This window comes from Trichococcus sp. K1Tr, assembly GCF_028309625.1.
GTDB lineage: Bacteria > Bacillota > Bacilli > Lactobacillales > Aerococcaceae > Trichococcus.
Genome location: NZ_JAQMHR010000003.1, coordinates 1 through 230,686, shown reverse-complemented (window position 1 = coordinate 230,686; position 230,686 = coordinate 1). Strand labels below are relative to the sequence as shown.

General features: G+C 48.2%; 217 protein-coding genes, 1 rRNA gene, 1 riboswitch and 1 other annotated feature. Of the genes, 27 read left to right on the top strand and 191 right to left on the bottom strand.

The genetic code is table 11. The annotated features are described in order from the left end of the window. Window positions 1-119: 119 nt before the first annotated feature. The 9 genes from PH235_RS07495 to PH235_RS07455 all read right to left on the bottom strand — a co-directional run bounded on the left by PH235_RS07495 (window position 120) and on the right by PH235_RS07455 (window position 9,307). Complete coding sequence (locus tag PH235_RS07495; RefSeq protein ID WP_108032156.1) at window positions 120-329, bottom strand: YdbC family protein; 210 nt, start codon at window positions 327-329, stop codon at window positions 120-122. 197 nt (window positions 330-526) lie between these two features. Further along, window positions 527-1,978, bottom strand: coding sequence for an MmgE/PrpD family protein (locus PH235_RS07490; RefSeq protein WP_272161742.1), 1,452 nt, complete (start codon window positions 1,976-1,978; stop codon window positions 527-529). After that, window positions 1,876-3,042 carry an amidohydrolase gene (locus tag PH235_RS07485; RefSeq protein ID WP_272161741.1) on the bottom strand — a complete coding sequence of 389 codons (1,167 nt, stop codon included), beginning with the start codon at window positions 3,040-3,042 and terminating at the stop codon, window positions 1,876-1,878. The genes PH235_RS07490 and PH235_RS07485 overlap by 103 nt, the downstream gene beginning before the upstream one ends. A 163-nt stretch (window positions 3,043-3,205) precedes the next feature. Continuing rightward, complete coding sequence (locus PH235_RS07480) at window positions 3,206-3,706, bottom strand: GNAT family N-acetyltransferase (protein WP_272161740.1); 501 nt, start codon at window positions 3,704-3,706, stop codon at window positions 3,206-3,208. After that, on the bottom strand, window positions 3,703-5,088 hold the full coding sequence (purB, locus tag PH235_RS07475; RefSeq protein WP_272161739.1) for an adenylosuccinate lyase: 1,386 nt from the start codon (window positions 5,086-5,088) through the stop codon (window positions 3,703-3,705). The genes PH235_RS07480 and purB overlap by 4 nt, the downstream gene beginning before the upstream one ends. A 244-nt stretch (window positions 5,089-5,332) precedes the next feature. Next, window positions 5,333-6,784 (bottom strand): UDP-N-acetylmuramoyl-L-alanyl-D-glutamate--2,6-diaminopimelate ligase, encoded by a 1,452-nt coding sequence (locus PH235_RS07470; protein ID WP_272161738.1) that lies wholly within the window; start codon window positions 6,782-6,784, stop codon window positions 5,333-5,335. A gap of 221 nt (window positions 6,785-7,005) precedes the next feature. Continuing rightward, entirely contained in the window at window positions 7,006-7,671 is a 666-nt protein-coding gene (locus PH235_RS07465; protein WP_272161737.1) for an SIMPL domain-containing protein, read from the bottom strand. Between the two features lie 401 nt (window positions 7,672-8,072). Further along, window positions 8,073-8,537, bottom strand: a complete 465-nt coding sequence (locus tag PH235_RS07460; protein ID WP_272161736.1) for a hypothetical protein — start codon at window positions 8,535-8,537, stop codon at window positions 8,073-8,075. Window positions 8,538-8,539: 2 nt separating this feature from the next. Continuing rightward, entirely contained in the window at window positions 8,540-9,307 is a 768-nt protein-coding gene (locus PH235_RS07455) for a hypothetical protein (RefSeq protein ID WP_272161735.1), read from the bottom strand. 255 nt (window positions 9,308-9,562) lie between these two features. Next, window positions 9,563-9,638: riboswitch (Fluoride riboswitch) on the top strand. A gap of 43 nt (window positions 9,639-9,681) precedes the next feature. Between PH235_RS07455 and PH235_RS07450 the strand changes: the two genes are divergently transcribed. After that, on the top strand, window positions 9,682-10,872 hold the full coding sequence (locus tag PH235_RS07450) for a cation:proton antiporter domain-containing protein (protein WP_272161734.1): 1,191 nt from the start codon (window positions 9,682-9,684) through the stop codon (window positions 10,870-10,872). Window positions 10,873-10,953: 81 nt separating this feature from the next. On the opposite strand, the gene PH235_RS07445 is transcribed toward PH235_RS07450, so the two are convergent. From PH235_RS07445 to PH235_RS07410, 8 genes are all read right to left on the bottom strand, one after another. Beyond that, window positions 10,954-11,700: a class I SAM-dependent methyltransferase gene (locus PH235_RS07445; RefSeq protein WP_272161733.1), complete on the bottom strand. Its 747-nt coding sequence runs from the start codon at window positions 11,698-11,700 to the stop codon at window positions 10,954-10,956. A 46-nt stretch (window positions 11,701-11,746) separates the two neighbouring features. After that, window positions 11,747-12,385, bottom strand: coding sequence for an NAD(P)-dependent oxidoreductase (locus PH235_RS07440; RefSeq protein ID WP_272161732.1), 639 nt, complete (start codon window positions 12,383-12,385; stop codon window positions 11,747-11,749). 166 nt (window positions 12,386-12,551) lie between these two features. Then, on the bottom strand, window positions 12,552-13,955 hold the full coding sequence (locus PH235_RS07435; RefSeq protein ID WP_272161731.1) for an MATE family efflux transporter: 1,404 nt from the start codon (window positions 13,953-13,955) through the stop codon (window positions 12,552-12,554). Window positions 13,956-14,026: 71 nt separating this feature from the next. After that, window positions 14,027-14,497: a GyrI-like domain-containing protein gene (locus PH235_RS07430; protein WP_272161730.1), complete on the bottom strand. Its 471-nt coding sequence runs from the start codon at window positions 14,495-14,497 to the stop codon at window positions 14,027-14,029. Window positions 14,498-14,594: 97 nt separating this feature from the next. After that, complete coding sequence (locus tag PH235_RS07425; RefSeq protein WP_272161914.1) at window positions 14,595-16,124, bottom strand: ClC family H(+)/Cl(-) exchange transporter; 1,530 nt, start codon at window positions 16,122-16,124, stop codon at window positions 14,595-14,597. 243 nt (window positions 16,125-16,367) lie between these two features. After that, on the bottom strand, window positions 16,368-18,065 hold the full coding sequence (gene argS / locus PH235_RS07420; RefSeq protein ID WP_272161729.1) for an arginine--tRNA ligase: 1,698 nt from the start codon (window positions 18,063-18,065) through the stop codon (window positions 16,368-16,370). Between the two features lie 122 nt (window positions 18,066-18,187). Further along, window positions 18,188-18,459: a binding site (T-box leader), on the bottom strand. Window positions 18,460-18,522: 63 nt separating this feature from the next. Continuing rightward, a complete protein-coding gene (locus PH235_RS07415) occupies window positions 18,523-19,134 on the bottom strand; it encodes a GNAT family N-acetyltransferase (protein WP_272161728.1) in 612 nt (203 codons plus the stop codon). A gap of 48 nt (window positions 19,135-19,182) precedes the next feature. Beyond that, a complete protein-coding gene (locus PH235_RS07410) occupies window positions 19,183-19,941 on the bottom strand; it encodes an alpha/beta hydrolase (RefSeq protein WP_272161727.1) in 759 nt (252 codons plus the stop codon). 106 nt (window positions 19,942-20,047) lie between these two features. Here PH235_RS07410 and PH235_RS07405 point away from each other — a divergent pair, with 106 nt between their 5' ends. After that, window positions 20,048-20,704 (top strand): DNA alkylation repair protein, encoded by a 657-nt coding sequence (locus tag PH235_RS07405; protein WP_272161726.1) that lies wholly within the window; start codon window positions 20,048-20,050, stop codon window positions 20,702-20,704. Window positions 20,705-20,716: 12 nt separating this feature from the next. Here the strand turns inward: PH235_RS07405 and PH235_RS07400 are convergent, their stop codons facing one another. The 4 genes from PH235_RS07400 to PH235_RS07385 all read right to left on the bottom strand — a co-directional run bounded on the left by PH235_RS07400 (window position 20,717) and on the right by PH235_RS07385 (window position 22,899). Then, on the bottom strand, window positions 20,717-21,253 hold the full coding sequence (locus PH235_RS07400; RefSeq protein WP_272161725.1) for a dihydrofolate reductase family protein: 537 nt from the start codon (window positions 21,251-21,253) through the stop codon (window positions 20,717-20,719). A 194-nt stretch (window positions 21,254-21,447) separates the two neighbouring features. Then, window positions 21,448-21,726 carry a barstar family protein gene (locus PH235_RS07395; RefSeq protein WP_272161913.1) on the bottom strand — a complete coding sequence of 93 codons (279 nt, stop codon included), beginning with the start codon at window positions 21,724-21,726 and terminating at the stop codon, window positions 21,448-21,450. Window positions 21,727-21,732: 6 nt separating this feature from the next. Then, entirely contained in the window at window positions 21,733-22,305 is a 573-nt protein-coding gene (locus tag PH235_RS07390) for a ribonuclease domain-containing protein (RefSeq protein ID WP_272161724.1), read from the bottom strand. 69 nt (window positions 22,306-22,374) lie between these two features. Next, window positions 22,375-22,899 (bottom strand): SOUL family heme-binding protein, encoded by a 525-nt coding sequence (locus PH235_RS07385; protein WP_272161723.1) that lies wholly within the window; start codon window positions 22,897-22,899, stop codon window positions 22,375-22,377. Between the two features lie 175 nt (window positions 22,900-23,074). Between PH235_RS07385 and PH235_RS07380 the strand changes: the two genes are divergently transcribed. Then, window positions 23,075-24,310, top strand: coding sequence for an MFS transporter (locus PH235_RS07380; protein WP_272161722.1), 1,236 nt, complete (start codon window positions 23,075-23,077; stop codon window positions 24,308-24,310). A 66-nt stretch (window positions 24,311-24,376) separates the two neighbouring features. Here PH235_RS07380 and PH235_RS07375 read toward each other — a convergent pair whose 3' ends face one another. Further along, window positions 24,377-26,809, bottom strand: a complete 2,433-nt coding sequence (locus PH235_RS07375; RefSeq protein WP_272161721.1) for a cation-translocating P-type ATPase — start codon at window positions 26,807-26,809, stop codon at window positions 24,377-24,379. After that, window positions 26,793-27,653 (bottom strand): DUF6544 family protein, encoded by an 861-nt coding sequence (locus PH235_RS07370; protein ID WP_272161720.1) that lies wholly within the window; start codon window positions 27,651-27,653, stop codon window positions 26,793-26,795. The genes PH235_RS07375 and PH235_RS07370 overlap by 17 nt, the downstream gene beginning before the upstream one ends. Before the next feature lie 231 nt (window positions 27,654-27,884). On the opposite strand from PH235_RS07370, the gene PH235_RS07365 reads away from it, so the two are divergent. Continuing rightward, entirely contained in the window at window positions 27,885-28,532 is a 648-nt protein-coding gene (locus PH235_RS07365) for an acetate uptake transporter (RefSeq protein ID WP_272161719.1), read from the top strand. Between the two features lie 230 nt (window positions 28,533-28,762). Here the strand turns inward: PH235_RS07365 and PH235_RS07360 are convergent, their stop codons facing one another. Genes PH235_RS07360 through PH235_RS07340 form a run of 5 tightly spaced genes read right to left on the bottom strand, consistent with a single transcriptional unit; the run spans window position 28,763 to window position 32,490 of the window. After that, entirely contained in the window at window positions 28,763-29,203 is a 441-nt protein-coding gene (locus PH235_RS07360) for a hypothetical protein (RefSeq protein WP_272161718.1), read from the bottom strand. Between the two features lie 51 nt (window positions 29,204-29,254). Then, complete coding sequence (locus PH235_RS07355; RefSeq protein WP_272161717.1) at window positions 29,255-30,229, bottom strand: hypothetical protein; 975 nt, start codon at window positions 30,227-30,229, stop codon at window positions 29,255-29,257. Window positions 30,230-30,248: 19 nt separating this feature from the next. Next, a complete protein-coding gene (locus PH235_RS07350; RefSeq protein WP_272161716.1) occupies window positions 30,249-31,496 on the bottom strand; it encodes an RtcB family protein in 1,248 nt (415 codons plus the stop codon). A 39-nt stretch (window positions 31,497-31,535) separates the two neighbouring features. After that, a complete protein-coding gene (locus PH235_RS07345) occupies window positions 31,536-32,036 on the bottom strand; it encodes a flavodoxin family protein (protein WP_272161715.1) in 501 nt (166 codons plus the stop codon). Between the two features lie 34 nt (window positions 32,037-32,070). Next, window positions 32,071-32,490 (bottom strand): VOC family protein, encoded by a 420-nt coding sequence (locus PH235_RS07340; protein ID WP_272161714.1) that lies wholly within the window; start codon window positions 32,488-32,490, stop codon window positions 32,071-32,073. Between the two features lie 154 nt (window positions 32,491-32,644). Between PH235_RS07340 and PH235_RS07335 the strand changes: the two genes are divergently transcribed. After that, complete coding sequence (locus PH235_RS07335; RefSeq protein WP_272161713.1) at window positions 32,645-33,640, top strand: MsnO8 family LLM class oxidoreductase; 996 nt, start codon at window positions 32,645-32,647, stop codon at window positions 33,638-33,640. Between the two features lie 31 nt (window positions 33,641-33,671). On the opposite strand, the gene PH235_RS07330 is transcribed toward PH235_RS07335, so the two are convergent. From PH235_RS07330 to PH235_RS07230, 21 genes are all read right to left on the bottom strand, one after another. Beyond that, window positions 33,672-34,256 (bottom strand): YdeI/OmpD-associated family protein, encoded by a 585-nt coding sequence (locus PH235_RS07330; protein ID WP_272161712.1) that lies wholly within the window; start codon window positions 34,254-34,256, stop codon window positions 33,672-33,674. Between the two features lie 49 nt (window positions 34,257-34,305). Next, window positions 34,306-35,247, bottom strand: coding sequence for a prenyltransferase/squalene oxidase repeat-containing protein (locus PH235_RS07325; RefSeq protein WP_272161711.1), 942 nt, complete (start codon window positions 35,245-35,247; stop codon window positions 34,306-34,308). Window positions 35,248-35,266: 19 nt separating this feature from the next. Beyond that, on the bottom strand, window positions 35,267-36,652 hold the full coding sequence (locus tag PH235_RS07320) for a uridine kinase family protein (protein WP_272161710.1): 1,386 nt from the start codon (window positions 36,650-36,652) through the stop codon (window positions 35,267-35,269). 34 nt (window positions 36,653-36,686) lie between these two features. Then, the gene (locus PH235_RS07315; RefSeq protein WP_272161709.1) at window positions 36,687-37,097 is read right to left on the bottom strand and encodes a DUF5655 domain-containing protein; all 411 of its coding nucleotides are present in this window, start codon (window positions 37,095-37,097) and stop codon (window positions 36,687-36,689) included. Window positions 37,098-37,137: 40 nt separating this feature from the next. After that, complete coding sequence (locus PH235_RS07310; RefSeq protein WP_272161708.1) at window positions 37,138-37,596, bottom strand: GyrI-like domain-containing protein; 459 nt, start codon at window positions 37,594-37,596, stop codon at window positions 37,138-37,140. A gap of 231 nt (window positions 37,597-37,827) precedes the next feature. After that, a complete protein-coding gene (locus tag PH235_RS07305) occupies window positions 37,828-38,232 on the bottom strand; it encodes a thioredoxin family protein (protein WP_272161707.1) in 405 nt (134 codons plus the stop codon). Window positions 38,233-38,254: 22 nt separating this feature from the next. Continuing rightward, the gene (locus PH235_RS07300) at window positions 38,255-39,127 is read right to left on the bottom strand and encodes a PhnE/PtxC family ABC transporter permease (RefSeq protein WP_272161706.1); all 873 of its coding nucleotides are present in this window, start codon (window positions 39,125-39,127) and stop codon (window positions 38,255-38,257) included. Beyond that, a complete protein-coding gene (locus PH235_RS07295) occupies window positions 39,124-39,915 on the bottom strand; it encodes a PhnE/PtxC family ABC transporter permease (protein WP_272161705.1) in 792 nt (263 codons plus the stop codon). Before PH235_RS07295 ends, PH235_RS07300 begins: the two co-directional genes overlap by 4 nt. A gap of 11 nt (window positions 39,916-39,926) precedes the next feature. After that, window positions 39,927-40,700 (bottom strand): phosphonate ABC transporter ATP-binding protein, encoded by a 774-nt coding sequence (gene phnC, locus PH235_RS07290; RefSeq protein ID WP_272161704.1) that lies wholly within the window; start codon window positions 40,698-40,700, stop codon window positions 39,927-39,929. 36 nt (window positions 40,701-40,736) lie between these two features. Beyond that, window positions 40,737-41,801 (bottom strand): PhnD/SsuA/transferrin family substrate-binding protein, encoded by a 1,065-nt coding sequence (locus PH235_RS07285; protein ID WP_272161703.1) that lies wholly within the window; start codon window positions 41,799-41,801, stop codon window positions 40,737-40,739. A 111-nt stretch (window positions 41,802-41,912) separates the two neighbouring features. Next, window positions 41,913-42,725: a PHP domain-containing protein gene (locus tag PH235_RS07280; RefSeq protein ID WP_272161702.1), complete on the bottom strand. Its 813-nt coding sequence runs from the start codon at window positions 42,723-42,725 to the stop codon at window positions 41,913-41,915. Further along, window positions 42,726-43,427, bottom strand: coding sequence for a phosphonate C-P lyase system protein PhnL (phnL, locus tag PH235_RS07275; RefSeq protein WP_272161701.1), 702 nt, complete (start codon window positions 43,425-43,427; stop codon window positions 42,726-42,728). Further along, window positions 43,411-44,079, bottom strand: a complete 669-nt coding sequence (locus tag PH235_RS07270) for a chloramphenicol acetyltransferase (protein ID WP_272161700.1) — start codon at window positions 44,077-44,079, stop codon at window positions 43,411-43,413. The genes phnL and PH235_RS07270 overlap by 17 nt, the downstream gene beginning before the upstream one ends. Continuing rightward, window positions 44,076-45,254: a phosphonate metabolism protein PhnM gene (gene phnM / locus PH235_RS07265; RefSeq protein ID WP_272161699.1), complete on the bottom strand. Its 1,179-nt coding sequence runs from the start codon at window positions 45,252-45,254 to the stop codon at window positions 44,076-44,078. Before phnM ends, PH235_RS07270 begins: the two co-directional genes overlap by 4 nt. 10 nt (window positions 45,255-45,264) lie before the next feature. Further along, on the bottom strand, window positions 45,265-46,104 hold the full coding sequence (locus tag PH235_RS07260; protein ID WP_272161698.1) for an ATP-binding cassette domain-containing protein: 840 nt from the start codon (window positions 46,102-46,104) through the stop codon (window positions 45,265-45,267). Further along, complete coding sequence (locus tag PH235_RS07255) at window positions 46,097-46,966, bottom strand: alpha-D-ribose 1-methylphosphonate 5-phosphate C-P-lyase PhnJ (protein ID WP_272161697.1); 870 nt, start codon at window positions 46,964-46,966, stop codon at window positions 46,097-46,099. Before PH235_RS07255 ends, PH235_RS07260 begins: the two co-directional genes overlap by 8 nt. After that, window positions 46,963-48,069, bottom strand: a complete 1,107-nt coding sequence (locus tag PH235_RS07250) for a carbon-phosphorus lyase complex subunit PhnI (protein WP_272161696.1) — start codon at window positions 48,067-48,069, stop codon at window positions 46,963-46,965. Before PH235_RS07250 ends, PH235_RS07255 begins: the two co-directional genes overlap by 4 nt. Continuing rightward, the gene (gene phnH, locus PH235_RS07245; RefSeq protein ID WP_272161695.1) at window positions 48,070-48,645 is read right to left on the bottom strand and encodes a phosphonate C-P lyase system protein PhnH; all 576 of its coding nucleotides are present in this window, start codon (window positions 48,643-48,645) and stop codon (window positions 48,070-48,072) included. Window positions 48,646-48,654: 9 nt separating this feature from the next. After that, the gene (gene phnG, locus PH235_RS07240; protein WP_272161694.1) at window positions 48,655-49,077 is read right to left on the bottom strand and encodes a phosphonate C-P lyase system protein PhnG; all 423 of its coding nucleotides are present in this window, start codon (window positions 49,075-49,077) and stop codon (window positions 48,655-48,657) included. Between the two features lie 192 nt (window positions 49,078-49,269). Next, window positions 49,270-49,959, bottom strand: a complete 690-nt coding sequence (locus tag PH235_RS07235; RefSeq protein WP_272161912.1) for a GntR family transcriptional regulator — start codon at window positions 49,957-49,959, stop codon at window positions 49,270-49,272. Window positions 49,960-50,004: 45 nt separating this feature from the next. Further along, window positions 50,005-50,826: a tryptophan-rich sensory protein gene (locus tag PH235_RS07230; RefSeq protein ID WP_272161693.1), complete on the bottom strand. Its 822-nt coding sequence runs from the start codon at window positions 50,824-50,826 to the stop codon at window positions 50,005-50,007. 320 nt (window positions 50,827-51,146) lie between these two features. Between PH235_RS07230 and PH235_RS07225 the strand changes: the two genes are divergently transcribed. From PH235_RS07225 to nadC, 4 genes are all read left to right on the top strand, one after another. Beyond that, entirely contained in the window at window positions 51,147-51,776 is a 630-nt protein-coding gene (locus tag PH235_RS07225; RefSeq protein WP_272161692.1) for a ferritin-like domain-containing protein, read from the top strand. A gap of 227 nt (window positions 51,777-52,003) precedes the next feature. After that, window positions 52,004-52,933 carry a quinolinate synthase NadA gene (gene nadA, locus PH235_RS07220; RefSeq protein WP_272161691.1) on the top strand — a complete coding sequence of 310 codons (930 nt, stop codon included), beginning with the start codon at window positions 52,004-52,006 and terminating at the stop codon, window positions 52,931-52,933. Beyond that, entirely contained in the window at window positions 52,920-54,200 is a 1,281-nt protein-coding gene (locus PH235_RS07215; RefSeq protein ID WP_272161690.1) for an L-aspartate oxidase, read from the top strand. The genes nadA and PH235_RS07215 overlap by 14 nt, the downstream gene beginning before the upstream one ends. After that, window positions 54,190-55,026 (top strand): carboxylating nicotinate-nucleotide diphosphorylase, encoded by an 837-nt coding sequence (gene nadC, locus PH235_RS07210; RefSeq protein WP_272161689.1) that lies wholly within the window; start codon window positions 54,190-54,192, stop codon window positions 55,024-55,026. The genes PH235_RS07215 and nadC overlap by 11 nt, the downstream gene beginning before the upstream one ends. 117 nt (window positions 55,027-55,143) lie before the next feature. Here nadC and PH235_RS07205 read toward each other — a convergent pair whose 3' ends face one another. From PH235_RS07205 to PH235_RS07090, 24 genes are all read right to left on the bottom strand, one after another. Further along, window positions 55,144-55,662, bottom strand: coding sequence for a carboxymuconolactone decarboxylase family protein (locus PH235_RS07205; protein ID WP_272161688.1), 519 nt, complete (start codon window positions 55,660-55,662; stop codon window positions 55,144-55,146). 169 nt (window positions 55,663-55,831) lie between these two features. Further along, window positions 55,832-56,080 carry a helix-hairpin-helix domain-containing protein gene (locus PH235_RS07200; RefSeq protein WP_272161687.1) on the bottom strand — a complete coding sequence of 83 codons (249 nt, stop codon included), beginning with the start codon at window positions 56,078-56,080 and terminating at the stop codon, window positions 55,832-55,834. A gap of 294 nt (window positions 56,081-56,374) precedes the next feature. After that, window positions 56,375-57,166, bottom strand: coding sequence for a heliorhodopsin HeR (heR, locus tag PH235_RS07195; protein ID WP_272161686.1), 792 nt, complete (start codon window positions 57,164-57,166; stop codon window positions 56,375-56,377). Window positions 57,167-57,278: 112 nt separating this feature from the next. After that, window positions 57,279-57,908, bottom strand: coding sequence for a DUF2238 domain-containing protein (locus tag PH235_RS07190; protein WP_272161685.1), 630 nt, complete (start codon window positions 57,906-57,908; stop codon window positions 57,279-57,281). A gap of 15 nt (window positions 57,909-57,923) precedes the next feature. Then, on the bottom strand, window positions 57,924-59,288 hold the full coding sequence (locus PH235_RS07185; RefSeq protein WP_272161684.1) for a deoxyribodipyrimidine photo-lyase: 1,365 nt from the start codon (window positions 59,286-59,288) through the stop codon (window positions 57,924-57,926). A gap of 356 nt (window positions 59,289-59,644) precedes the next feature. Continuing rightward, on the bottom strand, window positions 59,645-60,067 hold the full coding sequence (locus tag PH235_RS07180) for an HIT family protein (RefSeq protein ID WP_272161683.1): 423 nt from the start codon (window positions 60,065-60,067) through the stop codon (window positions 59,645-59,647). Window positions 60,068-60,203: 136 nt separating this feature from the next. Next, window positions 60,204-60,875, bottom strand: a complete 672-nt coding sequence (locus tag PH235_RS07175) for a class I SAM-dependent methyltransferase (RefSeq protein WP_272161682.1) — start codon at window positions 60,873-60,875, stop codon at window positions 60,204-60,206. Window positions 60,876-60,899: 24 nt separating this feature from the next. Continuing rightward, window positions 60,900-61,625 (bottom strand): ZIP family metal transporter, encoded by a 726-nt coding sequence (locus PH235_RS07170; RefSeq protein ID WP_272161681.1) that lies wholly within the window; start codon window positions 61,623-61,625, stop codon window positions 60,900-60,902. A gap of 45 nt (window positions 61,626-61,670) precedes the next feature. Then, entirely contained in the window at window positions 61,671-62,261 is a 591-nt protein-coding gene (locus PH235_RS07165; RefSeq protein ID WP_272161680.1) for a hypothetical protein, read from the bottom strand. A gap of 218 nt (window positions 62,262-62,479) precedes the next feature. Continuing rightward, on the bottom strand, window positions 62,480-63,727 hold the full coding sequence (locus PH235_RS07160) for a hemolysin family protein (RefSeq protein ID WP_272161679.1): 1,248 nt from the start codon (window positions 63,725-63,727) through the stop codon (window positions 62,480-62,482). A gap of 89 nt (window positions 63,728-63,816) precedes the next feature. Then, a complete protein-coding gene (locus PH235_RS07155) occupies window positions 63,817-64,599 on the bottom strand; it encodes an undecaprenyl-diphosphate phosphatase (protein WP_272161678.1) in 783 nt (260 codons plus the stop codon). 38 nt (window positions 64,600-64,637) lie between these two features. Beyond that, window positions 64,638-65,717 carry a sporulation integral membrane protein YtvI gene (ytvI, locus tag PH235_RS07150; protein WP_272161677.1) on the bottom strand — a complete coding sequence of 360 codons (1,080 nt, stop codon included), beginning with the start codon at window positions 65,715-65,717 and terminating at the stop codon, window positions 64,638-64,640. 650 nt (window positions 65,718-66,367) lie between these two features. Then, window positions 66,368-67,474 (bottom strand): NADH-dependent flavin oxidoreductase, encoded by a 1,107-nt coding sequence (locus PH235_RS07145; protein WP_272161671.1) that lies wholly within the window; start codon window positions 67,472-67,474, stop codon window positions 66,368-66,370. A gap of 286 nt (window positions 67,475-67,760) precedes the next feature. Beyond that, a complete protein-coding gene (locus PH235_RS07140; protein ID WP_272161670.1) occupies window positions 67,761-68,585 on the bottom strand; it encodes an oxidoreductase in 825 nt (274 codons plus the stop codon). Between the two features lie 153 nt (window positions 68,586-68,738). Next, window positions 68,739-69,812 (bottom strand): alpha/beta hydrolase, encoded by a 1,074-nt coding sequence (locus PH235_RS07135; RefSeq protein ID WP_272161669.1) that lies wholly within the window; start codon window positions 69,810-69,812, stop codon window positions 68,739-68,741. Then, window positions 69,809-70,573, bottom strand: coding sequence for a CPBP family intramembrane glutamic endopeptidase (locus tag PH235_RS07130; RefSeq protein ID WP_272161911.1), 765 nt, complete (start codon window positions 70,571-70,573; stop codon window positions 69,809-69,811). The genes PH235_RS07135 and PH235_RS07130 overlap by 4 nt, the downstream gene beginning before the upstream one ends. 164 nt (window positions 70,574-70,737) lie before the next feature. Beyond that, window positions 70,738-71,400: a GyrI-like domain-containing protein gene (locus tag PH235_RS07125; protein WP_272161668.1), complete on the bottom strand. Its 663-nt coding sequence runs from the start codon at window positions 71,398-71,400 to the stop codon at window positions 70,738-70,740. A 270-nt stretch (window positions 71,401-71,670) separates the two neighbouring features. Then, window positions 71,671-71,952: a hypothetical protein gene (locus PH235_RS07120; protein ID WP_272161667.1), complete on the bottom strand. Its 282-nt coding sequence runs from the start codon at window positions 71,950-71,952 to the stop codon at window positions 71,671-71,673. A 13-nt stretch (window positions 71,953-71,965) separates the two neighbouring features. Further along, window positions 71,966-72,952 (bottom strand): ABC transporter substrate-binding protein, encoded by a 987-nt coding sequence (locus tag PH235_RS07115; RefSeq protein WP_272161666.1) that lies wholly within the window; start codon window positions 72,950-72,952, stop codon window positions 71,966-71,968. A gap of 606 nt (window positions 72,953-73,558) precedes the next feature. After that, window positions 73,559-74,878, bottom strand: a complete 1,320-nt coding sequence (locus tag PH235_RS07110) for a PTS sugar transporter subunit IIC (RefSeq protein WP_272161665.1) — start codon at window positions 74,876-74,878, stop codon at window positions 73,559-73,561. Window positions 74,879-74,962: 84 nt separating this feature from the next. Further along, complete coding sequence (locus PH235_RS07105; protein ID WP_272161664.1) at window positions 74,963-75,712, bottom strand: MurR/RpiR family transcriptional regulator; 750 nt, start codon at window positions 75,710-75,712, stop codon at window positions 74,963-74,965. Window positions 75,713-75,766: 54 nt separating this feature from the next. Then, window positions 75,767-77,155 (bottom strand): glycoside hydrolase family 1 protein, encoded by a 1,389-nt coding sequence (locus PH235_RS07100; protein ID WP_272161663.1) that lies wholly within the window; start codon window positions 77,153-77,155, stop codon window positions 75,767-75,769. A gap of 360 nt (window positions 77,156-77,515) precedes the next feature. Then, entirely contained in the window at window positions 77,516-78,910 is a 1,395-nt protein-coding gene (locus tag PH235_RS07095; RefSeq protein ID WP_272161662.1) for an alkaline phosphatase, read from the bottom strand. Between the two features lie 213 nt (window positions 78,911-79,123). Next, on the bottom strand, window positions 79,124-79,963 hold the full coding sequence (locus tag PH235_RS07090; RefSeq protein WP_272161661.1) for an ADP-ribosylglycohydrolase family protein: 840 nt from the start codon (window positions 79,961-79,963) through the stop codon (window positions 79,124-79,126). A 121-nt stretch (window positions 79,964-80,084) separates the two neighbouring features. Here PH235_RS07090 and PH235_RS07085 point away from each other — a divergent pair, with 121 nt between their 5' ends. Then, window positions 80,085-80,372, top strand: coding sequence for a hypothetical protein (locus PH235_RS07085; protein ID WP_272161660.1), 288 nt, complete (start codon window positions 80,085-80,087; stop codon window positions 80,370-80,372). Here PH235_RS07085 and PH235_RS07080 read toward each other — a convergent pair whose 3' ends face one another. From PH235_RS07080 to rlmD, 25 genes are all read right to left on the bottom strand, one after another. Beyond that, complete coding sequence (locus tag PH235_RS07080) at window positions 80,373-80,978, bottom strand: hypothetical protein (RefSeq protein ID WP_272161659.1); 606 nt, start codon at window positions 80,976-80,978, stop codon at window positions 80,373-80,375. It lies immediately after the preceding gene. A gap of 115 nt (window positions 80,979-81,093) precedes the next feature. Next, the gene (locus PH235_RS07075) at window positions 81,094-82,770 is read right to left on the bottom strand and encodes an SWIM zinc finger family protein (RefSeq protein WP_272161658.1); all 1,677 of its coding nucleotides are present in this window, start codon (window positions 82,768-82,770) and stop codon (window positions 81,094-81,096) included. Window positions 82,771-82,861: 91 nt separating this feature from the next. After that, complete coding sequence (locus PH235_RS07070) at window positions 82,862-83,182, bottom strand: DsrE/DsrF/TusD sulfur relay family protein (RefSeq protein ID WP_272161657.1); 321 nt, start codon at window positions 83,180-83,182, stop codon at window positions 82,862-82,864. 18 nt (window positions 83,183-83,200) lie between these two features. After that, a complete protein-coding gene (rsgA, locus tag PH235_RS07065) occupies window positions 83,201-84,277 on the bottom strand; it encodes a ribosome small subunit-dependent GTPase A (protein WP_272161656.1) in 1,077 nt (358 codons plus the stop codon). A gap of 33 nt (window positions 84,278-84,310) precedes the next feature. After that, window positions 84,311-85,231: a Fic family protein gene (locus PH235_RS07060; protein ID WP_272161655.1), complete on the bottom strand. Its 921-nt coding sequence runs from the start codon at window positions 85,229-85,231 to the stop codon at window positions 84,311-84,313. 154 nt (window positions 85,232-85,385) lie between these two features. Next, window positions 85,386-85,952: a cyclophilin-like fold protein gene (locus tag PH235_RS07055; protein ID WP_272161654.1), complete on the bottom strand. Its 567-nt coding sequence runs from the start codon at window positions 85,950-85,952 to the stop codon at window positions 85,386-85,388. A 15-nt stretch (window positions 85,953-85,967) separates the two neighbouring features. Then, on the bottom strand, window positions 85,968-86,471 hold the full coding sequence (locus PH235_RS14550; protein ID WP_334223634.1) for an alpha/beta hydrolase: 504 nt from the start codon (window positions 86,469-86,471) through the stop codon (window positions 85,968-85,970). Further along, on the bottom strand, window positions 86,416-86,907 hold the full coding sequence (locus PH235_RS14545) for an alpha/beta hydrolase (RefSeq protein ID WP_334223633.1): 492 nt from the start codon (window positions 86,905-86,907) through the stop codon (window positions 86,416-86,418). The genes PH235_RS14550 and PH235_RS14545 overlap by 56 nt, the downstream gene beginning before the upstream one ends. A gap of 161 nt (window positions 86,908-87,068) precedes the next feature. Then, window positions 87,069-88,673, bottom strand: coding sequence for a phytoene desaturase family protein (locus PH235_RS07045; protein WP_272161653.1), 1,605 nt, complete (start codon window positions 88,671-88,673; stop codon window positions 87,069-87,071). After that, window positions 88,666-89,628, bottom strand: a complete 963-nt coding sequence (locus PH235_RS07040) for an SDR family NAD(P)-dependent oxidoreductase (protein WP_272161652.1) — start codon at window positions 89,626-89,628, stop codon at window positions 88,666-88,668. Before PH235_RS07040 ends, PH235_RS07045 begins: the two co-directional genes overlap by 8 nt. 4 nt (window positions 89,629-89,632) lie before the next feature. Continuing rightward, on the bottom strand, window positions 89,633-90,091 hold the full coding sequence (locus PH235_RS07035; protein WP_272161651.1) for a nuclear transport factor 2 family protein: 459 nt from the start codon (window positions 90,089-90,091) through the stop codon (window positions 89,633-89,635). 215 nt (window positions 90,092-90,306) lie between these two features. Then, complete coding sequence (locus PH235_RS07030) at window positions 90,307-91,122, bottom strand: ABC transporter ATP-binding protein (RefSeq protein WP_272161650.1); 816 nt, start codon at window positions 91,120-91,122, stop codon at window positions 90,307-90,309. A 12-nt stretch (window positions 91,123-91,134) separates the two neighbouring features. Then, window positions 91,135-92,166, bottom strand: coding sequence for a taurine ABC transporter substrate-binding protein (locus PH235_RS07025; RefSeq protein WP_272161649.1), 1,032 nt, complete (start codon window positions 92,164-92,166; stop codon window positions 91,135-91,137). A gap of 1 nt (window position 92,167) precedes the next feature. Then, a complete protein-coding gene (locus PH235_RS07020; protein WP_272161648.1) occupies window positions 92,168-92,953 on the bottom strand; it encodes an ABC transporter permease in 786 nt (261 codons plus the stop codon). Window positions 92,954-93,089: 136 nt separating this feature from the next. Next, window positions 93,090-94,787: an FAD-dependent oxidoreductase gene (locus PH235_RS07015; RefSeq protein ID WP_272161647.1), complete on the bottom strand. Its 1,698-nt coding sequence runs from the start codon at window positions 94,785-94,787 to the stop codon at window positions 93,090-93,092. A gap of 71 nt (window positions 94,788-94,858) precedes the next feature. Further along, window positions 94,859-96,166 (bottom strand): YeeE/YedE family protein, encoded by a 1,308-nt coding sequence (locus tag PH235_RS07010; RefSeq protein WP_272161646.1) that lies wholly within the window; start codon window positions 96,164-96,166, stop codon window positions 94,859-94,861. Between the two features lie 306 nt (window positions 96,167-96,472). Then, a complete protein-coding gene (locus PH235_RS07005; RefSeq protein ID WP_272161645.1) occupies window positions 96,473-97,462 on the bottom strand; it encodes a LysR family transcriptional regulator in 990 nt (329 codons plus the stop codon). A gap of 202 nt (window positions 97,463-97,664) precedes the next feature. Next, on the bottom strand, window positions 97,665-98,846 hold the full coding sequence (locus tag PH235_RS07000; protein WP_272161644.1) for a YeeE/YedE family protein: 1,182 nt from the start codon (window positions 98,844-98,846) through the stop codon (window positions 97,665-97,667). 554 nt (window positions 98,847-99,400) lie between these two features. Next, window positions 99,401-101,671, bottom strand: coding sequence for a formate C-acetyltransferase (gene pflB, locus PH235_RS06995; protein ID WP_272161643.1), 2,271 nt, complete (start codon window positions 101,669-101,671; stop codon window positions 99,401-99,403). 415 nt (window positions 101,672-102,086) lie between these two features. Further along, complete coding sequence (locus PH235_RS06990) at window positions 102,087-102,416, bottom strand: hypothetical protein (RefSeq protein ID WP_272161642.1); 330 nt, start codon at window positions 102,414-102,416, stop codon at window positions 102,087-102,089. A gap of 357 nt (window positions 102,417-102,773) precedes the next feature. Further along, window positions 102,774-103,148, bottom strand: a complete 375-nt coding sequence (locus tag PH235_RS06985; protein WP_086628657.1) for a hypothetical protein — start codon at window positions 103,146-103,148, stop codon at window positions 102,774-102,776. Continuing rightward, the gene (locus PH235_RS06980; RefSeq protein WP_140186821.1) at window positions 103,132-104,460 is read right to left on the bottom strand and encodes an MATE family efflux transporter; all 1,329 of its coding nucleotides are present in this window, start codon (window positions 104,458-104,460) and stop codon (window positions 103,132-103,134) included. Before PH235_RS06980 ends, PH235_RS06985 begins: the two co-directional genes overlap by 17 nt. 180 nt (window positions 104,461-104,640) lie before the next feature. Continuing rightward, on the bottom strand, window positions 104,641-105,429 hold the full coding sequence (gene yghU / locus PH235_RS06975; RefSeq protein ID WP_272161641.1) for a glutathione-dependent disulfide-bond oxidoreductase: 789 nt from the start codon (window positions 105,427-105,429) through the stop codon (window positions 104,641-104,643). Between the two features lie 143 nt (window positions 105,430-105,572). Next, window positions 105,573-106,361 (bottom strand): SDR family NAD(P)-dependent oxidoreductase, encoded by a 789-nt coding sequence (locus tag PH235_RS06970; protein ID WP_272161640.1) that lies wholly within the window; start codon window positions 106,359-106,361, stop codon window positions 105,573-105,575. A gap of 210 nt (window positions 106,362-106,571) precedes the next feature. Beyond that, on the bottom strand, window positions 106,572-107,954 hold the full coding sequence (gene rlmD, locus PH235_RS06965; RefSeq protein ID WP_272161639.1) for a 23S rRNA (uracil(1939)-C(5))-methyltransferase RlmD: 1,383 nt from the start codon (window positions 107,952-107,954) through the stop codon (window positions 106,572-106,574). Between the two features lie 219 nt (window positions 107,955-108,173). Between rlmD and PH235_RS06960 the strand changes: the two genes are divergently transcribed. Next, complete coding sequence (locus tag PH235_RS06960) at window positions 108,174-108,572, top strand: VOC family protein (protein WP_068560863.1); 399 nt, start codon at window positions 108,174-108,176, stop codon at window positions 108,570-108,572. A gap of 223 nt (window positions 108,573-108,795) precedes the next feature. Here the strand turns inward: PH235_RS06960 and PH235_RS06955 are convergent, their stop codons facing one another. From PH235_RS06955 to PH235_RS06865, 19 genes are all read right to left on the bottom strand, one after another. Beyond that, the gene (locus tag PH235_RS06955; RefSeq protein WP_272161638.1) at window positions 108,796-109,206 is read right to left on the bottom strand and encodes a thioredoxin domain-containing protein; all 411 of its coding nucleotides are present in this window, start codon (window positions 109,204-109,206) and stop codon (window positions 108,796-108,798) included. Between the two features lie 109 nt (window positions 109,207-109,315). After that, window positions 109,316-110,347: a diacylglycerol kinase gene (locus PH235_RS06950; RefSeq protein WP_272161637.1), complete on the bottom strand. Its 1,032-nt coding sequence runs from the start codon at window positions 110,345-110,347 to the stop codon at window positions 109,316-109,318. 737 nt (window positions 110,348-111,084) lie between these two features. Further along, window positions 111,085-112,515 (bottom strand): Asp-tRNA(Asn)/Glu-tRNA(Gln) amidotransferase subunit GatB, encoded by a 1,431-nt coding sequence (gatB, locus tag PH235_RS06945; RefSeq protein WP_068560868.1) that lies wholly within the window; start codon window positions 112,513-112,515, stop codon window positions 111,085-111,087. A gap of 12 nt (window positions 112,516-112,527) precedes the next feature. Further along, the gene (gene gatA, locus PH235_RS06940) at window positions 112,528-113,982 is read right to left on the bottom strand and encodes an Asp-tRNA(Asn)/Glu-tRNA(Gln) amidotransferase subunit GatA (protein WP_272161636.1); all 1,455 of its coding nucleotides are present in this window, start codon (window positions 113,980-113,982) and stop codon (window positions 112,528-112,530) included. Beyond that, window positions 113,979-114,284: an Asp-tRNA(Asn)/Glu-tRNA(Gln) amidotransferase subunit GatC gene (gene gatC, locus PH235_RS06935; protein WP_068620989.1), complete on the bottom strand. Its 306-nt coding sequence runs from the start codon at window positions 114,282-114,284 to the stop codon at window positions 113,979-113,981. Before gatC ends, gatA begins: the two co-directional genes overlap by 4 nt. Window positions 114,285-114,452: 168 nt before the next feature. After that, the gene (locus PH235_RS06930; RefSeq protein ID WP_272161635.1) at window positions 114,453-115,586 is read right to left on the bottom strand and encodes a CamS family sex pheromone protein; all 1,134 of its coding nucleotides are present in this window, start codon (window positions 115,584-115,586) and stop codon (window positions 114,453-114,455) included. Continuing rightward, a complete protein-coding gene (gene ligA, locus PH235_RS06925) occupies window positions 115,579-117,609 on the bottom strand; it encodes an NAD-dependent DNA ligase LigA (RefSeq protein ID WP_272161634.1) in 2,031 nt (676 codons plus the stop codon). The genes PH235_RS06930 and ligA overlap by 8 nt, the downstream gene beginning before the upstream one ends. Window positions 117,610-117,628: 19 nt before the next feature. Next, the gene (pcrA, locus tag PH235_RS06920) at window positions 117,629-119,911 is read right to left on the bottom strand and encodes a DNA helicase PcrA (protein ID WP_272161633.1); all 2,283 of its coding nucleotides are present in this window, start codon (window positions 119,909-119,911) and stop codon (window positions 117,629-117,631) included. Between the two features lie 279 nt (window positions 119,912-120,190). Beyond that, window positions 120,191-120,847 (bottom strand): GntR family transcriptional regulator, encoded by a 657-nt coding sequence (locus tag PH235_RS06915; RefSeq protein WP_272161631.1) that lies wholly within the window; start codon window positions 120,845-120,847, stop codon window positions 120,191-120,193. A gap of 45 nt (window positions 120,848-120,892) precedes the next feature. Beyond that, on the bottom strand, window positions 120,893-122,023 hold the full coding sequence (purK, locus tag PH235_RS06910) for a 5-(carboxyamino)imidazole ribonucleotide synthase (RefSeq protein ID WP_272161630.1): 1,131 nt from the start codon (window positions 122,021-122,023) through the stop codon (window positions 120,893-120,895). A gap of 214 nt (window positions 122,024-122,237) precedes the next feature. Continuing rightward, entirely contained in the window at window positions 122,238-122,858 is a 621-nt protein-coding gene (locus tag PH235_RS06905) for a glycoside hydrolase family 73 protein (RefSeq protein WP_272161629.1), read from the bottom strand. Window positions 122,859-122,895: 37 nt separating this feature from the next. Then, the gene (locus tag PH235_RS06900) at window positions 122,896-123,747 is read right to left on the bottom strand and encodes a M15 family metallopeptidase (RefSeq protein ID WP_272161628.1); all 852 of its coding nucleotides are present in this window, start codon (window positions 123,745-123,747) and stop codon (window positions 122,896-122,898) included. A gap of 145 nt (window positions 123,748-123,892) precedes the next feature. Beyond that, window positions 123,893-124,429: a hypothetical protein gene (locus tag PH235_RS06895; protein WP_272161627.1), complete on the bottom strand. Its 537-nt coding sequence runs from the start codon at window positions 124,427-124,429 to the stop codon at window positions 123,893-123,895. A 149-nt stretch (window positions 124,430-124,578) separates the two neighbouring features. After that, window positions 124,579-125,232 (bottom strand): CBS domain-containing protein, encoded by a 654-nt coding sequence (locus PH235_RS06890; RefSeq protein ID WP_106449281.1) that lies wholly within the window; start codon window positions 125,230-125,232, stop codon window positions 124,579-124,581. 3 nt (window positions 125,233-125,235) lie between these two features. Further along, window positions 125,236-125,904, bottom strand: coding sequence for an ABC transporter ATP-binding protein (locus PH235_RS06885; RefSeq protein ID WP_106449384.1), 669 nt, complete (start codon window positions 125,902-125,904; stop codon window positions 125,236-125,238). A 37-nt stretch (window positions 125,905-125,941) separates the two neighbouring features. After that, a complete protein-coding gene (locus PH235_RS06880) occupies window positions 125,942-126,715 on the bottom strand; it encodes an ABC transporter ATP-binding protein (protein ID WP_106449282.1) in 774 nt (257 codons plus the stop codon). Beyond that, on the bottom strand, window positions 126,715-127,701 hold the full coding sequence (locus PH235_RS06875; protein ID WP_272161910.1) for a branched-chain amino acid ABC transporter permease: 987 nt from the start codon (window positions 127,699-127,701) through the stop codon (window positions 126,715-126,717). Before PH235_RS06875 ends, PH235_RS06880 begins: the two co-directional genes overlap by 1 nt. 9 nt (window positions 127,702-127,710) lie before the next feature. After that, window positions 127,711-128,589, bottom strand: coding sequence for a branched-chain amino acid ABC transporter permease (locus tag PH235_RS06870; protein ID WP_272161626.1), 879 nt, complete (start codon window positions 128,587-128,589; stop codon window positions 127,711-127,713). A gap of 224 nt (window positions 128,590-128,813) precedes the next feature. Beyond that, window positions 128,814-129,962 carry an ABC transporter substrate-binding protein gene (locus PH235_RS06865; protein WP_272161625.1) on the bottom strand — a complete coding sequence of 383 codons (1,149 nt, stop codon included), beginning with the start codon at window positions 129,960-129,962 and terminating at the stop codon, window positions 128,814-128,816. Between the two features lie 403 nt (window positions 129,963-130,365). On the opposite strand from PH235_RS06865, the gene PH235_RS06860 reads away from it, so the two are divergent. Then, entirely contained in the window at window positions 130,366-130,872 is a 507-nt protein-coding gene (locus tag PH235_RS06860) for an FUSC family protein (RefSeq protein WP_272161624.1), read from the top strand. Window positions 130,873-130,935: 63 nt separating this feature from the next. Here PH235_RS06860 and PH235_RS06855 read toward each other — a convergent pair whose 3' ends face one another. The 3 genes from PH235_RS06855 to PH235_RS06845 form a co-directional block, all read right to left on the bottom strand. Then, window positions 130,936-134,751 (bottom strand): FtsX-like permease family protein, encoded by a 3,816-nt coding sequence (locus tag PH235_RS06855; RefSeq protein WP_272161623.1) that lies wholly within the window; start codon window positions 134,749-134,751, stop codon window positions 130,936-130,938. A 15-nt stretch (window positions 134,752-134,766) separates the two neighbouring features. Beyond that, window positions 134,767-135,468 (bottom strand): ABC transporter ATP-binding protein, encoded by a 702-nt coding sequence (locus tag PH235_RS06850; protein WP_086629329.1) that lies wholly within the window; start codon window positions 135,466-135,468, stop codon window positions 134,767-134,769. A 230-nt stretch (window positions 135,469-135,698) separates the two neighbouring features. Then, on the bottom strand, window positions 135,699-136,226 hold the full coding sequence (locus PH235_RS06845) for a nitroreductase family protein (RefSeq protein WP_272161622.1): 528 nt from the start codon (window positions 136,224-136,226) through the stop codon (window positions 135,699-135,701). A gap of 355 nt (window positions 136,227-136,581) precedes the next feature. Here PH235_RS06845 and PH235_RS06840 point away from each other — a divergent pair, with 355 nt between their 5' ends. Next, on the top strand, window positions 136,582-137,847 hold the full coding sequence (locus PH235_RS06840) for an NAD(P)/FAD-dependent oxidoreductase (protein WP_272161621.1): 1,266 nt from the start codon (window positions 136,582-136,584) through the stop codon (window positions 137,845-137,847). 61 nt (window positions 137,848-137,908) lie between these two features. Here PH235_RS06840 and PH235_RS06835 read toward each other — a convergent pair whose 3' ends face one another. Then, window positions 137,909-139,093, bottom strand: coding sequence for a class I SAM-dependent rRNA methyltransferase (locus PH235_RS06835; RefSeq protein ID WP_272161620.1), 1,185 nt, complete (start codon window positions 139,091-139,093; stop codon window positions 137,909-137,911). Next, window positions 139,090-139,743: a VanZ family protein gene (locus PH235_RS06830; RefSeq protein ID WP_272161619.1), complete on the bottom strand. Its 654-nt coding sequence runs from the start codon at window positions 139,741-139,743 to the stop codon at window positions 139,090-139,092. The genes PH235_RS06835 and PH235_RS06830 overlap by 4 nt, the downstream gene beginning before the upstream one ends. A gap of 262 nt (window positions 139,744-140,005) precedes the next feature. Between PH235_RS06830 and PH235_RS06825 the strand changes: the two genes are divergently transcribed. Beyond that, complete coding sequence (locus PH235_RS06825) at window positions 140,006-142,183, top strand: LTA synthase family protein (protein WP_272161618.1); 2,178 nt, start codon at window positions 140,006-140,008, stop codon at window positions 142,181-142,183. 42 nt (window positions 142,184-142,225) lie between these two features. Here the strand turns inward: PH235_RS06825 and PH235_RS06820 are convergent, their stop codons facing one another. The 7 genes from PH235_RS06820 to glpK all read right to left on the bottom strand — a co-directional run bounded on the left by PH235_RS06820 (window position 142,226) and on the right by glpK (window position 149,424). After that, window positions 142,226-143,647, bottom strand: a complete 1,422-nt coding sequence (locus PH235_RS06820) for a sensor histidine kinase (protein ID WP_272161617.1) — start codon at window positions 143,645-143,647, stop codon at window positions 142,226-142,228. Next, window positions 143,644-144,357 (bottom strand): response regulator transcription factor, encoded by a 714-nt coding sequence (locus tag PH235_RS06815; RefSeq protein ID WP_272161616.1) that lies wholly within the window; start codon window positions 144,355-144,357, stop codon window positions 143,644-143,646. Before PH235_RS06815 ends, PH235_RS06820 begins: the two co-directional genes overlap by 4 nt. A 163-nt stretch (window positions 144,358-144,520) precedes the next feature. Beyond that, entirely contained in the window at window positions 144,521-144,856 is a 336-nt protein-coding gene (locus PH235_RS06810) for a single-stranded DNA-binding protein (RefSeq protein ID WP_068560913.1), read from the bottom strand. A gap of 121 nt (window positions 144,857-144,977) precedes the next feature. Continuing rightward, window positions 144,978-145,919, bottom strand: a complete 942-nt coding sequence (gene whiA / locus PH235_RS06805) for a DNA-binding protein WhiA (protein ID WP_106449294.1) — start codon at window positions 145,917-145,919, stop codon at window positions 144,978-144,980. Window positions 145,920-145,961: 42 nt separating this feature from the next. Further along, complete coding sequence (locus tag PH235_RS06800; protein WP_272161615.1) at window positions 145,962-146,960, bottom strand: gluconeogenesis factor YvcK family protein; 999 nt, start codon at window positions 146,958-146,960, stop codon at window positions 145,962-145,964. Beyond that, window positions 146,957-147,847, bottom strand: a complete 891-nt coding sequence (rapZ, locus tag PH235_RS06795) for an RNase adapter RapZ (RefSeq protein ID WP_106449296.1) — start codon at window positions 147,845-147,847, stop codon at window positions 146,957-146,959. Before rapZ ends, PH235_RS06800 begins: the two co-directional genes overlap by 4 nt. A 77-nt stretch (window positions 147,848-147,924) precedes the next feature. Beyond that, window positions 147,925-149,424, bottom strand: coding sequence for a glycerol kinase GlpK (gene glpK, locus PH235_RS06790; protein ID WP_272161909.1), 1,500 nt, complete (start codon window positions 149,422-149,424; stop codon window positions 147,925-147,927). Window positions 149,425-149,730: 306 nt separating this feature from the next. Here glpK and asnB point away from each other — a divergent pair, with 306 nt between their 5' ends. Continuing rightward, complete coding sequence (gene asnB, locus PH235_RS06785) at window positions 149,731-151,608, top strand: asparagine synthase (glutamine-hydrolyzing) (protein ID WP_272161614.1); 1,878 nt, start codon at window positions 149,731-149,733, stop codon at window positions 151,606-151,608. Between the two features lie 153 nt (window positions 151,609-151,761). After that, window positions 151,762-152,382: an NAD(P)H-dependent oxidoreductase gene (locus PH235_RS06780; protein ID WP_106449302.1), complete on the top strand. Its 621-nt coding sequence runs from the start codon at window positions 151,762-151,764 to the stop codon at window positions 152,380-152,382. A 51-nt stretch (window positions 152,383-152,433) separates the two neighbouring features. Here the strand turns inward: PH235_RS06780 and PH235_RS06775 are convergent, their stop codons facing one another. From PH235_RS06775 to PH235_RS06605, 35 genes are all read right to left on the bottom strand, one after another. Beyond that, the gene (locus PH235_RS06775) at window positions 152,434-154,161 is read right to left on the bottom strand and encodes a phospho-sugar mutase (protein WP_272161613.1); all 1,728 of its coding nucleotides are present in this window, start codon (window positions 154,159-154,161) and stop codon (window positions 152,434-152,436) included. Between the two features lie 167 nt (window positions 154,162-154,328). Next, window positions 154,329-155,303, bottom strand: a complete 975-nt coding sequence (trxB, locus tag PH235_RS06770) for a thioredoxin-disulfide reductase (RefSeq protein WP_272161612.1) — start codon at window positions 155,301-155,303, stop codon at window positions 154,329-154,331. A 215-nt stretch (window positions 155,304-155,518) separates the two neighbouring features. Continuing rightward, entirely contained in the window at window positions 155,519-156,412 is an 894-nt protein-coding gene (gene galU, locus PH235_RS06765; RefSeq protein WP_086629367.1) for a UTP--glucose-1-phosphate uridylyltransferase GalU, read from the bottom strand. Beyond that, window positions 156,409-157,455 carry an NAD(P)H-dependent glycerol-3-phosphate dehydrogenase gene (locus PH235_RS06760; protein WP_272161611.1) on the bottom strand — a complete coding sequence of 349 codons (1,047 nt, stop codon included), beginning with the start codon at window positions 157,453-157,455 and terminating at the stop codon, window positions 156,409-156,411. Before PH235_RS06760 ends, galU begins: the two co-directional genes overlap by 4 nt. Before the next feature lie 19 nt (window positions 157,456-157,474). After that, entirely contained in the window at window positions 157,475-158,125 is a 651-nt protein-coding gene (locus PH235_RS06755) for an HAD-IA family hydrolase (protein WP_272161610.1), read from the bottom strand. Between the two features lie 7 nt (window positions 158,126-158,132). Further along, window positions 158,133-158,969, bottom strand: a complete 837-nt coding sequence (lgt, locus tag PH235_RS06750) for a prolipoprotein diacylglyceryl transferase (protein ID WP_272161609.1) — start codon at window positions 158,967-158,969, stop codon at window positions 158,133-158,135. A gap of 21 nt (window positions 158,970-158,990) precedes the next feature. Further along, window positions 158,991-159,929, bottom strand: coding sequence for an HPr(Ser) kinase/phosphatase (gene hprK / locus PH235_RS06745; protein WP_272161608.1), 939 nt, complete (start codon window positions 159,927-159,929; stop codon window positions 158,991-158,993). 229 nt (window positions 159,930-160,158) lie between these two features. Continuing rightward, the gene (locus tag PH235_RS06740; RefSeq protein WP_272161607.1) at window positions 160,159-160,503 is read right to left on the bottom strand and encodes a phage holin family protein; all 345 of its coding nucleotides are present in this window, start codon (window positions 160,501-160,503) and stop codon (window positions 160,159-160,161) included. Beyond that, window positions 160,503-160,820, bottom strand: a complete 318-nt coding sequence (locus PH235_RS06735; protein WP_272161606.1) for a PspC domain-containing protein — start codon at window positions 160,818-160,820, stop codon at window positions 160,503-160,505. Before PH235_RS06735 ends, PH235_RS06740 begins: the two co-directional genes overlap by 1 nt. Window positions 160,821-160,861: 41 nt before the next feature. After that, complete coding sequence (gene liaX / locus PH235_RS06730; RefSeq protein WP_272161605.1) at window positions 160,862-162,373, bottom strand: daptomycin-sensing surface protein LiaX; 1,512 nt, start codon at window positions 162,371-162,373, stop codon at window positions 160,862-160,864. Between the two features lie 516 nt (window positions 162,374-162,889). Further along, window positions 162,890-165,739, bottom strand: coding sequence for an excinuclease ABC subunit UvrA (gene uvrA, locus PH235_RS06725; RefSeq protein WP_272161604.1), 2,850 nt, complete (start codon window positions 165,737-165,739; stop codon window positions 162,890-162,892). 105 nt (window positions 165,740-165,844) lie between these two features. Next, complete coding sequence (locus PH235_RS06720) at window positions 165,845-166,162, bottom strand: ArsR/SmtB family transcription factor (RefSeq protein ID WP_272161908.1); 318 nt, start codon at window positions 166,160-166,162, stop codon at window positions 165,845-165,847. Between the two features lie 189 nt (window positions 166,163-166,351). Further along, complete coding sequence (gene phoU / locus PH235_RS06715) at window positions 166,352-167,020, bottom strand: phosphate signaling complex protein PhoU (protein ID WP_272161603.1); 669 nt, start codon at window positions 167,018-167,020, stop codon at window positions 166,352-166,354. A 43-nt stretch (window positions 167,021-167,063) separates the two neighbouring features. Next, window positions 167,064-167,828: a phosphate ABC transporter ATP-binding protein PstB gene (pstB, locus tag PH235_RS06710; RefSeq protein ID WP_086943713.1), complete on the bottom strand. Its 765-nt coding sequence runs from the start codon at window positions 167,826-167,828 to the stop codon at window positions 167,064-167,066. A 12-nt stretch (window positions 167,829-167,840) separates the two neighbouring features. Continuing rightward, entirely contained in the window at window positions 167,841-168,647 is an 807-nt protein-coding gene (pstB, locus tag PH235_RS06705) for a phosphate ABC transporter ATP-binding protein PstB (protein ID WP_272161602.1), read from the bottom strand. A gap of 33 nt (window positions 168,648-168,680) precedes the next feature. Continuing rightward, window positions 168,681-169,565, bottom strand: coding sequence for a phosphate ABC transporter permease PstA (pstA, locus tag PH235_RS06700; RefSeq protein WP_086629494.1), 885 nt, complete (start codon window positions 169,563-169,565; stop codon window positions 168,681-168,683). Between the two features lie 2 nt (window positions 169,566-169,567). Further along, window positions 169,568-170,485, bottom strand: coding sequence for a phosphate ABC transporter permease subunit PstC (gene pstC / locus PH235_RS06695; protein ID WP_106449386.1), 918 nt, complete (start codon window positions 170,483-170,485; stop codon window positions 169,568-169,570). A 99-nt stretch (window positions 170,486-170,584) separates the two neighbouring features. Next, a complete protein-coding gene (locus PH235_RS06690; RefSeq protein ID WP_272161601.1) occupies window positions 170,585-171,445 on the bottom strand; it encodes a phosphate ABC transporter substrate-binding protein PstS family protein in 861 nt (286 codons plus the stop codon). A 375-nt stretch (window positions 171,446-171,820) separates the two neighbouring features. Beyond that, window positions 171,821-172,495, bottom strand: coding sequence for a phosphate signaling complex protein PhoU (phoU, locus tag PH235_RS06685; RefSeq protein WP_272161600.1), 675 nt, complete (start codon window positions 172,493-172,495; stop codon window positions 171,821-171,823). Window positions 172,496-172,561: 66 nt separating this feature from the next. After that, window positions 172,562-173,311, bottom strand: a complete 750-nt coding sequence (gene pstB, locus PH235_RS06680; protein WP_272161907.1) for a phosphate ABC transporter ATP-binding protein PstB — start codon at window positions 173,309-173,311, stop codon at window positions 172,562-172,564. 50 nt (window positions 173,312-173,361) lie between these two features. Continuing rightward, on the bottom strand, window positions 173,362-174,234 hold the full coding sequence (gene pstA / locus PH235_RS06675) for a phosphate ABC transporter permease PstA (RefSeq protein WP_272161599.1): 873 nt from the start codon (window positions 174,232-174,234) through the stop codon (window positions 173,362-173,364). Further along, window positions 174,234-175,163, bottom strand: coding sequence for a phosphate ABC transporter permease subunit PstC (pstC, locus tag PH235_RS06670; RefSeq protein ID WP_272161598.1), 930 nt, complete (start codon window positions 175,161-175,163; stop codon window positions 174,234-174,236). The genes pstA (PH235_RS06675) and pstC (PH235_RS06670) overlap by 1 nt, the downstream gene beginning before the upstream one ends. An 86-nt stretch (window positions 175,164-175,249) precedes the next feature. Then, a complete protein-coding gene (locus tag PH235_RS06665) occupies window positions 175,250-176,215 on the bottom strand; it encodes a PstS family phosphate ABC transporter substrate-binding protein (protein WP_272161597.1) in 966 nt (321 codons plus the stop codon). 219 nt (window positions 176,216-176,434) lie between these two features. Next, a complete protein-coding gene (gene pnpS / locus PH235_RS06660) occupies window positions 176,435-178,195 on the bottom strand; it encodes a two-component system histidine kinase PnpS (protein WP_272161596.1) in 1,761 nt (586 codons plus the stop codon). Next, window positions 178,192-178,923 (bottom strand): response regulator transcription factor, encoded by a 732-nt coding sequence (locus PH235_RS06655; RefSeq protein ID WP_272161595.1) that lies wholly within the window; start codon window positions 178,921-178,923, stop codon window positions 178,192-178,194. The genes pnpS and PH235_RS06655 overlap by 4 nt, the downstream gene beginning before the upstream one ends. 361 nt (window positions 178,924-179,284) lie before the next feature. Further along, window positions 179,285-180,172 (bottom strand): permease-like cell division protein FtsX, encoded by an 888-nt coding sequence (gene ftsX / locus PH235_RS06650; RefSeq protein ID WP_272161594.1) that lies wholly within the window; start codon window positions 180,170-180,172, stop codon window positions 179,285-179,287. Further along, window positions 180,162-180,848, bottom strand: a complete 687-nt coding sequence (gene ftsE / locus PH235_RS06645) for a cell division ATP-binding protein FtsE (protein WP_086629500.1) — start codon at window positions 180,846-180,848, stop codon at window positions 180,162-180,164. The genes ftsX and ftsE overlap by 11 nt, the downstream gene beginning before the upstream one ends. Before the next feature lie 202 nt (window positions 180,849-181,050). Beyond that, window positions 181,051-182,167, bottom strand: a protein-coding gene (gene prfB, locus PH235_RS06640; RefSeq protein WP_272161593.1) for a peptide chain release factor 2 whose coding sequence is annotated in 2 segments (ribosomal slippage) — window positions 181,051-182,094 and window positions 182,096-182,167 — 1,116 coding nt in all. Because the reading frame shifts where the segments join, the coding sequence is not laid out codon by codon here. Window positions 182,168-182,324: 157 nt separating this feature from the next. Further along, a complete protein-coding gene (gene secA, locus PH235_RS06635) occupies window positions 182,325-184,874 on the bottom strand; it encodes a preprotein translocase subunit SecA (RefSeq protein WP_272161592.1) in 2,550 nt (849 codons plus the stop codon). Window positions 184,875-185,100: 226 nt separating this feature from the next. Further along, on the bottom strand, window positions 185,101-185,658 hold the full coding sequence (hpf, locus tag PH235_RS06630; RefSeq protein ID WP_106449327.1) for a ribosome hibernation-promoting factor, HPF/YfiA family: 558 nt from the start codon (window positions 185,656-185,658) through the stop codon (window positions 185,101-185,103). 126 nt (window positions 185,659-185,784) lie between these two features. Continuing rightward, window positions 185,785-186,474, bottom strand: a complete 690-nt coding sequence (locus PH235_RS06625) for a ComF family protein (RefSeq protein WP_272161591.1) — start codon at window positions 186,472-186,474, stop codon at window positions 185,785-185,787. Continuing rightward, window positions 186,446-187,816: a DEAD/DEAH box helicase gene (locus PH235_RS06620; RefSeq protein ID WP_272161590.1), complete on the bottom strand. Its 1,371-nt coding sequence runs from the start codon at window positions 187,814-187,816 to the stop codon at window positions 186,446-186,448. The genes PH235_RS06625 and PH235_RS06620 overlap by 29 nt, the downstream gene beginning before the upstream one ends. Window positions 187,817-187,909: 93 nt before the next feature. Beyond that, on the bottom strand, window positions 187,910-188,497 hold the full coding sequence (gene thpR, locus PH235_RS06615; RefSeq protein ID WP_272161589.1) for an RNA 2',3'-cyclic phosphodiesterase: 588 nt from the start codon (window positions 188,495-188,497) through the stop codon (window positions 187,910-187,912). Between the two features lie 124 nt (window positions 188,498-188,621). After that, window positions 188,622-189,488 (bottom strand): DegV family protein, encoded by an 867-nt coding sequence (locus PH235_RS06610; protein WP_272161588.1) that lies wholly within the window; start codon window positions 189,486-189,488, stop codon window positions 188,622-188,624. An 8-nt stretch (window positions 189,489-189,496) separates the two neighbouring features. Further along, a complete protein-coding gene (locus PH235_RS06605; protein ID WP_272161587.1) occupies window positions 189,497-190,990 on the bottom strand; it encodes a UDP-N-acetylmuramoyl-L-alanyl-D-glutamate--2,6-diaminopimelate ligase in 1,494 nt (497 codons plus the stop codon). A gap of 159 nt (window positions 190,991-191,149) precedes the next feature. On the opposite strand from PH235_RS06605, the gene PH235_RS06600 reads away from it, so the two are divergent. Further along, window positions 191,150-191,821, top strand: coding sequence for a YigZ family protein (locus tag PH235_RS06600; RefSeq protein ID WP_272161586.1), 672 nt, complete (start codon window positions 191,150-191,152; stop codon window positions 191,819-191,821). A gap of 57 nt (window positions 191,822-191,878) precedes the next feature. Here the strand turns inward: PH235_RS06600 and PH235_RS06595 are convergent, their stop codons facing one another. The 13 genes from PH235_RS06595 to groES all read right to left on the bottom strand — a co-directional run bounded on the left by PH235_RS06595 (window position 191,879) and on the right by groES (window position 208,651). Continuing rightward, window positions 191,879-192,976, bottom strand: coding sequence for a glycosyltransferase family 4 protein (locus PH235_RS06595; protein ID WP_272161585.1), 1,098 nt, complete (start codon window positions 192,974-192,976; stop codon window positions 191,879-191,881). Between the two features lie 100 nt (window positions 192,977-193,076). Next, window positions 193,077-194,966: an LTA synthase family protein gene (locus PH235_RS06590; RefSeq protein WP_272161584.1), complete on the bottom strand. Its 1,890-nt coding sequence runs from the start codon at window positions 194,964-194,966 to the stop codon at window positions 193,077-193,079. 25 nt (window positions 194,967-194,991) lie between these two features. After that, window positions 194,992-195,825 carry an ammonia-dependent NAD(+) synthetase gene (gene nadE / locus PH235_RS06585; protein ID WP_272161583.1) on the bottom strand — a complete coding sequence of 278 codons (834 nt, stop codon included), beginning with the start codon at window positions 195,823-195,825 and terminating at the stop codon, window positions 194,992-194,994. Between the two features lie 29 nt (window positions 195,826-195,854). Beyond that, window positions 195,855-197,339 (bottom strand): nicotinate phosphoribosyltransferase, encoded by a 1,485-nt coding sequence (locus tag PH235_RS06580; RefSeq protein ID WP_272161582.1) that lies wholly within the window; start codon window positions 197,337-197,339, stop codon window positions 195,855-195,857. A gap of 275 nt (window positions 197,340-197,614) precedes the next feature. Further along, a complete protein-coding gene (locus PH235_RS06575; protein WP_272161581.1) occupies window positions 197,615-199,009 on the bottom strand; it encodes a sugar transferase in 1,395 nt (464 codons plus the stop codon). A 243-nt stretch (window positions 199,010-199,252) separates the two neighbouring features. Beyond that, complete coding sequence (locus PH235_RS06570) at window positions 199,253-200,512, bottom strand: argininosuccinate synthase (protein WP_086629429.1); 1,260 nt, start codon at window positions 200,510-200,512, stop codon at window positions 199,253-199,255. Window positions 200,513-200,753: 241 nt separating this feature from the next. Beyond that, complete coding sequence (locus PH235_RS06565; RefSeq protein ID WP_272161580.1) at window positions 200,754-202,655, bottom strand: PTS fructose transporter subunit IIABC; 1,902 nt, start codon at window positions 202,653-202,655, stop codon at window positions 200,754-200,756. An 18-nt stretch (window positions 202,656-202,673) separates the two neighbouring features. Next, entirely contained in the window at window positions 202,674-203,588 is a 915-nt protein-coding gene (pfkB, locus tag PH235_RS06560; protein ID WP_272161579.1) for a 1-phosphofructokinase, read from the bottom strand. Beyond that, on the bottom strand, window positions 203,588-204,337 hold the full coding sequence (locus PH235_RS06555) for a DeoR/GlpR family DNA-binding transcription regulator (protein ID WP_272161578.1): 750 nt from the start codon (window positions 204,335-204,337) through the stop codon (window positions 203,588-203,590). The genes pfkB and PH235_RS06555 overlap by 1 nt, the downstream gene beginning before the upstream one ends. 258 nt (window positions 204,338-204,595) lie before the next feature. Then, a complete protein-coding gene (locus PH235_RS06550) occupies window positions 204,596-205,924 on the bottom strand; it encodes an MATE family efflux transporter (protein WP_272161577.1) in 1,329 nt (442 codons plus the stop codon). An 8-nt stretch (window positions 205,925-205,932) separates the two neighbouring features. Then, the gene (locus tag PH235_RS06545; RefSeq protein WP_086629439.1) at window positions 205,933-206,214 is read right to left on the bottom strand and encodes a metal-sensitive transcriptional regulator; all 282 of its coding nucleotides are present in this window, start codon (window positions 206,212-206,214) and stop codon (window positions 205,933-205,935) included. Window positions 206,215-206,724: 510 nt separating this feature from the next. Next, window positions 206,725-208,338, bottom strand: coding sequence for a chaperonin GroEL (groL, locus tag PH235_RS06540; protein ID WP_119093844.1), 1,614 nt, complete (start codon window positions 208,336-208,338; stop codon window positions 206,725-206,727). Window positions 208,339-208,366: 28 nt separating this feature from the next. Then, on the bottom strand, window positions 208,367-208,651 hold the full coding sequence (gene groES, locus PH235_RS06535; RefSeq protein WP_086629443.1) for a co-chaperone GroES: 285 nt from the start codon (window positions 208,649-208,651) through the stop codon (window positions 208,367-208,369). 194 nt (window positions 208,652-208,845) lie between these two features. Here groES and PH235_RS06530 point away from each other — a divergent pair, with 194 nt between their 5' ends. Both PH235_RS06530 and PH235_RS06525 read left to right on the top strand, forming a co-directional pair. Then, a complete protein-coding gene (locus PH235_RS06530; protein WP_272161576.1) occupies window positions 208,846-209,523 on the top strand; it encodes a CPBP family intramembrane glutamic endopeptidase in 678 nt (225 codons plus the stop codon). A gap of 41 nt (window positions 209,524-209,564) precedes the next feature. Continuing rightward, window positions 209,565-209,771 (top strand): DUF4305 domain-containing protein, encoded by a 207-nt coding sequence (locus PH235_RS06525; RefSeq protein ID WP_272161575.1) that lies wholly within the window; start codon window positions 209,565-209,567, stop codon window positions 209,769-209,771. 96 nt (window positions 209,772-209,867) lie between these two features. Here PH235_RS06525 and PH235_RS06520 read toward each other — a convergent pair whose 3' ends face one another. Next, the gene (locus PH235_RS06520) at window positions 209,868-210,500 is read right to left on the bottom strand and encodes a redox-sensing transcriptional repressor Rex (RefSeq protein WP_086629504.1); all 633 of its coding nucleotides are present in this window, start codon (window positions 210,498-210,500) and stop codon (window positions 209,868-209,870) included. A 348-nt stretch (window positions 210,501-210,848) separates the two neighbouring features. On the opposite strand from PH235_RS06520, the gene PH235_RS06515 reads away from it, so the two are divergent. Together PH235_RS06515 and PH235_RS06510 are read left to right on the top strand one after the other, a co-directional pair. Continuing rightward, entirely contained in the window at window positions 210,849-212,804 is a 1,956-nt protein-coding gene (locus PH235_RS06515) for an ABC-F family ATP-binding cassette domain-containing protein (protein WP_272161574.1), read from the top strand. A gap of 108 nt (window positions 212,805-212,912) precedes the next feature. Then, window positions 212,913-213,569, top strand: a complete 657-nt coding sequence (locus tag PH235_RS06510) for an HAD family hydrolase (RefSeq protein ID WP_272161573.1) — start codon at window positions 212,913-212,915, stop codon at window positions 213,567-213,569. Window positions 213,570-213,624: 55 nt separating this feature from the next. Here PH235_RS06510 and tsaD read toward each other — a convergent pair whose 3' ends face one another. The 4 genes from tsaD to tsaB are packed head-to-tail and all read right to left on the bottom strand — an operon-like array spanning window position 213,625 to window position 216,457. Then, window positions 213,625-214,650, bottom strand: coding sequence for a tRNA (adenosine(37)-N6)-threonylcarbamoyltransferase complex transferase subunit TsaD (tsaD, locus tag PH235_RS06505; protein ID WP_443080855.1), 1,026 nt, complete (start codon window positions 214,648-214,650; stop codon window positions 213,625-213,627). Next, window positions 214,644-215,147, bottom strand: coding sequence for a ribosomal protein S18-alanine N-acetyltransferase (rimI, locus tag PH235_RS06500; protein WP_272161572.1), 504 nt, complete (start codon window positions 215,145-215,147; stop codon window positions 214,644-214,646). Before rimI (PH235_RS06500) ends, tsaD begins: the two co-directional genes overlap by 7 nt. Further along, window positions 215,131-215,748, bottom strand: coding sequence for a ribosomal protein S18-alanine N-acetyltransferase (rimI, locus tag PH235_RS06495; protein ID WP_272161571.1), 618 nt, complete (start codon window positions 215,746-215,748; stop codon window positions 215,131-215,133). Before rimI (PH235_RS06495) ends, rimI (PH235_RS06500) begins: the two co-directional genes overlap by 17 nt. Further along, window positions 215,723-216,457, bottom strand: coding sequence for a tRNA (adenosine(37)-N6)-threonylcarbamoyltransferase complex dimerization subunit type 1 TsaB (gene tsaB, locus PH235_RS06490; protein WP_272161570.1), 735 nt, complete (start codon window positions 216,455-216,457; stop codon window positions 215,723-215,725). Before tsaB ends, rimI (PH235_RS06495) begins: the two co-directional genes overlap by 26 nt. 212 nt (window positions 216,458-216,669) lie before the next feature. Here tsaB and PH235_RS06485 point away from each other — a divergent pair, with 212 nt between their 5' ends. Further along, on the top strand, window positions 216,670-216,903 hold the full coding sequence (locus tag PH235_RS06485; protein WP_108033796.1) for a CsbD family protein: 234 nt from the start codon (window positions 216,670-216,672) through the stop codon (window positions 216,901-216,903). A gap of 108 nt (window positions 216,904-217,011) precedes the next feature. On the opposite strand, the gene PH235_RS06480 is transcribed toward PH235_RS06485, so the two are convergent. Then, window positions 217,012-217,998 carry a LacI family DNA-binding transcriptional regulator gene (locus PH235_RS06480; RefSeq protein WP_272161569.1) on the bottom strand — a complete coding sequence of 329 codons (987 nt, stop codon included), beginning with the start codon at window positions 217,996-217,998 and terminating at the stop codon, window positions 217,012-217,014. 34 nt (window positions 217,999-218,032) lie between these two features. After that, the gene (gene galT, locus PH235_RS06475) at window positions 218,033-219,535 is read right to left on the bottom strand and encodes a UDP-glucose--hexose-1-phosphate uridylyltransferase (RefSeq protein WP_272161568.1); all 1,503 of its coding nucleotides are present in this window, start codon (window positions 219,533-219,535) and stop codon (window positions 218,033-218,035) included. A 202-nt stretch (window positions 219,536-219,737) separates the two neighbouring features. On the opposite strand from galT, the gene PH235_RS06470 reads away from it, so the two are divergent. The 3 genes from PH235_RS06470 to PH235_RS06460 are packed head-to-tail and all read left to right on the top strand — an operon-like array spanning window position 219,738 to window position 221,626. Further along, window positions 219,738-220,670 carry a ring-cleaving dioxygenase gene (locus PH235_RS06470; RefSeq protein WP_272161567.1) on the top strand — a complete coding sequence of 311 codons (933 nt, stop codon included), beginning with the start codon at window positions 219,738-219,740 and terminating at the stop codon, window positions 220,668-220,670. A gap of 19 nt (window positions 220,671-220,689) precedes the next feature. Further along, window positions 220,690-221,298 carry an alpha/beta hydrolase gene (locus PH235_RS06465; protein WP_272161566.1) on the top strand — a complete coding sequence of 203 codons (609 nt, stop codon included), beginning with the start codon at window positions 220,690-220,692 and terminating at the stop codon, window positions 221,296-221,298. Window positions 221,299-221,329: 31 nt separating this feature from the next. After that, complete coding sequence (locus tag PH235_RS06460) at window positions 221,330-221,626, top strand: DUF896 domain-containing protein (protein WP_272161565.1); 297 nt, start codon at window positions 221,330-221,332, stop codon at window positions 221,624-221,626. A 310-nt stretch (window positions 221,627-221,936) separates the two neighbouring features. On the opposite strand, the gene proS is transcribed toward PH235_RS06460, so the two are convergent. From proS to PH235_RS06435, 5 genes are all read right to left on the bottom strand, one after another. Beyond that, entirely contained in the window at window positions 221,937-223,376 is a 1,440-nt protein-coding gene (gene proS, locus PH235_RS06455) for a proline--tRNA ligase (protein ID WP_272161564.1), read from the bottom strand. 339 nt (window positions 223,377-223,715) lie between these two features. Then, window positions 223,716-224,279, bottom strand: a complete 564-nt coding sequence (locus PH235_RS06450; protein WP_272161563.1) for a GNAT family N-acetyltransferase — start codon at window positions 224,277-224,279, stop codon at window positions 223,716-223,718. A 96-nt stretch (window positions 224,280-224,375) separates the two neighbouring features. Further along, window positions 224,376-225,737, bottom strand: coding sequence for a class II fumarate hydratase (gene fumC, locus PH235_RS06445; protein ID WP_272161562.1), 1,362 nt, complete (start codon window positions 225,735-225,737; stop codon window positions 224,376-224,378). Between the two features lie 50 nt (window positions 225,738-225,787). Next, window positions 225,788-227,419 (bottom strand): NAD-dependent malic enzyme, encoded by a 1,632-nt coding sequence (locus PH235_RS06440; RefSeq protein ID WP_272161561.1) that lies wholly within the window; start codon window positions 227,417-227,419, stop codon window positions 225,788-225,790. Between the two features lie 88 nt (window positions 227,420-227,507). Next, a complete protein-coding gene (locus PH235_RS06435) occupies window positions 227,508-228,047 on the bottom strand; it encodes an acyl-CoA thioesterase (RefSeq protein WP_443080847.1) in 540 nt (179 codons plus the stop codon). A 181-nt stretch (window positions 228,048-228,228) separates the two neighbouring features. Between PH235_RS06435 and PH235_RS06430 the strand changes: the two genes are divergently transcribed. Next, window positions 228,229-228,663, top strand: a complete 435-nt coding sequence (locus PH235_RS06430; RefSeq protein ID WP_068620806.1) for a universal stress protein — start codon at window positions 228,229-228,231, stop codon at window positions 228,661-228,663. Window positions 228,664-228,816: 153 nt separating this feature from the next. On the opposite strand, the gene PH235_RS06425 is transcribed toward PH235_RS06430, so the two are convergent. Further along, window positions 228,817-229,674, bottom strand: a complete 858-nt coding sequence (locus PH235_RS06425) for a hypothetical protein (RefSeq protein WP_272161559.1) — start codon at window positions 229,672-229,674, stop codon at window positions 228,817-228,819. A 203-nt stretch (window positions 229,675-229,877) separates the two neighbouring features. Here PH235_RS06425 and PH235_RS06420 point away from each other — a divergent pair, with 203 nt between their 5' ends. Then, the gene (locus PH235_RS06420; RefSeq protein ID WP_272161558.1) at window positions 229,878-230,489 is read left to right on the top strand and encodes a CAP domain-containing protein; all 612 of its coding nucleotides are present in this window, start codon (window positions 229,878-229,880) and stop codon (window positions 230,487-230,489) included. Window positions 230,490-230,559: 70 nt separating this feature from the next. Here the strand turns inward: PH235_RS06420 and rrf are convergent. Next, window positions 230,560-230,675 (bottom strand): 5S ribosomal RNA (gene rrf / locus PH235_RS06415). Window positions 230,676-230,686 lie beyond the last annotated feature (11 nt).

The window sequence follows — 230,686 nt, the reverse complement described above, 5'->3', positions numbered from 1 at the left end:
CCCCGCCAAAAGGGTCTTGGCGGGGATTTTTTGATGGTATTAAACATCCTTTCAATTCCCAAAGAGAAAGGATGCATCAATTCAGAAACGTACTTTCTGATTTGATGCAGCCTTTCTGCTTATTTCAGGAGTTTGGCGAGGGCGGCCATCTCTTCTTCGCTGAATGTCAGTCCTTTGCCCATCTTTTCGTGTTCCGGACTCCATTCGCGGATGTCGTATTTTGGCGGTCTGCCGTTCCAGCTGACCAGGTTCAATTCTTTCGTCCAACCTTTTGCGGATGTGGACAGGACGCCGAGTTCTTCGACGATTTCAAATGTGATGTCTGCCATAGGGAGGATCCTTTCTTTTTTGGAGTGTGAGATTCGCTGCCTGGTTGCCTTTCGGATCGGCAGCTTGCCTCTCTATTATACCGCAAACGACGGTTCATTTAAAATATCCGCGAAGTTTTGAAAGATGCGTTGTCAGGACCAAAAAGCAAAAGAGGAGCCGGAACATTTTTATGTCCCAGACTCCTCTTTTGCTTATATCATAAAAATCCTTCCAATTCGCTCATGTTGCCATTTTCCAGACCCCGGATTGCCTGGATGATCCGATCGGCTTTATGCTGAACCGGTGCCGACTCGCACCATTTGCTTTCGAGTTCCGCATCCGTCAACGGCGCTTGCGGCGAACCTTTCGGAACGCACACTTCGCGGCTATGGACCGAGCCATCCGCCAGCGTGAGCCGGACGATTGTGAAACGGCCTTTCGGGATGGCTTGCGCGTCCGGCTTGTGCTCTGCGTCATAGCTTCTGGACATTTTTTCCATCAGCTTTTCGGCCTCAAGCGAAACAGCTGCGGTCCCGAAATTTCCGAGCGTAAACGGCTGCCCCAGCAGTGCCAAAGCGACGACATATTCGATGCTGAAGCGGCCTTGTTCGCCGGTCTTCGGGCGTGTATGGATCAAAGCCGCATCACCGTTGGGAGGGAAAACGATGTCTATCTTTTCTATCTCACTAACAGTCAAACGCAACCCTGCCAACTCCAGCGCAGCGTCCGCGCCATGGGAGGCGGCTGAGCAGAACGGATTGCGTTTGAACCAGAGTCCGGGTTCGGCTATCCGCCACGTTTTTCCCCAGTTTTCGGTCAGTGCCGTCTGGACGGCTTCATCGGTTGCTTTTCCGCCGTACACATGCAGAAAACCTATTCCTGAATCAAGCGCTGCATCGATCCCGTGGAAATCCTGCTGGGTCCATTCAATCGACTGGACAGCTTGCTGCGCAGCCAGTCCGGCATGCAACGGCTTCATTTGCGTACCGAACTGCACCCGCAGTCCGCCAGCCTGACTGACGGCGATTCCGACGGCATTTTGCGTTTCTCTAGCAGTAAACCCGAGCAGCCGCGCTCCCGCGAAGGTGGCGGCGACACCACCTAATAAAGATGTGTTGTGCCAGCCCTTCAGATAGCTGGCAGTCCCGACCTCTTGGCCAAGCCGGGCCATGACTTCAACACCGATGATGTAGGCGTCCAAAAAACATTTGCCGGAAATTTCCCGACCCGAAGATAAAGCAAATAGCGCGGGCAAAATGACCGAGCTGGGATGGCCGCGGACGTCGGAATGGACATCGTCATAATCCAGCGCATGGCCCATAAAGCCATTCAGGAGTGCCGCTTGACGCCGGTTCGCCCGTTTATTTTGACCAATCAGTGGCGCGACAGGATGCCCACCTTCCGCTTCAATCGCCTGCAGCAGTTTGATTGTGCCGGCATCCTCACGTCCCGCCAAAGCACTGGCCAGATAATCCAATATCCCGCGTTTGGCTTCGCGCAAGGCGGCTTCGTTGTTTGTCGGGGTCGCCTTCAAAACTTCAGCCGCCATCATTTCAGTGAATGCGGTCAATCTTCCCATCGATCCAGCACCTTGATCGCCAAAGCCGAGAAGTAATCCGCTGCGATCGCCAAGGCTTCCTCTTTGAGGTTGAATTCTGGATGGTGCCATTCGCGGGTGCCTCCGACGCCCATGAACACGAAGAAGCCGGGGATCAGCGTCTGGTAATGCGCGAAATCCTCCCCGCCAGCGACCGGTTTCGGCTCCACGAAACGATAGCCCTGTTCGGCAGCCGTTTCCTCCATGATTTCTTTGAAGCGGACATCATTGTCCACGATGGAAACGTAAGGGTGCCAACGGAAATCGGCTATTGCGCCGAAACCGGCTGCGATCCCTTCAGCTGTCCGGCGCATCAAGGCCGGGATCTTCTCACGGTCTTCCTTTTGGAATGCGCGGACGGTCCCTTCCATGTAGACTTTCTCGGGGATGACGTTCCAGGAGTTGCCGCCGTGGATCTGTGTGATGCTGATGACGGCATTATGGAATGGACTCGTATTCCGGCTGATGATCGTCTGCAACCCGCTGATGATCTGGCTTGCGATGACGATCGGATCGATGGTCGAATCCGGAATGCCGGCATGTCCGCCGACTCCGTGGATTTCCAATTCAAAACGATCCGCGCTGGCCATCAGTCCACCTTCACGGATACCGATCGTGCCGACCGGAAGATCTGGCTTGTTGTGCATCCCGAAGATGGCGGAAACCCCCTCCAGAGCCCCGGCTGCTTCGACCCACTTCGCGCCTTGCGCAATCTCTTCGGCGGGTTGAAAAATGAATCGGACTGTGCCTTTCAGTGACGCTTTTTTAGCCTGAAGCAGGATTGCCGCCCCAATCATGGAAGCCGTGTGATAATCATGACCACAGGCATGCATAAGCCCTTCCGTTTCGGAAACGAACGGCAAATTGGTCGCTTCCTTGACCGGCAAAGCGTCGATATCCGCACGCAGCGCGATGGTCGGGCCAGGCAGTGCGCCCACGACCTCCGCAATCAGACCCGTCTCCAGCGGGTAATCAAGAATCGTGATCCCTTCCTCCGACAACCAACGACGGATGCGTTCGGTCGTCGCAAATTCCTTTGCGGATAATTCCGGATGCGCATGCAGTTCGCGCCGGTAAGCGACCAACTTTTCGTAGAGCCCCGTTTGGGTTTGTGTTTCCGTTTGCGTTGCAGTCATGGTATCATTCTCCCTTTTTTCAGTGCTGACCTTTTGTAGCTGCTCGCCGGAAAATATCTCCGGAGACTTGCTCTAGTTCCACTACTATATCGATTCCGTTCAAAACGGTCAACACATTAAACTTTATCTTCAATCCTGCGCTGCATACATCTTTATGTCGCTTTTATTGGAATGATTTTATTAATGTTTTTTTGAAATAAGCGGTGATATGCCCCAAACCGAGGTCAGTCTCCGCGATTTTTTCGTAGCCTCTTTTTTCATACAACTGCGGCAGCCACGGATGCTCGACTGCCGTTCCCAAAGTGACTGCGGGACATTTCAACTGGTCGCGGGCGATGTCCTGTTCGATGAAATCCAACAAACGGCGGCCGACCCCTTGTTTTCCAGCGGTCGGCGAAACAGCCAGCCAACCGATGTGCGGCACCCCTGCCGGACCCGGATTCGGTCCCCAAGGCATCCGCAAAGAGATTGTCCCCAACAGTTGTCCATCCTCTTCTAAAAGGTAGCAGACATTGTTGGAAATGTGTTGATTCGCGGCTTCCTTGTCCGCATGTGCCGCGGCAAAGTGGATGCCCAGCTCGGTATTCGAAACATAGGCCTGCCGCAACAGTTCCGCCAGTGCGGGTGCATCCGCTTCCTGAGCCAAACGGAAAATCTGCGTCATTGTGCATCCGCTCCTTCTGCGCTGTTGTCCAGGCCGGTTGCTGCGAATCGCTGCAGCACCTCATCGACTTTTTGCGGAGCCGAACCGAGATACGATTCCGGATCAAGCAAGTCATCGATGTCAGATTCAGTCAGATGCTGGCGCACCGTTTCGTTTTCCACGAGCACATCCCGGAAGGAACGTTCCTCCTCGACCGCCGCCATCGACAACTCATAGACAAGATGATGCGCCGTCTGTTTGCCCAATTGCTCGGAAAGGACGAACATCACCCGTTCCGACAGCAGCAAGCCGCCCTGCAAATTCAGATTGCGCAGCATATGCTTCGGTTTCACGACCAAACCTTTCAGGACGGCCTTCGTCGTGGCCAGTTGCGAAGATAGGTAAATGCAGATTTCCGGCAGAGCGATCCATTCGCCCCTCCAGCTCATCGCGTCGCGTTCATGTTCGACCATCGTCGATTGTTGGATCAACGAGACGTTCGCCAAAATCGGACGCGTCAGGCTGGCGATGCCTTCGAATGCCGCCGGATTGCGTTTATGCGGCATCGTTGAGGAGCCGATTTTGCCTGCCGAAAACGGCTCTTCGACTTCATCGATTTCGGTCCTCATCAGGTTGTAGAATTCATTCCCGACCTTTCCGAGCGTGCCACTGATGAGGCCGATGATACTGGCGTACTCGGCAATCCGATCACGCGAGGACTGCCAGCAGATGTCCGGCGTGTTCAGACCCAATCGCGTCAACGCGGCGGCTTCGATAGCCGGGCCTTTCTCCCCGAAAGAAGCATAGGTCCCGACCGCACCGGCGATGCCGCCCACGAAAACCCGCTCTTCGGATTCCTTCAAGCGATCCAGATGACGCAATGTTTCGCTGAGCACGACTGCCATCTTGAAGCCGAATGTCGTCGGCAAGCCTTGCATCCCGTGCGATCTTCCGGCCATCGGTGTCGTGCGGTATTCAGCCGCAAGCCGGGCCAATTCACGCGCGATTCCCTCCAGTTCGCTGATGAAGATCTGGTGCGCTTCCTTCAATTGCAGCATCGTCCCTGTGTCCACGATGTCCTGCGTCGTTGCACCGTAATGCACATATTCGCCGTCTGCCCCGCTCAACTCCTGTAAGGCATTGATCGTCGGCATCAACGAATGCTTCAGCTTCGCCCCGCTGGCCGCCAACGCCTCCAGGTTGATGTATGCGCTCTTCGCTTTCGAGGCGATCGTCTCGGCCGCAGCTTGGGGAATCAATCCCAACTCTCCTTCCGCGAGTGCCAACGCTGCTTCTACATCCAGATGCCTCTGCAGCCGATTGTCCTCGGACCAGACCTTGCGCATCGCTTCCGTTCCGAAATTGTTCCTCATCATGATCATGTCTATCACGTGTGATGCCATTTATCTGATTCCTCCCCAAATTTATATCCGAAATTCTGCTGCTGTTCGTGCCTTATCAAGGCCACATATCCATTATTTTTCTGTTCAAAATGCACAAAAGATAGCTTAGGCTAGCTTATCATTTCATAGTGAGTTGGCATATCCCGCATTTCCGAACACGTTTGATAGGAAAAACCGAACACCAAGACACAACAAAAAAGCCGCAAAACACTCATTCTCAGTGTCTTACAGCTTTGTGATCCTTCTATTTTTCTGAATTTTTCAAGTACAGCACCGTTTCCTTGTCGGAGGCAGTCGGTAAGGCATAGGCGGTCTTGTATTTCTCATGGCCTTTGCCGGTCACCAGAATCCAATCGCCTTCCCGAGCCTTATTTACTGCTGCTTGGATGGCCAATGTCCGGTCCATCATTACGTCGATTTTATGCATCCCGGCAAATTTTCGCTGATACTCGGCATATTCCTGCCTCATTGTTTCTTCCGGAATGCTGTTCAGATCGTCGGTCGTCAAGATCACACGCGCACTCTGAGCAGTCGAAGCCGCAATCATTTCATCCCGCTTCGTCGCATCCCGGTTGCCGCGGAAACCGAAGATATGCGTGATCCGCTCGGCGCCGTCCTTATGCATCGAAGTCAAAATGGAACTGACCGCTTCCGGCGTATGCGCGTAATCGACGATACAGTGTACCCCATTCTTCAGATGGACGATTTCGTACCTGCCCGGCACGCCCGCAAAAGAACGCATCTGTTCCGTAACATCCACCAATGGATAGCCGAGATCCTGAATAACAGCACCTGCCATCGCAATATCGTAAAGATTGTGTTCACCGGGCATATGCGGATCCAGCGCCACCACCTTACCCGAAATGTCCAATGTGACCTCTTGGTTCGTCATCTTTTTGATGGACATGACGGCATCCTCTTGATGGCCCACGGTGATGACAGCTATCCCCTTGGCGACCAGACGCTGCGCCAATTTCAACCCCCAGGCGACATCGGTATTGACGACCGCTTTCCCAGCCGGCTTCAGCTTGTCGAACAGCGTTGCTTTGGCTTCGAAATAAGCCTCCATTGTTTTGTGGTAATCCAAATGGTCGTGCTGCAGGTTCATGAACAGGGCGTAGTCGAAAGCGACGCCCTCCAGACGGTATTGCGTCAGGCCATGCGAAGAGACTTCGATGACGATGAAGTCATCCTCTGATGCCGCAATCAACTCATGCACTTTTTCGGCATTCGGTGTCGTGTTGGGCGTCGGATATTGAATCCCGTTGATTTCATTGTAGATGGTACCGATCATGGAAACGGTAAAGCCCTGTTGCTCCAGCAAATGCTTGAGGAAAAAAGCGGTCGTCGTCTTTCCGTTCGTACCGGTTATGCCGATGACGCGTTTCCTGCCGGAAGGATGATCATAAAATTTATCCGCCAGCTGTCCCAACGCTTGGCGACTGTTGGCGACTTTTAGGTAAGGAATCGGTAATGCCACTGGGCAATCGTGTTCACCGACTATCAAAGCGGCACCTTGTGCGATTGCATGCGGGATATAATCATGGCCATCCTGCTCGAAGCCCGCGATGGCGACAAATACCATTCCGTCCGTGGTGTCCCTGGAACTATCGGTAATGCCGGTGATTATTTGTTCTCCATCCCACTTCGGCTGCTCTCCCAGCTGATAATCAGATAGCATTTCTTTCAGTTTCATGGAATTGCTCCTTTAGTGATGTTCTAGCGGGTTTCAGTATACTTTTGAAATGCGAAGTTTTTATGAATTTTTGTAAGAAACACGCTTTTCCTTGTATAGGATATACCATCACGATGATTTCCGGTACTGCTATGTTGCAGAATTCATTGGTGTTGAGCGAAAATATTATGATAATCTTCGGTTTTCCAAGTATACCTACTCGATTTCGAAACACATGCCCTCTATGCCTTTTGCGGATTCAGGATTTCCCACACGACCGTCACGGTATCACTGTTGCTGATGTCTTCGGGCTCGAGATCGATCATCGGAGCGCTGTCGTAGGCCATCTTCGATGAGGCTGCGTAGACGCGGGAGCGCACTTCGATTTCGCCCCAATCGTAATCGATCGACACTATTTTCCCAAGCATGACACCGCCCGCCGCAGCCAGTATCTGCGCCTTCTCCTTGGCGTCACGCACAGCATCCTCCAGCAAGGCTTGCTCGACTGCATGCCGATCCTTCAGGAAAAAGTAGACCGAAAATTCAGGATTCGCTTCGCAGACCGACAGAGCCAGAAGGATTTCGCCAAGGCGCTTGCTGTCGTTTCCGAAGGTGATCTTCAGGTCATTACTGTAGCGGTAACCGAGGAAGTAGCGCTTGTTTTCACCGCGGAAGTCATTCCGGTGCTCATACGCGCTGTCGATCGAAAAATGAGTGGAGCGAATCTCTTTTTTCGGGAATCCGAGCGGCAACAACGTTTCCCGGACTTGCTCAAGCTCCAAAGCGGCATGCTGCATTGCCAATTCATAGGTGTCCTTGATGTCCTCCAATTGCAGCGAAATGGCGATCGCATCAGGTGGCGCGCTGGCGAAACCTTTGCCTTTGACAGTCATTCTTGAAATTTCCATATTGGTTATCCCCTTTTTGAATGGATCTGGTTCTTTTCCTTAAGCCTATCACGCAGAAAGCGGTTACGCAAAAATCAAGGACTTATTACCGGAAAAAAACTAAGGCAAGCTGCGGCTGACTTAGTTTTATGGTGGAATCGTGGGCTGCTGTCGACTGTTGTGCATTCGGATTTTTTCTAACAGCCGACATCGATGGCTCGTCTCGACTGTTCCGTCCTCGGGCGTTCTCTAACAGCCGACGCCTGCGACTTATCTCGACTGTTCCGCATTCCATTTGCCTCTATCAGTCAACACATAAGGCTTATCTCGGCTGTTCCGGTATCGTTTCCTCGGAATTTACCGGATGAGCACCTGTTATCCGCTGATCCATCATCTGTCACTCCAAAAGAAAAAACAGTCGTTCATGACGACTGTCCGGTTTCTTCAGTATTCTGTTCCTTTGCCGAGAGCCAATCGACAAATGTACGCACACCATACGTTAAAGGGATCGAAAGGTGCAAGGCTACCTGCAGACCGTGCAGCATCACAAATTCCACCGTATTGATCGGTTCTGGGAGATCCATGCCCAGCTGATACAGCTGATACGCCTGCTGCGCCTGTAGCCCAGCCATCGCCAAAAAGAAAACGTTGCTCCAAAAAGGTCGGCGCGTATATTGGTCAAAAAAAGCATGCCGATAGACAACGTTCACCAAAAAGAATAAGGACGTGGTCATGATGATGATCATAATTGCATTTTGGTAAGAAATCCCGCCAACTCTATCATCTGGCATAGCGATGTACACAAGAAGCAATGCTGTCATGATCAACAAACTGTAAAAGCCGAATTTGTATCGAACCTTCTTCTGACATTCGTCGTAATATTTCAAAATTATCCCTCCACATCTTCCGCAAAAGATCCGACCAATTCGTTCATTTCACTTTCCAACATATCGATTTCGCAATAAGCAAGCGTCGGATTGTTCGCGGCGAAATAGCGGTAAACTTGGTTCACGCGCACGCGGAATTGTTTCGGGCTGATCGGCAACTGGTTCGCGCGCTTCAGGCCACCCTTCTCGCTCAAGAGGAACTGCCGGTTCAATGCATGGATGACTTGAACCCAGGAACAAGCCGCTTGGAAGAAGCTGCCGCTGGCGTAATGGATGCCTCCCTGCATAGCTGCACTATGGCCATTTTCGAGCGCCAGTGTCGCCTCCTTCATGAAATAAGCAATCGTCGCTTGGCGCAGCTTTTCCGGATACGGTCCCTGCATTGCAAGTTTTCCCTTCAGCGCCTTAATCGGCTGGTCCGGTCCTTCCCAGAGAATCCGGCCATAATGGATTTCAGCCGCGTAGCTGCTGTTCACGACGCCGAAAGGATGGCCGCTCTCGTGCGTGATCGTAATCTTCCCGTCGAGGCAATCAGAGATGGCGTCCACAACAGGATCGATTTCCCTTAGTCTGTAATGTATGGGCACCTCGATATCACCCACCCGGCGGACCACATGTTCCAGCTCCTGATTGGACAGTTCTCCGGCGACATAGTACAGCAAGATGGCTGATTCCGTGATATTGTCTCCACCACCGTACCCCACGATGCCTTTCAATCCAGGAATGCTTTTCAGTTCGCTCACAATCTTCTCTCTGTTCATTTCGTCCACACACGTCACCTCGTATTTTTCTGATGGAAAAACTTATCGGAGCGGCCGGTTTGGAAATTTCATACGCCCATACTAACTTGTTTCCGGCCTTGGATCGTGCAATCTATTTGCTTTTATCCTATCATTTTTAGAGAATTATCGCAATTTTGACAAGGTCCACTTTTTCAGAGTAATTCGCTGTAGTAATAGAGCCAAAACAAGGATGCGATTTCTGATTCCCCTTGTCTGCCTTCAGAAAACATGCTATCATTCTATCTATAACAGGGGAATGAATGTCTCCCTAAGCAAAATGCTTAAACCGCTTATACAAGCTGATGACTTCTGCGCAATAGGCGCAGTCCGTCTTCGGCTTTTTTAGTGGAAAAAATTTGGAGGTGCAGCTTTTGATATACAGTATCGCGCTTATTCTTATTCTTGGATTTCTTCTCAGTTCGCTCTTTACCCGGTTCCAATTGCCCGGCTTGTTGGGCTTGATTTTGACCGGTATCCTGTTGGGGCCCTACGGAATGGACCTCATGGCACCGGAATTGCTGGCAATTTCCGCAGATATCCGAAAAATCGCCCTGATCGTCATTTTGGTGCGCGCCGGGTTGACGATGGACTTGGGCTATCTCAAGAAGATCGGCCGTCCCGCAGTACTGATGACCTTTTTGCCGGCGACCTTCGAGATTGTGGCGGTCATCCTGTTGGCGCCGAAATTGTTGGGCATCACTTTACTGGAGGCTGCCATCCTTGGTGCTGTTCTGGGCGCCGTTTCGCCTGCGGTCGTCGTCCCGCGCATGATCATGCTGATCGAGAGCGGCTACGGCAAAGCCAAAGGGATCCCTCAGATGATTTTGGCTGGCGCATCCGTCGATGACGTCTATGTCATCGTCCTTTTCACCTCGTTCATGGGCATGTACACAGGCAGCGGGTTCCAGGCAATCACCCTTCTTTCCGTTCCGGTTTCGATCGCCTTGGGTCTACTTGGCGGTCTGCTGATCGGCTTGGGCCTGGTTTTTCTCTTCAGAACATTCCACATCCGCGACACGATGAAAGTCATGCTCGTGCTGAGCGCAGGTTTCCTGTTGGTGACGGCGGAAGATTCCTTGGCAAAATTCATTCCGTTCTCCGGTCTGTTGGGCGTCATGGCTGTCGGAGCCACCTTATTGAAAAGACGCCCGGAATTGGCCAAACGTCTGAATGATAAATTGTCAAAAATCTGGTCCGCAGCCGAAATCTTCCTGTTCGTGTTGGTCGGGTCGGCCGTCGACATTTCGGCCTTGGGAGGCGTCGGTTTCGCGGCTGTTGCCTTGATCTTCGGGGCATTAATTTTCAGGATGTTGGCGGTCTTCTTGGCGGTTTCAGGCACAAACCTGAATGCGAAGGAACGCATTTTCTCGGCGATGGCGTACACGCCGAAAGCCACTGTCCAAGCGGCCATCGGTTCGATCCCTTTGGCTGCCGGAGTCGAAGCCGGCAGCGTCATTTTGAGTGTCGCCGTTTTGGCGATCATTCTGACTGCGCCGATTGGAGCCACCTTCATCGACCGCACCTACAAGACCTTCCTGACCAAGGAGAATTGATTGTAAAATAGAATGTATCCTATTAAAAATAGAGGCGCCCTGTCCATTCAACGGACAGGGCGCCTCTATTTTCCAGTTTTTTCAACGTTTCTGCATGATGTAGAAAACATAATTGTAGTACGCACTGTATTTTTCGAAATTCTTCATTTCCTGATGGTTTTCCTCCACCAAAGCTTTTGCGTCCTCGCTATGGCCGTGCCTTTCCAGGAATGCCGCTTCATTGGTTTCATAGTAATGATAGTAATGACTCGTCCAGTCCGATTCGGGCAAGACAAAATGCGCCACCGGGATGTAGCCGGCCTCCTCGATCTGGGCGGTCTTTTCAGCAATCGTCCCCATTTCCGGGTAAACTTCGGTCCAATATTTGTCCACAATCTGCGGACGTTGCGGAGTCAACCAGGAAATTTCGGAAACAACCAAGTAACCGTCCTTTTTCAACAATGGTCTCCACTCACGGATGCCTCTGGAAAAGCCGATGTTGTAAATGGCGCCTTCCGCCCAGATGACGTCCAACGATTCCGGAGCAAAGGCAAGCTGCTCCATATCCATTTCCTTGACCGTCAAGCGGTTCGTGATGCCTTGCTGCAGGGCTTTGTGCTTCAGTATGCTCAAAAATTCTTTGCTGCTATCGACCGCTGTGATGTGGGCCGGCGTTTGTTCGCTCAGCACCATCGTCTGCGCGCCGGTTCCGCAGCCTACATCCAGCAGTTGCGCTTGCGGGGTCAATTGCGGCAGAAACTGCAGCGCTTTGATGGTGCTCTGTTGGCTGCCGGGACCTTGGCGCGGGTTGCTTTTATGAAAATCGATGATCAAATCCAATGTTTCCATGAATTCTCCTCCTGATCTGCGTTGTCGTGCCTGTCAGCGCAAGAACTTACTGCCGTTCACCGACGACTGTGTAGCGTTGTCTCAGATGTCTTTGCCTTTCAATCTCGTCCACCAGTGCAATCGCGTAATCCGCGTAACTGATGTAACTTTCACCCTCGCTGTTCAGCAACAGCGTTTCTGCCCCTTCGGCGTATTTTCCGGTCCGATTGCCGTTCGGGTCAAAATAAGCGGATGGCGAAAGATAAGTCCAATTGGCTTTGCTTTCCTTCAGTATGCTGAGGGCCTTGGCCATGTTCGTGGCAGTCGGTTTGAAAGCTTCGGGAAAATTGGCCGTTTCCATAACCCGGATTGTTTTTCCGGGATCCGCATAAAGGCTGCCGGCTCCGCCTACAACGATCAAGCGCGTTTGCGGAAGATGCTCCAGTTCATCGATCAAGGACTGCAGCGAGGTCACATGCTCCTCCTCCATTCCTGCAGGTGCATTGAACGCATCCACAATCACATCGAACCCTTTCAGATCCTCCAACTGCACGTCGAAAATGTCCCGCTCGATGATGGCTACTTCTTTGTCTGCGAGCTTGGCGGGATTCCGGATGATGGCCGTCACCTCGTGTCCCCGAGCATGCGCTTCTTCCAAAATCAACCTGCCCTGTCTGCCTGTCGCTCCGATGATTCCGATCTTCACTGAAACCCCTCCGTCCTGGTGTCAAACATCCTTCTGTCTCTTCCATTTTAGGATTCTCAAGAATAAAAGTAAAGCCGGACACTTATCCGAAAATTATACGCTACCCTGATAACCCATTAAAAAAAGCCCGGCAGAAACCTTTCGGCTCTGCAAGACTTCATTTTTCTTACTTTTCTGGGATAGCATCCCCAATTGTATGCGGATAGATGTTCGCGATGACTTCTCTGTCGATTTTTTTGTTGAAATAGATGCTCATGACCAGCGCAAAGACTTCCGCAATCGGAAACGCCCACCAGACAAACGAAACATCCCCAAACAAAGAAAGCAGGTAGGCTGCCGGCAGCAGCACCACGACTTGGCGGATCATGGAGACCCATAGACTCAGGCCGCCTTTTCCGAAGGCTTGGAATACGGAACCGGAAACGATGTTGTAGCCTGCAGAAACATAGCAGAGACTGATGATCCGTAAAGCCGGTATCCCGATTTCCAGCATTTCATCGGATGCATTGAACAATTGCAGAAGCGTGCCGGGAATCAGCAAGAAAATGGCGGCGCCGATGAACATGATCGCCATCGCATATCTTTTCGACAAGCTGATGGTCTCCTTGATTCGTTCTTTTTGGTCGGCACCGTAGTTATAGGCGATGATCGGAACCATTCCGTTGTTCAGGCCGAAAACCGGCATGAATATGAAGCTCTGAAGCTTGAAGTAGACACCGAAAACAGCGGTCGCAGTCGGTGTGAAACGGATCAGAATGTTGTTCAGGCTCAAGTTCAGGAAGGAACCGACAGCTTGCATCAGAATCGAAGGGCCGCCGATCGAATAAATTTTTTTGATCGTTTGCATATCCGGGCGGAACCCTTTAAACGATAAAGTGATTTCCTTATTGAAACGGACGTTGAAAAAGAACGCCAAGGAAGCCGCGGCTATCTGTCCGATCACGGTTGCAATCGCAGCGCCCTTTGTCCCCATTGCCGGAACGCCGAACCAGCCGAAGATGAAGATTGGATCTAATATGATGTTCAGGATGGCACCTGTCGCTTGGGTCGTCATCGTGAACAAAGTTCTGCCTGTGGACTGCAGCAAGCGTTCCATGCTGACCTGCATAAATATTCCGATCGAGAAGACACAGATGACTTGCAGATAATCGATCCCGTAGGCGATGATTTCTGCATCCTTCGTCTGGAAGGAGAAATAAAGCGGGATGAAGAACAGGCCCAACGCCAAAAACAGCAGGAAATGCATGGCATTCAGAAAGATGCCGTTATCGGCAGTGCTGTTTGCGGCCTCATAATTTTTTTCGCCTAGACGTCTGGAAACCAAGGCATTGATCCCGACCCCGGTCCCGACCGCCAAAGCGATCATCAAGTTCTGCACCGGGAAGGCTAAGGATACGGCCGTAAGGGCTTTTTCACTGATTTGGGCCACAAAGATGCTGTCCACGACATTATATAAAGCCTGCACCACCATGGAGATCATCATTGGTACGGACATGGAGATCAGTAATTTGTTGACGGGCATGACACCCATCTTGTTTTCCGCCATCGCTGGCTGTTTGTTTTGTTGCATATTTTTTCCTTCCCAAAAAAGTGGAGCCGTCTATTCGACGGCTCGCTTTTTTGTAACTATAATTTTTATTTTTAATCTGCCTCTTGGATGGGCAATTCGATTTTGGTCAAGTATTCCTGCGGCGCGAAGCCTTCGCCGTTGTAGTAGGTTTCATAGGAGATGCCGTTCGTTTCGAAATCATGGACGGCTAACCACTGGTCCATTTCCTGGTAAATCTTGGGAATTTCATTATAAGGGCCGATGTTCAGACAGGATACCCGTTTCCCTGCCGGAATGATGGACATGCGGATATCATCCTGCGGAGGCAACATTTTTGCGATCGGATAGCCGACTTCGATTTCGACGTTTTGCTTCGTGAATGAGTAATAGATCGTGAAACAGGGCCCAGCTGGCAGTTCTTCCAACAAATTCAGATAGGTCAGGATTTTTTCGCGGCAGTCCTCTATCTTCGTCTGCATATTTTTCAGCGTCGTTTCCGTTTTGATGGAAATGATGCGCTGCTCCGGTTGATTGGTCAATGTGATGGCTGAAATTCTTCCCATTTTACAAAACCCCCTTTAACAAGGCTTGCGATGCACCGACTTTGAAAACTTCAATATAAGGATAGCATATTTTTCAGAAAAAAACCCACTTGATGCCTCAAGTGTCGAAAAGTCGCCTCTTTTCCAATTGCTTCAGTTCTTCCTGAACGGTTTTCGCCAAACCCAGATCCGTCAAGACATGCAACACATCGCCCGTCTGCATAATTGTTTTCCCTGTTGCCACAACATTCTGTTGGCCTCTTCTGATCGATGTCACCAACACGTCCTCAGGCCATCGGACATCACGGATCTCTTGGCCGGAAAAATGACTTTCGGCTCTGACCGGTAGATCAAACAGATATTTTTTCCCGTTGCGCTTGCTGTCATGCGAAGCAATGAGCCTTTCCAATAGGCTTTCATAGATGGGATCCACGCCCAACAGATCGGCCGTGACAAAGGCACTGAATGAACAAATGGCAAGCGGCATCAACTGATTCATCCCGCCGACCATCTCCGTCACCAAAATGATGGCGGTCAAAGGTGCTTTTCCGATGGCAGTGAAATAACCCGCCATCGCAAAAATGATGAAATGCGGCAAATATTGCGGATCGAACGAAAGCAGAGCCAAAGCCGCTTTTCCGTAAATGGCTCCCAAGATTGCCCCCAATGATAAGATCGGCAGAAAAATGCCGCCGGGAACATTCGCGCCGTAAGAGATCATCGAAAATACAAAGCGCAAAACCCACAAACCAATCAACATCCCCAAGGAGAGCTGCCAATTGCTCAAATGCAGGATCAGCTCGCTGCCTCCCCCGATGACCTGGGGAAGAAAATAGCCGATCGGGATGACCAGAATGAATGGCAAGATTGCGTTATACCGAGCCGGGATGAAAGTCAGCCTGCCATACAGTTTAGGCAATGACAAGACTACTTTGGTGTAGAGCCAGCCATTCAATCCCAGAAAGACGCCCAGGCCAATAACCAAACCGTAGTAGGCGATTGGAATCGTGTTCATCATGCCGATGTCCAACGCCGGAGTCAAACCGAAGATGTTCAAGGACACGAAATTTGCCACAAGCGCGGAGGAGAAGGTCGTGATGGCAAGCAAAGGGGAAAAATTATGATGGACTTCCTCGAGGACAAACATCAAGCCTGCCAAAGGAGCATTGAAAGCTGCCGCCAAACCGGCGCCGGCGCCGCTCGAAAGCAAAATCTTCTCTTCGACGTCATCCCCTTTTGTGAGACTGCTGATGCCTTGTCCCACGGCGGATCCCAATTGGATGGAAGGACCCTCTCTTCCTAAGAAGAGGCCCGATCCGATCGCCAGCAGACCTCCGATGAATTTTTTCCACAGCACGGGCCACCAGTTAAGGCTGATGATTCCTTGGACTTGCCCTTCCACTTGCGGAATGCCGCTGCCCTTGATGTTGGGTTCGCTTTTGACAAGTTTTCCGACGACGAGCGCGGCTGCAACTGAAAAAATCACCCAAGGGATGAGCCAGATTGGCTGTTCTTGCATGTAATGATAGCTTTCGATCACTGTCTCCAATATGAATTCAATGCCTAATCTGAAAAGGCTGACAATGAAGCCGGCTGATAAACCCACAAGTGTTCCTTTCGCAAGGTAAACGATGCGCTCATCAGCCATGAGCTTCCTGTAAATATCCAAAGATTATCCCTTCTTTCTGTTGTTTTTGTTCCATGAAAATCAAAAAACCTAAAACTATATACATAATTTTAGGCGGTTTTGGTTTTTATCGTATCCTACGCAAACGCGTTCTGAATCCCAGTAATCTCCGCCTAACGCTATTTAGGCCCATCCAGCCAAAACCGGGCTGGCTGTTCCTAAATTTCGTTAGTGCTCGATTCCTAGAGCGGGATTCATCTCGCTCTACATTTTTTCTGGGGATTGGACTCCTAGGAGTCTTAGGCCTTCTTGCAGGACTGTGGCTACGGATTGGACAAGCGCCAGACGGGCGTTGCGTTTGTCGTCTTCTACCAGTACTTTTGTGTTGCCGTAGTATTTATTGAATGCCTGGGACAAGTGGATCGTGTATTTTGCAATCACGGATGGCTCGAATTTTTCGTAAGCTTGTTGGATGATTTCAGGGAAACTGTTCAACAGTTTTACGACTTCCCATGCGTAAGCGTCATCCAAGCCCAGATCAGCCGCTTCAGTCGTGTCCAATTCGACTGCTGCTTTGCGCAGGATGCTCAAGCCGCGTGCATTTGTATATTGGACATAAGGGCCTGTTTCGCCTTCGAATTGCACGACTTCCTCCAAATCGAAGTCGAAATTGTTCAGACGGTCATTTTTCAGGTCATGGAAAACGACGGCGCCGACGCCGACTGCTTTGGCGACTGCTTCTTTGTCTTCCAATGTTGGATTCTTCTCGTTGATCTGTTTCAAAGAAAGCTCAGTCGCTTCGTTCAGGACTTCCTCCAGCAGAATGACTTTCCCTTGACGCGTCGACAGTTTCTTGCCGCCTTGTGTGATCAGGCCGAACGGGATATGGTGCATGTTTTCTGCCCAATCGTAGCCGAGCTCTTTCAGAACAGCTTTCAGTTGTTTGAAGTGGTTGCTTTGTTCATTGCCGACTGCATACAGAGACATCGCAAAATCATAGTTGCGTTTGCGGTAGATCGCCGCAGCCAAGTCGCGGGTGATGTACAGTGTTGCGCCATCCGATTTTTTGATCAAGGCCGGATTCAGATTGTATTTTTCCAAATCGACGATGGTTGCGCCGCGGTCCTGTGTCAGGATGCCGGCTTTGTCCAACAGTTCAACGACTTCATCCATCTTATCATTGTAGAAAGCTTCGCCGTTGAAGGAATCGAAAGTGATCCCCAACATATCGTAGATTTTCATGAATTCCTGCAGCGATTCGGAACGGAACCACTCCCAAAGATGCAAAGCTTCTGCATCGCCATCTTCCAATTTCTTGAACCAAGCGCGGGCTTCGTCGTTCATGGTATCGTCTGATTCTGCTTCCGTGTGGAAACGGACATACAGAGTCAACAATTCATTGATCGGTTCAGCTTTGACTTTTTCTTCGTTGCCCCACAATTTGTAGGCCACGATCAGCTTGCCGAATTGGGTTCCCCAGTCACCCAAGTGGTTTATTTTGATCGGGTTGAAGCCGACTTTCTTCATGATATTGGCTAAAGAATTTCCGATTACCGTGGAGCGCAAATGACCCATCGAAATCGGTTTCGCGATATTCGGCGAGGACATATCGATCGGCACGTTGCCGCCTTTTCCGATATCGGCTGTTCCGAATGCTTGCTTCTCGGCAGCAATTTCATGCAGGACCGCATTCGTTACCGCTGCTTTTTCAAGGAACAGATTGACGTACGGGCCCACCGCTTCCACCTTTTCAATGTAAGGATGGTTCAGTTGTGCCGCCAAATCTCCGGCGATGGCTTGCGGCGCTTTGCGCAATGCTTTCGCCAGTGCGAATGCCGGAAACGCTACGTCCCCGTGCTCTGTATATTTAGGTACTTCCAGCAATTGGTACACTTGGTCGTAGGTTAAATGCTCCGGTACCAGCTTTTGAATCTCTTCAGCAACAATCTTTTTATAATCCATATTTTTTCTGCTCCTTTATTATATGCCTCTGCCGATCCTCATGATGAATGGATCACTTGTCTTTTCGTAGGTACCGCAAATGCGCGATAACGATAAAAAAAGCCCCTATTCTGCCCTGGCAAAATAGAGACGAACATCCGTGGTACCACTCTAATTCGATAAAGCAACACAGATGGGCTCTGATTAGTTTATCCTTTTGAACCGCTAACGGGGCTAAACCGAATGACGCTACTCACAAACGTTCTTTCCGAGCTGTCCGATGAACAGCGGGATTACGCTTGTTTTCAAGTCATTTTCTCTGAAGTGCGTTTCCTTCTTCACTCCGTTGCGGGCTTCCACCTACCCCGCTCGCTGTGAACATTGTTCGAAGTACTTTCTTCATCAATGAATGTGATTACTATCTGTAATACTATATCAAAGCCGGCCCTGTTTGTCTAATTGATTTTTGACTTCCCCATCATTCCGATGGATTCGGCAAATGCTTCGGGCGGCTCATCCAAATGCTTTCCGAATAGTCCATGAATATTTTTCCGATCAAGGATTTTTTCCGATGCATTTCGCGGAAACCGATCCGTTCATAAACGCTCTGGGCCCGTCCGTTGCTGTCGACGACATCCAAGGCGAAAGTTTGGTAAGGTTCCGTTTCGATCAGTTTGAGCAGCATCTGGCCGGCAACCCCCTGGCGACGATCGGCTTCATTGGTCGCCACGCACTCAAAATAGAGCGTCTCATCATCGATTGGTAAGGGATTTCCGTATTCTTTATGGAAGCTGAAATACCCGATATTTCCCCAGATAAATCCGAAATTGGCTAGGAAATCCTCTTTGTTCACTTCCATGGCACGGCGCTGGTTGGTCGAACAGCCCACCATCGCGACCGGGCGATCGCCGTCCATTGCAACACGGATCAGGTCCTCCTGCAGCAGTCTGCGGAATCCTCCCAATAGGCGCTCGGTATCGCGATGCAGCGTCTTCATGTCCTTGTAGTAGCTGGTGACGAAAATTTTTCTGACTTCCTCTTTTTGTGTTTCCGATAATTGGCTCATTTTCGCCATCGTTATTTCTGTCATGTTTTTCTTCCCTTCATGCAAATATTAATTATTATTTGATTCGCTGCATTATTGCTGGCGGTTTTTTTCGATGAATGATGTGATTGCTTCAACAGTCAGCTGTTGCTGTTGAGCGGTGGAAATAGTTGCTGTTCCGTCGCCTGATTGCGTTCCGTAATCACCGAACTGGCCATGATTGCCGCCATCCAGCACGATTTCCGTGTAAGCTTCCGGAAGTTTTCCTTGCGCTTCATCGTAGCTTTCGCGGTTCAGGACTTCATCTTCCGAACCGTAGATGGAAAGGACCGGAAACGGTGCTTCGGTCAAATCACTGGACGGATAGGATGCTAGGAAAATTAGGCCAGCGACTTCATCAGATTGGTCAGCCGCAAAACTGGAAGCCATGACGCCACCCAAGGAATGCCCGGCGAGATACCAATCCTGCACACTATCTTCCTGTTCCATGATCGTTTCTGCCGCATTGGCATCAAAGACCGCCAAATGGAAAGGCATCTTGGCGACGACCACCAACAAATCCGCTTCGGCCAAGCTGCGCAGCAAAGGCGCATAGGCTTCCGCTTCAACCTTTCCGCCCGGATAAAAGATGATGCCTTCTTCCGGATTTTCCCCGTTCAGCGCAAACGTGATCGCGTCATCCGTCTCGGTGATGGTGACCGATCCACCCGACTGCAGCGCCTCGACGGCACTTGTTGCCGCTTGGTAGTAGTCATTGACGTACCAAAAGAACGCACCAGCAGCAATCACTGTCAGCACAGCCAAGCCGATCAGCACTTTACGGATCCAGCTGGATTTCTTGTTTTTTTCCATAGTATCCTCCCTTGGATCATGATTGCACTTTTCCAAAAACTGTTCTAAAGTGATCATGATGAGTGACTCATGAGTCGCATCCACCTATGAAAGGCAGGTTAACACCATGTGGTATGATGGAATTTTTGAATCTTTGCTGGCTTTGCGCGATGAAGAACGCGCTCCCCAGATGTCGGCCTATATGCGGAATCAATTCCCGTTCCTGGGAATCACAACCGGTCCGCGGAAAGCGGCCTATAAAAAATTTCTTGCAGCTGCAAAAAAAGAAAAAATCGTCGACTTCGATTTCGTCGACCAGTGCTTCAAGCGTGAAGAACGTGAATTTCAGTATGCCGGCGTCGATTATCTTCTGGCGATCCAGAATTGCCTCGGTCCGGAAGACTTGGCGAAGCTGAAGCATTACATCCAGACAAAATCATGGTGGGATACCGTTGATGGCCTGGATGGGGTTGTCGGATCGATTGTCCAACGCTATCCGGAATGCAAGCCGATCCTGTTGGAATGGAGCGTTGCGGATGACATCTGGTTGCGGCGTGTCGCCATCGATCATCAACTCGGCTTCAAAGACAAGACGGACACCGCTTTACTGGAGGAAATCATCCAGAACAATCTTAACCAAAAGGAATTCTTCATCAACAAAGCCATCGGTTGGAGTCTGCGCGATTTCAGCAAAACAAATCCCGATTGGGTACGTACGTTCATTTTCGCGCACAAGGATGACCTGTCCAACCTGAGCATCCGTGAAGGCAGCAAGTATGTCTGAACAAGGAATCTTTTATTCGTCGATCGGCTCGTAGCTGAGCTGCACCAGACCAGAATCAAAAGTTGTTGCTTCAACCAATTTCAAAGGCAGCTCCTTCTCGCTCTCTTTGAACAACCGGATGCCTTCACCCAGCAGCATCGGGATGATGGATACGGTATAGCTGTCGACCAGCCCCTTTTTACGGAACAGGTCGATCGCTTCGGACCCGCCATCGATAAAGATGTCCTTGCCGGGTTTGCTCCGAATCTGATCCAATAGCTCGTCTGCCGGTCCGCTGTAAAAACGGACCTGCCCATCAGGACGGCGCTCCGTCCTGGTCAGAACGTAACAATCCCGGCCTGCATGCGGGAAATCCCCGCCGAAAGACAGCACTTTTTCGTAAGTCTTACGCCCCATGATGACCGTATCAATCGTTTCGATAAAAGTAGCATAGCCATAATCTTCATCAGGTCTGGCGACACTATCAAGCCAATCGATATTTCCGTCCGAATGCGCGATGTAGCCATCCAGGCTTACTGCGATATACACTTTGACCTTTCTTTTTCCCATCTGATCACCTCATTGACTTGTCTACCCCATACAGTCAACTATACGCTTGGTTGACAATCAAAGAAAGAATTTTCCGTTGGGATTTTGACAAAACCGCAAAAAAAGACGATTCTGAGCGAATCGTCTTTTTTGCTTACAGTTTAATTTTTTGGTTGACAATCAGACATTGCCCACTTCGTTTACTTGCATAAACTTCACAGCGGATAGGCCAGGATCAAACGGATGGCGGAATTGGCTGCAGCAACTTCCTTGAACAAGCGGACCAAGGAGTCCCCATAATCGCCGAGTTGATTTTGCACGGTTTGCGGATCCCGCAGGATGATCATTTTGCCGGAATAATCGGTCGTCAGACAATCCCACAAGGCATCCAGGTTATTGCCGTAATATTCGGGGAGATGCAATTTCTTTTTCAGATAGGCATGCGTTGCTTTCCGGTCGGTCATCTTGCTGCCGTCCAAACGGATGATTTCCATCTTCAATCACTCCCCCTCCCAGTACAGCTGTTCGAATGATTCATAATGATCATCCGTGTAAAAGATCAGTCCGTCATTCGAGTACACGATGCGCTCCGCCCCGCGGTAGCCGCCGTCATAATCGATGTCGGCCTCGTAATAGGTCCTGCCTGATTTATTCGGAAGCAAGCCTTCGCGATTGCCGAAGAAATCACCGCCGATGGACATCCCATCCGTCACTTCCCACAGGTTGCCTTCAGCATTATCCCAGCCAAGTTCCTCGGCTTCGTCCTTCGTCAGATAGTTGGGCGGCAGTGCGTTGAACTGGTGAATGTAGGCCGCCACTTCGTCTTTCGTTGAATAGGCTTGCCCTTCCGTGACGCCGCTGCTGGTTGCCGTTTCGGTCGACTCCTGCGTCTCATTTTGTGAGATAGCTTCTTGGGTACCTTCTTCAATTGCTTGCGAGCTGCTGGCGGCGATGCTGATCGAAGAATCAGGCGCCTGTTCCTCGAAAAGTGAGTCGACGCCATTGACCCATACGGCCAAAATGATCGCCAATAAAGCGAACAAGCCTTTCAAGCCGCTTTTTAAGTTTTTCATGCACTAGTCCCCTTTTTGTTGAGTGTGTTCCCCGATACGATACAAAAGGAACGCCGAATTGTCCAGTATTTAATCGGAATCCTGTTGATCCGTTCCGACCCGCACCATGATTTCGTTATGCCGGAACATAGGCGGCACGAACGGTGCATTGAAGGATGCCAGCATATAATTCGAAGTAGGCTGGTACTTTTTCTCCTGCACCCACTGCGCCAGCTTCTCCAGCATGTCACGCTCTTTCCGATCATTCGAATAACCGCCGTACTGGATGACCGCAAAAAGGCCGCTGTCGAATTTTTTGACGGTCAGCGAAGGGCTGTTGGGCTGTGGAATATCCTCCCATTCCGCCTTCGGGACAACAAATGCCATCTTCGTGCGGTCTTCAGACAGTTCCTGGATCACCGGAACTGTCATGCTGATTTTTCGGTCCGCTTGATTATCTTTTGAAATATAACGGAACAAGGTGCCGAACCCGCTGTCCACATCCGGATCAGCGGCATTTTCGTATTCCACGATGTAGAAATCCCGGTATTCCCTCAATTCGAACGGATCCTCCGACAGCAGGACCGTGTATTCCGGGCGTTCATATTTGGCCATGACTTCCCTTCCCCCATTCTGTTCTCTATAGCTGAATTTTACCATGATTTTCTTTTTTTCCGAAAAGATAGGATGCTTGACTGGCTTGGGGCTTGTGCTATCAGCCAACAACTGATATAAATAAATTATAAACAAATGAGAGCGTTATCACCTTTTATGATCGGAGGCGGAAGCCATGCTGAAAAGTTTTTCGTTGCAGGAAAAAAGTTGGATCATGTACGATTGGGCGAATTCCGCCTATTCCATCATCATCTCCTCGGTCATTCTGCCGCTTTTTTATAAATCGATCACGACCGGCGAAGGCATCGCCCCGAACTTGGCGGATTCCTATTGGGGCTATGCGACCTCTGCCGCGACTTTGGCTATAGCAGTATTCGCCCCGATCCTCGGTACGATAGGTGATTATCCGAAATGGAAAATGCGGCTGTTCAAAAGTTTCTTCCTGATCGGTGTTGTCGCAACCGCCGCGCTGAGCTTCACGGACGATTGGCGCCTGCTGCTTGCCTTCTATATGCTCACAACAATCGGCTTTTCAGGCGCGAACATCTTCTATGACGCCTTTTTGGTGGATGTCGCGGCAGAGGATCGGATGGATCGGGTCTCCACCTACGGATTTGCGATGGGTTACATCGGTGGCAGTACCATCCCATTCGTACTTTCGATCCTGCTGATCATGTTCGGCGAGAAAATCGGCATTCCCAGGACGACCGCCATCAAAGCCTCCTTCCTGTTCACAGCATTTTGGTGGATCGTCTTCACGATTCCGATGCTGCGCAATGTGAAACAGCGCTATTTTGTCCCGGCCAGCGAACACATCATCCATGACAGTTTCGCCCGCCTTAACAAAACGCTGCACCAGATCCGCAGCCACAAGAAAATGTTCCTGTTCCTGATCGCCTACTTCTTTTACATCGATGGGCTGAACACGATCATCCACATGGCAGCTGTCTTCGGCGACAGTATCGGGGTCGTGTCTGATGTGCTGATGATCGCCGTGCTGGTTATTCCGATCCTGTCTTTTCCTTTCACGATCCTCTACGGCGTACTGGCCAAGCGCTTCGGCAGCAAAAAAATGATTTTGGTGGGCATCGTCATTTATCTGTTTGCCTGCCTGCTGGCTTTCCGGATGACCACTGCTGTCGAATTCTGGATCCTCGCTGCGCTGGTCGCAACTTCGCAAGGCGGTATCCAGGCACTGTCGCGTTCCTATTTCGCCAAGCTTGTGCCGAAGGAGAACGCCAATGAATATTTCGGTTTCTACAATATCCTCGGCAAATTTGCCGCCATCATGGGTCCGGCGCTTTATGCGCTCACGAGCCAATTGACCGGCGACTCGCGCAACGGGCTCGCCAGCATTTCCCTCCTTTTCATCATCGGAGGTGTGCTGATGTTGCGGACAGAGGACAATTGAAACAATGTTGCTTCTGATCCATACCCAAAAGGCTGACTCCCATGCGGAATCAGCCTTTTTCTGGTTTTATTTCTTCTTTACAAAAACTGACAACGGGCGTTTGACGAGTTCCGTGACGACAAGATAAGCGAAGGCGATCCCCAAAATGATCCCCAAATGCGCCATTGTAGGTGTTTGGAATTCAAAGAAGGCGGCAGTAGCGGGGATCATCGGCAATCCGACGGCAAGTGCCATCGCGATCACCGAAAGGATCACGATCGACGGTGCCGGCCAGCCGGCCTTGGTGATCGGCGCCAAGGAGCGGATCGACAGCATCAACAATATCTCAGTCAGAACGCTGGCTATGAACCAGTTGGTCTGCAGCACCGCCGGGGAAATCCGATAGAATAGCCCGAAGCAAATGAAATCGAAGACGGTGCTGACGAGCCCCATCGTGACGAAAATGATGTAGAGGGAATGCAGATCATACCGCTGCGGCTGTTCCACTTCTTGAGCCGATACCCGGTCAAAGGCGATGGCCATCATCGGAAAATCGGAAAGCAGATTCAGGAGCAGCAGCTGTTTCGGCAGCATCGGCAAAAAGCTGATGAAGAGCGAGCCGATGGCGACCGCATAGAAATTGCCGAAGTTCGAGATCAAAGTGGCGCGGATGTATTTCATCGTATTGGCGTGCGTTTCCCGCCCGAAGCGGATGCCGTCGACGATCACCCGCAGATCGTTCTGCAGCAATACGATATCGGCGGTCTCGCGGGCGACATCGGCCGCGGACTGTACAACCATCGACACATGCGCCGCCTTCAAAGCCGGCGCGTCATTGATTCCTTCACCCAAATAGCCGACTGTAAACTGTTCCTTCAGCAATTGGATCAGTTCCAGTTTTTGCTCGGGCGTAGTCCGGGCAAAGACGCGGATTGAAGACAGGCGTTTCTTCCTTTCGGCCAGAGACAGTGCCAAAAAGGCGGCAGCCTCAGTGACTTCAGCGCTCTCCGTCACCAAACCGGCTTCCCTTCCGACTGCCTCGGCCACTTTCAGAGCATCTCCGGTGATGACCGTAATGGCGACATTCATCTGTTTTGCGGCCGCTACGGTCGCAATTGTGGAATCCTTGATGCGGTCCACAAAAGAGACGAATCCACCGAAACGCGCACCGGTGCCATCATCATAGCTCACGCCCAGTACCCGGTGCCCTTTCTCCTCCTCCGCCTGCAGCCAATCCGCAACCGCAGCACGGGAAATCAGTCCTTCCCCGAAGAAGTATTCCGGGCTCCCGCGGCGAATATGCAGCGTCGAACCGTCCGCCTGTTTCACGATCGCACCATTGCTGCGCAGCGCCGGGTCGAAGGCCTCCTCCTGCGCGAGACTGTAGCGCTCCACAATCTGCCGTTGCGCTTGCGTGAGGGCCTCATCGCTTGCCCGGTCGAAAGGTTCCGGTATCCGCTCATGCAGATTGATGGCGGCCAACCGCGCCAAGACCAGTGGATCGTAAGGCGATTCCGCCATCGGATAAACATTGCTGAATACAAGATGATTTTCCGTGATTGTGCCGGTTTTGTCGGTGCACAACAGATTGACTGATCCCAAATCCTGGACCGCGGAAAGCCGCTTGACGATGACATCGCGCTTAGCGAATTCCAAGGCTCCCCGTGAAAGGGAAAAAGTCAGCACCAACGGCAAAGCTTCAGGGATGGCCGATACGGCCAGGGCGATTGCGAAAATCAGCAGGCCCGTGACATCCGCCTCCCGGCCTTCGATCAGGATATTGGCCAACACGACGAATCCCAGCGTCAGCAGTGTAACCTTCATGATGAAATTGCTGATTTTGTCCACGCTCTTGACCAGCTCACTCTCCGCCTGGACGGTGGAAGCTGTCGAAGCGATATGGGCCAACTGCGTTTCCTGTCCGATCGCTGTGACCTCTGCCAAGGCATTCCCCCGCACAATCACAATCCCTTGCAGCAGGCGCTCTTCATCAGCGGCAGTTGCGCTTGACGCGGACACCCGTTTCGTAACCGGAATGGACTCACCCGTAAAGGTCGTTTCATCGACCAGAAGATCACGGGCAACGCGGACAATGGCATCAGCCGGCACAATATCGCCCGACTCAAGCTTCAGGATGTCCCCGGGCACCAACGTCTCGGTCGGCACTTCCTTTTCAATCCCTTCTCTGACAACCGTGATTGTGTTCAGCAGATAGGCTTTCAATTTATCGGCTGCTTGATTCGATTTGTGCTCCTGATAGACGTTCAGTGCTGTCCCAAGGAACACAAACGACAGAATAAAGGCACCGTCGATCGGCTCTCCCAAAAAAAAGGTCACTCCCGCTGCAATCAGCAGCATCAGATTGAAGATGCCCCGGAATTGCCTCAGAATCAGGCCAAGCAGTCGATGACGCGGTACCGGCAATGCGTTCGCTCCGTATCGGACTCTCCGTTCAGCCGCTTCCGTTTCCGTCAATCCTTTCCATTCATTCCATTCATTCCATTCATTCTTGTTTGTCATAACTCATCATCGCAGCTTTCGCATCAAAGTAAGTGAAATCCCCTTCGTCATAGTGCCAGACCGCCTTCAGCTCAGTCGGCTGGCGGATGCCGTTGATTTCCTTGTATCCGCCGCAGAGGGCTGACCATCTGACTTTTTCGCTTTTCCCATCCATCGTCGTGGCTTCCCTGTCATCGGTCGTGAAGGCTGTCATCTCATCGTCTTCATTGAACGTGAAGACCCCTTCCGCAGTGGTGCCGTACGCTGTAATCACGGCTTTGGCGTGGTGCGCATCGATTGCCTCCCAGCGGATGTAGTCCTGAAGAGCCGCATTCGGAACGAAGAGGCACTCGGACAGGAACGTCACCAAACTGGCCTTGTCCATCGCTTCTCCGTCAATATCGAACAGTGTGATATTTTTTGCCACGATCCCTTTCATCGAGCCTTTGCCGTCGACATAGGCATCCACCCCTTCGAAAGGTACGCCATAGAGTGAACTGTCGATGTAGGCGATCCGGTCGGGACCGGCCACAAAATTATATTGCGTATACGCAATCTTGATGGTTTTTTTTCCCTTTCCGAGCGAAAAGGCGACATCCGGAAAAATTACCTTCATGTAGGCCATTTTCGGTTTCCCGAGATGACCGCAACGGCGCAGATGACGTCGGACAGGGCCCGGCAGCGTCGCAATATCCGCTTCCGTGAAGCGACCCTTTGCCGGCTCCGTTTCCTTCAATAAATCTTCCGACAAATCGATAAATTCCCTGGCGGCCTTCGAAGGTGCCGTGCGCAGATAGGCATGCACAACGCCGGCAGTCCCGAGCAGGACCCCACCGACCGCAATGATTTTCTTTATTGCTATCATTTTCTCTTCCATCCTTTCGAATCCTCAAAATCGTTTTATTATTTTCTCTGCAGAATCACTTCATAACAACACTCACACGTGAATAACGCTTACATAAAAGCGACTTGCCGTCGCATCAAAAATGAACTTTTGGTGTACTTTCAACGAAACAGATTGACGACAGCAAGCAATATGGATATAATCACCCTGACATTATTTTCAGATTTGAAATCAAAGGAGAACGGACTACTAATGAAAAACGCATCAAATACACAGAACAACACGATCGTCAGCTTGAAAGAATTCACTGCTAATCCAGCGCCACTTGGCTTATTGGGATTTGGAATGACAACAGTCCTGTTGAACATCCACAATGCAGGTTACTTCCCGATGAACACGATGATTTTGGCTATGGGCATTTTCTTCGGCGGCATGGCGCAAGTCATTGCCGGAATCATGGAATTCAAGAAAAACAACACTTTCGGCGCAACTGCCTTCACTTCTTACGGCTTCTTCTGGCTTTCCCTTGTCGGAACGATCGTTATGCCAGGTCTTGGCATGGGTGAAGCGGCATCTGCTCAAGCGATGGCTGCTTACCTGTTCATGTGGGGACTGTTCACTTTAGGCATGTTCGTCGGAACATTGCGCATCAGCAAAAACCTGCAGATCGTCTTCGGTTCTTTGACATTGCTTTTCTTCCTTCTTGCTTTGGGAGACTTCACGGGCAATGAAATGATTTCAAGAATCGCTGGTTACGAAGGTATCTTCTGCGGATTATCAGCAATCTACGGCGCTTTGGCACAAGTTCTGAACGAAGTCTACGGCGAAGAAGTCCTGCCGTTGGGCAACGTGACGACTGTAAAAAAAGCAGCAAAAATCGAAGTAGCAACAAGCAACTAAACGCTGAATCAAATAAAAAAAAAACGGGCGCTATGCAACATGATTGCATAGCGCCCGTTTTTTGCCTTTTCGGTGGCGTTCCTCGATTATCCTTCGAGGAGTGTCATTCGAAGTCAGCAGCAATCTGTTTTACGGGGCTGGCTTGTGCAACCTGACCTGAAAATTTGCCTACTGCTCTGTCCTGAATAATGACTGATTTGATTGACTGCCGTTTGTTCCGACTTGGCGGTTTATCTGTTGACGATCCGGCAGCAATGGATTCTGGCGGCTTTCTTTTTGCCTTCTTCGATTTCCTGATCGAAGGCTGCCCTTTCCTCCGGCGTCAAGTCGTTGATCGACAGGAAGCTCAAGTTGGACAGTCTGTATATTTCCTTCACATCGCTGTCGTTTCCGAAGGCGGTCGCTTCGATGTTATTCAGCACCTTTTCCGGATTGCCGGCTCCCATCGCTTCCAGGCTCTCCTTATCCTGCTCGGAGAAACGCATCGCCAAATCGAGGGTCGTCGTCTTGTAGACGGCGCTGCCCATGAAGGTGACGCGCGTCAGATATTCGTTCGTGACTTCGTTGTAAAGGATGTATTCTTTTGCTGTTGTCTGTTCCATGATTAAGTTGTTCCCTCCAAAAATACCGGTCTGCCGCTCAGCGAAATTCCATTTTGTTTGCATTCCCATTATAGACCATCCGCCCCGCTTTTCACATACCGGCAGCAATTGTTTTCCCGTTCAGACCGACTTTTTGCTGTTTTTGTAAGCATCATGGAACCCTTCGAACGAGTCCAGCAGGAAGATGAACAGGAAGACGGCCTTTATAGAGTTGAATGCCGTATTAAGCACCCGCTGTCCATCCGTGGCTTCAGCGATTTTTGCGACAAGCTCCGGATTCAGGATGGCCGCATCTTGAAGGATGAACCACAACAGCACAAACGAAAGCACATTCAAAATCAGATTGGCGGTCGCGACCGGATAGGTCCACTTCCTGAAAACGAGCTTGCTGGCGGAGAAAAGCAATTGCAGCACCAGCATGCCGTTTATGTAAGGCAGGTAACTGCGGAACACTTCCTGATTCAACATCTGAATCATTTCCCTACTGCCGTCCATCGTATAGTAGAATCCCACTAGATGAGTGTATTGGTTGACGAGGATGATGAATAGCACTGTAAAGATGATGCCGATGATGACCCCGACTCTGCTGAACGGTTTCTGCGGCGCTTCTTTCTCTGGAAGATCAGCCAGGCTCCAGTCTTCCTGGATTTCCGTCAGTATCTTCTGTTTTGCGGTCTTTTCCATGATGGCGAATACGAGCGTCACCCACCCGAAAGCCCCGATTGCCACACCGATTGCGGCTGCAAAACTTTGGGCGATATAACGCAATATGGTTTCGCCGTTGACGATGAAATCGATGGTATTCCCGATCAGCGTCCCGGTGACCGCCACAATCATGACAATCTTTACAATCAAAAAGTAGGTGCCGTACAGCTCCGGACCGATCAGGTGAGGCGGTTCCTTCAGTTGCTTTTCAGCCAGAATCCTTGGACTCCCCAATCCTCTCAACACTTCGCGTTCCGTCTCTTCAGAAGCATCGCCTCGTTCCTGCAGCCGCTCCGCAATGATGCGGCGCATGGCCTTTTCCACTCCATCTTTTTCGGCCGGCGGGATATGTTTCAGGCCGGCCGCAATGTACCTTTCCTGCAGTTCCATCTTTGTCCCTCTTTTCTTTTCAGCCTTTGACTACTGCGACGGTCTTTAGACGGCGGACCGGTTCAACGAGATCCAGCTCTTGAGAGAGCACAAAATCGATGGCCTTGTAGGCAAAGCGCGATTCCGTGCCGACGTCGGTCCGTTTGGCTTTCGCGAGAAAGACGCCCAATTCCCTCAGATCCAGAATGGTGTCCTGGACACTGAACTGTTCCCTGGCATCCAAACGGCTCATGCGCCTGCCCGCCCCATGCGAACAGGAAAGGAAGCTTTCCGGGTTGCCTTTGCCTTTGACCAGATAGGAATAGGTCCCCATCGCGCCCGGGATGATGCCCATTTCGCCTGCATCGGCGCGGATGGCGCCTTTGCGGTGGACCCAGACTTGTTTGCCATAGTGTTCTTCCAACGATGCGTAATTGTGGTGGCAATGGACGGCATCCGACAAGTTGACGTGGTTGATGCCGGCATATTTTTTCACCCAGAGTCGGACGATTTCGAGCACCTTCTCCATCATCTGGTTGCGGTTTTCCTCGGCGAAATCCATCGCCAATTTCATCCAACGCAGATACAGTTTCCCGAGTTCACTTTCCGTTGAAAAATAGGCCAAATCCCACTCGGGAGGGACCGGAGACTGGTCCTGTTTGTTCACTTCCTTGGCCAGATCGTTGAAATAATGGCAAATCTTGAAGCCCAGATTTCGCGACCCGGAATGCAGCATGATGCCAAGCTTTCCCTGATCGTCCGTCTGCAGTTCGATGAAATGGTTGCCGCTGCCGAGCGTGCCGACTTGATAGGCGGCATCGTCCAGTTCCTTCATCAATTCCTGCGGCATCGTTTCCTTTTCCTCGGGAGTCATACCCTCAAGGAAGCGGGCGACCGATTTGCATTGCTGTTTTTTCTTATGGTGCTCGAAGCCGGTTGGGATATTCCGCAGGATGTCGCCCGCGATCGCTTGGGCCAGTTTCCCGTTCGGCGTTTCGATTTCGATCAGCCGTTCTACCGGGATGTTCGTCTGGACAAAGCTCATCCCGCAGCCGATATCCACCCCGACCGCATTCGGAATGATGACCTTTTCGGCAGCGATGACGCCACCGATCGGCATGCCGTAGCCGGAATGCGTATCCGGCATCAATACAACCCATTGATACAGAAACGGCAAATTCGCCAAATTCTTCGCTTGCTGCAGACAATCCTCACCGATCTGTTCCTCATTCTCCAACCACACCTTGATTGGCCACTTCTGTTCCTCGGGATTGAAGATGGTAATCATCTCATGATGCCCCTTTCCGGATAACTTGCGCAGCGCATGCTACTTTACTTTTTGGTCCATCCGCATTGCCAAATCGCTGAACTGCTGCAGCAAATCCGTGATCTGCCTTTCGCGGTGCGGATTTTTCCAATTGATGACGCCGCTGCCGATGACGTCAGCGCCGTGTTCATCGCAAAGTGCCGTCATCTGCTTCAAGGCATTTTTGCCGCCCATCCAAGGGAATGGGAAAAATTCGGTCACGAACAGGAGCGTCGGCTTGCTCTCAAATTGGCCGACCCGCGAAAAATAATGCTTCAGGACTGGAGAAGCCGAAGCGCCTCTCACCGGTCCGGCGATAATCAGGAGATCATGCGCCTGCGGATCTGGATAGGACCTCAGTGTGATGTTCGCGCTGTTGTTTTCGTTTGTATTTTCCTCTCCGATGGTCTTGAGCTGTTCGATTTCCACGTCGTGCCCGTCAGCCACCAGTCTTTCCTGCAGCCGCTCCGCAACCGACAAAGTATTTCCCGTCAAGGAGTGGACGATGATCCCGATTTCCATAGCCTTTCCCACTTTCTGTTTTTAAATTTTTTTATTAATGGATGTGTTTCGTTTGTCCGAATGGGGATCTTGCCGCAACCTCGACTTTGATCCGATCGGGGTCTTCGAAAAAGACGGCGTAGTGTTCCTTTCCACCTGCGAAAGGATGCCTTTCGGGATACAGCAACGGGATGCCGCGGCGTTGCAGTTCCGCATACAGTTCGTCCACCTGATGCTTTGTGTCGACCGCGAAGGCCAAATGGTTCAATCCGGTCTGGCCGCGGTGATAGGATCCATCCAGGAAGCGTTCGGCTGTCTGGACGAAGACGATGTAAGTATCATCTTCCTTGTAGCTGAAGCCTTGCTCCCATTCCTGGTATTTGCTGAAGCCCAGCTTTTCCAACAGCCACGACCAAAATTGCTTGCTGGCTTCTAGATCGCTGACATTGATTTCGATGTGATGAATGAGACTCATTTAACCACTTCCTTTTCTTTTGTGACCACCCTATCCCGCTTATAATTCGAAAGCCGATTCTTTGTCCCAAGCGGCTGGGTTTGTTATAGTCAATCTATCAGTAATTTGAAAATCATTTGCACAAATTATTCAGAATGAAAAATCGGAGGAAATTATGAAACTCAGCATCTTGGACCAAGTCCACATCACAGCGGGCGGCACCGCCGAGCAGTCCCTACAGAACGCCAAAGAACTCGCCCGTTTAGGCGACACTCTTGGGTACGAGCGCATTTGGTTCGCCGAGCATCACGGCAGCCAACTGATGGCAAGCGCGGCACCTGAAATCATCGCTGCCTTCATCGCGGCCGCGACGGATCGGATCCGTGTCGGTACCGGTGGCGTCATGATGATGCATTACTCCCCTTTGAAAATCGCGGAAGTATTCAAAACTTTGTCCGGCTTTGCGCCCGGCCGAATCGATTTGGGCGTGGGCCGTGCCCCCGGAGGCGATCGTCAGTCCATGTACGCATTGGCGCAAGGAAACCCGCCCCAATTGGACAATCATTACGAAAAACTGCGGACGATATTGGATCTTTTGGAAGACCGGAAACCCCAGGATTCACTTTACCGGGACACTCCCGCGGCGCCTGTAGATGTGACCGTTCCGCAGACCTGGTTATTGGGTTCGAGCGGAAACAGTGCTGTGCAGGCCGGTAGAATGGGCGTCGGCTATTCGTTCGCGCAGTTCTTCACCGGAACGCTCGACAAGAGCATTTTCGATCTCTACAAGCAGCATTTTGTTCCGTCCGCAGCCATGCCCGAAAAACAGATCAGCGTCGCTTTCCATGCCATCGTCGCGGATACGCGCGAAGAAGCGCTCTACGAAGAGTTGCCGTATGCGATCTTCAAGATGCAGCTCTTCCGCGGAATGATGCGCAACCATCTGATGACCCCGGAACAAGCCGCAGCTTATCCTTTGACGGAAATCGAGAAGCAACTCATTAACGACATCCGCAAAACGCACATTCTCGGGACCGCAACAGAGGCAGCCGAAATATTGCTGAATCTGCAGGACCAGTACGGGTTCGACGAAGCGATGATCATCAGCATGCCGCATTCCCAACAGGCACGGCTCAAAACCTATTCCCTATTGGCGCAGGAATTGCTTTAGGCAGCCTTACGAATCCAGCTTAGTCATCCTCTTAACGGGGATGGCTTTTTTTGTCTTTTGCCCGTTCCAATGTTTCGTTAATCCTTTTTTGCCGGGTATCGGGACGTTTTGCGTGTGCAATCCAGAAAAGATAGTGGGCCTTTTCGCCGGTCGGCCAGCCTTCGAAATATGCGCGGGCAGCTGGGTCATCCTTGAATGCCTGCTCCAATTCATCGGGCAGCTCTGGGACTTCCTTCGAGGAATAAGCCGCTTGCCATTTCCCGCTGGCTTTCGCATCCAGGATTACCGCCAAACCAGCTTCAGTCATCCTTCCTGCCTCAACCAAAGCTTCGGCACGCCGCCGGTTGACCAGCGACCACACGCTCCCTGGCCTGCGAGGGGTCATGCGGATGATGAAACTTTCCTTATCCAGACTGTACATCTTGCCGTCGATCCAGCCGAAACAGAGCGCCTCTTCGACCGCTTCCGCAAGCAGGATACCCTCGCCTTTAGCATGGATTTTTTTTATTTTCAGCCAGATTTGATCCTTTTGATCATGGTTTTGCGCCAGCCAGTCATGCCATTCCTGAGGATTACGCAAACTGAGCCACTCCTGGGGAAATCCGGATTCCGTCATAACCAGCCCTCCTTCCGTTTTGGGAAATGTATGATGCTCTTTAAAAGCATCATGCGTCCCTGTCATAATATTCCAACACCCGCAGGCATCTGAGCGTATTCCAGCGGCTCGCTTTTCCGGCTTGTTCCATCCGGAAATGCACCTCGCCGGGATGATGGGCCTGCGTTTTCCAGCGTCCGTCAGGCAAGCGTTTCTCCCTCAGAACAGCCAAAGCATCCTGCAGCCTTTCGTCATACGGATGACCGACACTTTGGAAATAATCGAGCGCGCGCAAAATATCGTAGCGCCAACGCGGCGGGTAGACCAGTTTCAAAAAGCTCGGATGGATTACCGCGCCGGTATGGTCGGATTTAAACAGCCGGTGCCGCAGAAGGAATTCCTGTCCTCCACTTTCCATCCGTTTCAATTCATCCAAACGATAGGCATAACCGGCAGCGATGTACTCCCGGATGCCCTCCAGGACGCTGAGCGTGGAATGCATCGAACTGTGGCGGGCACCGGATCGGTTCAGCCGGCAATTGAAGCCGCCATCGGCCAGCTGCTGGCTAATGATGAAATCGACCACTGATCTGAGCTTTTCCTCTTCCGTCCCGAAATAACAGGCATAGTTCAGGAACATCCCGTTGATGCAGACATCACTCTGCTCGATGTCCTTTGATGGATTGATGCCACCGTCCGGCCCCATCGAAGTGGCGAGGATGAGTGCCAAAGCCTTTGTTATTTCAGGAGTCGTTGGGATGCAGAGGTTGCGCAGATCCAGCAAGGTGTAATGGCTGCTCGTCCATTTCGGTTGATAGAACGCACGGCCCCAATGCCCGTCCGGCTGTTGCCGTTCCAAAAAAACGCGGCCCCAACCTTCCTCGGCAATTTTATCCCTCAAGTCGGACAATACCGCTGGATCCTCATGCAACAGATCGCGCCTTGCCTGATATTGGATGGCTGGATCGCCTTCCAGAAGCCACGCGATGATTTCCTCCCTATTCATTTCCATCGGTCCTTCCTTTTTCGGTTCAATCGTAATAAATGCTTCCCCCGATAAATTCCCTCAGAATGGAGTTGAACGGCACCTTTGATACGTCCAGCGGTTCGAAGAAACTCAGCAGATTCATAAGCCTTTCGCGCGTATCATAATAAGGGCTGTCGGCCGGAATCTTCTGCAGCGCTGTTTCCGCGAAGGGACGCAGGGCGTTCATTTCGTACAGCATGCTGGAATTGAACATCACGTCGGCCTCTTCCTGGAATTTGAAGATGTTCTGGTATTCGCCGCGGCGCACACTGTCCCATTGGTGGATCGTATTTTCCGGCGTGACGCCCCGGTATTTGTCATCCCTCACCAAACGGCGCAGCAGTCGGATTTCCGAAGTCGGAACCCGGCTCATCAGGTCGATGTTGAGGCCGCCGAGTGCACTGATGTAGAGCTTGTAGATAAGGTTGCGGTTGATGCTGGTGACCAATTCCGGATTCAGCGCATGGATGCCTTCAATGATAAGGATCTCCGATGGACCAACCTGCATCGGTTTATATTCGGCCAGGCGCTGGCCGGTGATGAAGTCGAATTGAGGAACGGATACACGCTCTCCGTCGATCAGTTGCGCGATTTGTTGCTTCAGCAAGGGCAAATCCAACGCCTCCATACTGTCGAAGTCGTACTTTCCGTCGGCATCCCGAGGTGTATGCTCCCTGTTCACGAAATAATGGTCCAACGACAGTGCAATCGGCTTCAGCCCGTTCACTTCCAACTGCGTCGACAGTCTTTGGGAAAAGGATGTCTTCCCTGATGATGAAGGCCCCGAAACCAACAGCAGGCGCAAGGCGCGCCGATGCTGCAGGATGGCGTCCGCAATGATGGAAATTTCCTTTTCATGCAAAGCTTCGGCGATGCTGACCAACTTCATCGTGCGGCCGGATCGGATATAGTCATTCACGTCTTGAACCTGTTCAATGTTGATATTATCCATCCAGCGTTGATTCTTTTCGAACGCAGCGGACAACTGCACCGGCGGAATCAGTGGTCTTTCGCTGCCTTTGTCGATGTCCCCGAAATCCACGATGAACCCATAGGAAAACGGCAGCATGGTAAAAGGTTCCACAAGGAAGGTATCCGTAAAAGCCGGATAGACGGCCTTCACGATGATGTCACCCACCTGATAATGGTAATAGCCGCCATCTTTCCGGAGCAACACGATGCTGCTGTCTTTTTCGACCCACTCCCGCAGTTTCCGTTCGATCAGCTTCACTTCCCTTGTCGACAGAATCGATCCGTAGAGGTTGCAGAAGATGCCTTCCAAAATGGAGTAGGATGTCTTCAGTGTCTCCTCCGGAAAGAGGTCATGCACAACTTTGATCAAACCCAATTTGACGGTCTGGCGCCCTCTGTGCAGATGCGTTTCACTCATGATGTTTTCCCCCTTGCACTTGCTTTGCGGTTGCCTATATCTTTGAGGCTTGCCGATTTCCCCGCGTTTCCGAGAACCGGTACGCTTCCCGCATCCAAGCATCGACAGCCGCCGTCAGGTCCGCCTCCTCCGCAATGATGACGTGGTGCGTCCATCTGCCGGGGTAAGGTTCGATGGCTTCGACAATCTGATCATGCACGATCTGGCGCCCGCAGCCGAAGCTCAGCACCAGGCTGTGCAGCGGCCGCTTTCTGTCCGTCGGCTGGGGCATCCAGACCCAGGCGAATTGCGTCCGCGTGGCAAAAGAAATCTGGGTCTTTGTCACCGTGATGATGGCGGGTCCAATCGCCCGGATTTTCCTTTCCACAGCCATGAACAATGCTCTCACTTCAGGTTTTCCGGCAAAAAATGCTTCCACTTCTTTGTTGATCATTACGTCCGTCATAGCTATCGCCTCATTTTTTAAAATAGGGATTGGCGGATTCTCACTCCACCAGGAATACGATTTTCGTCAGCAGTTCGCTTTCGGGAACCTCTTCCGGAGAATTGTAATAGTGTTCATAGACCGGACCAAGCGGCTTGTAGCCATTATCCTTGATCCATTTCTCAATTTCCTCATAAACGGGCGGCATCTCCATATAAGGGCCTTTGTACATGCAACTGACCTGTTTGCCGGCCGGAATGCTCCCGGCAAGGATATCGCCTTTGCCCGGCAGCGCTTTGGACACTGGAAAACCGATTTCCAATTCGAGCCTTTCCATATCCATGTTGAAATAGCCGACGAAAGCTGGCCCAACCGGTTGTTCACCCAATTCCATGATGTGCGTGACGATGTCCATGAATGCCTTTCCCAATATTTTCGGAAGCTCGCTTACCGGAGTAACCGTTTTCAAAACTAAAGTCGGTTGTTCCTGTGTTTCCGCCACTTCGATCACAAAGCTCATTTTCTCCACGTCTCCTTTTCTGAAGCCCATTGTCTCATGCTTATTTTATCACTTCCGCATCCGCACGACCATCAATACGATGGCAGCGGAAAGATGCTGAAATGGCGCAAACACAGGGCTGTTCCCGATGTTCCAGAGATAGCCGTATTCCTTTTTCACCGCAAACAAAAAGACGCCCTATAAGAGCGCCTTACTCACTTTACTAGCAACTGATCCCAATAGACTACGTCCCTATTCCCCTTCAGCCAAAAGTGCCGTAATCGCGGCCTGCGAATCCGTGTGGTCCACATAGTCGACGACTTCGCCCTTCTCGAGCTTGACCAGTTTCGGAACAGTCACGACTTCGTGCGCATCCAAGATGTCCTGAAAGTCTTCATCCCCACTATGCTCGTCCGTGTCGTAATGATAGACGACAGCATCCGTTTCGGAGATGGATTCCTCCAGCAATGGTTCAAAAGCGCGGCAGTACTTGCACGTGTCCCGCCCGAAATAAAGATACGCCACATCCTGGTCCATCACATCTGCGTATTCATCCTGAGTAGCGACTGCCAGATAGCTGGCGCCTGATGCCGTCGTCAAACCGAACAGCACCAAGATGGCCGCCAGCGGCAACAACCATTTTAAGTATTTTTTCATCGAGGTTAATTCCTTTCGAAACTTATTTCGTCGCCAAACTTTGCTTGATCCTCACGGAAACAGCCTCCAACAAGAAGCACGTCAAGAGGATCAGGAAAGTGACGGCTCCGACTTCCCGCATGTTGTAATAAAAATTCCCGGCCATGAACAGGTTGAAGCCGATCCCGCCTGCACCTGCGGCAGCCCCCATCCCCAAAGCCACAATGTAGTTGATTTCGAAACGCATGAATGTCCAAGCCACCAGCGAGCGGATCGTAGTCGGCAGTACGCCTTGGAAGACGATCTCCCACCAACTGGCTCCGGTAGCCTTCAGCGCTTCAATGACGCCGCCATCCATTTCCTCGAAGCTTTCCGAAAACATCTTCGTCAAGTAGCCCAAGGAGTGGAAGGAAATGCCGATGACCGCCGCAACGCTGCCCAAGCCGGATACGATGGCAAAGATCAGCACCCACATGACGGTAGGGATTGCGCGGATGAGCGCTACAAAGCCTTTGATCAAAACGGAGGACCGTTTGCCGCCTAAATTGCGTGCGGCCAACAAACCCAACACGACCGACAGAATGGCAGAGAATATGGTCGTCAAAAAGGCGATCGCAAAGGTGATGACCACTTGCAGCAAAGCTTCATTCAGACTGATGCTGCTCAATTCCGCTTCCAGGAAAATCGTCTTCAGATTGGCGAAAGTCCCGCTAATCGCAAGCCCCCAATCGATGTTCCCGTAGTCGAAACTGACGAAGGCGTACAGACTGACGAGCGCCAAACCGGACAGAACGAACCAGACATTGCGCAGACTGCTTTTCGGCCCGATTCCATCCGACAGCTGAGGCTCTTTGGATTCGACTCTGCGTTTTTTTTCGTTCAGGACCGTCTCCAACGGCAAACCGTTTTCGGTCATAAGATGGACCTCCTTACTTGGTTGGAAATGGATTCCAGTCCGAGCACGATGATCATGATGCAGAGCACAATCAGGCTGCAGGAATGGTAATCCAGATTTTTGTAATAGAGATTGAAGATATGGCCGATCCCCGATCCGGTCAGCATGCCGATCAAAGTGGCGCTGCGGACATTGTTTTCGATGCTGTAGAGGATCCAGGAAATGACGCCGGAGATGCTGTTCGGAAAAATCGCCTGGCCGATGATCTGCCAGCGGGTAGCACCGGTGGCGGTCAAAGCTTCGACCGAATCCTTCGACGTTTCATCGATGGTTTCGATGAACGCGCGGTTCAAAGTTCCGAAAGTCACGAAGAACAGCGCCAGGAAGCCGGTCATGATGTTCATCCCGAAGGAGAACAGGAAAATCATCGACCAGACGATATCCGGCACGTTCCGGAAAAAAGAGGCGAACAGCTTGGATGCCCAAGCCAGTCCGTTGTTCACTTTGGTGGCCTCCGCTCCGAACAGAGCGAAGACGTAGGCGAAAATACTCGCTGCCGTGGCCGAGGCTACCGCCATCAGCACCGTTTCCGTCAGCTTCTCCAGGATGTCCGGGAGCTTTGCCCAAGCGGCTTGATTCGGGTAAAAATTTTGCGCGAGCCAAACCGTCGCATCCGGGAAGGCAATGAGCGCTTCCCCGTATTCAAACTCCAACAGCACCGAGGCTCCGACCACCAACAGCAGCATTCCCAGGAATGCGAGTGTTCTTTTGATTCCGCGCGTCTGCAGCGGGTTCGTTGTAACTTGCATGTTGTCCTCCTTTAGGCTGAGATGTCGGTGATGAGTTCCCCGGCTTCGGAACCATAGATCTCATGGATCTTTTCCTGCGTCAATTCTTCAGGCGTGCCGTCGAAGACGATCTGGCCGCCGTTCACGCCGATGATGCGTTTCGAATAGGCGATGGCTACATCGACTTGGTGCAGGTTGCAGATGACGGTGATGCCCATCTTTTTGTTGATGTCCTTCAAGTATTCCATAATGATGCGCGAGGAGCTCGGGTCCAAGGAAGCGATCGGTTCGTCGCAAAGGATCAGTTTCGGGTTCTGGACCAGCGCCCGGGCGATGCCGACACGCTGTTTCTGCCCGCCTGAAAGTTGATCGCAGCGCTGATGGATCTGCTCTTTCAAGCCGAGTTGCTCAAGGATCGTTACTGCATGCGCTTTGTCTTCGTTCGAGAAGGCTCCGAACACCCCTCTGAGCGTGCTTGTGTAGCCGAGGCGGCCGTGGCAAGTGTTGTCCAATACGCTCAGCCGGTTGACCAGGTTGTAGTGCTGGAAAATCATGCCGATCTGCCTTCTCAGTCCGCGCAACTCTTTCGTGTTCAGTTTTTCGGTATCCACACCATCGAACATTACCACTCCTTCGGACGGATCAATCATGCGATTGATACAGCGAAGGAGAGTCGATTTCCCTGCACCGGACTTTCCGATGATTGAAATGAACTCCCCTTCTTCGACCGAAAAATGAATGTCCGACAATGCTTTTGTGCCCTTTGTGTATTCTTTCGATACATGGGTCATTTCCAGCAATGGCATTCTATTTCTCTCCTTTATGTTCCCTGTATTAGTGGATCAGTTTTCGGACAAAGCGCGGATCGGATCGAACCAAGCGTCTTCCGCCGTCACGAATTGGGATTCGCCGTCTTTTTCGAACAGCGCGGATTCTTCCGATTCCGGATCTTTCCAGATCGATGCATCGTTGTTCATCTCTTCGCTCGTGAAGATCGCTTTCAAAGCTTCCTGGTCTTCAGGGGAAGTGACATCGTTATTGATGACCATCGGTGCGTTCAATACAGGCGTCACACCGATCGACACAAATTCTTGCCCAGCCAAACCGGTGAATGGATCAGCCGCGTCTTCCTTGACTGCGTATGTCGTTCCGACTTCGTTCTTTTCGCCGTCGACCGGTTCCACATAGTTGGCTACACACGTATCACAGAAGGCAGCCACGTCAGCGCGGTCGGTCAACAAGTTGACTGCAGATCCTTGATGCGATCCGCCGAAGAGGACTTCGCTGAAGAATTTGTCTTCGCCGCCCTCCATCAATGCTTCTTGCGTCAGTTCTTCATCAGGGAAAGCCGCGATGATGCCGGATGTCGGCACGACAAAACCGGAAGTGGATGAGTTGGAAACGAAGGAGAAGCGTTTGCCTTGTATGTTATCCAATGAATAGCCGCCATTGCCGTCGCTATAGGCTTCTTCGTTGCCTTTTTTGACGTTGATCCAGCTATAGTAGATGGCATCTTCCAAAGTACCGGATTCTCCGGATGGCACAACCAGCGGCACAACATTTTCATTCTTATCGTGGGCTTCCACATATCCTTGCGCACCCATGAAGGCCAGATTGGCTTGTCCGTTGGCGATCGCTTCGATGGCGATGGCATAGTCGGTCGTCAGTTGATGCTCGACTTCTTTGCCTGTCGCTTCCTCGATGTAGCTGCCGATTGCTTCACGGGAAGCTTCCATATCGCTACCTGATTCATTTGGGTACCAGACGATCGTGATTGTGTCCGTGTATTCGCCTGTCGTTTCGGTGCCTGTACCGGAGTCTTCCGTCGCCGATCCGCTGTTTCCGCATGCTGCAAGTGCCAAAGCGCTCATTGAGAGTAGTGCGATCTTAGATAATACGTTTTTCATGATAGCCTCCAGAACGATTTTTTTGTTTTTCCTACAAGATTAAAATTAACATATGGATATAAATTATCAGTTAAACAATTGTAAATCTGTGTTAATAAACTGTTAATCTTTTCAAACGAGCGGGCGCAGTGCATCCTCGGGCGCAGTTGTATGCCCTACTTCCAATGGGATCCAATAGTTGCCGTGGTAGTCAGAGCCGCCGGTCAGGAATAGACCGTATTGATCGGCCAGTGCTTTGATCCGCGACTGGTCCTCTTCCGAATGATCCGGGTGGTTGATTTCGAGCCCGGCCAAACCGTTTTTCACCAATTCCGGGATGATGTCAAAAGAATTCAACTGCCCAGGGTGCGCCAGCACAGGCAGGCCGCCATCCGCTTTGATCGCTTTCACGGCCAGGTTCGCGTCGATGTATTCGATGTCGCTGGCACAGATGCCGTTCCCTTTGAAGAGCGCACGGTAAAGCGTCTTGTACTCGGCTGATCCGTATGGCGCATCCGTCAAGGACTCCATGATGTGCTGTTTGTAAAGGGTCGGCTGCTCCCCTTTTGATTTTTTCAGTTTGCTGGTCCGGATCGTGTAGCCTTGGTCGATCAACGTCTCCACTTGGATCCAGGAATGGTCATCGCGCCTTCTCAGCAATTCCCCGCACAGTTCACCGATATGGTCGGCAGGATAGTTGTAGCCGTAGCCGAGGATGTGCACTTTGCGGTTCCTCTTGAAATCATAGGCGGAGATTTCGACACCGGGAATGATGAGGATTTCGCGCTCATCGGCGAATTTTTTCGCCGCCGGGTAAGTGTCCGTCGTATCATGATCGACAAAACTGATTATTTCGACGCCGTTCTTTTTTGCCTGATTGAGGATCGTCTCGATGCTGTCGTAACCATCCGAATAGTCACTGTGTACATGCAGATCTGCTTTCATCTAGTTCGCCTCCATCCTTCTTTCCTGCATCTGGTAGGTATAATCGCAAAGGCCTTCCATGAATTCGAGATCATGGAAAATGCCCAACAGCGTCGTGCCGCCCGCCTTCAGCTTCTGGATAACTTCACGGACTTTCTGCTTGGATTCGTTGTCCAGGCTGGCCGTCGGTTCGTCCAACAGCAGCAGTCGCGGATTTTTGACGGTCGCACGGGCGATGTTCAAACGCAGCTTCTCGCCGCCGGAAAAGGTGTTCGGGTAGCTGTCCCATAAGGCTTCCGCGATGTCGAAATGGCGCAGCGCCTCTTTTGCGCGCAGTGTGGCGGTTTTTTCGTCCGCACCTGTCTCGAGCAGGCTCTGTTCGACCAGCTCCAGCGTGGTTGTGCGCGGCATGACGCTCAGGAATTGCGACACGTAGCCGATCTCATTTTTGCGCAAATGGATGATTTCCCGTTCCGATGCGGTCACAAGGTCGATTTTTCCGAAAGCCTCGGAGTCGTAGTAGATCTGCCCATTTTGGGGCAAATAGGTGCGGTAAATGCACTTGATGATGGTGGACTTGCCGCTGCCGCTTTTGCCGACGATGCCGAGAAATTTGCCTTTCTCCAAACCAAAAGAAACATCTTCGACAGCCGTCATCGTCTGGTTCAGGTGATGGGTCGTGAAAGCCTTCTGCAGTCCCTGCAGTTCAATCAATTTGTCCATGGGTACCTCCTTTTTCCGCAAAAGCCGGCTGTTTTTGGTATTTCTCGATAAATTTCCCGATCGGGCCGCGGAAATCCTCCAACCGTTCCTTGAATAGCTCCGGTTCCCAATCCCACCATTGCATTTCCTCCAAAGCGGCGATCGTGTCCGGCTCGAAACGGTGCTTAACGATCCGGGCCGGCACTCCGACTGCTATCGCGTAAGGCGGGATATCCTTCGTCACTATCGCACCGGATCCAATGATGGCGCCGTTTCCGACAGTCACTTCAGGCATGATGATGGCACCGTGACCGATCCAGGTGTCATGCCCGATCGTCGTGATGCGGCTGAGGCGGTGTTCGAAGAACGCTTCGTCCTCCCCGTCGGCGAAACCGTACATCTGCGGACGGTAGGTGAAATGATGCAACGAGGCGCGTTCGTACGGGTGATCGGTCGGACCGATCCTGACCGCTGCCGCAATGTTGGCGAACTTCCCGATCTGGGCATTCTGCACGAAGCAGAACTGACCGGTATAGGAATAGTCGCCGAAATGGCTGTTTTCGATGAAGTTATGCGGACCGATTTCGCAATAGCTTCCGAAGCTGACATTCGTCACGCTGGCTGTCGACGCAATCGTAGGATCCTCCGTCAGTCTTTTCTCATTGATGATCATCGGCGGTACTCCGTTCTGTAGACGATTTTCCCGTCGATCATGACGGAGGTGATGGCCGGATAGTTGTCCTTCGTTTTGATCAGTAGCAAGTCGGCTTTCTTGCCTTCCTCGATCGAGCCGATTTCATGGTCCATCTTCACGGCTCTGGCCGGATTGATCGTCAGCATGCGGAACATCTGCGCCAAGCTGATGCCATGCGTCTGATGCATGATGTAGATGGCATGGATCAAGGCAGCAGGATAGTAGTCGCTGCAGAGGATCGAGATATTGCCTTCCTGGATCCCTTGGGCAGCGCTCAGATTGCCGGTATGCGACCCTCCCAAGAGGATGTTCGGCGCTCCGGCGATCGTCCACAGGCCCGCTTCATGGGCCGCATCCGCCACTTCCAGCGTGATCGGAAATTCGCTGATGGTCGTCCCGAGGCGTTTGACCAGCTCCAGTTTTTCGATGGAATCATCGTCATGCGAAGCGACAGCCAAACCATGGGCCAATGCGACCTCCGCCATTTCCGCAATCTGCTCGAAAGTGATTTTCTCCTTGCTTTGGCGTTTGACGATGACGGCTTCCGCCTCCGCATCTGTCAATTCCGAATAGCCGGCGATCGTCTTTTTGTAGATCTCCAGGTTACGGTACTGCCCTTGCCCGGGCGTGTGGTCCATAAAGGAAATCAGATGGATTTTGCCGTTGCGGATATGCTCCTTGACCTGTTCCACCATCTCGACATTGTCGATTTCGAAACGGGCATGGACCCGGTGGCGGATCATGTGGTCGCTGGTGTGGGTGTCGTTGATGGCTTCGATCAGGCGGTTAGCGTGCTTGGGTTGGCGGATCGCCTTCACCCCGAAGTCCTGTTCCTTGTAGAGGGAAAGCGAGTGGAACATCGTCGTGACGCCGTGCGTGATCAGGATGCGCTCGCTTTCGCGCAGACCGATGTTGAAATCCATCATCGCGGTCGGTCGCGGCGATACGATGGTCTCGATATAATCGGAATGGATATCCACGAAGCCTGGCGCAATCAGCCCCCCATCCGCATCCAGCACGTTGTATTCCGATCCGTACTGCTCCACTTCATGCTTCGACATGATTTTTTTGATGGTGTCGCCTTCGATCAAAAGCGCTGCATTCTCCAATAAGGAATCCTCCAGCACGATGGTCCCGTTTGTGATAATGTACATGTCGTTCCTCCTATAATAATGAATAGACTAACTGTTGCGTGTAGGCGTGTTGCGGGTCCTCAAGCACCTGATCGGTCAGGCCTTCTTCGATGATTTCGCCGTTGTACATCACGATGGTCCGGTCGGAGAGCATGCGGATGACGGCAAGGTCGTGGGAAACGACGATCATGCTGATCCGCAGTTCCCGTTGGATCGTCTTGATGAGATCCAATACGTCCGCCTGCACGCTGAGATCGAGCCCGGTCGTCACTTCGTCCAGCAGCAGCACCGGCGGATTGTTCGATAACGCCTTGGCAATCTGCACCCGTTGCTGCATCCCGCCGGAGAAATTTTTCGGCGCTTCACTCGAGCGGAACGTCGGGATGTTCACTTTGTCCAACAGTTCATGGCCTCTGCTGAACATCGCTTCGACATTGCGGTGGTTGGCGGCGATCATCTTCTCGGCGATATTGGCGATCGACGAAAATTCCATCCGCAGCCCCAACAACGGGTTCTGGTAGACCATCCCCAGCAGCATATTGCGGATCCATTTCTGTTGCTGCAGGGACGAGCCGAAGACATTCTCCTGGCCGTCTTTGTAGTCCGCCAGCAGGTATTCGCCGTCCGTCACTTCGCTGTCGAAATAGAGCGACCGCATCAAGGTCGATTTCCCGGAGCCGCTCTCGCCGACGATGCCGATGATTTCGCCCTTGTAGAGGTCGAAGGAAATGTCGCGGCAGGCATAGACCGTTCCGCAATTAGGGCAATAATTCTTCTCCAGGTTTTCCGGTTTTTCAATGCACCGGGAACAGCCTTCCCCGAATTGCTTGTTCATGCCGCGCAGAGATAGTACAGGTGATTCCTTAGTCATGTCTGATCCCTCCTGCAGCCGTTTCTTGTTTTGCATTCAATGTTTCCAACAAATACGATTGGTCATTCGTCAGGTAGTAGGTTTCCCCCGTCGCTTCATCCACCAATTCATCAAGGAAAACATCCGTCAGCCCAGTCAATCGGCAGGCTGCGCCAGCGAAGCTCTCCACTTCAAAAGGATGGTCCTCGAAATCGATCGACACGACCTCCGTATAAGGAGGAACGGCATAAATTTTTTTTTCGCGCCCAGCCCCGAACAACACAAGCCCATCGTTATGGTTGAGCTTAGGGTTGTCGAAACGCGGAATCGGGCTCGGAGCCATCAGATAGCGCCTGTTGACGATGACGGGATAATCCGAATGCATCGCCGTCTTGCCGTAGCGGACGATCTGTTCGAACAGATGCAGCCACGAGACGCTGTATTCCCCGTAGGCATGCATCGCCTTGGTCTTGCGTTCCGAAGGCTCGACCGCCCGCAGCGGTTCCGGCAACGGAACCTGCAGCACGAGAATCTGGTCCTCGGTCAGAGGCACTTCCGGGATCCGGTGGCGCGATTGGATCAGTGTCGCCTCGCCGGTGTGGATCGTCGTCGCCACACCGGTCGTATCCGCGATCATCTTTTTGATGTTGACGGCATTGACGCTCTCATCGGAGCCTTGGTCGATGACTTTCAGCACATCATCCTCACCGATCAGCGACAGGCTGACCTGCAGCCCGCCCGTCCCCCAACCGCGGGCAATCGGCATTTCGCGGGATGCAAAAGGCACCTGATAGCCCGGGATGGCCACCGCCTTCAGGATCGTGCGGCGGATTTCCATTTTGGAATTTTCATCGAGGAAAGCGTAATTTCCTTGGTAATTCATTCTGTTCCTCCTTTGATCTTCCGGATGCCGTCCAACAACGACTGGAAGGTCACGTAATGCGGCAATTTCAGATGCGAAATGAAGCCGGTCGATTCGACCGAATCCACATGCAGCAGGACAAACTCCTCATCGGAAGTCGGATGGTTTTCAGCCGGATGCTCCAACGAATAATCGAGTATGCTCATGGCGATCGCCTTCGTTTCATTCTGGCCGAACGTCAGCCCGTAGCCGATCGAAAAACTCATCTTCGTTTTCCCGGATTCGTCCGCCACATCGATTGGGATGAAGGATTCGACCTCTGTCACCGTGACCGAACCGATGTAATAGGCATCCTCTTCATCCTCCGCACGGCGCGGATCGGCGACATGGAGCGGCAGTTGGCCGACGCGAAGTTCGCCGATGTTCGGGTGGTTCGCGACGCCGTAGCCGCGGATTTCCGCATAGCCCAAAGACGTGACCGCCCCCGTCTGGCCGCGCGTCAAGGATTGCAGGCGCTGACTCCGGGAAGTCGGGAATTGGATGCTGCGTTTCGTGATGTCGTCCGGTTCGCTGTCGTCAAACGGAGCCGTTTCGAACAGCCCCTGCTCTTCCAGGTAATCGACGACTTTCGGCAACCGGCGCAGGTCCATCAGCGGCACCTCGGTATTTGCTGATTGTTCTTCGTATGCTGCGGCTTTTCGGATAGCCTCATCTTCCGTCTCAGTCAGGAGGTCGAAATCGAGGAAGCGCTGCGTAAAGTCATGGGCGATGCCCAACAGCTGACCTCCCGGGATGTCCTTGAAGGACGCCGAAATCCGCCGCTCCACGAACATTTCCTTCGTGCTCGTCGCCGTGGTGTAATACAAGCGGGACAGCGTCGAACGGTGTGCCCGCATGAGAAAGACCGCCTCCTCCATGCTTCCGCCCGCCTGCTTGATGGCCAGGGCAGCCAACTCTTCATCGTAGAGGCTGCTCTCCGACATCACCTGATCGACCAGCGGACGCATTCCCGCCAGGATATCTTCCACAGCCAAAACCCTGCCGCTTCTGACGCGCGCATAGGCCAGCCCCAGATTCGATTGCGCAATGGCTTCCTGTCCACCTTTTACAGCTACATAGCCCATCTAGCTCACCCCTTCCAGAACCGTCGTCCGCGGCAAACCGATGCAGGAACCGCCTTGATCGACTATGAAACAATCAATTCCGAGGGGAAATTCAGCGACCGCTTCATTGCGCGCCGCAATCCAGCTATCGGCTGCAGCGATGCCCACCCATTGGCACTCCCTTACCCCCGGACCGCTCAAGACATAGCTTGCATCCGTTGAGATGGCTTCCGTCTCCAGGATGACGGTCGCATTGTGGTTCGGGTCCAACAGTGTGCCTCTCTTGGCTTGCCGGAAAGCAGTGGATAACAGCGTTTGATTGGTTGCCTTCGGGATAATGATGTAATCCGCGTCCTCCAAGCGGGAAGCTCGGGCCAAGGTGCGGATTTCGATTTCTTCGGTGGTCGCCGCTTCCTCGCCAAGCAGGTGGAACGTCACTTCCCTGTCCAACAGGGTCATCAGGATATCCATCGTTTCATCCAATAGCGTCGTTCTGTATGCGAATGTCGTGTCCAGCGCCACGATTTTCCCAGGCCGGGACAGACTGTCCAAAATTTTCCGGAAAACCCGTTGCGAATCTATCACTTTGTTGTGCATGTTATCCTCCTATTGATTCATCGTCTCAAAATTCACTTTAGTCCGCGCCAGTTCTCTTTGTCTGCGTTCGATCGCTTCTTCCCCTGCAAGCTCGAGCTCTTCGAGAATCGCCTGCCATTCATGCGTTTCCGGCAGTTCGGCGCTGTAGGCCGCATCGATGACGGCCAACGCGCGCGAAAGTTCCGCTTCATGGCCTTTCACGATCCCGATGCCGAGTTTGCCCGCGACGCGCACTTTCGTTTCCGTGACCAGCACCTCACCCAGGTAGAAGAGCGAATTCTGGGCCGACTCCCTCACTTTGATCATGGTCAACGCTTCATTCGGTCCGGAAATCATTTCTATAGGATAACTACCTTCGATGGTCCCGGCCATCCGCAGTGCGGCTGCCCTTCCGTAATCGATCAAAATCCTTGTCCTTCTGCTTTTGTTCAACTGGAACACCCCTTTCGAAAATCAGTGTAACTTGTCGCCAAGTTCGAAACCATGAATTTCCGGTTAAGCTTACGTAAACACTGTAAGCATTTTGTAAACGCGTAAGAGTGTATTTACAGACAATTATACCCACGCCAAGACCAAAAAACACCGCCGTACCGGTTGTTTTGCGCCGGCACGGCGGTGTTTCTCTTAGACATTTATTTTGTAGCTGAATCGGTCGCTGCGGTAGACGATTTTGGTCAGTTCAAGCAGTTTCCCGCTCGTTTGATCGCGACAGTCGCTCTCCAGAATCAGCAGCGGCACCAGTTCGCCGCACTCCAGCAATCCCTGTTCCTCCGAATGCGGAAAGGAGACGCTCAGCTCCGAGCCGCTGCTTGTGAATGTGCGGTAGCCTTTCGAGAGGTAATAGCTGAACATCGATCCGATGTCCCTTCCTTCAGCCTTGATGTCCGGGAACATTGCTGTCGAAACGTAGGAATAATGCAAGGCAGCGGGCACGTCATGGACAATACGCAAGCGGCAAACTTCATAGAGTTCACCTTCGCCGCGCAATTGCCGCAAACGTTCATCCCCGCTCCCCTCGTCCATCAACTTGCAGTGAACATTCAGCGAGCGGTACGGGATATTTTGTTGGCCCATCTTTTCGGAAAAACTGACATCTCCGCGCAACGCCAGTTCGATGACCGGGCGTTTTTCGCGCGGGAAATGCCCCAGCCCTTGCTTGGAGCTGATGTAGCCCATCGCCTCCAACGTCTCGTAGACTTTGCGGACACTGTTGCGGGTCGTACCGAAAAAATTCGCCAGTTCATTTTCGCTCGGTAATTTTTTGTTTTCCGGAAAACCGTGGTGGATGATCTTGTCCAACAGATAATCGCGGATTTCGCTTTCGATCGTACGCAGTTTTCATCATCCTTTCTGGAGACTTCATTTCAGGATAGGCGGCGCTTGTTTCTTCGCGAAGAGCACGTAGCCGATCGCCACGCCCATCAGCACGATGCAGGCGATGACGGTCGTGATGATGCCCGAATATTGCCCGGCAAATCCGTCCTGCGACATGTGTTTGATCAGGATGCCCGCATAAGCCCAAATGATCACGAGCCCGTAGGCGATATCATGGTTGCGGATCATCGTGACAGCTCCGATCGCAAGCCCGATAATGATGATCAGAATTGTCCAAATCGACTCGGAAATCCCGAAGCCATTCCAGCCGATGTCGACCAGAAGCGTCGTGATGTTCGCGATCGTAGCCACCGTAATCCAGCCGAAATAGACGCTGAACGGCAGCCGGATGAACAGTTTTTCCTTCTGATCGAGTTTCTCCTTCAGTATCAACTGGTTTATGTAGATCAGGCTCAGCAAAATGACCAGCATCAGTAGCACCGATAAGCCGATCATACCGTAGTGCCAACTGAAGATCCATGCGGCGTTGACTACTGAACTGGCCGAAAAGACGATTCCGACTTTCCGCAACAATTCCGTCTTCACCTTGCTCTTATCCCCTTGGAAAATACCGAATTGATAAAGCGTATAACCCAACAACAACAAATAGATGACGCCCCAAATCGAAAACGTCAATCCAGCGGGCGCAAACAGGTTCGGATAGGAATCCGATACAGCACCCGTGTCGATGCCGTTGATCGGCAGAATGTTTGCCAATGCGTTGACGACGATCATGATCAGATAAGTCACGGCAACCGTGATTTTGATGGGTGTTTCCAGTTGTTTCGTTTCTATCTTCGATTCCATGCTAATTTCCTCCTTTTCCAATGTTCCTGATAAAAAAATAATGGCCGTTGCATCCTCAAACATGTGGTTTTGCGTGCAAAATAAAAACGTTCTTATAAGTCAATAGTACTCAAAACAGAGCATCTATGCAAATATTGAGATAGCTATTTGGGTGAGAAATTTTGATGCTGGCAAGTCTCAATTTTTGACATTTTTTCTAGTGAGGCGTACCTTTATGGTGACAAGATCTTCGTTCAAGTTTGCCATTCATCATCTGAAAATGTTTGGCCCCTTCCCAAATCCCAATCACTCCTTCCGCTCAAACTGAAAGGATGAAAAAAATGAACAGGAAACAGAAACTCTACGGGTCGGCCACGTTGTTGAGCCTGCTGTTGTTGGTCGGTTGTACCGCGGACGATGATACCACGACAAGTGACTCTTCAGCAGTCGGCTCATCGGAAATGACCGAAAGCAGTTCCGAACAAGATGAATCCATAATGGAAGAAGAAGAGGAATCGATGGATACACCATCACCATCGCCCTACATCTATGGGGCAGTCGGTGCTTTGGAGGACAATGATCTGACGATGGAAGAGATGTTCACCTATGCCATCCAGGATGAACAATTGGCCCACGAAGAATACGCCTACGTACTGGAAGCCTTCGGGGATCAAGCTCCGTTCAACAACATCATTTCTTCTGAAGCCCAGCACATCGCCGAAATGACTGTCCTGTTCGAAAAATACAATTTGGCGATTCCGGCTGACGAATCTGCAGATCACATCCAACGGGCGGTGGATGTAAGAGAGGCACTGGATAACTGCGCTACAGGAGAAGTGGATAACATCGCGATGTACAACAAATTCCTAGAACAGGACATCCCGGATGACGTCCGGGCAACCTTTACGGCTCTACGCAATGCTTCCGAAGGACATCTGGATGCGTTCAACAAGAGCCTAGAAAAATATTAAGAGGAAAAACTTACCTATTAAAGCCTTTCTCCGAAATTGGGGAAAGGTTTTTTTGCATTGATCACTGTTGATGGATAGCTGATACTACTTGATGAATTCCAATAGTCTCGAAATGGAATGGCCAAATAAGCTGTATAAGTTCCTTTCTTCACAAGCTGTCTTGACACCTGTAAAGTTACGTGATATAGTCATTTTCATTAAACTATCACAAAAAAGGGGTCGCAGCAATGGATGAACTTACGGAAAGAATATTGCAACTGAAAGCAGAAAAAGATGCCGTCATTCTCGCACACTACTACGTTCCTGGAGCCGTTCAAGATATCGCAGACTTTATCGGGGATTCGTACTATTTGAGCAAAATTGCAGCACAGGTCACGGAAAAAGTGATCGTTTTCTGCGGCGTCGCCTTCATGGGCGAAAGCGCGAAGATGCTGAATCCGGAGAAAGTCGTCCTGATGCCCGATCTGAAAGCGGATTGTCCGATGGCCCACATGGTCAAAATCCGTGACATCCAGAAAATCCGCGACACTTACGAAGACGTGGCTGTTGTCTGCTACATCAACTCAACCGCCGAAATCAAGGCCCATGCCGACGTCTGCGTCACCTCGTCCAATGCGAAAAACGTCATCGCTGCCCTACCCAATCGTCATATCTATTTCATTCCCGACGAGCACTTGGGCAGATACATTTCCCATCAGCTTCCCGAGAAAACGTTCCTCTTCAATGACGGCTACTGCCCAATCCACACCAGCATCCGTGTTGTCGATGTCTTGAAGATGAAACGCGACCTTCCGCAAGCCAAAATTCTGGCCCATCCGGAATGCAAAGAGGAGATTCTTGATTTGGCGGACTTCGTCGGCAGCACATCGGACCTCGTCGCCTATACCGAAAAGAGCCCATCCCAGGATTTCATCATCTGTACGGAAATCGGTGTCATCCATGACATGGAGAAACGGTCGCCGGGCAAAAGGTTCCATGCCCCTTCCGTCGGGCAGGTCTGTCCCGACATGAAACTGAACACCGTTGAGAAAATCATCTATGCTCTGGAAACTTTCGAACCTGCTGTGGAAATGGATGTATCTTTGCGCATCAAAGGACTGCAGCCGCTGGAACGGATGATGGCATTAGCTGAGGTGAAGACCCATGCGAAACTATGATGTCCTTATCATCGGAACGGGTGTAGCCGGACTTTTTGCGGCCCTCAACCTCAACAACGACAAAAAAATCCTGATCGTCACCAAGGGGACTTTGGAAGAGAATGATTCCTTTCTTGCCCAGGGCGGCATCTGCGTCCAGCGCGACGAAACGGATTTCGAGCCTTTCCTGGAGGACACTTTGCGTGCCGGCCACTACGAAAACAACGAGGCGGCCGTTTCAGCCATGATCCGGTCCTCGCGGGAAATCATCAATGATCTGATCGGTTTGGGCGTAGCCTTCGACAAAAAGGGAGCCGGTTTCTCCTATACCAAAGAAGGCGCCCACTCCCGAGCCCGGATCCTGCACTGCAAGGATATGACCGGCAAGGAAATCAACAGCAAACTGATTGCACGGGTGAAAGAGCTGAAAAATGTGAGCATCCTTGAGAACAGCACGCTTGTCGATCTTTTGGTTGCCGGCGATTGTTGCCACGGTGCGGTGCTCCGCGACCAGTCCGGAAAGTTATCCAACGTCTATGCACAGGCCACCCTGCTCGCCACAGGCGGAATCGGCGGCCTGTTCAGCAAAACGACCAACTTCGCGCATTTGACAGGCGACGCCATCGCCGTTGCGCTGAAGCACGGCATCCGCGTCAAGGACCTGGATTATGTCCAGATCCACCCCACTTCGTTGTATACCGGACGTCCGGGAAGAGCTTTCCTGATGTCGGAATCGCTGAGAGGGGAAGGTGCCATCCTCGTCGGTAAGGACGGCCAACGCTTCGCTGATGAACTTTTGCCGCGCGACTTGCTGACGAAAGCGATCTACGCCCAGATGGAAAAGGACCGCTTGCCTTATGTCCGGATGCTCCTGAAACGCCACGTAGAGGGATCGATCTCCGAAAGGTTCCCGGGTATCCACGCTCACTGCCTGCAGGAAGGTTATGATCTGGCCGAGGATTACATCCCGGTCGTGCCCGCCCAGCATTACTTCATGGGCGGCATCGAAGTCGATCTGCAGAGCAAAACTACGTTGGCGAACCTTTACGCAGCCGGAGAAACGAGCTGCAACGGCGTTCATGGGAAGAACCGTCTGGCGAGCAACTCGCTGTTGGAAAGTTTGGTGTTCAGCAAGCGCGCCGCTCAAACCATCGATGCGGAATTCCAGCCTGAGATTCCTTTCCTATTTCCCGAACCGGATGCCCAGGCCATCACGGATGGCTTGACGGAAGCACGCAGAAAACTTTTGGAAGAAATCGGAATGGAGGAGGAAGCCCATGCAAAGTAATATGGATCGCTTGATTTTGGAGGCGCTGCAGGAAGACATCCCTACTGAGGATATTTCAGTCAACGCCATCATCACAGGCTACACAAAAGGCAAAGCCGAGCTGTTGTGCAAACAGGACGGCATCATTGCGGGGCTTGATGTCTTCGCCAGGACCTTCGCCCTCCTCGACGATACGACCGAAGTGATTTTCCATTGCCAGGACGGAGACGCCGTCAAATCGGGAGATTTGTTGGCCGAGGTGATCGGTGACATCCGCGTCATCCTTTCCGGCGAACGCACCGCACTGAATTATCTGCAGCGCATGAGCGGCATCGCCACGCATACCCGCAAGATTGTCGACTTGCTGAAGGGGAGCGGCATCACGCTGCTAGACACCCGCAAGACGACGCCGAACAACCGAATTTTCGAGAAGTATGCCGTGAAAGTCGGCGGCGGTCACAACCACCGCTTCAGCCTGTCCGACGGCGTTATGCTGAAGGACAACCACATCGCTGCGGCAGGCGGCATCAAGCAGGCAGTCGCTGCCGCGCGGGAATACGCCTCTTTTGTGCATAAAATCGAAGTCGAGGTGGAAAACTTGGATATGGTAAAAGAGGCGCTCGAAGCGAAGGCCGACATTATCATGCTGGACAATATGACCCCGGCGGATATGAAGGAAGCCGTCCGTTTGATTGACGGTCGCGCCTTGGTGGAGTGCTCCGGTAACCTCACTGCTGAAAACATCGCCGCCCTGCGCGACACCGGTGTGGATTACCTTTCATCAGGCGCCCTGACCCACTCTTCGGCGATTCTTGATCTATCGCTGAAGAACCTGGAACGGATCTGACGGAAAGTTACACCCATTAAAAGCAAATAAGCTGTGGACAAGCCATTTCAAATGGTTTGTCCACAGCTTATTTTTTTCGTTATCCACAAACAAAATGATTTTAGTTCAAGTGCATCCTCAGAAACTGATGATCGGTTTCTTGAATAGGCCGTCGATCACAGCATGGAGCAAAGTCAGCGGCAGATAGACGATGATGCTCAGCATCATTGTGATTTCATACAACAGACTGCTCTTTTTGACAGCTTTGCCTTTCAAGCGGCTCGCGAAAGCACTGAACGCGATTCCGTGAGCATTTCCGACCATGATGGCTCGAACGGCACCCAAAATTCCTTTGGCCTTGTCTTCTCCATAAAGAGAGACAATCCGATCCCAGGATTCTTCGGTCGGATACCCTCTTCTGTCCGCATAATGCTGGGCAAAAAGGTACGCCGGCATTTCCTCAACAGGGATTTCGTCAGCGGATCCGGCCAACAATAGCTTGATTTCTTCCGCAGCCATCCCTTGCTCGAGAGCCATTTTCGTGTGGGCATAGGAGCAGACTTCGCAGCCGTTGACTTCCGTGACACCCAACATGATCCTCTCGATGAATTCCGGACTCAATTCTTTTTTCTTTTTGGCTTTGATCATGTATTTCATTGTGCGGACTCCGTCGTACAAAATCGAATAAAATTCCCGCACTGAGTATATTTTCTTGTAGAATTCCTGCGCCATTGTTTTCTCCTTTACTCTGTACGTCTTCGCCAGATTTGTTAAAAACCATTATACCCCTATAGGTATGTATAGTAAAGAAGACAATTTGGCTGGCTTATGCGTTTTTCCAGTTCCACCACTTCAGCTTTTCGGGATCCGGATTCGGTTCGGTCGCATAATAGACTGCGCAGCGGAAAGTGTACAGTACGCAGGGATCTTGCCGCTGCCCGGTTATCCGGTTCAGACGCTCATAGAGTTCTTGTGGATCCTTGTCCCGTAGGTCAGCGATTTTATTTATCCCCAATGAAACAAGAGTAGCCGCCATCTTCGGCCCGATGCCGGGAATTTGCTGCAGTTCTTTCATCTGATTTCCCCTCGCTTTTCTTCATTCTTCTTCAGAACCATTGTATCCCGAGTCGCCGGCGATTGCCAATAACAGCATTCTGACTGATAACGCAAAAAACGGACAGGCTGGGCATCCATCAGAAGCTTTCTGGTGGACGCCCAGCCTGTCCGGCTGTAGCATGATCTTTCGGGTACAAGCAACACAGAATATAGTCACCTTTCCTCTACACATTCAATATACACTTTTACTGTAAATTGTATCGAAAAATACTGTATTATTTTTGTAAAGGAAGGTCCCTAAAGGCAAGATTCATCAAGGCTGCATCGCTCCGAAAAGCACAAGCCAAGCTAGGATCGATTTCGCAACCAGACTTAGTACGATATAGACCCGCTCCCCGTAGAGATAGTCCGCCCATTTCCCGACTTTTTTGTACTGCAAAATCATGTTGATCGGGAAAGTGTTGAAAGCAACGAAATAAGTGCCGACGATTGCCCAGACAAACCAAGGCACCTCACCGAAATTGCCGGTCCCGAACATGTAGAGCAAGATGGCAATCCATGGTGCAATTCCGGCGATCGATCCCCAGATGAACGGTCCCCATTGGATGTTATCTTTTGAATGGCCAGCATTCAGCTGTTCCATCACGAGCCCGAAGAGATTCATTGTGGCGTTGACAATGAAAATCAGAATGAGCGAAGCGATATCGTAGATGCCAAACAAAGTGGAGATCAAAACAATCATGATTGACGAACTGAGCGCGTATTCGAACCAACGAAATTTGTTGATGCCCTTTTCCAAATCGGCATTATAGATCGCATTCAGATTTTTGGGAATGGAAATCAAGGCATGCGCGATGGCGGAAATGAACAAGAATGAAGCGACTAGGATACCGAACGGCAATTCGAAAAGGACACGCGAAGCCGTCTCCAGTGAGCGCGTTTCCGGATTGAAGGCCAGATAGAATTGGCTGATTTCAGGACTGAACTCGCCGATTTTTTGGATGACATTCGTTGCCAAAAAGAGCATTGCAATGCCTTGGACCAAGTGGAGTCCACCCATGATCAAATTGAAGCGTCGTAGTTTTTCTGTCGTAATCTCTTTCATGATGATGTACCTTCCTTTCTATAAATAACTATAAAATAATAAATAACTATAAAATAATGACAACTAACCGTTCTCATTCATTGAATCAAACTGTTCTTCAATCAGAATGCCTTTAACCATCCCCCATCTTTTCCATTTGGCTGTCGTGAAACGGGCCGAACACAAACACGGCCAGGCTCGCGCCGATCAATGCCCAAATCATATCCCAAAGGCTGTCGAAGGCGTCACCTTGCGTTCCCATGACGGCATCGGCGGGCACATCCATAATATTGACGATCGCAAATTCGCTCAGTTCGTAGGCTGCGCTGAATCCGAGGCAGGACAGGATGACGATGAGCAACAGCATTTTGCCTTTCTTGACATAGCCGCCCCGCAACAGAAACTCCTTGGCCAAAAAAGCCGGAACGAAGCCTTGAGCAAAATGCCCCACCCGGTCAAAGTAATTGCGCTCCCACCCGAACTGCTCTTTCCATTGATTGAATAAAGGATTTTGGGAATAGGTAAAGTGCGCGCCGTATACCAACAACAAAGCATGCAGAAAAGCCATCACATAGACGAAGGTGCTGAAACGGAACTTCCGGTAAGTCACAACCAACAAGAAAACGAGCAGGAGCGCAGGCGTCATCTGACCTATCCAAGCCAGCCGATCCAATGGACGGATAGCCGAAATAATGTAAGCTATAACGAAAAGCACCAAAAGGATTATGTGCAAGGGTTCTGCCTTTTTGCCGTTTCCCGCCATCCGTTCCGCCCCCTTTTATTTAAGTGACCGTTCCGCAATCTGATCCATATACAGCTGCATGTCGAACTTGCGCTTCAGACCTTTGTCGTTCATGAAACGGACATTCCCGAAGATGGCCCGCTCCCCCCAAGGCCGGTCATGCTTGCCGAAGCACCAGCTCACTCCGGCGAAACCGTTCGGATCGCGGCCATCCAACAGATACTTGTTGTTCAGATAAATGGCTTTGCGATAGGCTTCCTCAGGCGTGCTGCTCCACTCAAGGATTTTTTTTGCCCAATACATCCGCATATATCCATGCATTTTACCGGTCAGGTTCATCTCCATTTGTGCTGCATTCCAATAATTGTCGTGGGTCTTGGCCGCTTCCAATTCCTCCATAGAATACAGGTATTCCCGTTCATCCGCCAAATGCTTGGCCAGCGTCTTCTTGGCCCAATCCGGCACGGCTGCGAAGGAATCGTACTGTTCATTGTAGTAAACGAAATTGATGGCCAACTCTCTCCTGACGACAAGTTCTTCGAGGAAACTCTGCTGACTTTCGCTGTCCATCCCCATCAGTCTGCGGTAAACATAGAGCGGCGAAATCTGGCCGAAATGGAGATAGGGACTCAGATTTGAGGTGATGGATTCGCCGGGCCGGTTCTTCCGTTCGCTGTACCCGGACAGTTTATTTTCGATGAAATCCTCCAGCCAGCGCTTGGCTTCGCTCGTTCCGCCTATGTAATCCGAAACGCGCGGGACACTTCTGTCGATAGCCAACCCTGCCAAGGCCTTTTCGGTATCCGAAACGTCATACGCCTCGAACGGAAGCTCCAATGCGAGTGATGGGTGCTGGCAAATGGTCTCCTCCAATGGCGCCAAACAATGCGGCAGAATTTTTTTCAATTTTGAGCGCAGGGTCGCAGCAGAATACTCCTCTTTGGGAGAAGCCAGTTCGACCGGGACGACGACGTTGCTTTCGACCTGAACGACGGCGCATTCGGCATGCTCGGTCAAGGTAGCGCGCCATTGCCGCTCGATCCTCAGATAGCCGCGGTCAACGACCAACAGGGCTGCTAATCCGGAAAGCTCCAAAGCGCCTTGTTCCGGCGATATTTTCCGGATCAGCAGTTGGATGCCGCGCTGCTTCAAAGTGGCCTCCGTTTCCTTCAGCCCTTCCAGCATGAACGCATAGTGGCGCTCATTGGCTTCCGGAAAACCGTCCGTGATTCCGAAGTATACGACCAGCGGCTTCTCGAGCCGGTTGGCCTGACGGATCGCGTATTCCAAGGCATGGTTGTACTCCGCCCGCTGCGAACTCTGCATCCAGTAGATGACATACGGTCGCTCCACCGCTATATTTTTATCGTTCAATTGTTTGATTCTTTCTTCCAGTATCATCCATTTTCCCCCGTATTTCTGTGCGTTTGTTGTCATTCTTATTATAGAACATCGCGCCCCATCCGACTATTTTGAAGATTCGGGTGTGAAAAGAAGTAGTACCTTGTTGAGCACCCCTCACTAAATGGATGCGCAAAAAAGCCGATTCCGTTTTTCGGAATCAGCTTTTTTAGTTAGGAATCAGAGCGCTCTCTCAAGCGCTTGCTCGATTTCTACCCGGGATTCATCACGCTCTCTTAAACGCGTTCTGATTCGCAGACACCACTACCGTTTCGCAATTGGCTGTCGTCCACAAAAGAGGTGAACGGCAGCCGATTACTCCAACGTACGGGTGTCTAACCGCGAATCATCACGCTCTAAATGTTTGTGCGGATCTGTTCAACCAATGCTTCATATGCGTCGTCCGTCAGGGTCACGCGGCCTGGATTCATGTCGAAAGTCGAGCCCCATTCGAAGGCGTCGTCTTTGTATTTTGGCACCAAGTGGAAGTGCAGGTGTTTGCCGGTATCGCCGTAAGCACCGTAGTTGACCTTTTCAGGGCTGAAGGCTTTGTGCAACGCGTTCGCAACTGTGGCGATGTCCGCGAAGTAACCGTTGCGCTCCTCATCCGTGATGTTCACCAATTCGCTCACGTGGTCTTTGTAGGCAACGATCACACGGCCTTTGTGGCTTTGTTCTTTAAAAACATAGACTTTGCTGTATGGCAATTCGCAGCAAGGGTAGCCGAAAGCCAACACCATTTCGCCTTCCATGCAATAGGCGCAATTTTCATCTTTCATCAACACAGACCTCCTAGAAATATATTTCCAGTCCATTATAGCATTTTTAAGCGCCTACATTTTGTCCAGAATCCAACAGTATTGCGTACAAAATGTGAACACAATAGCGATTTATAAGATGAAGGCCTATATGCTGTCATTTTCTCCAAAGGGCACATATATATCCACCCCGCATTGTTTCGGAAAGCTCCTTTTCCCTCTCGATGGTAAACTCTTCCTCAGCCGCAAACGGAGGGATGAACAGGCATGCCCCTGTTTCCGCCAATTTCCCCAGCTCCCACGCCTTCAAATCGTCGATGGTCTTGAAAGCAGCGTAGCGATAGATCGAATTTCCCTGCAATTTTTTGGCCTGATAGTAATCGCCCCAATCACTATCCGCATTGATGGTGCCTATCAAAATCTGTCCGCCAACCTTTGCGACCCGGAACATTTCTTTTACTGCCTGAGCTGTGTCCTCGATGAATTCGACTGCAGCTATCGAAACGACGGCATCGAATATTTCCTCTTGATATATCAGTTCGGTCGCATCCATTTGAAGATAGGAAATTGACAAGCTTTTTTCAGCCGCTTTTTCCCGGGCGACATTCAGCATCTCTTCCGAAACATCGATCCCAGTGACGATACAACCCATTCCAGCCAACTTCATACTGAAATTCCCGGTACCACAGCCGACATCCAGCACAGTCATCCCTGATTCCAGCTTTAGCATGCTGAGTGCCAAATCGGTCTCGACTCGATCAACGAATGCACCTTTCTTTTGACTGTACCAATCATCATACTCTGCTGCGATACCATTAAAAATAGCCATTGCACCCGCTCCCTTCTCTTCAGATTACCTCTCCGTGAACATGATGAACAACGCTAGAGCGACACCGCAAAGGAAAGCCAAGTACGAGTGCTCCTTGTCGTGCTCCTCCGCTTCAGGCAACAGATGCGCTGCGGAAACATAGATCAAAACCCCGACCGCAAAACCAAGGGCAAGCCCGAGGACAGCATCGTTCAGCCCAGTCACAAATGGATACGCAATGAAGGCTCCGATTGGCGTCGTCAAAGCGGCAACCAGAAACGCATAGAGGATAGCTTTTTTTCCGTTCACGCCGGCTTTCAACAACGCCGAGAAGGTGATGGCCCCTTCCGCGAACTCGTGCACAACCAAGCCGATTCCCGCCATCATGCCAGTAGCCGTACTGATGCTGAAAGCGACGGCATAGATGATGCCGTCCACGAAGGAGTGGATGCCGATGCCTTCGAGGGCGACAATCCCGAAAGCCAGCTCGGCATGCTGCGTCCTGTATTTGATGAGTTTGTTGCTGAAGAACATGAAAATGAACCCTGCCAACGCAGCCAAACCGGCATCCGCATTTTTCTCGAGCGCCTCCGGAAAGGCGATGATCAACGGGGAGGCGATCAGGATGCCGGCCGCGAAACACATGAAATACTCGATGTTCCGGTCGACCCACTGCTTATTTTTATAGATGACCCAAATCCCGATACTGTTTACGACCATGGCACTTAGGGCAAATAACGTAACTAAATAGAATGTACTGTCTGTATACATAATTTCACTCCCTGACTCATCCTTTCCATAAAAGTATCATTCTTCCTAATAACCAAAATACGCCAGAATTTTCTCCAGCACTTGGTAATCTGGAACATAACCATACCCCGCGGATTGATCTTCACTGATGCTGAACGGCGCAGATCCGATAAGTGTTTCCTGATGGATGATGGTGCCGGCAACCCGGTCCAGGATAGTTATTTGGACATAGCGTGTGTAGGCAATCCCTTCATTTGAATAGGTTCCGGTTTCCATGTAATAACTGCGCAGCTTCACCAAAACGTTCATTTCGGCATCAGACTTCGCCTGCAACTCTTCCGGCAAATCAAGATAGTGCGGCGAATAGACGTACTTTTCTTCAGCGCCTTCCTCGACAGATTCATCGTTTTCGATGATGAACACTTTGGCCGGAGTCGGCGCCGCCCCTTCCGCAAGCACACCTTGGATAGCCGCATACGCATCCACCTGCCCGATAAGATCACTGCCTTCCAATTCCATGATTTGGCTCTCCCGGATCGCTTCCGGATCCGAAGATGAGGCAGCTTCGTCGCTCGATGAACCGCAACCCGATAAGATAAACAGCAACAGGGTCATAATGAAACAAAAGATGCATCGGCGTTGGTTATTTTTGATCATCTGAAGTCCCTCCTTGGACTGAAAAAAACTTATGACAAAGGAAGATAATCGACTACACAAAATGTTTTGTAACCGCTCTTTTTCGACCTCATTATAACATATCACCAGCCCCAGAATCGCATGCGGCTTCAGCTAATATACAGGAAAAAAGACCATACTGAACTCTCCCACTTAAAGGATGCTCCGTATAGTCTTCTTTTTTTCTATTGTAAAAATTGTTAGTGGGTAAATATTCTAAGTTTCTCAATCCTATATTTCTGAACGTGTTCCACAATAATCTTCATATTGTTATAATCTATCTGCTCCCCTGCCTCTGGCAATCTGCCAAATAATCCTGTTACGAAACCACCAATTGTATCAAAGTCCTCAGATTCAATTTTAACTCCGAGCATTTCATTTATGAGATCGATTTCCGCGCTACCACGGACAAGATACTCGTCCTCCGTTACAACCTCTATTTCATTGAAAAGTTCATCGGATTCATCTCGAATATCTCCCACAATTTCTTCTACCAAATCTTCCAATGTTATCATACCCGCGGTCCCGCCATACTCATCTATAACAATGGCCATCTGTATGCTTTTATCTCTCATTTCGCTGAACAGTTCCGTGATTAACTTGAATTCAAACGTAAAGTAAGGTTCTCTCATATACTTGGTTATTTCAAAGGTTTCTTTAGACGCATCAAAAAAAATAAGGTCCTTAAGATACAGTATTCCCACTACATTATCTATTCCGTCATCATATACAGGAATACGCGAAAACTGTTGGGTTTTAAATACCTCTACTATTTTTTCATAGGAGGAATCAAGGTTAACAGCAACCATATACGTCCTTGGAGTCATTACCTCTGTAACCCTGGATTCCCTGAATTCAAAGACATTGTGTATCATCTCTTTTTCTTCGCTTTCTAGCATTCCTTCTTCATGGCTTACATTAATCATGGTTTTTAGCTCTGCTTCAGTAATAAAAGGAGCACGAGCATCAACTTCCCCGCCAAGAACTTTAATAATCGCATTGGTCAGGTAAATAAGGACTATATTAAAAGGTTTTAGTACAGAAACAATGATAGAAATGAACGGTGCAACCTTCAAAGCCATCTTCTCAGAATTCTGCGCAGCCAATGATTTAGGAGTAATCTCACCAAAAATCAAGACTAAAATAGTCATGATCCCCGTTGCCAAACCTACACCTGTGCTACCGAAATTTTTTATGGCTAACGATGTTGCTAAAGCAGAGGCTCCAATATTCACAATATTATTGCCTACAAGAATCGCACTCAACATTGTACTCGGATTTCCGACTAATTTTTGTACTTTTTTGGAGCCGGGGATATTTTCTTCCACCATATTCCTTATTCTTATTTTACTCAGTGACATTAATGCTGTTTCGGATGCAGAAAAAAAACTCGACAGCGCCAAGAGCGCTACCAGAACGATTAACTGCCACGTGTCGCCAACTTCCATAATTTACCAAACTCCCTTTCGTAGTGCATTCAACGTAATTTTTAGAAAATTAACTGAAATTCTGTGATGTATACAAAAAGACGCTAAAACTAAAATACCCATCCAAAGAAGTACTGATCCAACAACACAATCCCTCCCAGTATAAATACATATATGGAAAAGTACTTAAGGGATTTCTTTGCTATCATCTCCATCATAAAGCGTATAGCTAAATAACCGGAAGCGGCCGCTACGAGTGTTCCAATGATTACTGGGATCCAGTCGATGTTTAACTCTGTTCCGACGATGTCCTTCATTTGAAAAATCAGTGAACCTAATATTGCTGGAATTGACATTAAGAATGAAAATTTCGCTGCGAAACGTCTGTCCAGATTTTGAAATAATGCACCTGCTATCGTTGCTCCTGATCTTGAAATCGCAGGAAATATAGCAAGTCCTTGTGCCGTACCAATCAGTAATGCATTTAAGAATGTCATCTCTTTTAGTTCTTTGTTACCGAGCTTAATAGACTCAACAGTCCACAATATAATCCCCGTCAGCAAAAAACCAAAACCTAATGTTGTGGCACTGTCAAACGCCTCTTCTACCACATCCTGTAGTAACAGAGCTATCAATACTGTCGGTATGGTTGCACTGATGATCAAAATACTCAGTTTATTTAGCGGATTTTTGATCATATCCATAATATCTTCCCAAAAAACAATAAAAATGGATATTAGTGTTCCCACATGCAACATAATCGTGAATAGCATGGCGCCTTCATTAATGCCGAATACTTTCTGCAAAAGCACCAAATGTCCCGAGCTGCTCACAGGTAAAAATTCCGTCATACCCTGCACAAAACCTAAAATTATAGCCTCAAATATTGTCATTCCTCTTCTCCTTATTTATCATAATAATCAAAAATCCCTCATTTAAACAGCTTGATCGTTCCAGTGTCATTCAGATGCTTCAGCAGGGATAATGTAATAGGAAATCCGAACAAACCAATCACGCCAATTAGGTTAGCACCTATAAACATACTCATTAGTGCCACAACAGGATGCAGCCCCAACTGTCCCCCAACAATTTTCGGTTCCAGAATATTCCTTACAATCGTCACGACAATATACACAACTAGTATCCCAATTGAAATCTGATAGTTTCCTTGGAAAAAAGTGATGATTGTCCATGGTATCATTATTCCGCCTGTACCCAATACAGGCAATATATCGAATATCGCGATTATAAACGCAATCAATACTGCATTTGGAATTCCAATAATGGAAAGACCCACAGATAGCTCAATAAAAGTAATACCCATAATTAGTAAATATGAACGGACCACCACGAACAAGGTGTGAAATACGTATTGTTTAATCTTTTGAATTACTTCATTATTTCTGCTTGTGAACTGCCTTGAGATAGACTGCGCTAAAGCGTCGTAATCCATTGCAATGAAGAAAGTCGATATAATCATCAATACAATTTTTATCAGAAATTCAGGCAATGAAGATGCTATGGTTGATAAGGAACCCACCAGTGACAAAGATATATTTTTGATATCCTCACCAAGCGAATTTACAAACTGATCAAACCCTTCGTTCAGAACGTCCACCAAGGCAGGATCTAAGCGATAAACTGCTTGCTCTACACCGTCAAACGTATTTAGAAGAAATGGTTCCAGCTGCGTTTCGTATATCATCGGAAGCCCAGAAATGAGCGCTGTAACAACTGATATTAATTTTACGCCAATCAATGAGAAGAGAAGTCCGATCGTACTATAAAAAAACAAGACAAGAATAACTGACACCATCTTAGGTGGTAGTTTTAAAATTACCGCTATTGATTTGGTTGGCTTTTGAAGTAAATAGGCAACCAATAATGCAAAGATAAAAGGGCTTATGAGATTAATTGCATAGTTAAAAAAAACATATGCAATGAGAGCAATCAGAAAAAAATAAATTGTGTTTACGATAAAGTGTTTCTTTTTATTGTACTGAGATTCCATGTTGTCTCCAATCTAACAGATTATATTCAAGCACATTTTTATTTGAAGTATTAGGTTCTTGATGACTAGTCCAGTATTTCCAGAAAAAAAAATAGACTACAAAACACAGCATAAACAGGCTGCATCATGGTCTACAATAGTTAAATGACGTATATATTTTTATATAATTTAGCTTAGGCATCACAAATAAACTTCCAATAAAGTTTATAATCGGCCTTTCCCCAGGTTCATCTTCCATTTTGTCACTCCCTTTCAATGTTTATACTTATATTTATAACCTACATTAAAGCGCATACCTTGTCAATTCTCTAATTTTGAGTTTCTTAAGCAAATAAGCATGGACAATAAATTTTTGCTTGTGTATGATTGTTTTTTTCTCTTGATCGATATCTAAGAAATCCTTTGACGACAGCTATATTCCAGCTATTATTCAGTTCTTGGATACTAGGCTTTTTAGTTCAGGAATTATCTACCCAAACATTCCTTAAGTTTTCAGTAAATACATACAGGTGCAAATTTATACATAGCAAAATAAAAAGACCGTACAGACTCACCTTTTCAGGTAGTGCATACGGTCCCTTTTGCTGCGTATATTAATTTTAATCCATAACTATAAACAAGACCACCAAATAGTCATAATCTCTTTGTTATTATTTCCCCAAACGGTCGGGCATCATGAATTCCATGAAGCCCCAGACGCCGTTCGCAAGGAACAGTTCTTCGCGGTCGTAATTGGATATTTCTTGGCGGATCAGATTATCCTTTTTATCGAGTGCTTTCGCGCCCCAATGCGGATCGATCAGCAACGCACGTCCAACGGCAACAAGCTCCGAATTTTCCAATACGTTCTCCGCATCTTCGCTCGTGCGGACATCGCCGACACCGACCAACGGCACGCGTCCGTTGATTTGTTCATGGATGTACGCCATCATGCTTTTCTCTTTATGATCCTCAGAAACGGAAACGAGTTGACGGTCTCTCAAGGAAATATGCAGATAATCCAATCCTTTATCGGCCAATCGGTCCACAAGGAAGAGCGTATCCGAAAAACGGATGCCCGGATTTTCGTATTCCTCTGGTGAAAAGCGGTAACCGACGATAAAGTTTTCGGCGCCCGATTCATCCACGGTTGCTATCACTTCATCAACCAATTTATCGATGAAACTGAACCGTTTTTCCAGGGTGCCGCCCCATTCGTCGTCCCTGCGGTTGGAGTGCGGCGAAAAGAATTGTTGCAACAGGTAAGTGTTGGCGCCGTGCAGTTCCACACCGTCGAAACCGGCTTCAATCGCGCGGCGGGTCGCGGCTTTGAAGTTTTCGATCAAGTCCAGAACTTCATCACCGGCCAAAGCTCGCGGCGTTTCGGCATTCGGTCTTTCGGCAGCAATCGCACTCGGAGCCACCGGTTGAACACCCCTCAAGACACTTGAATCCGTCATGCGGCCACCGTGGAAAATCTGCAGGATGGCTTTTGTACCGTTCTTTTTGATTGCGGCGGCCAGTTTACTCAAACCCGGAATGAACACATCTGAAGCGACGCTCAGTTCGCCTTCCCAGCCTTTGCCGTCGTTCTGCACATTCGCTGCGCCTGTGATGACCGCGCCGATTTCGCCGGAACGAAGCGCGTAGTAATTGATTTCGTCGGATGTCACGACGCCGTCACAGAAACTCATCTTTGTCGTCATTGGTGCCATCATGATGCGGTTCTTCAGCTCAAGACCGCGTTTGAAAGTCAGCTTGCTGTTCATTGTTGACATATTTTTCTCTCCCTTGGATCGCTTTATTTCATTCTATCGAGCCTGCCGGAAATTTCCAAACAAAACGCTCGGCTCACTCGCAATTCATGCGCATGCATATATTTTATTACAAGTGCTTCTCTTTTGCAAGAGGCGCGATTTTGAGTCCTATCATTCAGAAATCAGAATGCCAAAGCGTGTATGGAAAGCCCTATCATCAACACTATCCCCTCACGCAAAAAGACCGCGAAAAAGGCGTCACGCCCGCCTCCGCAGTCTTCATCATTCATGTGTTATTTATATCAGATCAATAGTCCGTCTGTTTACTGATGGCGCTCCAGTCTTCGATTTCCTGCAATCTTTCTTTCATCTCGGTAGACACGATTTTCACCGCATCAGAACCAAGCAACAAGCGTTTCGGAAGGTTTTCTTTCTGCATAGTTTCGTAGATGACTTCCCCCGCCTTGTCCGGGTCTCCGGGTTGGTCCTGGTTGTCGACGATGTTCTCTTTTCGGGTTTTCCAAGCAGTATCGGCATAATCTTCGATCTGCTTCTGGGTCCCTTTCAAAGAAGTGTCGTAGAATTTGGTCCGGAAAGCGCCCGGTTCCACGGTCATCACTTTGATCCCCAACGGTGCGACTTCCTTCATCAAGCCGTCCGTCATCAATTCCAAAGCGGCCTTGGATGCAGCATAATAACCGGAACCGACACCTGAGCGGGCAGCAGCGATCGATGACACATTGAGGATGGCGCCGTTTTTCTGCGTCCGCATGTAAGGCAACACTTGCTTGATCAATGTAACTGGGCCGAAAAAGTTGGTGGCAAACAGCAGATTTACGCTGTCTTCCTCGCCTTCTTCAACGGAAGAACGATAGCCATAGCCTGCGTTGTTCACGAGGATGTCCACCCCGCCGAACTTGTCCGCTGCCGCTTTCACGGCATTGGTGATGCTCTCTTTGTCTGTGATATCCAAAGCTACTGAGATGGCGGTATCGGGGTAATCTGCGATGATATCCGCCACCGTAGAAATATCCCTTGCAGTCACGACCGCGTTATCCCCATTTTTTAAAACTGCTTTCGCGATCCCTCTGCCGATGCCGCTAGAGCATCCTGTAATCAACCATGTTGTCATATTGTTTCCTTCCTTTCCGAAGCTGTTTATTTTGATCACTGCGCCTTTTAGCGAATCAAAATGGCGCCACTCGCATTACAAACAGAAGTATACACCTTGGAGTGCACTTCAAGGGAAGCGTTTTATTTTCCATATAGCAACATAATTCAGAAATCATAGTTGCTCTTCAAAAAAGAAATTGATCTCATCCATGAAATCCAGATCCAACTCACTCGTCCGGAATCTGTCGACGCCCTCGTAATATTCCGCCTTGATGTGATCTGGGATTTCCCCGTCATAGCGATTATATATTTCCTTATATTCCAGATTTTTTGCTTTTGCATATTCGCTTGCGGCATCGGATTCGAATAGATTGTTGTGTCCGTCATGATACGCCGCACTGCAGGTTTTGTAAACAATGTTGGGATTGGTCATTTCGTCCCGATGGGCAATGATGCTCGCTCCAGCGTATGCTATCGCTTCATCTTTGACGCCATGGATAATCATGACCGGAGTATCCGTACTATTAATACCGCTCGTAGCTGTAACCCAGGCAGTGTTGCCGAAAAGCATTTTCTGATATATCCACAGGAAAGGATAGGCTATTGGGGAAAAAGCCCCTAACAGGCTGTCCGACTGCTCTTTTAATAGTTCCATGGGCGAATTGAATCCAGCGATGCTGGCGACTGCAGCAATGTCAAAGTCGGAATCCAAAATTGCCGTGACCGCATAACCACCCCAGCTATGACCATAGAGCAAGATAAGTAAATTGTTCAATCGTTGATCGCCTTGGATGAAGGTCAAGGCAGCATCCAAATCCAGCATGGATTGCGAAGGGCCCATCGTGCTTTCCCCTTCGCTTTCGTGAGTCCCGGTATTGTCGAAGGTCAAAACGCGCCATCCGTTGTCAACGAAATACATCGTTTCTGCCAGGTAGTTTTCCGCACCGAATCCCAAACCAGCAGAAATGACGACTAAGCCTTTGTCGTTTTCGTTGCCATAGACATGGCCTTTCAAAACATTTCCGCCTGATTCGAATGCGATTTCCGTGCGTTCATAGGCATCCGCCACATCGTTGTATCTGAGATAGCCTGAATAATTCGGATCCGGTTTATCGACTCTGGAGAAACTTTCGTCGTAGTTCGTTTTGACGTAAACCATCGAGCCTATTGAAATAACCCCGATAAACAGCATCATGCTTATCAGCGCTATTTTAAATGCTTTCCCATTCAAATGTATGTTTTTCATACTTTGATGCTCCCAACACTGCTTTTAAAGAAAGATGAATTCCTCTCGGTAACGAACAGGAATAGACACAGAATTCCGAACACTACACTCTCGACTGCAAACAACTGCAGGGTGAACCTATCCCATAAGAAAATATGCGAGGTCACATTGAAAGTAAAGTGCCAAACAGTCATGAGCACCAGATTCCCATCTGATTTGTTGTACAGCCAAGTCATCAAAATGGACACCTCTATGATGGTGACAGTATACAAAATAAACCCCAAAAGGCCACCGGTAAAGTTCAAATGCCAAACACCCCACAGGACTCCCACAAGGATACTACTGGTAAACGGTGTATACTTTTTTTGCATATTCGGCAACAGAAACCCGCGCCAGCCTATTTCTTCTGCCGCGCAACCAATCAGCATCGCAACAAAATTCAGCAAATAGAAAAATGCATCGCCATCCCAAGGGACAAAGGCCACTTCATAATAAGACAGTATGAAACTGCTGATGATGATGCAAAAGGCCGGCAAAGCAATGGCAGGCAGCAGCCATTTCACAACGGCCTTATCCACACGAAAATGGTTCCTTATATCCTTGATGATCGTTTTGTCCTTTAACAGCAATGTCAGGGCAGCCACCGCAAAGGCGGGTGCCAATTGGGTAAAGGAAACAGAGTAGTTCCCTGCAGATCGGAATATAAAATGTAAGGTTAGCAATAGGATGCTGAATAGGAATGTAATAACATAAAAGGAACTCAAATAATATTTCCGAATCATCTTTTCCAATATTTCTCCTCCTTGGCCAAATGATGCTGTGAGGGCAACGGGAAATCCATCTGTTATTGACAACGACAGCGTTTTTCCATGTGGCGCTCATTATGATATGAAAAAAGCTCTAGGACTGCGGAAACAGACTAGAGCAAACTGAACGATTATCTATTTTATATCTTTATCCTGATCGGATGGCGGACGACCGTCTTCATCTTTTCCGGAGCTACTTTGCGCGGATCGTTCAAGTAAATTTCATGGTGCCTACGGATTGTGCCGTCCGGACTCATTTCCGAAATGGCATTGACGTATCCATTGGCTGCAGCAAAGTCGTCGATAGCTTTGACCGTCACTGCTTCCGTATCATAGGGACCCATGTGCAGCATCTGAACGCAAAGCCCTTCCGTGAACTCCGCCAACCTTGCCCTAGTGAGGTCAAGCGCGGGTTTCTTTTTCTTCAACCCATCAACGGCCCATCGGAATACTTCATCCGTAACAAATTCCGGCTGCCGAATCATCGCTGTCCAGATCAATTTGTCCTTTTGGCTCGTATCAAAGGGCCGATCAAGCTTCGTCCACCATAGACCCTCCAATGGCGGAACGACATATTCAAAGAAATCCGCCGGGGCATTGCCGCTTTTGTTGCTCATTTTGATGGTGTAAGACAGCCCATAAAGCATTTCGATTGCTTTCGCGTATTCCCCCGATTCCTCATTGGGGTTCCCCTTGCCGTCAACCATGAGGAACCTCATCTTCGGCACATCGACGATTGCAGGGGTCGTCTTAGGCTGATAAAGATTCTTGGATTCTTTTTTGAAATCTAATGGACTTGGCATTTCCTTTTTCCTCCCTTGCTGTGATTTGGCTTTCCTTGACCGTCTTCGGATCCAGCGTGGCGCTTGTGTCATCCGAACTATTCTGCACAATACAACTTGAATCAAGATTCCCCAGTGTTTGTAACCGCTATTTTCCGGCCTCATTATACCATACCGCCCATCAAGGAATAGCTTATAGCTATCCCCGTAGGAACCTTAAAAAAATCAAATAAAAAAAGACGTCCTGACCACGGACGTCTTTACTCGATAGTATTTTTGGATAACGATGCATCAGTGGGGAAAGGCTATTTCTGCAAGCGTCCATGCGATGATGATTATCCCTACCGGAATTGAAAGCAACGTCAACAAGGCTCTGTCTTTGTGTTTGATGACAGCTATCAGCCCCATAATGAAGCCAATCACTCCCATCATTGCAAGGACGGGTGTCGGTAACGGCAGCCTGATTGAGGCCCCAAGCCCGACCATTTTTAAAGCCATCAACACGATGAAAGCCAAGGTCAAACCCGCTGCCCATTTCCCGGTTGTCGTTTTGGACCAAAACTGCATTTTCATGATTGTTTCCTCCTTATTCTTCCGATAGATAGAATGCTGCATCAGGCAGGCTTTCTAAGGTTCCATCAGCTTCCGCTTCCAAAAATAGGATCAAGTATTTTTCTACTGCTTGTTTGGCATTTGCTGCATCCCAATAATCCAAATTGCTGCGGGAAATCACTCCTGTTGCCTGATCTTTCGTGATCCCAACTTCATGATCATCCAACAGTTCCGCCGTTTCAGCCGGATTGCTGTTGATCCAATCGATGGAATCCTTATAATCAGCTACAAATAAATCCCATTCTTCTGCTCTATCAACAGGGAGTTCCTTTTTAACAATCAAGCATGTCAAAGGCAATGGCATCCCATCCTCGTTAATCCCCTCCCATTCTTCCTGGATATCCAAAGCAATGCTGAAGTCAGTGTTTTCATCCAAAAAATCGGTCACCCAAGGCTCAGATAAAACTAGAATGTCACTAGCTGCGACGTTTTCCATCACTGTCTCTGCACTCGCAGCATAGGTCAGCGTCAAATCATTATCTGGATCGATTCCAAATTGCAGCAACAACTGTTGAATAACAACGTCAGCAGCCGATTTCTCTCCTACGATCGTTATGACTTTTCCCCCAAGGTCAGAAACATCGCTGATCGACTCATCAGCTGACAACAGATAGAGATACCCGCCTGTATTAACTGCTGCCAACTGGTATCCGGCACCCTCACGATAGAGCTTCGCAGCAGTTTCTGTGGATACAACTGCCATATCAGCTTTACCTTCCAGTAATTGTGCATAAATAGCTTCCTCATCCTCTTCGAAAGAGTAGTACACCGTGTCCCCCAACCTCACTTGAGGATCGATGTTAGGCTCCATCGCTTTGACGAATCCCAGCGCAGAAGGACCAGTAATCGACGTAACTGCAAAACTACCTGAGCCTGCTTCTTCATATGCTTTATCCCATGCATTGCATCCGCCTAAAAATAAGATCGTAAATAATAATCCAATCATTAAACTCTGTCTCATTGCTGTTCCACCTTTTCTGCATTCTGTTACCAAGGGCTGACAATAAAGCTTTCTGCAGCTACTGCCTGCTGAGAATGTTAATTACACGCTCTCAAAAAAATAGGGGTGTCGAGTGACATTTTTAGAGTTTAATGCAGTCCCAATGCCCTGGATAAGCATGACCGTCGTTTGGTTTTTGTTCCCGAATTCATGAAATTTCATAACCTGGCCTCTCCTTATATTCGTTTTACGCAAGGAAGGTACTTTTTTTGCACAGAAACTACAGATTAGGATCAACGAACAGCTTGATAAGATAGATAATAAATTCAGCAAGGCATTGATTACCCTTTACAAGATTATTATACCACCGATATTAATAAACAGAACTTTAGAGATTTATCCATTTCCTTTTCCATTTTATCAAATACTCCTTTAGAGGATCTTTATTCGTAAGAAGTACTCTAAGATTATTTAATTCAAATCCGATAAGTTCTTTCAGGTAGTTGACTAAAATATTATCTATTTTCATCCGTAAACACCTCATACCTATTTAACAATTTATAGAATCCCAGAATTTACTAAAACACCAAGAAGATTTCTCCTTGGTGTTTATATGGTTTTAAGCTATTAAGTTACCGAGACGAATTCATCACTTTCAACCAAGCTTGTTTCCTTTTCCATTTTACATGCTTTTTTATCATCAAGTCTAAAGAACGGATAATAGCATAGGAATTGAATCAAAATTGCAAGAATTGCAATTCCTAAGAACAGGACCCCTCCTTCTGCAAAAGCTGTAATGACTGGCGGTGTCACCCAGGGGAACCCCAGCTGATATGTAGGGTTGATCGGAAATTGAAAAATCGAGTACAATCCTAGCGCTACCCACCCAGTAATGAATTGCGAAAATACCATCGGAAAGAAATAAATAGGATTCATAACTGTTGGCATTCCGAATACCATGGGCTCATTAATATTGAAAATATTTGGAATGATAAAAAGCTTTCTGACGCTTTTGAATTTCTCGGATTTAGCCAGTAACAAGCACAGACTCAAACCCAAAGTTCCTCCAAAGCCGCCTAAGTTACAAATTAAGTAAACGACCATCAAAGCAGGGTAAGGAAGTGCGGAACCACTGACAAACGCTTGCATATTAGCTACAATAGCACCTACTATAATTGGCGCATAAAGCCCTGTGATTGCTGCTGGATGTACCCCGAAGAACCAAAGCAGATTACAAAGTACAGTGAAAAAAATAAACGAAATCGGCGATGTTCCGAATGTCATTACAGGTGTCTGAATGATTGTATTGAAGGCATCAAAAACATTATTGTATTCTGTAAAATTAAAGAGAACTTTAACGACAAACGCCAGAAAGAATATAATGATTGCCGGAATGGATGCTGAAAGTGAATCCGAAACCATCGGCGGAACGGAATCAGGCATTTTAATCCTAATTCTGCTGTTGATGAGTTTGCTATAGGCCATAGCAACTGTAACTCCTAAAATCAGCGCTAGGAAAATCCCTTTGCTTCCTAGATAATCGGATGTAAGGGCGACAATGGAAGAACCGTCCTGCATACTTATGGTTGAAGGCATTAGAATCAAGAATACGGCTAAAGCAATCATTGGACCAACGATGCCAGATTCTCCTTTGATTTTACAGTATGAATATGAAACTGCACTTATCAAGTATATCGGAAGCATGGAAAGGGTTACATTAGTAACTTCAGTACCGGCAGCAAATATGCCAGTGCTGTTTAAAAATTCTGCCCAACTTGGTATAGGCAAATTTATTAAGATCGTGATCAACGATACCCCAATTGTAATCGGTACAGCTGCAATACATCCCCTTACAATAGCTTTGATTACATTATTGTCCGAAATCCTCACTGATAGGGGTTCCAGATACTTGCCCAACATGTTTTCCATAGAATCAAAAAATTTCATTGCATTTTCTCCCTTCAAATAACTAAGTTTTAACTACATTTAAAGTGTATCATCCGTTTAGGTTTTGTAATCATCATATAATGACTAGTACAAAACACCTGTAGAAATAAATCGACTATACTCTTGATAAATTCTGTCCAACAGCAAAATGAGCGCATGGGATCCTTCACCGTAGTAATTATAAGAACCACATTTAATAACTTTGTAAAAATCAGCGTACTTCTTTATTGAAGTTTGTGTTATCAATATTTTTTTTACTTTTTTGCAGTTTAATTTTTCATTGGTTTTGTTGCCGATAAAAAAATTACCTTGATAGGAAATAACAAACACCAGATCACTTTTATCAATGGAATCGATGTTTTCATCCATTTGTAATTTTGAAAAAATCTCTATATACTTCCTGTCCATCATCATCTTGCATTGGAAATCCACTAAATGTGAATAGTTGGTCGGAAAAGCAATGAAGATTACTCGTTTTGCATTATAAATATTTAAGACTATATCTTTAATGACCTGGTCGGAAATATCAGCGACCTCTTGAATATTTTGATGTATTCTGGCGATATACTCTTCTTTATTAAAATTATCAGTATGAAATACCAATTTGGGGGAATTCAGCATTTTCCTTAATTCTTTAAAATTGTTGATACCGATGCTTTTAAGAAAGCGAGTAAAGGTCGATGGTGAGCACAAACAAAATTCGGCTGCCGCTTCTAAGCTCATCTTGCTAATTTTTTCAAGGTGTTGCACCAATATTTTAGCAATAGACACCCCTGTTTCGGTATTTGGGTTTTCCTTTATATATTCCAAAAGTATTATGATAACAAGTTCCATGAATATTCCTCCTTGCACTTGTTGGAATTATATCAAAAATGCATGAGATAGTTCTCATGCATTCCCATTATTTTGAATACATTTTTGATACCAATAAAATGATTCCTTTTTAATGCGTTGTAAGTCCTTGCAGTCATGGTTCGTTCGGTCCACAAAGACTAATCCATATCTTTTATCCATTCCTTGACTACTTGATAAAATGTCAATAAATGACCAGGGATTGTAAGAGAATAACTCAACCCCGTCCTCAATAGCTAACGACATATTCGTTATCATATTTGAAAGGTATTCGATCCTTTCATCATCATGAACATGCCCATCCTTCACCTCTTCTTTCGCAGAATAGCCATTTTCCGTAATCATCAAAGGCAGATGGTATCTTGAATAAATTTTTCTCAAGGCATATCTCAATCCTATGCCGTCAATATTCCATTCATAACTCCCATATTTAGTGAAAGGATTTTTATAATATTGCGCGACACCTTTTTCACTTCTGTTTTTTCTGGGAATATCAGGCCCTTTATAATTTCCAAAAGACTCCTCATCTACATACTGACCAACGACTTCACTTGTATACCAATTGACGGCTAAAAAATCTGGATTTGCCCCTTTTAATAGCTCCTCATCCCCCTCTTCGATCGTAAACATTAAATCTTTATTCTTCAAATCATTCAAAAAATATTTTGGGTATTCCCCATACATTAAAATATCCACTCTAGAAAAAATACTAAGATCATCCAGATGCATAGCTAAAAATTGGTCAGCTGGATCTAATGAAGCAGGATATCTGGTCGGATAAGAAAGACAAGGACCAATTTTGCCATTTAATCCCATATCGTGGTATAACTTCATAACTAGGGCATTCGCGATATTCATATGATGGTCTGCTTGGGCACTCTCTTTTTTCGAATCCAAACCATTAAAAAATGGTATTCCAGTCAATACATCTTGCTCATTGATGGTGAGCCAATAGCGTACCCTGTCTCCGAATTGTTCGAAACAAAATTTGGCATAATCCACGAAATCTGAAATGCACTTTCTGGATAGAAACCCTTGGTATTGTTCTATCAAGCTTTGAGGAAGATCAAAATGCATGAGTGTCACAATCGGCGCAATATCGTTTAAAATCAGCTCATCAATTAAATCATTATAATAATCTACACCCTTTTGGTTCACTCTCCCGTTACCCTGAGGAAAGATTCTGGACCATGATATTGAAAAACGAAAGCTCTTCAATCCACATTCTTTCATGAGTTTTATATCATCTTTATACTTATGATAAAAATCAACAGCGATAGACGTGTCTGCAATATCCAACCTAATTCGCCCTTCATCGCTGCGCAGATCCGCTACACTTAATCCGCGGCTATCTTCTAACCTGGCTCCTTCTGCTTGAAAAGCACTAATACTTGATCCCCACAAAAATTCATTTGGAAAACTCATATATCATTATCCTTTCTTATTCTGATTGGCGATTTGAAGACAACTTACTGATTTTTTTGTGATAGCTAGCCAGAGGAAAGCCTCATTTCTTATTTGTCTTCCACTAAATGTTATCACAATTTAAATACGTGAAGTCGTCGTTAATTGAAGAGTAAGAATTACGGTGCGACCTACTTCCCCTGGACTGCTCATATACAGATTTATGATTGAATTGAGATCTTCCTGCAAACACTTCATTGTTTTTTTGATGAATAACATTGCTTCCTTACCATGATTGATACACAAACAAAAGCCTACAGATCAAATAAATGATCTGCAGGCTTTTTATTCCTTCAAAATTATGCAACTGAATTAGTTCTATTAATCAATCAATGTGCGGATGACTTCGGAAATTTCCGTGTTATCCAAGTAGGCTCCCCTTACAGGATCCGTTTCATCTGCAACTTTCTTAAAGATTTCTGCCCCTGCACCCTTCGCATAGAACGGAATCAATTGGTTGGTGTGGTTCCCGGAATTCCATGCCATCGTCGGCATCACGCCTGCTCCGTTGTTCGCCACTTCATCATACACACCTGCCGTTCCCGTCAGATAGCCGGTCTCATGGTCTCCGGTAACGATCAGCAGCGTTTCGCCCCAGTTGCTGTTTTCCTCTACCCATTCGTAGACAGCTTCTACGGAATCATTGAAGGCTGCTTGCTCTTCGATCAGGCGTCCGCTCTGATTAGCATGCCCTGCCCAATCGATCGCTCCCCCTTCGACCATCAGGAAGAACCCGTCTTCGTCATTGTCAAGGACATTCAAAGCACCTGTCGTCATCACATCAAGACCAGGTACGTTGCTGTTTTGCTCCACTGCGTAAGCATCGGCTTGACCATCTCCACCTCTGGCTTGCTGCAAAGTCGTATAGACTTCCGGCACACCGATGACGCGGCTTGCTGTTTCGCCGGTTTGTAGCGCTTCGAAGTCCTCTTTGCTTTGGATCAGTGTCCAGGCATCATCAATCCCGTCGCCATCAGCATCGGAAACGTCCAATGAACCGTCAACCAGTCCGTTCCACGTAGCTGCCCCGCCCACATATTTGTAGTTTGGTGCAGCTGCGGCGTCACCATTATTGTCATACAGAGGATTTCCAGCACCCATGATGACATCGGTCGCGCTGTCCTTGATCATTTCATTCGCCAAGATGCTGTAATCATTGCGGCTCTCGTGATGCGCCACGAAACTCGCTGGCGTCGCATGGCTGAATTCCACAGAACTGACCACACCAGTCGCCTTGCCTTGATCTTCAAAATCTTGTGTCATATGCGTCAAATCTTCTGGTTGCTCATCGACACCGATTGCTGCATCATAAGTTTTCACGCCAGTTGACATCGCTGTACCCGCAGCGGCAGAGTCAGTCGGGTTGTTCATCAATGTGTTGAAATTTTCCCAAGCAGTAGCAGGATCATATACGCCGTCAGCATTGTCTTCCGTCGTCAAATCTCCCAGCGAATAAGTGCTCAAAGCCAATTTTGTCGGGAAGTTTTCGTAGACTTGCGTGCCTGCTTTGCCTTCGGTATAGTAATCCGTCGCTAAAATTTGGTTGTATCCCCAGCCATCGGAAATCATCAGAATGACATTCTTGACATCTTTGCCGTTGCCGGTCAAATTCGCATCGTTGTTTGAGGCAGCCATAACCGGAACAACAGTCGCTGTGCTCATCACTCCTGCCACCAAAGCTGCCGTAATTGATCTTCTGATTCTTTTGTTTACCATTTTCCAATTCCTCCTCGTATCGCATACCCAAAAATAGCTTGCTTGTTTCTTTCGCTTTCTATTTTAGTGTACTCCTCGAATGTCGTTTTCTTGTTAACAGTATTTATGTTTTCTGTAAACTTTGTGAAAAAATAGTTAATCAAAATATCGAATTAGGTGGACGCAAAAGGAAAGCCTGGAGATCAACTATTGATCCATAGGCTTTCCTTTTGGTTACTGATTTATGTCTTTTATGAACCGAACCCAATCCTCATATACAGAAAGCAGTTCCGCATCAAAATAGCTCAATGCACGTTCTTTGATTTGTTCCGGAATGCCATAAAAAGCTTCCGCGAGTGCACCAGCAATGGCGGCCAAAGTATCGCTGTCCCCGCCAAGCGATATCGCGTTGCGGATGGCATCCTCGAACGAAGTGGATTCCAGAAAGGCAATGATTGCTTGAGGGACCGTCGCTTGGCAATCCGTGGTGAAGCGGTAGGAGTCCCTGATTCCATCCAGTGTGAAGTCCAGACGATAGTAGTTTTCCCCAACCCTTTTTCTAATTTCGTCTTTGGAGGAACCTGAACGCGCCATGTAGATGGCTGTAGCCGTAGCTTCCGCACCCTTCAGGCCTTCTTCATGGTTGTGCGACACACCAGTGACGGTTTCGGATAGGCACTGTATCTCCTTTTGGGTTCTACCGACATACGCAACTGGGCTGATCCGCATGGCCGCACCGTTGCCGAAGCTGTTGTATGGCTGAGGATCCTCGCTGCTGATCCACTGGAAGAACGCCCGGCTGAAGCCGCAATCTGGGTAGCGGAGGCCGAACGCTTGCATATATTGGATGCTCATTTTCTCCAGCAAGACATAATATTCGTTGTTCCGTTCCTGCCCCTTAGCCACAGATTCCAGTGCCTTCTCCGTTTCCATCAGTGCCTTGGCGACCGCAATCGTCATGATGCTGTCGTCCGTCATCCGGCAGTCGTCCGTGAACAGTTCAAAATGCTTGTCCTTGTGATTATTCCACTCGAAACGGGAGCCGACGATGTCCCCGATGATTGCGCCCAACATAGGAAGTCCTCCTTCTCAAAATCTGTGCATTTATTAACATTGAGAAAATCACTATCTACATATCATCCACACATTGAAGATGTATAACTATATTAATTAAAGTTAACAAGGAGCTGACTCTATGAATTGCTGCAAAAATAATGACCCAGAAGAAAAGAACCTCCCATCAGAATCCGTCGATCCGCCGAAAACCCATGACCACAACGACGCCAGAGCATCGAAGCACAGCCACAAAAACCACTTTCTCCACTTGGCCTTGTGTTGTGGACTGCCGCTCTTGCTGCTGTTCGGCTTGCCGTTGGTCGGCTATCAGGGAATTCTGCTGAGTATCGCGCTGTTCATCTGCCCCATCATGATGTTCGTGATGATGCCGATGATGATGAAGGGACACGACCGCAACGGAAAGTGATCAATAGATCTTCAAGTCCTTGAAAAACCCTTCCGTTCCTTCTTCGACCCAAAGCGCAATGGCACCTTCCGCATCTGGACCGTGTTTCAGGTCATTAACCACCAATACGGGATATTTTGAATTGTTCACGTAAAGTTCAGCATGTTCGCCGTCCACTTTGACTTTCAAATCGATCCATTCGTCCAGATCCATGTCGGCGTATGATTCGTATTCCCCTGGGCTTTCGGCTCTGAATCGGTCGAATTTGTAGTCAGGGTAAGAAAAATATTGTGTGGAGCGGTTCCTTCTCAATTGATTTTCATTCCTGCCGTTCGTTGGGCGAATATACAGCGATTCAAAACGCTCATTATTTTCATCGATGCGGAATGCAATGCCGAGGAAGCCTCTGGCGAATTCAGGCGCGTCCGGCAAAAGACGGCTCAAAACCTTCACTTCGATCGTGCCGTTTTTGAAGGTGGTGCCGATTACTCTTGCATATGTCGGCTCATCAAAAGCTTTGATTTTCGGATCTTTTATGACCCTAAGCACTTCAACGCCTTCAACGCTAACGTTTTCAACAAAGGACCCAACTTCGATAAAATTTTCTGCTTTCATGGCTGTATTCATATTTTTTTCCCCTTTACATGAATGATTTGTGCTGTTCTTATCATCAGTCTAGCACGAATTTTGAGGTTGTAAATTACGCACAAAAAGGTAAGTATGGAACAGGACTCAGGGACATTCAGAAATTCAGCTTGCTCAGTTCATCCACAAATGCCCGCTTTTTCTTGTAAAGGATAAGCAGTTCGTTCACCAATTCTGCGGCAATGTCTTTGCCGGCGATGTTTTTGTATCGCCTGATGAGGCTACAGACATCTTGATAAGCACTCCTTTTTGAGGATGAATGGGCAGCAGATTTTATATGATTATTATAAAGTGCCACCACTTCATTCGCATATTTGTCTTTCAAAAAATCTGCGTACCTCACAATGTAAAGAGGGTTCTCCCTGACGTACATCATGACTTCATCCGTATCATTTTCATGTTCAATGAGATTTACATACATGTTCTTGGCTTGCCAGCGCGAATCTTTTTTCAATTTTGCCTTCAACTCATTATAGAATTTTGTTTCGTCCCCAGTGTTCAGATCCTTGAGTTCCTGATAATATTCAAAATGGCCATCAAAAAGCAGTTCCTTGGCTAACCGCGCCTGTTCAGCTTTTAAGGATAATTTTTTGTAGGCATCGTAGCGAATTTCTTTCCACTTGAGCATTCTGCCCGCATGTTGATCGTCTTGTTTTTCCCCATCCAATGCCAATACTATGACTTTTTCGAAGTTGTTTTCCTTTTTGGCTCTCTCGATCAGCAGTTCCCGGAAGGATGCGTGTGCGCTGTTCTCCTCCTCGAATTGCAGTGCTTCAGCATCTGTTCCATAGACGACAATCAGTCTATGCAGGATATGCAGCAAGGACTCACTGTAATAAGTGTGAAAGTCATCTGCGTCAGTGTTGTTGAGATATGCCATTATTCTGGTTCGAAGCAGGACTCGCAACGCTTCTGTATCCGCGACTTCCGCACACAACCGGAGAATATCGATTGTGAATTCTTCCCAACCTTCATAAGCATTATCATCGCTGTCTTTCAACAGCCTGTCGAACAACTTTTTCTTTAAGGAGCTGTCGGAAAACTTTTCTCCGAGGACAAGATCTTCCATCACCTCAATACAGTCCGAAACCAAACCACTGATTTCACCATTGGAATCATCAACGTATTGGAAAGCTTCCATTGCTTCATGCAGGACCAGGATAATGATTTCCAATGCCAATAAGCTGTCCACTGTGTTTCTAGCTTTTTCTAGGATACCAACCATCTCATCCACATAATCGCTGATTTCTCCGTAGGCTATAAATCCGCCTCTGCCGGCATACTTATTCACGATACGCCGGATAAGCTTGGTAACTTGTTTAAGCTCTTGCTCGTTGTTCCCATCAGAGTATCTTAGGATCAGGCTTTCTTCCAAGGTTTTATTTTTAGGGACGATTTCCATTATGATCCTGATCAGTTCCTCTTTAGGAAGTTTATTCAGAACCTCTTTGATTCCCGGCAGCTCAGTCGGAGATTGCTTGGCATCCCATTTGACGTCCCCGTTGTTGATGATTTCCGCGAGCTGAAAAAACACCGCTGCTTTGTGTTTGCAGATGGGACCAAGGTCATAAGGACAATCGCATTCGGCATGGGTGATCTCTCCTGAGTCATCAAGCTCCACTGAAACTTCGTACGCTTCTCTTCCTTCCACCCGAAAAATGTAGGTATCGCCTTTGCGGACATACTCCTCATCCACTTGGCCGCCCACATAGTAATCATAGCCTCTACCCAAGATGGTATCTTTGATGTATTTTTGGAAGTTGCTGATATTCATAGTATCTCCCTCCTCTTTCTGCCAAAAAGATTATGCTTCTGCACATTTAGAGGTACAAAATATGCAGAAGCACTTGGATTCTACTCATTTTTCAGAAAGTTACAACCTTGTCCGCCCACTCGACCATCTGGACGCAATCAATCATGGTGCTGATTGGGCAAACCTCCGAACCTTCCATGTTGCGTGACTTAAGACAAGTTCCGCAAGCCAATATTTCGCCGCCTAGTTCGTCAAAAGCTTGTACTTGTGCGGCCACATCGTATTTTTCGTGGGTCATATTTTCGATTTCGACGGCTTCGCCCATCAGGAACACTTTCACCTCATGGCCGGTCTTCTTCGCGGTCACGGCGAACCTCATTGCGTTCCAGGATTTTTCGAATTCCTTTGTTTCGATGATGATTCCTAATTTCATTTTGATTCCTCCAAATTGTTATTTGCCCTTATCTTTTGATTTGATGTACCTCTTAGCGTTCTTGATGCCGCCAAAGTCGGAAAACATGGTGCTGATTTTCTCTTTTTCGATCTGTTTGGAATTCATACCCTCATACTTGGCTTCCTTCTTGAGCTTCAGGTAGCTCTGCAGCCGTTCTTCGGTCAGTATGCCTTCCGCTATCGCCTTCCTGACCATGCAGCCTGGTTCATTTTCATGCTTGCAATCTTTGAATTTGCATTGTGCCGCCAATTCATCGATATCGACAAACGTCCTCGCCAGGTTGGCGCTCTCCAAACCGAGTTCGCGCATGCCCGGCGTATCGATGATGCAGCCGCCCGTCGGAATGAGGAACAGCTCCCGATTTGTGGTTGCGTGCCGGCCTTTGTCATCTCTTCTGATTTCCCGCGTTTCAATCAGTTCTTCCCCAAGGATCCTGTTGATTAAGGTTGACTTTCCCACACCGGATGAGCCGATGAAAACAACGGTCTGGCCCAGTGTGATGTATTTCAGGACGGCCGTATATCCGTCCTCGCTCAGGCTCGACGTGACCAGCACATCGACTCCGAAAGCGATCGTCTCGATTTCACGTAACTTTTCCGGAATATCCGAGCACAAATCCGCTTTCGTCAGCACAATCACTGGCGTTGCCCCGCTGTCCCACGCGATTGCCAAGTAGCGTTCCAGCCTCCGCAGATTGAAGTCATTGTTGAGCGACATGCAAATGAAGACAATGTCGATGTTCGCGGCAACAACCTGGACGTCATGCGCTTTTCCGGCTGCCTTCCGGATAAAGACGCGTTTCCTTTTCATTGTCTGGTGGATGATGGCGTGGTCCTGGCTTCCCTCGTTCCGGTCGATCATCACAAAGTCGCCGACTGCCGGATAGTCCGACATATCGACTGCAGCATGGCGCATTTTCCCGGATATTTCGGCCAGCATTTCCGATTCAACGGTCGCAACCCGGTACAATTCCTTATACTGCGAGATGACTCTGGCCGGATGCAGGTCCGGATAAAGAGTCGCCTCCTGCGCGAACCTGTCCGTGAATCCCAGATTTGTTAATTTGTCAGGCATTTTCTTCCCTTCCTTTCGAACAAAACTGCTATGTCATTCCATAACCATTAACCACAATTTTTCCGACTCAATCACGAGTTCCGCTACCAATTTTATGAAAGGTCCGTAATCCATGGTCGTGTGGGCGTGATCAAGCACCCCATAATAGTCAGCACGGTTTTCATTTTTGATGATGATTGGTGGATAGCCGGATTTCATAAGTTCAAAGTTCAACAACAACCGTGATGTCCTGCCGTTTCCGTCAATAAACGGGTGGATTTTCACGAATTCGCCATGCAGTAAAGTCGCCCGCACAACGGGGTGATACCCAAGCCATTCGTTCTGATATTCCGCAATCAATTTTTGCATATATTCGCTTATTTGGTAATGTTTCGGCGGAATATGCTTTGCACCACTGATTACCACATTCTCGCTCCGATATTTCCCCGCATTTTGATTATCAATTTGCTTTAGAACCAGTGCATGGATGTTCTTGATGTTCCATTCGGAGAGCGGTTCTTTTTCAGAAACAAGTTGTTCGATGAAAAGAATGGCGTCGCGGTGATTGATGATTTCCAGATGTTCGACCAGGCTTTTTCCGCCTATCGTTATCCCTTCGAGAACGATTTTCGTTTCTGACATGGTCAGTGTGTTCCCTTCAATCGCATTGCTATTGTACGTCCACTCAACGATCAGTTTTTCATGGAGGGAATCCGCCAATCCCTTTGAAAACGGTCTGTGTCTATTGATGGTATCCATCGCCGTATCGATTTGACTGAAATCGTATCCCAAGCCGAGATACTTTTTTTGTTCACTTTGCCTTGCATCCACAGGTTTGTGCGCATCAACAGGAATTGCCCAGTTTCGACCGATTTTGACTGCCCCTTCAATCCGGCCTTCTTGGCAAAGCCCCCGAATCCTGCGTTCGCTTATGTCCCAATTGTTGCTAGCTTCTTTTGTGCTGATGTATGCCATATTCGCTCACCTCAATTCCATTTTATGCTTCCTAGTGTTGAAAAGCAATATCATTCCGACATCGGAATGATAGGTAATGAACAGTTGGTGGAATTCCAGCTCAACAAAGTAAAAAGCGAGAAATGGTTCAAAACCCATCTCTCGCTTGATTCTGTTATCGGTTGCTGAATGTGACCTCGACACTCCCTCGTCCCAGCGCTTGGGCAAGTCCAGTTGGATCTTCAATCCTCCCGATTGGCGTATAGCTGTAGGAGGTCGAAAAATCTTTGTAGAAAATCACCAGACAGTCGGAACCGTATAGCATCACATCCCCGGATTTGATTCTGCCGACTCGTTGGGAGTCCGTTGGCAAAGTCTCCGAAAGATAATGAAATTTTTCATTCCCATTCAGTTCATCCATTTTTAAAGTCATCGGCAACTTTTGGGTCAATGCCTGCGTTGTCGCATTGTCATTCAGCGATACAGCATAACGGGTGTTTCCGACTTGAATCGTCATCATTGGCATGGCGTCATCCCTTTCTTGTGGACTGGATTCGGTGAGCATTTGGTCTGTTTCTGCAACAAGTCCGGCGTCTCCCTGTTCTGACGAGGAAGCATCTGTTCTCTCTGAAGAGGACGGGAATGAAGCCTCATTCGACGGCGGACTATTGGTGCAGCCAACCAGCAAAACCGCACAAAATACGAATAAAAAAATAAACTCAACTTGTTTAGGATTTTTCATCTGAACCGCATCTTTTTACAAATTTTCCGTGAAGAACGACTCCAGTTTATCGAACGGAATCAGATCCGTTCTGTCGTACAGATCCACGTGGCCAGCACCGGCAATTTCAAACAGTTCTTTCGGTTCGGCCGCCATGTTGTAAGCATCCTCGCTGAAATATCTCGAATGCGCATGCTCACCAATGATAAACAGGATCGGTCTAGGAGAAATCGTCTGGATGTAGTTCATCAACGGGAAGTTCATGAAAGCCATGGCGCTCGTCTTCGTGAACGCGCCGATCGAGTTCGGGTGGAATCCGCGTTTCATCGCATAATAGCCGAAGAATTCACTGCTGATTGGATCCATTCCTTCAGGGATAGAATCCACAGGCTCGCTTGGGAAAGTAGGCGTCAATTCCGGTTCATCGCCCTGGAAATCTTTCCAACGTTGTTCACCTAGTTGGTCAAAAAGCTGTGTGCGTTGCTCATCCGTCATGCTGTCTGCCCAACCGTAGCGCATCACCCGGCTCATATCGTACATGCTTACTGTCGCAACTGCTTTGATCCGCGTATCGACCTGCGCCGCTGCCGCAGATGCCGATCACACCGACTTTGTCCCTGTCCACAAATGGACGCGTGCCAATGTAATCCACAGCTGCACTGAAGTCTTCGGCAAAGATGTCCGGAGATGATACGTGTCTTGGCGCGCCGCTGCTTTCACCGTTATATGATTCATCGAACGCAATCGCAACAAATCCGCGTTCCGCCATATTCTGCGCATAAATCCCTGCGCCTTGCTCCTTGACGCCGCCGTATGGGGTGCCGACGATAAGAGCCGGATATTTTTGGGTTTTGTCGATGTCCTTAGATAAGTATAAATCTGCTGCAACTGTTATGCCGTAGCGGTTTTTGAAAGTGACCTGCTTAACCGTTACCTTGTCGCTGAGTGTGAAAGTTCTGTAAGTATTCTCTGTCATATCATTTCCTCCAAATTATTCATGGTTATGTTCGTTCAATCTCTAAGCAATGAGCTTAAATTGATTCTACGACTTCACCTGAACATTAAGTCAAATGTTTTTCCGAAAATAATTTTGGAGGTCGAAAATAGGAGATTTAGAACTGTTGAATCATTTGACGCTTACTTGTGTTTTTTAATTATCCTGTCAGCGGCTAATTTACCTGTAATGATGCATGTGGGTGTTCCAGCTGGATTGTATGCCCACTGGCCTACTTGATAAATATTAGGAATAGGCGTAAGTACTGATTTGTTCACTTGCTGCATTTTATAAACAACCGGAATCGGGGCTTCAAAAGACCATCCCACGATTGCCCCACCAGTACTCCCGACTCGTTTTTCAACACTTAAAGGTGTAAAGGAAAATTGCTTCTCCACTTTATCTTTTAACTCAGGGCATAAACTTTCAGAAAGCACACTGATTATTTTATTTTCAATTTCCCTTTTGAACTCCTCATACCAGCCAGATTCTTCAACTTTATAAAACAATTCCGCCTCCATAAGCAGGCTGATTATTAAACCCGTTTTACCTTCCGGGGCCAAGTCAGAATCTCTCATAGCCGGGATTGCTATTTCATAAGTGTTGTATTTCAGAAAACGATCCAGCCAGGAAAGAACTTCTTCTTTATCCGTCTCTCCCCATTTTCCCAGCATTCCCTTGAGCTCACTCTTGTTGATGTTGCCCAAACCTTTTCTGGATGGTGTGTAAAACAGATGCCCATTGAAAGACTTTTTAAAATATGACACCGGCAAATCAACTTCCAAATAGAGCGAGAAGACAGATTCGCTAGGCCTGCCTTTAGCGATCCGCTCCTTTGTTGTTTCAAACTTTCCCCTTATTTTTGGGGCCAGGTTACCCAAATCAGTGATAGTGTAAAAATTTTTTAGGTCTGCAGCCCAAACAAGGTCTTCATAATAGTATTCGTTGTTGTTCTCATCGACAATAACCTGTTGGTCGGCATAGATTTTCTTTACAACCGTATTGGGGCGTATGTCACCTTTGAACGCTTGTATTTTTTCCACTATTGCTTCGGCAAGCTTGCCTGTACCCCCTTTTGGATACACATAGCTGCTGTACAATGTGAAATAACTCAATGCAAAAAATGTTGGTGTGCCTTTAAAAAAATGTTGTGAAATGATATCGATAAGTGACGGATCTTGAATAATTTGTTTAAGATATTCATCACTAGGTTTGGAAAGCCTTTCAATCCTGCTCATCGCAAAGATAAACTTCGGCAGCCATGGCAAAAGTTCTTTCATTACGTACGCCTTATCTCGCTTGATATCTTTAAATAATGGATTATCAATGCCATAGATGATATCGATCAGTTTCATTATTTTAACCATAACTTCTATGAATGCATCGATATCCTCTACGCTATCGGGATAGAGACTCACCAACAAATCTCTGTATTCGCTAACAGAATTGTGGCCTTCAATGCCGATGATTTTATCATCAACGCCCAGGGAAACCTTGCTTGGGACAACCTCAATATCAAGATTCAAGTCTTTCAGCATCGCCAAAACGACTCCTAAAATGGCTCTGGCTCCAGCATCAAAAACAAAACCATCCCTTTCAAATGAGTTTACCAATCCACCAAATTCGGCATTTTTTTCGATAAGCAAAATTTTCTTGCCTGCTTGAGAAAGAAACACCGCAGACGTAAGCCCGGCAAGTCCTCCACCTACAATTATGGCATCATATCTTTTTTGATCCGCATTATTCATTCAAATTCCCCATTTTCAAACTTATTTCCCACAGAACGCTTGCATTTTCAACATCCAGCGCTGGTGGAGCAGGCTCTTCAAGCGTTGTCAGATTGAAAAATTCACCACTGCATGTCTCCAGATCTTCAGAAACCCCTAAATAATATATCGCTTCTGCTGCCACCGAAACAGGGTTTAACGTTTTGTCCAATACATTCTTCTTGAACCACTTGTATAATGGACCATTATCTTGTCCTGTGGCTGTTTTTAGAGCTCCAGGATGCATCGCATTGATGGTTACACCCGATCCTCGGAAATACTCGTCAAATTTCAGCATCGCTAAGAGTTCGGCGAGTTTGGCCGTACCGTAGCTTTTCAAACCGGAATAACGCCTTTTTGACCAATCCAGATCGTCAAAACGCATCCCCCAAGCTGCAAAGCGGTGCCCTTCTGAGTTTACCAATATGATGCGGCATTTCCCCTGGGATTTCAGTTTCTCTTTTAAGATGTCGTTCATGATGAAAGACGAAAGGTAGTTCACCATAAAGACTTTTTCGATTCCAGTTGAAGTGATTTGTCGTTTTGTAAGATAGATGCCGGCATTATGGATAATGATATCAATCGGTTTCTCAATTTCCAGCAAACGATGGGCAGCTTGATGTGTATCATCCATGCTGCTGAAATCAGCCAAAATATAATCACACTTCACTTTGTACACGCTCTCAATTTCATGTTTCAAAGCTTCTGATCGCTCTTTGTTTCTGTTGATGCAAATCAAATCGGCACCTTTTGAGGCGAACTTTCTGGCAGCGGCATAGCCGATTCCGGAAGTAGCCCCAGTTATGACAACCAGCTTGCCCTTGCAATCATCCGCACAAATCAATGGACTTTTGGAGTTGTTTTTTATCATGGCCATCACATTCGACAAACGATATTCTTTAAAATATTTCCCGAATTTTATCCCATTATTTTTCATGTTGTCACCCAAATTTTTTCTTCATGAATTTTCTGTATCTTTTACCGAATGACGGGATGTTATCAAATATATCTCCCCACAGATCATAATAATCTCGTTGCTCAATAATTTTGCCCTGCTCATTTAGGGTTAATCTTGAAAAACCGTATAAGTTGGAGCTGGGATACTTCTTATAGCTGATTGTCATCTCCCATTCGATGAATATATCATTCCCCTGTTGCACAACTTTAACCAATTTCATATTCAAATCTTTTGAGCGTTCTGTCAGTCTATCCGTCATTTCCTTGAATGCCGCAATACCTCTGATTTCCTGTATTGTATCTTTAAAGTAAATAGTATCGTCATAGTAAGGTAAGATGTGTGACCAATCAGGTTTTCCATCGGTATTGTAGGTTTTTGACCAGAGTTCTTTTACAAGTTCCAGCGTGAGCCTGGACGCTCTTTCCGTCTTAAATTCTTCCATATACATCATCTCTTTCTGCATATTTTGAATTCTCTATTTACTGTTATTTTAGCATATTGTCGCCAACATCCCTAGTGACGAACTCTTCCCGATTTTGAGGGTCCGCAAAAGAAAAATCAGCTGAGAATACCGTTTTCGCGGTTTTCAGCTGATTTTCCTCTTTTTTGATTATTCTTGAAATGGGACCCGGATTACCCGAGGACTGTCTTTGTTTCTTATTTTTTGCTTATCTCGATAGAAGCAGGGCTGTTCAAGTCCGTGTTGATCAGGTCGAGGATTTCGTTCTTGATCTCCAGATAAGTACTATCTATGTTGACCCGGTGATTATTTGTTTTCAACGCCTGATACGTGTAATCCAAGTCATAAGTCTTAATGATTTTCCCTGGTTGCTTCGACATCACGATGAGACGGTTGCCCAGCGACATTGCTTCATCGACATCATGCGTGATCATAAGAACCGTATTTTTATTTTCTTGCCATAAATCACGGATCAATGTCTGCATATTCAGGCGCGTCAATGCATCCAATGCCCCTAACGGCTCATCCATCAGAATCATTTCCGGCCGATTGGCAAGAACACGTGCCAACGCCACACGTTGGCGCATGCCGCCGGAAAGTTCAAAAACGGCTTTGTCTTTATCCTTCAGCATCCCGATTTGTTCAAGGAAATGATCGCTGATCCGATCAACTTCCTTTTTGTCCAACCCTCTGATGCTCGGACCAAAACCGACATTATCTTTTACATTCAGCCATGGATATAACGTTGGCGACTGGAAGACCACTCCCCGATGCCAGTCCGGCCCCTGAATCGGTTCGCCTTGAAAAATCGCTTCTCCGGTTGTCGGTTGTTGATAACCGGCAATGATTTTCAGCAACGTACTTTTCCCGCAACCGGAAGGCCCCAGCACACAGACAAAGTCTTGGGGAGCAATCGTCAGATTGATCTCTTCAAGAGCCAGCATCTGTTCTTTGCCACTGCCGTAATCCATACTGACATTGCGGAGTTCGATTAACGGTGATTGTGTATTCATATCAAAACATCCTTATCTTTCCAAGTACATTTCGATGTACTTTGGATTGATGAAAGCATCAAATTCCTCTTGCGAGGGTGATTCTGTGATCGAGCCCTGTTCCAGCAAGAAATCGGCCGTTTCTTTCATGACTTTCGAGAAAGCGCCGGCTGATTCGCTGGTACCCATATACGCCTCAGAAATTTCTTCTTCCGGCGTCAGCCAAATCGATCCCTGCATCTGGCCCAACGCATTTTCCACCGTTATTCCAAGCGGTGCCGCAACAATTGCGGCTGCCTGTTCCGGATTTTCCCGGTAAAGATTGCCTCCTGCGATAAGCGCCGCAATGAAATCCGCCGTGAGCTCAGGATACTGTTCCGTGAATCCTTTTCTTGCCAGCAGCACGTTCGCCGTCTGGTGGCCCATCGATGCAACCTGTTCAGAGGAAACCAACATGTCACCGTTTTCCAGCAGACTACCTAAAGAAGGCTGCCACGTATAGGCGGCATCGATGTCCCCTCGTTCCCATGCAGCAACGATGTCAACAGTCTGCATATCCAACAGTTGAACTTGGTCGGCGATACCGGCCTCGTTAAGAACCTGCAGCAAACTGTAGTGCGAAGTGGAGGCAAACGTTGTTGCAATGCTCTTTCCAGCCAAATCTTCGACTTTTTCGATTCCGCTGTCTTTACGCACGGCCAAAGCTTCGATTTCACCCAGAATTTCATGCAACCAAATCAGCTCTACATCCAACCCTCTTGATAAGGCGATGATGCCGTTAGTGTTACCCATCGATGCAAAATCGATGCTCCCTGATGCAAACGCTTGGTTCGCTTCCACACCTGAATCGAAAACCAGGAAGTTCGTTTCGATGCCTTTATCCGCAAAATATTCATCGAACAAGGCTTCTGTCTTGGCGATTTTTTCATCGTTCGGCACACGCAAATAACCGATATTGATTTCTTCCGGAAGGTCTGATGTTGTATCCCCGGATCCTCCACAGGCCGCTAATGTACTGGATGCCAAAAAAGTCAGCATCCATCCAAACAGTTTTCTTCTTTTCATATTAATCCTTCCCTTTCCAGAATATAAATTTATTTTCCAAATAGAGTAACCCGCTGTCCATCAGAATGCCCGTGATGCCCATTATGATGATGCCGACGAACATCACATCTGATTTCAGATACCGGGAGGCATCGATAACCATCCAGCCGATTCCGGAAGTCGCCGCAGTCATTTCGGCAGCCACCAAAGTGGTGTAGGCAAACCCCATCGCTGTGCGCAATCCCGTGAAAATATCCGGCATACAAGCCGGAAGGACGATTTTGAGAAAGACATCCTTTTGGCTCGCACCCAAAGAACGGGAGCTCAGAATATAGTCCTGATTCACGCTGTTCACTGCCGCAACGCAGGCAATGTAGATTGGAGCAAACGCAGCCAGATAAAGCAACGTGACTTTTGAGGCATCATCGATGCCCATCCATAAAATCAACAACGCATAGTAGGCTAATGGCGGGATCGGCCGATAGAACTGCACAATCGAATCGATGATGGCCCGAAATTTCCCAAAATAGCCGCTCAATAACCCGAGCGGAACTGCGGTCACAAAGGCTGCAATCACAGCCCAAAATAAACGCACAAAACTGTCGCTCAAGTGTTGCCACAAGCTGATGTTGTTGTACCCGTTTTGGACAATGGCGATGAACGTTTTCCATACTTCCTGTGGAGACGGAAGAATCAAAGATGATACCTCACGTAGGTTTGTAACCAAAAACCACAACAGAAAAATAGCGAACCATGTGACGAATGTCAATGTAATTTCGAAGCGACTTTTGGTTTTTTTCGCATTCATAAACATTCCCCCTTATTCATTTATGATAAACTTTATTCCGGACAATAACAATCAAGCGAGCAGAAATAGATTTCTCCTCGCTTGATCCGGGCTATTCTATTACAGCCTGTTGCTGTCTTGTTTGTATTGATTTGTATTAATTGAAGTTATATTCTGTCACGATTGGGTCGCGATTCAAAGTGACGTCGTTAAAGTACTCGTATTCGGAAATACCCAAGAAGGAACCGTCTATGTTGTAGATGTTCTCAAAGCCTAATTGTCCAAGCGCACGCACCATGTTATAGCTGCGTTGGCTGGAACGGCAGTGAACATAAACCGGCTGATCTTTAGGAATCTCATCCAGCCTTGCGCGGAATTGGCTCAACGGGATATTGACTGCGCCTTTTACATGGCTCTTTTGATATTCATGTTCTTCGCGTGCATCGATGATCATCGCGCCGCTTTCAACCAATTCACGCACTTTGCTTACCGGCACTTTTTTGAATTCGCCATTCAAAATATTCAATCCGACCAGAACGGCATGGTTCACGACATCCTTGGCTGTGGAGAAGTGCGGGGAATAGCTCAATTCCAACTCTTTCAAGTCCTCAAGATTAGCATTCAACATGATTGCCGTAGCGATGACATCGATCCGTTTATCAACATTTCCGCGTCCGACTGCTTGCGCTCCCAGGATTTTTCCTGATGGCACTGCAAAGATCAATTTAAAAAACAAGTTTTCCGCATCGGGCATGATGCTGACCTTGTCTTTCGGGATAACATAGGCAAAATCGTAGTCGATGCCGCGCGCTTGGCATTGCTTCTCGTTAAGGCCAGTATTAGCGGTGTTCAATCCGAACATCTTCATGCTAGAAGACCCGATAACGCCTGTGTTGAGATAAGTCCGGCCATATACATGATCAGCGGCAGCGCGTGCTTGACGTTGCGCGGGACCGGCAAGCGTCAATTGCATTTTTTGCCCCGTAAAGAAGCAAGATGTTTCAATTGCATCCCCAACGGCATAAATATGTGGATTGCTTGTTTGATAGTGATGGTTCACTTTGATGGAGCCGGCGACACCCAAGTCCAATCCAGCCTGTTTAGCCAACGCATTTTCCGGCGTCACTCCAATCGCCATTACAACGGCTTGCGCTTTGACGGTACGGCCTGAAGCCAGTGTCACTTCATCCGAACCAATCGCTTGGACGCTGTCTTTCAAAATCAGATCCACACCATTTTTCATGATTTCGCGGTTGATGATTTGGACCATATCATAATCCATCGGTGCCATCACTTGATCTTGCGCTTCGATCAACGATACATTGTAGCCAGCGTATTTCAGGTTCTCCGCGACTTCAAGGCCGATATAGCCACCGCCCACGACAGCCACATCTTTGACTTCGTTGGCCTTGGCATAGGCCGTCAGGGAAGCCACGTCCGGAACCGTCTTCATGACGAACACATGCTTGGAATCGATCCCGGCGATGGAACGCGGACGAACCGCATTTGCACCCGGCGCAAGGAATAAGACATCATAAGCCTCTTCGTATGATTCGCCTGTCTGCACATTTTTTACGGATACGGTCTTTTCTTCCTGATTTATGGCCACCACTTCATTGTAGACACGTGCATCGATGTTGTATTGCTTATCGAATTCCGGCGGTGTCATCAATACCAGACTGTCTGATTCTTCGATATCCCCACTGATGTGGAACGGAATGCAGCAGTTCGAGAAAGAGACGTACGGTCCTCTTTCGAACATCACGATTTCAGCTGATTCATCCAAACGTCTTACCCGTGCAGCGACTGAAGCGCCTCCAGCAACTCCACCGACGATCAATACTTTTTTACCCATAGAAAAGGCCTCCTAATAATTTTTTATATGTTTTTATGCATGGTTCACGTTATGTGCCGATCAAGTGTTGCCTATTTCTTTCCGATTCTGTGCGGGAGAATACATACTTTCCCAGCAAATGCTTTCATACCAATGATACCGCCAATTGTCATCGAAATTAAGAAGACCCAGCCTGAGAATGAGAAGCTGGAAATTGCAGCATACATTGCTCCGATATTACATCCTAATCCAAGACGGGAACCAAAGCCTAGCATCAAGCCACCTAATGCGAAGTAAAAGGCATCTTTTGCGTTGAAATCAAAATCGAACTTGAAACGGTTCGCCAACAAGAAACTTATCGTACAACCAAAGAACAAGCCGATGTTCCGAATCGTCCCTCCGTCACTCAATAAGCCGGCGTTCACTTTATCGATATGCGATTGGAAGTATTCAGCAGGGAATTCAAATCCCAGTGATTGGAACAATGCTACGTTCCATGTCACAAGAGCCGTGGATACACCCCAGTTTTCCCCCGTCGTCACTAATACGAACAACGCAGCAAGCGCCAATGTCAATGCCCCTACAGTGAAGCTCCAACGCTCAACAAACAATTTATGGTAGGTTTGGTAACTGAAGAAAGACGCTTTCTCCTGGTTTTCAAGTGGTAATTCGAAATCTTCATAGTCCCCTTTCGGATCCATGTAAGTACCTTCCCGCTTGCGCATATTCTCATACCGGACGACAATCCAATACATGCTTGCCAACAGGATGACCGTGATCAGAAAAGCTCCGAAATAGCCAAACAGTTGTGGGAGGTGCATTTGGTAACCGATTTGTCCAAGTGTCGTTTCGTCAAACACTTCACGAGCATAGTGCCCTGGGGCGGCGCCAAGAACAAAAAAGATAAATGCAATCAGCGCACGACCGGAACCTTCACCGAAGTCAGCCAACGTGCCCGAACCGCAACCTCCCGCCAACATCATCCCTACACCAAAGATAAATCCCCCAACGACAGTAGCCAGGTTTGTAAAGTAAACATTTGTGGTTCCGGGAATGATTGCTTGGCCTTCCGTAGCCAAGTAAGCAGGCATTGCGCCATCAGCAGCAGCCTTCCATTGGATTCCCATGATGACGAAAGCGGTAACCAAAAGCAAGACAATCAAAGCTTTAGACAAACTTCCTTCTCCACGCATATAAATCCTTTTGATTCCACCAGCGAAGCCGAACCGGGCACGCGTCAAAATGTAGCCCAGAACTGCTCCGGCGAATAAATAAAGCGGTAAATTATCTTTCAGACCGCCTAAATAGCCCGCAAAGAAAACTAACCCCAAAATAAGTGCAACACCGATAATCGGTTGCAAGAAAGATTGCTTTTTTGTCGTCGCTTGCGATAGTTCCATATTATTTCCTCCCTAATCCTATAATCGATAATGTTATTCCACACAACCAATCGCTCACCCATTCACATGTAATCGCAAAAAAATGATGGATGCGTCGTTCACCGTGCCGAACAACCTTACTTACACTATCTATTATATAGTTTGTCGGTGTGGTTGTGAAATGAAGATATAGAATACTAGCATTACAAAAAGGAATAGTTTCACAATGTAATTGTGAAATAACCATTAATCTCTGTTGGAGACAGTCGTGCATCCCATCCCCAGCAGATTGTCCGATTGCAGTTTTCCAAATATTATTTTGATCGACTAGCTTGTTGCAAAAAACGTAGTCAAAACAGCATCGATATCCCTTTGTTTTTGGCTCTGCTTCAAGTAAGTAAGATAATACGGTTGCTTCAAGCTGAAATTCTTGATCGTAATCGTGGACAAGGAGCCTTCCTTCAATTCTTCTTCGACCGATAAATGGTACAAAAAACCGATGCCATCATTATTTTTTATGTAGCTCTTCAATAGTTGGATATTCCCGATACGGCTGACTCTATGGAATGTATTCAGGGAATGATTCTCTTGGTGCAGATACTTTTCCACCGTATCGCTAACCCCTGAGCCTTCTTCACGCAAAAACAGGTGCTGCTCACTGAGTCGATCATATTCCACAACTTTTCCGCTAAAAGGATGTTCCGGTGCACATACGAGAAGGATTTCATCCTCAAAAAACGGAAGCTTTTCGAACTCTTTACTTTTCACGGGACCAGATATAAGCGCAAAATCTATTTTTTTCTGATAAAGGAATGCAGACAGTTGTTGCGTATTTTCAACTAAGAGATGCCATTGGATACTTTGTTCCTTTCCAAACAAAGACGTATGGTTGGGTATATAATACTCCCCGATTGTTCGGCTGACACCGATCGTAAAGTCTGGACGCTCCGAATACGTTGTCAATGTGCGCAATAAGTCATTGATCTGTCGATTGATCAGAACCAAACGCTCCCGCAGCAATTCTCCTTTTCTCGTCAATTTAAGATTACGATCTTGGTACTGGAATAGTTTAATCCCCAGATCGTTCTCCAAAAACTGAATATGTTTTGTGACAGTCGGCTGCGATAGGGAAAGAACCGATGCAGCTTTTGTGTAGTTTAAATGATCAGCCAAGACCAAGAAGGTCTGGTAGCGATAATCGAGCATGAAGTCACCCTTTCGTTTCTTTTGCCGGCGCATGCCGATCCGCAAGCGGATCGGCAGAAATCTAATTCGGCGCAGCGTATACAGTAGTATTATAGCATCATTTGGATACATTAACCAACCATCTGCTTACAGTGTCCCAAGATAAAGCCCATGACCCTAATCAGATATCCTCAAAACAAAAACAAACCCTAAAAGAGACTCACTGCCTCTTTTAGGGTTTGTTGGTCAGTCCGTCTTGTACCAATTGACAAGGACATTTCCTTAAGCTATCTCAAAACGTGATGCGTGATGCAGGTTAGCTTAGCATTTTTACTTAGCTGTTGATTTTCTTGCCCAGCGTATTTCCGACCCAACCGCCGATGACCATGACGATGAGGAAGATCCAACCGGACAGAGAGAAGTTCGCGATTGGTGTGTAAAGGGCGCCCACGTTACAACCGTTGGCCAATCGGGTTCCGATCCCCATCGCCAATCCGCCCATGGCGAATAGCAATACTTCTTTGAAGCTGATCTTCAATTCTGACATGAAAGTCTGGACAAACTTGCCCGCTGTCAAAAGGTAGATGATTGTACCAAGCAGTATCCCAAAGTTTTGCACGGATACAGGATTCTCGAAAAATGGCTGGATGAATCCATCCGGTTTCATTTTGGCAAAGGATGCCAGGGAATCCGCAGAAACGCCAAACATCATCAGGAACTTACCAAACCAGAGACCGTAAGGTGTTGATGCGCCCCATCCGGAACGCGTGACACCCATAAGCAAAGTATACAGCAACGTGATCGCCACAGCACCTTGCGTAAGTGTCCAAGGTTTCACGAACATTCTGTCGTATGTGGCTTCGCTGAGTAGCGCGAAGTTCTTGGAATCGAAGGGAGCCTCTTCTTCCTGCATTTTTTCTGCTGAAACCCCAACGTAAGTATTTTCGTTCTTTCGCTTCTGCTCAAATTTGTAAGAAATGACAATAACGATGAGTGCAAAGATTCCTGTCAGGACCACAGCACCCAAATAACCGCCCAAGCCGTCCCATTGGAAAAGATCCGGTAAAAAGACACCCTGGCTGAAGTTCGCTCCGGTAGCCGAAGTGAACCAAGATTCTTTGACAATGCTCGCGGTATTCTGCAACGGGAAGCCCAAAAACACGCCCATCCCGAAGAATATCAAAGTGACAAAAGCTCTTGGCAGACCGGTGATGAGGTCTGTCAGCACACCCGATGCACAGCAGGATGAGAAGCTCATGCCGAATCCGAATAGAAGACCTCCCAAAATCAGACCAAGGTTGATTGGATTGATCCAAAGTCCGAATGTCGTCACATCTCCCTTGAAAAGCAACGCTGCTGTCACAACGGATGAGATGAAGAACATGAACATCAGTGTACGCATAAGCTTGGTCGATCCTGTCTTGTAAGCACGGTTCACGCTACCCGCGAAGCCTGTATAGGCTCTGGAAAGCGAATAGCCTAGTCCCGCTCCGATTACAAGTCTGAAAAACAACATGTCCGACGCCAGCTGGGTCTTACCTAGCGCTAAAAGAAGTATGATAGCAATAAACCCTAAAATTGTTTCTCCTTTTTTCGTTATTTCATTATTTCCTCCAAATGATAAATTTTTTATTGATAAAGAGACCTAAACCTTTAATAAATTTTAAACAGCTTTTCGCTTGAAGTAAATCATCGGTCACCTGTTGAGAATTTTATCACAAGTTTCCGGATAATCCCTTTTCAAAGTCAAAAACCTTCAAATAAGAGGAATCTCTTTTTCAACAAAAATATTATATCACTATTTGTATGTTATTTTACCGGTATTTCTATTTTTTTGTGAAATTAATCTCTTTCTAATGGTATCGTTTGAAAAATATAATTTGGAATCCTCAATAACCTCAACCACGCAGATTGATTTCAGACCGCTCTATGTCGCTCGCATTCGCAAGGAAGGGAATGATATTTTCATCCTCTGCGAACGTTTCGTTCAGGAAACAACGCTATTCCGAGCCCTGATTCAGAACGACAAAAAAGGTTAGAGGCATATACCTCTAACCTGATTGTGTTTAATTAGAATGAACCATGAACAACGCGTTCCAGCAAGTCTGAAATTTGTTCTTTCGTTGCTTTTGCTAACTCCAACGCATATCCAGATACACGGATGGTAGCTTGTGGATAGTTCTCTGGATTTCTCAACATTTCTTCTAGGCCTTCCTTAGAAAATACGTTAACGTTTAAGTGATGTCCGCCATCTTTTCCAAAGTATCCGTCCAATAGCATCGATAAGTTCTCTACTTGAACGTCACGTTCTTTTCCTAAAGCTTTCGGATGAACTGCCCATGTATAGGAAGAACCATCTTTAACGTCTTCAAAATCAATCGTACTTACTGATTTCAACGCTGCCAGCGCACCTTTGTAAGGGCTGCTGTAGCTTGGGTTAGCTCCTGGAGACAATGGCGTGAATGCTTCTCTGTAGCCTTTGTACTTCGCATCTTGTCCACTGAATAGCGCACCTGTTGCTTTTCCGTAAACGATATTTGAAGTAATTGTCAAAATAGAAGTTGTGATTTCAGCATTACGGTAAGTAGGTTGAGCTTTCAACTTGCCGACAAATTTCTTGATCAGCATGTCAGCAATTTCGTCTGCTGCTTTTTCGTTATTACCGAATGTTGGGAACTGATTGCCTTCAACGACATAGTCGATCGGGAAGCCCTCTTCGTCACGAACGACACGGACCTTAGAATATTTAACAGCACTCATTGAGTCAGTTGCCAATCCGATACCAGCAATACCAGTAGCCATCATTCTGTGTAGTTTTGTATCCAGCAAACCAAATTGAACAGCTTCGTATGCATATTTATCGTGCATGTAGTGGATGATATTCAATGCTCTAACATAAGTTGTCGCTACCCAATCCATAACAGCATCGATTTTTTCCATCAGTGTGTCATAGTCCAAGTATTCATCTGTAATCGGTTCTAGGCCATCGATAACTTTACTTCTGTTTTTCTCATCGTAACCACCTGTAACGGCATACGTCAGGATTTTAGGAAGGGACGCTCTGGCACCGAAGAATTGGATAGAACTACCCGTATCTCCTGCTGTCGGGCTTACGCAGCAAGCGATTGAAACGTCATTACTTCCATAATAGTGACGCATAACATCGTCATTCTCATATTGGATAGCACTTGTATCAATACTTACTTTTGCACAGAAATCCTTGAATCCTTTAGGAAGTTTTTCATTCCACATCAAAGTCATATTAGGTTCTGGTGCGTTACCCATATTATAGAGTGTTTGCAAGAATCTGAATGTATTTTTTGTCACCAATGAATTGTTGTCATCAAGCATACCTGCAAATGTCAATGTTGCCCAAGTTGGATCTCCTGCAAACAAAGCTTCGTATTCAGGCGTTCTTAGTTGACGAACGATACGAACTTTCATTACCAAGTGGTCAATCAATTCTTGCGCTTCTTTTTCAGTCAAAGTGCCTTCTTGGAGATCACGCTCGATATAGATATCCAGGAATTCTGCAATACGCCCTAAACCTTGTGCAGCACCATTGTCTTCTTTAACCATAGCCAAGAACCCGAGGTAAACCCATTGTACTGCTTCTTGTGCATTTGCTGCCGGTCTGCTGATATCGAAGCCATAAATTTTTCCTAATTCGATCAGTTTGCCTAATGCACGATATTGCGTTGAAACTTCTTCGCGCAAACGAATGTCTTCTTCTGTATACGTTTTTGCCTGCAAGGCGTTCCAATCGTTTAGTTTTTGTTTCTTCAAATAATCAACACCATACAATGCGATACGTCTGAAGTCTGGAATGATTCGTCCGCGACCGTAAGCATCGGGTAATCCCGTAACGATCTTATTGCGTCTAGCCATGCGAATGTCATCATCGTAAGCATCAAAGACACCTTGGTTATGCGTTTTACGGTGTTCTGTGAAAAATTCATCCAATTCAGGATCAAGTTCATAACCATAAGATTTTAATGCGGTTTCTGCCATACGGATACCACCATAAACGTTCAACCCGCGTTTCAATGGTTTTTCTGTCTGTAAACCAACGATTTTTTCTAAATCTTTGTTGATATAACCAGCCGGATGAGAAGTTATTGTACTGATAACAGAAGTGTCTGCATCCAAAACCCCGCCATTAGCGATTTCTTGCTTTTTGAGTTCTACGATTGCTTGCCACAATTCACTTGTTGCTTCCGTAGGACCTTCCAGGAAACTGTCATCGCCAACATATTCTGTGTAGTTATCTTTGATGAATTCTTGGACGTCAATACCGTTTTGCCATTGAGAACCTTTAAAACCACGCCACGCATTATTCATAAACTAATTCCTCCATATTTTAGAAGTTTGTTTTTATATTCACATTATACACCATCACGAATGATTTTATAACAGATATGCCTTTATATCATAAAAAAAGATAAAAAAGCTTTTATAAAGGGATATACCTGTTATAGTTACAACGGCAATTCTGTATCACCTGTTATACAACTGGTGACGTTTTCACGAGATTCACGCTTGTATTGTCGGTATTCCCATGAGGCATACGAGAACAATTGCACATTTCTCCTACTTTATCGTTAAGAGGTACATTTGATTTTCATCGGTACGTGCAGTTTTTTAGCTGGAGCGACTTACTGTTTACATTCTACGACTTCACCTGAACACTAAGTCAAACGTTTTTCAAAAATAATTTAGAGGTTCGAAATAGAGCCTATGAAACTACAGAATGGCCTTAGATAATTTTATAACTGATGTGCGTTCTGCCAGCAGGGAGTCCAATCAAATGAATTCTTTCCAGTTTGACATCATTATTATCAAGATTCTCAAATGGTCGAAATCCGGTCCGTAAAAACCAGGGCACGATATCCACTTGCAATTCATCGACCAAACCGGTTTTTAAACAGAGCGGTGTGGTCAGTGCGCTGCCTATGATGTTCACATCTTTTTCACCCGCTGCCGCTTTGGCTTGGAGGATTGCATCAGCGACGCCGGTCGTGACAAACGTAATGGTTACCTTATCTGATTCTTTCGGATGTTTTTCCGGAGCCTTATCGGTAAACACAAATATCGGAACTTGATATTCATAATCGACCTACCAATCAGGATCCTCCGCAAATCCATCCAAAGAAATGGTCAGACCCAAAATTACTTTCCCCATGTTCATTCTCCTGTCTGAATGTATTTTGTTAGATTTGATAAGCCTCATAAAAGAAATACGACCATCTGTTTTCAAGAAGATTAATCAGTTGAAAAATATATTTCGATATAGTGAGCCGAACCACAAGTGTTACATGCAAAATATCTTTAGTTTCACAAAGATTATCGCACGTATCTTTAGTTTTGCTAACTTTTACGACTAGCAAAAAAATCCCCGAACAGTCTAATGTGGACTTTCGAGGATTTTTTTATGAAAATTTTATTAGCTGAGATCTTTATCGGTACTATCATCCATTTCCTGAAGTGCCAGTTCCAGCGACTTGATCCTTCTTTCCAGAAGGGTTTTCTGCGGACTGCCTAGTTTGGATTTGGCACGGATGCCTTCAATTGAGGGCAGCAAAGCGGCAAGCAGGATGCGGGCTTCCGCCAAGTCCTCGTGGGTGTAAGGATGGGGCTTTCCATCCCAAACTTGTTCCAGCACAGCCAAGCCGATGCGGAGAGCTTTGAGCCGTTTCGCCACCAATGTCGTGTTGGCACCTTTAGCGGCCATACTGGTCAATGCATTTTCGGATTTTCGGATCGTTGATCGGAAGGATTTCAGTGATTCTGCTTTGACTGTTTCATTCAGGATTTCCATAAGCTATGGCCCCCTTCTCGGTCGCACCCGCTAAATAGAACGCAAATCCGGCAACGATCAGCTCGGAAAGCACAAACGCCGACCAGATGCCCGTCATACCCCAAAGGCTACCCAATACGATCGCCATCGGCACGATGACCGCCAGTCCCCTCAGAACCGAAAGAACGAAGGCGGCGCGTGCTTTTTCGGTTGCGCTGAGGATCATCGCCGTCACGATATTGATTCCGACAAAGAAAAATCCAAGAAAATAGATTTTCATTCCGCTGTCAGCCAACTTTAGTATCACCGGATCATTTTCGTTGTTGAACAGACCGATCAGCGCTTCCGAGTTGAAGAAGGTCCCCAGGTAGATCAAGGCGGCGATGAACCCCGCTGTCAGCAATGCATAGCGGTTCACGCGCCGGACCGTATTGCGATCCTTCAGACCATAATATTTGCTGATGAGCGGCTGCACGCCCTGACCCAGCCCAGTGAAGATCGCGACCGCCACGAAGGCAATGTTCGCGACAATCCCGTAGGCGGCAACACCTTTGTTTCCCTCGAGCCCCAAAATCAACAGATTGAAGGTCGTAAGCACGACCGCCGAGGACACTTCCATGACGAAAGTGGAAGATCCCAGATTGAGGATGTCCTTGATCGCCGGACGCGTCAGCTTGTGCTTCAAAATAGCGGGCCGGGATTTCTTTCTTGCGAAATGGATTGAGAGGATGCCCAAACTGATGATCGGGGCAAGGCTTGTCGCAAAGGCGGCACCGAACATCCCCATTTTGAACGGGAACAGGAAAATGTAATCCAGGATGACGTTCGAGACACTGCCCCCGAGCATCGCCAGCATGGCCAGTCTGGGGTTATTGTCGTTCCGGACGAAAGCCAGGACCGTATTGTTCAGGATGAAGAACGGCGCAAACACCATAATCGTGGCCATATAGGGATGTGTCAAAGGCAATGTGATCGCATCGGCACCCAAAACCGATGACAATGCCCTTGATCCGAACAACCCGAGCGCAGCGAACAGCAGGCCTGCAAGAATGCCTAGCTTGAGCGCCCCCACGAAAACCGCTTCGCCTTCTTTGTGTTTGTTCCGGGATTTCAGGATGCCGAAACGGGCAGCCCCGCCGATGCCGATCATCAAACCGATACCGTGGATGATGCTGAAGACCGGGATGGCGAAATTCAGTGCCGCAATCCCGGTGGCCCCTAACGCTTTTGCAATATAGTAGGTGTCGGCCAAAATGTAGAACGACACACCGATCATACCTAAGATATTCAGGCTGACATACTTCGAAAAGTCCTTCAATAATGATTTTTCCATGCTACAGTCTCCTTCCAAAAATAAAAAAGGTATCCCGAAAACATTCCTTCAAAGACCTACGGAATGTTTCTGAACACCTTGAACTCTCTGCCCGGTGGCAAAAAGAGGATTATCTATTTGGTTAATATCATTTGATTATAATTTTTAGGGGACTAAATGTCAACGCATCGTTTTCTGAAACTACTCCCCAAGCGGTTGATACTCCGCTGCCAGACCTCTTTTAACACCAGGTCGTTCTGCAATACGCTTAGACCATTCCAAGAGATGAGAGTATTCATCCAGATTTAAAAATTCATAAGATCCTTCATATAGTTTCCCTAAAGCTAAACGACCGTACCAAGACCATATGGCAATATCCGCGATGGTATAGGTATCGCCTGCCACATAAGGACGCTCCGCTAAAGTTTTATCGAGCAAATCCAGCTGACGTTTCGTCTCCATCGTGAAGCGATCAATCGGGTATTGCATAGGCTCAGGAGCATAAGCGAAAAAGTGACCAAATCCTCCCCCAACATAGGGCCCTGCCCCTATTTGCCAGAATAACCAATTAAGGGTTTCGGTCCGGCCATGGATATCTGTCGGGATCAGTTGGCCAAATTTCTCTGCCAAGTAAAGAAGAATGGATCCCGATTCAAAAATTTCCACACGCGGACTTAGACTTTGGTCAACAAGCGCCGGAATTTTGGAGTTCGGATTAATCTCGACAAAATCCGAACCGAACTGGTCACCTTCCCCGATGTTGATAGTGTACAAGTCATAGTCTGCACCCGCTACACTTAATTCTTTCAGTTCTTCGAACATGATTGTGACTTTTATGCCATTCGGTGTTCCTAATGAATAGAGTTGAAACGGAGCCTCTCCGACTGGTAATTTTTGTTCGAATCGACTGCCGGCTGTTGGACGGTTGCCCACTTTATTTGAGTTCTCTTCTTTCCACTGCCATACTTTTGGTAATTCATATGCCGTCATAATAGCACTCCTCATCATATTTATTCGTTACTTCATCATACTACGCACAGATCAATATGCCCAAATTTTTGCTTATCTATCTATTTCGATTGTTTCGATCCATGCTTTCTTAGGAAAGTAAGAGCTCAAGTTGAGACAGTTCCCTATATCAGCCTGTCTTTGCGGAATCCTGCAGTCATAAAACGCCAGGCCGCTTTTCGGTTTGTCAGCCAAGCAATCTGGGCGTCGTTTTTGAGGTTCTTCAGTATTCTCGGCACAAAATATTTTGCAACCGTTTCCGGTTTATCTGCCAATATATTGAATGTCTTTCTGAACTTCTCATCTGAGAAGACCTCAGACCGCTTACCATCAGGCGTTTTTGTGATGAAGTCAGTCAGCACCATGCCAGGGGACAACCGCCCAGCTATTACATTGGTACCCTCCAGTTCCTTGGCGAGCCCTCTCATGAAGTACGTTAAGGCATGTTTGGTAGTACCGTACAATATTGTTTTTGGCTGGACCATGTTGTTTGAACCTAAACCCTCCATACTGTATATTGCACCATGACCCTGTTTCAGCATTCCCGTTGCCGCAATCTGTGAGCCGTATATCATACCGATTAGATTGGTCTTAATGATGTTTTCGGTACATGTTCCGTCCGTTTCCCAAGAAAACACGCGTGTCGTATTTTGCCCCGCGTTATTTATCCATATATCTATCTCTCCCCACTGCACCACAGAAGTATCCCAGAGTTTCTGCAGATTTTCTTTTTCCCGGACATCGCAGGGGACATAGATGTATTTCCCCTCAAAGGGCGACAGCTCCTTTCGAATTGATGCCGCTATTGCTTCACCTCTGCTGGACAGCGTGACATTGCATCCGGCACGCAGAAACTCGGTTGCCATAGAAAAACCAATGCCACGAGTACTACCCGTTATCACAATGTTTTTCATAAAACTCCTCCAATATTTTGCATTCAGCCATTCCAACTTGGACAGAAGATCCCCCTCCTATCCGTCGTCAAAACCCTTCCCTATAATATGGTTATGTAACCGTTCTCATTTAGGTTGATTATATCATACCAGTATGGACTGTCAGGGCACAAAAAGCCGCAAGAACAGTCATCATTCATGACTACCTTGCGGCTTTCTGTTTTATTTCATTTATTTGTTGCGTGTCAACGCCACTACTGATTCAACATGCAGTGTTTGCGGGAACAGATCCACTGGTTGGATGCTGCCTACGCTGTAGCCGCCTTCGTGGAATAACTGTAGGTCGCGTGCCATAGTAGCTGGGTTGCAGCTGACGTAGACGATACGCTCAGGAGCGATTTCCAAAGCAGCTTCGATGAAGGCCGGTTCCAAGCCTTTGCGTGGAGGATCGACAACCAAGACATCGGCTTTGACGCCTTCAGCAGCCCATTTCGGCATCACTTCTTCAGCAGCACCGACTTCGAAGGTGATGTTGTCGATGTTGTTTGCTGCAGCATTCATTTCAGCCATCTTCACGGCATCAGGAACAACTTCCATCGCATAAACGTGTTTCGCTTTTTCAGCCAATGACAGGGAGATCGTTCCGATTCCGCAATAGGCATCGATGACGGTTTCTTCGCCTGTCAATTGTGCAGCTTCGATCGCCAATTTATAAAGTTTTTCCGTTTGAATCGGGTTCACTTGATAGAATGAACGGGAAGAGATAGCGAATGTATGGCCCATCAATTTGTCGTGGTAGACATCTTCACCGTGCAATACGATCGTTTCGTCACCTAGGATGACATTGTTTTGCTTCGGGTTCACGTTTTGGACGATGCTGACCACTTCCGGTAAAGCTTCCAAAATAGCCGGAATGATTTTGCTTTGCGGGAACAATTTCGCCGTACGCGTCACCAAGACAACCATCATTTCACCTGTGTAATAACCGCGGCGGATCATGATGTGACGGATATTTCCGGTATGTTTTTTCTCGTCGTATGCTTTCACGTTGAATTCTTGCAGAATGTCACGGACTTTTACGATGGCTTCATCGATTTTTGGATCCTGGATCTGGAAGTTTTCCATCGGGATCAATTCATGTGTGTTGGTGCGGAAGAATCCGGTAACCAATTTGCCGTCTTTTTGACGTACCGGGATCTGTGCTTTGTTGCGGTAACCCCAAGGATTTTCCATGCCGATTGTCGGTTTGACTTCGACTTCAGGCATTTTGGCAATGCGTTTCATCACTTGTTCGACGTTGTTCTTTTTGAATGCCAATTGGGCAGAGTAACGCAAGTTCTGCAATGGCATTGTACCAACGCGTGTTCCTTTAACATCGCGTGTCGGGATACGGTCAGGAGAACTGCTCAATCTTTCCTCAATGCGGGCGAATCCAAACGATTTGCCGACTTTTGTCACTTTGATGGTGGCACGTTCACCCGGTAGTCCATCCGCTACAAATAATGGATAACCCTCAACTTTTGCGACACCCATACCTTCTGACGTTAAGTCCTCAAATGTTACAGTCATCTTCTCATTTTTTATTACCGGTGCTACCGTATATTGTTTTTTCATATGTGCTCCTCAGTTCATAATTTTTCATTCTGATTCATTATACCAAAAAAGAAGTGGTCTCGATACAGCAAGCCCATTTGTTTGGAAAAAATAAGTACATTCTCATAATATCGCCTGATGCGGCGCTTCTTATCGATAGGAAGTTCCAACCTTATTCAGTATAATGGAAGTATACAGACCAGTTGCTGATGGGTACAGGAAGAAAGCGAGGATGATAAAATGAGCGGACAACGGATTGTTCCCTTTTTGACGTTACCGGGGACTGCAGAAGCAGCGATGCACTTTTATGTTTCCATTTTTCCAAATTCCAGCGTGACCTCCCTCACCAAGATCGATGAGGACGAACATGGGGAAGGCGGCCGCGTAATCAATGAGCAGTTTGTGCTGAACGGACAGGATTTCATGGCGATGGATATGGAGGAGGATTTTTTGCCGGATATGACTTGGGCCGTTTCTCTCTACGTGGACTGCGAAGATGAAGCCAGCTTCGATAACTACTTTGATTCCTTATCCGCAGATGGCGTTGTGATGATGGGACCTGAAGCAGTCGGCGAATTGCGCGCGGTAGCTTGGGTTACCGACCAATTCGGTGTTACTTGGCAATTAGTGTGGAAATAATGCGAATGGGCTGCTCCATTTTTTTGGGGGCAGCCCATTCTTTATGGTTATCGGACAAGTTCGGGTGGTCTCGCTTGCCGGTTGTCCGATTTTTTGCGGTTATCGGACAAGTTCAGACAGTCTTGGCTGTTGGTTGTCCGATTCTTTATAGTTATCGGACATTCTCGGGCATTCTTGCTTCTCGGTTGTCCGATTCTTTGTAGTTATCGGACATCCTCGCCTGCTACTCTGACGCCAATAATGCCGGCAGGTCCGCAGCGGTGTCCAGATTGACGGACCCGACCGCTTTCCCATTCTCCAGCCTGACCAAGAGCGGAACAAACTCGACGCCGTAGGTATCCAGCACCTCATCATAGTTGGCATCGTTGACGCGCTTTTTCGTGTTGTAGTAATAAGCAGTCTCTCCCGTTTGCGTCAATTCCTTTTCCAGTATCGGACGGAATTCCTTGCAGTAGGGGCAATCATCGAAGCCAAAATAGAGGTAGGTCACATCCTTCGCGACCACTTCTTCGTATTCCGATTCATTTGCGATGGCCACGATCGGGGAATTTGCTGTTTTCCCGCAGGCCACAAGCAGCATCAGCAGTCCGCTCAAAAATAATAAGGACAAAAATTTCTTCTGTTTTTTCGGCATACGGCAGGTCCCCTTTTGAATGAATGCTTCTTTTTCCAGTATATCAAAAAATGCCCTATACCTCTCGTCATAACACCGAGAGACCGGGCATTTTTTCTATTTTCAGTCGTTAGTTCTTGCCGTCGTAAGGCAAACGTTTGTCGTTCACTTCATCCGGATGCAGGGTTTCAACTTCCTTCATGAAGCCTGTGCCGGCACCTTCCAGAATGCCTTCATCGACTTCTTCAATTGGATCAGCGTAATCGGAAGTGTTGCCGATGATTTTGATGTGCTGCTGGTGGTTAGTGAATGTAGTCGGTGCATCACCGCCGTACTCCCCATCCAAGTTGATCATCAAACGCGAACCATCCATGGATTCTGCTTTCACAAAGCTAGTATGTGTATAGAGGACGTTCGAATTTTCGAGATGTCTGCCCCCGTTCAACACTTGGGCCAACAGTTGCAGAATTTCGAAGATGTTCGCTGTCTTCACGACAAAAAGCGTGAATTTGCCATCCCCCAAAACGATGTTCGGATCGATCGTCTCAAAGCCGCCTACCGAGTTGGTCAAGGCTACGAAAAACATGGAAGCCATGCCGTCGTATACGCCGTCTTCATACTCGATGCGCATGTGCATCGGTTTGAGCTGCGGGATTTTTTCAGCGCCTTTCACCAGATAGGCAAGGTAGCCAAAAATGGTTTTCAGTTTGGCCGGGACGTCGTAGGTCAAATCTGTCAGATAGCCGCCTGCTGCGATGTTAATGAAATAAGTATCATTCGATTGACCAATATCCATCGGTATGGCATTACCCGCCGCGATGACGCGGGCTGCATCCAACATATTTGAGCGCGGAATCTTCAAAGCACGGGCATAGTCATTTGTTGTCCCTGCAGGTATGATGCCGACTGTCGGTCTGTGGTCCAATCCGGCGATGCCGTTGACGACTTCGTTTACGGTACCGTCTCCGCCTGCTGCAACAATCAGGTCGAATCCGGCCAAAGCGGCACGTTCCGCTTCTTTGGTTGCGGAAAGCGGTTCTGGTGTCGTGGCATAAGCACTGGCCTCATAGCCTGCTTCTTCCAATATTTGAAGGATGTCAATCATGCTTTTTTTCAGCATTTCTCTTCCGGAAGTAGGATTGTAAATTACTCTTGCTCTCATTCTTTTCCTCATCTTTCTAGGCTCATCTGTTATATAGGTCACAATTCATCTTTTCTTGTCAAACCACTCAATTAATGATTATATCACCAAAATCATAATAATACTAATTGCTGAACTGGAAAAAGATAGGTTTATTGCGATTTTTTTGAGACTTAATTTATTCAGAAAAAATAGCCAACCTCCGGAAGGAAGTTGGCTGGAATGTGTTCAACGCAGACGCGTTCTGAATCTCGCTCTATCTTAGTTGAGTTCTGATTCGCAGAGTTCTCCGCCTAAGTTGACAATCACACGCGGACAAAAAACGTCCGCTTTGTGTTTGTCCTCTTAGTGCTCGAACTCTACCCGCGAATTGTCATGGCTCTTGCGATTTCAATCGCTTAGAGACATGATACACTTGACCGGTACGGTCACAGTGCATCCACATCCTATTAGTCGAACTCTGAATTGCAGGGGGTTCCGTCTAACGCTATTTAGGCCCATCTAGCCAAACCCGGGCTGGTTGTTCCTAAATCTCGTTAGTACTCGCCCCCTACCCGCAATTCATCGTATCCTATCGCAAACGCGTTCTGAAAAGCAGATACCGCTCCCGTTTTGTCATGGCTCTTGCGATTTCAATCGCTTAGAGACATGATACACTTGACCGGTACGGTCACAGTGCATCCTTACGTAGTGAACAAAAGAGGTTCACTTCGTTATTTGCTCCAACGTCCGGGTATCTAAACGCTTTTCATCTCGCTCTATCTTTTTTCTAATTCCTGCGCTAGTAGTTGGTTGACCATGCCTGGGTTGGCTTGGCCTTTGGTTTGTTTCATGATTTGGCCTACGAGGAAGCCTTTGGCGCGGTCTTTTCCGGCTTTGAAGTCGTCAACGGATTGTTGGCTGTTGTCCAAAACGGCGTTGATGATCGGCAACAATTGGGCTGGATCGCTCATTTGGATCAGGCCTTCTGCTTCAACGACGGATTTGGCGTCGCCGCCTTTTGTTGCCAACAGGCGGAAGACTTTCTTGGCGATCTTCGTGCTGATGGTGCCGTCTTCGATCAATGTGATCATGCCGGCAAGGTTAGCTGGCGTCAGTTTTGTGTCAGCCAGTTCCACTTTTTCGCTGTTCAGATAAGCGGAAACTTCGCCCATCAACCAGTTGGAAGCCAATTTGGCATCGGCACCGGCAGCGATAGCGCCTTCGAAGAAGTCAGACATTTCTTTCGAAAGGGTCAATACCATTGCATCGTACTCAGGCAGCTCGTATTCCGAAATGTATCTTGCGCGGCGTTTTGCTGGCATTTCCGGAATACTTGCTTTTACGCGGTCGATCCATTCTTGGGAAATGGTTAAGCCTGGCAGGTCCGGTTCCGGGAAGTAACGGTAGTCACTTTCGCCTTCTTTGACGCGCATCAGGATCGTTTCGCCATTTGTTTCATCGAAACGGCGTGTTTCTTGTTGGATGACCCCGCCAGCATTCAATACTTGCGCTTGGCGTTTTTCTTCATGAGCCAAGCCTCTGCGGACGAAGTTGAAGGAGTTCAAGTTCTTCAATTCTGTCTTCGTTCCGAATTTTTCTTGGCCGAATGGGCGGATGGAGATGTTGGCATCGCAACGCATGGAGCCTTCTTCCATCTTCACATCGGATACGTCTGTGTACATGATGATTTGGCGGACGGCATCCAGGTAAGCATAAGCTTCTTCAGGAGAGCGCATATCCGCTTCCGATACGATTTCGATCAATGGCGTTCCTTGACGGTTCAAGTCGACATAAGAATAGCCGTCCGATCCGTGCATGTTTTTGCCGGCATCTTCTTCAAGATGGACACGTTCGATGCGGATCTTTTTCTTGACGCCTTCCACTTCGATTTCGACCCAGCCGTCATGGCCGATCGGGTTGTCCAATTGCGAAATTTGGTACGCTTTTGGATTGTCCGGATAGAAGTAGTTTTTGCGGTCGAAGTGCGTTTCAGTAGAGATTTCGCAGTTCAAAGCCAAAGCGGCCTTCATGCAGAATTCAACTGCGCCTTTGTTGATGACAGGCAAGACGCCTGGGTAACCCCAGTCGATGACGTTTGTGTTTGTGTTCGGTTCTGCCCCAAAGTGTGCTGGAGATGGGGAGAACATTTTTGATTCAGTTTTCAATTCCACATGGACTTCCAGTCCGATGACTGTTTCATAATTCATGATGTTTTCCTCCTACAGGTTTGGGTGTTGGTCAAGATAGTCGTTTGCTTGTTCCAACGCAAACGCGGCTTGATAGATTTTTGCTTCTTCGAAATAGTTACCGATCAATTGGATACCGATCGGCATGCCGTCAGCCGCGAAGCCGCCAGGAACGGAAATGGCCGGAACGCCAGCCAAGTTGATCGTTACGGTCAACAAGTCGTCCATGTACATAGCCAATGGATCGTCGTTCTTTTCGCCGATTCCGAAAGCAGTCGTTGTAGTGGTAGGTCCCAGAATCAGATCGTAGCCTGCGAAGATGTTCGCAAAATCGCGTTTGATCAGCGTGCGGACCTGACCAGCCTTTTTGAAGTAAGCATCATAGAAACCGGCACTCAATGAGAAGGATCCCAACATGATGCGGCGTTTCACTTCCATCCCGAAACCTTCGGAACGGCTCTTGATGTACAATTCATCCAATGAGTTCACGTTTTCAGCGCGGTAGCCGTAGCGCACGCCATCAAAACGTTGCAGGTTGGATGAAGCTTCCGAAGAAGCGATGATGTAGTAAGCAGGGATTCCGTAAGCCAAAGTCGGCATGCTGACTTCTTCCACGGTAGCGCCCATTTCTTCGAATTGGGCAGCTGCTTTTCTTACAGCCTCTTGGATTTCAGCGGATACGCCCTCTTGGAAATATTCTTTCGGCAAAGCAATCTTCATCCCTGCCACTTTTCCGTTCAGGTTGGCGCTGAATTTCGGCACTTCCATGTTCAAGCTCGTGGAATCTCTCTTATCGTAGCCGCTGATTGCTTCCAACAACAAGGCGTTATCGGTTACGTTGCGTGTCATCGGACCGATTTGGTCAAGGCTGGAAGCAAAAGCGATCAAGCCGTAACGGGATACGCGGCCGTATGTCGGTTTCATGCCGACGATGCCGTTGAAGGCAGCCGGCTGACGGATACTTCCGCCTGTGTCTGAACCCAAGGAAGCGATAACTTCACCGCTGGCAACCGCAGCAGCGGATCCACCGGATGAACCGCCGGGAACTTTCGTCAGATCCCAAGCATTTTTGGTTTTTTTGTAGTAAGAATTTTCCGTGCTTCCGCCCATGGCAAATTCGTCCATGTTCAGTTTACCGACATTGACTGCGCCGGCTTCCTTCAATTTAGTGACGACTGTTGCATCGTAGATCGGCATGAAATCACCCAACATGCGGCTCGCCGCTGTCGTTGTCACGCCTTCAGTGACGATGTTGTCTTTGATCCCTAAAGGAATACCGTTCAGGACATTGCCGTCCGCGTAGCCTTTTTCGTCAGCAGCTTGCGCTTGTTTCAAGGCACCTTCTTCGTTCAAAGCCAAGAATGCTTCCACTTTTCCGTCTGTTTCAGCGATGCGTTTGAAGGCTGCTTGTGTCAGTTCCACGGAGGAGAATTCTTTGTTGACTAAACCTTCATGCAGGCTCGTCAGCGTTTCATTGAAAATACTCATGCGCCTTCCACCTCGTTATCTAAAATTGCCGGCACTTGGATCATGCCGTCTTCGGCTGTTTTGACGTTTTTGAATAAGAGGTCACGATCCGTTCCTGGTTCCGCTACATCTTCACGCATGACATTCTTCAATGCATAGCCATGGGAAGTCACGGGTACGTCTGTTGTATCGACTGCTTCCAATTGTTCCACCATGTCGATGATGTCGCCCAATTGTTCTGTAAAATGTTTAATTTCGTGAGGAGCGAATTCCAGCTTGGCCAGTTTTGCTACGTGACGCACTTGCTCTTCAGTGATTGCCATGTAATACCCTTCTTTCTGTCGTTTTGTGTAGTCATCGTTTTTTTACATACCTGTTCATTTTAGCATAAAAATCATCGGTTTGTGGGAGTTTTCTCACGTTTCCAGCACTTTCTGAAAACAAGAAAAGCGGAACGGGTTCGTTCAGCCCTGATTATGGAAAACTGTCCACTAATCAAAGATATGGTAACTGAAGCCCTGGCTGTCGTTTTCTCTTGTCAGGAACGATTCGATGCCGTTAATTGATTCAACCGTGATCTCAACGGGAATGTTTTGGGGCAGGAAACGCCCTGCCGCATCCGTTACGTGCTGGGTGAAGGCGATGATTTCCGTTTCCCCGTAGAACTGCGTTGTGATGTCGATCTCGAGCGAAAGCAATTGTCCATCGACATATTTCCCTTCACCGACGATACCGTTCAGATTCGGGAAGAAATCCTGCACTTCATTTTTGAAGTTGTCAAAATTAGAAGATTCTTCCGTCTGCGTTCCGCTCTGCAACGGGAAAACAACTTTGCTTTCATTGCGGGTGATCCATTCACCGATCGCATTCCCTTCCGTGGAGACGCCTTCGAACAGATAGACGCCGCCGACCGGGCTATCCTGCGCCGATTGTTCATAAATTCCGATGACGATCGGAATGCTTTCCAATCCCTCGGTCTGGCGCAAACGCGTAATAATCGTATCTGCATAGGCTTTTGCCTGTTCTTCCAGTTTATCGCGGGAAATGGCTTGTTCCATCGGTACGTCGTTCACTTTGTAATAGTCGATCGAATTCATCGCCAGTCCGATGGCCATCCCGGCCAATTCGAAGCCATTTTCATTTTGGATCATATAGTCCTGTTCCAAAATCTGCTCCAGATAAATCGGCTCTCTGGTTGCCGCATCGGTGCTGCCGTTATCGGTCGGATTCAAACCGTCCGGATTGGATTCGCTGTAACGACCCAACCATAACCTTGTCGTATCGTAATCGATGACTTGGCCTTCCTGAAAAAAGTATTGGTCAGTCGGAAAAATATTTTTTGCTACATCCAACAGATCCGCCTCAAAGTCTTTGATGTTGGCTGTCGAGTTCAGCGAAAGGCTGACGCCGCGATTCTGGCTGAATTGGTACTTGCCGTCCACAATCAAGGCCGGGTAATAATCGGTCGACAACTGATTCTGAGTCGTTTGGACAGTCACTTTTTCAGGGCCGGTATTGGTTGTATTCTCCGTAGTTTGCGTCTCTGAAAGCTGTCCGCAACTGGCCAACAGGAACATCGCTGCTCCGGAGACAGTCATAAGGATGACGCTTTTCGCTTTATTCACTGCTGTCACTTCTTTCCAAGTTTTTCACCATATCTTCTTCTGTCCAGACAGGGATGCCCAAAGATTGGGCTTTTGCCAATTTACTGCCGGCTTCTTCTCCGGCGACGATCCAGTCGGTTTTTTTGGAGACACTGCCTGTCACTTTTCCGCCGAGTGCCTCGATCATTTCCGTCGCTTCGGTTCGGTTATAGTGTGTCAGTTTGCCCGTCAATACAACTGTTTTACCGTTCCAGATGGAATCTACAGCGGCCACCTCAGCCTTTTTCTTGCCCAGGTAGGTCAGATTCACGCCGTTCGCTCGGAATTCTTCAATCAGATCCTTCACTTCAGGCAATTGGAAGTAGGCCACGACGCTGTCCGCGATGATGTCACCCATGCCTTCGACGGCCATGATTTCTTCTTTCGTTGCCTGCATCAGGCGTTCGATGGTTTCGAATTCCGCTGCCAGGCTGGCTGCAGCCTTCGATCCAACATGGCGGATGCCCAAACCGAACAGCAGACGTTCGACTGAGTTCTCCCGGCTCTGATCGATGGCGGTCACAATATTATGGGCAGACTTTTCTTTGATTTTATCCAATTGGTAAAGATCTTCTTCAGTCAGTTTATACAGGTCGGCTACGTCTTTGACGAGCCCCTTTTCGAACATTTGGCTGACGACGCGAACACCCAGACCGCTGATATTCATCGCATTGCGCGAAACGAAGTGGGACAAGCCTTCTTTAATTTGGGCAGGGCACTTCGGATTGATGCAGCGCAAAGCTACTTCATCCTCCAAATGCACCAAGTGGCTAGCGCAGGCCGGGCACACCTCAGGAATGACATAGGGTTCACTTTCCGGATCTCTGCGATCGATAAGGACATGCTGGATTTCCGGGATGATGTCGCCTGCCTTATGGATCACGACCGTGTCACCGATGCGCACATCCTTCTCGCGGACGAGATCGACGTTATGCAGACTGGCGCGCTGCACAGTGGAACCGGCCAAAAATACGGGATCCATTACGGCTGTCGGTGTCACGACACCGGTACGGCCGACTGTCCATTCGATGTCACGTACGATCGTTTCGGCTTCTTCCGCCTTGAATTTGTAGGCGATTGCCCACCGCGGCGCTTTTACCGTATAGCCAATTTCTTCTTGGGCAGCGAAGGCATTGACTTTGATGACGATGCCGTCGATTTCGTAAGGCAATTCTTTTCTTTTCGCTGCGATTTCTTCCGTGAATGCCCAGACTTCTTCGATCGAATCGAAAAGTCTGCGTTCCGGATTGGTCCGCAGGCCGACCTGAGCCAATCGGTTCAGCAGCGCATCCTGCGTCTCCACAGCCAATTGTTCGAAATTTGTGGCGCTGTACAGATAGATATTCAGGTTGCGGCTTGCTGCAATGCTGGAGTCCAGTTGACGCAGACTGCCGGCAGCGGCGTTGCGCGGATTCGCAAAAATCTCCAGGCCTTTCTCATCGCGGTCCGCATTCAATTGGACGAATGAGGCTTTCGGCATGTAACATTCGCCGCGGACTTCGAAAGTCAGCGGTTCATTCAGGCGCAACGGGATAGATTTGACCGTCCGCAGGTTCTGCGTGATGTCTTCGCCGGTGTTTCCGTCCCCACGCGTCGCACCTTGGATGAACAAACCGTTTTCGTACTTCAATGACACGGCCAAACCGTCGATCTTCAGCTCACAGATGTACTGCAAGGGCTGGTCGGTCAGTTTGCTGATGCGTTGATGGAACTGCAGCAAGTCTTCCTGATTGAAGGCATTCCCCAAGCTCAACATCGGTGAATCGTGCTGCACCTTTGTGAAGCCGGGCAGGATGGTACCGCCGATGCGTTGCGTCGGTGAGTCCGTGGTGATCAGCTCCGGATGGGCTTTTTCCAATTTTTCCAGTTCTTGATACTGCTGGTCATATTCTTTATCGGAAATACTGGGCTTGTCCAGTACATAATACTCGTAACTATAGCGGTTGAGGAGCGTCTTCAACGTCTCGATGCGCTCTTGGGCTTCGGTCAGACTTTCTTTCGCCATGAATGATTCCCCTCCTAAATTATGCTTTTTCGATCGGTGCAAAGGATGCCAACAGGCGTTTGATGCCGATGTCTTTGAAGGCGATATCCAATGTCAAACCATCGCCTTCTCCGCTCGTCTGAACGACAATGCCTGTGCCCCATTTCTTATGGCTGGCTTTATCCCCGACAGCCCAACCAAGGCTGGCCGCACCGCTGCTTCCGGTTTGCTTGACGGACTGCGTCGTTTTTTCACGCGGTCCGACCGAAAACGGCTGACTGAAGGCTTTCTCCTGGCGAGTATCACTTGCTGTTTTCCAGCGGCCGCCCGAGCTTGCCGGTTTTGAAGAATACATGCTTGACGTGGATCCCGCACTGTCCTCGCGGTCCAGAACGGATCCGTCCAATTCATCAAGGAAACGCGATGCCGGGTTGGACATCGTACGTCCATAAAGCATGCGGGAATAGGCATTCGTCAGGAACAGTCTTTGCTCCGCCCGCGTGATGCCTACATAGGCCAAGCGCCGTTCTTCTTCCATCTGGTCCTCATCCATGAAGGAGCGGGACGACGGGAAAATGCCGTCTTCCATCCCGATGATGAAGACGATCGGGAATTCCAATCCTTTGGCTGCGTGCATCGTCATCAGCGTCACTTCGCTCTGCGGTTCTTCCTCGATCTGATCCAAATCGGAAACCAGCGCCAAATCGGTCAGGAAGGCGGTCAGATCAAATTCTTCTTGATTCATTTTATCGAACTCCTGGGTTACCGACAGGAATTCGTTGATGTTTTCGATCCGCGCTTCCGACTCCAGCGTCTTCTCCATTTCGAGAGCTTCCAGATAAGTCGTCTGGGAAAGCAACTCCTGGACCAATTCCGTGATCGGCAGGAATTCCTGCATTTTATGAAGATTATCCATAACGGTCGCGAATTTCTTCAATTCCTTCGCGGCTTTTCCGGATACACTGGACATTGCCACATCATGGGCAGCCTGCAATAAAGTCAGGTCATGCATATTGGCGAATTCACGCAGTTTTTCGACACTGGCATCGCCGATTCCGCGTTTCGGCACGTTCACGATCCGACCGAAGCTCAAGTCATCCGATGGGTTCACGATCAGGCGCAGATAGGCCAAAATGTCTTTGATTTCTTTGCGGTCGTAGAACTTGCGCCCGCCGACCATCTTATAAGGGATGTTCGACTTCAGGAGGTTCTCCTCGATGACACGCGACTGCGCGTTCGTCCGGTAGAGCACTGCGAAATCTCCGTATTGGCGTTTGTTTTCGCGGACTTCCTGGAGCATCTTCGAGATGACATAGCGCGCTTCGTCGTGTTCGGATTGACCCCGGTAGTAAACGATGTTCTCGCCGTCCGGATTGTCTGTCCACAACTCTTTTTCTTTCCGGTTGACGTTGTTTTGGATCACGTCGTTGGCTGCGCGCAGGATTTTTTTGGTGGAGCGGTAGTTCTGCTCCAGCAAGACCACTTTTGCGTCCGGGTAGTCCTTTTCGAAGTTGAGAATGTTTTCCATGTCGGCACCGCGCCAACCGTAGATGCTTTGGTCCGCATCGCCGACTACGCAGATGTTTTTGAATTTGCTGGCCAACAGTTGCACCAATTGGTATTGGGCGTAGTTGGTATCCTGGTACTCGTCCACATGGATGTAATGGAATTTATTTTGGTAGTAGGACAGTGTCTCTGGATATTCCTGGAACAGTTTGACCGTCAACATGATCAGGTCGTCGAAATCCATCGATTGGCTGTTTTCTAGCGCTTTCTGGTAATCCTTGTAGCATTCATAGACGATATTGTCGATGTATCCGCCAGCCAGATCGCCGAATTCCTTCGGTGTTTGCAGCTCATTTTTTGCTTGACTGATTCGCCCCAGAATCATGCGGTGATCGAATTTTTTGGAATCCAGATTCTTTTCGCGGATGATGCGTTTCATCAATGTTTCGGTTTCGCTCTGGTCGCAGATGGTGAAGGAGCGCGCGTAGCCGAGCTGTTCGCTCTCTCTTCTTAGGATTCGTACGCACATGGAGTGGAAAGTGGATACCCACATGTCATTGCCGACCGTTCCGACCAGGCGGATGACCCGCTCTTTCATTTCTTTTGCCGCTTTATTCGTAAAGGTGATGGCTAAGATGTTCCAAGGGTTTACTGATTTTTCTTCCAGTAGATAGGCCATGCGGTGGGTCAGCACCCGCGTTTTGCCGCTGCCTGCCCCTGCCATGATCAATAGTGGCCCTTCCGTCGCCAAAACGGCTTCAGCTTGCCTTGGGTTCATTCCTTTTATGAGGTCGTGTTTTTGTTGCACAATTGCCATCCTTTCTTTTGTTGCCTTTGTTTCGGAGTATGTATGGGTGCGTTCTTTTTTGATAGGTTCAAGGCGATAGTACAGCCTTATCGTTTCTGATTTGCATCATGGTTTAGTCTATCATTTTAGAGCGTGGCTATCAATGAATCCCCGGATATTTTAAATAGTTTTTAACCCTTGTTCCCCTCGGTGACCCTGAGGTTCTTTTCAACCCATTGTGCCATCCAAAATAAAAGTCCTGCCGCTGAATCATTTGCTTGATTCAGCAGCAGGACTTTCTTTGTCGGGCTATTGGGCCAGGATGTCGTTCGTGTCTTTCAACGTTTCGAAGAAGATGATGATGTATTCGCCCATCTTGTCGTAGTCCTTATTGCGCATACAAACCGCTATTTCCTTATATAAGCCGAGCAACTGTGCTTCACTTTGATAACGTTCTTCATCCATCAGATCACTGTTGTCGGAATAAGTGTTATGGATGTCGCGGGCTGTCGTCATGATCACTTTCTTCAGGAACTGATTTTCACTTTTGGCGATGAATGTCTCAAAGATTTTGTATTCATTCTTGAAATACCCCGCAGCATCCCGGTAATTCAGATACTCCTCTTGTTTTTCAAGTATCTTTTCAAAAACCCTGTAATCCAAGAAAATGTCGTTTTCCTTCAGATATTGCAGGTAGTTCATGATAAGACCGGCGATCAGTTCCAAGCGTTCCAGCAGGCCTTCATTTGAGATTTTCTTCTCGGCTACGATATAGCCTTTGTAAGTGATGGATTTCACTAATCCTTCTTCCTCCAGCAAAAGCAGCGCTGTGCGGATCGGTGTCCGGCTCATGAACAAGGCTTCCGAAATCAGTTGTTCGGTTATTTTGGTTCCCGGAGGCCAGCAAGTGCTGTCGATTTTGTCTTTTATGTAGTCGTATGCTTTATTGAATAGTCTATCCTCCATGAATTGATTCCTTCCTTCATATAAGAGAGCGGACACCTGTTTCCGTTACTCTGTAGATTCTAACAAGCCGTTTTCTTCCAGTTCGTTGATGAGGATATCCGGGTTGTCACCCAATAATGTGACGTGTCCCATTTTCCGTTTCGCGCGGTGTTCTTTTTTTCCGTAAAAATGGAAGTGCCAATCCGGTTTGGTCAACAGCAAAATCAGTGCTTCATCAAGTTTTTCTTCCATGATGTTGAACGTCACGCTTGTATCGTACAGCTGAATTTCTGGAATGGGCAACCCACAGATGCAACGGACAAGGATTTCATATTGAGAGATGCTGCAGCCGTCCAACGAATAATTGCACGAATGGTGTGGACGGACGACTAAACGGTTCACATAGAGGGAACCCGACGACGTCATGAATGTTTCGATCGTCAAAATGCCGGTCAGATTCATGGCCTTCGCAGCCAGCTTGCCGATATGCTCCATCTCTTTTTGGATATTTCCGCCTACGCGTGCAGGCGTGATGGTCTTCACAAGTTTTTGCTCCTGGTATACCGTCTCCGTGACGGGGAATGACGTGAACACATTGTTCGCGTCCTGTGCGACTGTAATGGTCAACTCCATCTCGAATGGGATCCACGCCTCCAAAATGCACGTTCCTTTTTTCAGCAAGGCTGACGCCCTTCCGAAGTCCTCCTCGCTGTACAAAAGATGCTGGACCGGTGTGGCCGCTTCCACACGGATCGGCTTCAGCACACACGGGAAGCCTATACTTTTGACAGCCTCTTCCATGTCTTCGATGGCGGTTATCGTCGCGTAAGGCGTTACATTTATGTTCAAGGATTCCAAAAATGCTTTTTCGATCAACCGGTCTTGGGTGATGGAAAGGCTGTCCGGATCCTGCGGTATAGCGATATAAGGATTGATTTGCGTCAGCAACATCGTATCCACGGCTTCGGATTCAAAGGTCAGCACGTCCGATTTTGCCGCGAGATCCGTCAGCGCATCGAAATCCGTATATTTCTTGGTTATCTGCCAATCAGCTATTTGCCCAGCCGGACAGGCAGGATCGGCGTCCAAGATGCCTATTTGGTAGCCCATTTTTTTGGCTTCCAAAGCAATCATACGGGCGACATGTCCTCCGCCAATAATACCGATTGTTTTCCCGGGTAAAATTTGATTCGGCATGTGATCACACTACTCTCTTGGATTTTCATTAGAATTTTGTTAAAAAAGTCTTTACCAAATCATTTTATCACTATATTCGACGAATGTCGCCATGCAAAAACTGCCTGTTTGTAGAATTTTCGAGAGAAATAAGGGTAGTTGAGCCAAAAAACGCGCGACATTAGGTTACCTCCTCAAAAGGGCCAATCTGTCCGCGCGTTTCTGTTTGTATGCTTCAACTATCATATTCATAAAGTGCATGCTGTTCGATGACTGCTATCAGCTTGGCCGCATAATCCGGATCGGTCGCATAGCCGCAATCCTGGAGAGCCTGGGCCGCTTCCTGATAGGTGGTTGCCTGCAGAACCGGCGCGTATTGGCTCGGATTCCAAGTGGTGCCGTTGACGAACAGCAACGCATGGTCCTGGACCGATTCCGTCCAGCTGCCGTAGACCCTGAAGTTTGCTTGAATGCTTACCCACTGGCCGTTGTAGTATTCATTGGTCGTCAAGAGAACCGTATTTCCCGGGTTATCACCCTTCATGCCGTAAAGATTGTTGTAAACGGCAGACAGTTCGCTCTCTCCCCAATCCGATTCGAGGATTGCTTGCGCGATGCTGATGCTGGCGTGGACACCATATGCTGCTTGCATCTGCTGTGCGGCAGGGGCGACAGTGGCGATAAAGCCGTTCCCCTGATTACTGCTGTACTCCGGGATATCCGGAACAATTGTAGAAAAATCGCCTATGAACGACAGACTTGCCATAAAACTGATCAACAGGAAAAATAAAATCTTGATTGCTTGAGCGGATGCCGATTGCGGTTTTTTCCGAGTCCGCTTTCTCTTTCGTGCCATATGTTCCTCCATCTATTTGGTTGTGCTGCTTTACCTGCTATTGTTTGCTGTTTCCTAGCACTTCATTTTGCTTCAGAATCTCTACGTATTCCTCCAACGTCAGATTGTTTTCGGTCATGTAAATGGCATTCTCGACGCCTACATACCGAAAATGCCACGGTTCAAAATTGATGCCGGTGATGGCTTCTTTCTCTTTTGGGTAACGCAGGACGAAACCGAATTTGGGTGCATTTTCTTCCAGCCACAGCCCCTCAGGATAATTCTCCAGATCCTGAAGCAAGCCGGAGCCGCCTTCTTGATTCGCTAACGCAGTCGATGTGATGTCAACCGCGAGTCCGGTTGTGTGTTCGCTGGCATTGGGCAAGGCAATAAATTCTTCCGTCTTTGAGTGCGCCTCTTCTTCAGTCAAACCTGAGGCCAGATAATTTTGATAGTTAACGTCGTAGTTTGCTTGCTGTTGCTCGATGGAGCGGTACCCTGAAATCATCGTGAAATCCATTCCGGCGACTTTCCCGGCTTCCAACAGTGCCAAGTATGGGTCCTTTATCCTGCTGTCGATCTGATAGCCGCTCTCGGTCAGGTAAAACTCCGTTGCGATTTCTGCAGCAAGCTGATTTTCCCTGTTCACCAAAACCAGATTCCAATCAGTTAAGGAAGAGGCCGGTGTCACGATAACTTTGGACTCGGCTTCATCGACTGCAGCTTCGGAAGAGGCTTGCGATTCTTCGGAATGATTGCTTGTTGTCGAATCCTGCTGACTGTTTGATGGTTCATCGTCATCGGTTGTGCACCCTGTGAAAAAGAGCATCGCCAGCAAGAGCCCCACAAGGAAACGCAGTCTTTGTGCGTACCTCTCAGGTGTTTGGGAGTATTTTTTATTCGTTTCCATCTTCTACCCTCTTCTGGTCTGTAATTTTTTGTTATGCCTATTTTAGCACAAACCCCAGTCAATCCACACCCAAAAAGTAAGCCTACGCTCAAATCCAAACGAAAAGCCAAGATAGTATCATCTCGGCTTTCCAGTTTATATTCTGTTATTCAGTAATTTGTGTGATGGTATCCGGTGTATTTTCATTGAACCATTCCAGCAGATTGATTTTTTCCGAATCGATCTGATGGCGGATGATGCTAGGCAAGCGCAGATCGATGATATCTTTGTAACTCCAGAAATCATAATTGCACTCAAGCCGGAGCGTGGTGATTGCCGGTCTATGGATTTCTGAATCATGGACGGTCTCATCGGTAGTGTACCATTTGAAATCGGCCAAATCCGTCGCTATCCATTTTTTCGCGACTTGATATTTCAGGAAATGATATTCTCTTACAGGGTTCTCTGCCACTTCGGGTAGAATTTCAGCATTTCGACAAACTTTCTGGACAAGCATCCATTCATAATCGGTGAACAATTTTGAAATGATCTGCATGTTCTCTGGTTTTAAACCATGCTCTCCTTTTTTCCAGCGATCCCAGCTCTGCGGCGAGATCCCTAGTTGATTGGCATAAAAAGCTTTTTCACTGACATATTGCTCTTTGATCGTATACAAGACAATTGTTATAAGTGCATTATTCATTTATGTAACCTCCAATCTATCATGTTCTTATTATACACTTATTACGTGATAAAAGAAATAATTTGCTTAAAAAAACCGCCCACTCCGTTTATGTTGGAGTGAGCGGTTTCTGCTTTTGTTATATTTCGCGAGGAGAATAGCAAAGAATCCTATACTCTCTCAGGTTTATAAATAATCGATCCGATCTCGTAGCCGTGTTCTTCCAGTCTGGCACGGATTCCGTCGATGTCTTTGCTTTCCAATTGGATGACGACCTGGACATAGCCCATTTTGCGGTAAGTCGCGATCTGTTGGATGTTGATGTTCTCATCGGAGAAGATATCCGTCAGGTCTTCGAGGACGCCTTTTTTGTCTTCATGGATATTGACGACAACGCGGACGCCCGGTGTGTAGTAGCCCAGCACATCGATGAAGGCAGAGAAGATATCCTTTTCGGTGATGATGCCGATCAGGCGGTTGCCTGCCTCGACGACCGGCAATACGCTGATGCCATTCTCGCGCATCATTACGGCCGCTTCTTCCAAAAGAGCTTCCTTGTTGATCGTCACGACGCGTTTTTCCATGATGTCGGCCACTGTGGTTTTGTTCAACAGATAGTTGACTTCATGCATATCCAAGCTGGTCATACTGGAAGGTGTATTGCGTTCGATGATGCCCTCCGTGATCAAGCCCACGATGGTCTCGCCTTGAACGACCGGCAGACGGTGAATCTTGTGCTCTTTCATCATATCCAAAGCTTCGATGATTTTTGTTGAAGGTTGAATCGTTACTAAATCCGTTGACATATAGCTTTGTACATCCATTGTTTAGCCTCCTAAGTAAGCTTTCTGAACTTCGTCACTTGCTAATAATTCTTCCCCGGTTCCGGTCAATACGATATTTCCCGTCTCCAATACATAGCCGCGATTCGCGATTTTCAGCGCAACGTTGGCGTTCTGTTCGATCAGCAGGATTGTCGTGCCTTGTTTCTGGATATCCTGGATGATATGGAAGATTTCCTTGATGAAGATTGGCGCCAGCCCCATCGAAGGCTCATCCAGAAGCAATAGCTTCGGCTTCGTCATCAAAGCGCGGCCCATCGCCAACATCTGTTGTTCCCCGCCGGATAGAGTGGCCGCATCCTGATTTTTTCTTTCTCGCAAAATCGGGAAACGTTCGAATACTGCTTCCAGATCACCGGCAAGGTTCTGTTTGTCTTTGCGGGTGAAGCTTCCCAGATCAAGGTTTTCCTGTACGGTCAAACCTTTGAATACATGGCGGCCTTCCGGAACTTGGGCGATCCCTTGTTCAACGATTTTTCTGGTCGCCACATTATGGATAGGTTTACCCAAATATTCGATTTCGCCTGAAGAGGGCTTCACCAACCCGGAAATCGTACGCAAAATGGTGGACTTCCCTGCTCCGTTGGCTCCGATCAAAGTCACGATTTCGCCTTCATTCACTTCAAAGCTGATATCTTTGATGGCTTGGATCATGCCATAATGCACAGATAGATTTTTTACTTTCAGCACGTTAGTCGCCTCCTAGATAAGCCTTGATTACGGCTGGATTTTTTTGGATTTCTTCCGGTGTTCCTTTGGCAAGCAGACGGCCGTATTCCAACACATAGATTCTTTCGCACACATTCATGACCAAGGACATATCATGCTCGATCAAGACGACTGTGATTTTGAAATCTTTCTGTATTTTGCGGATCAAAGCGGTCAATTCCGCAGTCTCTTGCGGATTCATGCCGGCTGCAGGCTCATCCAGGAAGAGGATTTTCGGATTCGTCGCCAAAGCACGGACGATTTCCAAACGACGTTGTTCGCCGTAAGGAAGATTTTTCGCCAAAACATCATATTTCTTTTCCAGTTCGAAAATGGCTAACAGTTCCAAAGCTTTTTCGCGCATTTCAGCTTCCTTGCGGTAATAAGTCGGCGTGCGCAGCAAGCTGTGGAAAGTATTCTCACCCATAGTGCTGTGCATCGCAATCAGTACATTGTCGATGACCGTCAATTCCTTGAAGAGGCGGATGTTTTGGAAGGTACGCGCCAAGCCGAGATCCGTAATTTTGTAAGGCGCCTTTCCGTTCAACAACACTTTTTTGTTGTCGATTTCCAATTCGATTGTGCCTTCTGTCGGAACATAAACACCGGTCAGTAAGTTGAAGAAGGTCGTTTTGCCAGCACCATTGGGGCCGATCAGACCGACCAATTCATTTTCTTCGATCGCAAAATCGACATTGGATACCGCGGCCAAACCGCCGAAGTTTTTGGTCAATTCTTTTACTTCTAATAGGCTCATTATTGGACCTCCTTCTTAGCAGAATCTTTTTTCCCAAAGCGCTTCATCAAAGCGGACATCGTGAATTCGCGGTTGCCCAATAATCCGCCTGGACGGAATACCATGATGGCGATGATGGCCAGAGCGTAGAAAATCATCCGCAGCTCGCCGAACGCTTGCAGATACGTGTTCAGGACACCCAACACAACGGCTGCAACGACTGTGCCGGTTACACTGCCGATACCGCCGAACACAACGATGATCAGTACGTCGATCGATTTTTGGAAAGTGAAATCGCCCGGAGTGATTACGCTGAAATAAGTGCCGTACATGGAGCCTGCGATGCTGGCAGTCGCCGCACCGATCATGAAGGCGATGACTTTGTAAGTCGTTGCGTTGACACCCATCGACTCGGCAGCGATCTCATCTTCGCGGATGGCGATAGTCGCACGACCAGGGCTGCTGTTGATGTAGTTTACTGTAAGGGTAGTCGTTACGATCAGTATCACGAACAAGACCATGATGAAACCGGTATTCGATTCGAAAGGGAAAGAGATGCCGCTGATTCCGCGCGCACCATTGGTTAGTTCACCCATATTCAGAATCAGGATACGGATAATTTCCGCTACCCCCAATGTCGCAATCGCCAAATAGTCTCCTTTCAGACGGAGCGTCGGTATTCCGACAATCAAAGCCACAATGATGGAGATGATCATGCCCACGAACAAGCCTACAAAGAAGCCAGCCAAGCCTTCCATCCTATCGCCGATGATGGCGCCACTATAGGCACCGATTGCCATAAAACCGGCATGTCCCAGTGAGAACTGTCCGGAAAATCCAATAACCAGATTCAGTCCGATCGCCAGGATGATGTTTATCAAGATTGTAACTAAAGTGATTTGGTAGAAGGGAGAAATCATATTTGTGCTGACGCCGATGAACAGTACGACAGCCATCACAGCGATAAGAATGAGCCAACCTAGATTTGTTTTATTGAATTGTTTCATTTTTATCACCTACACTTTCTCTTTTGTATTTTTCCCGAAGATTCCGGAAGGTTTGACGATCAGGATGATGATCAGGATCAAGTACACGACTGCATCTTTGAACATCGATCCGCCATAAGCGCTGACCAAAGTCTCGATGATTCCGATGACATAACCGCCGACCATGGCTCCAGGGATGATGCCGATGCCGCCGAACACTGCCGCAACGAAGGCTTTCAGACCTGGTGTGACACCCATCAATGGCGAGATCGAATTATAATAGATTCCGACCAACACGCCTGCAGCTCCGGCTAAGGAAGAGCCTAGGACGAACGTAAAGGAAATGACGTTATCCACGTTGATCCCCATCAATTGTGCTGCTTCAGGATCGGTACTGACTGCCCGCATCGCTTTTCCCATCTTTGTGTACTTTACGATGACCTGCAGAGCGATCATCAGAATGACCGTCGTCAGGAAAATCAGGATTTGCTGCGAGTTGATGGTCACGCCGCCGAATGTCCAATTCCGGACTATCAACGCTGTCGGGAAGGCCTTCACCTGCGGCCCCATTATATAAATCATGACATTTTGCAATAAATACGAAACTCCGATGGCTGTAATCAGCGTCGCTACCCTTGTTGCGCCCCGCAACGGTTTGTAGGCGACCTTCTCGATGACCACCCCTAAAATGGCACAAAAAATCATTGAAATCAGAATGGCTGGGAAAAGGCCGAGGCCAACGTTTTGGATCAAAGCATATCCAAGGTACGCGCCCACCATATAAATGTCCCCGTGGGCAAAGTTAATCAATTTGATGACGCCGTATACCATGGTGTACCCTAGCGCAATCAAGGCGTAGATACTTCCCAACGATATACCGTTTATCAGCTGTTGAACTAAATTTTCCATTTTACACCTCTCTTTTCTTCTGCTATGCAGAAGTTTTTCTTTCATTATACTGTATTGTTCGCCTATAGTTTACTATTATTCACGCACGATGAGGGATTCTCTAATGATGAGGTTAAACATAAAGAAAGGTGCTAAGCAAATTCTGCCAGCACCTCATTGTGTTACTTTAGAATCAAACGGTCTATTCAGGTTTCAATGCCGCAATGTTGTGCGCCAGGCTATTTTTATTTAGCTGGTTCCACAACAGAGTTGCCGACTTCTACACCATCTTGTAATTCAATAACGAAAGCGGATTTGATAGGGTTGTGGTTCTCGTCAAATGAGAATGTACCCGTTACTCCTTCGAAATCTTCAGTTGCCGCTAAAGCATCTGTAATTGCTTGAGGATCTGTGCTGTCAGCAGTCTGGATTGCGTCGAATACTAATTGCGCAGCATCGTAAGCCAAAGCTGCGAATGAATCTGCAGGTTTGCCGTACTCTGCTTCAAAAGCAGCCAAGAATTCTTGTACTTTAGGGTCTTCACTATTCGGAGTGAAGTGGCTAGCGTAGAATACATTATCAACGTTGTCGGCACCTGCCAATTCAACCAATGTTGAGTTAGCGAAGCCATCCGGTCCAAGGATCGGTTGCGTGATTCCCATTTCGCGGGCTTGCTTGATGATCAGTCCGCCTTCTTCATAGTACCCAGGCAAGAAGATGACATCATAATCCATTTTCGCAATGTTCGTTAAGATCGCTTTGAAGTCTGTGTCGCCGGCTGTGAAGTTTTCTTCCGCTACGATTTCTCCTTCAAATGTTTCTTTGAATGCATCCGACAAGCCGATTGCGTAGTCAGTGGAGTTATCCACTAAGATGACAGCTTTTGTAGCTTGCAGATCTGTTTGTGCGAACTCAGCCAAAGCTTTACCTTGGAAAGAATCTTGGAAACATACGCGGAATACGTATTCCAACACGGAATCGCCATCCATTGTTACGCTATCGCCTGTAGCAGCAGGAAGGATTGCTGGTACTTTTGCTCTTGTGACTGCTGGAGATTGCGCATTTGCTGCACCCGTTGTAGCAGGTCCCAGGATTGCGACAACATTATCTTCAGTAGCTAAACGTGTCGCAACCGATGTGGATTCTGAAGGCTCGGATTTATTATCGTAAGATACGTATTCAATCTGTTTGCCCAATAAGCCATCTGCAGCATTCTGTTCTGCAACGGCCATTTTGATCCCTTGATCCATCAGCGTACCGTATGCACTCGCACCGCCTGATAATTCGAAGTTACCACCCAACTTGATTGTATCGCTCTCTTCTGTCGTCGCGCCATTGCCGCATGCTGCAAGTACGAATACAGATGCCAAGCCCATCAATAATTTCTTTTTCATCTAAATAATCCTCCCCATCTCACTATATGTTAATAATTCGTTGCAAATCCAAAGAAAAGGCCCTCATCCTTCTCCTTAAAATTTAATGTCATTAGTATAGAATATTCTGACAATTTAAGCAACCCAATTTTGTCCTTTTTTGGCAAAAAGCGAATGTTCTTTTTTTACCCTACCTCAAAAAGGCGCCGTTGCAACAAAACCAATCAAATGGCTTGCCTGGCAAAGGACATTTTCCGTCCAAAAAAACTGCTCTTTTATTCTCATTTTCCGGAAAGTCATACTGAACAAAACCGCAAATGCAGGTGTATTATTTGCACAATAATACGAAAATGACTTGATTAAAATTCAAAAATGCTTATGATTGAGATAATATTTCATTTTGAGAGGAAGTGCAGTACTTACTATGTTCCATTTGGATAAGGAGAAGTTCCGCGTAGGCATGCGTACGACCAAATCCGGCGTTGCTGTCGGGTTTTGTGTCCTGCTGTTCAAATTATTGGACCGAGGTTCTCCTATGTTGGCCGGTTTGGCGGCAGTCTTTGCTTTGCGTGAAGATTGCTCGCAGTCACTCCATCATGGACTCCGTCGTGTCGGAGGCAATACTGTCGCCGGTATCCTCGGTGTCACCTTGATTGCCATCAAAGATTTTCTGGGACTGGATTTTTCTGTGGATTTCTTTGGAACGATCATCGCCGTCATCATCCTGATCATGGTCTGCAACATCTTGGACATGTCAACGGCTATCGTCGGTGCGACAGCGACCTTCCTTGTCGTTTTCTACAATATAAATGACACCGAAAAAATCACCTATGCCATCCAAAGGGTACTGGACACAGTCATCGGCACTTCCATCGCCATCGGGGTCAACTACCTGCTGCCTGGTGCGCCTCAAACACCATCCGAAAACTGAGCAACTGCAGAAGAAAAACGCGCAAGCCGCCATCTATTGGCTGCTTGCGCGTTTTTTCTATACTTATTCGACTGACTTCAACGCTTCAATCATGTCCACTTGTTTCAGCTTGCGGTGCATGATCAGCATGACGACGCTTGAGAACAATAACGACAGCAGGCCTGAGTAAAGGTAACTGATCGGCATGATGGTCGGCGGGAACATCATGAAGTCGATTTCCACCATTTTGAGAACGACTGAGCTCAAAATTTTCCCGAGAACAAACCCGAACAGAATGCCCAACAACGTTAAAATCAAGGACTCCCTGTAGATATACATGCTCACTTCCACATCATAGAACCCCAAAACTTTGATGGTCGACAATTCCCTGATCCGCTCCGATACGTTGATGTTCGTCAGACTGTACAGGACAACGAAAGCCAATGCGGCTGCCGACACAATCAATACCAACGTGACGATATCAAGACTCCCTAAGGTTTCAGCGAAGCTGCGGTCGACAGAATTGATGAACGTCACCAGTGCGACAGCCTCTTCTCCCATCGCTTCGGATCCGAAGCTCCTCTCCCAACTTTCCGGTTCTTCAAACAGCAACAAATCCGTTGTCGGTTCCGCGGCTTGGATGAAAACTTCTTCGTAAAGGGCTGGCGTCAAGTAAATATAATGGTTGACGTAATTCTCGGTGACAGCCTGGATCGGAACCTGATAGGTCTGCATTTCATCATTCCGGATTTCGATGCTGTCTCCAGGTTCGACGCCTGCCAAATTCGCCAATTTTTCCGAGATGATGGCTCCCTCATCCGTCAGCGCGATCGGTTCCTGAGTTGAACGGTCACGCAGGCTGATAAAATCCGAAAGATTTTCGGTTCCCAATGGAGAAAAAACCGTTACGTTCTGCAGGTTCACACCTTTTTTATCCAGCTTATAGCTCTCCTGGACGACTTTGAGATGGTCCGTGATTTCAGTGGTCGCAGCGATCAGTTCATCATAGGAGGCGATTTCTTCCTCGCTTGCTTCCGGACGCATCGCCGTGATTGCATTATAGCGCATCACATCATTGAACTGTGTGTCCGCCAAGCCGGAGATGGAATTTTTGATGCCATATCCGGTCAAAATCAAGGCGGTGCAGCCGGCCACACCCAGTATCGTCATCATATTGCGGGCTTTGTAGCGCAGCAAGTTCCGTACCGTTATCTTCGAATTGAAGCTCAGGCGATCCCAAACAAACGTCAGTCGCTCCAAAAGAACCCGTTTGCCGTTCTTAGGCGCTTTCGGCCGCATCATCGCAGCCGGATTTTCCCGGAGCGACGTATGGGCAGCCCATGCTGCCGGGCCGATGGTGCAGAGCAGCGCGATAGCTATGGAAATCAGTGCATAGGACAGGTAATAGGTGATCTTTACGGGAGGCAGGCTGTACATGGACCCGTAGGCATCAAAGATGACCGCAGGGAAAATATTATAACCGGCCACCAAACCGAGGGATGTCCCCACGATGCAGGCGATCGCTGCATAGATCAAATATTTTTTGGCGATGTCGAAATCGCTGTAACCGAGGCCTTTCAGCGTCCCCATCTGCTGGCGCTGTTCATCCACCATCCGGGCCATCGTCGTGAAGCTCACCAAGGCAGCGATCAGGAAGAAAAACACCGGAAAAATCTCTGCGATGGCCGAGATGCGGTCGGCATTGTCGCGAAATTCCTGATAACCAGGATTGCCTGACCGATCCGTCACATAGTAGACAGGGTCGATCAGATCGGACAAGGCTTGTTTCGCTTCCTCGACCTGCCGTTCCCCATCGGCTATCTCGATTTCTGCATCGGTCCGCTCAGCTGTGAAGGTGGCCATGCCCATTTGATACTCTGCTTCGCCCTGCTGGATTTCCTGCCAAGCTTCAGCAAGGGCCTGTTCACCGCTCGCACGTTGGCTTTCCAACTCGGCCCAGCCGTCGTTGATCTGTGCCTGCCCGTCCTCCAGTTGGGCCAAGGCCGACGCCAATTCCAATCTGCCGTTCCCCAACGCTGCCCCTTGTTCGGCGAATTGGGCATCTGCGGCTGCGATCTGGGCTTCGGCATCAGCCATGAATGCCGCAATTTTTTCTTCCAGCAGCTGTTGTTGCCCCAGCAATTCTTCTCCTCTGGCAGCCAGCTCGGCTCCTGCTTCCTCCAAGAGGCGCTGTTCTTCCAGAAGAGCGGCCTCTTCACTGGCCCGTTCCGTCTGGAAAGCCGCGGCAGCTGCGGTTAAGCCTTCTTGCCTGCTTGCTAAGGCGGTACCCGCTTGCTCCAGTTCGCTTTGGCGGATGGCCAAATCCGCTTCGGCTTGCGTTAGTGTGGCCTGTTCTGCATCCAAAGTTGCCTGTTGATCGGCCACTGCTGCTAAGCGTTCCGCAACGCTCGGGTCCGTTTCCGGATCCAAAGCTGCCAATACTTCCCTTTCAGCATCGATGGCGGCTTGCCTTGCCGAGAACTCCGCTTGTTTGGTTGCTTTTTCAGTTTGGAAGGCTATCATGTCAGTGGTGAAGATTGTCAGTTCGTTCTGATAGGTTGCCGCATCGGTCTCCAGACTTGTCTGCTCGGCCAAAAGCAGTTCGCCTTTTGTCGCCAATGCGGTTGCCCGTTCCTGCAGCTCCACACCCTTGGCCTCCAGTGAGGCTTGGGTTGCTTCAACTTCGGCTTGCCCATCCAATAAAGACTGCGCCAAATCAGCGATTTCGCGGCCTTCTGGTGTATCGGGCAGGCTCGCCAGCAACACATCCGATGAAGCGTCCGAACCGGTTTGTCCTTGCAGGGAGTCTTTCTGCGACTCCCAGGCTATTCTCGCCTCATCGTATAGCGCTTTGTTTTCCAGATAAGTCGCCAAACCTGCGCGGTATTCGGTCATGCCCGCATCGATTTCAGCCTGGCTGGCAGTTAAGGTGTTCTCGGCTTCTGCGATCTCGTCCAGAAACAACAAGCGGTTTTCTTCATAGGCCGCCGTGCCGTCATCCAATTGTTGCCGGGCATCCTGCAGTTCCTGCTCGGCTTCCGCAAGTTTGTCTTTCCCTTCCTGCAGTTCATCTCCCGCATCTTTGATTTTCCGCTGCCCTTCCGCACGGATTTCGTTGATGCGCTCCAACGGTCTCCCGTTCAAGGCGAGCTCCACTTCATCGGCCAGGTCGTCAACCTGATCGTCATAGCTGTCCGTATAGCCGGTTTCCGCCGCATCGGGAGCAATCGTCAGGTAAGCCTCCGTGTAGATGCTGCCGAGCATGTCCGAATCGGCCACGACAACGAAAGCATCCAAGCTGCCTTTCCCGACGTTCGTAGAGCCGCGCATCATCGTTTCGATGTACATCGGCGAATCGACGAAACCGACGACCGTGTATTCCTGCTCTTTCAAGGAAATGCGATTTTCCTTTTCCTCCTCGGTGAGCCCTTCCTCGGATTCATGACGGAAGCTGATCGTATCCCCAAGCTGATAAGTATCCATCAGATTCTGTTTCGCATCCAAAGCGATTTCCCCGCTTGTCTCCGGCAATCTGCCGTCGACGAGCGCATATTCATTGACCGGATCCGCACCGCTTTGCAACGGGAATACTTTTACGAGGAAGTCACTGCCTTCCATTTCGATATCCACCGTTCGCATCGGATGGACAGCCAGATCGTCCGTTTTAGCCAGAATGGCGATGTCCGCTTCTTCCAATCCGTAAGTGGACAGCACCTTCAGGTCATACAGGTTATTTTCTTCATAATATTGGTTGGCGGTATCCAGCATATCCGGACCCGCCGCTTTGATGCCGGCAAAGAAGGCCACCCCCAAGGTGATGATGGCCAAGAGCGCGAGGAAGCGCGCCTTACTTTTGCCTATCTCTATCCAAATGTCTTTCCGGAGCGCCTTCTTCTTCATCGTCGTCTCCCCCTCCTACCATTCGATTTCTGATACTGGTTTGGGATTCGGATTTTCATGGACTGCCCTTACTTTGGCATTGTTGATTTCGATGATCCGGTTCGCCATGGCTGCGATGGCTTGGTTGTGCGTGATGACGATGACTGTCGTTCCGGTATCGAGGCACGTATCCTGCAGCAACTTGAGCACTTGTTTGCCCGTTTCGTAATCCAGGGCCCCTGTCGGCTCATCGCAAAGCAACAGCTTGGGCTGCTTCGCCAAAGCGCGGGCGATGGCGACGCGCTGCTGCTCGCCTCCCGAGAGCTGCGCCGGGAAGTTGTCCATCCGCTCGCCCAAGCCTACTTCCCGCATGACCTCGGCGGCGTCGCGGGCATGCGGGGATATCTGCGAGGCAAGCTCCACGTTCTCCTTCGCCGTCAGGTTAGGCACCAGGTTATAGAATTGGAAGACGAAACCAACATCCCGCCTTCTGTAGGTCGTCAAGGCTTTTGAAGTGAATTGGGAGATGTCCACCCCGTCGATGCTGATGTGTCCTTCATCGGCATCGTCCATCCCTCCAAGAATATTCAAAACGGTGGATTTGCCGGCTCCACTGGGCCCCAGTATCACTACAAACTCTCCTTCGTTGATGTCGAAGCTTATTTTGTCGTTGGCTGTGATCCGTGTTTCGCCCATCTGATAGAATTTGCTGACATTCTTTAAGGAAATGTACGCCATCATGTATCCCTTCATTTCTTGATTGATTTGTATTTTGAAGCTTTCCGGAAAAATTATCCGCAATTCTGCAATATAGTTAACTGTTTTATTAGTACAATCGTATACAAAAGCGCGCCGAAATGCAATCGGGGTCTTCATCTTTGGTTAAGCCCCCTCAGACGGGTATGCAAAAAACGACCTGGGAAACCTGAACGTTTCTCCTGAGGTCGTTTTTCATTGCCTGAATCGTGCTATTCGACGATATTGCTGGCGATTTTTTCCAATGTGCGCGGACGATCATGCAGATAGCCATGCGGATAGCCCGCCACCATCCCCGCGACAGGCGTGAATCCTTCCGGAATCCCCATTTTTTCGCGTATTCCTTTAGCGTCAAGCGTGCCGTCCATGATGACTCCCATCACGAAACAACTGCCCAACAGTTCAGCGGTTGCCTGCAGGTGCATATTTTCTACGATTGCGGCTGCGCTTGCGATGCTGCCTGTCTTAGCCGGTTCCTTGGCGGAAACAACGAAAAATGCAGGTGCTCCGTACAAGGGATCTCTGTCCGTATTGCCGGTCACTTCCTTCGCCGTAGATGTAATCGCTACCAAAATTTCCGAATTTTTTATGACCGTGATATGGTAATCCTCAAAGCGGCCGCGGCTGACTGGTGCATTTTGCCCAGCTTGCAGTATCAGTTCCACTTGACCTTGCGACAGCTCTAACGTTTGGTAGCTGCGTGTTGTTTGTCTCGTATGCATTACTTTCATAAAATCCATTTAAATTCCCTCACTTCTCAAAAAATAACTGTACTATATGGCTATTATACCCTTTCGGGCACAAAAAATGAACGGAAATCAAGGCCTACAGAAAAAAATCATTCTGCACGATCGCTGCTTAGCTGTTCAGCAATCAAAGCCCCGTTTCCGTCCAAGAGGGAGGAGTTCTTCTGCGGGTACAGAAGAGGAAAAAGAAACGATTATCTTTGGGTATGGACCCAGTATAGCCGCGATCTTTGAATATTTAATGAAGGAAAGCCTGTTTTTTCGTGATCATTCCGGGAAGAAAGCCGTTTTCAGATGGACATATCTGTGATAAAGTAAGTGCAGCAAAAGATCGGAGAAATTACATACTATGAAAACACGCATCATTATTGTCGGTGGAGGTTCGAGCGGTCTGATGGCGGCTTGCACCGCTGCCGAAGCAGGAGTTGAAGTGACGCTCCTCGAACAAAACCCAAGTCTCGGGAAAAAATTGCTTTTGACAGGCGGCGGACGCTGTAACGTCACCAACAATCGTCCCGAAGAGGAAATCATCCGGCATATTCCCGGAAACGGAAAATTCCTGCACAGCAGCTTTACCCAATTCAGTCAATATGACATCATGACCTTCTTTATCGAACGCGGAGTCGCCCTGAAGGAAGAGGATCACGGCCGGATGTTCCCTGTCACGGACAAAGCCCGGACTATCCTCGAAGCATTCATCGAGGAACTGAAGCGGCTGCAGGTCCAGATCCGGACCAACATCAAAGTGGAACGCATCCTGATCGAAAACGGACAGGTGACCGGTGTCCTTTTGGAGGATGGCGAAACCCTCCCTGCGGATCGGATCATTCTGGCAACCGGTGGGAAGGCACTCCCGCGCACAGGATCCAAAGGCGATGGCTATAAGTTCGCCAAGGCAGCTGGACACACCATCACGGAACTGTACCCGACCGAAGCACCGATCACATCCGATGCGGACTTCATCCGTTCAAGCGAACTGAAGGGGCTTTCCTTGCGCAATGTTGCCCTCAGCATTAAAAACAAAAAAGGCAAAACAGTCGTGTCCCACCAGATGGATATGATCTTCACCCACTTCGGCGTGTCCGGACCCGCCGCTTTGCGTTGTTCGATGTTTGTCCACCAGACCATGAAGCGCGATAAAACCGAGACCGTCACGATGTCCTTGGATGTCCTGCCGGAACTTTCATTGGGTGCGGTCGAGCAACAGTTGCAGAAGCTCATCAAGGACCAAGCGGAAAAGAGCGTCAAAAACGGCTGGAAAGACCTGATGCCGGAGCGTTACCTGCTTTTCGGTTGCAGCCAGGCCGCTATCGACCCGCAGAAGTCCCTGAAGGAATTGACGCCGAAGGAAATCAAAGCTTTCGCCGACTTCTGCAAAAATTTCTCCTTCGAAGTGAACGGCACGCATCCTTTGGATAAAGCCTTTGTCACCGGCGGGGGCGTCTCCACGAAGGAAATCAATCCGAAGACGATGGAAAGCAAACTGACGCGGGGTCTTTATTTCTGCGGCGAACTGATCGACTACAACGGCTACACAGGCGGCTACAACATCACCGGCGCCTTTGTTACAGGGCACACTGCCGGGCAGCATGCCGCTGCAGAGTTGCACGAATAAAAGCATCCATACGCAAAGAGAACGGAGCCACCTCATTTTGAGGCGGCTCCGTTCTCTTTTTTCATTTTGCCAGTTTCTTGATGATGAAGACCTTCAGGTAATCGCTGGTTTTGCTGCCTGCCGGAACAGCGAAGTCGCTCGGCAGATGGAAGGCTTCCAGGATACGGTAATCACAATGGCTGTTCTTGAAGGCTTGGGCGATGTCCTGTTTGAAATTCTTTTCCTTGTAGTTGGCGGCGTTGGAAGAAACGATCAGCGTACCATCCGGTGCGGTGATCTGGATCAGTTCCTCCAACAACTGGGTGTAATCCTTCGTGACCGAGAAAGTCCGTTTTTTGGTGCGGGCAAAGCTCGGCGGATCGATGATGGTCACGTCGTACTGCAATTCTTTGCGGATCGCGTAGCGGATGAAATCGAAGACATCCATGACATAGATTTTCTGCGCCTCGACATCCAGGTTGTTGACGGCGAATTGTTCTTTGGTGCGTTCCAACGAACGGTTGGCAACATCGACACTCGTGGTTTCGATTGCTCCGCCCATGGCAGCGGCCACCGAGAAAGCCCCCGTGTAGCTGAAGGTGTTCAATACCCGTTTGCCTGCCGCGTACCGCTCCGTCAGAGCACCGCGTACGTCGCGCTGATCCAGGAAAATGCCCGTCATCAGTCCGTCGTCCAGATAAGTCGCATAGTTGATGCCGTTCTCCTTCACGATCAGAGGCGTCGGGGCTGCTTGACCCGTGACAAAGCGGCTGATCAGGCTGTCCTTCCTTTGGTAACGGAATTTTTCATAGATGCCCTTCGTTTCCGGGAAGACCGCTTGAAAAGCAGCGATGATGGCGGCTTGATAGCGGAAGATGCCTCCGCTGTACCAGGATACCACCACAAAGCCGTCATAATGGTCGATGGTGATACCGGGAATGCCATCACCCTCCGCATTGAAAATCCGATAGGTAGTCGTTTCCGGGTCCGATTGAAGATCCGCACGCTTGCGTTTAGCTTTTTCGAACTTGTTTTTGAAGAACGCTTCATCGAAACTATCCGCGTCATCCAACGAAAATACCCACCCGACACCTTTGTTCTGTTTGGCCAAATAGGCTCTTGCTACGAATGCTTGGCGAGAATTGACGAGTTCGACGATTTCGCCCTCATTGAAGCTGAGTTCATTTGGAAAATCCTCGAACTGCAGCAAGGGATTGCCTGCCTTAATTTTTTTTTCGCTTATTTGCGTAATGATTATTTTTTTCATTGTTTTCTTCCTTTATAGTCAATTGTCCGTTCTGCACTACTGTGTTTTTTTGAAGATACCCAGATGCCGTAGCCGATTACTGCACCCAACGTATTGAAGAATACATCATCGATATGCGTCACGCCCGTCTGAAAGATGAGCTGGAGGAACTCGATCGTGGCGGAAAAAAGAAAGCCAATCGCCGTCACTTTGAGGAAACTGCATTTTTTCCTGAACAGATACGGACCCATGAAGCCCAGCGGCATAAACCAGACGACGTTCCCCCATGAATTATACCAGGCCGAAAATCCCGAGTCTCCGTAAAATAGTTTGACCGTATCCACCAATGGCAACCAATGGATCGCCGACCAATCGATTTTGTGATACTCGACGGTCCAGAAGGTCTCCTCGTTGCGGAAAACCGTCAGTTGAAGCAGCAGCACGATGTAGATAAACAGAGCATGCAGCAACCCTTCCTTATATAAGGGGATTTTTTTGCCTGTCTTGCGGTGTCTGTGCAGCAGATAGGCCGCCCGCAGGACCAGCCAAATCAAATAATACAGAATGGTCTTGTCCACGCTGTTGAAAACTAATTGTATGAGCGGAAAATGATTGACGGATGATTCCAGAGAAGCAGCCACCCACTCATAAGGCCCTTGTAAAAATATCATAATCTATGCTCACCTTTGTCAGTTTTGTTCCTTTGATCAGATACATGGAAAGACCCATTTTCTCTAAAAATCCTAAAAAAAGCAACCGTTCTTGATAAAAACTTAGGAAAAACTTTACGGTGCTTCGATTGACTATCAAAAGCATTCAGAATATAATGACACTAGCTCATTTTACATAAAATTCACAAACAACACACATTACCCTTAAAAATTCACATGAAATTTACATGTGTTCCACAAGATATCATAGGAGGTCTCTTTTTTGAAACAAAAATTAACTGAACAGTTGCAAACGCGATTCGGGTTTTTCCTGTTCGCCGTCGTCCTTTTCTGGCTGAAGACCTATTTTGCTTACCACACAGCGTTCTCTTTAGGCGTAGACGGCTGGTTCCAGCAGCTGATTCTTTTCATCAACCCGATCGCAACGACCTTATTGATTCTGGGGATTTCCCTTTTTGTGAAGAATCCAAAAAAAGGTTACCGAAGCTTGATTGCTCTGTATGTGCTGAATTCGATCCTGTTGTTCGCTAATATCGTCTATTACCGCGAATTTACGGACTTCTTGACGATCAAGACCATTTTCGGTTCTGCCAACGCAACCAAAAACCTGGGCTCCGGCGTCATCGCCATGATGCAGCCGATCGACCTGTTCTATTGGATTGATGCTTTCGTTCTCATCTTTGTCTATAAAAAATTCGTCAGCAAAAACCGCGACGAACGCAACTTCAAGAAAAGATGGGCATTTGCGACAGTCGCAGCCTCGATCGCTCTCTTCGCCGCTAACTTGGGCCTGGCTGAAATCAGCCGCCCGCAGTTGCTGACGAGAACTTTTGACCGCAACTATATCGTAAAATACTTAGGCATCAATGTCTACACACTCTATGACGGAATCAAGACAGCCCAGGCCAACCAAGTGCGCGCAAGCGCGGACAGTTCGGATATGGCTACCGTACTTGATTACTTGGATGAACATTACGCCGAGCCGAACGAAACCTACTTCGGCCAAGCGGAAGGCAAAAACGTCGTCTACATCCATCTGGAAAGCATGCAGCAGTTCCTGATCGATTTGTCGCTTACCGATGAAACAGGAACGACGGCAGAAGTGACGCCGTTCCTCAACAGCTTGTATCACAGCAGTGATTCCAACAGTTTCAGCAACATTTTCCACCAGACTGGTCAAGGAAAAACCAGTGATGCCGAACTGATGCTGGACAATTCCCTATTCGGATTGTCTCAAGGTTCAGCCTTCACACAGCTTGGCGCCGATAATACATTCCAATCGGCACCGGCCATCTTAAGCGAAAGCTACGGCTACACGTCAGCTGTTTTCCATGGCAATGTCGGCTCTTTCTGGGATCGCGATAATGTTTACAAATCTTTTGATTATGATTATTTCTTCGATGCCGACAGCAGTTACACGCTGACGGATGAAAACTCGGTCGAGTACGGGTTGAAGGATAAATTGTTCTTCCAGGAATCGGCTCAATACCTGGAGCAATTGCCGCAACCTTTCTACGCGAAGTTCATAACTGTATCAAACCATTTCCCGTTCCCTGAAGACGAGCTGAACAACACCTTCGCTTTGGATACCGGCGATGAAACGGTTGACGGTTATTTCAATACCGTCCATTATGCCGATGAGGCCTTGGCTGAGTTCTTCCAATATATGAAGGATGCAGGACTTTATGATAATACGATTTTCGTATTGTACGGCGACCATTTCGGCATTTCCAGCTCACGCAACGAAACGTTGGCGCCGATCATCGGAGCGGATGCGGACATGTGGGGTGCCTATGACGACACCATGATGCAAAAAGTGCCGTTCATCATCCATAACCCTGGTTCCGGTACCGGACAAATCAGTGATGTCTATGGCGGCCAGATTGACATCTTGCCTACCGTGATGCATCTACTTGGTGTCGATACTTCGGCCTATGTCCAACTTGGACAGGATCTGTTGTCGGCGCAAAATGAGGGAATCGTTGTTTTCCGTAACGGAAGTATCGTAACGAACGAATACACCATTCTAGGAAACAATGTATACCATACCCAAACTGGTACACTTGCTTATCAGACCGAAGAAGTGATCCAAAAAGTTGCTGAAATCCGGGCGCAAGCTGAACTGCAACTGGCCATCTCAGATCAGATCATCAACGGCGACTTGCTTCGCTTCTACACACCGGACGGATTCGTGCCTGTCGACAAGAGCCTTCACAGCTATGTGGATTCTCCAACCGAATTGGAAGAGGACATCGCGGAATTGGGCGACCTGAACACTTCCTTGTACTACACGAACAACGGCGTCTCAAGCGTTCCGCTTTATCAGACGGATGCCCCTGAGTCCCCTGCCAACCAAACCGCTGCTGAAGAAACCGTAACGGAAGAACAACCCGCTGCTGAGGAAGCCCCAGCCGAAGAACAGACAGAAACAGTTGAATAACCAAAATAGCTGCCGGAATTTAAAATTCCGACAGCTATTTTTTTAACTATTTTTTTCGAGTGCTGCTTTGGTGGGCAGTGTAATCGTGAAAGTCGTTCCCTCTCCTGGGTCGCTTTCCACGTCGACAGTCCCTTGATGGTTCATCACTAAGGATTGGACCACCGCCAGCCCGATTCCCGATTCGCCAAACTTCGTGTTCTTTCTGGAAACGTCCACTTTATAGAACCTTTCCCAGATACTCGTGATATCCTTCTTCTCGATGCCGATGCCCGTGTCCTTGACCTGAATGACTTGCTGCTCGCCATCCCGGAATGACGACAGGATGATGGTGCCGTTTTTCGTGAACTGGATAGCGTTCTGCGAAAGGTTCACCATGATCTGGATAAAACGGTCATAGTCCGCATAAATCCGGTCCGCCGCATCCACTTGGACGATGATCAAGTCATCCTTCTCCTGTGCTTTTGCCCGCATCTGCTCCGCGACATTCTCCAGCGCTTCTTTAGCAGAAAACTCCTGCTTCACTAAAACAATCTGATTGGAGCGGATTTTTTCATAATCCAGGTTTTCGTTCACCAAACGGATCAGCCTTTTGGTTTCTTTTTGCATCAGTTGCATGCTCCGGTCCCGACGTCCTTCGGGAATCATGTGGTGCTGAATCCCTTCGAGGATGCCATTGATTGTCGTGAGCGGCGTGCGCATCTCATGGGCTACGTCCATCATGAACTGGCGCCTTAAATTCTCTTGGCGTTCCACTTCCTCGTTGGAGGCTTTCAAAGACCTTGCCATTTGGTTGAAATCCTCCGACAGCTCATCAAATTCATCTTTGTTATGATTCTCAAGCGAGACATCAAAATTGCCTGACGCAATCTCATGGGTGGCCCTCCGCATGCGCTTGATGCGCCTTGTCAGATAATTGGCGATGCCGAGGCTCAATACAATCGCGATGCCCCCGGAAGTCAGCACAGCCACGAGCAGATTGTGCTCAATTTCGTTGATTTCGTCCTCGATCCCTTTCACCGGTGAGCCTACCGCTATGAAGCCTGTGAACTCGGCCGTAGTCGCATTAAAAAGCGGGAGATAAACCGTCAAGAAGCGTTTTTTTTCGTTCAGGAAGCCGCGATCCCGCTCCGTCAAAGAAATCCGTTCCCCTTCTGAGAGCTTCTCAAAATCCTCCGTGCTGATCCCGCTCGTATACAGATCCGTCGCTTGCGGATAAACCATATGATCTTCCGCATCGAAGATGGCGAACGAGACGTCCTGGTTGGACACCAAAGTCGAGCCGCTTTCCAGTTGCTGGATCGTCATATTCTGATCGATGATCGATTCGGCATATCCGTACAGCTGCGCCTCTTTCTCGTCGTAGACATTACTGGTGACGTATTGGATGATCAGGATGCCGGTCGTACTGACGGTTATTAGAATCAATGCAAAAAAGGCAAAGATTTGTTGATAGACGTACTTCATTTTCCCTCTACTCCGCTGTCGTCGAATTTGTAGCCGACTCCCCAAACCGTTTGGATCACTTGCGGTCCGACCGCTTCTATTTTTTGCCGCAATTTCTTGATGTGGGCATCGATTGTGCGTTCATCCCCGTAATAAGGATCTTCCCAGATCCGGGTCAAAAGATGTTCCCTCGAAAATACTTGTTTCGGGTGTTCTGCCAGCAATGCGAAAAGTTCAAATTCCTTCGGCGTCAAGCTTTCGATCTGATTCCCGTCAAGATAGGCTTCGCGCGTGATCGTGCTGATTTTGACATGATCGGTGAGAACGTCGAAATCATCCGCGGCCTGCACCTGCGAATGATCGACCTTAGCGCGACGGTGCATCGCTTTGATGCGGGCTATCAGGGTCAGCGGACTGAATGGCTTCGTGACGTATTCATCCGCGCCGATTTCCAGGCCGATGACTTGGTCGCTTTCCGAATCGCGCGCCGTCAGCATGATGATCGGCACAAACTGGGAAATTTTCCTTATTTCACGGCAGACCTGCATCCCATCCATGCTCGGCAGGTTCAGATCGAGGATTATCATATCCCATTTTCTGTCTTCCGCCGCGAACGCCTCCAGCCCTTCTTTGCCATCATGTTTGAATGCAGCTTGCCAACCCTCATTCTCGAAAAACATCGCCATCATTTCGCAGACGGCTTCATTGTCTTCTATCATCAAAATTTCCATAGCGACTCCCCTTTTCATTTCTTACATTATATCTTTTTTTCCGATAAGCGGCATCATTTCCAGTCTACGATACCACATACCTTTGAAGTTTCTATGAATAAATAAGGAAATCGCTGTTTTAAACAGAATAAGCCCCGGAATCCGGGGCTTTTGCGGGGGAGCATCAGACTGCTTCCTGTTCTCTTTTCGCTTCCACGAAATACAATTCTTCCACGACCAATTCGATGACATAGACGTGCTGCTCCTGTTTATTGACGTAGGAACGCGAAACCAAATGGCCATTGACGCCGATCTGATTGCCTTTGGCGCAATACTGTTCGACCAGATTTGCGGTTGCTCCCCAAAACACGACAGGTATGAAATCCGCCTGCGGTTGGCCTTCATCCGCTTTCCTTAAGCGCTGCACCGCTAATGTATTGTTGCAGACTTGCCTTTCCCCATTCACCTGTTGCACTTGGATGGGCCGCACCAGCCGCCCGATCAATGATACTTGATTCATCCTTTCATTCCTCCTTCAGCTTGACTTACTGTCTATAATATCCGCAGAAAAGGATGTCTGATTTTTTATCAAAAAAATAAACCTGAAGACTTTTCTTAGTCTCAAGGTTTATTTTCCAGTGTCAGCGGATGGCTTTCCCCATCCGCAAGGAATCGGCGTAATCGTTGATTTTTCGCAAACGGTGATTGATGCCGGATTTGGATATGACGCCGCTCGGGATCATTTCGCCAAGTTCTTTCAGGCTGATGTCGGGATTCTCCAACCGGATCACGGCGATTTCCTTCAGCTTATCCGGTAATCTCCCCAGGCCCACCGTCGCTTCGATGAATTCGATGTTGGCGATCTGTTTTGCCGCCGCATCGATTGTCTTGTTCATATTGGCATTTTCGCAATTCACCAGGCGATTGACGGAATTGCGCATATCTCGGATGATCCGCACGTCCTCAAACTTCATCATCGCGTTGTGGGCACCGATCAATGCCAAAAAATCGGCTATCTTCTCGGCTTCTTTGAGATAAGTGATGAATCCGTTGCGCCGCTCGATTGTCCGAGCGTTCAGATCAAAGTGATTCATCATATCGCAGATATCCTGATTGTGGTCCTCATAATTGGAATAGATTTCCAGATGATAACGGCTCGTTTCCGGGCTGTTCACCGAACCCCCGGCCATAAAGGCGCCGCGCAGATAAGAGCGTTCCTTCTGGTTATTGTTCATGATATCTTCGGAAACTTGCGTCTTGAAGGACAGCCCGTCGAAAATGCTCAGATCGCTCAGCAATTCCGTGACGCCCTGCTTCAGGCGCACAATATAGACGTTATTCTTCTTCAGCTTCATCTTTCGGCGCACCAGCAATTCGCTTTCAAATGAGTAGTGATCCTTCAAGAGAACGTACATCCGTCTGGCGATTGCTGCATTTTCTGTCTGGACATTCAGGACAAATGACTGATTATAGATGCTGACCGATCCGCTCATCCTGATCAACGCGGTCAGTTCGGCTTTCGCATGTTCACGGTGCACTTCCAATGTTGTTAATTCTTTTTTTACTTCAGATGCAAAAGACATATGTACCTTCTTTCCGACTGCTTCTTTCCATCAGAAAAAAGGTCAACAGATAGTTTTGATATTAGAGATCAGATTGATCAGTTCCGAAACGACTTTTTTGCCGTCGTGGTAAACGCCGCCGTTCTTCATATCCAGGAAATCCGCGGAAATGACACGGCAGTTTTCTTCGCGCAATCCTTTGAAATCATGGCGTACCTGCAACAGATATTCTTCGTCGGCTTGTTGATTGAGGTATTCATCCGGCACTTTTTCCGTGTTCACCAGGACGGTGTCGATGAATTTCGCTTTCAGATGGTCATGCAATACCTTGATGTGCTCGGCATCGCTGAAGCCCTCCGTTTCGCCCAATTGCGTCATGATGTTGCAGATGTATACTTTCTCGGCTTTGGTCTCGATGACCGCTTGCCCCAGATCACTGATCATCAGGTTAGGCAAAATGCTCGTATACAGGCTTCCTGGTCCGATGACGACCATATCCGCCTCCAGGATGCTGTTGATGACGTGACGGGAAGCGACGGCCTCCCTAGTCTCATCCAACGGTTTGACATACACCCGTTCGATTTTTTTGCGTCCATTTGCGATTTTCGACTCGCCCTTGATGACCGTACCGTCCTTGAACTCTGCGTAGAGTGAGAGCGGCTCGTCAGCTGCGGCGTAAATTTTGCCTTTTACGCCCATCATGACGGACAGTAACCGAATGGCATCAAAAATGTTCCCTTTCATTTCAGTCAGGGCCACAATGATGAGGTTTCCGATTGCGTGCCCGGACACAAAGGAATCCTTTGAATCGAAACGGTACTGGAAAATGTCCTTTTCCAATTTCGGCATATCGGAGAGCGCAATCAGGCAGTTGCGGATATCCCCGGGAGGCACAATGTTGACATGGTCGCGGATGATGCCGCTGCTGCCGCCGTCATCAGCCACCGTGACGATGGCCGTGATATCCGTGTTGTGGTTCTTCAGTTCTTCCAGAATGACCGGCAAGCCCGTTCCGCCGCCGATAACGACGATTTTCTTCGTTCTGCTCGGATTTTGACTCATGACCGATTCACCGTCTCTTTGCGTTTGTTCCGATCACGGTGGGTCGTATTCACTTGATAGCCCGCGCTCTTCAATTGCAGGCTGGTGCGTTCCGCCAAAGCGACCGAGCGGTGTTGTCCGCCTGTGCAGCCGATGGCGATATTCACGCTGGTCTTGCCTTCTTTTTTATAGCCAGGAATGATGTATTCCAACAGGTCGATGAATTTTTTGTAAAAAATTTCCGTCTCCGGTTGCTTCATGACATAATCATAGACTGGCTTATCCAACCCCGTCAACGGACGCAGTTCATCTACGTAATGCGGATTGGGCAAAAAGCGGACATCCATGACGATGTCGGCATCGATCGGTAAGCCATACTTGAACCCGAAAGATACGACTTCGATATGGAAAACATCCTTGTCGTCGACTTTGAATGTATCCAGCAGCCGTTCCCTTAATTGGCGCGGTGTTGTTTCGCTCGTGTCGATGACCAATTGCGACCGATTGCGGATGTCCTCAAGCAGTTCCCTTTCTTTGTGGATCCCTTCCAGTACGGTTCCGCCCGATTGGGTCAGGGGATGGCTTCTTCTTGTCTCTTTGTATCGGGAAACTAGCACATCGTCCTTCGAATCAAGGAAGATGACTTTGGTTGTGATGAAGGAAGTATTGTCCAAACTGTCCACAGCAGACATGATTTCATCAAAGAATGCACGGGAGCGCAGATCAATCACTAAGCAGATTCTGCTTATTTTACCCGATTCCTTTACAAGCTCCCAAAATTTCGGTAATAAACTTGGGGGCATATTATCTATACAAAAATAGCCTAAATCTTCAAATGTCTGTAACGCCACCGTTTTCCCGGCGCCGCTCATCCCCGTTATGACTACCAATTCGAGAGTGTCTGCCATTATAATTCCTCCAGTTCAAAAAGTGTTTACAGTCATTATAACATACCGGGTGTATCATTTGTCTGTTTCTGAATATTTTAGTGTTTCTTAAGTTTTGGCTTATGTTTGAAGTGGCGGGCGGCGGCTACTGCGCTTTGCCAGCCGGCGTAGAGGTCTTCGCGCACTTCAGTAGGCATGTTCGGATGGAATTCGCAATCGGGTTCCCAATTTTTGATGATGTCATTGGTATCTTTCCAGAATCCTACTGCCAAACCTGCCAAGTATGCAGCTCCCAGTGCGGTCGTCTCCATCACTTTGGACCTGGTCAACGTTGTGTTCAGAAGATCACTTTGGAATTGCATCAGGAAGTTGTTGTGGGCCGCTCCCCCATCGACGCGCATGTTCGTGATGACCAGTCCGGAATCCTTCTGCATCGTATCCACGACATCCTTTGTCTGATAAGCCAACGATTCGAGCGTCGCACGGATCAGGTGCGCTTTCGAAGTCCCTCTCGTCAATCCAAAGAAAGCACCACGCACGTCCTGATCCCAATACGGTGCCCCCAAGCCGACAAACGCCGGAACCATATAGACGTTCTCGTTTGATTCAAGCAATTCAGCATATTCTTCCGACTCGGCTGCAGTCCGGATCAACTGGGCTTCATCGCGCAGCCATTGCAGAGCGGATCCGGCCACAAAGATGCTCCCCTCAAGGGCATACGTCACTTCGCCGTTCAGCCCGTAGGCGATGGTAGTCAGCAATCCATTTTCCGATTTCACCGGTGTAAGGCCTGTGTTCATAACAATGAATGCGCCGGTCCCGTAAGTATTCTTCACCATCCCTTGTTCAAACCCGGTCTGCCCGAAAAGGGCGGCTTGTTGATCGCCGGCGATTCCGGCTATCGGGATGCGCGAACCGTAAAAATCATTTTCTTCGGTATATCCGTATATTTCCGATGAAGAACGCACTTCAGGCAGCAGCGTTCGCGGAATGTCCAGCAAATCCAGGATCTGCTGATCCCATTTCAAGTCGTAAATATTGAACAGCATCGTTCGGCTGGCATTGGAAACATCGGTTACGTGCACCTTTTTCCCTGTCAGTTTCCAGACGATCCACGTATCGATGGTTCCGAAAAGCAGTTCGCCCTTTTCAGCCCGCTCACGAGCACTCGGGATATGATCCAGCAACCATTTGATTTTAGTGGCGGAAAAGTAGGAATCGATGATCAGTCCGGTTTTATCATGGATGAAGTCGTTATGCCCTTCCCGCTTCAGTTTGTCGGCGATTTCCGAAGTCTGGCGGGATTGCCAAACGATCGCATGATGGATCGGCATCCCAGTAACGCGGTCCCACACAACTGTTGTCTCGCGCTGATTCGTTACCCCTATTGCCGCAATTTCCTCCGGACGGATGGCCCCCCTGATTAAAGCATCCGCTATGACCGACTGAACACTGATCCAGATTTCATTCGCGTCGTGTTCCACCCAACCTGGTTCAGGATAATATTGCATCAATTCTCGTTGCGAAGAAGAAATGATTGTGCCTTTCTTGTCCCAGATGATTGCACGCGTGCTGCTTGTCCCTTGATCTATCGACATGATGTATTTTTTTCCCACTTGTATGCCTCTTTCCTGATTTGAAATTTATCATTGGTCAAAAACAAGAAACCGTTCTCATTTTTTATCGTCTGCGCGTATTTGCCTCTACTATTATCCTAGCATTCTTTTCGCCGAATCCCAATTGTTATTCTACATTGCGCGGTAAGGTAGGATGATTGTGGTAACTCTGCCTAGGTCTCCGATTGGATAATTTCTTTTAATGATTTTCCATTTGTGATAGAATAGATTGGACTCTAGACGGACAGACATTCTGATCTAGCAAGAGATACTTAAGGAGTGGTATAAATGTGTGGTTTTGTTGGATATATCCATGGATCGACAGCATGGAACCATCAGACTGTAATTGAAGGTATGATGAACAGAATCGTCCACCGCGGGCCAGACAGCGGCGGCATGTATTCTGATGACAAGGTAACGTTAGGCTTCCGCCGATTAAGCATCATCGACCTTTCCGATAACGGGAAGCAACCGATGTACAGTGCCGACGGAAATTTGGTATTGGTGTTCAACGGCGAAATCTTCAACTTCCAGGAGTTGCGCGAAGATCTGAAGCAAAAAGGACACATCTTCCATTCCAAAACGGACAGCGAAGTTTTGATCTACGGCTACAAAGAATATGGTTATGATTTCGTGAAACAACTGCGCGGCATGTTCGCGTTCGCGATCTGGGATAAGGTGAACGATACGATGTTCATCGCCCGTGATGGCTTCGGCATCAAACCATTGTACTATACAACAAACACAACCGACGGCAGCTTGCTTTTCGGTTCTGAAATCAAGTCATTTTTGGCTCACCCTGCTTTCATCAAAGAAGTGAACAAGGATGCTTTGCGCCCTTACTTGACGCTGCAGTACTCTTCGATGGGCGAAACCTTCTTCAAGGGCGTCCACAAATTGAAACCGGCGCATTATATGGTGCTGAAAGGCAACGATATCCATACGGTCGAATATTGGGACAAGAAATTCCATGCCGAAAACGGCACTTTGGAAAGCTATGTGGAAGAAATCAAAGCAACGATGGCCGATTCCGTCCGCGCCCACAAAATCAGTGACGTGAAGACAGGTGCTTTCCTTTCCGGCGGTGTCGATTCCAGCTTGATCACAGCTTTGATGAAACCGGAAAAATCCTTCTCGGTCGGCTTCTCCGAATATGAAAAAATGTTCAACGAAACCAACCAGGCTGCCGACCTTTCCGACATCCTCGGCATCGAGAATGTCCGCAAGTACATCTCGCCTGAGGAAGCTTTCCATGCCCTGCCTACCATCCAATACCATATGGATGAACCGCAATCGAATCCGTCTTCCGTTCCGTTGTATTTCTTGGCCGAATTGGCGAAGAAAGATGTGACGGTCGTACTTTCGGGTGAAGGCGCGGATGAAATTTTCGGCGGCTACGCTTGGTATGAACCATCCAAAAAAATGGAGACCTATGAAAAGGTCCCTTATAGCCTGCGAAAAGGCATCGGCAAATTGGCCCACAAACTGCCGAAGAATACCTTGACGACCTTCTTGGTCAAAGGCGGACAAAAAGTGGAAGAACGCTTCATCGGCCAGGCCATCGTCTGGGACGAAGAAGAAGCTGTGGACATCCTGAAGCCGGCCTATAAAAACGGCCCGGATATCCGTTCGATCACCAAACCGATATATGACGAAGTCAAAGGCCAGGATGATGTCACGAAGATGCAGTATCTCGATCTGAACCTTTGGATGCCTGGGGATATCCTGTTGAAAGCCGACAAGATGAGCATGGCCCACTCGTTGGAGCTGCGCGTACCTTTCCTGGACAAAGAAGTCATGGAATTGGCGAAACGCATCCCTTCCGATTACCGCGTCAACGAAATCGATACGAAATACGTGCTGCGCAGAGCGGCTGCCGATGTCCTGCCGGAAGAATGGGCGAAACGTCCGAAGTTGGGCTTCCCTACTCCTATCCGTCACTGGCTGCGTGAAGAAGAATTCTACAACGAAGTCAGAAAAGCTTTCGCTTCAGACTATGCGGCAGAATTTTTCGATACCGACAAGCTCGTGCAGATCCTCGATGACAACTATACGAAGAAATTGGATTACGGCCGCCAGATCTGGACTGCCTACATCTTCCTCGTCTGGTACAAACGTTTCTTCATCGATGAAACGCCTCTGTCTGCGGAAGCTTTCGTAGCTTAAGATTGTTGATTGAAAATGCAAAAGAGAGTTGCCCGACAAGGGTGACTCTCTTTTTTACCTGTTCCTCTCGTTTGCAGGTAGTGGTTATGCTTTATCATCTGTGCATGTAAATGGTATCATGTAGGTATAACAAATTGGAAAGAAGGTTATTCTATGGCCAGAGTTTTAGTTGTGCGCGCGCATCCTTTCGACAGCAGCGTCTCCCGTTCCATGAAAGTCCTGGATGCTTTTCTGGAGGAATACAAAGCTGTGAATCCTTACGATCGCATCAAGGATATGAATCTTTATGAAGTCGCAATCCCTGAAATCGACCGGGATCTTTTGACTGCCTGGAAGGAATTGTCGAAAGGCGTGCTATTTGATCAATTGACTTCCCGTCAGCAGGAAAAAGTGACGCTGTTCAATCACTACACCGATGATTTCTTGTCCATGGATAAGATCATCATCGCCAATCCTTTGTGGAACATGCACGTGCCTGGTCGCCTGAAGACGTGGATCGATACCATCACGGTTGCTGGACAGACATTCCGTTACACGGAATCTGGAGCGGTCGGAATGGTCCCGGATAAAAAATTGCTGCATATCCAAGCAAACGGAGGCCTCTTCGACGGAAGCGACCCTGCCAGCCAGTACATCAAGAGCATTTTCCGCTTCCTGGGAGTCGAAGAAATTTCGCAACTGTTCGTTGAAGGCATGGACACATACCCGGACCGTGCCGATGAAATCGTTGCGGATGCGATCGAAAAAGCCAAACAATTGGCCAAAACTTTCTGATAAACCTTCAAACAAAAAAGAAGCCCGCGGGCTTCTTTTTTGTTGCATTGCTTATTCAGCGGTCAAAGTACGGATGCTTGCTTCGAAAGCAGCAACTTTTTCGTCGACTGCGGATTGGCTTTCCGCTTTGGCACCAATATAGAATTTGATTTTTGGTTCTGTTCCGCTTGGACGGATGGCGATCCAGCTGCCATCTTCCAGGAAGTATTTCAGCACATTCGAGCTCGGCATATCGATGCTCTCAGTTGAACCATCAGGGAATGTCTTCGTCGAGTTGCCGAAGTCTTCCGTGATCGATACGGCGATGCCTGCGAAGTCTGCCGGTGCTTCCGAACGGAATTTAGCCATCAGCGCCTTGATTTTTTCTGCCCCAGTGATGCCGGACATCGTTACTGAAATCGTCTGTTCTTTATAGTAGCCGTGCGTTTCGAAGATTTCGACCAAGCCGTCATACAGCGTTTGGCCTTTTTTCTTGTAGTAAGCCGCTACTTCAGCAATCAACACCAGGGCTTGGATAGCGTCTTTGTCGCGGACGAACGGTTTAGCCAGATAGCCGTAGCTTTCCTCGAAACCGAACAAGAATTCCTTGCTGTGGTCTTCTTCGTACTGCTTGATTTTTTCTGCGATGAATTTGAATCCGGTCAGAACATCAACCATATCTGCACCATAAGATTTTGCGATTGCAGTCGGCAACTCGCTGGATACGATCGATTTCAGGGCTGTACCGTTGGCAGGCAATGTACCAGCCGCTTTTTTCGCGCGCAGCAAGTAATCCAGCATCAATGAAGCGATCTGGTTACCAGTCAGGACAACGTACTCGCCTTTTTCTTTGCGGACGGCCGCACCCAAGCGGTCAGCATCCGGATCCGTCGCGACCAAAATATCGGCATCCAGTTCCGTACCCAGTTTGATGGCGTATTCGAATGCGCCTGCTTCTTCTGGATTCGGTGATTTCACGGTGGAGAAGTTCGGATCGGCCACTGCCTGTTCCGGCACGAGATAGATGCCTTCAAAACCGGCGTTCTTCAAGGCACGCTCACCCATCATCTGACCAGTCCCATGCAGAGGCGTGAAGACCAATTTCATTTCTTTGCTCATTTCATGGACAAGGGCAGGATCGACGGTCACTGTTTTGACCAGCTCAAGGTAAGCCTCATCGACCTCTTCCCCAAGCATTTTGATCAAGCCGGCTGCTTTCAGCTCTGCTTCATCGCCGACTTGGATCGCTAGTGGATTTTCGATTGCTCTTACGTATTCAGTCAAAGCGTCCGCATCGTCAGGAGTCATCTGGCCACCGTCGTCTCCATAGACTTTATAACCGTTGTAATCAGCCGGGTTGTGGCTTGCAGTGATCATGATCCCCGTTAGCGCATTCATATGTCTTACCGCAAAGGATAATTCAGGTGTAGGACGTAAGCTTTCAAAAACGAATGCCGGAATGCCGTGCGCACCCAATGTTTTCGCTGCCTCCATCGCGAACTCTGGAGATTGGTGTCTGGAATCGTAAGCGATCGCGACGCCACGTTTTTTCTCTTCTTCACCTTTGGCCTCCATCAAACGAGCCAATCCTTCTGTCGCTTGGCGTACTGTGTAGATGTTCATCCGATTGATGCCGACTCCAAGGATGCCGCGCATACCGGCAGTCCCGAATTCCAGCGGAGCAAAAAAAGCATCTTTCAGTGCTTCTTCATTTCCCTCCAAAGACTTTAATTCTTCTTTTAATGTAGGTTCTAATAAGGCAAAATTATTCCATTGTGCTATGGTTTCTTGATAAGACATTTTCATCATCCTTCCCATATTAGTTTAGCTATATTATAACATTATTTGCATGCCATTTGAGCGAAAAGATGGAATCTACAAAAAAAGTTCACGCTCTGAAATCAGAGCATGAACTTTGGTGATATTTATCGGTGTGACAACAAATTTACTGTTGCTTTGATGTTTGTTCAGTCAGCTGTCTCGGCAGCCGCTTCAGCAGCTGCCAGACGGTCATGCAGATCTTCGATGTAAGAAAAAGCGCGGTTCCCGGCTTCCCCGCCATCTCCGACGGCAGTCGTGATTTGGCGAAGAAGTTTCTGGCGCACATCCCCGATGGCAAAGATGCCCGGTACGGCCGTTTCCATGTGCTGATTCGTGATGATCCAGCCTTCTTCATCCGTGATCCCCAGATCAAGGAAGGCATCCGATTGCGGCAAAATGCCGACGTAGATGAAGACGCCGTCCACAGCTTTTTCGGTTCTCTCATTGGTATTTTTGTTCCGGATCACTACGCCCGTGACTTTTTGTCCATCGCCCTTGATTTCTTCCACAAAGGAATCCCACGTAAAGGAAACTTTCTCATTCTTGAAGGCACGGTCCTGGATGATTTTTTGGGCGCGCAAGGCATCGCGTCGGTGCACGATGTTAACGTCCTCCGCGAATTGCGTCAAGTAAGTCCCTTCCTCCACAGCAGAATCTCCGCCGCCGACCACTGCCAATTTTTTACCTTTAAAGAAGGCGCCATCACAGACGGCACAATAGGAAACGCCGCGGCCATTGTACTGGTCTTCTCCGGGAACCCCCAATTTGCGGTGGTGGGAACCGGTAGCGATAATGACGGCACGCGTTTTATAGGACTTTTTGCCTGCTTCGACGATGCGGTAATCACCATCGATAACAATGCGCTTCACATCTCCGTAGGCGTGCTGGGCTCCGAATTGCATGGAGCTTTCGTACATCCTTTCAGCCAATTCCGGACCCAATATCGATTTGAAGCCAGGATAATTTTCAATTTCGGCCGTGTTGATCATTTCGCCGCCGGGAACGCCGCGTTCCAGCATCAAGGTGCTCAAATTCGAACGGGAGGCATAAAGAGCCGCGGTCATTCCGCCTGGTCCGGCTCCGATGACGATGACGTCATAAATTTTTTCAGTTTGTTCCATGTTTAGTGTATCTCCTTCTGGTGTTAAGTCTGTTCCGGGCTGGTGCCGGAATCTGGTTCTTATACAGTTTACTCTGACTTTATTTTTTGTGCCACAATTCTGCTCAGAGTGCCGAATTAATGGAGAAGAAGCCGAGCCATGAATCGCAGAACGATTGATGGCCCGGCCTCTCTTGTTTTTATTCAACAATCAATTGGTTTGGATTGCCTGAATGGCTATTTGCCTTCGTCCTCGGCAGCCAACTTTTCGCCCAACTCCACCAGATAATTTTTCAATTTATCTTTTATTTCCGGATGGGTCAGACCGTAAGAAATGCTTGTCGTCAGGAAGCCGAATTTGTCTCCGACATCAAAGCGTTTGCCGTCGAAGCGCTTTGCGAAGACGCGCTGCGTTTGGTTCAAAGTATCGATGGCGTCGGTCAATTGGATTTCTCCGCCGGCACCCGGATTTTGATTTTCCAGAATTTCGAAAATTTCCGGAGTCAGCAAGTAGCGGCCGATGATCGCCAAATTGCTCGGCGCGTCTTCCGGATTCGGTTTTTCGACGAATCTGCGGACGTTGAACAGGCCTGGTTCCAGTTCCTGATCCGGATCGATGATGCCGTATTTGGATGTTTCTTCATGCGGCACTTCCATCACGGCGATGTTCGAAGCATGTGTGCGCTCGTAAGCATCCATCAACTGTTTGGTCAACGGCACTTCGTCTTCCATCAGATCATCCCCAAGCATGACAACGAAAGGCTCATCCCCGACAAAGGCTTTTGCCTGCAGGACCGCATGGCCCAATCCCAATGGATAAGATTGACGGACGAAATGGATGCGCAAACCGGTCGTTTCCTGCACCAATTCAAGCAGTTCATTTTTGCCTTTTTCGCGCAGATTCGCTTCCAACTCAATGTTCGAATCAAAATGGTCTTCAATCGGACGTTTGCTTTTTCCGGTTACGATCAGGATATCTTCGATCCCTGATGCGATCGCTTCTTCAACGATGAATTGAATGGTAGGTTTATCGACGATCGGCAACATTTCTTTTGCCATCGCTTTCGTTGCCGGTAAAAAACGCGTTCCGAATCCCGCAGCAGGAATCACTGCTTTTCTGACTTTCTTCATATCTTCTGGCTCCCCTTTTCCACATTTTGAGAAGATTGCTCCGCTTTGCCTTCGCGCAGCATCAATTCCTCGATTGCTTTTTTGACATCGACTTTCTCGTACAACACTTTGTAGATGGCTTCCGTGATCGGCATTTCGATGCCTTTTTCCTGGGCCAATTCATAAGCGGCTTTTGTAGTTGCCACGCCTTCAACGACCATGCCCATATTGTTCAGCACTTCATCCAGGTCATGGCCTTTACCGATCAGATCCCCGGCTCGCCAGTTCCGCGAATGGCGGCTTGTTCCGGTAACGATCAGATCGCCTACCCCGCTCAAACCGAAGAAGGTCATTGGATCGGCTCCAAAGGCCGTGCCCAATCGACTGATTTCCGCCAACCCGCGCGTCATCAAAGCCGCTTTGGCATTATCGCCGTAGCCCAATCCATGGAGCGCTCCGGCACCGACTGCGATGATGTTCTTCAAAGCAGCACCCAGCTCAACCCCGATGACATCCGTGTTCCGGTAGACCCGGAAGTAGGGATTCATGAACAGTTTTTGCACATAACCTGCATCCTCTTCGTTCTCGGATGCGGCAGTGATCGTGGTGATGTCCTTTTTGGCGACTTCTTCCGCATGGCTCGGTCCGGACAGGACGACTAAGCTATCGTATTTTTCAGCTGGAATCTCTTCCTGGATGATGACGGAAATCCGTTTATGGGTGTCCTGCTCCAACCCTTTGCTGGCGTGGATCAGATGCGGCTTTGTTGATCCGTCCAATAACGCTGCGACTTCTTTCGCAACCACGCGGATCGCTTTTGTCGGCAGAACGAACAAGAGCGCGTCTGCTTCTTTGATTGCGGCTTTCAGATCCGTGTATCCCACAATCGCTTCACTCAGTTTTGCACCTGGAAGGTAGTGTTCATTCGTATGCTGCTCATTGATTTCTTTGATTTGTTTCGGGTCATTCCCCCAAAGGCGGACATCATGCCCATTCTCATCCAACACCATGGATAAGGCTGTACCCCAAGATCCTGCCCCCAATACGGCGACTTTTTGTTTCATTTTGCTCGCTTCCCCTCGATTAAACTCTCACGCCGGAAAGAATGTACTCTTCCAACTCCTGTGGATCTTTGACTATTTTTGTTGGCCGATATGGTTGGATGAAGGCAGTCGTTTTTTCGGACCAGCCCACAAAAATGCTTGTGACGCCCGCATTATTGCCTGCGACTATATCATGGTGATTGTCCCCGACCATTACGCTGGTTTCACTTTCGGCGTCCAGACGATCCATAGCCAGAAAGAGTGACTCCGGATCGGGTTTCGGTTGCGAAAAATCGCCTGAGCCGAGGATCGTGTCAAAATAATCCGTGATGCCGAGGATAGCGATGCCCCGTTTCAGCACATCGCTGCGCTTCGTTGAAACGACGCCCAAGCGGAGGCCTTCCTGTTTAAGATTTTCAAGCACTTCTTTGATGCCCGGAAACATGCCGATCATTTCATCATGTTTTTCCAGCATGACCTCCCTGTAGCGGGCGACCAGTTCATCCTGTCGGCTATGATCAAGATTCCCGTATATTTCCTCTAAACTGGGACCGTTGAATTGGGCCATTTCCTCTTTTTTGAACCGGCCTGGAAAATTTTCCTCCATGACGACAAAGTGGCTTTCGCTTATGAGGCGGTTCGTATCGGCAATAGTGCCGTCAAAATCAAATAAAACCGTTTTGAAATTCATTCTGATATTATGCTTCCTTTCTGGTGATGTTCGTGTAAAAGGGATCAGGCGGATAATTGTTTCTGCGTCTGTAAGCCCAGACTCCCATCGCTCCGAGGAACAGCAGGATGGACAGCGCCTGTGAAACCCGGATAGGCCCGAAAAGATACAGACTGTCCGTGCGCATGCCTTCGATGAAGAAACGGCCGAACGAGTACCACATGACATAAGTGAACATCACTTCACCGACACGCAACAGCTGTTCTTTTCTGCGCAGGAACAGAATCAGCACAAAACCGGCCAACGACCAGAGCGATTCGTACAAGAAAGTCGGATGGTAATAAACCCCGTTTATGTTCATCTGTTCAATGATGAATTCGGGCAGGAACAAATTCTCCAAAAAGGCGCGGCTGACTTCCTCACCATGCGCTTCCTGGTTCATGAAATTCCCCCATCTGCCGATGGATTGCGCAATCAGGACTGCGGGTGCCAAAATATCCATCGTCAATGCAAAGGAAATCCCTTTTCGTTTTGTGTACCAGTAAATCGTCAAAATACCGGCGATCAACGCCCCGTAAATGGCGATGCCACCATTCCAGATCTGAATGATTTCGCCTGGGTTCTGCAAATAATAATCCAATTCAAACAATACATAGTAAATGCGGGCGCCGATGATCCCGATCGGTATCGTCCAGAACATCATATCGACAATGAAATCCGGATCCAACCCTTTTTTTTCAGCCTCTTTCGTCGCCAATGTCATGGCAATGAGGATGCCCGCCGCGATGATGACACCGTACCAACGGATTTCCAACCCACCAAACGACAATGCGACGGGGTTCAATGCGGCTATTAAATTATTCATATCATTCTCCTTTATGCAAGCCTATTCACCTTTTTGAGCATTTTCTTTTATCAAAGCTTCCAAATTTCTTTCAAAAGTCTCAGCGGCGTTGTAGCCCATTGTTTTCGCACGGAAATTCATTGCCGCGACTTCGATGATGATGGCAAGATTTCGCCCTGTCTTAACCGGAATCGTGATTTTAGGGATACCGACATCCAGAATGTTCACAATCTCCTCCGTGCTGCCCAGACGTTCAAATTTTTTGTCTTTGCTCCAAAGTTCCAGGTTGACGATCAGATTGACTTCATTGGTCTGTTTGACTGCCCCGGCCCCGAACAGCGTCATCACATCGATGATGCCGATTCCGCGGATTTCGATCAGATGCCGTAGGATGCCCGGTGCCTCACCGATCAGCGTATTTTCATCGTGTTGATACAGATCAACGCGATCGTCAGCAACCAGACGGTGTCCTTTTTGGATCAATTCCAAAGCCGTTTCCGACTTTCCGACGCCGCTGTCCCCTGTGATCATGACACCCATTCCAAATACGTCCACGAAAACCCCATGCATCGAAACCCGTTCCGCCAACTTGCCTTCAAGGAAATTGGTGATGTTACTGGATACTCTTGTCGTTCTGGATTGCGCCGAAAGGATCGGTATCCCGGCTTCCTGCGCGGCTTTCATCAATTCTGCCGGCGCTGGCAGCTTGCGTCCGATGACGAAGCAAGGCGTCTCTTTACTGCAAAGTCGCCTCATGACGATCAGGCGCTCTTCGGCGGTCATCCTCTCGATGAATGTCAATTCCGTTTTCCCCAACAACTGGATACGGGCCGACGGGTAGAAATTAAAGAAACCTGTCAACTCAACGCCGGGTCTGGAGATTTCGCTGGTCGTGATCTTGTTTCCCAAAAATTCTTCTCCGCTCAGTACAATATAACCTGAAGAATCCACTAATTCCTTTACAGTGACTGTATTCGCCATTCTTATCCCTCGCTCTATCATTTAATTTCCTGATCCAAATCGGGCAGGATTTTTTTACATTCTCATCTTGCCGCAAACAATGATTGAATCGCTTGTGGTTTATTGTATTCCTATCCATCATAACATTTTATGGGTGCATACGAAAGAACAAAAAGGCAGCTGAAACAATCGTTTCAACTGCCTTACTTTATGTTATTTGGAGCTAAGTGCCGCGACAGAACCCTGTTGGTTAACGCGCGTCGTCCCTGCTCAGGAACAGATGCACGGCCGACATGATCAAAGCCACCAGGAACGCTGTGCCGTAGCTCGTGAAGTGGAATCCGGGACCGACCAACCAAGACGTCAGATACAGCATAAAGCCATTGATGACGAAGCTGAACAAGCCGAACGTAAGGATTGTGATCGGGAACGAGAGGATCGAAAGCACCGGTTTGATCAAAAAGTTGACGATGCCCAAGATGATGCTGGCCCAAAAAGCCGTCCAAAGGCTATGCACATAGAATGAAGGTGCCATGAAATAAGCCAGCGCGATGAACACTAGTGAGTTGACCGCCGCTTTTTTCCAAAATCCCATCAAAAATCACTCCAGTCGTCCTCTTCTTGTTTGTCCACTGGTTTTGCTTCTTTTACAGATCTCGAAGCATCGGAACTGCGGCGGGAAGATGAAGACCCGTATGTTCCGCCGAATGATTGTCCGCTGTCGTTTCGGCCTGGTTCAGGCATCAGTACAGCCATCAGGATGTACAACAACACGGGCGATCCGACTCCCGCAAATACGGCAATCAGAAATACCACACGCACAATCGTCGAGTCGATGCCGAAGTATTCGGAAATACCTCCCAGAACACCGCTGACTTGTCTGTCTGTAGCAGATTTAGTTAATTTTTTCATTTTCGTTCTCTCCTTATGTGTGCCATTTATTGTAGCTATTTTTAGTTATTTTTTAAGAATATGTTTCCTGTTGTTGTCTTTAATTCTACCATAACCGGCGATTCCTCGTCCATTCGTCTGAATTCCAGGTACTTGTTTGTGTGTTCATTTTTTTGGCGGATGATTTCGATGTTTTCCATCCGGTTCATGATTTTCCCCAAAGAACTGCTGGCTTTCACTTCTGCGCTTTTGGCAGCCGGCAAGGATAGTTTGACTGACCCGTTGACGGAACTGGCTTGGATCTGTTTGGCGTTGGTTCCCGGATAGGACAATTTCACATCACCGTTCACAACGGAAACAGTTGCGCTGATGACATCACTCTTGATCGTCAGACTGCCGTTGATGGTCTTCGCCAACACATCAACGATCGTGCTTTCTGAGACATCCAGATTCCCGTTGACGCCATCCGTCTCCAACATGATGGCCTTGAGACCTGAAATGACCATATTGCCGTTCGTGGATTTGATGTAAAAATCTTTTCCTTCAATGTTTTTCAAGGTCGCATTCCCGTTTAACATCTTGATTGCGACGTAATCGTATTCGCGTTTCGGCAAGGACACGACGATATCGCATTTCACCCGTTTGTTCGGAACGCGGAAAGTGAATTTATCCTCATCCATCACAAGCGTGCTCCGAGCATCGAAAGCTTCCTTCGCTGTCGCTTCTTCGGTTTTACCGTATATTTTCACATCCGCGGCGACCGAAATGGTTTCGTTATCCCAACTCTGCAACGTCACATTGCCGTTTGCCAGTTGGAAATCAAGTATCGTCGCTGTGTTTTGATCGAATGTGAATTCATGCTGGAATTTGCTGGTGATCAATCCAGGGATCTTGATGTTGAAATCAGTGTCTTTCCAATCGACATTCTCTACGACCGTTTGCACCGTATCGGTCAAAAATTTACTTAATTGTGCACCTGCTTTGGTGAGGCGATCCGTGAAATTGGTGGCTGTGTCTTTCCATTCCTCTTTATTGCCCAGCTTCTCGCCAAAGGATTTCACGCTGTTTTCCACATGCTCCTTCTTGAGGCTGCGCATTTTTTGTTCCATCTCGACTTTTTCGGCTTCCAGTGCGGCAGCTTGTCCGCGCAGACCCTCCAGCTCTTCATCCAAGCGCATCAAGGTGATTTCTTGCTCGCCCGTCAAATCGCCCAGTTCATCGGCTGTCGCCAATTCTTGTCTTTTTTCGGCTTTGTCGTTGATCTGTTTTTTCAGTGACTGGAGCGCTTCGCCTTTCGCATCTATCTGAGAGGAGAAATAGGAAATCTCGCTGGCCAGTTCATCCAAAATCTTTTCCAAATTTTTGCGGTCTTCCCGCTCTTGAGCGGAGGCTTGATCCGTTTGCTCTGCGGGTTCTGATGCAGTATCGGGTGCATCTGTGAAATCTTGCTGCTGATTGAACTTCACTGCATCTTTTCCCTCACGCTTTGCCAAGTTTTCCAAAAGTACCAAAGCTTCTTCGGTAGTGATGATGCCTTCTCTTACCAACGCCAAAATACGGTCTCTTTCATTCATGGTATTTCCTCCTTGATGGTTATCCATTTATCTATTCACTGACATGGGACAGTTTGCCTGTTTTCTGATTATCTGTTGCTTATGTACTTATTATGCCCAATTTCTTTTCCCTTGTCATAGGTCTAAAGATTGATTTTCCCTTCAGCAGAAATGACTAGAAGACTGTAAAAAGCGAGAATGCAAAATGCACCCTCGCTTTTTTTGACTGCGGGGCCGAGATTGTCGCATGTTGCTCGAGTATTCGACAATTCCAGTGCGCTGCGGAAGCAAATTGTCGAATGTTTCTCGACATCCGACAATCTCGGCCCGACGTGGAAGCAAATTGTCGCATGTTCCTCAGCTATTCGACAATTTCGGTCCACTGTGCTGAGTGGTTTGCTTTCCTGGGTATTTTTCGATGGTCAGAAAAGAAAGAGATAGTGGAAATGAGAGAATTTATCTCCCATTTTCACTATCTCTTATTTGTCGATACCCTTAAGTTAATGACATTGCCGGAATCGGCTGGCCTTTCGCTATCTATTTTGTCTTTTTGTTTCGTGCTTTATCCCGTTCCAGAATGGGTTTCAGGAATTGGCCGGTGTAGCTTCCCTTCACTTCGGCGATTTCTTCCGGAGTGCCGGTTGCAAGTACGGTTCCCCCGCCTGCTCCGCCTTCAGGACCCATATCGATGATGTAATCGGCAGTTTTGATCACGTCCAGATTGTGTTCGATCACGACGATCGTGTTGCCGGCTTCCACCAAGCGATCCAAAACCTGCAACAATCTGGCGATATCATGCGTGTGCAAGCCTGTGGTGGGTTCATCCAGTATGTAGAATGTCTTTCCGCTTGATACGCGTTGCAGTTCACTGGCCAATTTCATCCGCTGGGCTTCACCGCCGGATAAAGTAGTGGCTGGCTGCCCCAATGTCACGTAGCCGAGACCGACATCGACGATGGTCTGCAGTTTGCGCCTGATTTTAGGGATGGCTTCAAAATAGGCCAAAGCTTCCTCGATCGTCATATCCAAGACTTGGGCGATGTTCTTGCCTTTGTATTGCACTTCCAAAGTTTCGGAATTGTAGCGCGTGCCATGACAGACTTCGCAAGGCACGTAGACATCCGGCAGGAAATGCATTTCGATTTTGAGAATGCCGTCTCCGCGGCAAGCTTCACAACGCCCACCCTTGACATTGAAGCTGAAACGGCCTTTTTTATAGCCGCGTATTTTGGCTTCGTTGGTGCTGGCAAAAAGGTCGCGCATGTCATCGAAGACGCTGGTGTAGGTTGCCGGGTTGCTTCGCGGCGTCCGTCCGATTGGGCTTTGGTCGATATCGATGACTTTCTCCAGACCTTCGAAACCGCTGATTGTCTTGAACTTGCCCGGTTTTTCTTTCGTACGGGTCAATTCTTTGGCCAGGGCTGTCTTCAGGACATTATTGACCAGCGAGCTTTTTCCTGAACCGGAAACGCCGGTGACTGCCACGATTTTCCCTAAAGGAAAGGCAGCATCCACATTCTTCAGATTGTTTTCAGTGGCGCCGGTGATTTCCACGGCTCCTTTGTCTTCTGTCCTTCGCGTCTCCGGAACCGGGATGAACAATTTCCCAGACAGATATTTCCCTGTCAGCGATTTCTTGTTTTTCATGACTTGCTCTGGCGTACCGGCAGCCACGATTTCACCGCCGAGTTCACCCGCACCCGGTCCGATATCGATCAGATAATCCGCCTGCATCATCGTGTCTTCATCATGTTCCACAACGATCAACGTGTTGCCGAGGTCGCGCATATTTTTCATCGATTCGATCAACCGGTTGTTGTCGCGCTGGTGCAACCCGATGGATGGCTCATCCAAAATGTAGAGCACACCGGAAAGGTTGGAGCCGATTTGCGTCGCCAAGCGAATACGCTGCGCTTCCCCACCGGAAAGCGTACCCGCCGTCCGGCTCAGCGTCAAGTAGTCGAGGCCGACATTCTTCAGGAAAGTCAGGCGTGACAATATTTCCTTCAGGATAGGCGCCGCAATCTGTTTCTCTTGTTCCGAAAGGGAAATTTCTTCGAAGAAGGAGACAGCATTTTCGATGGAAAATTCCGTGACTTGACCGATGTCGTGTTGGGCTACCTTCACGGACAGGGCCTGCTCATTCAAACGATAGCCGTGGCAAGTGTGGCAGGGCAGCTCGGTCATGTATTGGCGCATCGCTTCGCGCGTATAATCGCTCGATGTCTCTTTGTAGCGTCGATTGACATTGGTGATGACCCCTTCAAAAGGGATATCGACATCCCGGACACCGCCGAATTCATTCTGGTAATGGAAATGGAACAATTCGCCTCCAGCACCATAGAGCAGTTTCTGCTGGGTATCGGTGCTTAGTTCGGCGTACGGAAGGTCCATATCGATCCCGTTCTGCACACAAAATTGGCGCAGCATTTCCGGGTAGTAATTCGAACTGATCGGGTTCCACGGCACCAGCGCCCCTTCATTCAGGGAAAGCTGTTTATCCTGAACGATCAAGTCGGGATCGACTTCCAATTTCATCCCCAGCCCGTCACATTCGGAACAGGCTCCGTATGGCGCGTTGAAAGAAAACAGGCGCGGTTCGATCTCACCGATCGTAAATCCGCAATAGGGACAGGCGTGGTGTTCGCTGAACAAAAGCTCTTCACTTCCGATGACATCAACGATAGCATATCCATCGGCCAAATGCAGTGCCGCTTCGATCGAATCGAAAATCCGCGAACGGATGCCCTCCTTGATGACCAGCCGATCGACAACGATTGCGATGTCGTGTTTTTTGTTCTTTTCCAATTCAATCTCTTCGGAAACATCAAACAATTCCCCATCGACGCGGACGCGGACGTAGCCTTGTTTTTTGATGTCTTCGAACACTTTTTTGTGCTGCCCTTTTTTCCCTTTGATGATCGGTGCCAGTATCTGCAGTTTTGTGCGTTCCGGCAGCTCCAGAACCTGATTCACCATCTGTTCGGGCGATTGGCTGCTGATTGGCGTGCCGTCATTCGGACAAATCGGATGCCCGACACGTGCAAAAAGCAGGCGAAGGAAATCATTGACTTCTGTAACTGTGCCGACTGTTGAACGCGGATTGCGGTTCGTCGTCTTTTGATCGATCGCAATAGCCGGGCTCAGGCCATCGATGCTGTCCACGTCCGGTTTGTCCATCTGGCCCAAAAACTGGCGCGCATAGGCGGAGAGGCTTTCCACATAACGTCTTTGCCCTTCCGCATAAAGCGTATCGAAAGCCAGCGAGCTCTTGCCCGATCCGGAAAGACCGGTCATGACGACAAGCTTGTCCCTCGGGATGGTGACATCTATATTCTTCAAATTGTGCGAACGGGCTCCCCGTACGATGATTTGGTCTTTTGCCATATTTTCAGATCCTTCTTTGACTTATTCTTTGGTTTTCGTCTGCTTCCTAATTGTCTGTAGTATACCATATCCAAGACTAAAAAGAACATTAGTTCGCACGGATGTTCAAGCCTCTTTATGTCCATCATCCCTAATGTGTTCGGCATGTTCGACAGCCAAATGCAGAATTGCATAGACATGCTGATCATCTTGACTGTAGAGGATATTTTTTCCGCTTCTTCTGCTTTTTACCAACTTTGCTTCCCGCAGTTTCTTCAGTTGGTGCGACACCGCGGATTGCTCCAAGTCCAGTTCCTCCGCGATGGCATTTACGTTCAATTCCCTATTTTCCAATACATGGAGAATCAAAAAACGGGTCGGATCGCCGATCAATTTGAATATTTTCGTAACTGCTTGTATCGTTTCTGTATTCAAGTCTGACATCATCTCACTTAAACCCCTATCCCTTACCTTCAATCCTTATTTTAGCAAATTCATCCGGTCTATGAAAGCTATTGCCCTTGCCGTTCGAGGAGGAAAACTGCAAGCGAACCCTCTTTGCATAGGTTCAGAAATGGCCCGGAGAACAAAAAAACGTTGCGGCACCTTTTTGGCATCACAACGTTCTTCTCATTAAATTTTATGGTGGACATTCAGTTCTACGACTTCTCCGGAATCCAAGTAAATGATCCACTCGGAAATATTTGTTACATAATCGCCTATTCTTTCCAAATAAGTCGAAATGCGCATGTAATTGGTTCCTCCGAAGACGATGTCAGGATCCTGTTTCATATGCTCGATACAGCTTTCATAGATACTTTTTGCTTGTGCATCAATTTCGGTATCCCTAGCCGCAATCTCACGTGCCCGTTCAGCATCCATCAAGACATAAGCATCCAGAACTTCCCTAACCATCGCCATGACCTTCAAGGCAGCTTCCGCGATGGCCGTTTCTATATCGGCATCATGCTTGGTGCCTTTCACTTTGATCGTCGACTTTGCGATACTGACCGCATGATCGCCGATCCGTTCCAAATCCGCACTGGCTTTCATCACGGTCACTATTTTGCGCAAGTCAGTAGTGACTGGCTGTTGCAAGGCTATCAGTTCGAAACATTCGATTTCCAAATCGTTCTCGAGTTTATTGATGGCTGCATCTTCATCTATGACTTGCTGCGCTAATTCTTTGTCATGCGTGACAAAAGCATCCACTGATTTCTGGATTGCTTCATTGACCAACACACCCATCTTCAAAAAGTGAGCGTGCAAACTCTTTAGTTCCTCTTCAAATACTCGTCTCATCGCAAACCAACCCCTTTGTAAATATCTTTCATTATGCAACGGATCAGCCGAAACGTCCAGAAATATAATCTTCCGTTTGTTTTTCTTTTGGATTGGTGAAGATTTGGCTGGTTTCGCCGAATTCAATCAATTCCCCGTTCAAGAAAAAGGCAGTGTTATCAGAAATCCGCGATGCTTGTTGCATATTATGCGTAACAATGATCATCGTGTAATCTTCTTTCAATTCCATAAGCATCCGTTCGATCTGAGCACTGGAAATCGGATCCAACGCGCTCGTCGGTTCATCCAACAAAATGACTTCCGGTTCGATTGCCAAGACCCGTGCGATGCAGACACGTTGCTGTTGGCCACCTGATAAAGATAAGGCGCTCTGATTCAATTTATCTTTGACATCATCCCAGACAGCTGCTTTCTTCAGGCTTTCTTCCACGATCCGGGCGATTTTTTCCTTGTCCTTCATCCCGGCGATGCGTAAGCCATATGCTACATTGTCGAATACCGAAAACGGGAATGGGTTCGGTTGTTGGAAAACCATGCCGACCTTTTTCCGCAACTCTACGGTGTCCATTTGCGGACTGTAGATATCCTGGTCATTGAAACTGATTTTCCCGGTGACCGTCACATCCGGAATCAGGTCATTCATGCGATTCAGGGTCCTTAGGTAGGTGGATTTTCCGCATCCGCTCGGCCCGATCAGAGCCGTGATTTCTTTTTTATGAAAATCAAGCGAAATGCCCTTCAACGCTTCGTTCTTTCCGTAATATAAATGTACATCACGCGTTTCAATAATGGGTTTTGTGCTGTTCACGTTGCTTTCCTCCTAGCCGAAATGCCCAGAAACATAATTTTCCGTCTGTTGAATCTTCGGACGGGTAAAGATTTTTCTGGTCTCATCATATTCAATGACATTGCCCAAATAGAAGAACGCCGTATAGTCACTGATCCGCGATGCTTGTTGCATATTATGTGTAACAATGATGATCGTATACTTTTCCTTCAACTCCAGCAAGGTTTCTTCGACTTGAGAAGTCGATATCGGATCCAACGCGCTGGCAGGTTCATCCAAAAGCAGGATATCCGGTTTCAGTGCGATCGCGCGTGCGATGCAGAGACGTTGCTGTTGGCCGCCCGAAAGTGCTAAGGCGCTTTTGTTCAACTGGTCCTTCACTTGGTCCCAAAGGGCAGCTTGTTTCAGGCTGGTTTCGATGATTTCGTCCAATGCCGACTTATCTTTCAGGCCATGCCTTCTCAGTGCAAAAGCGATGTTCTCATAAATCGATTTGCTGAAAGGATTCGGTCTTTGGAATACCATCCCGATATTTTTCCGCACTTCGAATACATCGACTTCAGGTACGTTCACATCAATGCCTTGGTAAATGATTTCCCCAGTCACTTTTGCGCCGGGAACAGCGTCGTTCATCCGGTTCAGCGAACGAAGATAAGTGGATTTTCCGCACCCGCTCGGTCCGATCAGCGAGGTGATTTTATTCTTTTCAAATTCCATGGAAACGCCTTTGATTGCTTCGAAATCGCCATAATGAACATGCAGATCATTTGTCTTCAGGGCAACTTCAGCCTCAGGACGCATCCGGATGATATTCGTTTCCAGTGTTTTTTCATTCCCCATCAAGGGTCCCTCCTTCAAATCAATTTTCCGGTTCTATGCTGAAGTAGCCTTCTTCTGCAATCTTCTGCCCAAACTTCTGGCAGTCAGATTGAAGATGAGGACCGCCAACACCAGTACTGCTGAGGCACCAGCGGATACTTGCGCTCCATCCGGTTTCACGCCTTCACTGTTGATTTTCCAAATGTGCACAGCCAATGTTTCGGCAGGCCGGAAAATATTCAACGGACTTGTGATGGATTGCGGATTCCAGTTTGTGAAATCCAAAGCCGGCGCGCTCTGCCCAGCTGTATAGATCAATGCGGCTGCTTCACCGAAAATACGGCCCGCAGCTAAAATCATCCCGGTCAGAATACCCGGCAAAGCAGCCGGAAGAATGATCAGCGTCACTGTCTCCCAGCGGGAAAGGCCCAACGCCAATCCAGCTTCACGCTGGGAAGACGGGATCGCCCGCAAGGAATCTTCGATTGTGCGCGTCAAAAGCGGCAGATTGAAGATGGTCAGGGACAAGGCTCCCGAAAGGATCGAGAAGCCAAAACCATACTGGATGACGAAGATCAAGAATCCGAAGAGACCGACTACAACTGACGGCAAGGAGCTCAAAACTTCGATAGCAGTACGGATGATGTCGGTAAACCAATTTTGAGGTGCATATTCCGAAAGGTAAATAGCCGCGCCCAGTGCAAGAGGCGTGCTGATCAGCAGCGTCAGGACCAATAGGTAAAAGGAATTGAATAACTGCACTCCGATTCCGCCGCCTACCTGAAAGGATTTTGCCGGAGCCGTCAAAAATTCCCATGAGAACTGGGGCAGGCCGCGCCATAGAATAAAGAGCAGCAGACTTGCCAAGATAAGGATGATCGTTCCGGAAAACAGGTAGATCAGGCCGACCATAAATTTGTCTACTTTTTTGGGATTCATGTTCATTTTTTAACGGCTCCTTTCTTACCGATGTAGCGTGTCAAAATATTGAAGAATAAAGCCATCAACAGGAGGATGGTCGCCAATGACCAGAGGACATTGTTTTCCAGGGTTCCCATCACGGTGTTCCCCATGCTCATCGTCAAAATACTTGTCAATGTTGAAGCCGGCGTCACCAGGCTATTCGGCATCAACGTTGCATTCCCGATGACCATTTGAACCGCCAAGGCTTCTCCGAACGCTCGCGCCATCCCGAAGACGACCGCAGTCATAAGGCCTGGGGTAGCTGCCCGCAAAACCACCTTATAAATGGTCTGCCAGCGCGTCCCTCCCATAGCAAGGGAAGCTTCCCGGTAATGACGCGGGACTGCGTTCAAAGCATCCACTGACATGCTGGTCACGGTCGGCAAAATCATGACGAACAGGACCAAGGTGGAAGAAAGAATACCGAATCCGGTACCGCCGAACAACGAGCGGACAAACGGCACAACCACAGTCAATCCGATGAATCCATATACAACAGACGGAATACCAACCAACAGTTCGATAACCGGCTGCAGGATTTTTTTCCCGGATTTCGGTGAAATTTCCGTCATGAATAAGGCAGCAGCCACGGCAAACGGTGTCGCCAAAGCTGCGGAAATCAAAGTGACCAAAAATGAGCCTGCGATCATCGGTAAGGCTCCTACTAATGGTGTGCCGTCATCAGCGACGGTACCGGGGTTCCAGATGCTTTTCGTCAAAAAATCACCTAACGATACGCCATCCGTAACAAAGGTGGATATCCCTTTGCTGGTGACAAAATATAAAATGGACAGCACGATGAAGACGATGACTGCCGTGCTGATCAGACTGATGGTGCGTCCAAATGATTCCAATCTGCGTTTACTTGACTTTTTCATTAAGTTTCCTGGTGTCATTTCCAAGAGAAACCCTCCTCTTAAACTTTGAGCCGCAACGAAAAGGGCCGTCCTCCGAAAAGGCGGCAGCCTTTCATCACAATGATATTTCAGTTGCTGTTATTCGATCGGTGTTACGTTTCCTTGAATGTCCCTGTCTACCTTCATTTGCGTCGAAGGAATGTATCCCAACGCTTCGATCAGATTGCCTTGCACATCTTCCGACAGCATGTAATCCAGGAATTCTTTCGTCAATCCGGTAGGTTCGCCATTCGTGTACATATGTTCATAGGCCCAGATGACCCATGCGTTAGTCGTAACGTTTTCCGGTGTCGGCTTCACCCCATCGATGGAGAGCGCCTCTACATCTTCATTGACGTAGGAGAACGATACATAGCTGATGGTGCCTGGTGTTGAAGCAACAATCTGACGGACAGTCCCGTTGGATTCCTGCTCTTGGGTGATGATGCTTTCTTCTCCGGCCAGAACCCATTTATCGAATGTCGCCCTGGTTCCGCTGCCCTTCGCACGATTCAATACGACGATCGGCAGATCCTTTCCGCCCAATTCGGACCAATTGCTGTATTTACCGGTAAAGATGCCGCGCAACTCTTCCATGGAAATATCCGTTACACCGACGCCCGGCGTCACGATAGGCGTAATCCCGACGATGGCGACACGGTGGTCCACCAATTGGCTGGCATCGATCCCTTCCCGCTCTTCGGCAAAAATATCCGAATTGCCGATGTCGACCGCACCTGCGGCAATTTGGCTCAAGCCAGTTCCGGTTCCGCCGCCTTGGACATTGACGAATTTACCCAGATTTTCCGCACTGAATTGTTCCCCTGCAGCTTCCACTAACGGTTGCAGCGCAGAAGAGCCGACTGCGGTGATGGATTCCTCATCGACAACAGGTCCGCAGGCAGACAGCGCAAAAACGGCAGCAAGACTGACTATGGCTGAAACGTATCTTAATTTCATTGTTTACCTCCCATGTATTAACCTTGAACACATACTTATCCATCGTAACGAATTTTTGTAAATGTTTCGTATCTCTTTTGTAAATTTTATGTAAATCCACCATATATTTTATTGATGGAACATTGTAACGTTGATTTTACGTTATTTTTCTGTAAATTTACTCTACGATTATCTATATTATAACAAATTGGCGGAACGCTTGTCTTATATCTAGTGCAGAAATATATATTACATTTTCATGAGTGTTTTCAATCATCCATTCTTGGCTGCCCTTACTGAATAAAGCAAAAAAAAGCCGGGAAGATGCCGCACAATCGAGTTCGATTGCGCGTTCTTCCTGGCTTCAGTTTTTCTCATCCTACATTCATAAATCTGTCAGTCTTCGAACTTGTTGTTTGTGTTCAATTCGATGATTTTCCCTGTACCCAAATAAATGATCCACTCACAAATATTTGTTACATAATCGCCGATCCGCTCGAGATAGCCGGCAACCATGATGTAGTCTGTCGCTCCCAGAACCAGCTCCGGATCAAGCTTCATCTCTTCGATGGCGCGTCCGTAGATATGTTCGGCGGCCTGATCGACCAGTTTATCGCTTAGAGCAACTGTTTTTGCTTTTTCGATGTCCGTTTTGATGTAGGCGGTAAGTACTTCCTCCACCATGACTTTTACTTTTTCTGATTGCTCTGCTATCGCTGCTTCGATATCGGAATTGCGCTTATTGCCTTTAACACGGATAGTCGACTTCGCAATACTTACGGCGTGATCTGCCATACGCTCCAGATCCGCGCATGCCTTCATGATGGTAACGATTCTGCGGAGGTTACCAGTGACTGGCTGATGCAACGCAATCAATTCAAAGCATCTTTTCTCGATTTCCGCTTCTCTTTGGTTGATGGCGATATCACTCGCTATCACTTCCGCAGCAAGCTCTTTATCATGATTCACAAAACCTTTAACAGATATGTAGATTGCTTCATTCACCATTTTCCCCATTTCAGAGAAAAGTACGTGCAAATCCTGCAATTCTTCTTCAAAAATCTTTCTCATCTTTTCGCCCCCTGTTACATGTCATTATGCATCACAGTGCATCTCTTATTCCATTATAGCCCAGTCTTACCCGAATTTGCCAGAGATATAATCATCTGTGCGTTTGTCATTCGGATTGGAGTAAATGATTTCCGTCTTATCATATTCTACCACTTCTCCATTTAAAAAGAAGGCCGTTTGGTCCGAAATCCGGGCTGCCTGTTGCATATTATGGGTAACGATGATGATGCTGTAATCTTTTTTCAAAGTCTGGATAAGTTCTTCGACTTTTGACGTCGAAATCGGGTCCAATGCGGAAGTCGGCTCATCCATCAAAAGGACTTCCGGTTCCACCGCCAGACTCCTGGCGATGCACAAACGTTGTTGTTGCCCACCGGATAACCCAAAGGCATTCTGCTTCAGACGATCTTTTACTTCATCCCAAAGAGCTGCACCTTTCAAACTTTTCTCAACAATCTCGTCCAAAATGGTTTTATCTTTGATGCCATGGATTTTAGGTCCATATGCGATATTTTCATAGATCGATTTTGGGAAAGGGTTCGGTTTTTGGAAGACCATCCCCACATCCGTACGCAGCTGTTCCACTTTGTATCTTGGATCAAAAATGTTTTGTTCATTATAATTAATCGATCCCGTCATTTTTACGCTCGGAACCAACTCGACCATCCGGTTCAAGGTTTTGATGAAAGTGGACTTGCCGCATCCTGATGGTCCGATGATCGCCGTGACTTCTTTCGTTGGAATATCAAGTTGGATGTTTTTCAGGGCGTGTGTATCTCCATACCATAAGTTGAAATCTTTCACGCTGTAAATCATTTTTTTATCTTTTAAGCTCACTTCTGGATTCAAATGAGTACCCTCCTATTTTAATAACGCTTCGAGAATTTATTGCGGATATAGATCGCCAGTGAGTTCATGATGACCAACATCAGCATCAAGACAATACTTCCTGCTGCAGCGACTGCCTGGAATTCTTCTTGTGGCCGTCCTGCCCAGTTGAAGATTTGGATCGGCATTGCCGTGAACCCGGATAAGATGCTTTCCGGAACATAAGCGATAAAGGTCATCGCTCCGATCATCAACAACGGTGCAGTCTCCCCGACCGCCCTTGAAAGAGCCAATATCGATCCGGTAAGGATGCCGGGAACTGCTGCTGGGAGCACGACTGTACGGATCGTCTGCCATTTCGTGGCGCCCATCGCATAAGAGGCTTCATATTGTTCTCTCGGAATGGCGCGAATCGCTTCTTGGCTGGAAACCACGATAACAGGCAAAATCATCAAGCTCATGGTTAAACCGCCCGCCAGGACGCTTCGGCCCATTTCCAGCAAGCGGACGAATACAGTCAGACCCAAGAGCCCGAAAACAATGGATGGCACGCCAGAAAGATTCGAAATATTCAACTCGATGAAGTGCGTAAATTTATTATCGGGAGCATATTCCTCAAGATAGATCGCCGTTCCGACACCCAGAATGAGTGATACTGGAGCGACAATGGCCATGATCCAGACGGTCCCATAGATGGCGGCTTTGATGCCGGCATCTTCCGGTCTTCTCGAAGCGTAATTGCTCAAGAAATCCCAATCAAGATAGCTGGCTCCTTGCGAAATGATCCGCACGACCAGGATTGCCAGGACGACGATACCGAAAAAGGTTGCCAGAAAAAAGAGTCCCTTGAATACGTTGTTCAGCATCAGCCGGTTGTTGATTCTTTTGTTGTTCTTCTCTACTAATTTCATCAATATTCCTCCCTAAAACGGCGAGACACATAATTCGCCAACAGGTTCATCAACAAGGTAAAGAGGAACAAGGTCATCCCTACCGCATAGATACTGTAATAGATCGTTGAACCATATGTGGCATCCCCCATGCTGACCTGAACGATGTAGGAAGTCATCGTCTGGATGGATTCTGTTACATCAAGCGTAAATTTAGGAGTGGATCCAGCAGCTGTGGAAACGATCATCGTTTCGCCCACCGCACGCGAGATTCCCAAAACAATGGAAGAGATGATCCCCGACAAGGACCCTGGTAAAATGACTTTCAGCGCCACTTCCAAACGGGTAGCCCCTAAAGCTAAGGCTCCCTCGCGCATAGCATTCGGCACAGCACCCATCGCTTCTTCCGATAAGGACGTAATCTGCGGGATGATCATAATCCCCACGACAATACCAGGGCTTAGCGCATTGAATATCGGCAAGTTCGGGATAACTGTCTGCAGCAAAGGGGTAACGAACGTCAAGGCGAATAGCCCGTAGACTACCGTAGGAACTCCGGCCAAAACCTCCAGAACCGGCTTGACGATTTTTCTGGTCCGTTCGGTTGCATATTCGCTCAAATAGATGGCTGAGGCTAGACCGAGCGGTACGGCTACGAGCATCGCAATGCCTGCTATCAAGAATGTTCCACTCAATAACGGCAAAATCCCAAAACTGGGATCATTTTTGAAGAAAGGATACCACTCTCTTCCGGTAAGGAATTCCAGGATCGGAACGTCACTGAAAAACGTGACTGTTTCTTTTGCCAACGTAAACACAATCCCGAATGTCGTCAGGATCGAAATGATCGCACAGACCAGAAAAAAAAGAGGCATTGCTTTTTCTGTAAATTGCAAAGATTTTTGTCGTGAACTTTTTTCGTTCATCAAGTCTTTGACAGATTTGGACATATTGATTCTCCTCTAATAAAGATGAGATGCAAGGGAAGCAAAACGCTCGCTTCCCTCACATCCCTTAGTTATTTATTTGGTTTTATTTATTTCAAGCCTTCCAATGTAGTCAAAGCTTCTTCATAAGATTCAGCCGGTAGTGCTACATAGCCAACTTCAGCTGCCATTTCGGCTGCCATTTCCAATGTGTATTTCGTGAACTCATAGACATTTTCATTTTGCAATGACTCGTTCTTCACGTAGATGAACAATGGGCGAGAAAGTGGCTCATAAGATCCATCTTGAACTGTTGTATTGTCAGGTGTGACTGCAACGCCTGCACCGTTTACGATTGGAACAGCTTTAACGATGTCACTGTTTTCCAGGAAGTATGCATAACCGAAGTACCCGATAGCATTTGCGGAACCGGAAACACCTTGTACTAAGACATTGTCATCTTCAGATAATGAAGCTGCTTTGTTGATTTGTGCGCCATCCAAGATTACTTCATCAAAGTAATCGTATGTTCCTGAGTCAGTACCTGGGCTGAACAACTCGATTTTTTCTTCCGGCCAGCCTTCACGGACATCCGCCCATGTTTCTGTGCCAGTTCCTTCTGTCCAGATCATTGCTAATTCTTCGATAGTCAATTGATCCACCCAGTCGTTCTCGCTGTTCACAACTACTGTCAAGCCATCCAAGGCCAGTTGGAACTCTGTATATTCGATGCCTGCTTCTTCCAACAAGGCGATTTCTTCCTCTTTGATCGGACGTGAAGCATTACTGATGTCTGTTTCGCCTGCGATGAATTTCTCAAATCCGCCACCCGTACCGGATACACCGATAGTCGCTCTGACATCTGGATTTGCGATTGAAAACTCTTCTGCTACTGCTTCCATGATCGGGAATACTGTGGAAGATCCATCGACTAAGATGTCGTTGCTTCCAGTTGTGCTTTCTGTTGCCGCACCGCTTTCTGTTGCTGCGTCTTCTCCGTCACCATTGCCGCAAGCCGCCAATGTAGCGCCGATAGTTAAAGCCATTGCGAATTTAGATAATTTACCAAAGTTCATTTTTTACCATCCTTTATGTTGAGGTTATTTGAACGTCATTGCCTGTTCACAACCCTAATATTAACGGTCCATTGTTAATTTCCTTGCGGTTTCGTGTAAAGTTTTTGTTGAGTTGCCCTCTTTTTTGTAAATGTTTTGTAAACAAACCTTCGGAATCCCAGCAAAAAAGCTCTACAGACGCGTTTCTCGCCTGTAAAGCTTTTGTATTTGAATCTATTTTTATAGGGGCAACGTCACCGTAAATGTCGTCCCTTTCCCTGGCTTGCTTGCCACAGTCACCGTGCCGTTCATGTTTTCAACCAAATACTTCACGATCGACAAGCCTAATCCCGTACCTCCGGAGTTGCGGCTCCGGGCCCTGTCAACGCGATAGAAACGTTCAAAAACTCTTCCCAAATCGGCTTCCGGTATCCCGATGCCATTATCGGCAACGTGCAGACGCACTTGCTCCGCTGCCTTCTCGATTGTGACCGTGATATGCCCTCCGGCTTGCGTATAGACTACGGCATTGTTGATCAGATTCGCCAGTATTTGCTTCAAGCGGTTCGGATCCGTATGTAAGGTGACGTAATCCTTTTCGACTAATTCCAGCGTCATGTTCTTTTCTTTGACTTTCTGGTTGACCAACTGGAATGTCGCCAGCACCGCTTCCGAAACGTTCACTTCTTCCACTGTGAGCGGAACTTGGCGCTGCTCCAACTTCGATAGTTCCAATATGTCATTCACCAAAAGATTCAGACGTGTACTTTCGGATAAGATGATTTCCAAAAATTGCTTCAGGATGACGGGATTTTCCATTGCACCGTCCAACAACGTTTCGGCAAATCCTTTCAAAGCAGTGATAGGAGTCCGTAGCTCATGGGATGCATTCGCAACAAAGTCGGTACGGACTTTTTCCAATCGCCGGATTTCGCTTATATCGTAGAGGAGGACGATCAGGTTCATTTCGCCCGGCTTCTTGCTTGTGATCGGAACGATGTTGGCATCGACTACCCTGTCTTTCGGATAATAAAAGTAGATTTCGTCATTCTGCGGCTCTCTGTAAGTGTACGCTCTTTCAATCATATGGCTGAGCCCATAACTGCTTACTGCCTCAACATAGGATTGGCCGACCAATGATTCTTCGCTTTCGCTCAATATTTCCTGCATAGCAGCATTGACCATTGTGATTTCCTTGTTTTCATCCAAAAGCATCACGCCGATAACAAGATGGTTGATCAACCCCGTAAGGCGTTCATCATTTTGCTTGATTTCATTCATTTGATTATCCAGACTCTCGGCAAGCTCATTGATGGTTTCTCCCAATTTCTGGAAATCGCCGAAGCCTTGGCCTTTATACCGCGCATCATATTGGTGATCCGAAAGATTTTTGGCAACATCCATAACGGCATCAATCGGTCTGCCGATGCGTTTCGTCAAAGCATAAGTGAGTATAAACGCTACCACCAAAGCCAATAGGATAAAAACGTAAAGGGACTGTTCGATGCGTTGGCTGACCGTCAAGGCGCTCAGCGGTCTGGATAATCGGATAATCGCAACGATGGTGCCTGCCTCATCATAGATGGGTACAGCTACATAATACAGCTCCTGATTTGTGCTTTCGCTCTTTCGCTGACCTGTTCCGTACGGCTCCCCGGATAGGACTTCCTGAATTTCTTCCCGTCGCAGATGATTCTCCAGATCAACCGTAGTGATCTGCGAATCATAAAGCACGACCCCATCAGTATCGACCAAAGTGATCCTGTCTTCCGTGAAAGCATCGATTTTATCCAGTTCTTCTTCAACAAAAACCCAATCACTGCCATCCGTACTGTTTTGGAGCAGTGTACCCACTATTTGAGTCTGTTCAACAAGCAGCTCACTGTGCAAGTTCCGCGTGTAATTGCCTAACACTGTCTCCAGAAATATTCCGAAAGCCACACTGAACAACGCGAAGATCAGCACAAATGTGGCAAGCATCCGCAATTGCAGTTGCTTCATGGCTTAGCTACCTCGAATTTATACCCGAAGCCTCGGACCGTACGGATGTATTGCGGATTTTTGGTATCTTTTTCGATTTTTTCGCGGAGATGGCTGATGTGCACATCAACGATGCGCGTTTCTCCCGCGTAATCAAAATTCCAGATGGCGTTCAACAACTGTTCCCGGCTCAGGATGCGATTGGCACGCTTCGCCATGTAAAGCAACAATTCAAATTCTTTCGGCGTTATTTCAATCAATTCTCCTTCAACATGTACCTCATACAATTGCGGGAAAATAGTGATTTCGCCCACTTCAATTTTTTCTGTCTCATCTTCCGTCAGTTCCTGTTGGGCAGTCGTAACCGGTTCAGCCGGAACAGCTTTGTTTGTCCTTCTTAAGATAGCTTTCATCCTGGCCAATACTTCACGGGGGCTGAACGGCTTCGTCATATAGTCATCCGCACCCAACTCAAGCCCGATGATCTTCTCCAATTCATCATCCTTCGCTGTCAAAATCATGATCGGTGTATCAAATTTTTCCTGTCTCAGACGTTTACAGATATCCATTCCGTCCATTGACGGCAGCATCAGGTCCAAAATGATGAAGTCAAAAGGATTCGAGATGGCCAAACGGTAGCCTTCCGCTCCGTCGGTGGCAGTTGTCACCTCGTAGCCGTCTTTTTCCAAGTTGAAAGCCAACAATGTAACGATGGATGGTTCATCATCCACTAGCAAAACCTTTTTCATGTTTCCTCCTCTGACCTATTGGGGTCCGGGATGGCGAATGGCCACCCCATGTATTTTATGAATACCTGTATTCTAAGCGCCTCAGCTTCCCGCTAGACTCGCTCTCTGTTTTAGCATACTAAAAATGTCGGGAAACGGCAATTCAGATTTCATCGCCCGATTTCTGTTGCTCAAGTCATAAATTCCGAGAAAGTGCGCTGTAGAGCAGATTTTGGGCGGTTCGTGAGAACTATCCGAGAGCGAAAATATTAATTGAAGCTTGTCGTTTTTCTGGGCTAGCGCAGTGATTCATGCAACAGAAAAAAAGGTTCCAGCCATACACTTGTATGACTGGAACCTTTTGCGAGTTCGATTTATATTGTTAAACTTTCAGGAATCTGCGCATCGAGAATACGGAACCGAACGCCCCGATAAAGATACCTATTCCCACCATCAGAAGACTGATGTAGAGAAGGAATGGATTCGGAGTCAAGAGCCCAAAGTTTGTGCCTGCCAAGTAATCTCCGCTCACATCAAAAATGAAGCGGTAAAGGAAAATGAGGAAGGTTGTAGGGATTAATGCACCTATCAAACCAATAATGGCTCCTTCAATCAGGAATGGCCATCTGATGAAGCTGTTTTTTGCCCCCACCAACCGCATGATTTCGATCTCAGTGCTCCTTGAAAAGATGGTGATTCGGATCGTGTTGGAAATCAGGAATACGGCAACCAACAGCAAGCCGATGATGATGACAAGTCCGATCGTACGGATCGTTGCAATCGTCTCGAACAATTTATCCGCTGTGGCACCGCCGTATTCGACCTGAGTGACATACTGCATGGCGGATGCTGCTTCAGCTACCGCTTTCGTCTGCTCCGGAGCCGTCGTATTCAGGACATAAGCATCATACAACGGATTGGCATCCCCACCGAACAGGTCGAACTCATCGCCGTAGCTGCCGATGATCTTATCCAATTCCTCGTCCTTGCTTGAGAAAGTGATGGATTCAACATTGGCGATGTTCTCCAGTTCCGTCTTCAGTGCTTCCTGCGCGGCCGGATCAGCCGCCAGATCGATGTAAACTTTTACACTCACATCATTTTCGACGTCTGAAGCCAATTTGTTCACGTTCAAGAGAATGCCGGTAAAGGATCCCACAAGCAGCAAGGTCAGCGCCACCGCACTGACGGAGGCTATCGACATCCAACCATTCCGGAACAGGCTTTTGAACGCATCTCTTATGTGTCTCATAAATGTTCTAAATTTCATATCCATATTCTCCTTCTTGTTGATCTCGGACAATACGGCCATTCTCTATTGCTAATACACGGTGTTTGATGTCATTAACGATTTGGCTGTTATGGGTTGCCATCAGAATTGTCGTACCTTGGTTATTGATTTCTTCCAGAATGCGCATGATTTCCATCGACGTATCCGGATCCAAGTTACCTGTCGGCTCATCCGCAATCAGGACGCCTGGCATGTTCGCAATCGCACGAGCAATCGCAATCCGTTGCTGTTCCCCGCCGGAAAGTTCATTCGGGAACATCCGGACTTTATGCTTCAGGCCAACCAAATCAAGCACTTCCAACACACGCTTCTGGATGACTTTCGGACTTTTTTCGACTACTTCCATCGCGTAGGCGATGTTTTCGTATACGGTCAGTTTAGGTAACAATTTGAAATCCTGGAAGACTACGCCCACAAAACGACGCAACAATGGAATTTCCTTTTCCTTCATGGTCGTTAAATTATATTTGCCTACTTGAACTGTTCCTGAGGATGGTTTTACTTCGCGGTACATCATTTTGACAAAGGTTGATTTGCCGGCTCCACTGGGGCCTACAATATAAACAAATTCCCCTTGCTCGATCTTCACGCTCAGATTATTGACCGCCGTAATGCCGTTGTTGTATTTCTTAGAGACATTCAGCATTTCAATCATTTTATCACCTGTCTTTTCTTTTTTTCCTTGCTGCCGCTCTGAAAGCTTCAGAGGCCGCAAGAATGCTTCCCTATTATAGCACGTTGTGTAAGTATGTCTGTTTTAGTTTCTTTACAAGTATGTGTCAATAGTTTCTCAGAAGTCCAGCTGAATCCTCACTATTCCTGCTCATGTCTGGCCATTTTTCCTTTCGTTGCGGATCTTACAGTTCTTCCTGATCCATCGTCATTTTCAGATAAGCATCGATGAAGGCATCCAGATCCCCGTCCATGACGGCTTGTACGTTACCCGTTTCATAGCTGCTTCTGTGGTCTTTGACCATGGAATAGGGATGGAACACGTAGGAACGGATCTGTGAACCCCAACCGATTTCTTTTTGTTCTCCGCGGATGGCTGCCAGTTCTTTTTCACGCTCTTCCTCTTGCAGTTGGTACAGTTTTGCCTTCAGCATCCCCATAGCGGTGTCCCTGTTCTGGAATTGGGAACGTTGCGCCTGGCTCGCCACAACAACGCCGGTCGGGATGTGCGTGATCCGGATGGCTGAGGATGTTTTGTTGATGTGCTGTCCGCCTGCTCCGCTCGCGCGGTACGTGTCCACACGGATGTCATCCGGACTCACTTCTATCTCCGTATCGTCGGCAGCGATCTCCGGCATCACGTCGATCGAACAAAAAGAGGTGTGTCGTCTTCCTGCCGAGTCGAATGGCGAAATGCGGACCAAACGGTGCACGCCCCTTTCCGAACGCAGGTAGCCATAGGCGTTCAATCCTTTGATAAGGATCGTTACGCTTTTGATTCCGGCTTCATCCCCGCTTTGATAGTCCAGCGTCTCCACATCGAAGCCTTTTTTATCGGCCCAACGTGTGTACATGCGGAAAAGCATGCTTCCCCAATCCTGGGATTCCGTTCCGCCGGCACCCGGATGGATTTCCAAAATGGCGTTGGATTTGTCGTGCGGTCCGTTCAAAAGCATCGTCAATTCATATTTTTCCAGTGCTTCCGTAAATTCTGTCGTCTTTTCGTTCAATTCTTCCAGGTATTCCGGCTCTTCATCCTCTTTCACCATTTCATACAAGACTTCAAGGTCTTCATACTGCGCTTCCAAACTCTTGAACGTATTGTAGACTACTTTTAATTGGTTCGATTGGTTGATGACTTCCTGCGCTGCTTCAGCATTGTTCCAGAACTCAGGATCCAGCATGCGATCGTCGAATTCCGCAATATCCGTTTCCAGGCCATCTAAGTCAAAGAGACCTCCTGAAGCTTGAGATTTTTGTTTCTGAACTTTCCAATATTGCTTTGATTTCACTTAATTCCATTTGATTTCCTCCTAGATTCGACAAAAGAAGGATGGGTCGGGATAAAAACAAGCTACTGTTTTTTATCCCGACCCTCCTCGATTGGCGTTGTATCCGATTAGTGTGTGTTTGACTCGGTCTTGCTGGTTGAAGTTTGGATTGCTTGAATCGTTACCGGTTATTCTTCGGTGGGCGACTCTTGTTTTTCTGCTGCTTCAGCCGCTTGTTTGGCTTTTTGGATTTCCATCAGTTTTTGCATTCTCATTGCGGCGATCTGGGCTCTGCGCGCCTGTTCCTGTTGCTCCGTCTGGGAAGCGACTGTCTCACGCGTCGGCATGATGTTCGAGCCTTGGCCTACTGATTGTCGTTGCAGATTTTGGCGAATTTCTGATTTCATCACGATACGGGTTACATCATAGTCGATGGTGGCGATCATTTCCTGGAAACGATCATAGCCTTCGGTTTGGTACTCGGTCAACGGATTGTTCTGTGCGTATGAACGCAAGCCAATCCCTTGGCGCAGCTCATCCATATTATCGATGTGATCGGTCCATTTGCTGTCCACGACCCGCAGGATGACGACTTTTTCAAACTCCAATATTTGTTCCGGACTCAATTGTGACTCTTTTGTCTTGTAAACTTCCATTGCGCGTTCCACCAAATATTCCTCGATTTCGTGCGCAGTTTTGCCTTCCAGATCTGCCAAGCTGATGCTGTCGGGATGCACGAGGGCAGCTCCGGCAAAATCGCGGATCCCTTGCAGGTTCCATGTCGCCTTTTCCCCGATGGTATGCGTTTCGACCACACGCGCAATCGCACGTTTGATCATGGCTGTTGCAACATACTTCAGCGATTCGGTTTCATTGATGACTTCCAGACGCTGTCCATAAATGATTTCACGCTGTTCACGCATGACTTCATCGTATTCCAATACGTTTTTACGGGTATCGTAGTTGTTGCCTTCCACTCGTTTCTGGGCGGATTCCACTTGTTTGGAAAGCATTTTGCTTTGGATGACCACATCTTCCGCTTCATCGTCCAAATTCAATTTGCTCCAGACTTGCTGGATGCGTTCCGATCCGAAGCGTCTCATCAAATCATCTTCCAGCGACAGGTAAAATTGCGTTTCGCCGGGATCCCCTTGACGTCCGGAACGTCCACGCAGTTGGTTGTCGATCCGGCGTGATTCATGGCGTTCGGTACCGATGACGCAGAGACCGCCTAATTCCTTGACGCCTTTACCCAGCTTGATGTCGGTTCCACGACCGGCCATGTTGGTGGCGATCGTGACGGCTCCGGGTTGACCGGCCCCGATGATGATTTCCGCTTCCCGGAAATGGTTTTTGGCATTCAATACTTGGTGCGGAATGTTTTCTTGACGCAGCATATGCGAAAGCAGCTCAGATGTTTCCACGGCTACGGTACCGACAAGGATCGGCTGCCCTTTGGCATGACGCTCTTTGATGTCGCCGACGACAGCCCTGAATTTGCTCTTCAAGGATGGGTACAACAAATCCGGAAAGTCATTACGGACGATCGGTCTGTTTGTAGGAATCGAAATGACATTCATGTTGTAGATTTCCCGGAATTCTTCTTCTTCCGTTTTCGCCGTACCGGTCATACCGGACAGTTTTTTGTACATACGGAAATAGTTCTGGAAAGTGATGGTGGCCATCGTTTTCGATTCATTTTCGATTTCGACGTTCTCTTTCGCTTCGATGGCTTGGTGAAGTCCGTCCGAGTAACGGCGGCCTTCCATGATCCGGCCAGTGAATTGGTCAACGATTTTTACTTTTCCGTCTTCCACTACGTAATCGATATCCACAAGCATGATGAAGTTCGCGCGCAAAGCTTGATCCAAATGATGCACCAAGCGGGTATTATCCACATCGTACAAATTCGGCAAATGGAATGTTTTTTCGGCTTTCTCGATGCCTTCATCCGTCAATGCGATCGATTTGGATGTCAGATCGATCGTATAGTCTTCGTTCTCTTTCAATCCTTTGATGAAGAAATCGGCTCGGTTATAGAGTGCTGTCGATTTTTCGGCTTGTCCGGAAATGATCAATGGTGTACGGGCTTCATCGACCAAGATCGAGTCTACCTCATCGACGACCGCAAAGTTCAACGGGCGCTGCACCATTTGATTCTTGTAGACGACCATATTGTCACGCAAATAATCGAAGCCCAATTCATTATTGGTGCTGTAAGTGATATCGCAGTTATAGGATTCCCTTTTTTCTTCAGAAGACTTGCCGTTTGTGTTCAAACCTACCGTCAAACCCAGGAAGCGGTACAGTTCACCCATCTCAACAGCATCGCGGCTTGCCAGATATTCATTGACGGTGACAACGTGGACGCCTTCGCCCGATAAGGCGTTCAGGTAAACCGGCATTGTTGCAGTCAAGGTTTTACCTTCACCGGTCTTCATTTCGGCGATGTTGCCTTTATGCAGGGTGATCCCCCCCATAATCTGCACTTTATAAGGATACAGCCCCAAGACGCGTTTTGCGCCTTCGCGGACTACCGCAAAAGCTTCAGGCAGCAGGTCATCCAAGGACTCCCCTTTTTTATAGCGTTCTTTATAGGATTCGGTCAGTTCGCGCAATTCTTCATCATCCAAAGCGGCCATTCGATCCGCGTAGGAGATGACCTTATCCGCTACTCCTTCCAAGGAACGTAGCTCTTTCTTATCATTCTCGATGAGTTTCTTTAAAAAGTTGGCCATTCTATATCTCCTCTTGCTGTTTGATTTCATTCCAGCAATCATTTTCACTGGGTATGCGTTCGTGTATACGTCGTTCGTTGCTGATGCAAAAATAATTCTTTTATCTCTACTATTCTATCATTACTTTTAATTAATGTGAACTACTCGCCATCAACAAAACCTTGCAGCAGTTGCCTAATAAAAAAAGCCCCCCGCCATTTATGGGCGGGGGACGTTATTTTCGGATTTAGTCAGTTTCGATCAGACCGAATTTGCCGTCTTTTCGGCGGTACACGATACTTGTACCGTTCGTTTCAGCATCTTCGAAGATAAAGAAGTTGTGTCCAAGCATATTCATCTGTAATACAGCTTCTTCACTGTCCATCGGTTTGAGGGAAAGACGTTTGGTGCGGACGATTTCAAGCGGATTCTCATCGTCTTCCATTTTTTCTTCGATCAGATTCGGCTCGTTACCGATATCAAATCCTCTCTCTCTGGATTTGCGGTGAATCTTCGTCTTGTACTTACGGACTTGGCGTTCAAGTTTGTCCACGACCAAATCGATGCTTCCGTATAGATCGTTGGAAGTCTCTTCGGCTCTTAAAACCAGGAAAGGTAGCGGAACCGTAACTTCCACCTTAGCAGATTTTTCGGCTGGGAATGGATATACTTTTAAGTTGACATGCGCAGTTGTTTCAGGCACGTTGCTAAAGTATTTTTCCAGTCTGCCTAATTTTTTCTCGGCGTAGCTGCGGATCGGTTCTGTAACCTCAATATTTTCTCCTCGGACATTATACTTAAACATAGCACTCTCTCCTTTCGTCTGACGCATCGTCAGATAAAGACAACCCTCACCTATGGACCACTCATAGGGGGTTTCTTTAACTTCATTATAATGTAAGCGCCTTAACATTTCAATGTTTATGATTTATTATCTTGCGATCGTAATCGAACGAACCGATCTGAATCCTTGCTTGTACAGGAGGGTTTTCGCGTGGTAGAGCGTTCTTCCGGTAGTATAGACGTCATCAAAAAGAATAATTTCCTGCTGAAGATATTTTTTATGCCCGTCCAGCAATAAAAATGGTTGCGTTGTCAGCAGTCGTTCCTGCCTGTTTTTTTCGGACTGTTTTGCTCCGGCATGCTGGTTTCCCAAAAATTGCACGTAGCGGATCCCTGCTTGTTTCAGCATCTCTTCGCATTGGCTAAAACCTCTTTCTTCGTAACTGGCTGATGATATCGGCAACGGGAGGAACAGCCCTTTTGGATGCGCCCTTTGGAAAGCCTGCAGATCATTCGTGAAGGCACCGGCAAGACGGTAATCGCCTTGGAACTTGTAGCGTTGCAGCCAGTCCTTCACGACACCTGTGTAGGCATAGCAGGCATGATGCGCGATCGTCAGCTCCGGATAGCGACAGCTCCAGCTCCGGCAGTCCTCGCACAACTCAGGGGCTGTTTGCGGCCGCATGCAGCCCGGGCAGCACGTTTGACCGGCTAAACGCGGTAACTTTTCGTCGCAGGCTCGGCAGATTGTTCCGCAATCTTTTTTCCCGAAACCGAAAAGTTCCTGAAGAGTCAAAACTTCGCGGATCTCATTTTGGCAAAACAGACACTGACCCATTCAGCAGCCCCCTTCTTCCCGCCTCCCGGTTCATCGAGCGGATTTGCCGTACCGCTCCCTGGATGGCTTTCGTTTCACCGTCGTGGGCAAAGCAGACCCACCCCGTCGGAAAGTCTTTGTGCCTGCCTGCCCTGCCGGCAATCTGCACCAACGAGGCTTCCGTGAAGACCCGATCTTCCGCGCCAAGCACGATGACATCGATGTCCCTGAAAGTCACGCCGCGCTCCAATATGGTCGTCGTCATCAAAAAATCATATTCCTCGGACCGCATCCTTTTCACTTTCTCCTCGCGGTCAGGGTCGCTCGCCGAAACGCAAGTGAACTGCTTGTCCGGAAAAAGTTCCCTCAACCATACGTCCAGCGCTTCCATCAGTTGGATATGCGGCAAAAAAAGCAGAAAGCGCCGATTCGTTTGGAGCTGTCTTCGGATCAGGGTAAGGAATCGGGTATTTTTCCTTTTGTTGATGGCCTTGCGCCAATTCCCGACCCACAGACACTCTGGTTCGGGCAACGCAAAGCCGTGATAGCGGGCAGGCAACACCGTCGCTGCCAATCTGCCGCGCTTGATGTCATTTTGCATGGCCCGTGACGGGGTCGCCGTCAAATAAATCAGCGCGCTCACCTTCTTTCTGGATTTTTGCGCCCCGAACTGGAGGCTCGCATCGTTATGGAACGGGAAGGAATCAATTTCGTCGATGATGAGGAGATCGAACGCTTCCCGGAAACGCAGCAGCTGATGGGTCGTGGCGATGACGAACGGTGTGTAGCTGTAGCCTTGCTCATTCCCTCCGTACAGCAAGGCCACCGGAACGTCCGGGAACGCCTGCTTGATCCGCGGCGCCAGTTCCAGACAAACGTCCACGCGCGGGGAGGCCAGGCAGACTCTCCCGCCTTTGCGCAGACTGGCTGCAATCCCTTCAAAAATCATCTCGGTCTTCCCGGCACCGGCAACAGCCCATATCAGGCGTGTCTCTTCAGCATGGACCGTCACCACGATTTCATCCGATGCACGTTTCTGTTCCGAAGACAACTGGCCCTGCCATTGCAGAATCGGTTCATGGGGCCATGCGAACGAGTTGGTTTCCGGCAGATGATGGAGGATTGTGCAACTTTTGATTTTCCCCATGTTCAGGCAACTCAAGCAATAACGACAAGCAGCTCCGCAAGAACATGGCGCTGCCTGCATTTTGTTCCTGTCTTGGTTTCCGCAGCGGGTACATGCGAACTTCCCGTTCACGCTGACCAAACCGGGCCGCTTCTCAGCCAGAGCCAGCAGCGCTTCGTCTGCGCTGCGGCACTCGCTCCTAGTCAACTCCCTGCCGTACAGTTCCTTCCCGTCCATACCATCCCACCTATCCCTTCCTTGGTAGCATACGCAAAAAAAGCCGCCACTCTTCCGCTGATTATGCGAAGAATGGTGGCTTTCTGTTTCCGGTCAGGGATTTATTTGTTTGCTGGAAATCGTCCGGCTTATCTGACCGTGGAACGGGAAATCGGCGATCGGGCGATAGACCAACTTACCGTTCACCCGCACACTTTCAAACAGCGTCAGCGCGGTGACCGGGATTTTCTGGTCAGATGGCAGCAGCACTTTGCTGAGTGTTTCCCACTCCTGCGACAGTACGATCCCCCGACCGAGCGTAAGGTGCGGAATGAAGGCAACCTCGTCGGCGACTGTCATTGCTTGCTCCAAAAGCTCCGCGTTAAGCTGATCATAGAGCTGATGGAGCTGTCTGTTTTCTTTGATGCCCAGCCAGATGATCCACTTATTTTTTTTGAAAAAATTACCCAACCCAGCGGTTTCGATCAGGAAGGGAACCTGTTCTTCGGTGCAGCGGTCCAACGCCGTTTCGATCGCACTTTTCTGATCCGGGTCCACTTCCCCGATAAAACGCATCGTCAAATGAAAGTTGTCCGAATCTGTGAATGCTCCTTTGAGGCTGGCACGTTTCACTTCTTCCTGAACGGCACCCAGTTGTTCTTTGATGACTTCAGGCAATCTGACGCCGATAAATACTCTCACAAAAACACCCCCGCTATCCGTTTAAAAACCAGTCCGAAATCCCCCCAGAAAAAAACAGGAAGGCCAGGGACCCAAATGGCCCTTCCTTCCGGATGAATGTATGATTGCCGCAAATAGTTGTTGCCTATATCGGAAAGCTCAATTCGGTGTCTTCCGTCCAGGTCAGCCCGAGTGCACCCTCGCCCAAATGCGTCCCGATGACGGGGCCGAAATAACTCAATTCGAAGCGGATGTCCGGAAATTCTCCTTGGAGATGCTCCAGCCAATCTTGCCCTTTTTCGGGAATATTGCCATGGATGACGGTTGCGATGATCGGATAATCCGCCTTTGACGCCGTCTGGCCCAACAGTTCTTCGATCCGTCGCAATGACCTTGCATTGGTCCTGATTTTTTCGAAAACGACTATCTTTTTGTCCGAAAAATGCAAGACCGGTTTGATCTTCATGATCGAGCCGATGACAGCCGCCCCGCCGGACAGTCTGCCGCCGCGCTGCAGGTTCATCAGATCATCCACCATAAAGTAAGCGCGGGACCGTTTTTTCATATGGTCCAATCGCGCCATGATCTTCTCCGGTTCAACACCGACGGCAGCCAACCTTGCAGCCTCCAAGACGAAGCGGGCCTGCACGTAACAACTTATTTCAGAATCGAAGGCATGGATGTTGAATTCCGGATATTCCCTGCTTAGAGCGGCTGCATTCTGGTATGTGCCGCTGATGCCGCTTGAGAGATGGATGCTGATGATCGCATCATGCTCCTTCGCCAATTCTTCATACAGCTGATGCATGGCACCCACTGCTGGTTGGGAGCTTTTTGGAAAATCGCCAGATGATTTCATCAAGGCATAAAAATCCTCAGCAACCAGATCTATTTCTTCTTCATATGATTTTTCTCCGATATTCACGATTAACGGCAGCATATGAATATGGTGCCGCTGGCGTATCTCAGCCGTCAGATAAGCGGTACTGTCCGTAACTACTGCAATTTTCATGGAAGTCCTCAATCTTTCTGCTCGTTGCGCAATTCAATCGCTTCAGCCGCCACTTCACTGTCCAACAGGCGGATCATTCTGCCTCTGTCGTTGTAGTCAGCTTCATGTCCACGGCCCAGCAGGATGACCGTATCTCCCGGTTCTGCGATGGCGATGGCATGTTGGATGGCTTCCTTGCGGTTTTCGATGTATTCATAGTTGTCCTTTTCGATGCCGGCAAGCATCATCGCGATGATCTGTTCCTGCGGTTCTTTCCCGGTATCGTCCGTCGTCAGGACCACATGATCGGAAAGTTCCGTACCGATGCGGGCCATGATTGGGCGTTTTTCATGCTCCCGTTCCCCGGCGCCGCCGAAAACGGAAATGACTTTGCCTTGAGTAAATTCGCGTACCACACTCAATACTTTTTCCATCGCGTCGGGCGAATGGGCAAAATCGACGTAGACGCCGATGTCGCTAGCGCCAGGCACGATCTCCAATCTGCCGGTAACACCAGTCAATGACGTCACCGCTTTTGTTGCATCCTCCAACGGAATGCCCACTGCATAAACAGCCGCCAGCGCAGCCAATGTATTGGAGACATTATAGAGCCCCACCAGGTTCGTCACGACCGGATAGCGTTCCCCGTTGACGATCAGATTGAAGCGTGTCTGCGTCCGGCTGTAGGTGATATCCGCTGCAAAGAAATCAGCCCTTTCGTCCTTCACGCTGTAAGAAATGACTTCTGCCGCCGTAGCGATGCGATAGCTGTGGATCGTTTCATCATCCGCATTCAGTACCGCCGTTTTCGTCCGTCCATTTTTGCGTCCGTTCCCCAGTTGGGAGAAGAGCAGCTTTTTCGCTTCGGCATAAGCTTCCATCGTGTGATGGAATTCCATATGTTCATGCGTCAGGTTCGTCATGATCGCGACATCCAAATCAAGACCCCATGCTCTGCCCATTTCCAACGCAATCGAGGACAGCTCCAGCGTGAAGTATTCAGTCTCCTTCTCAACCATAAGGTGCAGCGCCTTTTGTATCGTGATGCTGTCTGGCGTCGTATTTTTCGTTTTGTGCACTTCGTCGCCGATATGCATTTCGATGGTGCCCATCAGTCCGGTTTTTTTGTCCATCGCCTTAAGGATGGCTTCCACCAAGTAGGTTACCGTCGTCTTTCCGTTTGTCCCCGTGACGCCGATGACTTTCATCGCCTCGCTCGGATAAGCATAAAAATGATTTGCAAGCAGACTCATCGCTTTGCCCGTATCGGGAACATACACGACCGGGACAGCTGCTGCCACTTTTTGGATATCCCTATGGGCGACAATCAAGCCCGCACCATTGGCGACCGCCGTCTCAACGTAATTGTGGCCATCGACTTGCGTACCGTCGATGCAGATAAACAGATCCCCCGATTGGATATCGCGGGAATCCTGACTTATTTTTCCAATATTCAAAGCGGGATCCAAGCTCCCGACAACTTTTTTCATTTTGAGTACATCGATTAAATCTGTAGCTTTCACGCAGATCACCTTTCCATCGACCCCTGTGGCCGTTTGGTCTATTCAATCTAACAATACCACAAATGGAAATGTTCGGAAAGTCCCTTTCCTTGTTCGTGGCCTGTCATCCGAGCGTCTCTGTGGTAAAATGAGAATAAAAAAACTTGGAGGGGAAAGGATATGCTGACAACCTATCACACTATCGCAGAGAGCGGCGTTACAGAAATCATCATCAAGGGTTCCCGCTTCATCTGCAGCCTCAAACGTGTCCATTCCGAGGACGAGGCCAAAGCCTTCATCCAAGCCGTCAAAAAAGAGCATTGGAAAGCGACGCACAACTGTTCCGCTTACCTGATCGGCGACCAGAACGAAATCCAGCGCGCCCATGACGACGGCGAGCCATCCGGAACAGCTGGCGTCCCGATGCTGGAAGTGCTCAAGAAAAACGATCTGCGTTACGTCGCAGCCGTCGTCACCCGCTATTTCGGCGGGACAAAGTTGGGGGCCGGCGGTTTGATCCGCGCCTACAGCCGATCCGTGTCGACCGCACTGAAGGACATCGGCATTGTTGTCCGCTGCCTCCAGACAAAAGTCGGCTGCATCGTTTCCTATTCCTCATCCGGAAAATTGGAGAATTACTTGGCGCAGTCGCCCTACACTCTGATTGAGGCCCAATACACCGACCAGGTTTGTTTTTTGTGCGGCATCCCTACTGAGGACATCAGCCATTTCCAGGATGCTGTTACGGATGTCATGAATGGCCGTGTCGTCTTTGAAATCGGCGAGGAGGACTATGTGGAGCGTCCGGTCTCCCCAGCTTACGACGATGCCGATGAAGGCGAAATCGAATAGATTTTGAATAAAAAAATGAACAAGCGCGTGATAGCCTATCTGGCTCTCATGGCTTGTTCATTTGTTTTTGTCGTCCTTTTCCCTCAAAAGGCGGTACAATGTCTTGCGCAACTTGGAGCGGTTGCTGTCCAACAAATTGAAGGAAGCGATGAAGAGCACCACGCCGTAAATCAAACCGACTACCAAAACTACCGTCCCCCAGAATGAAGAAATTGGGAACAGTACGGCAGTCAAAGAAAAGATGATCGCCAACGCGTAGATGACCAAAACGGTCTGACGGTGCGTAAAACCTAAGCGCAGCAAACGGTGGTGCAGATGGCTTTTATCCTTCGCGCTGATGGATCGCTTATGCAAGGTCCGGCGAAGGACGGCGGCGATCGTGTCAGTCAACGGAACCCCGAGAATGGCCACCGGAATCAATAGCGATACAAAGGTGGCATGTTTCAAGTCGAACAAGGACAGCACCGCAATCATAAATCCTATAAACAACGACCCCGTATCCCCCAGGAAAATGGAGGATGGATAAAAGTTGAACGGCAAAAAACCCAGCAGGCTCGCAACCAAAAGGAAAATCATGGCGACATTGATGACACCCATATTATCGGTGAAAAAATAACTTACGAGACCCATCGTCGAAAGGGAGATGATCGAAGTGCCCGTTGCCAGCCCATCCAGCCCATCCATCAGATTCACCGCATTCGTGATGACCACAATCCACAGCATCATCACCAAGTAACCCGCTTCATGGAATTCGATCGTCCCGAAATAACTTAGTGTCAGGCTGTCTATTTTGATGCCCGAAAAGAAATACAGGACGTTCGCTGCAGAAAGGATACCGATCATTTTTTGCCAAGGCCTCAAGTCATAATAATCATCGATGATTCCCGTGACCAGGATAATCAACGAACTCAAAAAAATGATGCCCGCAAAGCCTGAACGAACATTCAGTGGGATCCCTAGAAAATAGACACCCCAAAAAGCCAAGAATATGGCTACGCCTCCCATCGTCGGCGTCTCCTTGATATGCACTTTCGCTTTGGATGGCTTATCCGTCCAGCGGAACCGTCTCGCTGCTGCACGGAAAAGATAAGTGAACAACATACTCACCAATATCGTAGTACAAAAAAGGAGTACAAAACGTATAATAAACCTCATCGAACCCCTCCTTTCGCCCTTTATCCCCTTAATCATAGGCGATTCCGGCCCTACATGCAAATCCACTCCCGCAAAAGGCACTAGTATGCGGCAACCTGTTTCAATCGTTCATTTGGAAAAAACCGTTTAATTCCGCATACCGGTTTCCGGTGGTGATATCGTACTGGATCAGATCATAATCCGCCAAGAGGCTTCTTGCCTGCTCGGACAATTCCTCCCGGCTCGAGACATATTCACCTGTATCGCCATTCACATACATTGTCTTTTCAAAAGCCGGCACCTGTTCCTGCAGCGCCATCAACAAGGCTTCAAAGGCTGTGACACGGCTGCCGCTCAGTTCCAGCACTTCCGGGAAGAAATAGATGGGACTGGTGACCCCCAGATCCTTGCGGACTTCGTCTGTGTTGCTGTAAATGAACATAGGCGTTTCATGCATATTTTGGATCGTGTTCAGCGCATAAAGATCTTCGCCGAAAACGCTGGGCCAATGATCCCCCCAAAACACGACGACTGTCGGCTCGTCCCACTCTTGGAGAGCAGCCAACAGATCCGCCAACGCCTGATCGCTGTACTGCAGATCCTGCAGATAGTTCCGGATCGTCCGGCTGGCTATACCGGTTTCCGCAGCAGATGGCATTACCGTGTATTTGTTTTGGTACGGCGTATGGTTCTGCATCGTCACCAAATGGATAAAATCTTTTTCCTCGCTGGCTTTGAGGATAGCCATTATTTCAGCATAAGCGGCTTCATCCGAAATGTACGGATTGTTATCCAGCTTGTCCGTATTTTTCATCGTGTCCTCGTAGAGGAAGGAATCAAACCCCAAAGTCTCATAGTTCTCCAACCGCTTATACATGGTCGTGTTGTAGGGATGGATGGCTGTCGTAAGGAATCCGGCTTCTTCCAACCGGGACACGACGGAAGGGAAATCGTCTTGGGAGGACAGGAATTGCGTATACGGTGTCGTGATGTTCGCGGCAAACGGCTCCATCGAAAATCCCGTCAAAGCCTCAAATTCGATATTAGCAGTTCCACCGCCATAGCCTTGGGATAACAGCTCGCCGCTGTAGCTCGTATCCATCAACGCTCGCGTGAACGGAATCGGATCGCTTTGCAGATCCAGTCCTTCCAATTCAAGCGGGTCCGTAAAGCTTTCATTCATGATGTAGATAACATTCGTTTTGGGCAACGCAGCTGTTCTTTCTGAGTTGATTTCGTCAGCAAGTTGCTGATAGGTTACCTTCAACTCATCGATTTTTTCCTGTGAATAATCCGTCGGCAGCTCCATCGGCGCAGCCGAAAGGTTATATAGGAAGCCGGCCACAAAGCCGGTGTTGTAGTAATTCATTTGTTGGCTGTACGGGATCCAATAGGCCGTCCGGTCATAAGCTTTCTTCAGCAGGTTGCCTTCCTGTTGGAACTGGCCTGCATAGCTGAGTGCGATGCTTGTTGAAATGAGCAACAACACACGTGCTTTCCATCCCAATTTCACGGATTTCTTGGACTTTGCCTGACGAAGCGAAAAAAATATGAATACCAGAAATAGGATTAATGCCAAACTTAATGCCGCCAACGTCCGGCCATTCAGCATCTCCAAAAGGAATGCGGCCTCCGTCAGCATCTTCAAGTCGCTCGGATAAACAGGCTCGTTGCGCTGCAGCATCTTTTCATAGGTCGCCATCCCGAGGATTCCTCCCGACAGCAACAGCAGTGCGTTCGTCCAGCGGATGTTCCCCACCAACGCCCAAAGCCATAGCCCCAACGTCAATAATACACCCGTGCTGATAAGGAACTTTTCTGTATGCCAAGCAAATACAAAATTCACAACCAGTCCGGCATCCAGCTCGTTTTGGGTCCATTGAAGATAGAGATGAACCACGAATACGGTCGCCAACAAGCTGAAGCAGTGCAAGAGCAGGAGATGCCTCCTGCTCTTGCACTGCAGCTCTTGATTTTCTTTCATCATTTTAAATTTTTTGCTGATTTTCACTGCACAACCCCACTATCTGAACAGATTAGGCTTCTTTCCAAAAACTGTCATAGACCGTGATCGGCAAGTGACGTTTATGCTCTGTCTTTGTGTACCAGCCTTCGATGACTTCAGCCTCTTTATCCGGTATTTCCTTGCCTTCCAGATATGCGTCGATCATCTCGTACGTGACTCCGAGAGCCACTTCATCAGGCAAAGCAGGACGGTCTTCTTCCAAGTCCGCTGTCGGTACTTTTTCGTAGAGCTGCGTCGGTGCGCCCAGTTCTTTCAATAGTTGACGGCCTTGACGTTTGTTCAAGCGCCAAATCGGCAACAAGTCGGCCGCGCCGTCCCCAAATTTCGTGAAGAAACCGGTCACGGATTCTGCCGCATGGTCAGTCCCCAAAACCGCTCCGCTGCTGTCGCCCGCTATCGCGAACTGAACGATCATGCGTTGACGTGCTTTGATGTTTCCTTTGTTGAAGTCGGTGATGGTCAGGCCGGCTTCTTCAAGTGCATCGAGTGCGGCGTCAGCCATTTCTTTGATGTTCACGACCAATTTTTGGTCCGGTGAAATGAAGGCTAGTGCAGCCTGAGCATCGTGCTCATCGAATTGAATGCCGTACGGAAGGCGAACAGCAATAAATTGGTAACTGTCATCGCCTGTCTCATCACGCATTTCCTGAATCGCCAACTGGGCTAACCGCCCCGTCAAAGTTGAGTCTTGTCCTCCACTGATGCCTAAAACGAATGCCTTCAAAAATGGGTGTGCCGCCAAATAATCTTTCATGAAATCGATGCTGATGCGGATTTCCTCTTTTGGATCGATTTCCGGTTTCACTCTTAATGCAGCAATAATTTCTTTTTGTAATGGACGCATGCCTATTCCCCCTTGATTGATCTGATTGGCTATTTAGTGCTTTCCAATAATGCGGCTTCTTCCTTGATTTGTTTCTTGATGTCTTTGATGGTGGACATTTTATGATCGTACGTCTTCTGTGACAAGTCGACAGGATAGTCTTCCGGATTCAGGATACGTTTGTATTCATCCCATAAACCGCTCATCTGCGCTTCCGAGAAGGCTTTTACTTCCTGGAGCGAAGGCAATGCATAAACCAGTTCACCGTCCACGATGATGTCCTGCAGAACGGGACGCGCCTCAAAGTCAGTGATGGTCTTGTTGATGTAAGTGAAGACCGGATGGAACATATACAGTTCCGCCTCTTGATCGGGCTTTTCTTCCCAAAGCGCAATGTAATCCCCTTCCGACTTGCCGTCACGCTTGCGGGTGATCCGCCACACTTGTTTTTTGCCTGGTGTGGAGACTTTTTCGGCGTTGCTGGAGATCTTCATCGTGTCGACCATTTTGCCGCTCTCATCCGCAATCGAAACCAATTTGTAGACCGCTCCAAGCGCCGGTTGGTCAAAGGCGGTGATCAGCTTCGTGCCTACGCCCCAGACATCTATTTTTGCGCCTTGCATCTTCAGGTTCAGAATGGTCAATTCATCCAAGTCGTTCGATGCGTAGATTTTCGCGTCTATAAAGCCTGCCTCGTCCAATTGCTGACGGACTTTTTTGGAAATGTAGGCCATGTCCCCGCTGTCTATGCGCACGCCAAGGAAGTTGATCTTATCGCCCATTTCCCTCGCCACCTTGATGGCATTCGGCACACCCGATTTCAACGTATCATAGGTATCCACCAGGAATACACAATCCTTGTGGGAACGCGCATATGCCATGAAGGCATCATAATCGTTGCGGTAGACTTGCACCATCGAATGGGCATGGGTACCCGAAGCTGGAATGCCGAACATTTTGGCGGCACGGACATTGCTCGTGGCATTGAATCCCGCGATGTAGGCTGCGCGTGTGCCCCAGATGGCGGCATCCATTTCCTGCGCTCTTCTGGAACCGAATTCCATCAACGGCTCGTCATCGCAGACATAGCGCAGACGTGCGGCTTTTGTCGCTATCAGCGTTTGGAAATTCACGACATTCAATAATGCCGTTTCGATCAATTGGCATTCCGCCAACGGACCTTCCACCTGGACGATCGGTTCATTGGCGAAGACGAGGTCCCCCTCCAGAGCGGAACGGATTGTGCCCGAGAAACGGAAATTTTTCAGATACTCCAAAAAACCTTCTTCGTAGCCGACATGCTCACGCAAATAGGCGATGTCCGTATCCGTAAAGCGTAAATTCTGGATATAGGATACGAAGCGTTCAAGCCCCGCATAGACTGCATAGCCATTATTGAAAGGATACTTTCGGAAGTACAGTTCAAAAATTGCATGTTTTTCGGTAATGCCTTCATCCCAATAAGTCTTCATCATGTTAATTTGGTACAAATCAGTATGCAAAGCTAAACTATCATCGTTATAATCAAAACTCATCCAACTCACTCATTTCATCTTTGATCGTAGGCCTCCGCATCCTTTTACGGTCCTGCAGAAGGAAGTGCTCTATTTACCTATTGTAACGCAATTCCCCATACATTTCTGCTTTTTTGTCCAAAATCCATCAGATTGATTATAGTGATCAGCCCGCATTCCCGCAAATACAACCGGCATTTCCGTGTAAACAAAAAACCATCCTGGCGGGCGAAAAAACGCCCGGTGGATGGTTTTTTGTTTATTCAAGGCAAAGCAGGCTTGTCCCGCTTTTCTATTTAATAAATGACTCTGATGCCGCGTGCTTCAATCTCTTGCTCGGACAGGATCTCCCGTTCGCTTTCATCCACTCCGCGGGATGATACTTTATCAAACAAGATTTTGACGGTCTGCAGCATGATTTTCAGATCCAGTATCAAGGAATACTTCTTGATGTAGATCAGATCGAAATTCAGCTTGCTGTTGAAGTCGGAAGCGTACTTCCCGTACACTTGCGCATATCCGGTAATTCCGGCGCGGACGTTGTGGCGCAGGTAATAATGCGGGTTCAGTTCCTTGAATTGATCAACGAAGAAAGGACGTTCCGGCCGGGGACCGACCAAGGACATATCGCCCAGCAATACGTTGAACAACTGCGGCAGTTCATCGATGCGCAGGGAGCGCAGATATTTGCCGACTGTCGTTACGCGCACATCATTGCTTGTAGCCAAAACTGGGCCTGAATCTTTCTCAGCGGTCACACCCATGCTGCGGAACTTCAGGATTTCGAATTCCTTGCCGTCTCTGGTGATGCGTGTCTGCTTGTAGAATACGGGACCTTCAGAACTTTTCTTCACCAAGATAGCCGTAACGGCCATGATCGGCGAAGTGATGACGATACCGATAAGCGCAACCGCAATATCGATGATCCGTTTCATAAGGCCATCTTCTGCCGAGATACGGAACGGGGAAACTTCGATGATGCTTTCATCCTCGATGTTCATCATATTCGGATTGACCATGATCAGATTCTCGAAACTCGTATTCAGGAACATCTTCTTCTCTTTGCTCGTCAACAGATCGTATATCTTTAGTTTTTCGGATTCTTCGATTTGGCTCGCTAAGTAGACGATATCAATCTCTTCCAGATGCCGCAGGACATTTTCGTAATAATCCGACAGGACGACATGCGTCACGACATGGCGGATGCTTTTTGTATTCGTGAAGTTGTCGACTGCTGCAAATACTTCTTTTTCCATCCCGACAATCATGACCCGTTTGCTGCCGCTCACGCGTTGGTACATTTTGAACACCATTACGCGGAACAGGAACAACAGGATCGTTCCCACAAAAAAGTTGATCAGAATGACCGATCGCGGAAATGCCAACCAGCGCCCGGCAAAAGTCAGCGCCATGATGATCAACGAAAGGACAAATTGCCCGATGACCGTTATGAACAAGAAGTCACTGATCGATTTGTTGTAAAAGATATACGTACCGAACAGGATATTGACGATGATGAAAATCACTGAGACATAGGCAATGCTGCCCTGAAAGGCGTCGAAGTTTATTAATGGTATATTTCTTCCGAATTTTAAATAAAAAGATAGCAGCAATGATCCGATGAACAATAGTACATCAATGATGCCGATGATAATTTTACGGGCTTTGTTCCATTCACCTGTTTGATTCACGCTTAATCTCCTCCTCCTTGAACTAGCTTAATATGAATGCATTCATTTTATCATAGTTTATTCTTTTGCGATATCAAAGTTTGGCAAGGCAAGATCTCGCGATTTAAGGTCCGGGCTATGTTTACACACTATAATAAAGGGGTTATTAGCCAACAACTAAAAAAAACGTCCTCATCAGGCTCTATTGCCTGATGAGGACGTTCCGGAGCGGACTAGCTGTCAACAGACACTAATACCGGTTGTTTATTTCAATAAATCTTCCAATTCTTCATGTGTCGCTTGATCTTCAGCTTGCTCTTTCATGACGCGGATGGATGTAGGCAATCCGAACAGACGGATAAATCCGGCTGCATCAGTATGGTTGTATACATCATCGCTCTCGAAAGTGGCAAAGCTTTCGCTGTACAATGATTTCGCGCTGACTACGCCAGCATCGGTGATGTTGCCTTTATAAAGTTTCATCTTCACGAAACCTTCGACATTCTGTTGTGTTTCGTCAACAAATGCAGCTAATGCTTTGCGCAATGGTGTATACCACAATCCGTTGTATACAAGCTCCGCATACTTGTTGGCAAGCAATTGTTTGTATTGGAAAGTATCTTTGTCCAGGCAAAGCTGTTCCAATTTGTCGTGGGCATGATACAGCACAGTTCCAGCAGGCGTTTCATAAACGCCTCTTGATTTCATGCCGACTAAGCGGTTCTCTACGATATCGATGATGCCGACGCCGTTCGCGCCCGCGATCACGTTCAATTTTTCGATCAGGGCGATGCCTTCCATTGCTTCCCCGTTCAAGCTTACCGGTATGCCTTTTTTGAATTCCAGCGTGACATATGTCGCTTCGTCCGGAGCTTTCTCAGGCGTTACGCACATCTCCAGAATTTTGTCGTAATCCGGCTCATTGGCTGTCATTTCCAGATCAAGGCCCTCATGCGATAAATGCCACAAGTTTTTATCTTTTGAGTAGTTTGTTTCCAACGTAATCGGAAGCGGCACGTTATGTGCAGCAGCATACGCAAATTCATCTTCTCTGGAAGTCAGTTCCCATTCTCTCCAAGGGGCGATGATCGTGATGTTCGGATCGAATTCTCGGATGCCGACTTCAAAACGGACTTGGTCGTTCCCTTTCCCTGTTGCTCCGTGAACGATCGCATCAGCATTTTCCAAGTGCGCAATCTCTACCATTCTTTTGGCAATGATTGGGCGGGCGAAAGAGGTCCCCAATAAATATTGTCCTTCGTACTTAGCGCCTGCTTGCAATGTCGGCCAAATGAATTCTTCAACGAATTCCTTCTTCAAGTCTGCAACATACAACTTCGATGCGCCACAGTTGATTGCTTTTTCTTCCAATCGGCTGTAGTCATCACCTTGTCCTACGTCTCCTACTACGGCGATTACTTCACAGTTGTTGTAGTTTTCTTTTAACCAAGGGATGATGACTGACGTATCCAATCCACCTGAGTAAGCCAAAACCACTTTTTTGATTGATTCCTTTGCTGCCATGCTTTTACCTCCTTATACAGATTTCAATATCCGTTGCTTTTATGCATGAACTGATATCTACATTTTCGTTTATTTAACAATATGCATTATAGCATATCTGCCATGAAAATCATCCCATTTTTTTACATTATTCTCATTTATCTGTCATACCGTTTTCATTTATGCATCTTACATTCGGGACATTAAAAAAGAGAGAACAGAAAGGAGGTTCCCAGTCTGTTCTCTCAATGAATGATTTAATTTATTTTGCGACTTGTTGTGTTTTATCTTGTTTCCAAAAACCTAACATCAATGCTGAAACGGCTGTACCGATCAACAAAGCCAGCAAGAACATCAACGGACGGTTAGCCAATGTGATTACGAACAAGCCACCATGTGGTGCAGGGATTGAAACTGCCCATAGCTGTGTCAAACCACCAGCAATCGCTGAACCAACGATGGATGAACCGATTACGCGCATCGGATCTGCCGCAGCGAATGGAATCGCACCTTCAGTGATGAAGGATAGGCCCAACAGGATGTTGGAAAGTCCGGATTTTTGTTCGATATCCGTAAATTTGTTTTTGAAAATCAATGTTGCGATACCGATTGCCAATGGAGGAATCATACCACCAGCCATTACAGCTGCCATCAAGCTGCCATCGCCAGTATCCGTGAAGATACCGATTGAGAAGGCATAAGCTGCTTTATTGAATGGACCACCCATATCGATTGCCATCATGCCGCCAAGAACAGCACCCAACAGCACTGCATTACCAGTACCCAAGTTTTCCAGGAAGGTGATCATAGCTGTATTGATTGTGGAGAAGACAGGACCTACCAAGAAATACATCAACAAGCCAGTGATCAATAGACCGAACACAGGGTACAAGAGAATTGTCTTCATGCCATCCAAGGTACGAGGCAATCCTTTAAAGGCTTTCTTCAGATAAACCATGATGTAACCGGCCAAGAAACCAGCAATCAACCCGCCCAAGAATCCGGCATTTGCTTGCACAGCCAAGTAACCGCCCGCCATACCTGGGAGTAACCCCGGACGATCTGCGATACTCATTGCGATGTAACCGGCCAAAATTGGAATCAGGAAGCTGAATGCTGCTCCACCAATTGCCATGAAGGAAATGAACAACGGGCTATCCGCACCGAATGACGTTTCGAACAGGAAGGAAATCGCAATCAGGATACCACCACCAACAACAAACGGCAACATGTGTGAAATACCGTTCATCAAGTCTTTGTAGACTCTTCCGATGATGGATTGCTTTTCGTCGCTTTCGCTAGCCGAGAAGATATCGCCTTCAACATTCAGTATTGGCGCTTCTTTACGCATTGCTTTTGTGATCAATTCTTCGGCTTTGTTGATGCCGTCGCTTACCGGTCTTTGAAGAACGTGTTTGCCGTTGAAGCGCGCCATTTCAACTTTTTTGTCAGCTGCTATGATGACACCATCAGCACGGCGGATTTCGTCGGCTGTCAAGGCGTTCTTGACGCCATCCGATCCGTTCGTTTCAACGCGGATATCGACGCCCATTTTTTCAGCCATCAATTTCAGTGAATCTTCAGCCATATACGTGTGTGCAATCCCTGTAGGACATGCCGTTACTGCAATGACGAAAGGTCTCTTCGTTTCGGTTGCTGCTACTGGAGCTGCCTTCGCTGCTGCTTCAGCTTGCTCTTTGGCTTCGCGTGCAGCTTCTGCTGCCGCAAATAACCCTTGCACTTCTTCTGGAGTGTTAGCTTTTTTCAATGATGCAGTGAAATCAGGATTGATGAGTAAACGGGATAATGACGCCAAAACTTCCAAATGAACATTATTTGCGCCTTCCGGAGCCGCGATCATGAAGAACAGATGTGCTGGTTGACCATCCAATGATGCATAGTCCACACCGGCTGCACTTTTTGCAAAAACGACAGCGGGTTTGATGACCGCTTTGTTTTTGGCATGCGGCATTGCGATGCCATCGCCCAAACCAGTGGACGTTTGTGATTCGCGCTTCATGATGCCCTCTTTGTAAACTGCAGCATCATTGATGATGCCATTAGCGGAAAGGCCTGAAATCATTTCATCGATGACGCCCTCTTTGGTTGTTCCTTGCAAATCCATAATCATCAATTCTTTTAGTAAGATATCATTGATTTTCATATTAATAAATTCTCCTCCCTATAGCTGACTGATAGTGACTTGTTTGACTAGAGCATCAATTTCTTCGCGTTTGGCTAAATCGTCGGCAAAAGCGGTCGCGCTTCCGCAAGCGATACTGACTTTGAATGCTTCCAACGGGTCGTGCGTCTTCATGTATGTCCCGACAAATCCGGCGATCATTGAATCTCCGGAACCGACTGAATTTTTAAGAACCCCTTTCGGTACCGTTCCATGGTAAACACCTTCCGGAGTGAAAAGGATTGCTCCTTTAGCGGCCATCGAGATGATCGCGTATTGCGCTCCAGCTTCAAGCAGCTTCTTCCCGTAAGGCAGGATATCCTCATCCGTTTCGAAAGTAGTATCGAACAATTCCGCCAATTCGTGGTGGTTCGGTTTTACCAATAAAGGATGGTAAGGCAACGCATTTTTTAATTCTTCCCCGGTCGTATCGATCAGGAACGGTACGCCTTTTTCCGTCAGTCTGTGGATGATGGTCTGATAATAATCTTCCGGCAGACTTGTCGGTTTGCTTCCAGCCAAGACTACGATGTCGTTTTCCGGATCAAGCGCATCGAATTGTTTCAGGAATTCTTCGGCGACTGCAGGCTCGATATTCGGGCCCGGGCCGTTCATTTCCGTCTCCATCCCTGACTTGATTTTGACATTGATGCGGGTCGCTTCATCCACATGCGTAAAGTGTGTTTTGCTGTTTTCTGCTTCCAACCAGTCTTCGATGTATTTTCCGGTGAACCCTCCAAGGAAACCTAAAGCGGTGTTTTCCACTTCCAGTTCATTCAGGATGCGGGAAACGTTGATGCCTTTGCCACCCGGCAGTTTGAAATCCTGTTGGATACGATTCACTTCACCCAACTCGATAGCGGGCAAATGGACGATGTAATCGATGGATGGATTTAATGTTACTGTATATATCATTATTCAGCCTCCCAAATAGTTGTACTGTCTTTCAGGTTACGTTTGATTTCCGACGGGACATTGTAGCTGATGATGCCGCAATCCTCAATGTCGCAGACCTTCACAAAACTGACTTGTTTGAACTTCGAAGCATCCGCTACGACATAGCTTTGTGCTGCATTTTCAATGGCTATCCGCTTGATGGCCGCTTCTTCGGTATCCGGCGTCGTGAAGCCATATTGATTGTCGATGCCGTTGATGCCAAGAAAAGCTTTGCTGAAACGGTAATTCCTCATTTGCATTTGGCTGACTGGTCCGATGACTGCTTTTGTCTCCATCTTGATTTTGCCGCCGATAAGGATCGTCTCGATTTGCATATCCGATAATAAACTGGCATGTGGGACGCCATTTGTGACGACGAGGATGCTCTTGCCTTTCAGGAAGGGAATCATTTCGTAGGTAGTCGATCCGGCATCCAAAAAGATGATGTCTTGATCGCTCACCAGTTGAGCTGCTTTTTCAGCAATCCGTTGTTTATCCTGAACGTTTTTGGACGTTTTATCTTCCATCCTGTCTTCAGCGGAAACACTATAGTTTCTCTTTGCTCCGCCATGGACACGAATCAGGAAACCAGCCTCTTCAAGAGTGCTTAAATCCCGTCTGATAGTGGATTCAGAACTTCCCGTCTGATCGACAAGGTCCTGCAGTTTTACGATATTGTCTTTGGCTAAAGTGTCTAGAATGATTTTATGCCGTTCTTCTGTAAGCACTTTCTATCACCTCTCGAACAAAAATATACCACCTACACGGGAATAAAGCAATCATTTTCCTTCAAAAACATTAACTTTCATTCAAAACCATCCAGAAGGGGATGTTCTGAAATTTTCGCTATAAGTTTTCATTATTAAATTGCATGATTATACGTTCATTTCGCTAAAAAAATAAATGCAGCCCTCATTTCCGGTAAAAATGAGGGCTGCATTTGATTTTCTGTGGATGATTTTGACGACTTCAATGGTTACTTTTGATTATTCAGTGGATGCCCTGCTGCGGTCGGATATGTTTTTCCTGAATCTATAGGCCAAAAACAGCGAGCGTACGTAAAGATCAATCCCAATCGAAATCCAAACGCCGGCAATTCCCCAACCCAACACTCTTCCCAAAAGGATCACACCGATTATGCGCAAACACCACATCCCAAAAGCTGTACTGTACAATGGCGATTTTGTATCGCCCATACCTTGCAGGGAGCCTGTCGTGATTAGGCTGATCGCAAGTCCCGGTTGGTTGAATGCATCTATTCTCAGGGCTGTCACGATTTGATCGATTGCCTCAGCATCCGAGGTGAACAGTTCGGCAAAATAAGGGGAACCCACAAACAGAATGATCCCCAAGAAACTCATGATGAGTACGCCAAATGTTGCCGATAGGAATGCGACACGTTTTGCCTCCTTGAAGTCCGCTGCGCCTGTACTATTCCCGACGAGAGTGGCAGCAGCAGTGGCTAACCCGTATGCCGGCATGTACACAAAGCTTTCGATATTGCCCGCGATAGAATGTGCCGCAAACGTTTTCGCACCAATCGCAACGATTAAGCCGAAATAGACTACTTGTCCCATCCGCATAACCAATCTCTCAAGCGCTGCTGGAATCGAAAGCCGCATTAATGGCGCATAATCACTTTTTACAAATATGGACTTCAACTCAAATGAAACAGGGGATTTTTTTATCTGTTTGTACAACAGCAGACATCCCAACATTCTTGCAACCGTTGTGCCTATCGCAGTCCCGACAACGCCAAGCGCCGGAATCGGGCCGATACCAAAAATCAGAATGTAGTCCAACCCCACATTCAAAACGTTTACGATTACACTGACCTGCATGGGGGACTTTGTATTTCCGGCTGCCCGCAGAATGCTTCCAAAAATGGTCATGACCGCCAAAAAGACTGAATTGCCACCCACAATGTAGAAAAATGCAGTGGAATAAGCCATCACTTGATCATCTGCACCCATCAGACCCAAAAGTGGTTTTCCAAAAGCGAGCGTCAGTAACCCAAACAGCAAACCGATGATCACTGTGGAAAATGTTGACTGTTCTGCAATTCGGACAGCACCTTCCCTATCCTTCGCCCCTAGTTTTTGGGCTATCAGGGAAGACGTTCCGACCCCTAATGCTATGAATATCGCCAAATACACATTCAGGATCGTATTGGCAACGCCTACTGCCGTAACGGCCATAAGCCCGATTTTGGCTATCAGCAGCGTATCAACGAAGCCTACCAGCGTCTGCAGCAGGTTTTCGATAGTTGCAGGAATTGCCAAATTCAGAATTTTCTTTCCAGTGCTTTCTTCCATATTATCACCTAATTCATTTTATTGTACTGCGAAATCACTTTTTGCAGTTTCTTCATTTCTTCATCCAAGTCAGCACCTTCACTGACATGCATCAGAGCATGCTCTGTTTGGGCCTCCAAAAGGATATGACTGATTTTCTGGATGGCTGATCGAGTCGAATTCAATTGGATGATGACATCAGCATATTCTTTTTCTTCGAGGATCATTTTTTTGATTCCCGCTACTTGTCCTTCGATCCGATTCAAACGTTTAACGAGACTATCCGTTCTGTGTTCCTGTGAATGAGACATAAAATTGCACCTCTTGTTTATATAGGATATGCCCCCATAGGGCATGTAAAATTATATAAAAAAATTCATCAGGAGTCAACACCACTTCGGCAGCAGTTGGATTTGAAAAAAAATCAAACAAAAAAGGACCGGATAACCATTTCTGGCCATTCGGTCCTTTTGTTTGTGGAGCTTAGTGCTTCCATATCCTTTATAGAACGGTTCTGAATCCTTAACAGATGGTGCATCAGTAGTCTTGGTACTAAAAAGGCTAAAGACCTCAAACGTCGCACTGTGACGTTTGAGTGCCTAACGCTGTTCATGCCCACTCAGCCAAAACCGGGCTGTTTGGTCCTGAACCTCGTTAGTGCTCAAACTCTGAGCTCAGGATTCATCACACACTGTTTTAGTTGAACTCTGAATCCCAGAAATCTCCGCCTAAGCTGAAATACCCACCTCGACCAAACCCGGGTCGTGGTGGGTATTTCCTCTTAGTGCTCGATTTCTAGAGCGGGATTCATCGTATCCTGATTACATCATGCCCATGCCTGGGTCCATTGATGGGGGTGTTGCTGGTGCTGGATGGTCGGCTACGATTGCTTCTGTCGATAGGATCAAGGCAGCAACGCTGGCTGCATTTTGCAAAGCGGAACGTGTCACTTTTGTAGGATCGACGATTCCTGCTTCGATCATGTTTACCCATTCATCGGTTGCGGCGTTATAACCCATGCCAACTTCAAGGCCCTTGATCTTATCGGCTACAACGGAGCCTTCTTTTCCTGCATTTTCAGCGATTTGTCTCACTGGCTCTTCTAACGATCGTGCCACGATGCGTGCACCTGTCGCTTCGTCGCCAGTCAGTTCCAATGCTTCGACGCATTTTTGAACGTTGATCAAGGCTGTACCCCCACCGGATACGATACCTTCTTCAACAGCAGCACGCGTTGCGTTCAAAGCATCTTCGATACGCAGTTTGCGTTCTCTCAATTCAGTTTCTGTAGCCGCTCCGACTTTGATGACGCCGACGCCACCGGATAATTTCGCAAGGCGTTCCTGCAATTTCTCACGGTCAAACTCTGAAGTTGTTTCTGCTGATTGCGCACGGATGACCGCTACACGTTGTTCGATGGCTGCTTTTTCACCAGCTCCTTCAACGATTGTTGTGGAGTCTTTGGTTACGACAACTTTGCCTGCACGACCCAAATGTTCTACGGAAGCATCCTTCAATTCCAAGCCTAAGTCTTCAGCGATGACTGTACCGCCTGTCAGGATTGCGATGTCCTGCAGCATTTCTTTACGACGGTCACCGAAACCAGGTGCTTTGACTGCCGCTACATTGAATGTTCCGCGCAATTTGTTCAATACTAATGTAGGAAGTGCTTCTCCGTCAACATCATCAGCAACGATCAATAATGGGCGTCCTTGTTGCAGAATTTGTTCCAATAAAGGCAAGATGTCTTGGATATTGGATAATTTGCGATCCGTGATCAGGATGTATGGCGCTTCCAATTCAGCTTCCATCTTGTCATTGTTTGTGACCATGTATTGCGATAGGTAACCGCGGTCGAATTGCATGCCTTCAACAACATCCAATTCGGTTTCGATCCCTTTAGATTCTTCGATAGTGATGACCCCGTCGTTGCCGACTTTTTCCATCGCTTCAGCAATCAATTCGCCGATTTCTTTCGATCCGGATGATACGGCAGCAACTTGCGCGATCGATTCTCTTGAATTCACGGTTTGGGAAATTTCCGCCAAACCTTTTACAGCTGCTTGTGTAGCCAGCTCGATACCGCGACGGATGCCCACTGGGTTTGCGCCTGCAGTAACGTTTTTCAGCCCTTCGCGAACGATGGCTTGGGTCAAAACAGTGGCAGTCGTAGTACCGTCACCGGCAATATCGTTTGTTTTGGAAGCAACTTCGGCAACCAGTTTCGCTCCCATATTTTCGAAGCGATCTTCCAATTCGATTTCTTTGGCGATCGTCACACCATCATTCGTGATCAACGGAGAGCCGTACGCTTTTTCTAAAACGACGTTGCGTCCTTTAGGTCCTAAAGTCACTTTTACGGTATTTGCTAAGATATCCACACCACGAAGCATTGCTGCTCTTGCGTCTTCTGAAAATTTAATGTCTTTTGCCATTTATCGATTCACCTCATGAATTATATTTTTAGTCCAGGATTGCTACGATGTCGCTTTCTTTGATCACCAAGTATTCTGTTCCCGCATATTTAACTTCTGTGCCTGCATATTTTTCGAAAAGGACAGTGTCTCCCGCCTTAACGGTCATTTCGATTGTTACGCCGTTATCTGTCACGCGGCCTGCGCCAACAGCAATTACGGTACCTGTTTGGGATTTTTCTTTAGCGGATGACGGTAAAACGATGCCGCCTATAGATTTTTCTTCTTCTTTGGCAACTTCTACAATAACACGGTTTCCTAATGGTTTTAACAAGATGATCCCTCCAAAAATAAGTTCATTTTAGCACTCATCAACTTAGAGTGCTAAGTTACATTTCTATATTAATCAATCTCCAATTAATTTGCAAGAGGGAAGCCGATTTTTTCCGATTCTATTTTTATTCGCTATTATGCTATACTGTTTATCAAGCGTAATAACGTCAGTTCTCTCAGAAAGGTACTATGTATATGAATAAAAAAATACGTTCCAGGTTAACGTTAGCCATACAGATCATCCTCATCTATCTCGCTTCTCAACTTCTGCCGGTCTTGATGCTTTTTTTCATTCCGGAAGCAGATCGCATCGCAGCCGCCATGAATCTCTCGTTATTCTTTGCTTTCCTAGGAACTGTCCTTATGGTAGCATGGAATAGCAGAAAAAAATGGACACCACAAAACAGTCTTACGGATCAACCGTCTGCCCCAATCGGAAAAACGCTCACTACCGGACTCTTCGGTTTCATGGGAGCGGTCCTGATTCAGATCGTCGCGATGAATGTGGAGTATCTTTTGTTCAAGATGCCAGTCGTTTCCGAAAATACAGAAGTGTTGCTGGACCTGACAAACCGCTACCCGTTCTTTATTTTCAACATTATCATCTTTGCACCTGTGATGGAGGAATTTGTATTCCGTAAAGCGATTGTCACGCATCTGGTCGATGCAATCGGGATAGTCGGCGCAGCCACTATCAGCGCTTTGATTTTTGCGATTGCGCATAATGATGGGCACTATTTGGTTTACGGCTCTCTAGGGCTATGGTTTTCTTTCCTTTATTACAGGACAAGAAACATAGCGACTCCGATGATTGCACATGCGTTGATGAATGCCGTGTCCGCCTTGCCGATTCTGTCCCAACTCATTTCGTAAGACACGTGAAGCCCGCTATTTAGGAAAAAGAAAGGAATAACATGACTTTAAAAAATCTACTAATTCAAATAATCATCCGCTTCGTTTTCGCCATCCTCTTCATCTGGTTGGCAGTCGATGCCGTGAATACTGCAGGCTGGGGATTCATGGCCATCGTCAGCGTGCTGTTCGCAACAAGTGATATTATCAAAGGCGTACGCATGTTCAATGCCTACGTGAAAATCAAAGACAGCATCGATAAAAACTAGGAACAGCTGAACGGGTTCGTTCAGCCCTAAAAAAAGAAGGATGAGGCGGCCTCATCCTTCTTTTTTTGTTTTCTTCTACTCGGCTATCGACTTTGCTCAGCCGATATCATTGTCCAAGAAATAGATCAATGTCTGTAATTCATTCGTCAAGTCCACATTCTGAACGCGGACATTGTCCGGAACGGAAAGACGGATCGGGGTAAAGTTCATGATGCCGCGAACGCCCGCTTCGGTCAATCGGTTCGTGGCATCCTGCGCCACTTCTTGGGGAACAGTCAAAATGGCCACATCAATCTGCTGGATGCGCAATTGCTCAACCATATCCGTCATCGGGTAAACCGGCACACCGCTGAGGATTTTGCCGACGATGCCTTCATTGACATCAAATGCGGCACTGATGCGCACATTGTTGCTAACATGGAAGTTGTAGTTCAACAAGGCATGTCCCAAATTACCCACACCGATCAGAGCCACGTTCGTCAAACGGTCCTGGTTCAAGGTTTTGCTGAAGAAATCCAACAAATACTCGACATCATAGCCGTATCCTCTTTTACCCAGTGCGCCAAAATATGAAAAATCCCTGCGGATAGTAGCACTGTCCACTTTTACTGCTTCACTCAATTCAGTGGATGAAACGCGTTTTTTACCAGCGTTGTGCAAAAAGCGCAAATAGCGGTGGTAAATCGGCAACCTCCTTGCCGTAGCTTTTGGAATATCATTCGTCGACATTATTTTCTCCTCTTCTTTCCTCGTTCATTTCGTACCTCATATTGTTTGTCCGAATGCACAAACTTTAAAAAGTATGTTCACATACTTAAGCTTTCATTTCATATTGACTATTATATCATCTGATTGTGAAAAATCTACTAATTTGTTCGAAACCGGACTTGATTGTGAAGCCTTTTTTGAACATTATGTGAAATACAATACTAATTGTAAGCGGGACCATCAATAAAATTCACATGCACAAATACGTGAATATAGCAATAACTCTGCTTGTCCCTATCGAATCAGTGCTTGCTGTGATAAAATGAAAAGGATAAATGCGAGTATTTGCTTAGAAAGAGGACACTACATATGATTTTACTGCAAGGACAAAATTTGGCGCGCCTTTTTGGGGCAAGCGTTTTATTCGATAATATTCAAATTACCGTCCAGGACCATTCGCGCATTGCGCTCGTCGGCCGAAACGGAGCAGGCAAATCAACCCTGCTGAAGATCTTGGCGGGCATCGAAGCGACAGATGCCGGTTCTGTTTCCAAAAGCAAGGAAGTCACGATCGGCTATTTGGATCAGCATAGCGCAGTCGATTCCTCAAATACGATTTGGAAAGAAATGTTGACCATTTTTGCTCCGCTCATCAAATTAAGCAAAGAAGCTGAGCAAGCCGCTTTCGCTCTGGGGGATCCGGACCTGCTCGAAGACGAGGAGGCGTATCAAAAAGCTTTGGAACGCTATGACCATCTTCAGCACACCCTGCATGAAAAGAACGCTTATGGCTATGAATCCGAGATCCGTTCGGTGCTGCATGGATTCCAGTTCTACGAAGAAGATTACGATCGCCCGATTTCCCAATTGTCAGGCGGCCAGAAAACAAGGCTCGCCTTGGCCAAAATCCTGCTTGAGAAGAACGACCTGCTCATTTTGGATGAGCCCACCAACCATCTGGACATCGACACGTTAGCTTGGCTGGAAAATTATCTGATCGGTTACAACGGCTCGCTGTTGATTGTTTCCCATGACCGTTATTTTCTGGACAAAGTCGCCACTGAAGTCTATGAAATCAGCCGCCACAAGATCCAGCACTACAAAGGGAACTACTCCTATTATCTGACCGAGAAAGCCGCCCGCCTGGAGCAGGAATTGAAGGCTTACGAGAAGCAACAGGATGAAATCTCCAAATTGGAGGATTACGTCGCCCGTAACCTGGCGCGCGCCTCCACGACCAAGATGGCGCAGAGCCGCCGCAAACGCCTTGAGAAGATGGACCGGATGGACAAGCCGAAAGGCGACGAACGGTCCGCCCGCTTCTCCTTCGAGATCGCCAAAGAGAGCGGAAACGTCGTCTTGACCCTTGAAAACGGCGCTGTCGGCTATGCCGATACGGTCCTGGCTAACCCGATCAATCTTGACATCCGCAAACAGCAGGCGATCGCGATCGTCGGACCGAACGGGATCGGCAAGTCCACTTTGCTGAAGTCGATCATTTCCGAGATTCCGCTTTTGAAAGGCAGAGTCCAGCTCGGTGCCAATGTGGACCTCGGTTATTATGACCAGGAATTAGGCAACCTTTCCAAAAACAAGAGCGTTCTCGCTGAAATTTGGGATCTTCACCCTACGCTGAACGAAAAAGACGTGCGCAGTATCCTGGGGAGCTTCCTGTTCTCCGGCGCCGATGTCGAAAAAACGATTCCGGCATTGAGCGGTGGCGAGAAGGCGAGGCTTTCGCTCTGCAAGCTGGCTTTGGATCAAAAGAATTTCCTTGTCCTCGATGAACCCACGAACCATTTGGACATCGACAGCAAGGAAGTGCTTGAAAATGCCTTGATCGATTATGACGGCACCCTGCTTTTCGTTTCCCACGACCGCTATTTCATCAACCGGATTGCGACAAGCATTGTCGAGCTCTCCGCTGAAGGCAGCAAATTATACCTCGGGGACTATGATTACTATATTGAAAAGAAACAACAGGAAGCGGCGTTGGCAGCTCTGCAGCAGGCCGAAAGCGCCACGGAAACAAACACTGCCGTTGAGCCTCTTTCGAAAGCCAAAGGGGATTACGTCTCTTCCAAGGAAAAGCTGAAATTGGAAAGAAAACTGGCCAGGCAAGTGGAGGCTTTGGAGGATGAATTGGCGACCGTCGAGGAGGCCATTGCGGCGATCGAACTGCAATTGACGGAGCCGGAAGTGTACGGTGATCATGAAAAAGTCCAACAGTTCAACCAGCAATTGCTCGCTCTCCAAGCACGGCAGGATGCGCTGATGCAAGATTGGGAAGATCAGACAACTGCGCTTGAGGAACTGAGCGAATAGTCACGCGGATAACCGTTCCGGCTCACGCGCTTTCTGTTTCAGTTGAGGAATGCCGGAACTTTTGTTAAGATGCACTGGAACAAGTACGCATAACATGGAGGTAAGAATATGTTGGAAGCCGTTTTATTTGATATGGATGGTGTCATCATCGATACGGAACCATTCTTTTTGCGATCAGAGAGTATGTTATTGAAGGAATTTGGAGTGGACACCGAGCTGGAGTACCATTTCCGCTATCAGGGAACGACGCATGAGTATATGTGGGAAACAATGAAAAATGAATTCGATCTGGATGCTCCTGTGGGAGAATTGGTGGAGCGGGCGAATGTCATCCGGAACCGTCTGATGGAAGAAGATGGCCTACAACCGATCCCGGGTGTGATTCCCTTCATTGCACGTCTGCATGAAGCGGGTGTTCCTTTAGCGATCGCCTCTTCCTCTCCGTTGACGGATATCCATAAGGCTGTAAAAGCGTTGGATATCGAAAAATATTTCAGCTATTTTGTTTCGGGAGAGAGCGTTGCACATTCCAAGCCCGCGCCCGATATTTTCCTGGATGCTGCCGAAAACCTGAAAGCCAAACCGGAAAACTGCGTCGTCATAGAGGACTCCAAAAACGGGGTTGCCTCTGCACATGCGGCCGGCTGCAAATGCATCGGTTTCCGCAATCTGGAGTTCCCTCCGCAGGATCTATCCTTGGCAACCGTCATCGTCACCGATTTTTCGGATCTCGATGCCGATTACTGCAGAGCACTGGTCGATTAAGAAGCATAAAAAAAGAGAACGCTGGTCGACATAATCGGCTAGCGTTCTCTTTTTTTTATTCCCCGAGCACCAATCCGGGATGTGCATTCAGATCATATCCAGCAAAATGTTTTTGTCGGTATTCGGTGTAGGCCGCAGCCCCGATCATCGCCGCATTATCCCCGCAAAGCGACAACGGTGGAATAACGACTTCGACTTCCGGAAGCTCTTGTGCCATTTTTGCGGACAAAGCCTCACGCAACCCTCTGTTGGCGGCAACTCCGCCGGCCAACAGCAGCTGCTTGATGTTCTTTTCCTTGGCCGCACGCAATGTCTTATGCACCAAAACCTCCACGACACTCGCCTGAAAACTGGCAGCCAAGTCATAAGGATTGATGTCATCCCCTTTTTGGCGCGCATTGTGGACAGTATTGATGACGGAACTTTTCAATCCGCTGAAGCTGAAATCATAGTTGTCCTCTTTGATCATTGCGCGCGGAAAATGCATCGTTTCTTTGCCTTCATGAGCCATTTCATCCATTTTTTTCCCGCCTGGATAAGGCAAGCCCAAAATGCGGCCGATTTTGTCGTAAGCCTCTCCCGCAGCATCATCCCGCGTTTCGCCGATGATGTCGAAAGAGCCGTCCTTTTCCATATACACCAATTCCGTATGCCCTCCGCTGACCACCAAAGACAACAACGGGTAGCGCATCGGCGTCACCAACTGGTTCGCATAGATATGGCCGGCCATATGATTGACCGGAATGAGCGGTTTCTGATGCGCAAAAGCCAACGCTTTCGCTGCACTGACGCCGATCAGCAACGAGCCGACCAAGCCTGGGCCATGTGTTACCGCAACCGCATCGATGGCATCGAAAGTGACCTGGGCCTCATGCAATGCCGCTTCAACGATTTGGGTGATCTGCTCGACATGATGGCGGCTCGCCACTTCCGGCACGACCCCGCCAAAGCGCATATGGCTTTTGATCTGGGAAGCAACAACATTCGAAAGGACCGTATTTCCATTTTTCACCACAGCTACACTTGTTTCATCGCAACTGCTCTCAATCGCGAGTATGGTCACATCTGTTTCTGTCAACAGCCTTCCGCCTCCTCTTTATTTTCCGATATCAGCGCCAATTCCATGATGTAGGCATCCTCGATCGGATTCTGGTAATACTCTTTTCTTCGGTATATTTCTGTGAAACCTATTTTTTTGTACAGGTTACAGGCAGCTTCATTAGAGACACGGACTTCAAGCCAGAGCCGTTCCATGCCCTTCGTTTGGAGCAAGACGATCATCTCCTGCAACAATTTTGTTCCGATGCCTTTTCCTTGCTGATCAGGCGCTACCGCAAAATTATTGACCGACGCCTCATCCACAACCGCCATGCAACAAATATAGCCAACTAACTTGTTTTCTTCCATGCAACCTGTGTAAAGGGAATGATTATCCTTCAGTTCAGACAGGAACGAGGATGCTTTCCAACTGGAATGCCCCTCATTGGCAAGCAATGTAAGTTCATACAAAGCCTGTGCATGTTGCTCCAACTTGGCTGCGTCCGCCTTCAGGTCGCAGATTTCAAACGTGCGTTGCATGAACATCTTCCTTTACTTCCGATTGTTTTCCCGCTAACGGCCATACCATCTCCAAAGCGTCTTCGCCATCGCCGTGATAATAATGCTGCTTGACCCGCTCAGGCAGAAAACCCATTTTCGCATACAAAGCCTTCGCCCGATGATTTGACATCCGCACTTCCAGACTGATGCTGGTGGCTCCTTTTTCGTCCGCAAAACCTTCCAACACCCGCAATAACAAAGTAGCCACCCCGATCTGCTGAAATTCGGGCACAACCGCCAAATTCGTGATATGGATATCTTTCCCATCCAATCTGACACCCAAAAAAGCGATGGGCGAATACCCTTCATACAAAACGTAATACAGCGATTTGGGATTCTGCAGCATATCATTTTCCAATGCCGTTCTTCCCCAAGGTGTCGCGCCATCATAGCTCATCCGCTCGATATAGAGAATATCCGGAATATGCTGTTTTCTGCCGACCATCAATCTGACGGGCAGCTGATTACACAGCAAATAGGTTTCCTCATCGGAGGGAACGCGCTTTGAAAGGAATTTAGCCAGAACATCAGCTTGAATTTCCTTGTACACGGATTTAAATCGATGAATCCACTCTTTCAACGTAGTCTTCCCTCCGATTACTGTGATGCTGTTCTTCCCATTTTTCTTCAGCTTCCGGGTTTTTCAAGTAGGCCGGCACAAATGTGTGCGGATCTTCAGCTGTTCCGGATTCCGAAAGTGTCGCTAGAACGCTCGCTCGCGGCAAAGCCTGTGATTCTCCCGCAAACAGTGCGCGTTCCTTGAATAATTCACCGATTCGCACGCGGTATTTGCTGACGTCCTCTCCCACGAACAGATAGGTGCCTTCTTCCACCAACAAACGCTGGAACCACTCTTCGCTGGCTGTATGTGTGTCGGTAATCCGTTCCACCAACAAATTGTCCTCGAATTGATAAACCGCTGTGTAACAGTTGCCCCGGCGTGCGTCAATCATAGGCACGATTTTGTGCGCTGCCCCTTCACAATTGCCGGCAATAACCTTCAGGCTGGAGATCGGCACTAGCGGAATCGCTAACGTCCATGCCAAAGTCTTGGCGATGGTCGCTCCGATCCTGACCCCTGTGTACGATCCCGGCCCCTTAGCGACTGCGATGCGTTCCAAATCGGCAGGCTTCCATCCGGCAAGCTGCATGACATGGTCCACTGCGGGCATCAACTGGGTGCTGTGCTGAAGATTTCCGTTGGTGGTGACTTCTGCAAGCAAACGGCCATTTTCGCATACAGCCGCGCTCATGGTCTGGTTTGAGGATTCAATGGCTAATATTTTCATGTAGATAGCCTCCTTTCCCTGATTATTCTGCTCATCTAGTATAGCATTTAATCAAGGCGATAAAAAGCATGCATCCTCCTGAATGCTTTCCGAATGATGACGAATGACGCTTTCCTCCTCAAGGGCTATTGCTTGATTCTAAAAATAAATGCTTTAAAATAGGTTATAGTAAGCGTAGTCAAAAAGTGTGACATCAAAAAGGAGGAGACATCATGGATTCAAATTTGGGCGATAAAGCAAAAGGCATGAAAGACAAAGTTGTCGGCAAAATCAAAGAGGAATACGGCGACTTGGTGGATGACTCAGGCAAAGAATTGGAAGGTAAACTCCAACAAGCACGCGGCGAAGCAATACAAAAAAAAGCTGAAGTCGAAGAAGATCTCCATGACAAAGCCGATGATTTAGTAGACAAGGCAAATGATAAAATCGATGATTGGAAAAAATAAGACTCATTTTTGATATGATATGAACAGAAGCCGCCCCAACAGCCTGTAACGGTTTGTTGGGACGGCTTCTTCTTTTTTTTAAAGTGGTTCAGCATTGATTAGGCGGAATCACTTTGTCGATGCGCGCTTGATCCATTCAGTGGACAAGCTGATTTTCTTTGCTATTTTCCGCGGATAGGCAATGCGGTCAAGCAATAAGGATACACCTGTGTTGCCCATTTCGCGCGTATCGACACGGATTGTCGATAAAGTCGGGTAGACGTATTTGGCGACCTTGCTGTCGTTGAATCCGACTACCGAAATTTGATCAGGCACCGCAATATCCGCTTCCTGCAAAGCACGCAGGGCACCTATCGCAATCGCATCGTTTTCGGCAAACAGGAACGTCGGAAGCTGTTCCCCGTTGTCGCTGAGCAACTGATTCATCATCTCGTATCCTGAAGAAGTGCTGAAGCTCCCGACGCGGTGATACTTGTCCCGGTACCAGCCGCGCTTGCGCAGTTCGGCAAGAAACAGCTCCGACCGCAGATCGCGGACCAGCATTTCTTTGTCGTTCGTCAGCTCTTTGCCTTCCAAAAAGCCGATTTTGGAGTGTTCGCCTCTGTCCATTTCGGCAATGACTTGTTCCATCGCGGATGCAAAATCAACAATGACGCAATCCTGTTTCCATTTGAATTGGTCCGAGTCGATGAAGCACAAGGGCTTGCCGAAATCCATCAGTCTCTGCACCTGTCGCTCTCCGAATTTACCGATTGCGACGATGCCGATGACGTCCTTTTCGATATCGAAGGTCACATCATGGAAAACCCGTACGACATCGTACCCTTCGGCTTCAGCGCGTTCTTCGGCCCCTAAACGGATGCCTTGATAATAGAGGTCATCCAACTCTTCCTCTTGGGTGTACCATTGCAGCAGCAGGATCTTTTCCCGGCTTTTCTTTTTTTTCGTTTTGGTGTAATTCAGCTCTTTTGCGGCTGCGAAGATCCGATCTTTCGTTTCCAATCCGACAGAAAGCGTCTCATCATGGTTCAGCACGCGCGAAACCGTTGCAGTCGAGACTCCTGCCCTTTCGGCGATGTCCTTCATGGTCGCCATACTTACTCCACCTCCGTCGTTCTTATGTGTATTTTCATTGTTGCTTTTCAAGTGTGTTCAAGAAGCGATCGAAGCCCGCTTGCCCTTCCGGTGTCTGCTTATACACGCCCGCATCCTCGATCACACGCAGGAATTTTTCACCGACTGCCTCATGGATCATTTCCATGACGGAATCTGCTTCGAAAGGCCCTTGCTGCTTCAGTTCTTCGGCCCATTCCCGATGGCAGGAGACGACATCAGCGGTTTTCCCAAGCAGATAGTCGGCAACTTCATTGAGCTCCGTATCCAATCGGGGCGGCAGGATGGCCAGGCCGAGCACTTCGATCAAGCCGATGTTTTCTTTTTTGATGTGCTGGACATCCGGATGCGGATGGAAGATGCCGTCAGGGAACGCTTCGCTTGTCCGGTTATTCCGCAACACCACATCCAACTCGTAAGCTTCTCCGACACGGCGCGCAATGAGGGTTACCGCATTATGGCGCATGCCTGCCGATTCCGCTAAGATTTCCGCTTGCGGGTCGCTGAATTTTTGCCATTCTTCCATAATGGTGCACGCGGCGGCAGCGACCACATCCCTATCCTCTGAACGGAGACGAATGACCGAAAGCGGCCAAAAGAGTACTTCGGCTTCGACTTCCGAAAAACCTTCCAGAGCCAATGTCCGGAGAACTTTGGCAGCTTCCATGGGAAAATGGTGACGCCCGCCTTGATAATGTTCATGACTGAGGATGGAACCCCCGACAATCGGCAAGCCCGCATTGGATCCGATGAAGTAATGTGGGAAAACCGTCACGATCTCCAACAGGTTCGCGATCGTCTCTTCATTGACATGCATAGGCACATGTTCTTCGGAAAGGATGATGCAGTGCTCGTTATAGTAGGAATAAGGCGAATACTGCAAGCCCCAGTTTTCCCCGAACAAAGGCAAGCGCACAATCCGGTGGTTGCTTCTCGCTGCCGCACCGGCTCTCCCTCTGTATCCTTCGTTTTCCATGCAAAGCGCGCAAACAGGATAGTTGCCGCCTTCCGTTGCACGCGCAGCCTCCATCTGTTGGCGCGTCTTCTCGGGTTTGGAAAGGTTTATCGTGATCTCAAGCTTGCCGTACTTGGAATCGATCGAAAAATGTTTATTTTTTGCGATTTTCCTAGTCTTGATGTAATCATTGTCCTGGCTCAAACGATAGAACTCATCGGTTGCCCGCATCGGTGCTTCTTCATAATGCATCCAGAAACGCTTGTTCACTTCCGAAGGTAAAGGCGTGATCAGTTCCATGACTTGCGCTTCCATGATTTCGATTTCCTCAGGAATATCCGAAATCAGATGCTTTTCAATCGCGTAGCCGATTATCCGATCCAGTGAGTCCAGTAAATTGGGCAAAGGAATGAAAGGTATTTTTTGAACATCATAAGCGTCTATCCCTAATAAACCCAATAAGTGATTGATGGCGTATCGCTCATCCAGGCTATGGATGCGATGGGCCGCAATGCCTTTACTGACAAAATCCCGTATGACTTGATCGATGCTGCTATCCTGCAAATTTACCCCTCATTCCTCTGTTGTTGTAGGTTTAATTATAGCATATGCCCCGCGGTAAATTTTACTGCTATCTTAACTTTTTATTTACCCACCGTTGCACGCTTACTATTTGACAGCGTGATTTCCTCGTGTTATTATTATTTCGAATTCGAGATAATAAGTTTGCTGAACCCAAAATTATTTAAAAGGAGTGTCTTTCATAATGAAGAAAACAGCAGGAATCCATCATATTACAGCCATCGTGGGTCATCCGCAAGAGAACGTCGACTTTTATGCCGGCATACTCGGAATGCGCATGATCAAACAGACCGTCAACTTCGACGATCCGGAAACCTATCATCTTTATTTCGGCAACGCGGACGGCGATCCCGGGACCGTCATCACATTCTTCCCGTGGGCAAAATCCCGCCAAGGCAGCATCGGCGATGGCCAGGTCGGCATCACCGTTTATGCAGTTCCCGCAGGTTCACTGTCATTCTGGGAAAAACGCCTGTCCGCTTACAACGTTCCGTTCGATAAATCGACCCGTTTCGGGGAAGCTTACCTGGACTTTGATGATCCCCATGGTTTGCATCTGGAATTGTTGGAGCGTGAAGACGGAAAAAATAACCCCTATTCCTTCAATGGTGTCCCATCAGAACATGCCATCAAAGGTTTTGCGGGAGCCGTCCTGTTGACGGGAGCGCCCGAGGAGACTGCAGCTGTAGTCGAAAAAGTGATGGGCTTGGAACGCATCGCGCAGGAGGATGACCTGATCCGTTTCCGTTCCGAAGCTGCTCTCGGCAATACCGTCGACATCAAGATGACTTCCGTCGGCGCCGGCGTCATGGGCGTCGGAACCGTCCATCATATCGCGTGGCGGGCAAAAGATGAAGCGGATCATCTGGATTGGCTGAAGCATGTCACCGCCCTTGGCCAGCACGCCACACCTGTCCGGGACCGCAATTATTTCAAAGCCCTTTACTTCAGGGAAAAAGGCGGCATCCTTTTCGAAATTGCTTCGGATTCTCCGGGATTCGCCATCGATGAGCCCCGCGAAACAATGGGGCGAAAATTGATGCTGCCGCCGCAGTACGAAAGCAGACGTGAGGCATTGACGGCAGGGCTCATTCCGTTCGAAGTCCGCAACGTATAAACAGAGAGGATTGATTTAGATGAACCATCAACATATTTTCAAACAAGGGAATCCGGAAAGGCCTTTGCTGCTGTTATTGCACGGCACGGGAGGAACCGAACACGACCTATTTTTCCTTGGAGAGGCGATCGATCCGGAAGCCTCCCTGCTGGGTGTGCGCGGAAACGTGACCGAATCCGGCTTGAACCGATATTTCCGCCGTTTGGCAGAAGGCGTATTCGACGAAAATGACCTGGATTACCGCACAAAGGAATTGATTGCGTTCTTGGAGGAAGCCTCCAAAGAATATGGTTTCGACCGGAATAACATCGTTGCGATCGGATACTCAAATGGTGCAAATATAGCCGGGAGTATGATATACTCTTTCAAAGATGTTGTCAAAGGGGCCATCCTTCATCATCCGATGGTGCCGTTCCGCAATCGTCAATTGCCTGATCTGCATTCCCTTCCTGTCTTTATCGGTGCGGGCACAAATGATCCGCTTTGCGCACCGGAAGAAAGCACGGAATTGAAGGCAACACTAGAAGGAGCCGGCAGTGAGGTATCCATTTATTGGGGAAACGCTGGACACTCACTGACGAATGAAGAGGTTGTTGCAGCGAAAGCTTGGTACAACAAACACTTCTGATATCTCCTTCCACATGAGAGGAGAAACATAAATGGAAAAACTGTTAAACAGAATCAATGAATTGGCCCGCAAAGCCAAAACGACGGAAGGTCTGACCGAAACCGAAAAAATCGAGCAGCAGCAGCTGCGTCAAACCTACATCAAATCGTTCCGCAGTTCTTTTGATGAAATCCTTTTGAATTCAAAGGTTTACGATCCCGAGGGTAATGACATCACTCCTAAGAAATTGGTTGAAGCTCAAAAAGACAAACGCCGTACTGATGTGAAAAACATTTTGGGCGGGAAAAAGATCGTGCACCTGCACCCAGAGGACGCCGACAAAAAGTAATGCCTACTAAAAAACAGGACCCACTCCGAATTGATGGAGTGGGTCCTGTTTTTTTTAGTCGAACTCTGAATCCCCAATGGAAAGTGCTTCTCTTGGACCTAGTACAAAGATTGCTACAGACCTCAAACGTCGCACTGTGACGCTTGAGTGCCTAAACTGATATTACGTCACGGCCAAAAAGCGGCCGTTCTCGTAATATCCTCTTAGTGCTCGATTTCTAGAGTGGGATTTGTCATGGCTCTTGCGATTTCAATCGCTTAGAGCCATGATACACTTGACCGTTCACGGTCACAGTGCATCCTTCATTCTCTTAATATGCTCTTGCTAACCAAACTGTGTGTTTGGCTGGTTTACCTGAAACGATACAGGTTGTTTTTTCGACTGGCGGGTTGAAAGGCATGTTGCGGGTCGTGAAGCCAGTTTCTTCCTTGATCTTCGCTTCCGTTTCAAGCTCGCCGTCCCATCCTGCCAACACGAATCCAGGCACTTCGCCGGCTGCTTTCTTCGCTTCGATATGTGCTTTCAGTTCGTCCAACGTATCGATGTTGGTGTATTCATTGGCTTTACGGTTTTCGCGGGCCGTTTCCAACAGACGGACTTGCATTTCGTCCAATGCTTTCGGCACGAAGTCCATGATCTCATCCAAGGATACAGCTACTTTATCGGAAAGGTCACGCATTTTCACCATCACTTGGTTGTTTTCCATATCGCGCGGTCCGAATTCGATGCGCATCGGTACGCCCTTCAGTTCCCACTCGTTGAATTTGAATCCAGGCGAGTTGTCGCTGTCGTCCAAGAATACGCGGATACCGGTAGCTTTCAGATCTTTTTGCAATACTTCCAGACGTTCCACGATTTCAGGTTTCTTCTTCCATGGACCAACCGGCATCAAGACAACTTGTTTCGCTGCGACTTTAGGAGGCAACACCAATCCTTGTTCATCGCCGTGGACCATGATCATTGCACCGATCAAACGTGTGGAGACGCCCCAAGAAGTAGTATGCGCATAAACGTGCTCGTTATCGCGGTTCAAGTATTTGATGTCGAACGCTTCCGCGAATTTTGTGCCCATGTAGTGGGAAGTGCCAGCCTGAACTGCTTTTCCGTCTTTCATCATCGCTTCTACGGAGTAGGTATCAACCGCACCCGCAAAGCGTTCTGAAGGCGTTTTTTGCCCTTCGTAGACAGGCACTGCCAACAAACCTTCGATGACTTCTTTGTAGACTTGCAGCATACGCATGGTGCGACGGCGCGCATCTTCTTCATCGGAATGGGCTGTATGTCCTTCTTGCCAAAGGAATTCGGAAGTGCGCAAGAACGGCAAGGTTTTCTTTTCCCAACGGAATACGTTCGCCCATTGGTTGATTTCCATCGGCAGATCGCGGTAAGAATTGATCCAGTCACCGAAAGCCGTACCGATCATCGTTTCCGATGTTGGACGCAAGGCCAAACGTTCTTCCAATTTTTCGCCGGCAGCTTCTGTTACCCATGGCAATTCCGGGCTGAAGCCTTCGATATGGTCTTTTTCTTTTGTGAAGAATGACTCCGGAATCAGCATCGGGAAGTAAGCGTTGCGGATGCCTTCCTCTTTGAAACGTGCGTTGAATTCCTCTTGGATATGTTCCCAGATTTCATAGCTGTCCGGTTTAAAAATGATGCAGCCGCGTACAGGTGAATAATCCATCAGATCAGCTTGTTTGATGGTTTGGATGTACCATGCCGAAAAATCTTCTTTTTGTAAGTTACTCATGTTTTTCCTCCTGATTTTAAAATATTCTTCTTATTTGATTGCAAAAAAATAAGCATAATCCATCCTTAACAAGGACGAAATATACTTTCCTGATGTATTTCCGCGGTACCACCTTCATTGGCTTTCATTATTGGCGAAAGCCCAACTCAACATCTGATAACGGCAGAAAACCGGCCATATTTCTAAGGCATACTGTCAGGTAGGTTCAACGGATCAGTGGGGGTCCCTCTTCCAGCCTAGGAAAGACTCTCTTTGCCCATCATCCATTTACTGTTCCTTACATTCAATCACTAATTATTGTATGAGAAAATCTCTGAAATAGCAATGCTTTTTTACCGTTCAGGCTTCCCTCGCTTGTCGGAAATATTCTTCTTTCAAAATCCCGTAGTAAGCCATGTCGCAGCTGCGCCCTTTGAAGACTTTGTGTCTGCGCAATACGCCCTCCGGCTGCATCCCGATACGCTTCATCACTTCGCCCGAAGCCGGGTTCAGGATATCATGCATCGCAAAAACTTTTTCCATTTCTAAAACTTCAAAAGCCAGTGTCGTGACGATCTTTCCGGCTTCCGTCATATAGCCGTTTCCGTGGAAATCTTTGTTCAAGGTGTAGCCTATTTCCGCAATGCGGTCGGTCGGGTTCGGACGGATATCGATCGTCCCGATCATCTTTTTGGTGTCCCTCACTACGATTGCATACTTTCCCGCAGGCGCCGCCATGAAGTAATTCGCGATGGCTTCCTCCGTCATCGCCCGATCGCGGTGCGTTTCGAAGACAAACCGGGTCGTTTTCTCATCGGAAGCATACTCGTACATATCCGGAGCATCCGCCAAACCGACTGGACGCAGCAGGATCCGCTCGCCTTCCAAAATGCTGTGCTTCATCAATTCCAAGGTAATATCCACGAAGTAACCTCCTATTTTCAATCTGTTTCAAAACAATAGACAACAAAAGCGGATCGACTGGGCTTGCCTGTCGACCCGCACTCCGTCGGAAAAAAATTATACCATCTTCATCGGATCCACGTATTGATCGAACTCTTCAGCAGTGACATGCCCCATCGCGACAGCCGCCTCTTTCAAGGAAGTGCCGTCCACGAAAGCCTTCTGGGCGATTTTGGCTGCTTTCTCATAGCCGATGTACGGGTTCAAAGCAGTCACCAACATCAAGGAATTGGTCAGGTTATGGTTGATTTTGTCCTGTTCCGCCTTGATTCCGCTCGCGCAGTTTTCATCAAAGCTAATCAGCGCATCCGCAAGCAGGCGGACAGATTGCATGAAGCTATTCACGATGAGCGGCATATAAGTGTTCAGCTGGAAAGAACCTTGCGAAGCCGCAAATCCGATGGCGCTGTCGTTGCCCATCACTTGGATGCAAGCCATCGTCACGGCTTCGGATTGGGTCGGATTGACTTTTCCGGGCATGATTGAACTTCCCGGCTCATTCATCGGGATGCTGATTTCACCGATTCCGCTTCTCGGACCGCTCGCCAGCCAACGGACATCATTTGCGATCTTGTAGAAATTGGCCGCCAATGCTTTGACTGCCCCGTGCGTATGCACGAAAGCATCCTTGCTGGTCAGCGCATGGAATTTGTTTTCTGCACCGACGAAGGGCTCGCCCGTGCGTTCCGCAACCTTTTCGATCGTTTTTTGGATGAAGATCGGATCGGCGTTCAGTCCCGTTCCGACAGCTGTCCCGCCTAAGGCTACTTGTCGCATGTATTTCAAGGAGTCCTCGATCATGGACTTGGTTTCTTCAAGCATGACGCGCCATGCGCTGATTTCCTGGCCTAATGTCAATGGCGTCGCATCCTGCAGATGGGTACGTCCCAATTTGACGATCGCCGCATTCTCCTGCTCCAAGCGGGTCAGTGTGCCGATCATTTGCTCAATCGCCGGGTACAGTTTGTTTTTAATGTACAGTACGCCGGCAATGTGCATGGCAGCCGGGAATGTATCATTGGAACTCTGGCCCTTGTTCACATGGTCGTTGGGATGGATGCCGCCGTCAACAAGCTGGTTGCCCCGGTTCGCTAGCACTTCGTTCACGTTCATATTGGATTGCGTGCCGCTTCCGGTCTGCCATACCGACAAAGGAAATTGATCGTCCCATTTCCCTTCAAGCACTTCATCAGCCGCCAAAAGGATGCCCTTTGCCACTGTCTCATCCAACAAACCGACTTCATGGTTTGAGGCTGCGGCAGCCCGCTTGATTTCGACCAATGCGTAAATGACTTCCATCGGAATCTTTTCGATTCCGATCTTGAAATTTTCCAGGCTGCGCTGTGTCTGTGCACCCCATAATTTATCCGCTGCTACTTTTACTTCCCCTAATGAGTCATGTTCAATCCGATATTCCATTCATCCCGTTCCTTCCTGTCGTTTCTTCCGTTTTTGGATATGTTTTTTTCCTAATATTCCGCTTTCCAGATGGCAGCTTCGACAGCCTCCATCGGGTCCGTTATTTCAACACCATTTACGCCATCTTCGATGGCTGCTTGGATGACGGCTGCCGCAACCAATTTCGATGCTTCGCGCAACTGGGAAACCGGCGGCAAAATCGCTGCTCCCGCTTCCTCCAAGTTCTGCAGGGAAGTGATGCCGTGCGCTGCAGCGGACAGCATTCTGTCCGTCACTGTCTTCGCTTTGGCGATGACGATCCCGAAGCCTAAGCCCGGATACAATAAGGCGTTGTTCGCTTGCCCGATTTTATAGTCCACGCCATTGTATGCGATCGGATCGGATGGGCTGCCGGTGACGACCAACGCTCTTCCCTCGGACCAAGCGATGACATCCGAAGCCTTTGCTTCGCATAATCTGGTCGGATTGGAGATCGGCATGATTGCCGGACGTTCATTGTATGCGGCCATCTTCTGGACGACCGCTTCCGTAAAGGCACCGGCTTGGCCTGATGTACCAATCAGCACAGTCGGTTTGACGGCATCGATGATTTCAGCCAAATCGGTCAGCTGTGTAGGGAATTCATCCACGGCGCGCGCATATTTTTGCTGGCCCGGCGTCAGGTCTGCCATATCATCAGTGACCAGACCGTAGCGATCCACCATGTAAAACTGTTTGCGGGCTTCTTCGCTGTCGGCACCTTGCAGCAGCATCTCCATGAGGATTTGGTCGGAAACGCCGACACCGGCAGTCCCGCCTCCGAAAACAAGGATTTTATGTTCCGTGATCGGCTTATCAGTGACCCTGACTACCGAATCCATCGCAGCCGACATCATCACGCCGGTCCCTTGGATGTCATCATTGAACGTGCAGATCTTATCGCGGTACTGTTCCAGAATATTGGCGGCGTTGTCGCGGCCGAAATCTTCCCAGTGGAACAATACATCCGGGAACAGCGCGGAAGCCTCTGCAACAAACGTTTCGATGAACGGGTAATAAGCCTCTCCAGTCACGCGTTTATGCTTGTTGCCGAGGTAGAAGGGATCTTCCAACAGCTCTTGGTTATTTGTGCCCGCATCGATCACAATCGGCAACACCTGTTGCGGATTCAATCCTGAAGCGACCGTGTAGACGGCAAGTTTCCCGATCGAAATCGCGATGCCCTGGATGCCCCAATCGCCGATCCCAAGCACCCCTTCGCCATCCGTGATGACCATCATTTTGATTTCTTCATCCATACCTTTGCTACCGTTCAGCAAAGCGCTGCGGATAGCTTCCGGGCGATTCACATCCAAATAGACCGCATCCTGGGGAATCTGGTAATCCCGCGAATAATTCATGACCGTGTCGGCGATGGTCGGCGTATAGATGACCGGCAACAACTCAGTCACGTGTTTCCCGATGACATGGTAAAAAAGCACACGATTCTGGGCGTAGATATTCATCAGATGCTTCTGTTTGGAATAGGCATCGCTCAGATGGCCTAATTGGGCATAGACAATCTCTCCCTGCTCTTCCAATGTGCGGACTGCGGTCGGCAATAGACCTTCCAATCCAAGTGTTGCCCGTTCTTCCAAAGTGAATGCGGTCCCTTTGTTAAAAAATGGCTGACTCAATAAATTTTTTCCGTTAGTATTCGACACGTTGACACACTCCTGCTCCATCATTTGTATGTATTTCTTTCCATGCTGTTCAAATCAAGGCTTGCCGCGCTGTTTCTGACTGCAAACGCTAGTCTGCCCAAGGTATTTCAATCGTGAGATGCTCATGCAACTCTTTTTGGTAGTCAAGATCGGCTCTACGCTTTTGCCGTCTTTCTTCATACCCGCTGTTGATGAATTTTTCCTCGACCGTTTCCGGTACGATTTTCGGAAGACAGACTTTATCCCCATTTTCATCAGGAAGCGCCACAAAGGTCAAAAAGCAGGTAGCCGCCAAGTAACGTTCACCCGTCCGAAGATTCTCCCCGGTCACTTTTGTGAAGATTTCCATGGAAGTCTTCCCTGCTCCGGACACAAACGTATCGATGCAGACTGAGTGCCCTGTCGGAAGCGGCTTGATGAAGTTCAATGTGTCCACCGATGCGGTCACATTGGTCGTACGACCGAAACGCTCCCCAGAAATTGCCGCACAATCATCGATCATGCTCATCAGTTTACCGCCGAACAAAGTACCATGGTAATTTGAATCGAACGGAAAGACATGGTGCGTCTGAATCACCTTCGTCTGCCTGCAAAATCTGATCTCCCGTTCTTGGTTCGCTTCCGTCATATCCGCCTTCATTCCTTTCTTTTTCGTAAACTCATTTTAGCATGCTTCATTTATTTTTAATAGTTCCGCCAAATAATTCTCATTTTTGTCACCTGTTCCCGGCTTCCTTTTCAAACCTTATTGTTGTAGAATGAATGTAGGAAGCGTTTTCTGAACAAAAATCAAAAAGGAGCGGGTAGAAATGTTAGCAGAATACAAAAATATTTTGGTTCCCGTTGATGGTTCAGGTCAGTCAGAAGATTCGTTCAAAAAAGCTGTTGCCATTGCCAAACGCAATAACGCCGCGTTACATCTAATCTACGTCAAGGACACACGCAATGTTCCTCTTAGCCCTGAATATGAATCCAGATTGACGGAAGCATACAAGGATATGGAATATGAATTCCTCGATGAAATGATGACATTCGCTACAAATGAAGGGATTGAAATCAAGAAGTCTGTAACCAACGGCAACCCAATGACGTTGATCGCTGAAGCATTTCCAAAAGAATACAACATCGATCTTATTGTCATCGGAGCGACCGGCAAAGGTGCGATCACCAGGGCTTTTGTTGGATCGGTCTCTAACTATGTGGTCCGTCATGCACCGTGTGATGTTTTGGTTGTCCGTACCTAAAAGTAGCGCACAATTTTTGCAGCCGTACCTCAGAAAACGTAAGAACAGCCCTGTTCAGCTTTCGCTGCACAAGGCTGTTTCCTTTTTATCCATTAATTAGCGCAATCCTTTTACGGGACAATTTTCCGTAGTTTTTCGATATCCTTCAGTCAGCTAGATATCGTTGACTGTCCCGCCCGCTTCCTCGCTGTCGATCCAAGCACCATCAAAAAATTGGATGGCATACGGCCCTTCACTGGTGATGTCAAAATAAACCTTATCTGTGAAGGACTCCCCGGGTGCGACAGTATGCAGCCAGAAATGGGTATAGCGCAAAGGCAAGTTCTTCCCCTCGGCATCAAGTGCCGAAAAGTAGTTGGGCGCGATATAGGTATCTACGCTGCCGTTGTTGACATATTGTATTTCCACTTCCAACAGGTTTTCCCCAAGCGGATTGAGTTCCTCCAGCGCATCTATTTCCCGGATTTCCGTTACCGTCACCAATTCATTTATCCCGGAATCGTCGCTCAAAAAGTTTTGCGCTTCACCCTCATTGACCGTAAAGGCGGGCGGAGTTATCGTTGGGTTCTCATTGGGCATAAAAGTTATGGTGACATAACTTTCAGGAGCAAGATCAGCCAGTTCGATCCCGGTATCGCCATAGATGACGGATGTATCCGTTGTGAAGGTAATTTCCGTTTCTACACTAGGTCCTTGATAAGGATAATCGAACTCCCACACGTTGTTCGTCTCGCGGTAGTCGACAGCCGTTCCTTCGATGATGATCGTCACTTGATCATAGCCTTCAGCGCTACCTTCTAACGCAAAATAATTATATTTGTCGCCTCTGGTGATTCCGTCCTTTACACCGCTTGAAAAAAGGATCGTTTTGGTTACACTTTCCTCAGCCTCGGCAGCAACCGTAGATTCTTCGCTCACCAAAGAATCTACGGTCGCACTTTCAGTTTCATTTTGGCATGCAGCAAAGACACCTGCACAGGCAACAAGCAACAATCCAAACCTTTTGTTCATAGGAATTCCCCCTTCAGCAATCCGCACAACAGGTTTCCATCTTTCGACCCTTACCCTCATTTTAGCAAATTACCGATCAAAAAACGAATCCCAGACTTTCTTCAGGACATTGTGCGGAGAATTGACTATAATGGAAACATACTTGAATCTACTGGCTATCTTCCAGTAATAAACTATTCGAAAATCTGAAAGGAGCGGTGCGGATGCGAATCATTAGAGGCTTGCTGTTCACTGTCATAGCAGCGTTGTTGGTCGGATACGGAATAAACCGTAATGCTTTGAACGAAAAATTCCCGTTTCTCGAGCAAACAGTCCAAACGGATGTGGCTGAGAAAATTCAAGTGCTGACAAGCCCTGAAGGCGTCGACCTGCTAATAGCGCCCTTCACCCGACCTGATGAAATCGACTATACCCTAGTGGAAGATAAAATCATGGTTTTGCTGAATGAGCTTCGCTTGGAGCAAGGCTTACTTCCCCTTGCGAAGAACGAAACGCTTAAAGCGGCGGCCGATCACCGGGCCATCGAAACCCAGACATCGTTTTCGCACACCCGGCCGGATGGAACCGATTTTTACACGGTCATCCAGACCGAGGATTACTGGTACCCTTATCAAACGGTTGGAGAAAATCTGGCAATGGCGACCTATTTCAAGGACGAAGCAGGTATGGCCGAATTTTTGTTCGATGGATGGGTGGAAAGTGAAGGGCATTACGCGAATATGATTCATCCCGATTTCCTGGAGGTAGGCATCGGCGTCCATTATGACGGGGAATTTCTGTATGCTGTGCAGCTGTTTGGGAAACAAAATCAATAACTCGAATTAATCCGAAAAAATGCAAAAAAAAGCAAGCATCAGGGATACCCTGCATGCTTGCTTTTCGTTTGCGCGGCAACGTCCTACTCTCACAAAGGGAAACCCTTCACTACAATCGGCGCTAAGAAGCTTAACTTCTGTGTTCGAGATGGGAACAGGTGTGACCTTCTTGCCATCGTCACCGCACATTTTTCAAG

Excerpts from the sequence above, each read along its gene's own strand:
- phoU (WP_272161600.1), bottom strand. The coding sequence starts at position 172,495 with ATGAGAAAGATTTTTGAAGAAGAATTGCAGGATTTGCACGTACTTTTC.
- PH235_RS06855 (WP_272161623.1), bottom strand. The coding sequence starts at position 134,751 with ATGAAGAAGAAGGCGCTCCGGAAAGACATTTGGATAGAGATAGGCAAA.
- PH235_RS06525 (WP_272161575.1), top strand. The coding sequence starts at position 209,565 with ATGACTTTAAAAAATCTACTAATTCAAATAATCATCCGCTTCGTTTTC.
- ftsE (WP_086629500.1), bottom strand. The coding sequence starts at position 180,848 with ATGATTGAAATGCTGAATGTCTCTAAGAAATACAACAACGGCATTACG.
- PH235_RS07250 (WP_272161696.1), bottom strand. The coding sequence starts at position 48,069 with ATGGGCTATGTAGCTGTAAAAGGTGGACAGGAAGCCATTGCGCAATCG.
- PH235_RS07300 (WP_272161706.1), bottom strand. The coding sequence starts at position 39,127 with ATGACCGAAAACGGTTTGCCGTTGGAGACGGTCCTGAACGAAAAAAAA.
- PH235_RS07340 (WP_272161714.1), bottom strand. The coding sequence starts at position 32,490 with ATGAGTCTCATTCATCACATCGAAATCAATGTCAGCGATCTAGAAGCC.
- uvrA (WP_272161604.1), bottom strand. The coding sequence starts at position 165,739 with ATGGCAAAAGACCAAATCATCGTACGGGGAGCCCGTTCGCACAATTTG.
- PH235_RS06890 (WP_106449281.1), bottom strand. The coding sequence starts at position 125,232 with ATGGATGTACAAAGCTATATGTCAACGGATTTAGTAACGATTCAACCT.
- PH235_RS07040 (WP_272161652.1), bottom strand. The coding sequence starts at position 89,628 with ATGAAAAATAATGGGATAAAATTCGGGAAATATTTTAAAGAATATCGT.
- PH235_RS06465 (WP_272161566.1), top strand. The coding sequence starts at position 220,690 with ATGAACCATCAACATATTTTCAAACAAGGGAATCCGGAAAGGCCTTTG.
- phnM (WP_272161699.1), bottom strand. The coding sequence starts at position 45,254 with ATGTACATTATCACAAACGGGACCATCGTGCTGGAGGATTCCTTATTG.
- PH235_RS06820 (WP_272161617.1), bottom strand. The coding sequence starts at position 143,647 with ATGAAGTACGTCTATCAACAAATCTTTGCCTTTTTTGCATTGATTCTA.
- ligA (WP_272161634.1), bottom strand. The coding sequence starts at position 117,609 with ATGGCGAAAGAAAGTCTGACCGAAGCCCAAGAGCGCATCGAGACGTTG.
- PH235_RS07400 (WP_272161725.1), bottom strand. The coding sequence starts at position 21,253 with ATGGGAAAAAGAAAGGTCAAAGTGTATATCGCAGTAAGCCTGGATGGC.
- PH235_RS06880 (WP_106449282.1), bottom strand. The coding sequence starts at position 126,715 with ATGAGCCTATTAGAAGTAAAAGAATTGACCAAAAACTTCGGCGGTTTG.
- whiA (WP_106449294.1), bottom strand. The coding sequence starts at position 145,919 with ATGTCTTTTGCATCTGAAGTAAAAAAAGAATTAACAACATTGGAAGTG.
- PH235_RS06570 (WP_086629429.1), bottom strand. The coding sequence starts at position 200,512 with ATGGCAGCAAAGGAATCAATCAAAAAAGTGGTTTTGGCTTACTCAGGT.
- PH235_RS06895 (WP_272161627.1), bottom strand. The coding sequence starts at position 124,429 with ATGAATAATGCACTTATAACAATTGTCTTGTATACGATCAAAGAGCAA.
- PH235_RS14545 (WP_334223633.1), bottom strand. The coding sequence starts at position 86,907 with ATGACAGAGAATACTTACAGAACTTTCACACTCAGCGACAAGGTAACG.
- PH235_RS06530 (WP_272161576.1), top strand. The coding sequence starts at position 208,846 with ATGAATAAAAAAATACGTTCCAGGTTAACGTTAGCCATACAGATCATC.
- ytvI (WP_272161677.1), bottom strand. The coding sequence starts at position 65,717 with ATGGAATCTCAGTACAATAAAAAGAAACACTTTATCGTAAACACAATT.
- phoU (WP_272161603.1), bottom strand. The coding sequence starts at position 167,020 with ATGAGACGAGTATTTGAAGAGGAACTAAAGAGTTTGCACGCTCACTTT.
- PH235_RS07255 (WP_272161697.1), bottom strand. The coding sequence starts at position 46,966 with ATGAATTACCAAGGAAATTACGCTTTCCTCGATGAAAATTCCAAAATG.
- PH235_RS07430 (WP_272161730.1), bottom strand. The coding sequence starts at position 14,497 with ATGGGAAGAATTTCAGCCATCACATTGACCAATCAACCGGAGCAGCGC.
- PH235_RS06980 (WP_140186821.1), bottom strand. The coding sequence starts at position 104,460 with ATGGAAAAATCATTATTGAAGGACTTTTCGAAGTATGTCAGCCTGAAT.
- PH235_RS06665 (WP_272161597.1), bottom strand. The coding sequence starts at position 176,215 with ATGAACTTTGGTAAATTATCTAAATTCGCAATGGCTTTAACTATCGGC.
- PH235_RS07230 (WP_272161693.1), bottom strand. The coding sequence starts at position 50,826 with ATGGAATCGAAGATAGAAACGAAACAACTGGAAACACCCATCAAAATC.
- PH235_RS07280 (WP_272161702.1), bottom strand. The coding sequence starts at position 42,725 with ATGAAAGCAGATCTGCATGTACACAGTGACTATTCGGATGGTTACGAC.
- PH235_RS07370 (WP_272161720.1), bottom strand. The coding sequence starts at position 27,653 with ATGATAGCAATAAAGAAAATCATTGCGGTCGGTGGGGTCCTGCTCGGG.
- PH235_RS07145 (WP_272161671.1), bottom strand. The coding sequence starts at position 67,474 with ATGTCAACAATGAACAGCAAGCTGACTTTCAAACGCGGTCTTGAGCTG.
- galU (WP_086629367.1), bottom strand. The coding sequence starts at position 156,412 with ATGAAGAAAGTCAGAAAAGCAGTGATTCCTGCTGCGGGATTCGGAACG.
- proS (WP_272161564.1), bottom strand. The coding sequence starts at position 223,376 with ATGAGTAACTTACAAAAAGAAGATTTTTCGGCATGGTACATCCAAACC.
- PH235_RS07270 (WP_272161700.1), bottom strand. The coding sequence starts at position 44,079 with ATGATCATCAATGAGAAAAGACTGACGGAGGATCCTACGATTGCGTCG.
- PH235_RS07110 (WP_272161665.1), bottom strand. The coding sequence starts at position 74,878 with ATGAAATTTTTTGATTCTATGGAAAACATGTTGGGCAAGTATCTGGAA.
- PH235_RS06900 (WP_272161628.1), bottom strand. The coding sequence starts at position 123,747 with ATGGAAACGAATAAAAAATACTCCCAAACACCTGAGAGGTACGCACAA.
- fumC (WP_272161562.1), bottom strand. The coding sequence starts at position 225,737 with ATGGAATATCGGATTGAACATGACTCATTAGGGGAAGTAAAAGTAGCA.
- PH235_RS06875 (WP_272161910.1), bottom strand. The coding sequence starts at position 127,701 with ATGAAACAATTCAATAAAACAAATCTAGGTTGGCTCATTCTTATCGCT.
- liaX (WP_272161605.1), bottom strand. The coding sequence starts at position 162,373 with ATGAATGAAAGAGACCGTATTTTGGCGTTGGTAAGAGAAGGCATCATC.
- PH235_RS06830 (WP_272161619.1), bottom strand. The coding sequence starts at position 139,743 with ATGATATTTTTACAAGGGCCTTATGAGTGGGTGGCTGCTTCTCTGGAA.
- PH235_RS06780 (WP_106449302.1), top strand. The coding sequence starts at position 151,762 with ATGGCCAGAGTTTTAGTTGTGCGCGCGCATCCTTTCGACAGCAGCGTC.
- PH235_RS06520 (WP_086629504.1), bottom strand. The coding sequence starts at position 210,500 with ATGTCGACGAATGATATTCCAAAAGCTACGGCAAGGAGGTTGCCGATT.
- PH235_RS07180 (WP_272161683.1), bottom strand. The coding sequence starts at position 60,067 with ATGAAAGATGAAAATTGCGCCTATTGCATGGAAGGCGAAATGGTGTTG.
- groL (WP_119093844.1), bottom strand. The coding sequence starts at position 208,338 with ATGGCAAAAGACATTAAATTTTCAGAAGACGCAAGAGCAGCAATGCTT.
- PH235_RS06580 (WP_272161582.1), bottom strand. The coding sequence starts at position 197,339 with ATGAGTTTTGATTATAACGATGATAGTTTAGCTTTGCATACTGATTTG.
- PH235_RS07425 (WP_272161914.1), bottom strand. The coding sequence starts at position 16,124 with ATGGCTGATGAGCGCATCGTTTACCTTGCGAAAGGAACACTTGTGGGT.
- PH235_RS07140 (WP_272161670.1), bottom strand. The coding sequence starts at position 68,585 with ATGACAACATGGTTGATTACAGGATGCTCTAGCGGCATCGGCAGAGGG.
- PH235_RS06970 (WP_272161640.1), bottom strand. The coding sequence starts at position 106,361 with ATGAAAAACATTGTGATAACGGGTAGTACTCGTGGCATTGGTTTTTCT.
- PH235_RS06460 (WP_272161565.1), top strand. The coding sequence starts at position 221,330 with ATGGAAAAACTGTTAAACAGAATCAATGAATTGGCCCGCAAAGCCAAA.
- PH235_RS07125 (WP_272161668.1), bottom strand. The coding sequence starts at position 71,400 with ATGCCAAGTCCATTAGATTTCAAAAAAGAATCCAAGAATCTTTATCAG.
- pfkB (WP_272161579.1), bottom strand. The coding sequence starts at position 203,588 with ATGATATATACAGTAACATTAAATCCATCCATCGATTACATCGTCCAT.
- gatB (WP_068560868.1), bottom strand. The coding sequence starts at position 112,515 with ATGAATTATGAAACAGTCATCGGACTGGAAGTCCATGTGGAATTGAAA.
- hprK (WP_272161608.1), bottom strand. The coding sequence starts at position 159,929 with ATGGCGAATACAGTCACTGTAAAGGAATTAGTGGATTCTTCAGGTTAT.
- PH235_RS07445 (WP_272161733.1), bottom strand. The coding sequence starts at position 11,700 with ATGGAAACATTGGATTTGATCATCGATTTTCATAAAAGCAACCCGCGC.
- PH235_RS06985 (WP_086628657.1), bottom strand. The coding sequence starts at position 103,148 with ATGGAAATCCTGAATGAAACAGTCAAAGCAGAATCACTGAAATCCTTC.
- ftsX (WP_272161594.1), bottom strand. The coding sequence starts at position 180,172 with ATGAAATTTAGAACATTTATGAGACACATAAGAGATGCGTTCAAAAGC.
- PH235_RS07080 (WP_272161659.1), bottom strand. The coding sequence starts at position 80,978 with ATGAATACAGCCATGAAAGCAGAAAATTTTATCGAAGTTGGGTCCTTT.
- PH235_RS07285 (WP_272161703.1), bottom strand. The coding sequence starts at position 41,801 with ATGAAAAACGTATTATCTAAGATCGCACTACTCTCAATGAGCGCTTTG.
- PH235_RS06755 (WP_272161610.1), bottom strand. The coding sequence starts at position 158,125 with ATGAATTTCAAAACGGTTTTATTTGATTTTGACGGCACTATTGCCGAT.
- PH235_RS06435 (WP_443080847.1), bottom strand. The coding sequence starts at position 228,047 with ATGACGGAAGCGAACCAAGAACGGGAGATCAGATTTTGCAGGCAGACG.
- heR (WP_272161686.1), bottom strand. The coding sequence starts at position 57,166 with ATGAAAGAGATTACGACAGAAAAACTACGACGCTTCAATTTGATCATG.
- PH235_RS07415 (WP_272161728.1), bottom strand. The coding sequence starts at position 19,134 with ATGACAGAAATAACGATGGCGAAAATGAGCCAATTATCGGAAACACAA.
- PH235_RS07190 (WP_272161685.1), bottom strand. The coding sequence starts at position 57,908 with ATGGCGGGAAACGGCAAAAAGGCAGAACCCTTGCACATAATCCTTTTG.
- purB (WP_272161739.1), bottom strand. The coding sequence starts at position 5,088 with ATGGCATCACACGTGATAGACATGATCATGATGAGGAACAATTTCGGA.
- trxB (WP_272161612.1), bottom strand. The coding sequence starts at position 155,303 with ATGGAACAAACTGAAAAAATTTATGACGTCATCGTCATCGGAGCCGGA.
- PH235_RS07205 (WP_272161688.1), bottom strand. The coding sequence starts at position 55,662 with ATGAAATACATGATCAAAGCCAAAAAGAAAAAAGAATTGAGTCCGGAA.
- PH235_RS07470 (WP_272161738.1), bottom strand. The coding sequence starts at position 6,784 with ATGAAACTGAAAGAAATGCTATCTGATTATCAGCTGGGAGAGCAGCCG.
- PH235_RS06950 (WP_272161637.1), bottom strand. The coding sequence starts at position 110,347 with ATGAGAGCAAGAGTAATTTACAATCCTACTTCCGGAAGAGAAATGCTG.
- rapZ (WP_106449296.1), bottom strand. The coding sequence starts at position 147,847 with ATGGCAGACACTCTCGAATTGGTAGTCATAACGGGGATGAGCGGCGCC.
- PH235_RS07095 (WP_272161662.1), bottom strand. The coding sequence starts at position 78,910 with ATGGTAAACAAAAGAATCAGAAGATCAATTACGGCAGCTTTGGTGGCA.
- PH235_RS07380 (WP_272161722.1), top strand. The coding sequence starts at position 23,075 with ATGCTGAAAAGTTTTTCGTTGCAGGAAAAAAGTTGGATCATGTACGAT.
- PH235_RS07395 (WP_272161913.1), bottom strand. The coding sequence starts at position 21,726 with ATGGAAATCATCCGTTTGGACGGCAGCAAGATGACCGACCGGAAAGCA.
- nadE (WP_272161583.1), bottom strand. The coding sequence starts at position 195,825 with ATGCGTCCATTACAAAAAGAAATTATTGCTGCATTAAGAGTGAAACCG.
- PH235_RS07215 (WP_272161690.1), top strand. The coding sequence starts at position 52,920 with ATGCGAAACTATGATGTCCTTATCATCGGAACGGGTGTAGCCGGACTT.
- PH235_RS06595 (WP_272161585.1), bottom strand. The coding sequence starts at position 192,976 with ATGAGGTTTATTATACGTTTTGTACTCCTTTTTTGTACTACGATATTG.
- PH235_RS06740 (WP_272161607.1), bottom strand. The coding sequence starts at position 160,503 with ATGGGATTTTGGAAAAAAGCGGCGGTCAACTCACTAGTGTTCATCGCG.
- lgt (WP_272161609.1), bottom strand. The coding sequence starts at position 158,969 with ATGAATAATTTAATAGCCGCATTGAACCCCGTCGCATTGTCGTTTGGT.
- PH235_RS07405 (WP_272161726.1), top strand. The coding sequence starts at position 20,048 with ATGTGGTATGATGGAATTTTTGAATCTTTGCTGGCTTTGCGCGATGAA.
- PH235_RS07390 (WP_272161724.1), bottom strand. The coding sequence starts at position 22,305 with ATGAAAAACTTAAAAAGCGGCTTGAAAGGCTTGTTCGCTTTATTGGCG.
- PH235_RS06800 (WP_272161615.1), bottom strand. The coding sequence starts at position 146,960 with ATGAGTCAAAATCCGAGCAGAACGAAGAAAATCGTCGTTATCGGCGGC.
- pstA (WP_086629494.1), bottom strand. The coding sequence starts at position 169,565 with ATGAATCCCAAAAAAGTAGACAAATTTATGGTCGGCCTGATCTACCTG.
- PH235_RS07295 (WP_272161705.1), bottom strand. The coding sequence starts at position 39,915 with ATGCAAGTTACAACGAACCCGCTGCAGACGCGCGGAATCAAAAGAACA.
- PH235_RS07055 (WP_272161654.1), bottom strand. The coding sequence starts at position 85,952 with ATGAAAAATCCTAAACAAGTTGAGTTTATTTTTTTATTCGTATTTTGT.
- tsaB (WP_272161570.1), bottom strand. The coding sequence starts at position 216,457 with ATGAAAATATTAGCCATTGAATCCTCAAACCAGACCATGAGCGCGGCT.
- PH235_RS07305 (WP_272161707.1), bottom strand. The coding sequence starts at position 38,232 with ATGAAAAAATACTTAAAATGGTTGTTGCCGCTGGCGGCCATCTTGGTG.
- secA (WP_272161592.1), bottom strand. The coding sequence starts at position 184,874 with ATGGCCAACTTTTTAAAGAAACTCATCGAGAATGATAAGAAAGAGCTA.
- PH235_RS06775 (WP_272161613.1), bottom strand. The coding sequence starts at position 154,161 with ATGTCTTATCAAGAAACCATAGCACAATGGAATAATTTTGCCTTATTA.
- PH235_RS07385 (WP_272161723.1), bottom strand. The coding sequence starts at position 22,899 with ATGGCCAAATATGAACGCCCGGAATACACGGTCCTGCTGTCGGAGGAT.
- asnB (WP_272161614.1), top strand. The coding sequence starts at position 149,731 with ATGTGTGGTTTTGTTGGATATATCCATGGATCGACAGCATGGAACCAT.
- PH235_RS07480 (WP_272161740.1), bottom strand. The coding sequence starts at position 3,706 with ATGACGCAGATTTTCCGTTTGGCTCAGGAAGCGGATGCACCCGCACTG.
- PH235_RS07325 (WP_272161711.1), bottom strand. The coding sequence starts at position 35,247 with ATGGAAATGAATAGGGAGGAAATCATCGCGTGGCTTCTGGAAGGCGAT.
- pnpS (WP_272161596.1), bottom strand. The coding sequence starts at position 178,195 with ATGAAGCAACTGCAATTGCGGATGCTTGCCACATTTGTGCTGATCTTC.
- PH235_RS07465 (WP_272161737.1), bottom strand. The coding sequence starts at position 7,671 with ATGGAAATTTCAAGAATGACTGTCAAAGGCAAAGGTTTCGCCAGCGCG.
- hpf (WP_106449327.1), bottom strand. The coding sequence starts at position 185,658 with ATGTTTAAGTATAATGTCCGAGGAGAAAATATTGAGGTTACAGAACCG.
- PH235_RS06420 (WP_272161558.1), top strand. The coding sequence starts at position 229,878 with ATGCGAATCATTAGAGGCTTGCTGTTCACTGTCATAGCAGCGTTGTTG.
- PH235_RS07375 (WP_272161721.1), bottom strand. The coding sequence starts at position 26,809 with ATGACAAACAAGAATGAATGGAATGAATGGAATGAATGGAAAGGATTG.
- pcrA (WP_272161633.1), bottom strand. The coding sequence starts at position 119,911 with ATGGCAATTGTGCAACAAAAACACGACCTCATAAAAGGAATGAACCCA.
- PH235_RS06885 (WP_106449384.1), bottom strand. The coding sequence starts at position 125,904 with ATGATCCAAGCCATCAAAGATATCAGCTTTGAAGTGAATGAAGGCGAA.
- nadC (WP_272161689.1), top strand. The coding sequence starts at position 54,190 with ATGCAAAGTAATATGGATCGCTTGATTTTGGAGGCGCTGCAGGAAGAC.
- PH235_RS07490 (WP_272161742.1), bottom strand. The coding sequence starts at position 1,978 with ATGGCACCATCCAGAATTCAACCTCAAAGAGGAAGCCTTGGCGATCGC.
- PH235_RS07350 (WP_272161716.1), bottom strand. The coding sequence starts at position 31,496 with ATGATTACCATCTTCAATCCCGAGGAACAGAAGTGGCCAATCAAGGTG.
- PH235_RS07485 (WP_272161741.1), bottom strand. The coding sequence starts at position 3,042 with ATGACTGCAACGCAAACGGAAACACAAACCCAAACGGGGCTCTACGAA.
- pstB (WP_272161907.1), bottom strand. The coding sequence starts at position 173,311 with ATGATTTACAGCGTGAAAGATTTCAACTTATGGTATGGAGATACACAC.
- PH235_RS07100 (WP_272161663.1), bottom strand. The coding sequence starts at position 77,155 with ATGAGTTTTCCAAATGAATTTTTGTGGGGATCAAGTATTAGTGCTTTT.
- PH235_RS06655 (WP_272161595.1), bottom strand. The coding sequence starts at position 178,923 with ATGAAAAAGGTTTTGCTAGTGGATGATGAACCATCCATCGTTACATTG.
- PH235_RS06565 (WP_272161580.1), bottom strand. The coding sequence starts at position 202,655 with ATGAAAATCAATGATATCTTACTAAAAGAATTGATGATTATGGATTTG.
- phnH (WP_272161695.1), bottom strand. The coding sequence starts at position 48,645 with ATGCACAACAAAGTGATAGATTCGCAACGGGTTTTCCGGAAAATTTTG.
- PH235_RS06870 (WP_272161626.1), bottom strand. The coding sequence starts at position 128,589 with ATGGAAAATTTAGTTCAACAGCTGATAAACGGTATATCGTTGGGAAGT.
- PH235_RS07020 (WP_272161648.1), bottom strand. The coding sequence starts at position 92,953 with ATGAATGCGAAAAAAACCAAAAGTCGCTTCGAAATTACATTGACATTC.
- PH235_RS06600 (WP_272161586.1), top strand. The coding sequence starts at position 191,150 with ATGCTGACAACCTATCACACTATCGCAGAGAGCGGCGTTACAGAAATC.
- rsgA (WP_272161656.1), bottom strand. The coding sequence starts at position 84,277 with ATGCCTGACAAATTAACAAATCTGGGATTCACGGACAGGTTCGCGCAG.
- PH235_RS07260 (WP_272161698.1), bottom strand. The coding sequence starts at position 46,104 with ATGACTAAGGAATCACCTGTACTATCTCTGCGCGGCATGAACAAGCAA.
- PH235_RS07310 (WP_272161708.1), bottom strand. The coding sequence starts at position 37,596 with ATGAGCTTTGTGATCGAAGTGGCGGAAACACAGGAACAACCGACTTTA.
- PH235_RS07025 (WP_272161649.1), bottom strand. The coding sequence starts at position 92,166 with ATGAAAAGAAGAAAACTGTTTGGATGGATGCTGACTTTTTTGGCATCC.
- PH235_RS07060 (WP_272161655.1), bottom strand. The coding sequence starts at position 85,231 with ATGGCATACATCAGCACAAAAGAAGCTAGCAACAATTGGGACATAAGC.
- PH235_RS07070 (WP_272161657.1), bottom strand. The coding sequence starts at position 83,182 with ATGAAATTAGGAATCATCATCGAAACAAAGGAATTCGAAAAATCCTGG.
- PH235_RS07115 (WP_272161666.1), bottom strand. The coding sequence starts at position 72,952 with ATGAGACAGAGTTTAATGATTGGATTATTATTTACGATCTTATTTTTA.
- PH235_RS07030 (WP_272161650.1), bottom strand. The coding sequence starts at position 91,122 with ATGAATACACAATCACCGTTAATCGAACTCCGCAATGTCAGTATGGAT.
- PH235_RS07160 (WP_272161679.1), bottom strand. The coding sequence starts at position 63,727 with ATGGAAGTTGGCGACACGTGGCAGTTAATCGTTCTGGTAGCGCTCTTG.
- PH235_RS06845 (WP_272161622.1), bottom strand. The coding sequence starts at position 136,226 with ATGGATTTTATGAAAGTAATGCATACGAGACAAACAACACGCAGCTAC.
- rlmD (WP_272161639.1), bottom strand. The coding sequence starts at position 107,954 with ATGAAAAAACAATATACGGTAGCACCGGTAATAAAAAATGAGAAGATG.
- PH235_RS07090 (WP_272161661.1), bottom strand. The coding sequence starts at position 79,963 with ATGTTGGGCGCAATCATCGGGGACATCGTCGGCTCCCGTTTCGAGTGG.
- pstC (WP_106449386.1), bottom strand. The coding sequence starts at position 170,485 with ATGACACCAGGAAACTTAATGAAAAAGTCAAGTAAACGCAGATTGGAA.
- PH235_RS07200 (WP_272161687.1), bottom strand. The coding sequence starts at position 56,080 with ATGAAAGAACTGCAGCAAATTCCCGGCATCGGGCCGAAGATGGCGGCT.
- PH235_RS07045 (WP_272161653.1), bottom strand. The coding sequence starts at position 88,673 with ATGAATAATGCGGATCAAAAAAGATATGATGCCATAATTGTAGGTGGA.
- purK (WP_272161630.1), bottom strand. The coding sequence starts at position 122,023 with ATGCCGAATCAAATTTTACCCGGGAAAACAATCGGTATTATTGGCGGA.
- phnL (WP_272161701.1), bottom strand. The coding sequence starts at position 43,427 with ATGGACAAATTGATTGAACTGCAGGGACTGCAGAAGGCTTTCACGACC.
- PH235_RS07335 (WP_272161713.1), top strand. The coding sequence starts at position 32,645 with ATGAAACTCAGCATCTTGGACCAAGTCCACATCACAGCGGGCGGCACC.
- PH235_RS07170 (WP_272161681.1), bottom strand. The coding sequence starts at position 61,625 with ATGTATACAGACAGTACATTCTATTTAGTTACGTTATTTGCCCTAAGT.
- phnC (WP_272161704.1), bottom strand. The coding sequence starts at position 40,700 with ATGCCATTGCTGGAAATGACCCATGTATCGAAAGAATACACAAAGGGC.
- PH235_RS07355 (WP_272161717.1), bottom strand. The coding sequence starts at position 30,229 with ATGGAACTGCAGGAAAGGTACATTGCGGCCGGCCTGAAACATATCCCG.
- PH235_RS06625 (WP_272161591.1), bottom strand. The coding sequence starts at position 186,474 with ATGGGTCAGTGTCTGTTTTGCCAAAATGAGATCCGCGAAGTTTTGACT.
- PH235_RS07155 (WP_272161678.1), bottom strand. The coding sequence starts at position 64,599 with ATGACAATATTTGAGGCTATAATTTTAGGTTTTGTGCAGGGTATGACG.
- PH235_RS07360 (WP_272161718.1), bottom strand. The coding sequence starts at position 29,203 with ATGGGAATGCAAACAAAATGGAATTTCGCTGAGCGGCAGACCGGTATT.
- PH235_RS07005 (WP_272161645.1), bottom strand. The coding sequence starts at position 97,462 with ATGTATCCAAATGATGCTATAATACTACTGTATACGCTGCGCCGAATT.
- PH235_RS06835 (WP_272161620.1), bottom strand. The coding sequence starts at position 139,093 with ATGAAAAAAATAATCATTACGCAAATAAGCGAAAAAAAAATTAAGGCA.
- PH235_RS06545 (WP_086629439.1), bottom strand. The coding sequence starts at position 206,214 with ATGTCTCATTCACAGGAACACAGAACGGATAGTCTCGTTAAACGTTTG.
- PH235_RS07185 (WP_272161684.1), bottom strand. The coding sequence starts at position 59,288 with ATGATACTGGAAGAAAGAATCAAACAATTGAACGATAAAAATATAGCG.
- PH235_RS07410 (WP_272161727.1), bottom strand. The coding sequence starts at position 19,941 with ATGGAAAAAAACAAGAAATCCAGCTGGATCCGTAAAGTGCTGATCGGC.
- PH235_RS06480 (WP_272161569.1), bottom strand. The coding sequence starts at position 217,998 with ATGGCGACCATGAAGGACATCGCCGAAAGGGCAGGAGTCTCGACTGCA.
- rimI (WP_272161572.1), bottom strand. The coding sequence starts at position 215,147 with ATGCAACGCACGTTTGAAATCTGCGACCTGAAGGCGGACGCAGCCAAG.
- PH235_RS06510 (WP_272161573.1), top strand. The coding sequence starts at position 212,913 with ATGTTGGAAGCCGTTTTATTTGATATGGATGGTGTCATCATCGATACG.
- pflB (WP_272161643.1), bottom strand. The coding sequence starts at position 101,671 with ATGAATAATGCGTGGCGTGGTTTTAAAGGTTCTCAATGGCAAAACGGT.
- PH235_RS07435 (WP_272161731.1), bottom strand. The coding sequence starts at position 13,955 with ATGCAACAAAACAAACAGCCAGCGATGGCGGAAAACAAGATGGGTGTC.
- PH235_RS07015 (WP_272161647.1), bottom strand. The coding sequence starts at position 94,787 with ATGGGTAAAAAAGTATTGATCGTCGGTGGAGTTGCTGGAGGCGCTTCA.
- PH235_RS07495 (WP_108032156.1), bottom strand. The coding sequence starts at position 329 with ATGGCAGACATCACATTTGAAATCGTCGAAGAACTCGGCGTCCTGTCC.
- PH235_RS06865 (WP_272161625.1), bottom strand. The coding sequence starts at position 129,962 with ATGAAAAAGAAATTATTGATGGGCTTGGCATCTGTATTCGTACTTGCA.
- PH235_RS07085 (WP_272161660.1), top strand. The coding sequence starts at position 80,085 with ATGAATTGCTGCAAAAATAATGACCCAGAAGAAAAGAACCTCCCATCA.
- gatC (WP_068620989.1), bottom strand. The coding sequence starts at position 114,284 with ATGGCAATCACTGAAGAGCAAGTGCGTCACGTAGCAAAACTGGCCAAG.
- PH235_RS06860 (WP_272161624.1), top strand. The coding sequence starts at position 130,366 with ATGTTCCATTTGGATAAGGAGAAGTTCCGCGTAGGCATGCGTACGACC.
- PH235_RS06620 (WP_272161590.1), bottom strand. The coding sequence starts at position 187,816 with ATGGACGGGAAGGAACTGTACGGCAGGGAGTTGACTAGGAGCGAGTGC.
- PH235_RS07130 (WP_272161911.1), bottom strand. The coding sequence starts at position 70,573 with ATGATTCGGAAATATTATTTGAGTTCCTTTTATGTTATTACATTCCTA.
- PH235_RS07010 (WP_272161646.1), bottom strand. The coding sequence starts at position 96,166 with ATGGAACTATCGCAAGCGACGACAAAAAAGCAATCTTTCTTGCAACCG.
- PH235_RS06735 (WP_272161606.1), bottom strand. The coding sequence starts at position 160,820 with ATGAAAAAATTAACTAAATCTGCTACAGACAGACAAGTCAGCGGTGTT.
- PH235_RS07135 (WP_272161669.1), bottom strand. The coding sequence starts at position 69,812 with ATGAAAAACATACATTTGAATGGGAAAGCATTTAAAATAGCGCTGATA.
- PH235_RS07075 (WP_272161658.1), bottom strand. The coding sequence starts at position 82,770 with ATGAATATCAGCAACTTCCAAAAATACATCAAAGATACCATCTTGGGT.
- PH235_RS06955 (WP_272161638.1), bottom strand. The coding sequence starts at position 109,206 with ATGCCGAAAAAACAGAAGAAATTTTTGTCCTTATTATTTTTGAGCGGA.
- glpK (WP_272161909.1), bottom strand. The coding sequence starts at position 149,424 with ATGTCGATAGATCAAGGGACAAGCAGCACGCGTGCAATCATCTGGGAC.
- pstB (WP_272161602.1), bottom strand. The coding sequence starts at position 168,647 with ATGGGGAATGAAAAAACACTGGAAACGAATATCATCCGGATGCGTCCT.
- yghU (WP_272161641.1), bottom strand. The coding sequence starts at position 105,429 with ATGACGGCATATGAATTACCAAAAGTATGGCAGTGGAAAGAAGAGAAC.
- PH235_RS07035 (WP_272161651.1), bottom strand. The coding sequence starts at position 90,091 with ATGGAAGAATTTAAGACGGAAAGAGCGTCCAGGCTCACGCTGGAACTT.
- PH235_RS06470 (WP_272161567.1), top strand. The coding sequence starts at position 219,738 with ATGAAGAAAACAGCAGGAATCCATCATATTACAGCCATCGTGGGTCAT.
- PH235_RS07225 (WP_272161692.1), top strand. The coding sequence starts at position 51,147 with ATGAACAGGAAACAGAAACTCTACGGGTCGGCCACGTTGTTGAGCCTG.
- PH235_RS06905 (WP_272161629.1), bottom strand. The coding sequence starts at position 122,858 with ATGGCACGAAAGAGAAAGCGGACTCGGAAAAAACCGCAATCGGCATCC.
- PH235_RS07345 (WP_272161715.1), bottom strand. The coding sequence starts at position 32,036 with ATGGAAATCGGGATCATCGTCCACTCCTTGACGGGAAATACTTTGTCG.
- PH235_RS07320 (WP_272161710.1), bottom strand. The coding sequence starts at position 36,652 with ATGAGTGAAACGCATCTGCACAGAGGGCGCCAGACCGTCAAATTGGGT.
- PH235_RS07000 (WP_272161644.1), bottom strand. The coding sequence starts at position 98,846 with ATGTTGTTTTTCAGACTTGTAATCGGAGCGGGACTAGGCTATTCGCTT.
- PH235_RS06810 (WP_068560913.1), bottom strand. The coding sequence starts at position 144,856 with ATGAATCAAGTATCATTGATCGGGCGGCTGGTGCGGCCCATCCAAGTG.
- gatA (WP_272161636.1), bottom strand. The coding sequence starts at position 113,982 with ATGAGTATTTTCAATGAAACGCTGACGAGCCTGCATGAAGGTTTAGTC.
- PH235_RS06515 (WP_272161574.1), top strand. The coding sequence starts at position 210,849 with ATGATTTTACTGCAAGGACAAAATTTGGCGCGCCTTTTTGGGGCAAGC.
- PH235_RS06840 (WP_272161621.1), top strand. The coding sequence starts at position 136,582 with ATGAAAACACGCATCATTATTGTCGGTGGAGGTTCGAGCGGTCTGATG.
- PH235_RS06430 (WP_068620806.1), top strand. The coding sequence starts at position 228,229 with ATGTTAGCAGAATACAAAAATATTTTGGTTCCCGTTGATGGTTCAGGT.
- PH235_RS06425 (WP_272161559.1), bottom strand. The coding sequence starts at position 229,674 with ATGAACAAAAGGTTTGGATTGTTGCTTGTTGCCTGTGCAGGTGTCTTT.
- PH235_RS14550 (WP_334223634.1), bottom strand. The coding sequence starts at position 86,471 with ATGTACGATATGAGCCGGGTGATGCGCTACGGTTGGGCAGACAGCATG.
- PH235_RS06610 (WP_272161588.1), bottom strand. The coding sequence starts at position 189,488 with ATGAAAATTGCAGTAGTTACGGACAGTACCGCTTATCTGACGGCTGAG.
- PH235_RS06960 (WP_068560863.1), top strand. The coding sequence starts at position 108,174 with ATGAGCGGACAACGGATTGTTCCCTTTTTGACGTTACCGGGGACTGCA.
- PH235_RS07330 (WP_272161712.1), bottom strand. The coding sequence starts at position 34,256 with ATGACGGAATCCGGATTTCCCCAGGAGTGGCTCAGTTTGCGTAATCCT.
- PH235_RS07120 (WP_272161667.1), bottom strand. The coding sequence starts at position 71,952 with ATGAAAATGCAGTTTTGGTCCAAAACGACAACCGGGAAATGGGCAGCG.
- nadA (WP_272161691.1), top strand. The coding sequence starts at position 52,004 with ATGGATGAACTTACGGAAAGAATATTGCAACTGAAAGCAGAAAAAGAT.
- pstC (WP_272161598.1), bottom strand. The coding sequence starts at position 175,163 with ATGTCCAAATCTGTCAAAGACTTGATGAACGAAAAAAGTTCACGACAA.
- PH235_RS06690 (WP_272161601.1), bottom strand. The coding sequence starts at position 171,445 with ATGAAATTAAGATACGTTTCAGCCATAGTCAGTCTTGCTGCCGTTTTT.
- PH235_RS07315 (WP_272161709.1), bottom strand. The coding sequence starts at position 37,097 with ATGACGGACGTAATGATCAACAAAGAAGTGGAAGCATTTTTTGCCGGA.
- PH235_RS06915 (WP_272161631.1), bottom strand. The coding sequence starts at position 120,847 with ATGGAGGATAGACTATTCAATAAAGCATACGACTACATAAAAGACAAA.
- PH235_RS06815 (WP_272161616.1), bottom strand. The coding sequence starts at position 144,357 with ATGGAAATTTTGATGATAGAAGACAATGAAGCCGTCTGCGAAATGATG.
- PH235_RS06550 (WP_272161577.1), bottom strand. The coding sequence starts at position 205,924 with ATGGAAGAAAGCACTGGAAAGAAAATTCTGAATTTGGCAATTCCTGCA.
- PH235_RS07365 (WP_272161719.1), top strand. The coding sequence starts at position 27,885 with ATGAAAAACGCATCAAATACACAGAACAACACGATCGTCAGCTTGAAA.
- PH235_RS06760 (WP_272161611.1), bottom strand. The coding sequence starts at position 157,455 with ATGAAACAAAAAGTCGCCGTATTGGGGGCAGGATCTTGGGGTACAGCC.
- pstA (WP_272161599.1), bottom strand. The coding sequence starts at position 174,234 with ATGAAATTAGTAGAGAAGAACAACAAAAGAATCAACAACCGGCTGATG.
- PH235_RS07105 (WP_272161664.1), bottom strand. The coding sequence starts at position 75,712 with ATGGAACTTGTTATCATAATACTTTTGGAATATATAAAGGAAAACCCA.
- PH235_RS07175 (WP_272161682.1), bottom strand. The coding sequence starts at position 60,875 with ATGGCTATTTTTAATGGTATCGCAGCAGAGTATGATGATTGGTACAGT.
- PH235_RS07165 (WP_272161680.1), bottom strand. The coding sequence starts at position 62,261 with ATGATCAAAAATAACCAACGCCGATGCATCTTTTGTTTCATTATGACC.
- argS (WP_272161729.1), bottom strand. The coding sequence starts at position 18,065 with ATGGATTATAAAAAGATTGTTGCTGAAGAGATTCAAAAGCTGGTACCG.
- PH235_RS06485 (WP_108033796.1), top strand. The coding sequence starts at position 216,670 with ATGGATTCAAATTTGGGCGATAAAGCAAAAGGCATGAAAGACAAAGTT.
- PH235_RS06850 (WP_086629329.1), bottom strand. The coding sequence starts at position 135,468 with ATGGCGTACATTTCCTTAAAGAATGTCAGCAAATTCTATCAGATGGGC.
- PH235_RS06720 (WP_272161908.1), bottom strand. The coding sequence starts at position 166,162 with ATGTCAGACTTGAATACAGAAACGATACAAGCAGTTACGAAAATATTC.